This window comes from Acidimicrobiia bacterium (assembly GCA_040878325.1).
Taxonomy (GTDB): Bacteria; Actinomycetota; Acidimicrobiia; order Spongiisociales; family UBA11373; genus JAUYIV01.
The window spans coordinates 31,707-245,914 of record JBBDMM010000006.1 but is presented as its reverse complement, the minus strand read 5'-3'; the positions used below and the strand labels follow the sequence as shown (position 1 = coordinate 245,914).

At 66.5% G+C, this 214,208-nt stretch carries 211 protein-coding genes, 7 tRNA genes, 1 other RNA gene and 1 riboswitch; of the genes, 108 read left to right on the top strand and 111 right to left on the bottom strand.

Features of this window, described 5'->3' with window-relative positions; genetic code table 11:
* Positions 1–21: 21 nt before the first annotated feature.
* The 4 genes from WD184_03830 to WD184_03815 all read left to right on the top strand — a co-directional run bounded on the left by WD184_03830 (position 22) and on the right by WD184_03815 (position 1,905).
* A tRNA-Ser gene (locus WD184_03830) sits at positions 22–110 on the top strand.
* 68 nt (positions 111–178) lie between these two features.
* Positions 179–265 (top strand) — tRNA-Ser (locus WD184_03825).
* 42 nt (positions 266–307) lie between these two features.
* Positions 308–397 (top strand) — tRNA-Ser (locus tag WD184_03820).
* Between the two features lie 794 nt (positions 398–1,191).
* Positions 1,192–1,905, top strand: a complete 714-nt coding sequence (locus WD184_03815; protein MEX0825873.1) for a zinc ribbon domain-containing protein — start codon at positions 1,192–1,194, stop codon at positions 1,903–1,905.
* A 126-nt stretch (positions 1,906–2,031) separates the two neighbouring features.
* Here WD184_03815 and WD184_03810 read toward each other — a convergent pair whose 3' ends face one another.
* Both WD184_03810 and WD184_03805 read right to left on the bottom strand, forming a co-directional pair.
* Complete coding sequence (locus tag WD184_03810; protein ID MEX0825872.1) at positions 2,032–2,625, bottom strand: hypothetical protein; 594 nt, start codon at positions 2,623–2,625, stop codon at positions 2,032–2,034.
* A gap of 405 nt (positions 2,626–3,030) precedes the next feature.
* Positions 3,031–3,294, bottom strand: coding sequence for a hypothetical protein (locus tag WD184_03805; GenBank protein ID MEX0825871.1), 264 nt, complete (start codon positions 3,292–3,294; stop codon positions 3,031–3,033).
* 343 nt (positions 3,295–3,637) lie between these two features.
* Between WD184_03805 and WD184_03800 the strand changes: the two genes are divergently transcribed.
* The gene (locus WD184_03800) at positions 3,638–4,096 is read left to right on the top strand and encodes a hypothetical protein (GenBank protein ID MEX0825870.1); all 459 of its coding nucleotides are present in this window, start codon (positions 3,638–3,640) and stop codon (positions 4,094–4,096) included.
* Positions 4,097–4,162: 66 nt separating this feature from the next.
* Here the strand turns inward: WD184_03800 and WD184_03795 are convergent, their stop codons facing one another.
* Complete coding sequence (locus WD184_03795; GenBank protein MEX0825869.1) at positions 4,163–4,732, bottom strand: hypothetical protein; 570 nt, start codon at positions 4,730–4,732, stop codon at positions 4,163–4,165.
* Positions 4,733–5,039: 307 nt separating this feature from the next.
* Between WD184_03795 and WD184_03790 the strand changes: the two genes are divergently transcribed.
* From WD184_03790 to WD184_03770, 5 genes are all read left to right on the top strand, one after another.
* Positions 5,040–5,327, top strand: a complete 288-nt coding sequence (locus tag WD184_03790) for a hypothetical protein (protein ID MEX0825868.1) — start codon at positions 5,040–5,042, stop codon at positions 5,325–5,327.
* 106 nt (positions 5,328–5,433) lie between these two features.
* A complete protein-coding gene (locus WD184_03785) occupies positions 5,434–6,588 on the top strand; it encodes a hypothetical protein (protein MEX0825867.1) in 1,155 nt (384 codons plus the stop codon).
* A gap of 111 nt (positions 6,589–6,699) precedes the next feature.
* Complete coding sequence (locus WD184_03780; protein ID MEX0825866.1) at positions 6,700–7,062, top strand: hypothetical protein; 363 nt, start codon at positions 6,700–6,702, stop codon at positions 7,060–7,062.
* Positions 7,063–7,131: 69 nt separating this feature from the next.
* Positions 7,132–7,353: a hypothetical protein gene (locus WD184_03775; GenBank protein ID MEX0825865.1), complete on the top strand. Its 222-nt coding sequence runs from the start codon at positions 7,132–7,134 to the stop codon at positions 7,351–7,353.
* A 505-nt stretch (positions 7,354–7,858) separates the two neighbouring features.
* The gene (locus WD184_03770; protein MEX0825864.1) at positions 7,859–8,326 is read left to right on the top strand and encodes a hypothetical protein; all 468 of its coding nucleotides are present in this window, start codon (positions 7,859–7,861) and stop codon (positions 8,324–8,326) included.
* A 75-nt stretch (positions 8,327–8,401) separates the two neighbouring features.
* Here the strand turns inward: WD184_03770 and WD184_03765 are convergent, their stop codons facing one another.
* Positions 8,402–9,592 carry a Fic/DOC family N-terminal domain-containing protein gene (locus tag WD184_03765; protein ID MEX0825863.1) on the bottom strand — a complete coding sequence of 397 codons (1,191 nt, stop codon included), beginning with the start codon at positions 9,590–9,592 and terminating at the stop codon, positions 8,402–8,404.
* A gap of 511 nt (positions 9,593–10,103) precedes the next feature.
* On the opposite strand from WD184_03765, the gene WD184_03760 reads away from it, so the two are divergent.
* Positions 10,104–10,775 (top strand): hypothetical protein, encoded by a 672-nt coding sequence (locus tag WD184_03760; protein MEX0825862.1) that lies wholly within the window; start codon positions 10,104–10,106, stop codon positions 10,773–10,775.
* A 24-nt stretch (positions 10,776–10,799) separates the two neighbouring features.
* Here WD184_03760 and ffs read toward each other — a convergent pair.
* From ffs to WD184_03735, 5 genes are all read right to left on the bottom strand, one after another.
* Positions 10,800–11,066, bottom strand: an RNA gene (gene ffs / locus WD184_03755) — signal recognition particle sRNA large type.
* A 123-nt stretch (positions 11,067–11,189) separates the two neighbouring features.
* Positions 11,190–11,819, bottom strand: coding sequence for a class I SAM-dependent methyltransferase (locus tag WD184_03750; protein MEX0825861.1), 630 nt, complete (start codon positions 11,817–11,819; stop codon positions 11,190–11,192).
* On the bottom strand, positions 11,816–13,102 hold the full coding sequence (gene serS, locus WD184_03745; GenBank protein MEX0825860.1) for a serine--tRNA ligase: 1,287 nt from the start codon (positions 13,100–13,102) through the stop codon (positions 11,816–11,818). The genes WD184_03750 and serS overlap by 4 nt, the downstream gene beginning before the upstream one ends.
* Positions 13,103–13,227: 125 nt before the next feature.
* Positions 13,228–13,677 carry a DUF4446 family protein gene (locus WD184_03740; protein MEX0825859.1) on the bottom strand — a complete coding sequence of 150 codons (450 nt, stop codon included), beginning with the start codon at positions 13,675–13,677 and terminating at the stop codon, positions 13,228–13,230.
* Positions 13,677–14,675, bottom strand: coding sequence for a hypothetical protein (locus WD184_03735; protein MEX0825858.1), 999 nt, complete (start codon positions 14,673–14,675; stop codon positions 13,677–13,679). The genes WD184_03740 and WD184_03735 overlap by 1 nt, the downstream gene beginning before the upstream one ends.
* A gap of 165 nt (positions 14,676–14,840) precedes the next feature.
* Between WD184_03735 and WD184_03730 the strand changes: the two genes are divergently transcribed.
* A tRNA-Leu gene (locus WD184_03730) sits at positions 14,841–14,924 on the top strand.
* A gap of 85 nt (positions 14,925–15,009) precedes the next feature.
* On the opposite strand, the gene WD184_03725 is transcribed toward WD184_03730, so the two are convergent.
* Positions 15,010–15,390: a MerR family transcriptional regulator gene (locus WD184_03725; protein ID MEX0825857.1), complete on the bottom strand. Its 381-nt coding sequence runs from the start codon at positions 15,388–15,390 to the stop codon at positions 15,010–15,012.
* Positions 15,391–15,764: 374 nt separating this feature from the next.
* Between WD184_03725 and WD184_03720 the strand changes: the two genes are divergently transcribed.
* The 8 genes from WD184_03720 (at position 15,765) to WD184_03685 (ending at position 24,052) form a co-directional block, all read left to right on the top strand.
* On the top strand, positions 15,765–16,541 hold the full coding sequence (locus tag WD184_03720; protein MEX0825856.1) for an FkbM family methyltransferase: 777 nt from the start codon (positions 15,765–15,767) through the stop codon (positions 16,539–16,541).
* A gap of 39 nt (positions 16,542–16,580) precedes the next feature.
* Positions 16,581–17,243, top strand: a complete 663-nt coding sequence (locus tag WD184_03715) for a DUF3662 and FHA domain-containing protein (protein MEX0825855.1) — start codon at positions 16,581–16,583, stop codon at positions 17,241–17,243.
* The gene (locus WD184_03710; protein ID MEX0825854.1) at positions 17,240–17,668 is read left to right on the top strand and encodes an FHA domain-containing protein; all 429 of its coding nucleotides are present in this window, start codon (positions 17,240–17,242) and stop codon (positions 17,666–17,668) included. The genes WD184_03715 and WD184_03710 overlap by 4 nt, the downstream gene beginning before the upstream one ends.
* Positions 17,665–18,378: a PP2C family serine/threonine-protein phosphatase gene (locus WD184_03705; GenBank protein MEX0825853.1), complete on the top strand. Its 714-nt coding sequence runs from the start codon at positions 17,665–17,667 to the stop codon at positions 18,376–18,378. The genes WD184_03710 and WD184_03705 overlap by 4 nt, the downstream gene beginning before the upstream one ends.
* On the top strand, positions 18,375–19,664 hold the full coding sequence (locus tag WD184_03700) for an FtsW/RodA/SpoVE family cell cycle protein (GenBank protein MEX0825852.1): 1,290 nt from the start codon (positions 18,375–18,377) through the stop codon (positions 19,662–19,664). The genes WD184_03705 and WD184_03700 overlap by 4 nt, the downstream gene beginning before the upstream one ends.
* On the top strand, positions 19,661–21,058 hold the full coding sequence (locus tag WD184_03695) for a penicillin-binding transpeptidase domain-containing protein (GenBank protein ID MEX0825851.1): 1,398 nt from the start codon (positions 19,661–19,663) through the stop codon (positions 21,056–21,058). The genes WD184_03700 and WD184_03695 overlap by 4 nt, the downstream gene beginning before the upstream one ends.
* Positions 21,059–21,081: 23 nt before the next feature.
* On the top strand, positions 21,082–23,718 hold the full coding sequence (gene pknB, locus WD184_03690) for a Stk1 family PASTA domain-containing Ser/Thr kinase (protein MEX0825850.1): 2,637 nt from the start codon (positions 21,082–21,084) through the stop codon (positions 23,716–23,718).
* A gap of 91 nt (positions 23,719–23,809) precedes the next feature.
* Entirely contained in the window at positions 23,810–24,052 is a 243-nt protein-coding gene (locus tag WD184_03685) for a cell division protein CrgA (GenBank protein MEX0825849.1), read from the top strand.
* A gap of 145 nt (positions 24,053–24,197) precedes the next feature.
* Here WD184_03685 and WD184_03680 read toward each other — a convergent pair whose 3' ends face one another.
* From WD184_03680 to WD184_03670, 3 genes are all read right to left on the bottom strand, one after another.
* On the bottom strand, positions 24,198–24,437 hold the full coding sequence (locus WD184_03680; GenBank protein MEX0825848.1) for a hypothetical protein: 240 nt from the start codon (positions 24,435–24,437) through the stop codon (positions 24,198–24,200).
* Between the two features lie 2 nt (positions 24,438–24,439).
* The gene (locus WD184_03675) at positions 24,440–25,588 is read right to left on the bottom strand and encodes a thiolase family protein (protein ID MEX0825847.1); all 1,149 of its coding nucleotides are present in this window, start codon (positions 25,586–25,588) and stop codon (positions 24,440–24,442) included.
* Positions 25,589–25,645: 57 nt separating this feature from the next.
* A tRNA-Ala gene (locus WD184_03670) sits at positions 25,646–25,719 on the bottom strand.
* A 116-nt stretch (positions 25,720–25,835) separates the two neighbouring features.
* Here WD184_03670 and WD184_03665 point away from each other — a divergent pair.
* Positions 25,836–26,198, top strand: coding sequence for a hypothetical protein (locus WD184_03665; GenBank protein MEX0825846.1), 363 nt, complete (start codon positions 25,836–25,838; stop codon positions 26,196–26,198).
* A 6-nt stretch (positions 26,199–26,204) separates the two neighbouring features.
* Here the strand turns inward: WD184_03665 and hemG are convergent, their stop codons facing one another.
* From hemG to WD184_03600, 13 genes are all read right to left on the bottom strand, one after another.
* Positions 26,205–27,518: a protoporphyrinogen oxidase gene (gene hemG, locus WD184_03660; GenBank protein MEX0825845.1), complete on the bottom strand. Its 1,314-nt coding sequence runs from the start codon at positions 27,516–27,518 to the stop codon at positions 26,205–26,207.
* A 5-nt stretch (positions 27,519–27,523) separates the two neighbouring features.
* Positions 27,524–28,909, bottom strand: coding sequence for an oxygen-independent coproporphyrinogen III oxidase (gene hemN / locus WD184_03655; GenBank protein MEX0825844.1), 1,386 nt, complete (start codon positions 28,907–28,909; stop codon positions 27,524–27,526).
* Positions 28,910–28,939: 30 nt separating this feature from the next.
* On the bottom strand, positions 28,940–29,929 hold the full coding sequence (gene hemE, locus WD184_03650; protein MEX0825843.1) for a uroporphyrinogen decarboxylase: 990 nt from the start codon (positions 29,927–29,929) through the stop codon (positions 28,940–28,942).
* Positions 29,926–31,197 (bottom strand): glutamate-1-semialdehyde 2,1-aminomutase, encoded by a 1,272-nt coding sequence (hemL, locus tag WD184_03645; GenBank protein MEX0825842.1) that lies wholly within the window; start codon positions 31,195–31,197, stop codon positions 29,926–29,928. Before hemL ends, hemE begins: the two co-directional genes overlap by 4 nt.
* Complete coding sequence (hemB, locus tag WD184_03640; GenBank protein ID MEX0825841.1) at positions 31,194–32,174, bottom strand: porphobilinogen synthase; 981 nt, start codon at positions 32,172–32,174, stop codon at positions 31,194–31,196. Before hemB ends, hemL begins: the two co-directional genes overlap by 4 nt.
* On the bottom strand, positions 32,171–32,878 hold the full coding sequence (locus WD184_03635) for a uroporphyrinogen-III synthase (protein ID MEX0825840.1): 708 nt from the start codon (positions 32,876–32,878) through the stop codon (positions 32,171–32,173). The genes hemB and WD184_03635 overlap by 4 nt, the downstream gene beginning before the upstream one ends.
* Positions 32,875–33,735: a hydroxymethylbilane synthase gene (hemC, locus tag WD184_03630; protein ID MEX0825839.1), complete on the bottom strand. Its 861-nt coding sequence runs from the start codon at positions 33,733–33,735 to the stop codon at positions 32,875–32,877. The genes WD184_03635 and hemC overlap by 4 nt, the downstream gene beginning before the upstream one ends.
* Positions 33,728–34,876: a hypothetical protein gene (locus WD184_03625; protein ID MEX0825838.1), complete on the bottom strand. Its 1,149-nt coding sequence runs from the start codon at positions 34,874–34,876 to the stop codon at positions 33,728–33,730. The genes hemC and WD184_03625 overlap by 8 nt, the downstream gene beginning before the upstream one ends.
* Before the next feature lie 66 nt (positions 34,877–34,942).
* Positions 34,943–36,670: a thiol reductant ABC exporter subunit CydC gene (cydC, locus tag WD184_03620; GenBank protein ID MEX0825837.1), complete on the bottom strand. Its 1,728-nt coding sequence runs from the start codon at positions 36,668–36,670 to the stop codon at positions 34,943–34,945.
* Positions 36,667–38,316 carry an ABC transporter transmembrane domain-containing protein gene (locus WD184_03615; protein ID MEX0825836.1) on the bottom strand — a complete coding sequence of 550 codons (1,650 nt, stop codon included), beginning with the start codon at positions 38,314–38,316 and terminating at the stop codon, positions 36,667–36,669. The genes cydC and WD184_03615 overlap by 4 nt, the downstream gene beginning before the upstream one ends.
* A 26-nt stretch (positions 38,317–38,342) precedes the next feature.
* On the bottom strand, positions 38,343–39,239 hold the full coding sequence (hemF, locus tag WD184_03610) for an oxygen-dependent coproporphyrinogen oxidase (protein MEX0825835.1): 897 nt from the start codon (positions 39,237–39,239) through the stop codon (positions 38,343–38,345).
* Between the two features lie 40 nt (positions 39,240–39,279).
* A complete protein-coding gene (gene hemH, locus WD184_03605; GenBank protein ID MEX0825834.1) occupies positions 39,280–40,320 on the bottom strand; it encodes a ferrochelatase in 1,041 nt (346 codons plus the stop codon).
* Between the two features lie 86 nt (positions 40,321–40,406).
* On the bottom strand, positions 40,407–41,654 hold the full coding sequence (locus tag WD184_03600) for a DUF222 domain-containing protein (GenBank protein ID MEX0825833.1): 1,248 nt from the start codon (positions 41,652–41,654) through the stop codon (positions 40,407–40,409).
* 100 nt (positions 41,655–41,754) lie between these two features.
* On the opposite strand from WD184_03600, the gene WD184_03595 reads away from it, so the two are divergent.
* Both WD184_03595 and WD184_03590 read left to right on the top strand, forming a co-directional pair.
* Positions 41,755–41,829: transfer RNA gene (locus WD184_03595), tRNA-Ile, on the top strand.
* Positions 41,830–41,911: 82 nt separating this feature from the next.
* Positions 41,912–42,385 (top strand): hypothetical protein, encoded by a 474-nt coding sequence (locus tag WD184_03590; protein MEX0825832.1) that lies wholly within the window; start codon positions 41,912–41,914, stop codon positions 42,383–42,385.
* A gap of 54 nt (positions 42,386–42,439) precedes the next feature.
* Here WD184_03590 and WD184_03585 read toward each other — a convergent pair whose 3' ends face one another.
* Entirely contained in the window at positions 42,440–43,087 is a 648-nt protein-coding gene (locus WD184_03585; GenBank protein MEX0825831.1) for a TetR/AcrR family transcriptional regulator C-terminal domain-containing protein, read from the bottom strand.
* 74 nt (positions 43,088–43,161) lie between these two features.
* Here WD184_03585 and WD184_03580 point away from each other — a divergent pair, with 74 nt between their 5' ends.
* Positions 43,162–44,145 (top strand): NAD(P)-dependent alcohol dehydrogenase, encoded by a 984-nt coding sequence (locus tag WD184_03580; protein MEX0825830.1) that lies wholly within the window; start codon positions 43,162–43,164, stop codon positions 44,143–44,145.
* An 8-nt stretch (positions 44,146–44,153) separates the two neighbouring features.
* Here the strand turns inward: WD184_03580 and WD184_03575 are convergent, their stop codons facing one another.
* The 3 genes from WD184_03575 to WD184_03565 all read right to left on the bottom strand — a co-directional run bounded on the left by WD184_03575 (position 44,154) and on the right by WD184_03565 (position 49,645).
* Positions 44,154–45,329, bottom strand: coding sequence for an SLC13 family permease (locus WD184_03575; GenBank protein ID MEX0825829.1), 1,176 nt, complete (start codon positions 45,327–45,329; stop codon positions 44,154–44,156).
* Between the two features lie 20 nt (positions 45,330–45,349).
* Complete coding sequence (locus WD184_03570) at positions 45,350–46,609, bottom strand: MFS transporter (GenBank protein ID MEX0825828.1); 1,260 nt, start codon at positions 46,607–46,609, stop codon at positions 45,350–45,352.
* Between the two features lie 138 nt (positions 46,610–46,747).
* Positions 46,748–49,645, bottom strand: coding sequence for a tetratricopeptide repeat protein (locus WD184_03565; protein ID MEX0825827.1), 2,898 nt, complete (start codon positions 49,643–49,645; stop codon positions 46,748–46,750).
* Positions 49,646–49,784: 139 nt separating this feature from the next.
* On the opposite strand from WD184_03565, the gene WD184_03560 reads away from it, so the two are divergent.
* Entirely contained in the window at positions 49,785–50,441 is a 657-nt protein-coding gene (locus WD184_03560; GenBank protein MEX0825826.1) for a hypothetical protein, read from the top strand.
* A gap of 26 nt (positions 50,442–50,467) precedes the next feature.
* Here WD184_03560 and WD184_03555 read toward each other — a convergent pair whose 3' ends face one another.
* Positions 50,468–50,899 (bottom strand): hypothetical protein, encoded by a 432-nt coding sequence (locus WD184_03555; GenBank protein MEX0825825.1) that lies wholly within the window; start codon positions 50,897–50,899, stop codon positions 50,468–50,470.
* A 107-nt stretch (positions 50,900–51,006) separates the two neighbouring features.
* Here WD184_03555 and WD184_03550 point away from each other — a divergent pair, with 107 nt between their 5' ends.
* Both WD184_03550 and WD184_03545 read left to right on the top strand, forming a co-directional pair.
* Positions 51,007–51,990 (top strand): permease, encoded by a 984-nt coding sequence (locus WD184_03550; GenBank protein ID MEX0825824.1) that lies wholly within the window; start codon positions 51,007–51,009, stop codon positions 51,988–51,990.
* The gene (locus tag WD184_03545; GenBank protein ID MEX0825823.1) at positions 51,987–52,709 is read left to right on the top strand and encodes a TIGR03943 family protein; all 723 of its coding nucleotides are present in this window, start codon (positions 51,987–51,989) and stop codon (positions 52,707–52,709) included. The genes WD184_03550 and WD184_03545 overlap by 4 nt, the downstream gene beginning before the upstream one ends.
* On the opposite strand, the gene WD184_03540 is transcribed toward WD184_03545, so the two are convergent.
* On the bottom strand, positions 52,710–53,444 hold the full coding sequence (locus WD184_03540; protein ID MEX0825822.1) for a DUF2927 domain-containing protein: 735 nt from the start codon (positions 53,442–53,444) through the stop codon (positions 52,710–52,712). It abuts the gene before it with no gap.
* A gap of 22 nt (positions 53,445–53,466) precedes the next feature.
* Entirely contained in the window at positions 53,467–53,643 is a 177-nt protein-coding gene (locus WD184_03535; GenBank protein MEX0825821.1) for a hypothetical protein, read from the bottom strand.
* Between the two features lie 403 nt (positions 53,644–54,046).
* Between WD184_03535 and WD184_03530 the strand changes: the two genes are divergently transcribed.
* The 3 genes from WD184_03530 to WD184_03520 all read left to right on the top strand — a co-directional run bounded on the left by WD184_03530 (position 54,047) and on the right by WD184_03520 (position 57,609).
* Positions 54,047–55,249: a YibE/F family protein gene (locus tag WD184_03530; protein ID MEX0825820.1), complete on the top strand. Its 1,203-nt coding sequence runs from the start codon at positions 54,047–54,049 to the stop codon at positions 55,247–55,249.
* Between the two features lie 46 nt (positions 55,250–55,295).
* Positions 55,296–57,164 carry a methyltransferase domain-containing protein gene (locus WD184_03525; protein MEX0825819.1) on the top strand — a complete coding sequence of 623 codons (1,869 nt, stop codon included), beginning with the start codon at positions 55,296–55,298 and terminating at the stop codon, positions 57,162–57,164.
* A gap of 139 nt (positions 57,165–57,303) precedes the next feature.
* Positions 57,304–57,609 carry a PGPGW domain-containing protein gene (locus WD184_03520; protein ID MEX0825818.1) on the top strand — a complete coding sequence of 102 codons (306 nt, stop codon included), beginning with the start codon at positions 57,304–57,306 and terminating at the stop codon, positions 57,607–57,609.
* Between the two features lie 4 nt (positions 57,610–57,613).
* On the opposite strand, the gene WD184_03515 is transcribed toward WD184_03520, so the two are convergent.
* Both WD184_03515 and WD184_03510 read right to left on the bottom strand, forming a co-directional pair.
* Positions 57,614–58,756: a hypothetical protein gene (locus WD184_03515; protein ID MEX0825817.1), complete on the bottom strand. Its 1,143-nt coding sequence runs from the start codon at positions 58,754–58,756 to the stop codon at positions 57,614–57,616.
* A 222-nt stretch (positions 58,757–58,978) separates the two neighbouring features.
* Positions 58,979–61,168, bottom strand: coding sequence for a beta-propeller domain-containing protein (locus WD184_03510; GenBank protein ID MEX0825816.1), 2,190 nt, complete (start codon positions 61,166–61,168; stop codon positions 58,979–58,981).
* Between the two features lie 74 nt (positions 61,169–61,242).
* On the opposite strand from WD184_03510, the gene surE reads away from it, so the two are divergent.
* Positions 61,243–62,031, top strand: a complete 789-nt coding sequence (gene surE / locus WD184_03505) for a 5'/3'-nucleotidase SurE (GenBank protein MEX0825815.1) — start codon at positions 61,243–61,245, stop codon at positions 62,029–62,031.
* Here surE and WD184_03500 read toward each other — a convergent pair.
* A complete protein-coding gene (locus WD184_03500; protein ID MEX0825814.1) occupies positions 62,009–62,875 on the bottom strand; it encodes an adenylate/guanylate cyclase domain-containing protein in 867 nt (288 codons plus the stop codon). The two genes, surE and WD184_03500, sit on opposite strands and share 23 nt — an antisense overlap.
* Before the next feature lie 9 nt (positions 62,876–62,884).
* The gene (locus WD184_03495; protein MEX0825813.1) at positions 62,885–63,334 is read right to left on the bottom strand and encodes a cytochrome c; all 450 of its coding nucleotides are present in this window, start codon (positions 63,332–63,334) and stop codon (positions 62,885–62,887) included.
* A 154-nt stretch (positions 63,335–63,488) separates the two neighbouring features.
* Between WD184_03495 and WD184_03490 the strand changes: the two genes are divergently transcribed.
* Genes WD184_03490 through WD184_03480 form a run of 3 tightly spaced genes read left to right on the top strand, consistent with a single transcriptional unit; the run spans position 63,489 to position 64,927 of the window.
* Positions 63,489–64,040: a DUF6529 family protein gene (locus WD184_03490; GenBank protein ID MEX0825812.1), complete on the top strand. Its 552-nt coding sequence runs from the start codon at positions 63,489–63,491 to the stop codon at positions 64,038–64,040.
* On the top strand, positions 64,041–64,166 hold the full coding sequence (locus WD184_03485) for a hypothetical protein (GenBank protein MEX0825811.1): 126 nt from the start codon (positions 64,041–64,043) through the stop codon (positions 64,164–64,166).
* 38 nt (positions 64,167–64,204) lie between these two features.
* Positions 64,205–64,927 carry a VIT1/CCC1 transporter family protein gene (locus WD184_03480; GenBank protein ID MEX0825810.1) on the top strand — a complete coding sequence of 241 codons (723 nt, stop codon included), beginning with the start codon at positions 64,205–64,207 and terminating at the stop codon, positions 64,925–64,927.
* A 6-nt stretch (positions 64,928–64,933) separates the two neighbouring features.
* On the opposite strand, the gene WD184_03475 is transcribed toward WD184_03480, so the two are convergent.
* From WD184_03475 to WD184_03465, 3 genes are read right to left on the bottom strand one after another with little or no spacing between them, the layout of a single operon-like run.
* Positions 64,934–65,740, bottom strand: coding sequence for an ABC transporter ATP-binding protein (locus WD184_03475; GenBank protein MEX0825809.1), 807 nt, complete (start codon positions 65,738–65,740; stop codon positions 64,934–64,936).
* Positions 65,737–66,732, bottom strand: a complete 996-nt coding sequence (locus tag WD184_03470) for an iron ABC transporter permease (protein MEX0825808.1) — start codon at positions 66,730–66,732, stop codon at positions 65,737–65,739. Before WD184_03470 ends, WD184_03475 begins: the two co-directional genes overlap by 4 nt.
* Positions 66,733–66,767: 35 nt before the next feature.
* A complete protein-coding gene (locus WD184_03465; GenBank protein ID MEX0825807.1) occupies positions 66,768–67,679 on the bottom strand; it encodes an ABC transporter substrate-binding protein in 912 nt (303 codons plus the stop codon).
* Between the two features lie 42 nt (positions 67,680–67,721).
* Positions 67,722–67,868, bottom strand: a riboswitch (adenosylcobalamin (AdoCbl) riboswitch).
* A 248-nt stretch (positions 67,869–68,116) separates the two neighbouring features.
* Between WD184_03465 and WD184_03460 the strand changes: the two genes are divergently transcribed.
* Positions 68,117–68,866 (top strand): hypothetical protein, encoded by a 750-nt coding sequence (locus tag WD184_03460; GenBank protein MEX0825806.1) that lies wholly within the window; start codon positions 68,117–68,119, stop codon positions 68,864–68,866.
* A gap of 63 nt (positions 68,867–68,929) precedes the next feature.
* Here the strand turns inward: WD184_03460 and WD184_03455 are convergent, their stop codons facing one another.
* From WD184_03455 to dnaA, 8 genes are all read right to left on the bottom strand, one after another.
* Positions 68,930–69,508, bottom strand: coding sequence for a DUF3566 domain-containing protein (locus WD184_03455; protein ID MEX0825805.1), 579 nt, complete (start codon positions 69,506–69,508; stop codon positions 68,930–68,932).
* A gap of 73 nt (positions 69,509–69,581) precedes the next feature.
* A complete protein-coding gene (gene gyrA, locus WD184_03450; protein MEX0825804.1) occupies positions 69,582–72,017 on the bottom strand; it encodes a DNA gyrase subunit A in 2,436 nt (811 codons plus the stop codon).
* 9 nt (positions 72,018–72,026) lie between these two features.
* The gene (gene gyrB, locus WD184_03445) at positions 72,027–73,964 is read right to left on the bottom strand and encodes a DNA topoisomerase (ATP-hydrolyzing) subunit B (protein ID MEX0825803.1); all 1,938 of its coding nucleotides are present in this window, start codon (positions 73,962–73,964) and stop codon (positions 72,027–72,029) included.
* Positions 73,965–74,107: 143 nt separating this feature from the next.
* On the bottom strand, positions 74,108–74,428 hold the full coding sequence (locus tag WD184_03440) for a DUF721 domain-containing protein (protein MEX0825802.1): 321 nt from the start codon (positions 74,426–74,428) through the stop codon (positions 74,108–74,110).
* Positions 74,425–75,528 carry a DNA replication and repair protein RecF gene (gene recF, locus WD184_03435; GenBank protein MEX0825801.1) on the bottom strand — a complete coding sequence of 368 codons (1,104 nt, stop codon included), beginning with the start codon at positions 75,526–75,528 and terminating at the stop codon, positions 74,425–74,427. Before recF ends, WD184_03440 begins: the two co-directional genes overlap by 4 nt.
* A gap of 13 nt (positions 75,529–75,541) precedes the next feature.
* Positions 75,542–76,621 carry a DNA polymerase III subunit beta gene (dnaN, locus tag WD184_03430; protein ID MEX0825800.1) on the bottom strand — a complete coding sequence of 360 codons (1,080 nt, stop codon included), beginning with the start codon at positions 76,619–76,621 and terminating at the stop codon, positions 75,542–75,544.
* A gap of 30 nt (positions 76,622–76,651) precedes the next feature.
* Entirely contained in the window at positions 76,652–76,816 is a 165-nt protein-coding gene (locus tag WD184_03425) for a hypothetical protein (protein MEX0825799.1), read from the bottom strand.
* Positions 76,813–78,174, bottom strand: a complete 1,362-nt coding sequence (gene dnaA, locus WD184_03420) for a chromosomal replication initiator protein DnaA (GenBank protein MEX0825798.1) — start codon at positions 78,172–78,174, stop codon at positions 76,813–76,815. Before dnaA ends, WD184_03425 begins: the two co-directional genes overlap by 4 nt.
* A 452-nt stretch (positions 78,175–78,626) precedes the next feature.
* Between dnaA and rpmH the strand changes: the two genes are divergently transcribed.
* The 8 genes from rpmH (at position 78,627) to WD184_03380 (ending at position 83,623) form a co-directional block, all read left to right on the top strand.
* Entirely contained in the window at positions 78,627–78,761 is a 135-nt protein-coding gene (gene rpmH, locus WD184_03415; GenBank protein MEX0825797.1) for a 50S ribosomal protein L34, read from the top strand.
* A gap of 14 nt (positions 78,762–78,775) precedes the next feature.
* Positions 78,776–79,096: a ribonuclease P protein component gene (rnpA, locus tag WD184_03410; protein MEX0825796.1), complete on the top strand. Its 321-nt coding sequence runs from the start codon at positions 78,776–78,778 to the stop codon at positions 79,094–79,096.
* A gap of 12 nt (positions 79,097–79,108) precedes the next feature.
* Positions 79,109–79,369, top strand: a complete 261-nt coding sequence (gene yidD / locus WD184_03405) for a membrane protein insertion efficiency factor YidD (protein ID MEX0825795.1) — start codon at positions 79,109–79,111, stop codon at positions 79,367–79,369.
* The gene (locus WD184_03400) at positions 79,369–80,244 is read left to right on the top strand and encodes a YidC/Oxa1 family membrane protein insertase (GenBank protein ID MEX0825794.1); all 876 of its coding nucleotides are present in this window, start codon (positions 79,369–79,371) and stop codon (positions 80,242–80,244) included. Before yidD ends, WD184_03400 begins: the two co-directional genes overlap by 1 nt.
* Entirely contained in the window at positions 80,245–81,114 is an 870-nt protein-coding gene (jag, locus tag WD184_03395) for an RNA-binding cell elongation regulator Jag/EloR (GenBank protein MEX0825793.1), read from the top strand.
* Positions 81,115–81,350: 236 nt separating this feature from the next.
* Positions 81,351–81,995, top strand: coding sequence for an RsmG family class I SAM-dependent methyltransferase (locus tag WD184_03390; protein MEX0825792.1), 645 nt, complete (start codon positions 81,351–81,353; stop codon positions 81,993–81,995).
* Positions 81,988–82,782 (top strand): AAA family ATPase, encoded by a 795-nt coding sequence (locus tag WD184_03385; protein ID MEX0825791.1) that lies wholly within the window; start codon positions 81,988–81,990, stop codon positions 82,780–82,782. Before WD184_03390 ends, WD184_03385 begins: the two co-directional genes overlap by 8 nt.
* A complete protein-coding gene (locus WD184_03380; GenBank protein MEX0825790.1) occupies positions 82,766–83,623 on the top strand; it encodes a ParB/RepB/Spo0J family partition protein in 858 nt (285 codons plus the stop codon). The genes WD184_03385 and WD184_03380 overlap by 17 nt, the downstream gene beginning before the upstream one ends.
* A 14-nt stretch (positions 83,624–83,637) precedes the next feature.
* On the opposite strand, the gene WD184_03375 is transcribed toward WD184_03380, so the two are convergent.
* The 6 genes from WD184_03375 to WD184_03350 all read right to left on the bottom strand — a co-directional run bounded on the left by WD184_03375 (position 83,638) and on the right by WD184_03350 (position 87,758).
* Positions 83,638–84,594, bottom strand: coding sequence for a peptidoglycan-binding protein (locus WD184_03375; GenBank protein MEX0825789.1), 957 nt, complete (start codon positions 84,592–84,594; stop codon positions 83,638–83,640).
* A gap of 63 nt (positions 84,595–84,657) precedes the next feature.
* Positions 84,658–84,984: a thioredoxin gene (gene trxA, locus WD184_03370; protein ID MEX0825788.1), complete on the bottom strand. Its 327-nt coding sequence runs from the start codon at positions 84,982–84,984 to the stop codon at positions 84,658–84,660.
* Positions 84,977–85,984 (bottom strand): thioredoxin-disulfide reductase, encoded by a 1,008-nt coding sequence (trxB, locus tag WD184_03365; protein ID MEX0825787.1) that lies wholly within the window; start codon positions 85,982–85,984, stop codon positions 84,977–84,979. Before trxB ends, trxA begins: the two co-directional genes overlap by 8 nt.
* 32 nt (positions 85,985–86,016) lie before the next feature.
* A complete protein-coding gene (locus WD184_03360; GenBank protein ID MEX0825786.1) occupies positions 86,017–86,334 on the bottom strand; it encodes a hypothetical protein in 318 nt (105 codons plus the stop codon).
* A 73-nt stretch (positions 86,335–86,407) separates the two neighbouring features.
* Positions 86,408–87,184, bottom strand: a complete 777-nt coding sequence (locus WD184_03355) for a hypothetical protein (protein MEX0825785.1) — start codon at positions 87,182–87,184, stop codon at positions 86,408–86,410.
* Positions 87,177–87,758 carry a sigma-70 family RNA polymerase sigma factor gene (locus WD184_03350; GenBank protein ID MEX0825784.1) on the bottom strand — a complete coding sequence of 194 codons (582 nt, stop codon included), beginning with the start codon at positions 87,756–87,758 and terminating at the stop codon, positions 87,177–87,179. The genes WD184_03355 and WD184_03350 overlap by 8 nt, the downstream gene beginning before the upstream one ends.
* Positions 87,759–87,922: 164 nt before the next feature.
* Here WD184_03350 and WD184_03345 point away from each other — a divergent pair, with 164 nt between their 5' ends.
* A complete protein-coding gene (locus tag WD184_03345) occupies positions 87,923–88,753 on the top strand; it encodes a DegV family protein (GenBank protein ID MEX0825783.1) in 831 nt (276 codons plus the stop codon).
* 145 nt (positions 88,754–88,898) lie between these two features.
* On the opposite strand, the gene WD184_03340 is transcribed toward WD184_03345, so the two are convergent.
* Positions 88,899–89,621, bottom strand: coding sequence for a GNAT family N-acetyltransferase (locus WD184_03340; protein ID MEX0825782.1), 723 nt, complete (start codon positions 89,619–89,621; stop codon positions 88,899–88,901).
* Between the two features lie 67 nt (positions 89,622–89,688).
* On the opposite strand from WD184_03340, the gene WD184_03335 reads away from it, so the two are divergent.
* From WD184_03335 to WD184_03325, 3 genes are all read left to right on the top strand, one after another.
* Positions 89,689–90,702 (top strand): histone deacetylase, encoded by a 1,014-nt coding sequence (locus tag WD184_03335; protein ID MEX0825781.1) that lies wholly within the window; start codon positions 89,689–89,691, stop codon positions 90,700–90,702.
* Positions 90,703–90,743: 41 nt separating this feature from the next.
* Entirely contained in the window at positions 90,744–91,838 is a 1,095-nt protein-coding gene (locus WD184_03330; GenBank protein MEX0825780.1) for a PilT/PilU family type 4a pilus ATPase, read from the top strand.
* Positions 91,839–91,969: 131 nt separating this feature from the next.
* Entirely contained in the window at positions 91,970–93,397 is a 1,428-nt protein-coding gene (locus WD184_03325; protein MEX0825779.1) for a CCA tRNA nucleotidyltransferase, read from the top strand.
* A gap of 61 nt (positions 93,398–93,458) precedes the next feature.
* Here the strand turns inward: WD184_03325 and WD184_03320 are convergent, their stop codons facing one another.
* From WD184_03320 to WD184_03295, 6 genes are all read right to left on the bottom strand, one after another.
* On the bottom strand, positions 93,459–95,321 hold the full coding sequence (locus WD184_03320; GenBank protein ID MEX0825778.1) for a protein prkA: 1,863 nt from the start codon (positions 95,319–95,321) through the stop codon (positions 93,459–93,461).
* A gap of 106 nt (positions 95,322–95,427) precedes the next feature.
* Positions 95,428–95,934, bottom strand: a complete 507-nt coding sequence (locus WD184_03315) for a hypothetical protein (GenBank protein MEX0825777.1) — start codon at positions 95,932–95,934, stop codon at positions 95,428–95,430.
* A 256-nt stretch (positions 95,935–96,190) separates the two neighbouring features.
* Positions 96,191–97,081: a 30S ribosomal protein S6--L-glutamate ligase gene (gene rimK, locus WD184_03310; GenBank protein MEX0825776.1), complete on the bottom strand. Its 891-nt coding sequence runs from the start codon at positions 97,079–97,081 to the stop codon at positions 96,191–96,193.
* Positions 97,078–97,503: a RimK/LysX family protein gene (locus WD184_03305; protein ID MEX0825775.1), complete on the bottom strand. Its 426-nt coding sequence runs from the start codon at positions 97,501–97,503 to the stop codon at positions 97,078–97,080. Before WD184_03305 ends, rimK begins: the two co-directional genes overlap by 4 nt.
* Before the next feature lie 209 nt (positions 97,504–97,712).
* Entirely contained in the window at positions 97,713–98,492 is a 780-nt protein-coding gene (locus WD184_03300; protein ID MEX0825774.1) for a DUF1295 domain-containing protein, read from the bottom strand.
* Complete coding sequence (locus tag WD184_03295; protein ID MEX0825773.1) at positions 98,489–99,928, bottom strand: DUF2867 domain-containing protein; 1,440 nt, start codon at positions 99,926–99,928, stop codon at positions 98,489–98,491. The genes WD184_03300 and WD184_03295 overlap by 4 nt, the downstream gene beginning before the upstream one ends.
* Positions 99,929–100,174: 246 nt before the next feature.
* On the opposite strand from WD184_03295, the gene WD184_03290 reads away from it, so the two are divergent.
* The 6 genes from WD184_03290 (at position 100,175) to WD184_03265 (ending at position 105,619) form a co-directional block, all read left to right on the top strand.
* Positions 100,175–101,284 carry a glycosyltransferase family 4 protein gene (locus WD184_03290; protein ID MEX0825772.1) on the top strand — a complete coding sequence of 370 codons (1,110 nt, stop codon included), beginning with the start codon at positions 100,175–100,177 and terminating at the stop codon, positions 101,282–101,284.
* Positions 101,285–101,350: 66 nt separating this feature from the next.
* On the top strand, positions 101,351–101,704 hold the full coding sequence (locus WD184_03285) for a hypothetical protein (GenBank protein ID MEX0825771.1): 354 nt from the start codon (positions 101,351–101,353) through the stop codon (positions 101,702–101,704).
* Positions 101,704–103,293 (top strand): neutral zinc metallopeptidase, encoded by a 1,590-nt coding sequence (locus WD184_03280; GenBank protein ID MEX0825770.1) that lies wholly within the window; start codon positions 101,704–101,706, stop codon positions 103,291–103,293. The genes WD184_03285 and WD184_03280 overlap by 1 nt, the downstream gene beginning before the upstream one ends.
* Positions 103,294–103,312: 19 nt before the next feature.
* Positions 103,313–104,125, top strand: coding sequence for a polyprenyl diphosphate synthase (gene uppS / locus WD184_03275; GenBank protein ID MEX0825769.1), 813 nt, complete (start codon positions 103,313–103,315; stop codon positions 104,123–104,125).
* Positions 104,126–104,240: 115 nt separating this feature from the next.
* Entirely contained in the window at positions 104,241–104,861 is a 621-nt protein-coding gene (locus WD184_03270; GenBank protein ID MEX0825768.1) for a hypothetical protein, read from the top strand.
* On the top strand, positions 104,861–105,619 hold the full coding sequence (locus WD184_03265; protein ID MEX0825767.1) for a deoxyribonuclease IV: 759 nt from the start codon (positions 104,861–104,863) through the stop codon (positions 105,617–105,619). The genes WD184_03270 and WD184_03265 overlap by 1 nt, the downstream gene beginning before the upstream one ends.
* Positions 105,620–105,724: 105 nt before the next feature.
* Here WD184_03265 and WD184_03260 read toward each other — a convergent pair whose 3' ends face one another.
* From WD184_03260 to WD184_03250, 3 genes are all read right to left on the bottom strand, one after another.
* Complete coding sequence (locus tag WD184_03260; GenBank protein MEX0825766.1) at positions 105,725–106,831, bottom strand: inositol-3-phosphate synthase; 1,107 nt, start codon at positions 106,829–106,831, stop codon at positions 105,725–105,727.
* Between the two features lie 16 nt (positions 106,832–106,847).
* Positions 106,848–107,369, bottom strand: a complete 522-nt coding sequence (locus WD184_03255) for a PadR family transcriptional regulator (protein MEX0825765.1) — start codon at positions 107,367–107,369, stop codon at positions 106,848–106,850.
* 248 nt (positions 107,370–107,617) lie between these two features.
* A complete protein-coding gene (locus WD184_03250; protein MEX0825764.1) occupies positions 107,618–108,094 on the bottom strand; it encodes a pyridoxamine 5'-phosphate oxidase family protein in 477 nt (158 codons plus the stop codon).
* Between the two features lie 160 nt (positions 108,095–108,254).
* On the opposite strand from WD184_03250, the gene panB reads away from it, so the two are divergent.
* The 9 genes from panB to WD184_03205 all read left to right on the top strand — a co-directional run bounded on the left by panB (position 108,255) and on the right by WD184_03205 (position 113,954).
* On the top strand, positions 108,255–109,106 hold the full coding sequence (panB, locus tag WD184_03245; protein MEX0825763.1) for a 3-methyl-2-oxobutanoate hydroxymethyltransferase: 852 nt from the start codon (positions 108,255–108,257) through the stop codon (positions 109,104–109,106).
* Positions 109,103–109,639 (top strand): DUF192 domain-containing protein, encoded by a 537-nt coding sequence (locus WD184_03240; protein MEX0825762.1) that lies wholly within the window; start codon positions 109,103–109,105, stop codon positions 109,637–109,639. The genes panB and WD184_03240 overlap by 4 nt, the downstream gene beginning before the upstream one ends.
* Positions 109,640–109,883: 244 nt before the next feature.
* Positions 109,884–110,168: a 30S ribosomal protein S6 gene (rpsF, locus tag WD184_03235; GenBank protein ID MEX0825761.1), complete on the top strand. Its 285-nt coding sequence runs from the start codon at positions 109,884–109,886 to the stop codon at positions 110,166–110,168.
* 82 nt (positions 110,169–110,250) lie between these two features.
* Positions 110,251–110,700, top strand: coding sequence for a single-stranded DNA-binding protein (gene ssb / locus WD184_03230; protein ID MEX0825760.1), 450 nt, complete (start codon positions 110,251–110,253; stop codon positions 110,698–110,700).
* 23 nt (positions 110,701–110,723) lie between these two features.
* Positions 110,724–110,996: a 30S ribosomal protein S18 gene (gene rpsR / locus WD184_03225; GenBank protein ID MEX0825759.1), complete on the top strand. Its 273-nt coding sequence runs from the start codon at positions 110,724–110,726 to the stop codon at positions 110,994–110,996.
* A complete protein-coding gene (rplI, locus tag WD184_03220; GenBank protein ID MEX0825758.1) occupies positions 110,993–111,439 on the top strand; it encodes a 50S ribosomal protein L9 in 447 nt (148 codons plus the stop codon). Before rpsR ends, rplI begins: the two co-directional genes overlap by 4 nt.
* Positions 111,439–112,797 carry a replicative DNA helicase gene (dnaB, locus tag WD184_03215; protein MEX0825757.1) on the top strand — a complete coding sequence of 453 codons (1,359 nt, stop codon included), beginning with the start codon at positions 111,439–111,441 and terminating at the stop codon, positions 112,795–112,797. Before rplI ends, dnaB begins: the two co-directional genes overlap by 1 nt.
* A gap of 84 nt (positions 112,798–112,881) precedes the next feature.
* Positions 112,882–113,028 carry a hypothetical protein gene (locus WD184_03210; GenBank protein MEX0825756.1) on the top strand — a complete coding sequence of 49 codons (147 nt, stop codon included), beginning with the start codon at positions 112,882–112,884 and terminating at the stop codon, positions 113,026–113,028.
* An 11-nt stretch (positions 113,029–113,039) separates the two neighbouring features.
* Positions 113,040–113,954, top strand: coding sequence for an LLM class flavin-dependent oxidoreductase (locus WD184_03205; GenBank protein ID MEX0825755.1), 915 nt, complete (start codon positions 113,040–113,042; stop codon positions 113,952–113,954).
* Positions 113,955–114,105: 151 nt separating this feature from the next.
* Here WD184_03205 and WD184_03200 read toward each other — a convergent pair whose 3' ends face one another.
* Positions 114,106–115,518 (bottom strand): deoxyribodipyrimidine photo-lyase, encoded by a 1,413-nt coding sequence (locus WD184_03200; protein MEX0825754.1) that lies wholly within the window; start codon positions 115,516–115,518, stop codon positions 114,106–114,108.
* Positions 115,519–115,577: 59 nt separating this feature from the next.
* Here WD184_03200 and WD184_03195 point away from each other — a divergent pair, with 59 nt between their 5' ends.
* Positions 115,578–116,597 (top strand): GNAT family N-acetyltransferase, encoded by a 1,020-nt coding sequence (locus tag WD184_03195; protein ID MEX0825753.1) that lies wholly within the window; start codon positions 115,578–115,580, stop codon positions 116,595–116,597.
* Between the two features lie 15 nt (positions 116,598–116,612).
* Here the strand turns inward: WD184_03195 and WD184_03190 are convergent, their stop codons facing one another.
* Positions 116,613–117,629 carry a Cj0069 family protein gene (locus WD184_03190; GenBank protein ID MEX0825752.1) on the bottom strand — a complete coding sequence of 339 codons (1,017 nt, stop codon included), beginning with the start codon at positions 117,627–117,629 and terminating at the stop codon, positions 116,613–116,615.
* Positions 117,630–117,689: 60 nt separating this feature from the next.
* Between WD184_03190 and WD184_03185 the strand changes: the two genes are divergently transcribed.
* A complete protein-coding gene (locus WD184_03185) occupies positions 117,690–118,532 on the top strand; it encodes a nitrilase-related carbon-nitrogen hydrolase (GenBank protein ID MEX0825751.1) in 843 nt (280 codons plus the stop codon).
* 308 nt (positions 118,533–118,840) lie between these two features.
* Here WD184_03185 and WD184_03180 read toward each other — a convergent pair whose 3' ends face one another.
* The 6 genes from WD184_03180 to nosZ all read right to left on the bottom strand — a co-directional run bounded on the left by WD184_03180 (position 118,841) and on the right by nosZ (position 125,349).
* A complete protein-coding gene (locus WD184_03180; GenBank protein ID MEX0825750.1) occupies positions 118,841–119,284 on the bottom strand; it encodes an Rrf2 family transcriptional regulator in 444 nt (147 codons plus the stop codon).
* A gap of 15 nt (positions 119,285–119,299) precedes the next feature.
* Positions 119,300–120,130, bottom strand: coding sequence for an ABC transporter permease subunit (locus WD184_03175; protein MEX0825749.1), 831 nt, complete (start codon positions 120,128–120,130; stop codon positions 119,300–119,302).
* Entirely contained in the window at positions 120,127–120,831 is a 705-nt protein-coding gene (locus WD184_03170; protein MEX0825748.1) for an ABC transporter ATP-binding protein, read from the bottom strand. The genes WD184_03175 and WD184_03170 overlap by 4 nt, the downstream gene beginning before the upstream one ends.
* The gene (locus tag WD184_03165) at positions 120,828–122,891 is read right to left on the bottom strand and encodes a NosD domain-containing protein (protein ID MEX0825747.1); all 2,064 of its coding nucleotides are present in this window, start codon (positions 122,889–122,891) and stop codon (positions 120,828–120,830) included. The genes WD184_03170 and WD184_03165 overlap by 4 nt, the downstream gene beginning before the upstream one ends.
* On the bottom strand, positions 122,891–123,286 hold the full coding sequence (locus tag WD184_03160) for a cupredoxin domain-containing protein (protein ID MEX0825746.1): 396 nt from the start codon (positions 123,284–123,286) through the stop codon (positions 122,891–122,893). The genes WD184_03165 and WD184_03160 overlap by 1 nt, the downstream gene beginning before the upstream one ends.
* A 71-nt stretch (positions 123,287–123,357) precedes the next feature.
* Entirely contained in the window at positions 123,358–125,349 is a 1,992-nt protein-coding gene (gene nosZ / locus WD184_03155; GenBank protein ID MEX0825745.1) for a Sec-dependent nitrous-oxide reductase, read from the bottom strand.
* Between the two features lie 485 nt (positions 125,350–125,834).
* Between nosZ and WD184_03150 the strand changes: the two genes are divergently transcribed.
* The 3 genes from WD184_03150 (at position 125,835) to WD184_03140 (ending at position 127,835) form a co-directional block, all read left to right on the top strand.
* Positions 125,835–126,065 (top strand): AbrB/MazE/SpoVT family DNA-binding domain-containing protein, encoded by a 231-nt coding sequence (locus tag WD184_03150; protein ID MEX0825744.1) that lies wholly within the window; start codon positions 125,835–125,837, stop codon positions 126,063–126,065.
* Positions 126,062–126,478, top strand: coding sequence for a PIN domain-containing protein (locus tag WD184_03145; protein MEX0825743.1), 417 nt, complete (start codon positions 126,062–126,064; stop codon positions 126,476–126,478). The genes WD184_03150 and WD184_03145 overlap by 4 nt, the downstream gene beginning before the upstream one ends.
* Positions 126,479–126,539: 61 nt before the next feature.
* Positions 126,540–127,835, top strand: coding sequence for an aspartate aminotransferase family protein (locus WD184_03140; GenBank protein MEX0825742.1), 1,296 nt, complete (start codon positions 126,540–126,542; stop codon positions 127,833–127,835).
* Between the two features lie 176 nt (positions 127,836–128,011).
* On the opposite strand, the gene WD184_03135 is transcribed toward WD184_03140, so the two are convergent.
* Positions 128,012–128,368 carry a four helix bundle protein gene (locus WD184_03135; protein ID MEX0825741.1) on the bottom strand — a complete coding sequence of 119 codons (357 nt, stop codon included), beginning with the start codon at positions 128,366–128,368 and terminating at the stop codon, positions 128,012–128,014.
* 366 nt (positions 128,369–128,734) lie between these two features.
* On the opposite strand from WD184_03135, the gene hydA reads away from it, so the two are divergent.
* Positions 128,735–130,153 carry a dihydropyrimidinase gene (gene hydA, locus WD184_03130; protein ID MEX0825740.1) on the top strand — a complete coding sequence of 473 codons (1,419 nt, stop codon included), beginning with the start codon at positions 128,735–128,737 and terminating at the stop codon, positions 130,151–130,153.
* Between the two features lie 108 nt (positions 130,154–130,261).
* Here hydA and uvrA read toward each other — a convergent pair whose 3' ends face one another.
* The 13 genes from uvrA to WD184_03065 are packed head-to-tail and all read right to left on the bottom strand — an operon-like array spanning position 130,262 to position 153,555.
* A complete protein-coding gene (gene uvrA, locus WD184_03125; protein ID MEX0825739.1) occupies positions 130,262–133,018 on the bottom strand; it encodes an excinuclease ABC subunit UvrA in 2,757 nt (918 codons plus the stop codon).
* A 7-nt stretch (positions 133,019–133,025) separates the two neighbouring features.
* On the bottom strand, positions 133,026–138,710 hold the full coding sequence (locus tag WD184_03120) for an AMP-binding protein (protein ID MEX0825738.1): 5,685 nt from the start codon (positions 138,708–138,710) through the stop codon (positions 133,026–133,028).
* A gap of 38 nt (positions 138,711–138,748) precedes the next feature.
* A complete protein-coding gene (locus WD184_03115; GenBank protein MEX0825737.1) occupies positions 138,749–142,090 on the bottom strand; it encodes an AMP-binding protein in 3,342 nt (1,113 codons plus the stop codon).
* On the bottom strand, positions 142,087–143,121 hold the full coding sequence (locus WD184_03110; GenBank protein MEX0825736.1) for an alcohol dehydrogenase catalytic domain-containing protein: 1,035 nt from the start codon (positions 143,119–143,121) through the stop codon (positions 142,087–142,089). Before WD184_03110 ends, WD184_03115 begins: the two co-directional genes overlap by 4 nt.
* On the bottom strand, positions 143,118–143,768 hold the full coding sequence (locus WD184_03105) for a 4'-phosphopantetheinyl transferase superfamily protein (GenBank protein MEX0825735.1): 651 nt from the start codon (positions 143,766–143,768) through the stop codon (positions 143,118–143,120). The genes WD184_03110 and WD184_03105 overlap by 4 nt, the downstream gene beginning before the upstream one ends.
* A gap of 38 nt (positions 143,769–143,806) precedes the next feature.
* Positions 143,807–145,576, bottom strand: coding sequence for a hypothetical protein (locus WD184_03100; protein ID MEX0825734.1), 1,770 nt, complete (start codon positions 145,574–145,576; stop codon positions 143,807–143,809).
* Positions 145,573–146,295 carry a sugar phosphate nucleotidyltransferase gene (locus WD184_03095; protein MEX0825733.1) on the bottom strand — a complete coding sequence of 241 codons (723 nt, stop codon included), beginning with the start codon at positions 146,293–146,295 and terminating at the stop codon, positions 145,573–145,575. The genes WD184_03100 and WD184_03095 overlap by 4 nt, the downstream gene beginning before the upstream one ends.
* Positions 146,292–147,356: a glycosyltransferase family 4 protein gene (locus WD184_03090; GenBank protein ID MEX0825732.1), complete on the bottom strand. Its 1,065-nt coding sequence runs from the start codon at positions 147,354–147,356 to the stop codon at positions 146,292–146,294. The genes WD184_03095 and WD184_03090 overlap by 4 nt, the downstream gene beginning before the upstream one ends.
* Positions 147,353–148,321 (bottom strand): NAD-dependent epimerase/dehydratase family protein, encoded by a 969-nt coding sequence (locus WD184_03085; protein MEX0825731.1) that lies wholly within the window; start codon positions 148,319–148,321, stop codon positions 147,353–147,355. Before WD184_03085 ends, WD184_03090 begins: the two co-directional genes overlap by 4 nt.
* Positions 148,314–149,576 (bottom strand): nucleotide sugar dehydrogenase, encoded by a 1,263-nt coding sequence (locus WD184_03080; protein ID MEX0825730.1) that lies wholly within the window; start codon positions 149,574–149,576, stop codon positions 148,314–148,316. Before WD184_03080 ends, WD184_03085 begins: the two co-directional genes overlap by 8 nt.
* A gap of 56 nt (positions 149,577–149,632) precedes the next feature.
* Positions 149,633–150,433 (bottom strand): 2OG-Fe dioxygenase family protein, encoded by an 801-nt coding sequence (locus WD184_03075; protein MEX0825729.1) that lies wholly within the window; start codon positions 150,431–150,433, stop codon positions 149,633–149,635.
* 30 nt (positions 150,434–150,463) lie between these two features.
* Entirely contained in the window at positions 150,464–151,621 is a 1,158-nt protein-coding gene (locus WD184_03070; GenBank protein MEX0825728.1) for a DegT/DnrJ/EryC1/StrS family aminotransferase, read from the bottom strand.
* Positions 151,618–153,555 (bottom strand): class I adenylate-forming enzyme family protein, encoded by a 1,938-nt coding sequence (locus WD184_03065; GenBank protein ID MEX0825727.1) that lies wholly within the window; start codon positions 153,553–153,555, stop codon positions 151,618–151,620. The genes WD184_03070 and WD184_03065 overlap by 4 nt, the downstream gene beginning before the upstream one ends.
* Positions 153,556–153,818: 263 nt before the next feature.
* Here WD184_03065 and WD184_03060 point away from each other — a divergent pair, with 263 nt between their 5' ends.
* A complete protein-coding gene (locus WD184_03060) occupies positions 153,819–155,234 on the top strand; it encodes an aldehyde dehydrogenase family protein (GenBank protein MEX0825726.1) in 1,416 nt (471 codons plus the stop codon).
* Positions 155,235–156,435: 1,201 nt separating this feature from the next.
* Here the strand turns inward: WD184_03060 and WD184_03055 are convergent.
* From WD184_03055 to WD184_03045, 3 genes are all read right to left on the bottom strand, one after another.
* Positions 156,436–157,650, bottom strand: a complete 1,215-nt coding sequence (locus tag WD184_03055; protein MEX0825725.1) for a DNA methyltransferase — start codon at positions 157,648–157,650, stop codon at positions 156,436–156,438.
* Positions 157,647–160,115 carry an ATP-binding protein gene (locus WD184_03050; GenBank protein ID MEX0825724.1) on the bottom strand — a complete coding sequence of 823 codons (2,469 nt, stop codon included), beginning with the start codon at positions 160,113–160,115 and terminating at the stop codon, positions 157,647–157,649. The genes WD184_03055 and WD184_03050 overlap by 4 nt, the downstream gene beginning before the upstream one ends.
* 121 nt (positions 160,116–160,236) lie before the next feature.
* Positions 160,237–161,442: a peptidoglycan-binding domain-containing protein gene (locus tag WD184_03045; GenBank protein MEX0825723.1), complete on the bottom strand. Its 1,206-nt coding sequence runs from the start codon at positions 161,440–161,442 to the stop codon at positions 160,237–160,239.
* A 151-nt stretch (positions 161,443–161,593) separates the two neighbouring features.
* Between WD184_03045 and WD184_03040 the strand changes: the two genes are divergently transcribed.
* From WD184_03040 to WD184_03030, 3 genes are read left to right on the top strand one after another with little or no spacing between them, the layout of a single operon-like run.
* A complete protein-coding gene (locus WD184_03040) occupies positions 161,594–162,535 on the top strand; it encodes an aminotransferase class V-fold PLP-dependent enzyme (GenBank protein MEX0825722.1) in 942 nt (313 codons plus the stop codon).
* On the top strand, positions 162,433–162,768 hold the full coding sequence (locus tag WD184_03035) for a hypothetical protein (protein MEX0825721.1): 336 nt from the start codon (positions 162,433–162,435) through the stop codon (positions 162,766–162,768). The genes WD184_03040 and WD184_03035 overlap by 103 nt, the downstream gene beginning before the upstream one ends.
* A complete protein-coding gene (locus WD184_03030) occupies positions 162,765–163,427 on the top strand; it encodes an SGNH/GDSL hydrolase family protein (GenBank protein MEX0825720.1) in 663 nt (220 codons plus the stop codon). The genes WD184_03035 and WD184_03030 overlap by 4 nt, the downstream gene beginning before the upstream one ends.
* A 76-nt stretch (positions 163,428–163,503) precedes the next feature.
* On the opposite strand, the gene WD184_03025 is transcribed toward WD184_03030, so the two are convergent.
* The 3 genes from WD184_03025 to WD184_03015 are packed head-to-tail and all read right to left on the bottom strand — an operon-like array spanning position 163,504 to position 164,869.
* Positions 163,504–163,878 carry a hypothetical protein gene (locus tag WD184_03025; protein MEX0825719.1) on the bottom strand — a complete coding sequence of 125 codons (375 nt, stop codon included), beginning with the start codon at positions 163,876–163,878 and terminating at the stop codon, positions 163,504–163,506.
* Positions 163,878–164,690, bottom strand: a complete 813-nt coding sequence (locus tag WD184_03020) for a hypothetical protein (GenBank protein MEX0825718.1) — start codon at positions 164,688–164,690, stop codon at positions 163,878–163,880. Before WD184_03020 ends, WD184_03025 begins: the two co-directional genes overlap by 1 nt.
* Entirely contained in the window at positions 164,687–164,869 is a 183-nt protein-coding gene (locus WD184_03015) for a hypothetical protein (GenBank protein ID MEX0825717.1), read from the bottom strand. The genes WD184_03020 and WD184_03015 overlap by 4 nt, the downstream gene beginning before the upstream one ends.
* Before the next feature lie 145 nt (positions 164,870–165,014).
* On the opposite strand from WD184_03015, the gene chrA reads away from it, so the two are divergent.
* Together chrA and WD184_03005 are read left to right on the top strand one after the other, a co-directional pair.
* Entirely contained in the window at positions 165,015–166,379 is a 1,365-nt protein-coding gene (chrA, locus tag WD184_03010; GenBank protein MEX0825716.1) for a chromate efflux transporter, read from the top strand.
* A 337-nt stretch (positions 166,380–166,716) separates the two neighbouring features.
* Positions 166,717–167,190 carry a DUF2269 family protein gene (locus WD184_03005; protein ID MEX0825715.1) on the top strand — a complete coding sequence of 158 codons (474 nt, stop codon included), beginning with the start codon at positions 166,717–166,719 and terminating at the stop codon, positions 167,188–167,190.
* Positions 167,191–167,367: 177 nt separating this feature from the next.
* Here the strand turns inward: WD184_03005 and WD184_03000 are convergent, their stop codons facing one another.
* Positions 167,368–167,868, bottom strand: coding sequence for a cupredoxin domain-containing protein (locus tag WD184_03000; protein MEX0825714.1), 501 nt, complete (start codon positions 167,866–167,868; stop codon positions 167,368–167,370).
* A 297-nt stretch (positions 167,869–168,165) separates the two neighbouring features.
* On the opposite strand from WD184_03000, the gene WD184_02995 reads away from it, so the two are divergent.
* The 3 genes from WD184_02995 (at position 168,166) to WD184_02985 (ending at position 170,586) form a co-directional block, all read left to right on the top strand.
* Entirely contained in the window at positions 168,166–169,551 is a 1,386-nt protein-coding gene (locus tag WD184_02995; GenBank protein ID MEX0825713.1) for a sensor histidine kinase, read from the top strand.
* A complete protein-coding gene (locus WD184_02990) occupies positions 169,544–170,197 on the top strand; it encodes a response regulator transcription factor (protein MEX0825712.1) in 654 nt (217 codons plus the stop codon). Before WD184_02995 ends, WD184_02990 begins: the two co-directional genes overlap by 8 nt.
* A gap of 104 nt (positions 170,198–170,301) precedes the next feature.
* Entirely contained in the window at positions 170,302–170,586 is a 285-nt protein-coding gene (locus WD184_02985; GenBank protein MEX0825711.1) for a GyrI-like domain-containing protein, read from the top strand.
* A 9-nt stretch (positions 170,587–170,595) separates the two neighbouring features.
* Here WD184_02985 and WD184_02980 read toward each other — a convergent pair whose 3' ends face one another.
* Both WD184_02980 and WD184_02975 read right to left on the bottom strand, forming a co-directional pair.
* Positions 170,596–171,768, bottom strand: a complete 1,173-nt coding sequence (locus WD184_02980; protein MEX0825710.1) for an amidohydrolase family protein — start codon at positions 171,766–171,768, stop codon at positions 170,596–170,598.
* An 11-nt stretch (positions 171,769–171,779) separates the two neighbouring features.
* Positions 171,780–171,956 (bottom strand): hypothetical protein, encoded by a 177-nt coding sequence (locus WD184_02975; GenBank protein ID MEX0825709.1) that lies wholly within the window; start codon positions 171,954–171,956, stop codon positions 171,780–171,782.
* A gap of 142 nt (positions 171,957–172,098) precedes the next feature.
* On the opposite strand from WD184_02975, the gene WD184_02970 reads away from it, so the two are divergent.
* From WD184_02970 to WD184_02960, 3 genes are all read left to right on the top strand, one after another.
* Positions 172,099–174,726 carry an adenylate/guanylate cyclase domain-containing protein gene (locus WD184_02970; protein ID MEX0825708.1) on the top strand — a complete coding sequence of 876 codons (2,628 nt, stop codon included), beginning with the start codon at positions 172,099–172,101 and terminating at the stop codon, positions 174,724–174,726.
* A 41-nt stretch (positions 174,727–174,767) separates the two neighbouring features.
* Positions 174,768–176,255 carry a CoA-acylating methylmalonate-semialdehyde dehydrogenase gene (locus tag WD184_02965; protein ID MEX0825707.1) on the top strand — a complete coding sequence of 496 codons (1,488 nt, stop codon included), beginning with the start codon at positions 174,768–174,770 and terminating at the stop codon, positions 176,253–176,255.
* A gap of 66 nt (positions 176,256–176,321) precedes the next feature.
* On the top strand, positions 176,322–176,909 hold the full coding sequence (locus WD184_02960; GenBank protein MEX0825706.1) for a hypothetical protein: 588 nt from the start codon (positions 176,322–176,324) through the stop codon (positions 176,907–176,909).
* Positions 176,910–176,913: 4 nt separating this feature from the next.
* Here the strand turns inward: WD184_02960 and WD184_02955 are convergent, their stop codons facing one another.
* Both WD184_02955 and WD184_02950 read right to left on the bottom strand, forming a co-directional pair.
* The gene (locus WD184_02955) at positions 176,914–178,683 is read right to left on the bottom strand and encodes a signal peptidase I (protein MEX0825705.1); all 1,770 of its coding nucleotides are present in this window, start codon (positions 178,681–178,683) and stop codon (positions 176,914–176,916) included.
* A gap of 61 nt (positions 178,684–178,744) precedes the next feature.
* The gene (locus WD184_02950; protein ID MEX0825704.1) at positions 178,745–179,311 is read right to left on the bottom strand and encodes a hypothetical protein; all 567 of its coding nucleotides are present in this window, start codon (positions 179,309–179,311) and stop codon (positions 178,745–178,747) included.
* Positions 179,312–179,494: 183 nt separating this feature from the next.
* On the opposite strand from WD184_02950, the gene WD184_02945 reads away from it, so the two are divergent.
* The 3 genes from WD184_02945 (at position 179,495) to WD184_02935 (ending at position 182,079) form a co-directional block, all read left to right on the top strand.
* Positions 179,495–179,785 (top strand): DUF3303 family protein, encoded by a 291-nt coding sequence (locus WD184_02945; GenBank protein ID MEX0825703.1) that lies wholly within the window; start codon positions 179,495–179,497, stop codon positions 179,783–179,785.
* A gap of 107 nt (positions 179,786–179,892) precedes the next feature.
* Positions 179,893–180,897, top strand: coding sequence for a TIGR03842 family LLM class F420-dependent oxidoreductase (locus WD184_02940; protein MEX0825702.1), 1,005 nt, complete (start codon positions 179,893–179,895; stop codon positions 180,895–180,897).
* Between the two features lie 21 nt (positions 180,898–180,918).
* Positions 180,919–182,079, top strand: coding sequence for a glycosyltransferase (locus tag WD184_02935; protein MEX0825701.1), 1,161 nt, complete (start codon positions 180,919–180,921; stop codon positions 182,077–182,079).
* Positions 182,080–182,083: 4 nt separating this feature from the next.
* Here WD184_02935 and WD184_02930 read toward each other — a convergent pair whose 3' ends face one another.
* Positions 182,084–182,860 carry an alpha/beta fold hydrolase gene (locus tag WD184_02930; GenBank protein MEX0825700.1) on the bottom strand — a complete coding sequence of 259 codons (777 nt, stop codon included), beginning with the start codon at positions 182,858–182,860 and terminating at the stop codon, positions 182,084–182,086.
* 25 nt (positions 182,861–182,885) lie between these two features.
* Entirely contained in the window at positions 182,886–183,452 is a 567-nt protein-coding gene (gene dcd / locus WD184_02925) for a dCTP deaminase (GenBank protein MEX0825699.1), read from the bottom strand.
* A gap of 258 nt (positions 183,453–183,710) precedes the next feature.
* On the opposite strand from dcd, the gene WD184_02920 reads away from it, so the two are divergent.
* Entirely contained in the window at positions 183,711–184,301 is a 591-nt protein-coding gene (locus WD184_02920; protein ID MEX0825698.1) for a hypothetical protein, read from the top strand.
* 162 nt (positions 184,302–184,463) lie between these two features.
* Here WD184_02920 and WD184_02915 read toward each other — a convergent pair.
* Together WD184_02915 and WD184_02910 are read right to left on the bottom strand one after the other, a co-directional pair.
* Positions 184,464–184,534, bottom strand: a tRNA-Gly gene (locus tag WD184_02915).
* A 56-nt stretch (positions 184,535–184,590) separates the two neighbouring features.
* Positions 184,591–184,863 (bottom strand): hypothetical protein, encoded by a 273-nt coding sequence (locus tag WD184_02910; GenBank protein MEX0825697.1) that lies wholly within the window; start codon positions 184,861–184,863, stop codon positions 184,591–184,593.
* A gap of 243 nt (positions 184,864–185,106) precedes the next feature.
* Between WD184_02910 and WD184_02905 the strand changes: the two genes are divergently transcribed.
* Positions 185,107–185,904 carry a PhzF family phenazine biosynthesis protein gene (locus WD184_02905; GenBank protein MEX0825696.1) on the top strand — a complete coding sequence of 266 codons (798 nt, stop codon included), beginning with the start codon at positions 185,107–185,109 and terminating at the stop codon, positions 185,902–185,904.
* A 119-nt stretch (positions 185,905–186,023) separates the two neighbouring features.
* On the opposite strand, the gene WD184_02900 is transcribed toward WD184_02905, so the two are convergent.
* Both WD184_02900 and WD184_02895 read right to left on the bottom strand, forming a co-directional pair.
* The gene (locus WD184_02900) at positions 186,024–186,827 is read right to left on the bottom strand and encodes an ABC transporter permease subunit (protein ID MEX0825695.1); all 804 of its coding nucleotides are present in this window, start codon (positions 186,825–186,827) and stop codon (positions 186,024–186,026) included.
* Entirely contained in the window at positions 186,817–187,719 is a 903-nt protein-coding gene (locus tag WD184_02895) for an ABC transporter ATP-binding protein (GenBank protein MEX0825694.1), read from the bottom strand. The genes WD184_02900 and WD184_02895 overlap by 11 nt, the downstream gene beginning before the upstream one ends.
* Before the next feature lie 273 nt (positions 187,720–187,992).
* Here WD184_02895 and WD184_02890 point away from each other — a divergent pair, with 273 nt between their 5' ends.
* The 3 genes from WD184_02890 to WD184_02880 are packed head-to-tail and all read left to right on the top strand — an operon-like array spanning position 187,993 to position 190,462.
* The gene (locus tag WD184_02890; protein MEX0825693.1) at positions 187,993–188,829 is read left to right on the top strand and encodes a homoserine kinase; all 837 of its coding nucleotides are present in this window, start codon (positions 187,993–187,995) and stop codon (positions 188,827–188,829) included.
* Positions 188,830–188,870: 41 nt separating this feature from the next.
* Complete coding sequence (locus WD184_02885) at positions 188,871–189,338, top strand: DinB family protein (protein MEX0825692.1); 468 nt, start codon at positions 188,871–188,873, stop codon at positions 189,336–189,338.
* Positions 189,335–190,462 carry a winged helix DNA-binding domain-containing protein gene (locus tag WD184_02880; GenBank protein ID MEX0825691.1) on the top strand — a complete coding sequence of 376 codons (1,128 nt, stop codon included), beginning with the start codon at positions 189,335–189,337 and terminating at the stop codon, positions 190,460–190,462. The genes WD184_02885 and WD184_02880 overlap by 4 nt, the downstream gene beginning before the upstream one ends.
* Positions 190,463–190,539: 77 nt before the next feature.
* On the opposite strand, the gene WD184_02875 is transcribed toward WD184_02880, so the two are convergent.
* Together WD184_02875 and WD184_02870 are read right to left on the bottom strand one after the other, a co-directional pair.
* Complete coding sequence (locus WD184_02875) at positions 190,540–191,298, bottom strand: glucose 1-dehydrogenase (protein ID MEX0825690.1); 759 nt, start codon at positions 191,296–191,298, stop codon at positions 190,540–190,542.
* Between the two features lie 10 nt (positions 191,299–191,308).
* Positions 191,309–192,037 (bottom strand): gamma-glutamyl-gamma-aminobutyrate hydrolase family protein, encoded by a 729-nt coding sequence (locus WD184_02870; GenBank protein ID MEX0825689.1) that lies wholly within the window; start codon positions 192,035–192,037, stop codon positions 191,309–191,311.
* Positions 192,038–192,278: 241 nt separating this feature from the next.
* Between WD184_02870 and WD184_02865 the strand changes: the two genes are divergently transcribed.
* From WD184_02865 to WD184_02855, 3 genes are all read left to right on the top strand, one after another.
* Positions 192,279–192,371, top strand: a complete 93-nt coding sequence (locus WD184_02865; protein ID MEX0825688.1) for an aurora kinase A-interacting protein — start codon at positions 192,279–192,281, stop codon at positions 192,369–192,371.
* Positions 192,372–192,381: 10 nt separating this feature from the next.
* Entirely contained in the window at positions 192,382–193,545 is a 1,164-nt protein-coding gene (locus tag WD184_02860) for an aminotransferase class V-fold PLP-dependent enzyme (protein ID MEX0825687.1), read from the top strand.
* Between the two features lie 112 nt (positions 193,546–193,657).
* Positions 193,658–194,398, top strand: coding sequence for a crotonase/enoyl-CoA hydratase family protein (locus tag WD184_02855; protein ID MEX0825686.1), 741 nt, complete (start codon positions 193,658–193,660; stop codon positions 194,396–194,398).
* Between the two features lie 10 nt (positions 194,399–194,408).
* Here the strand turns inward: WD184_02855 and WD184_02850 are convergent, their stop codons facing one another.
* A complete protein-coding gene (locus WD184_02850) occupies positions 194,409–194,972 on the bottom strand; it encodes a hypothetical protein (GenBank protein MEX0825685.1) in 564 nt (187 codons plus the stop codon).
* Positions 194,973–195,020: 48 nt separating this feature from the next.
* Positions 195,021–195,869, bottom strand: a complete 849-nt coding sequence (locus WD184_02845; GenBank protein ID MEX0825684.1) for a PAC2 family protein — start codon at positions 195,867–195,869, stop codon at positions 195,021–195,023.
* 264 nt (positions 195,870–196,133) lie between these two features.
* Here WD184_02845 and WD184_02840 point away from each other — a divergent pair, with 264 nt between their 5' ends.
* On the top strand, positions 196,134–196,574 hold the full coding sequence (locus WD184_02840) for a hypothetical protein (GenBank protein ID MEX0825683.1): 441 nt from the start codon (positions 196,134–196,136) through the stop codon (positions 196,572–196,574).
* A 185-nt stretch (positions 196,575–196,759) separates the two neighbouring features.
* Positions 196,760–197,149 carry an HIT family protein gene (locus tag WD184_02835; GenBank protein ID MEX0825682.1) on the top strand — a complete coding sequence of 130 codons (390 nt, stop codon included), beginning with the start codon at positions 196,760–196,762 and terminating at the stop codon, positions 197,147–197,149.
* A gap of 97 nt (positions 197,150–197,246) precedes the next feature.
* Here WD184_02835 and WD184_02830 read toward each other — a convergent pair whose 3' ends face one another.
* Entirely contained in the window at positions 197,247–197,600 is a 354-nt protein-coding gene (locus WD184_02830) for a VOC family protein (GenBank protein MEX0825681.1), read from the bottom strand.
* A 250-nt stretch (positions 197,601–197,850) separates the two neighbouring features.
* On the opposite strand from WD184_02830, the gene WD184_02825 reads away from it, so the two are divergent.
* The 11 genes from WD184_02825 to WD184_02775 all read left to right on the top strand — a co-directional run bounded on the left by WD184_02825 (position 197,851) and on the right by WD184_02775 (position 207,830).
* Positions 197,851–198,243: a VOC family protein gene (locus WD184_02825; GenBank protein ID MEX0825680.1), complete on the top strand. Its 393-nt coding sequence runs from the start codon at positions 197,851–197,853 to the stop codon at positions 198,241–198,243.
* 99 nt (positions 198,244–198,342) lie between these two features.
* Positions 198,343–198,723 (top strand): Rid family detoxifying hydrolase, encoded by a 381-nt coding sequence (locus WD184_02820; GenBank protein ID MEX0825679.1) that lies wholly within the window; start codon positions 198,343–198,345, stop codon positions 198,721–198,723.
* 11 nt (positions 198,724–198,734) lie between these two features.
* A complete protein-coding gene (locus tag WD184_02815; protein MEX0825678.1) occupies positions 198,735–200,258 on the top strand; it encodes an aldehyde dehydrogenase family protein in 1,524 nt (507 codons plus the stop codon).
* A complete protein-coding gene (locus WD184_02810) occupies positions 200,259–201,131 on the top strand; it encodes a hypothetical protein (protein ID MEX0825677.1) in 873 nt (290 codons plus the stop codon).
* 4 nt (positions 201,132–201,135) lie between these two features.
* Positions 201,136–201,882, top strand: coding sequence for an ABC transporter ATP-binding protein (locus WD184_02805; GenBank protein MEX0825676.1), 747 nt, complete (start codon positions 201,136–201,138; stop codon positions 201,880–201,882).
* Between the two features lie 94 nt (positions 201,883–201,976).
* Complete coding sequence (locus tag WD184_02800; GenBank protein MEX0825675.1) at positions 201,977–202,735, top strand: phosphocholine cytidylyltransferase family protein; 759 nt, start codon at positions 201,977–201,979, stop codon at positions 202,733–202,735.
* Positions 202,723–203,775 carry an iron-containing alcohol dehydrogenase family protein gene (locus WD184_02795; protein MEX0825674.1) on the top strand — a complete coding sequence of 351 codons (1,053 nt, stop codon included), beginning with the start codon at positions 202,723–202,725 and terminating at the stop codon, positions 203,773–203,775. Before WD184_02800 ends, WD184_02795 begins: the two co-directional genes overlap by 13 nt.
* On the top strand, positions 203,747–204,517 hold the full coding sequence (locus WD184_02790; GenBank protein MEX0825673.1) for a CDP-alcohol phosphatidyltransferase family protein: 771 nt from the start codon (positions 203,747–203,749) through the stop codon (positions 204,515–204,517). Before WD184_02795 ends, WD184_02790 begins: the two co-directional genes overlap by 29 nt.
* Positions 204,514–205,371 (top strand): glycosyltransferase, encoded by an 858-nt coding sequence (locus WD184_02785; protein ID MEX0825672.1) that lies wholly within the window; start codon positions 204,514–204,516, stop codon positions 205,369–205,371. Before WD184_02790 ends, WD184_02785 begins: the two co-directional genes overlap by 4 nt.
* Positions 205,372–205,531: 160 nt before the next feature.
* Complete coding sequence (locus WD184_02780; GenBank protein ID MEX0825671.1) at positions 205,532–206,773, top strand: nucleotide sugar dehydrogenase; 1,242 nt, start codon at positions 205,532–205,534, stop codon at positions 206,771–206,773.
* A gap of 58 nt (positions 206,774–206,831) precedes the next feature.
* A complete protein-coding gene (locus WD184_02775) occupies positions 206,832–207,830 on the top strand; it encodes a L,D-transpeptidase (protein MEX0825670.1) in 999 nt (332 codons plus the stop codon).
* A 3-nt stretch (positions 207,831–207,833) separates the two neighbouring features.
* Here the strand turns inward: WD184_02775 and WD184_02770 are convergent, their stop codons facing one another.
* Positions 207,834–208,193, bottom strand: coding sequence for a hypothetical protein (locus WD184_02770; protein MEX0825669.1), 360 nt, complete (start codon positions 208,191–208,193; stop codon positions 207,834–207,836).
* A gap of 233 nt (positions 208,194–208,426) precedes the next feature.
* Here WD184_02770 and WD184_02765 point away from each other — a divergent pair, with 233 nt between their 5' ends.
* The 3 genes from WD184_02765 to WD184_02755 all read left to right on the top strand — a co-directional run bounded on the left by WD184_02765 (position 208,427) and on the right by WD184_02755 (position 210,542).
* Positions 208,427–208,888, top strand: coding sequence for a DNA starvation/stationary phase protection protein (locus WD184_02765; protein MEX0825668.1), 462 nt, complete (start codon positions 208,427–208,429; stop codon positions 208,886–208,888).
* Between the two features lie 245 nt (positions 208,889–209,133).
* Positions 209,134–209,817: a hypothetical protein gene (locus WD184_02760; GenBank protein MEX0825667.1), complete on the top strand. Its 684-nt coding sequence runs from the start codon at positions 209,134–209,136 to the stop codon at positions 209,815–209,817.
* Positions 209,817–210,542, top strand: coding sequence for a hypothetical protein (locus tag WD184_02755; GenBank protein ID MEX0825666.1), 726 nt, complete (start codon positions 209,817–209,819; stop codon positions 210,540–210,542). Before WD184_02760 ends, WD184_02755 begins: the two co-directional genes overlap by 1 nt.
* Here WD184_02755 and WD184_02750 read toward each other — a convergent pair.
* Both WD184_02750 and WD184_02745 read right to left on the bottom strand, forming a co-directional pair.
* On the bottom strand, positions 210,527–211,174 hold the full coding sequence (locus tag WD184_02750; GenBank protein MEX0825665.1) for a response regulator transcription factor: 648 nt from the start codon (positions 211,172–211,174) through the stop codon (positions 210,527–210,529). The two genes, WD184_02755 and WD184_02750, sit on opposite strands and share 16 nt — an antisense overlap.
* 95 nt (positions 211,175–211,269) lie before the next feature.
* On the bottom strand, positions 211,270–212,598 hold the full coding sequence (locus tag WD184_02745) for a glutamine synthetase family protein (GenBank protein ID MEX0825664.1): 1,329 nt from the start codon (positions 212,596–212,598) through the stop codon (positions 211,270–211,272).
* Between the two features lie 151 nt (positions 212,599–212,749).
* Between WD184_02745 and glnA the strand changes: the two genes are divergently transcribed.
* The gene (gene glnA, locus WD184_02740; GenBank protein MEX0825663.1) at positions 212,750–214,171 is read left to right on the top strand and encodes a type I glutamate--ammonia ligase; all 1,422 of its coding nucleotides are present in this window, start codon (positions 212,750–212,752) and stop codon (positions 214,169–214,171) included.
* The last annotated feature ends 37 nt before the right edge of the window (positions 214,172–214,208 follow it).

Below are 214,208 nucleotides of genomic sequence, written 5' to 3'. Positions count from 1 at the left end.
GGCCGGAGCCGGAGCTGATCTGGAGGGGTGGCCGAGCGGACGAAGGCGGCAGTCTCGAAAACTGTTGGGCCGGGTTTCCGGTCCCGTGGGTTCAAATCCCACCCCCTCCGCTCATTGGTTCGCACGGCTGGTCCTTGTTCCCTCTGGCAGGGGCTGGGGCCGGAGCCGGAGCTGATCTGGAGGGGTGGCCGAGCGGACGAAGGCGGCAGTCTTGAAAACTGCTGAGCCCTCCGGGGCTCCGTGGGTTCGAATCCCACCCCCTCCGCGCGAGGTGTCACAATGTCACGGCTCGGGACTTCCCGAGCATGGAGAGGTGGCCGAGTGGTCGAAGGCGCTCGCCTGCTAAGCGAGTAAGGGGTGTTAAACCCCTTCGAGGGTTCAAATCCCTCCCTCTCCGCCGATTATCGAGCAACTCCACCCTGATGTGATCGCCGTGGCCGAGGGGACGGTGCGTTAATGTGCCCTGATGCCTCAGGCTGCAGCAATCTACGCCCGCATCTCTTCTGACCCCGACGGGACCCATCTGGGTGTCGATCGTCAGATCGACGACTGCGAGGCCCTCGCTGCCTCGCTGGGCTGGGTGGTGGGCGACGTCTTTGTGGACAACGACGTATCGGCCTACTCGGGTCGCCGTCGTCCCGAGTACGAGCGGCTGTGTGATGACATCAAGGCAGGGACGGTGGACGCCTTGGTGGTGTGGCATCCCGACCGGTTGCATCGGAGTCCGAGGGAGTTGGAGGACTTCATCGACCTGTGCGAGAACGCCGGGCTGTCGGATATTCGGACGGTGCGGGCGGGTGATGTTGATCTGGCGACGCCGCAGGGTCGGATGGTTGCCAGACTGGGCAGCGTGATCGCCCGCTCCGAATCAGATAAGGCTGCCGACCGGCTGCGCCGCAAGCATCTCGAGTTGGCTACGAAAGGGAAGGTGTCGGGTGGCGGTGCCCGCCCTTACGGGTACACCAAGGACCGGCTCCATGTCGTCCCCGAGGAAGCCCCCATCATCAAAGAGGCAGCGAAACGGACGCTGGCTGGGGAGTCGGCCCGGTCGATCTGCACCGACTTCAACGAACGAGGTATCACCACGAGCATGGGTGGGGAGTGGACTCCGAACACGTTGAATCGGATGCTGCGCTCGGCCCGTATCTCTGGACGCCGAGAACATCGCGGTGAGATCACCGCCAAAGCCGAATGGCCCGGAATCATCACCCCGGCCCAGTCCGACCGTCTCCGGGCCCGGTTGAGCCGGGGGGGGGGGGGGGGGGGGGGGGGGGGGGGGGGGGGGGGGGGGGCCATACGGCCGGCCCCCCCCGCCGCTACCTACTCACCGGCGGACTCCTCAGATGCGGCCGCTGCCGCACCCCAATGGTCTCCCGGCCCCGCTCCGGCGGACAGCGCCGCTATGTGTGTGCCTCCGGCCCGGGGTTCGGAGGCTGCGGCAAAATGGCGATCACCGCCGACGCGGTGGAGGGTTTCGTTGCTCAAGCAGTCCTTTACCGCCTCGACACCCCCCAACTCGCCGCCTCCCTTACCGAGACCCGCAGGACCAACGCTGAACACGACCAGCTCGCCGCCTCGATCGCCGAGGACACCGCCATGCTCGAACAACTCGCCCGGGACTACGCCGATAAGGCAATCAGCCACACCGAGTGGTCCGCTGCCCGCACACCGATCCAAGGCCGTATCGACCAGGCCAAGCGCCGCCTCTCGCGCATCTCGCGTACCCATCGAATCGACGACTACGTCGGCAACTCCCAAGCCCTTGCCGACGCCTGGGCCGACCTCGACCTCAGACGCCAACAAGCCATCATCGCCACCGTCCTCGACCACGTGACCGTCAACCCGGCCGTTCAGGGTCGGAACCGCTTCGACCCTTCCCGCCTCGATCCGACCTGGCGGCTCTAACAGGCTCCCGGCCCTCCCCCAGCAACGTCACCACCCGCTCCACCGCCGCCGGCTCCTCCACCCTCACCGGAACACCCTGAGCCGCCGTGGACTCAACCACCCAAGCCACCACCTCGGGATCGTGGCTCAGCGCCATTGCAACCACACCGCCGAAGGGCCCCGCCACCCCTCGGTGCCCTCCGACCGCCAGATGTAGTCCGGTGGCCCACCCATCCGATCCGACGCCGCCCCGATCGCCTCCTCCACTGTCGGCGCCCAAATCTGCTCAACCTGGGGTTGGAACCCCTGCGCCACGTCATACCTATTCAGGCCACCCGCCCCCGACCCCATCTCCTTGCCCAGATACTTCGACAGATACCGGGCCGCCACCCGGGCCTCGCCCCGCACCCCCGACCCCACCGGGACACCTTGGATCAACTTGATGAAGACGAACCCCCGGCCCCACGAGGACTCGATCAGACCGCGGGCAACGAACCGTCCTACCGCGAAATGCACATGCCAGCCATGCCCCGACTTGTGCAACTCCGGCACCCACAGATACGGAAACGCCTCATCGAGACCACGACGGAGCGAACGAAAGAACCGGGAGATATCGGCCCGCACCGCCCGGGGGTCATGCTCACCCTCACCCGCATAGGTCAGCGTCCCAAACCGATTCAGACCATTCGCCGCGCAATAGCGGCGGACCTTCCCCCGCGCCCGACGAGCCGCTTCCTCCACCGCCCGACCCTCATCCGGCTCCGTGGCCCACCCGCCACCGGACCCGGGGCGGCGTCTGTTCAGCCCGCGGAACGACCCGCCAGCCTCACCAGCATCGGGATACAAAGATAGGAACCAACCGGCTGCCATAAGACCGCCCCCACGAAGACACCTGGGAAACCGGCGGTCTCAACATTGGCGGTCTTTGCCGCGGACATCACATACCGGCCCGCGAAGCATAGCCCCCACCCAAACCTAGAAACACACAGTTGTCATTCAAGAAGCCTCGGCCACCGCCTCCGTTCCTCCCTAACCTCCGAACGCGGTCACCCGAGGGGCGAACCGGGGCACCAAACCCACGACAACGCCGTGACGAGTTTCGTTGCATACTCAAGTCAAGAAGGGCAAGTGGACCCGATGACCGATTCAGGCGACGACGGCTCCGATGAGCAATGCTGCACCAGCCAGAGCGCTCCCGATGTTTAGGCGAGTGGTCCCGTTCGGGACATCCAACGGGTTCCCTCTTAGGGCGTAGTTCGAGGCGATCCCAGCCGACCAGAAGCCTACGACCGCTACCGCGACAGACACCCACATCCACGCGTCGAGTTCCCGTGCCTTGAACTGCCAAGCCGCCAGGCCCGCCAGGATCACTCCGATCCACCACTGAATGCCGGCACCCATGAAACGCATTACAGCTCCAGAGGACTCACGCCAGGTCCCCACAACCTCGTCATCATTTCCTCAAATGTGAAAGCCCCAAGATCGAGGAAACCTTCAACGACCTGGCCTGCGACAGCGGGCGAAACTATCGTGTCCTTGAACATGTCTCGGCGTGATGGATACACGGCTTCCGCGATGGCTAGCGCGATCATCGGATTAGAGACCCGACCCTGAGCCAGCAACCGGTTGAAGAGGCCCTTTCGCATCACGCCCTTCAACACGCACGGTCCTCCGTCTCGTTGTAGGCGAATCCTACCGCTGCCGCCTTCACGTTTCCGATGCCGGGATCGTCATTCGCTGTATCCTTCTTCTCTTGGATTGGATTCTCGCCTCGTTCGCTGGTCTCTCGGCCCTGGCGGCCATTGTCTCGGCTCTCGCGTCGCGCCGGTCCGCATCCAACGCAACCGCTTCCTACCGCCCGTACATAGCGATTACAGCCAACAGCATCGTCTGGTCGGGAACCACGGCGGTGATGCAAGTCTTCATCACCAATTCAGGACCGGCCCCTGGTCGGATCACCGGACAGCACAACGTCGTCGGCCTCCCAAATGAGACTCGCATATCAAGCGGCGGTGAAACCAGCGTGGATGTCATTTACCCAGCCGAGAAAGAGACGACCAGCTTCCGCCTCGGAGTCGAGGTCGGATGCACCGCGGAGGTGAGGTTGGAGTACGAAAATCTTGCGGCGACCCGCCGATTCTGGTCCAGCATCGAATACAAACTCCCCCCTGCTCCCGGCGATCCCACCATCAGTGCGCGCGACGGGAATTGACGGACCAGTCGCCACCTAGACCGATTTCTCTCGGGTGACATTTCGAACGCTGGCCCAGGCAGGAGTTCACTCATCGATCCACACGCTCGAAGCCTCAAGATCGCGAACATAGTGCATCAGGTTGCTGCTGATCTTCGAGAGTACGAGCGGGAGGTAACGCCCCAGCTCCTCCAGGTCAGGCGTGTCGCGCTGAGGTCCGCCGTGGTAGTTCCGCAGATAGCGGAGCACGTCGCCTCGCTCTGTTGGGGGAAGCTGATCCAGGGGATCGTCGGGGTCCAATCCGTGAAGGTTGGACAGATGCACGAACGCGCAGCCGAACCTGTAAACGATTTCACTCCACCCTTGCAGGCGGTCGGCAAGTGCCACCATGTCGCGATCTGTGACTCTCCGCGCCCGCCCCCGTGTCGTCCTCACGCTCCACGTCTCCCCCTCAACGGTCATCCGCATTAGGTCTCGCCGCACCTCCAAGTCTTCGACATTGAGCAAGTAGATGACTCGAATCATCGAGTCCAGCTCTTGACGAATGATCGAGAACGTGGGGCTCAGAGCTACCGGCGCATGACCCACGCGACCCATCGCCGTCTGATTCTCGATGGATCGGTTGCGGATCAGTGCGCAGAACGCCTCTTCAATCATGGCCGCCAGCCTGCCTCCTTCGAGGGGTCGGCGCAACGGGCAACAACCATGGTACGCCCGCGGCGTGTCCCGAAGTCAGGTGTCACTAACGAACGCTGACGGAGGGTGTGCCCAGTGCCCTGATCTTGTCGGGTGACATTTACGGACGCTGGCCGAGGCCCTGCGTTGTGCCCTGAAGCCTCGGATGACATTTACGTACGCTGGCCGAGGGCGGCGATCGACACCATGACCAGCGCGCCGACCATGCCGTACAGTGGGCATGCCCCACAGACGTAGCGGGACGATGACGAACTACACATCCACCGAAATGGCTATCCCCACCTCGACGGCGGCGATGCTCGTTCCCACGACGTGTCGACCGCCGTGGGCCAGGAACACGTCGCTCTTCCCCCGGATGGCTTTCGACCCCAACCAAGGTGCGCTCGTTGCGGAGCGGATCGATCCGAAGGATGCCCCGCGGGTCTTCAACTACAACCTCTATGCACTCACGGTGACCTCGACCGGCTACTTGATGGGCGGACCGGTTCCGACGTCCAGCGGATTCATCGGACATCACTCCTCGTCACCGAGCACCTGGTTCAACGACCTTCACTGAGGTGAGTTCGCCGCCTCGGATGACATTCCCGCACGCTGGCCGAGGGGGCGTCTCTATTACCTGGTCGCCGGCCCACGAGCCGCGCTAGCGGCCGTACGATTCGATGGTGCGCTCAGGCATGGCCGCCACGTTCGTCGCCGTCGTTCTGGTCGGCGCGTGCACCTCGGGGCCATCGGCGACCACCGGTCCTTTGGTCAGCTCGACGACTGCCGGAGCGACGACCTACCCGCCGGCCACGACGACGGTTCCGCCGGCCACTCTGCCGCCACCTTCATCGCTTCCCGAGACCCCCCTGGTGTCGGAGGGCTGGTCGCTTCAACCCGGGGATTTCCTGGTCTCCAGCATCCACGGTGTTCGGGTGGTACGGGAGGGGGCTGTCGTCTCCCGCCCTGTCTCCTCTCCCGTGGAGATCGCCTTCGCCGACGAGTCAGGGGCCATTGTCTTCGTGACGCCCCACCCGGATCTATTCCCGGACCGGTGGCCCGACCGCCAGAGCGGTGGCGGAGGCACCATGTGGCGGCTCCAGCCGGATGGAACCCTGGTCGTGATGCTCGACTCAGGCGGGGACAGCCTCGAAGGGCCCGAGGGCACCCTCACTCTCTACGCGGTGGAGGTGATGAGGGGCGCAGCCACCGAGGACCCTGGTTTCGGGGTCACACCCATGCTGGTTGTGGACCCCGTTGCCGGCTCCGATGAGCTTTGGATTACACCGCTTGGACATGTCTTCCCCTGGCCGAGACCCGCTCCCCCCAACGAGGAGAACATCACCGGCGTGGGGTGGCAGGAGCCGCCGGGACCCGGACGGTTCATAGTGGCGATCGAAAACGATGCGGAAGCCTGGCTTGAAGGTTGGGATGCCGGATTCGGGTTCCTCGACCCGTTCTTCTTGGTGAACCCAGTTCCCCGAGGTACGCCCTGTCGGGACGACCCACGGCTGAGCAATTGCCTCGGCACCGTGACCACTCTCCCCGGAACACCCCTGATCGCCTACACCGAGTCCGACTCACGACACACGGTGACCGAGCTCGTGATCTACGACACCGAGAACCGAAAAGAACGGCGACGACTACTGGTTGCCGAGGAGCCGATCTACGTCAGGCAGATCCATGCATCGGACACCCAGATAGTCGTCAACCTGGTTCGTCTGTTTGGGGACAGGTCTGTCCACCTGCCAGCGATGGTTATCGATCTCGCTAACGACGCCATCGAGAGGGTCCCCATCCCCGGGGTGACGACCATCGTGCGACCACCGCTCGGATGACATTTACGAACGCTGGCCGACAGTGGAGAAGGCACATCTGATCGCGGTCCTGTAGGCGAGGAGATCCGCTGTGCTGTTGGAGTGCTCCTAGGTCGGACCACAATGTCCGCCATGAAGCTCCGGGTCCTGCTCTTGGGGATCGCAATCAGCGCTCACGCCTGCGGTGGAGACACGGCCCGAGGCTCCCTCTGTGCTGATACGCAGGCGGCTCTCCGGCCAGCGGAGGGTCTCGATCTGACTCGGGACGCAGGGGTGGCCAAGTATCGCGCCATGCTGATCGAGGTAGGGACACTGGCGGAGAGTCTCATTGAAAGCGACCGCGCCACGGTTGCGCCCAAGCTGGACGCGGTCATCGCGGAACTCGACGCATCACTGGCGGGTCAGGGTTCCTCGTGGTCCAGCGCCGATCTCATGGAGACCCTGTGGGACTGGTGTGGGCATGATGTGGGACTGGCATACTTCGTTCAGCCCTAGTCCTCTGATGACATTTACGTACGCTGGCCGAGGGGGCGCCCCTACCGTGAGGTGCGGCGGAGGTGTCAGATGTCCGGGAAAAGGGTCCGCATCATCTTTCCACTTGTAGCAGGGCTCGTCGTGCTGGTGCTCCTGTTGCCATGGTCGGGGATCGACCCGTTCCCGCCCGAGTGCTACTCGATCCTCGGTTACGTCGTCCCGTGCGGAGGGGGGTTCGCGCCCGCCTCCGCGATCGCGACCGCGTTCGTGGTGTGGCTCGGGTTCTTCGCGGTCCATCGTTTTTGGCGGTAGTCGGGAGACTGCTGTCCAGCTCCTCGGGTGACATTTACGGACGCTGGCTGAAGGGACGGTCAGCGCCCCCAGACGACCTCGGCCTGGGCTGCACGTTGGCGTAGCTCAGCCCCGTCGATCTCGGCGCTGGTCTCGACGATCCCGTGCGCCGGCCAGGCCGCGAAGAACTTGAGTGGCCCGTCCGGCGGAAGAGGCCACAACCACCCCCGCGCTCGGAGCGCACGTGCTCGTTGATCGACCGGCCTTGTAGGATTTGGTGATGTCTCCGCGCTGGGCTCTAGTCGCCTCTGTGATCGCTCTAGCCAGCGCCTGCAGCTCACCAGTTACGGGACCGACCACCACCACATCCCGAGAAGCTGTGACGACGCTCCCCGCGCCGACAACGACTCCTGTCGCCGGCCATGCGGGACCCGTCACTCGACCCTCGCCCATCGAGGACGAACCGTCTCTGACTGAGTCCGAGGCTCTCGACCATGACGCCGCTCAAATTGCCAAGCAGTTCGGTATGCCGTTTGACGTTGTTCGTCAGCAGCTGGATTACCAGATCGCCTTCGGCGATCTCCTCAATCGCATTCCCGAGGACATCGTGCTGTCCCAATTCGCGGGTGCGGCGCTGGACCGGTTCAATCCTGGCACGGCCACGATCTACTTCAAGGGTGAAGTGCCCCCTGAGGTGGTCTCGTTGGTGGGTAGTGCTGGTGTTTCCGGTATTCAGCTGCAGGGGGGGATGAGGTATTCCAACGAGGACTTGAAGACTCTGAAACGAGCTGTGGTCGACACCGTGAAGGAACTGGGATACTCCCAGCTGACCCTCAGCATCGAACCCGGAACGCAACGTCTCGAACTCCTCGTCGTTGATTACCCCGGATCGTCGTTCACTACCGCCTCCGAGCTAGCCGAGGCAATCGCCATCAGACTCGACGACACCTTCCAGGTGGCTCCCCATGACCTGATGGTTGAGATACGTCCCTGAAGGGGCCCCCTTGCCATGGCTCCCATACCTCGGGTGACATTTACGTACGCTGGCCGAGGGCGTGGGATCACACCCCTAGGTTGATCCCACCGAGCTGAACACGCGCGGATTCCAATACAGGCGGCCGTACGACGCGTTGCCGTACTCCTCAAGCAGCCCCACCTCAACGAGCTTGGCGATCGCGTTGCGCGCGGCCTGATTGGTCTTCTGGTATCTCGCCTCCGCGTCGGCTACTGAAAGGATCGGGTACTCGATTAAGTCGTCGGCAATGTCCACGGCAAGTCGGCCCCGCGGAATCCGCGTCCGGGCGGTCTCGGACAGTTGTTTTCTCAGTTCGACAAGGCGGTCGATGCGTGCTCGGGCTTGGCTACTGGCAGCGATCAGCGCCTGGGCGAAGAAGGCGACCCACGGCTCCCAGTCGCCAGTCACACTCACGGCGAGGAGTCCGTCCTTGTAGGCATCCTCGTGGTCCTTGAGCCACGGCGAGATTGCGAGGACGGGTGTCCCGATCACTCCCGACCGGCGCAGTTGGAGGGCCGCTGCGAGGCGTCCGACACGGCCGTTCCCGTCGTGATAAGGGTGGATTGTCTCGAATTGGTAATGTGCTACGGCCACACGTGCCAGCACTTGGACCAATGCGCTCCTGTCTCCTTCGATCCACGAGATCCAGTCGTCAACGAGAGCCTCAAGCTGATCGCCAGGCGGTGGTGGGATGAACCGGGCTTCGGTGATCGGCCGATTCCGGGGGCCGATGAATACCTGCGACGTTCTGATGGCTCCGGCTTCCGTCCCGTCCGAGTCAGTACCTCGCACGATGACAGCCTGGAGATTGGAGAGGAGGCCCCGGCTGATTGGCTGCTCGTGGACAGCGGCATGGCCCAACTCGGCGGCCCGCGCGTAATTCAGCACCTCTCGGACACGCTGCGGGACCACATCAGGGCGAATCTCGGTCTCAGCCGCCTCCGCTGCAAACACCTCAGAGAGGTCGGCGTACGTACCTTCAAGAGCTGATGTTCCCACGGCTTCGAGACGTGTGGTGAATTTCGACACGAGCGTCGGGTTTGGGACTTGCGGAGACGCCGCGTCAAGTCGGCCCAGCTCCGCCATTGCATCGCTGATCGCCACCCAGGTTTGGGTGCCGATCGGCACCCGCTCCGGCAGGGGGTCGGGCAGGTATGCGTCGAGGTCATAGTCCTCGTCAAACCGATGGTCGTGACCCCGGATGCGTACCGTCCGCCCAATGGGTGAACTACTCAGGTCGTACACAACTTGGACTCTAGCTCAGTTATTGGTAGTTCCAGTGCTGAAACTTGGATTTCATGCGTGTCATTCCAAGTTACAGGCATCTGCCCAGGTCGACTCCCATGTGCTCTCGCGACACTGGCCGAGGGTCTTGTTTCCTCACCCGGAGGGGGAGATGGACGGAGGGAGGCGCTCAGACCGGGTAGCGTTCTTGGAGAGTGGCCCCTGGGTCCAGGCTTCTAGTGACCACCCAACCTGAGCGCCCCCCTCCCCGGGAGCCCTTCGCCTCGACCGGTGTGTCTCAAGCTCTAGTGACATTTACGTACGCTGGCCGAGGCCCTGCGTTGTGCCCTGAAGCCTCGGGTGACATTTACGAACGCTGGCGGAGGGGACAGCGATGTCCTCAACGGCTCGAGTGCTCGGAGGGTCTCTCGAACAGGAAGTCGAAGTCCTTCCTCCAGGTTCGCTGGCACGCACGCAACCTCGCGGGGTCGACGGTTGACAACTGCCGCGGACCGACCCGATCATCGATCCCATGCCGGTCCGGATCTTTCTCGAGCGTGGGCCCAAGGGCAAGAAGGCGGTTGCCTTCGCCGTCGATTGGCCGGGATGGAGCCGGGGGGCGAAGACGCCCGAGATGGCGGTCGAGTTCCTCGCGTCCTACCGCGAGCGCTATCGCCCGGTCGCCGTGGCCGCCGGCATGGGGAACCGGTTCACCCGGGAGGGCGCTCGCCTCGAGGTGATCGAGGACAAGATCGGCACCCCCTCGACCGACTTCTGGGGTATCTCCTTCTCCCCCTCCGCCACCGAAACCGAGCCGATGACTGCCAGGGAGATGGACCGCAAGATCAAGTTGGTGCAGGCCTGCTGGGCGTACTTCGACAAGTTGGCGGCGACCGTGTCTGCGGAATTGCAGAAGGGCCCGCGCGGCGGTGGCCGTGATCGCGACCGGATCATCCGTCACACGGTGCGCAACGAGAGTGAGAGCTTCGCCAAGCAGGTGGGGTTGCGAATACCGGAAGAGGCGGCCCTCACCCCCGCCGGGCTGCGCAACCACCGGACCAACTACGTCGAGGCGATGCATGCGTACAACGCAGGCGAGGGCAGAAGGATGCGCAGTTGGAACCTACCGTTCTTGATCCGCCACAGCGCGTATCACGTCATGGATCACGCGTGGGAGATGGAGGACAAGGACCTCTCCGGCTGATTCCTCCGGCTGCAGCCGCGATGATCGTGCGCCCCGCCTTCGAGTGTCGACAACCGGCGCGTTCCGGGTCGCCGGCTCCAGCCAGGCTGCCCTACGGCACCCGGGTCACCCGCTTAGGGCTGCTTCCTTCCGGATCTGACCCGATTCACCAGTTTCCCGCCGCGTAGGACCCGGCCTTCAACACCACGTATCCGGCGCTGACCCAACCATCGAGCACCCTCAGGCGGGGATTCGGCCCCGCGTAAAGAGGATTTCGGGTTCAAGGCACCCCTAGCGCCCCGCCTAGCACGATCGATCCGAGGCTAACTGACGCGCGAGAGTTGAGGATTCCTCGCGGCAGCCATTGCGACGTGCAAGCCCCGACCGCCGACCTACGGGTTTCGCCTCTCGCTCTTCGCCTTTCGCAGCCGAGCGTCAATGAGGCTTCTTCAGCACCACTCCGTAGACGAACCCCATCGGGCCCATCCTCCACACCTTCTCCAGCGTCAGTGGTGCGTCGGCGTAGAGCACCTCGGGTTGAGGGAGGCTCCCCAGGCTCCGGTGCAGGTAGCGGTACTCGCCGACCGCGCCGACGGCGGCTCCGGCGACGGGCAGAACCACGGCGGTGCCCATCGTGTGGAGCGCTCGCTTCACCCGTCCTTCGGGCCTCCCCAGATCGACGATGGCGGCCACGCCGCCGGGGCGGAGCACCCGGGCGATCTCCTCGAGGGTCGCCGGCACCGAGTCGAGGTTGCGGAACACGTACGCCGAGAACACCCCGTCGAACGACCCGTCGGGAAACGGCAGCGCCTCCCCCTTGCCGACCACCCGCAACTCCGTCGGGTTGAGGCCGAGCATCTCCGGTGCCGGGTCGAGGGCGATTATCTGGCGGTCACGCAGGTCGGGGTTGGCGGCACCGGTGCCGGCGCCCAGGTCGAGCACCCGCCCCGGTGGCAGGTGAGCGATCGCGGTGCGCCGCCAATCGTCGTCCTTGCCGAGCGAAAGCACGCGGTTGAGGCGGTCGTAGCGGCGTGCAATTCGAGAAAAGATCTCCCGGCTGCTCACGGCGCGAGCCGGTCGGTGCCCAGCGCGGGGCGAAGCACCTCCGGAACGATCACCGATCCGTCCTCCTGCTGGAAGTTCTCGAGAATGGCGATCAGCATGCGACCGACGGCCACTGCGGTCCCGTTGAGGGTGTGGACGAAATCGGTACCGGAACCAGACCGGTATCGGATCTTCAGCCGCCTCGCCTGGTAATCGGTGGTGTTCGAGCACGAGGTGATCTCGCGGTACGCCCCCTGGCCGGGGAACCAGGCTTCGAGGTCGTACTTCTTGGCAGCCGAGTCGCCGAGGTCGCCGGTCGAGACATTCACCACCCGGTAGGGGATGCCCAGTTCGCGTACCAGCGACTCCTCGATGCCGAGGATCCGTTCGTGCTCGGCCCAAGAGTCGTCGGGGTGAACGAACGAGAACATCTCGACCTTGTCGAACTGATGCACCCGGAACATCCCCCGAGTGTCCTTGCCGTACGTGCCCGCCTCGCGGCGGAAGCACGTGGAGAAGCCGGCGTACCTGATGGGCAGATCGGCGGACTCGAAAATCTCGTCGTAGTGCATGCCGGCCAGAGGGACCTCCGAGGTGCCAACGAGGTAGAGGTCGTCGCTCTCGGTCAACTGCCCGTCCGGACCGCTCGCCCCCACCGCGTACACCTGGTCGCGAGCGCCCGGAAAGAACCCCGTGCCGAACAGCGCGGTGTCGCGCACAAGCACCGGGGGGATCACCGGTACGAAGCCCTCGGCGATGAGACGCCCCATCGCCCACTGCACCAGGCCGAACTCCAGCAGGACCGCGGCGCCCTTGAGGTACGCGAACCGCGAACCGGACACCTTGACGGCGCGCTCGATATCGATGATACCCAGCGCCTCACCGAGATCGACATGGTCCTTCGGCTCGAACCCGAACGATGGAGCCTCGCCCCACCTGCTGATCTCGACGTTGTCTTCCTCGCCGGCACCGATGGGAGCCGACTCATGGGGCGGATTCGGAAGGGGTGTCCACAGCCCCTCGAACCGTGCATCGAGCTCGTCGGCGGTGCCCAGGGCGGCCTTGTAGTTCTCGGCGAGCACCGCCACCGCGTCGATCGCCTTCTGCTTGTCGGGTCCGGACAGGCCCGCGATTTCCTTGCCGGCTCGGTTCTGTTCGGCCCGCAGTTCCTCGGCGTGGACCCGTGCCGCTCGTCGTTCCTGATCGAGAACGACCAGCGCCGTCACGTCGATCGTCAGTCCGCGACGCCGAAACGACTCGGCCAACCCCTCGGGATCATTGCGAAGCAGGGCGACATCAAGCATGCGTCAGATGGTAGAGCGACCGCCTCCACCTCCCGTCTCCCGCAAGAAAAGAGAAGACCCAGAAAAGTCGCTCTGCGTTCTTGCCAATCGCCAATCGCCAATCGCAGGGCCGAGCGAAGCTCGGCCTACTGCCCCCCCAGGGCTCGCTCTACCGCTGCCTGCTCCTCAGGCGACAAGGGCTCGGTGCCCTGGCCGTCGCTGATCATCTTGGTGAAGAAGAGGGTCTGGCGGGGCCCATGGAGCAAGGTGATGACCAGGCCGTCGCGCCGCTCGTTGAGGAGGGCGATCGACCGTGACAGGTGACCGGTGCGCTCGTCCTGGGCATCGAAGGTGACCACCGCGGCGTACCGGAGCGCACCCGGCATCCGCTCGGCCAACGACTTCACCAGCGGCCCAAGGCGGGCGACAGCGGCCTCGACATTCGCCAGATCCTCGTCGAATCCGCGGATCGATTCGAGGAGGTTTCCATCACGGGGGATCGACGCGTAACGCCGCCGCTCCTTACCCAGCGAGACGAGCGCAACAACGGCGAGCGCCAGGGCTACCAGCGCGATCCCCAATCCAAGGACGTCCATCAGGATTCCTCGTTCACCGCGAAACGGAATGTGATCGAGTCGTTCTCGTCATCGTCATCGCCCGGGGGAATGAAGACCAGCACCTGATAGAAGGTGTCGGGTTTCACCGGGAGTTCGCTGAACAATACGGTCCGCGCGGCGCCACCCGCGATGCTGTCGATCTCAATGCTCGCGGTGTACTCCTCGCCGTCGCTCGAGACCAGCTGCAGGCTCACGACGATCTCCACGCGGTCGGCGTTGCCACGGTTGACGATGGTGGCCTCGATCGACTGGCTGGCCGCGATCGGCACCTCGGGGATCCCCCCGCTCTCCCCGACCGGTGCAGGGTCGAGCCGCAAATCGGCCACCGCGAGATCGTCAACCTCCGTGAGCCCCGGGGTGAGAAACATCCGCCGCGCCAGCGACACCGGTTCGAAGAGGGGATCCGACTCGGCGGGCACGAAAGTCACCGATGGGAATGCTCCACCGAGCAGCGTGGTGTCCACGTCGGCCACCTCGGACATGAACCCCTGGTAGGCGCGGTCACCCACCCGCAGATCCACCACACCGCGGGCGAGCGAGGTGGCTCCGGTGCCGTCGGTGTCCACCGGGTCGGATGCCAGGGCGACCAGTCCCGCCCGGGCGTGACTGAGACCGTTCCTCCACGAGGTCGTCGCCATCTGGAGCCAGAGGTCCGCTCGCTCGAGACCCTCCGGAGGATTGGCGGACGCGAGCAACGTGACCAGTTCGTCGGAACGCCCCTCGAGGTCTTCGAGTGTCTGCAGCATGCGGGGGCGGGTGAAGCCCTCGATCCCCGTGATCATCTCGCTAAATGAAGCCGCCGCCGAAGCCTGGCCCGTCGCCACCTCGTAAATGGCGTCCAGGTACCCCCGGGTCACCTCTGCCTCGCCCTGGGCGCGCGTCACGCCGTACGCCACGGCACTGACGATGCCGACGATCGAAATGATCAGAATCGTTCGGCGGCGTCGTCTGCGACGAATGGCCGGGGTGTATGTCACAACGCATCCTGTCCAGTGGCGCGGCGGAGTCTCCCCGCCGGAGCAACCCGAGACGGTACCGGGACGCTCAATAGGATGCCCCATCTGGGCACGAATGCAGCCGAATCGCCGAAAAATCGGGCCCAGAAGGGCCGCCAGACACCGGTGGTACGATTCCCGCCCTCTGGGCGAGTGGCGGAATTGGCAGACGCGCAGGCCTCAGAAGCCTGTGGGGTAACACTCGTGGGGGTTCGACTCCCCCCTCGCCCACTGTGTTCATTCCCGGGCCGACTTCGGCCCTTCGGGCCGAACAGTGCGAGGCCTGCTCCGCAGATTCCGGGCTGCCCTTCGGTGGCTACGGCCCCAACGCTTCGAGAGCGTCGGTTGCTATGTCCAGCTTGAGGCGGAGCTTGGCGATCTTCGCCTGGGTGTGTGCAACAAGATCGTTCAGCCGCCGCAGATCGGCGGCCGACGGCGCTTCCATCGAATCGATGGCCAAGAGCTCGACGAGGTGCTCGAGGGCCATACCGGTCGGTTTGAGCACCTTGACCAGCTCGAGTCTCCGTATGTCATCGACCCGATACAACCGGAAGCCCCCGTCCGTACGTCCCGAGGGCACCACCAAACCGATCTCCTCGTAGTACCGGATTGTCCGCAGCGACAGGCCGACGCGTTCAGCCACTTCGCCGATCTGGAAGAAGAGCGAGTCGTCCCCCGGGTCATGAGTCTCGATCATGTGCCTAATCTACCGTTACGTAAGAGTATGAGACGGAAGGGCACCAAATGATTGGACCGGTAACGAGGATGGAGGTCGCCCAAGCGGTGCGGGCGGCTTTCCATGGGACGGCGCCCAAAAGATCCGAGATCGTCACAGCGGCCCGCGACGCCAGGGCTCGATCTGAGGTTCTGTCGATCCTCGACTCACTCCCGGATCAGCGATTCCGCGAGGTCCGCGATCTCTGGACCGAGTTGACTGAGATCCCGGTAGGCGTCTGACGGACAATGCCAGAGATCTCTTCGATTGGTGAGTCGGAACCTGAGGGTTCCATTCCAGCGCCCTCTGCCCAACCGCCCCGCAAGCGGGGTTCTCGGTGGCGGAAACTCTCGTTTTTGGCCTCGTTCGCCCGCGCCGTGTCACCGCTATTGGCGGCCGCCGCCGCGATGAAGGTCTTTCAGAGGAGAGTCGACGTCGGTGAGATGACTCTACTGGTCAGCGCGCTGGATCTTTCAGTGGGTCGGGGCCTGATCCGCGACCGAATCTGGGAGGCAGCATCGACCAAGGTATTCAAGTCGATCGTCCACCCCGGAGACACCGTCGTCGACATCGGAGCACACCTCGGATACTTCACGATCATGGCATCGAAGGCGGTAGGAAACGATGGAAGAGTGCACGCCTTCGAGCCTGATCGCCGGAGCCGCGCCCTCCTCGCGAAGAACATCGAAGCGAACCAGGCCACGAACGTCGCCCTACTCCCCTATGCCATCGGCAATACCACCGCCAACCAGGTGCATCGCCTCAACGCAGCCGCTCCCCTCACGCGGCTCGACACCGTGCGCCTCGACGATTACTTCGAACCGGGCGACACCGTCGATGTGGTCAAGTTGGACATCGACGGCGGGGAGATCGAGGCGCTCGACGGGATGCGGCGACTGGTCCGAACGAGCCCTCATGTGCATCTCCTGATCGAACATGACCCGTGGCAGCAAAGAGTGAGCAACCGGTCGACCGAGGAACTCCACCACCAGTTGGCTTCTCTGGGCTTCGTCCCCGTCGTGTCCATCGATGAGGCGAGTGGCGAAATCCGAGACGTGGACTGGTCGACACCAGACCTCGGTTCGAAGACCGTGAATCTCCTGCTACTCAAGGAAGACGACTCGGGTCGGTAGTCGGTCCCCTCCGCGGTCCCCCCCGGTACCCTTTCGCCAATGGGACTGGCACGCGGCCTTGAGCGCCGGTTGGAGCGGATGGTCGACGGCCTTGCCGCGCGGCTGTTCAAGGGTCGGGTTCACCCCGTCGAGTTGGGAAGCAGGCTCGTTCGCGAGGCCGATCTCGCCCAGTTCGATACACCGGGCGGTCCTGGAGCACCCAATGCCTTCCGAGTGACGATGGGCGGCGAGGACGAGGTCGAACCAGAGGTGTTGACTGCGGTGCGGGCCGAACTCGCCCAATTCGTCGAAGACGCCGCCGCCGACCGCGGATGGCGCCTCGACGGACTCGCCCGGGTCGATGTCGAGATCGACCCTGACGCCCGACCATCCGAGGTCGGCATCGAATGCTGGGTCGAGCCGGGACCGAGGCCTCCATGGGCACGGCTCGAGCCGATTGCCGGTGGGCCCTGGATTCCCATCGGCGTGAACCGGGCGGTGGTCGGCAGGTCGTCCGGTGCCGATATCCATGTCCCCCGCGACGACGTGTCCCGAATCCATGCCCTCATCTGGCAGGAGTCGGGCTCGGCGTGGTTGGCCGACCTCGGCTCGTCGAACGGCAGCCATGTGAATGGCAAACGGGTGCTCGAATCCACTCCGATCGTCGACGGTGACATCGTGTCGTTCGGCGGCGCCGAGTACTTCGTCAGGCCGCCTGAATGAGCGACACGATCGTCAACGTGTCCAAGGTGGCGTTCGTCGCGTTGCTCTATCTGTTTCTTTTCTATGTGGCGCGGGCGGTGCGGGGGCACGTCGCAAGCGACAGCCCCCGGGGGCGCCGGCCCGAGGCGGCCGAACCGCTGCCGCTGCCGGTGCTGGTGGTGACCGCTCCTGGTACCGAGCCGCGTACGATCGATGTCCGCAAGCCCCTGGTGGTCGGCCGGAGCGCCCAGGCCGACGTCACTATCGAGGACGCATTTGCGTCGGACCAACATGCCCGCTTCGACACCGCCGGGGGGCGCCTGTACGTCCAGGATCTCGGCTCCACCAACGGCACCACACTCAACGGCGAGCGAGTGACCGAACGGAGGGTCCTCGCGAGAGGAGACACGATCCGAATCGGGGCCACCATCATGGAGGTGCGATGAGGTTCCTCTGGGCAGCGCTGACCGATGACGGCCGGGTACGGGACCACAACGAGGACGCGATCTGGCCAGAACCGGGGTCGGGCGAGAGCATCGGCCCGCTCCTGGTCGCGGTGGCCGACGGCATGGGGGGGCATGCCGGCGGCGAGATCGCCAGCAGGACCGCCATCGATACGGCCGTCGGCGTCGGCGGCACCGCGGCCCTCCGGATTCAGGCGGCCAACCTGGCGGTTCTCGACGATGCCAACCACCAGCCGCGGCTGGCCGGGATGGGGACCACCCTCACCCTCGCGGTGATCGAGCCCGACGGCCGGGTCGACCTCGGACACGTCGGCGACAGCCGCGCCTACCTCTTTCGTGCCGGCGCTCTGAAAAGGGTGACCACCGATCACTCCTACGTCAGCGAGATGATGGCGGCCGGCCGCCTCACGCCTGAGGAGGCCGCCGTGCACCCGTACCGGAGCGTGGTCACCCGGGCGATCGGGCTCGAGCCTGCGGTCGATGTCGACACTTTCGAGCTCGAACTGACGCCGGGCGACCGACTGCTCATCTGCTCTGATGGCCTCTCGTCGCTGATCGATGACGCGGCGATCGCTGGCGTGCTGAAGGAAAGCGACCCTGCAGCGGCCGCCCGGGGCCTGGTCGAAGCGGCCAATCGAGCGGGTGGGGACGACAACATCAGCGTGGTCATCGTGGACACGGTCGACGAGTGAGCAAGAGGGCCGAAGTCGCCCTCATCGGGTTTGCCGCGGCCATCGTCGCCGCCGGCACGGCCCTGGTCACCCTCACCGTAGACGATCGGATCACGATCGACACCGTCGCCGCCGCGGCGACCCACCTCGCCGCGTTCGGCGGGCTCTTGCTGGCCTTTCGGGCGTGGGCACCTGCCGCGAGCCGGCTCCTGCTGCCGCCGGTCGCGTTCGTCACCGCTCTGGGCTCGATCGAGGTGTTCCGGATAGATCGCGACCTGGGTCGAATTCAGCGTTGGTGGCTGCTGCTCGCCGCGGTGATCGCCACCGGGGCGCTCCTCGTGCTGCGTAAACCCGGCGTCGAGCTGCTGCGGAGGTTCCGCTACCTCTTCCTCGCCGCCGCATTGGGTCTGCTCGTGCTGCCCCTGACGCCATCGACCTGGCCGCTGGGCGGGGCAACCGTCAACGGATCGAGACTGTGGGTCAGGCTCAACCTCGGGGACCGCACCCTGTCGTTCCAGCCCGGCGAGGCAGCGAAGGTCCTCCTTGTCGTCTTTCTCGCCTCGTTTCTGGCCGACCGATGGCAGGCGCTCGCGGCGATGCCTCGCTCGGTGGGGCCGATCAGGTTGCCGGAGCCCCGGCAGTTGCTGCCTGTCTTGATCGCGTTCGGGGTGTCGCTGGCGGTCCTGGCCTACCAGAAGGACCTCGGCGCATCCCTGCTGCTCTTCCTGACGTTCGTGCTGCTGTTGTTCGTCGCCACGGACCGTCTCACGTATCTGGTCGCGGGCGGGGTCCTTGCGGTGGGCGGCGCTTTCGCCGCTGCGGCCGCGTTCGAGCATGTCGCCGTCCGCGTCGATGCCTGGCTGCGGCCCTTCGATGACTTCGCCGGGGGCGGCTACCAGGTGGCCCAGAGCATCTTCGCCCTCGCTGACGCGGGCATCTTCGGAGCGGGCATCGGCAACGGCGCCCCCTACCTGGTGCCGGCGGCCGCGACCGACTACGTCTTCGTGGCGATCACCGAAGAGATGGGCCTCGCCGGGGGGATGGCGACGCTGGCCGCCTACGCCATCCTGATCGCGGTCGGCTTCGGAATCGCCCTGCGGGCTACCGACCGGTTTCGCTCCCTGCTCGCGGCAGGACTGGCGATCACCCTTGCCGTGCAGACCCTGCTGATCGTTGCCGGGGTGCTGCGGATCTTGCCGCTCACGGGGATCACCCTGCCCTTTGCTTCCTATGGGGGCTCGGCTCTCCTGTCGAACCTGGTGATCGTTGCCCTGTTCGCCCGCATCTCCCACGAGGAACGGTCATGAAGGGCGCGATCCGCAGTGTTGCCTTCACCATGCTCGGGCTGATGGCGTTCTCGGTCGTGTGGTTGACCTGGGTGCAGACCCGGGCCGGCGCCCAGTACCGCGACGATCCGCGCAATGTCAGGGCGTTCGAGGCGCCCGCCGGCCCCAGCCGCGGCCGAATCATCACCTTCGACGACGTGGTGGTGGCCGAGGACGACGACGGCACCAGGCAGTACCCCGAGGGCCGCGCCTACGCCCACATCGTGGGGTTCGACAGCTCCGAGGCGCAGAGCGGCGTGGAGCGCACCCGATTCGCCGCCTTGGCGTCGCGCCACGATGGGTCGCTCACCGCCTGGCTCCTCGGGCTGCTCGGAGCCGACCTCGGACCGCCCGACGTTCGCCTCACGATCGTCGACGAGGTGCAGCAGGCGGCGGTGGCGGCACTCGGCAACCGCACCGGGGCGGTGGTCGCGATCGACCCACGCACCGGGGCGGTGCTCGCGTACGTGTCTTCGCCGTCGTTCGACCCGAACGACGTGGTGTCCGGCGACCTCAGTCCCACCAACGAGGGCGCGGCCGCGGCACTGCTCGACCGCGTCGCCGATCATGTGTTGCCGCCGGGATCGACCTTCAAGGTGCTCGTCGCCGCCGCCGCCATCAGGGCGGGGTTGAACCCCGACAGCGATGTCGTGGCCGGGTCGTCGTACACCCCACCCGGTGGCGGCATGCCCATCCGCAACGCCGGCGACGAGGGATGCGGCGGCGACCCGATCTCCCTCACCCGGGCACTGGTGGTCTCCTGCAACACGGCCTTTGCCCGCCTCGCCGTCGAACTCGGCGGCGACTACGTGGTGGCAGCGGCGGAGGCAGCCGGGTTCAATGGGGCGATTCCGTGGGAGACCGGGGCGGTGGTCTCGTCGATTCCCACGGGCGTGGAACTCCAGGCCGATCCGCCGGCCCTCGCCCAGACCGGGATCGGCGAACGTGACGTCAGAGTCACCCCACTGTTGATGGCCCTCATCGCCGCGGCGATCGCCAACGACGGCGCGGCGATGGCCCCCTACGTAGTCGACTCGGTGGTCGCCCCGGACGGCGAGGTACTCGAGTCCACAGATCCGCGGATGCTCCACCGCCTGGTCCCCCGGCAGGCGGCTGCTGCCCTGACCGAGATGATGATCGCCGTCGTCGAGAGCGGCACCGGGAGCCCTGCCGCCGTCGCCGGTATCGAGGTGGCCGCCAAGACCGGGACCGCCGAGGGCTCCGGCGGTCCCCACGCATGGATCATCGCTTTCGGTCCCACCGACAATCCGACCATCGCCGTGGCGGTCGTGGTCGAGGGCGGGGGAAGCGGAGGGCGGGTAGCGGGCCCGATTGCGGCGGAAGTGATCGCAGCATGGATCGAGTTCAGAAGATAGGCCCCCGGTTACCATCTGCATTCGTGGATTCGCAACAGGTCTTGTCAGACCGGTACGCCCTCGTCTCCCATCTCGCCCGCGGCGGGATGGCTGACGTATATGTGGCCGAGGACCGTCGCCTCGGGCGGCAGGTCGCGGTCAAGATCCTCCACAGCGAGTACGCCCGCAGCGAGGCGTTCATCGAGCGCTTTCGCCGCGAGGCTCAGGCCGCCGCCAACCTCACCCACCCCGGGGTGGTCGCCGTCCACGATTGGGGCCAGGACGACGGCACCTACTTCATGGTCATGGAGTTGGTGCAGGGCCGGAACCTGCGCGAGGTGGTGCGCTCCGAGGGTGCCCTCCTCCCCCGACGTGTAGCTGAGATCGGCGTGGACGTAGCGTCGGCGCTTTCGGCAGCTCATGCCCAGGGACTGGTCCACCGCGACATCAAGCCGGCCAACATCCTCTTGATGCCTGACGGCAAGGTGAAGGTCGCCGACTTCGGGATCGCCCGGGCCTTCGACGATCAGGAGCAGCTCACCCGCACCGGCGCAGTGATCGGCACCGCCACCTATTTCAGCCCCGAGCAGGCGCAGGGTTTTACCGCAGATTCCCGTAGCGACATCTACTCGCTGGGGGTCGTCCTGTATGAGCTGCTCACCGGCCAGCCCCCGTTCCACGGCGAGAGCCCGGTGGCGGTGGCCTATCAGCATGTTCGGGAGGAGCCGGAGCTGCCCTCCGACCTCAACCCCAACATCCCCCGGGGCCTCGAAGCGGTGGTGCTGGCCGCCATGGCGAAGCATCCCGACGACCGCTACCAGACAGCCGAGGACATGGCGGCGGACCTGCGCCGGGTGCTCGCCGGCCAGGTTCCGCTGGCTGCGCCCGAGAACGAAGCCCCCACCCGGGTCATGGCGGCAGTGGGAGCCGTCGGCGCGGGTGGCGTGTTCGCCGATGCCGACGATCCCTTCGACGGCCAGAGGACATATGTCGAACCGGCGTATCAGGAGCCGGGACGGGTCGACCGCACCACGATCACGATCGGTATCCTCGCCGCCGCCGCCCTCGTGGGCCTCGGACTCATCCTGCTGGTCCGGCTCTTGGGGCCATCCGGGGGCACCACGGTTTCGATTCCGAACCTTCGGGGCCAGACCGTCGAAGCAGCCACGGAGCGCCTCGAGGGCCGCGGCCTCGTCGTAGAGCAGCAGATCGTCGCCGACGACGACATCGAGACCGGCCGGGTCGCAGGAACCGATCCGGCGGCCGGGCAAGAGGTTGAAATAGGGTCCACCGTCACCTTGCTCGTTTCCGGCGCGCCAGGCACGGCCGAGGTGCCGGATGTGGTCAATCGGCTCAGGGCCGATGCCGAGGCCTTGATCGAGGCCGCCGGCCTCGAGGTGGGTACGGTGGTCTTCGAGGCTTCACCGGTGGTGGACGAGGACGTCGTGATTGCTCAGAGCCCGCCACCGGGTCAGATCGTGGACGAGGGCACCCTGGTCAACCTGACCGTCTCGGCCGGCGTCGATGCCCTGACGGTGCCCGACGTCGTCAATCAATCAGAGGCCAATGCCCTGTTCGCCCTGCAGCAAGAAGGGTTCGATCTCGCCCAGATCATCATCGAACGACGCCCCCACGCCGAGGTCCTCGAGGGATTCGTCATCGCGACCGAGCCTCCCGCCGGCGAACTGCTGCCGTCGGGCGGGACGCTTCTCCTCATCGTGTCCGAGGGCGCGGTCCCTTCGGTGGTCCCCAATGTCATCGGAATGACCGAGAACGCCGCCATCAACCGCCTCGAAGAGTTCGGGTTCGTGGTCAGCGTCGGCCCGAATCTCGTCCTCGAGTGGGACGACCCGAACGACGGCCGCGTGGCCGAGCAGGATCCGTCACCCGGCGAGACACACGAATTCGGCTCGAGCGTCACGATCCGCCTCGGCGAAGCCTCCACCGAGGTGACAGTGCCCAATGTCGACAACATGACCGAGAACGCCGCCCGCAATGCCATCGAAGGTGAAGGCCTGGTCTTCCAGCGCGGGGAAGACGTGTTGGTGGCCCAAGGCAGCTCCGATGTCGATCGTGCCGTCAGCCAGAACCCCGGCCCGGGGACGACCCAGCAGGTCGGCACCACCGTCACCGTGTCCTTCGGGGTCGCAGGCGCAGAAGTCCCCAATATGTTCACCAGTGGTGGTGGCGGGTGCCCTAACGCGGTGACCCGTCAGCAGGCCGAGCAGCGGCTCTCCGATGCGGGCCTCGTCTTGAACGCGCAGACTGCCAGCGACGACGAGTACTCGTACACCTTCGGCAACCACGCGTGCGAGGGCCGGGCCGTGCAGCAGACACCCCCGCCGGGCGAGATCGTCGCGGCCGGATCCTCGGTGACGGTCGTGTTCGACCCGGTCTTCGCCCCGCTCGACTACGAGATCTACGAGATGCGGCCCGACGGGCCGCCGCCCACCAACGCTAACAACCAATTCCCGGTGTTCACCTTCGAGCAGTCGGACGACTTCGGCGGCTTCTGCAACGACCCGAACGCGGCCTACCAGGGGAACATCAGGATGATCGACCCGGAACCGGAAGACCCGATCCCGTTCCAATCGAACCAGTACCTCATCACCTATTGGGTGGCCGATCCGGTCCTCGGCGGAGGCAACCCCTGCCCACCGTACGACGGCCCACCGCCCTGATCCTTGCCGCGGCGAGGGTCTGACTCCCGAGGTTCCGGTAGCCGCGACGAGCCCCCGCGGTGCCTCGGGGGCGGCCCGCTACCCTGGCCGCATGCCGAAGTCCAAAGGCCGCCGCAAGCCTCACCGCACCGTCACTCCGCCACCCGTGCACAAGGAGACCAAGGTCTCCCCGCGGTGGTATGTCACCCTGATGTTCGCCCTCATGGCGGGCGGGGTGCTGATGATCATCCTCAACTACATCGGGTTGTTCCCCGGCGGCCAGCGGAGCATCTACCTCTACAGCGGCCTCGGGGCCATCGGCATCGGATTCATGATGACGCTGAATCTGCACTGACCCCGAGCCAGCCCCGGCTCCCGCTCCGGCTCCAGCCAGATCCGAATCACACCTTTGTTGTTATCCACGGCTTATCAACACCTGTGGACATCGTCCGAGGGCTGACTTCGGGCCGGAGCCGTGGCCGGAGCGGGGGCGGCCTGCTTCAGGCGGGCTCCATCTCCTCTCGGCAGTGACGGGGGGCGGCGACGTCGTCTCCTTGGGCGTGGGTGATGGTGAGTCGCATCCCGCAAACCGCGCAGCGGAACGCCTGCTCGATGTCGACGATGTCGTTCGGATCGGGTTCGGGTGGCGCCGGCGTCGCCAGAAATCGGACTCCCCATACACCGAGCCCCATCACGGCAGCACCGATGGCGAGAGCGATGACGACCTGGACGACGTCCACGCTCAGACGAGCTCGAGCAGGGTGGCGTTGGCCATGCCACCGCCCTCGCACATCGCCTGCAGGCCCCACTTCGCCTTGCGGCGGCGCATTTCGTGGACCAGGGTGGTCATCAGCCGCGCCCCCGAGCATCCCAGCGGATGGCCGAGGGCGATCGCCCCACCGTTCACGTTGACCTTGCTCCAGTCGGCCCCGGTCTCGTCGAGCCAGGCGGCGATCACCGAGGCAAAAGCCTCGTTGACCTCGAACAGGTCGATGTCACCGATGGTGAGGCCCGCCTTGGCAAGGATCTTCTCGGTGGCCGGAATCGGGCCCGTCAGCATCATCACCGGATCGGTGCCGGCGAGGGCGAACTGATGAAAGCGGGCGATCGGGGTGAACCCCAACTCCTCTGCCTTGTCCTCGAGCATGATCAACATCGCGGCTGCACCGTCGGAGATCTGCGACGAGTTGCCGGCAGTGATCTTGCCGTCGGCCTTGAAGGCCGGCTTCAGAGCCCCCAGGGCCTCCATCGAAGTGTCATCACGGATCCCCTGGTCGCGGGTGACCATCTCGCCGTCAACCTCGACCGGGATGATCTGCGTCTCGAAATGACCCTCCGCCGTCGCCGCCGCAGCCCGCGAATGGGAGTCGAACGCAATCGAGTCGAGGCGCTCGCGCGACGCCGCCCACTTCTCGGCGATCATTTCCGCCGACATCCCCTGTGGGACCAGTCCGTGGCTGTACCGCTCGAGCATCTTCGGCCCGAATGGGAACCCCGGCCCTTGCGAGGCGGTGATGCCCATCGGCACCCGGGTCATGGATTCGACACCGCCGGCGATCACGATGTCGTAGGCGCCGGCGATCACTCCCTGGGCGGCGAAGTGGGCGGCCTGCTGTCCGGAACCGCACTGGCGGTCGACGGTCGTCCCGGGAACCTCCTCGGGGAACCCGGCGGCCAACACCGCATTGCGGGCGATGTTGACACCCTGCTCCCCTGTCTGCATCACGCAGCCGAGGATCACGTCATCGATGCGACCGGGATCGAGTTCGTTCCGCTCGATCAGCGCCTGCAGCGAGAGGGCAGCGAGATCGGCGGGATGGATGTCCTTGAAGGCGCCGTTGCGCTTACCGCTGGGGGTACGAACCGCATCGACGATCACCGCGTTGCGCATATCGAATCCTCCGTCGTCTCGTCGGCGACCCTCTGCGGCCATCGAAGCCACAGACTGTGGAGATGAGGGGATTCGAACCCCTGACCCCCTGGATGCAAACCAGGTGCTCTGCCGGGCTGAGCTACATCCCCGTGGACACCATGATACGAAACCCCAGGCGGGCTATTGCCGTTCCGGTGCCGTCGCTCTTGGCCTCTGTCGAGGATCGGTAGTCCGGTATCCTGCGGCACCCGACCCAGGCCACCCGATGGACACCCTCCACGCAGGCGAACCGACGACCTCCGGCCTCTCCTGCCCTGCCCCCAACGCCTCCGACCTCACCCGCGGATTCAACGTCTCGGTTCTCGTCTCGGGGGTGCGATGCACGCTGAGCTATGTCGTGCTGCCCTTCCTGCTTCCCGTGCTCGGTTTCGCCCCGGGCGTCGGACCCGCGCTCGGACTGCTGATCGGCGCGGTAGCGATCGCCGCCAATGCCTGGAGTTTCCGCCGATTCTGGAAGTCCAATCACCCATGGCGCCGTCCGGTGCTCGTTGTCCACGCCTTGATAATCGTGTTCCTGGCGGTGCTCATTTCGATCGATCTCGGCAGCCTCGCCGGCGTGACGGGTTAGCAGGCCTCACCCTCCGGCGATCCTCGCCGCAAGGCGGGTGGCGTCGGTCGCCAGGTGAGCCACACCCACGCCGCGGTAGCCCCATCCGGTGAGATGGAGCCCGGGGGTGACGGCAACCAACTCGTCGATATTGCGCAACCAGTCGCGGTGACCCAAGTCGTATTGGGGGATCCCCTCCCGATGACGGACGATCTCGATAAAGGAAGGCGTGATGTCGCTTCCGAGGATCCGGGCCACCTCCCTCGAGACCTCGCTCAATAGCCGGTCATCGTCCCAATCGACGACATCTGGCCGGGTCGCCCCTCCGGCGATGATCTTGGCCAGCGAGGCCCCTTCGGGTGCCCGATGGGGGGCGTACGAGGATTCGAACAGGACACCAAGAGTGGCGGTGCGAGCATCAGGCCCCACGACGGCGCCGAAGCCCGGCGGGAGCGGAAGCATTGAGGCGGCGGCACCCAGGCCCATGACGACCACCGGAGCACTCACGGCATTTCTCAGCACCGCGGCGAGTTCGCCGCCAACGAGTCTCGCCGCCGCGCTGGGCCGACAAGCCAGGACCAAGTGATCCGCCTGCAGCCGGTCGGTAGCCGCGATCTCCCAGAAGCCGCCCTGCCGTCGGATCGATTCGACCTCCCAGCCGGGGCGAAGACGATCGCCCAGCCGAGCCGCAGCGGCCACTGCGAGGCCGGTCATACCACCCAGCGGCACATGGCTGGTGGGCCGCGGCGCACCCTTCGGTCGTTTGCGGAGCCTTCGGACTCCCCCCCGCACGATCGATCCCGCCTCATCCTCGAGACCGGTGATTGCAGGAAAGGCTGAACGCGCCGACAGCCTGGCGGGGTCGCCGGCAAACACCCCCGCCGCCGCGACCCAGGCAATCATCCCGCCGAGACCGCCACCGAGCCGGCGGCGCAGGAAAGCATCGAGGCTCTCCTCTTCTACTTGCCGGCCCTTAATCAAGGGCTCGGCGGCGGCTCGCAACTTCGCCGACCACGGGACAAGTGGGGCGAAGGCAGCCTTCGGTGACGACGGCAGGGCAACCAACCGGCCCCTTGTGAAGACATATCGCAGACCGCCATCCACCGCCGCCGCGACCCCGGCTCCAAGGCGAGCGAGGACCGGTGTCAGATGGGGATGAGGCAAGAGGAGGGTCCCCGCCGCCGGTTCGAGCGAAAAGCCGTCCCGTTGGATCGTCCTGGTCATGCCCCCTGGCTCACGGCCCCGGTCGAGCACCACGACGTCGTCGACCCCCGCCGCCATCAGTTCCGAGGCCGTGAATAGCCCTGCCAGCCCACCGCCGACGATGACGACCCGGGGCATCGAGGTCACACCGTCCTCGAGAACATCGGCTTGTCGCCTGAACGCCGGGCCGTGTGAACGTCGAACACCGTCGCCAGACGCCGCACGAAGAGGGCTCCGAGTTCGGTGGCCACTACCGTCGCCCCGTCCACCCGGGCCATCCCCTCCTCGACCAGACCCCCCGGGGCGCACAGCGCGCCCACCTCGGCGGCGAAGTAGTCGACTCCATCTACTCCGAAGCGGTCTCCGGCGGCGGCGAGGTCGACCAGGCCATTGCACATCAACTCGGTGATCACGAACCGGCGCACAAGATCGTCGGCGTCGAGTCGATACCCCCGCTCGACCGGCAGCCGCCCGGCGTCCACGGACTCGTAGTAGGAGGCGAGACGGCGATGATTCTGCGCGTAAAGGCCGTCGACATCGGAGATGCCCGAGGTGCCGAGCGCCACCGTATCGGTGTCCCGCTTGGTGGTGTACCCCATGAACGTACGGGTCAGCGTGCCGTTGTCCGCTGCAGTGACCAGTTCGTCACCGGGCAGCGCGAAGTGGTCCATGCCGATCTGCCGATATCCGGCCGCGGCCAGCGTCGCCACCACTGTGGCCAATAAGGCGAACTTGGTGGGCGTGTCGGGAAGCAGGCCCTCGTCGATGCGTTTCTGATGTGGCCGCATCCAGGGGACGAATGCGAACGAGTAGACGGCAAGTCGATCAGGACGCATCTCGACGACGGCTGCCAGGGTCCGTGTAAAGGTCTCTTCCGACTGGCCGGGAAGCCCGTAGATGAGATCGAAGTTGATCGAAGGGAATCCAAGCCTTCGTGCCTCCCGATACAGGTGCTCGGTTTGCTCGAGCGTCTGGCCCCTTCCGATCAAATCCTGCACACCCGGGTCCAGGTCCTGCACCCCCAGCGAGAGACGATTGAAACCGAGTTCGCGGAGGGTGTCGAGATGGGCGTCGCTGGTGACCCGCGGGTCGACTTCGACAGCAACTTCAGCAACGGGGTCGAGCTCGAAGTGGTCGAGAAGCCTCTCATGAAGCGCCTGGAGCACCGCCGGAGGATGATGAGTCGGCGTGCCCCCGCCCCAGTGGTATTGGACCACGCTCCGTCTCGCACCCAGGTGTGCGGCGACGAGAGCCGCCTCTGCCACAACGCGGTCGATGTACGGCTCGGCGACTTCCGGCCGGCGAGCGACGACTACATGGCATGCACAGAACGAGCAGCGCGCCTCGCAAAAGGGAAGGTGCACATAGAGCGACAGCGGATCGTTCTGCCTGCTGCCCGCCGCCGCCAGCCGGTCGGCATACTCGTCGGGTCCCACGCCCTCGCCGAACTCGACCGCGGTGGGATAGGACGTGTAACGCGGCCCGGGACGGTCATGCCGGGCAAGCAGCTCCGCAGAGACTTCTATCACGAGCGAACGGCTCTCACGAGCGAACGGCTCTCACGAGCGAACGGCTCTCACGAGGGCGGCAACGTGCTCGGGTGGTGTCTGGCGGTCGATCCCATGCCCGAGATTGACGACGTGGCCGGCGCGTCCGCCGACCCGAGCGAGCAGATCGGTAACGGCCCGTCGGATCGTATCGGGGTCGGTCAAGAGGACCGCGGGGTCGATGTTTCCCTGGATGGCGACATCGCCCAGCCGATCCCACGCTTCGTCGATGGGGAGGCGCCAATCCACGCTGTAGGCGTCTGCTGCGATCGTCGGCTGCAGGTCGAGGGTGTGGCCGGCTCCGGGGGCGAAGTAGATGCGGGGTACTTCGAGTCCGTCGAGTGCCGTCCTGGCCCCCGGGACCGCCAGCTCCTGGAATCGCTCCCGATCGAGGACACCGGCCCAACTGTCGAAGAGCTGAATCACATCGGCACCGGCGTCCACCTGCATCCGGAGGTATGAGTTCATCGCCCTACCGAGCACATCGAGTGCGGCGCTCGCCCCGGCGGGGTCTCGACGGAGAGCCGCCCGAAGCATCATGAACTCCTTCGAACCCCCGCCCTCGACCAGATAGGCGAGGAGGGTCAACGGCGCGCCGGCGAAACCGATCACTGCCGTGGTGTCGGGAACCGAGGCGCGCACCCGCTTGATCGTCTCCGCCACGAAACCGACCCGCTCCGGGTCGAATATCTTGAGGGCAGCGATCTCGGCGAGTTCGTGGGGCCGCAGCTTCGGTCCCGGGTCGAACTCCACATCGACTCCCATCGCCTCGAGCGGAGTCATGATGTCGGCGAAGATCACCGCCCCGTCCATGTCGAACCGGCGTATCGGCTGCAGACTCACCTCGGCGGCGATAGCCGGATCGGACACACACTCTTGAAAGGTCTTCCCCGACCGCAGTTCCCGGTACTCGGGGAGATATCGGCCCGCCTGACGCATGATCCACACCGGTGGGCGGTCGACGGCTCTCTGAAGGAGGGCGTCGACGAGAGGGCGGCTCACGCGATCGCCCCGATGGCGGTGGCCAGGATCTCGATGGCCTCGTCGAGTACCGGCCCGTGGTCCTCCATCAGGAACAGAGCCTCGAAGGCAGACGGTGGCAGCACTACCCCGGTGCGAAATGCTTCGTGATAGAAGCGAGCAAACAGGGCTCGATCGATGTTCTTGGCATCTTCCCAGGACCGCACCTTCGCCGGTCCGAAGAACACCGTGAGCATCGCTCCGACCCGCTGCACGCACCCCGGCACCTCGTGATCCGCCAGGGCAGATGTGAGACGCTGCTCCATGCGGGCCCCCATCGTCTCCAGATCGTCGTAGAGGCCGGGATGATCCCGCAGGTAGCGCAGGCAGGCGAGACCGGCGGCGACCGCAAGCGGGTTACCCGCAAGGGTTCCGGCCTGGTACACCGGACCGTCTGGCGCCACCATGCGCATCAGATCGGCGCGGCCCCCGTAGGCGGCTGCCGGGGCGCCGCCGGCAACCACTTTGCCCAGGCAGGTGAGATCGGGGGTGATGCCGAATCGTTCCTGGGCTCCGCCGAGGCCGACCCGGAAGCCGGTCATCACCTCGTCGAACACCAGGAGGGCGCCGTGGCGATCACACAGGTCACGCAAACCCTGCAGAAAGCCAGGAGCGGGAGGGACGACGCCCATGTTGCCCGCAACGGGTTCGACGATCACCGCCGCAATGTCCCCGGATGAGAAGGCCACCTCGACCGAGACCAGGTCGTTGAACGTCGCGGACCGGGTATCGGCCACTGTCGCCGGGGGCACTCCGGGGCTGTCGGGCTGGCCCAGGGTTGCCGGACCGCTGCCGGCGGCCACCAGGAACGGGTCGGCGTGGCCGTGGTAGCACCCCTCGAACTTGATGATCCCCGCTCGGCCGGTGGCCGCCCGAGCCACTCGAATGGATGATGCTGTCGCCTCGGTACCCGAGTTGACCATCCGCACGATTTCGATGCTCGGCACCAGATCGACGATCAGTTCGGCGAGGTCCACCTCGACGGTGCTCGGAATCCCGTAGGAGGTGCCGCGGCTGGCCGCCTCGTGCAATGCACCCACGATTTCGGGACGGGCATGCCCCAAGATCAGTGCCCCCCATGAGGCCACGAAGTCGATGAGGCGATCACCATCAGCGGTCTCGATATGAGCCCCGGCGGCGGATACCACAAAGGGCGGAGTGCCACCGACCCCCTTGAGGGCACGCACCGGCGAGTTGACCCCGCCAGGCATGACGGCAGTGGCACGGTGGTACCAGTCGACGGAGTTCATCGGACCTCCAGGAGGCGGGCGGCACGGGTTGCGAAGTACGTGAGGATGATGTCGGCGCCGGCCCGGGCGATCCCGGTCAGCGACTCCATCATGATGCGGTCTCCATCGATCCACCCATTGGCTGCGGCCGATTCGATCATCGCAAACTCGCCTGACACCTGATAAGCGGCGACCGGAACATCGACAGCCGCCCGCACCGCTGCCACGACATCGAGGTACGGCCCGGCAGGCTTGACCATCACCATGTCGGCCCCTTCAGCGAGATCCTGGGCCACCTCGCGCAACGCCTCGCGGACATTGGGCGGATCCATCTGATGGGTCCGCCGGTCGCCGAATGCGGGCGCCGATTGGGCCGCCTCCCGGAACGGGCCGTAATAAGCGCTGGCGTACTTGACCGAATACGAGCAGATGGCCAATTCGGCGTGACCGGCCTTGTCGAGCGACGCCCGCACAGCCGCCACCCGGCCGTCCATCATGTCCGAAGGGGCGATCACGTCCGCCCCGGCATCGGCGTACACCACGGCTGACCGCGCCAGCAGCGGCAGCGTCGCGTCGTTGTCGACTCGCTCGTCCACCACCACACCGCAGTGGCCGTGGCTGGTGTACTCGCAGAGGCACAGGTCGGCCCATACGGTGAGGTCGAGGCCGCGATCCTTGATGGCCCGGATTGCGGCGGGGACCGGGCCGGCGGGATCCCACGCTCCAGACCCCGCTCCGTCCTTCGACCCCGGAATCCCGAAGAGGATCACACCACCCACGCCGGTTGCAGCGGCTTCCTCGACAACAGGAACCAATCGGTCCACGGAGAGTTGGGCGTGCCCGGGCATCGACCCGATCGGTTGCTCCACGCCGGCCCCCTCCACCACAAAGAGGGGCAAGACGAACATCGCACTATCGAGGCGGGTCTCGGCGACCTGCCGCCGCATCGCAGCGCTCACTCGCAGGCGTCTCCCCCTGGCGGTCGGGAAAGTGGTCATGATGCGTGCCTTTCATTACTGGCGACATGCGCGGCGACTGCCTCGACGATCGCCGCCGCACCCGGGGACCCCGGCACCACGTCCGGCGGGCGGCCCACTGACTCGAGATACGCGGCGGTGGTCGGTCCCATCGCAGCCACGACGATCCCGGAAAGACCCCGTGACTTCCGCCATCCTGCCACCGCTGAAGGCGATCCAAAGATCACCGCGTCGACGGGATCACCTGCAGGAGCAAGCGACTCCGTCGCATAGACCGCCGCAGCCACAAGGTGGGAGCAGTGCTGCGCCAGCCACCTCGCCATGGTGCCGTCGGCACCCCGGGCGTGGGGAAAAACGGCCGCGGTGCCGCCGACCCGCCCGTCGAGAAGTTCACGCAACGAGGCAGCGCCACCACTGCCGGAGAGCGCCACCGCTCCCCCGGCCCGCCGAACCGCGTCGGCAGTGGTTGCCCCCACCGCCGCGGTCGCCGGTCGAGATGGCATGGCGGCCTCGGGCCACACGATCTCCACGGCGCGCGGTGACGTCACGACGATCCAGTCCGCCGACTCGGCCGCCGCCCGCAACTCATCGAGCACCCCGTCGGCTGCCGGCTCAACACGTATGCATGGCAGTAGAACCGGGACGAGTCCGCACCCCTCCGAGAGGGCAATGATCCGATCGGCGGCCCGGCCGGCGGTCGTGGTGACGGCGACCCTGACGGTCATGCGACCTCCAGTGAGGCAACCAGTGATTCCACTGCCGCGACGGCGTTCTCAGCACGTGCGGTCGCACGACGGGCACCGCGCTGGTCGTGGACGAATCCGACGAGAGCCATCTCACCACCGATTCGATGAGCGAGCACCCCCAATGCGGCACGACAGCCCGCTCCGGTCCGGGCCAAGACGGTTCGCTCTGCGTGAACGGCTTCCGTCGTCTCCGGATCCGCGATTGCATCTACCAGCCGCATCGCGTCACTGTCGGCGACCCCCTCCACCGCAAGCGCAGCCTGGCCGGCAGCCGGCACCATCTGCTCGAGGGTGAATCGCTGCGAGATGCCACCATCGATTCCCAGCCTCCGTAGCCCCGCCTCGGCGAGGACCACCGCGTCGACTTCACCCGACTCGACCATCCCGAGCCGGGTCTCGACATTCCCCCGGATGCCGCGCACCTCGACATCGGGACGCAATTCCAGCAACTGTGCAGATCTCCGCGGGCTACCGGTGCCCACCCGGGCCCCCTCCGGGAGTTCGGCGAGCGTGGTTCCACACAACAGATCCCACGGCACCTCGCGTCGCGGGTAAGCAGACCGCAACGACTCGGGACCAATCACCGGCAGGTCCTTGCACGAGTGCACCGCGACATCAGCACGGTCCTCGAGCACGGCTCGCTGCACCGCTCGCACGAAAGCCCCCACCTCGGTCAACTCGAAGACCGGGGTCGTGCGGTCGGTGTCACCGGTGGTCGTGATCTCTACCAGACGAATCTCGAGGCCGGGATGAGCAGAAGCGAGTCGCTCCGCCACCCATCTCGCCTGTGCAAGGGCGAGTCGGGAGCGCCGCGTTGCAATCCTCAACTCATGCATCCTCGACACCGAAGGCCTCTGCGATGACATCGATGGCCTCCTCCGGTCGGTCGCTGGAGCGGATGTAGGCGATGGGGCCGGCCAGCAGAGTCCGGGCGGCGGTATGGACTGCTTGACGCAGAACATCACGGTCGCCCTCCGCGGCAAGTCTTCCGGAGAATCGATCGACCACCCGGTCGACGAGATCGTCGGCCGTCCGGGTGAGCCCTCCTATCACCGGGCCAAGAGTGTGGTGATCCGTGATCCCCCTGAAAGCATCAGCGGCGGAAGCCGCGACCATGGCGTCGGCGTCCCGGCTCCGAGGCCGCCGATCTGCCATGCGGGCGAGCATGTCGATGTCCACGTAGTCGACGGGCGTCGAGGCCGGTGGAGCAAAGTCGGGAGGCATTGCCATGTCCAGCAGCAGCAGCCGGTCGGTGCGAGATCGTACTGCCCGCTCGAATTCCTCATCGGCCAACGGGCGGTACTTTGCGGAAGTAGCCGACACGACCGCTGGAAAGGTTGCCAACGCCTCAACCGCGCGCTCGAACGGCCAGACCTCCACCCCTCCGAGGGACACCTTCTCGGGATTCCGGCTGACAACGACGATCTCGGGCGGTGCCGGAAGCCCCTGGAGGCCGGTGACCACCGCGGTCGACATGAGGCCCGACCCGATGATCGCCACCCGACGGTGCCCCCCTACTACCTGGGCGGCCACTGCGGCCATCGAGGCGTGCGGCGAGCCCGGAAGAAGTTCGCGCGCCTGACGACCGACGGAAACCGCTGTCTCGAGAAGCTTGGTGAACAACCCGGCGACGCGGTCCGCTTGCCCGCTGGCAACCACAGACTGCCGAAACTGGCTGAGGATTTCCCTCTCCCCGAGGATCGGCGATTCGAGGCCGGCGGCCACCCGGAAGAGGTGGTGTACCGCTTCCTCTCCCCTCCGCGTATTTCCCACGGAGGTATCGACACCATCAAAGAGGCTGGTGAGCACATCCTCGAATCTCGTCTCGTCGCCTACGGCGACGACCTCGATTCGAAGACATGTGGACAGAACGAAGACGTCGTCCAACTGCGGTGCGCCGATGAGGCGCCGCGCCAGTTCCGCCCGAACCGACCCATCGACGGCCGGGTACGAGAAAGTGATCGACGAAACGAGCATGGTGACCTGCGTCGACGGAGGGGAGGACGGTATCGCTTCGAGTCCCGACAGCGAGTCGGGACGCGATCAGCCGAGGACGTCCTCGTGCCTACTCCAGAGGCCCGCGTACACGCTATTGGCACGCAGCAGCGCCTCATGAGTGCCCCGCTCGACCAGCCGCCCGCCATCCATCACCAGGACTTCGTCGGCGTACTGAACGGTTTCCAGCCGGTGGGCAACCACGATCACGGTCCGCCGCCCCCGTTCGTCCCCGAGAGTCTCTGATATGTGCTGCGCCGTCGCCGAATCCAGCTCGGAAGTCGCCTCATCGAGGATCAAGACCCGCGGATCGCGTAGCAAGGCCCGGCCAATCGACAACCGTTGACGCTGCCCTCCGCTCATGGACTCCCCGCTCTCACCGATCGGGGTGTCCAGCCCTGCCCCGAGACTCCGGACCCATTCCGACAGCGCGGCTCGCTCCAGTGCGTGCCACAGCTCGTCGTCGGTGGCCCCGGGCCGCGCAAGGCGCAGATTGTCGGCGATCGTCCCGAAGAAGATGTCGGGCCGCTGCGGCACGAGAGCCACCGCCTGGCGGAGATCGGATTCGCCGGTCAAGCGAAGATCGACGCCGCCGACCAGCACCCGGCCGCGGTCAGGATCCCGGAACCGCACCAGAAGCTCGACCAGCGTCGATTTGCCCGAACCTGACGGCCCGACCACAGCCACCATCGAGCCGTCGTCGACCCTGCAGTCGATCGAATCGAGCACGGTCTGCGATCCGATGACGACGGAGACGGCCTCGAAGTCCACGCTGCCATCAACCCCGGTCAGCGGCGGTGCCGGTGCCGGCTGCACTGGAGGGGGGCGGTCAGCCAACTCGAACAGTCGACCGGCCGCAGCCAGAGCCTGCTCCACGTCCGGAACGATTTCCTCGAGCGCCCGTGCGGGCGCAGTGCCAACCCAGGCAACGACGACGGCCGCAGCCACTGCCGCCAGGTTGATCGCTCCGCCGCCGAACCTGTAGATGGCCGCCGCCGCAACCGCCACCACCGCGCCGCCGGCGAGAAGATCTATCAGGACGGCGCGGACCGCACTGATGCGGGCGAGATCACCGCGCACCTCATCGGCCGCGGCAGAGACAAGACCGATCCGTTCGGCGATCTGCGCCCCGGCACCGAGGACCGCGATCTCCTGGCTCCCCTGCACGGCGTCAGTCAAGACGGCACCCGCCTCCCCGGTGAGGACGCGTGTCTCGGAAGACAGGTCGGCGACCCGCCGCGATCTGATCCACGGCGGCCCCAGAACCATCGCCAACGGGAACGGCAGAAAGACCAGGGCGACAAGCGGATCGACCCCTATCGCCAATGCTGCTGAGGCCAGCAGCGGAACCACCAGCGCTGAAACCAGTGGTGCGATGGTGTGGGCGTAAAACGGTTCGACTCGATCGACGTCACCGACGATCCGTGCCACCAGATCGCCGCTTCTCTCGGTTTCAAGTCCGGCAGGGGCGAGCGGCACGAGGTGGCGGTATACGTCGACGCGCAATTCGGACAGCAACCGGAAGGCGACGGCGTGCCCGGTGAACTGCTCGAGGTACCTAAAGAGACCCTTGACGATTGCCAGGATCGCCAGAGTCCCCACCATGCCCGCCACCGAGTCGCCGTCGGCAAGGTCCATGATCATCGCCGCGGCCAGAGCGGGGATCACTATCCCGAAAGTCTGATTGATCACCCGGCAGGCGCTCGATATGACCATCAGGGGGGCCAGCGGCCGCAGCAGTCCGAGCAGGCGCCGGGCGGTGGCGAGGCGGTTCACGATCGCATCCCCGGTCCCTGGCCCTCACCAACAACGACCCGCCCGCCGGCCAAGACGATCACGCGGTCGACCCCTGCGATGGTCGAGCGCCGGTGGGCGATGACGATGACGGTCCGCCCCGCCATGAGACGATCGAGCGCGTCTTTGATCCGCGCTTCTGTCGCCAGGTCGACGCTCGACGTCGGCTCATCGAGCACCACCACCTCGGCATCGACCAGCAGGGCCCTGGCGATGGCTACCCGCTGGACCTCCCCTCCGCTGAGACTCAGGCCGCGCTCACCCACCGGAATCTCGAGGCTGTCGTCGCGTGCGGTGACGAGTTCTCCGAGGCCGGCGGCGCTGAGGGCCGCCCGCATCTCCTCGTCGGTAGCTCCGGAACGGGCGAAGCGAAGATTGTCGGCCAGGGTGCCATGGAAGAGGAAGGGGCGTTGTGCCACCAGAACGGCACGGCCACCAACAGCGACAACGCCTTCATCGGGATCGAGGAGTCCGAGCACCAGGTTCGCCACCGTTGTCTTCCCTGCACCGGACGCACCAATCAGAGCCACCCGCTCTCCTGGCGCCACCCGAAACGAGACCCCGTCGATCGCCCGGGTTCCGTCGGGATAGGTGAACCGAACCCCGTCAAACTTCACTACTCCCCGCTCCACCCGATCGCCCTCCCGGTGCGACTGCGGGGTCCCCTCGGTCAGAGCGAGTAGCTCCCTCACCTGGGTGGCCGCGGCCCGTCCAATCGCCCCCACATAGAAGAACCGGCCGATGGCGGTGAGCGGCTCGATGAGCATTACGCCGAGAAGTACGAGAGCGGCCGCGTCCCCCACGTCGATGGCCCCCGACGCGAGCCTCACACCGGCCATGGAGGCCGCGGCCACCACGGTTCCCAGCGTGAACAGCGAGTCGACGGCGAGCAGCGCCAGTTGGTTCACTCGCAGTAGTCGCATGGTCTCGGCTCGCAGACGCTCCGATTCATGGGCGAGCGAGTCGCCGTAGTCGCTCGCACGGTCGAGGGCCTTGAGGGTTCGCAGACCTTGTACGCCGTCGAGGAACCGAGCCGCCAACTCGTCGGCGGTCTCCCGGTACCGGGTACTCACCGAGGCGAATCGCCGCTCGAGCAGCCGCAGCATCACCGGCACCAGCGGAATGACGACCAGGAGCACGAGCGCGACCGGCCAGTCCACGAAGGCGACTACGACGATCAGAGCCAGGGGGATCACCATCCCCCCGATCAACTGGGGAAGAAAGGTGGCGCCGAGGGCTCCGATCGCTCCGATCCCTTCGGTGGCCTTGCCTACCAGTTCACCCGTGCGGTGGCCTTCCCGCGGACCAACCGTGAGAACCGCCTCGAGCACGCGCCGCCGTAGGTCGCGCTCCACCCGACCGGCAGTGCGGGCGGCGGCGATTGGGGTGATCGGCGCCAGCAGGGCTCGACAGGTGAGAACCAGAGCCAACCCTGCGAGCGGGTCCGCGGTCGCGCCTTCTTGCGACAGGGCGCGCACGATGCTGCCGACCAACAACGCGGCGGCGGCGCCGAGCAGAGCGCGGACGAGGCCGACGATGACGGAGAGGCTGATCGATCCCGTGGAGGCTGCAAAGAGGGAGATTCCTCGGCTCGACGATCCCTGCGGCATCCGGCGAACGTACCGCATATCGGCGACTCGTGATGAGCCAGCCTCTAGACCCAATCACGCGGCGACGAGCGCAGCAACTCCACCAGCGCCGCCTCGGCGGAGCCTGGCTCGGGATGGTGGTCGTACTGCCATCTCGCGATCGGCGGCATCGATCCGAGGATCGACTCGGCCCGTCCCCCGGTCTCGAGGCCGAATCTCGTGCCGCGATCCCAGATCAGGTTGAACTCGACATAGCGAGCCCGCCGGATCTCATGCCAGCGGCGCTGATGGTCGCCGACCGGTGTGTCGACCCGGCGCTCCAGGATCGGGAGGTACGCCTCGAGCAGGTGGTCGGCGAGGTCCTGCTGGAAGGCCCACACTTCGTCGAGGCGATCGGTGAGGTGGTCGAAGAAGAGGCCGCCGATTCCCCGAGCCTCATGACGGTGCGGCAGGAAGAAGTACTCGTCGCAGGCTTGCTTCCACGCCCGGTGATCCGACACCGGGTGTCGGTCGCAGACAAAGCGAAGGACGTTATGGAAGTGGACCGCATCCTCGTCATACAGGTAGTACGGCGTCAGATCGGCGCCACCGCCGAACCAGGCGGTCCCGGTGTCGGACTCGAAGTATCGGATGTTGGCGTGGAAGGTGGGAGCGTGGGGGTTGCGGGGATGCACGATGATCGACACCCCGGTGGCGTAGAACTCGGAGCCGGTGGCGGCAAGCCGCTCGGTGAGTGAGGCGGGGGTCGGGCCGAATACCGCCGAGAAGTTGACTGCCGCCTTCTCGATGTGGCGCCCCCCGTCGAGAACCCGGGTGTCGCCTCCTCCTCCCTCGGGACGAACCCAGGGATCCGATATGAAAGCGGCTGAACCGTCGAGAGCCTCGATGCCTTCGGCGAAGCGAATCTGGAACCCGCGGTACCACGACTCGATCGAGGCGCGCCCCCCGGCTATCGATGGCATGGCTTCATGGTGGCATGAATCACTGTCGGGGACTCCCGCCTCAACGCGGGAACTGAGCCGCCCGGCGAACCATCCCGGCCACCGTCGCGGCCCAGGCCGGCGAGGCGTTGACGCACGGGACCAGCAGGAAGTCGCCGTGACCGAGGCTTCCCCACTGACTGCGGCCACGGATGCCGATCTCCTCGATCGTCTCGAGGCAGTCGGCGGTGAACGACGGAGTGAGCACGGCAAGCCTGCGGACGCCCCCCTCGTACAGCGCCGGCAGCACCTTGTCGGTGTAGGGCTCGATCCATTTCTGTCCGGCGAGCCGCGACTGGAACGCGGTCGAGAACGCGCCGTCCCCGATTCCGAGTGCGGCAACAAGGCCCCGCGTGGTGGCGTAGCACTGGGCCCGGTAACAGAACCGGTTGGCATCGAGCATCTGATCACAGCACGACGACGACGCCAGGCACCAGGAGGAAGACGCATCGCTCTTGCGGATCTGCTTCTCCGGGAGCCCGTGGTAGCTGAAGAGGACATGATCCGGCGCGAAGTCGTCAAGTAGTGGCTTCGCCACCTCGGCGACCGCGGTCAGATAGCCCGGCTCGTCGTAGAAGGCTCCGAGGGCGGTCACCTCCGGGAGGTTCCACCGGGCACCGATCACCTCCATTGCCTTCTCGACTGCCGAGCCACCGGACGCCGAGGCGTACTGTGGAAAGAGCGGGAGGATGACGATCCGGTCACACCCGCTCGCGGTGAGCGAGTCCACTGCCGACTCGATCGACGGACTCTGGTACCTCATCCCGAACTCCACCCGGTAGCGCTCGCCGAGCAAGTCCTGAACCGCGGCGGACAGTGCCTCGGTGTGGATGGTGAGCGGTGACCCCTGATCGGTCCAGATCTTGCGGTAGGCCTCTGCCGAGCGCCGCGGCCGGAACGGCAGGATCACTGCATTCAAGAGGAGGGCTCGGGCAGGGGCTGACATGTCGAGAACCCGGCGGTCCGAAAGGAACTCGCGGAGATAGCGGCGAACATCCGAGGTCGACGGCGACGCCGGCGTCCCCAACTGCAGCAATAGCACTCCCGTCGGGCGTCCGATCATTTCGTTCACGATTGGTCAGACCCTATCGAACCTACGTCGGAGGTCGGCCGCCACCGTTCTGTCTGATGAGGCGGGGTCGGCCGCGGTTAGGGCGGCTTCCCGCTCTTGGTGTACCGGTGCCCGAGCGGGCTGATCCAGAGGTGATCGCCGCCGGGTAGGGGCACGTGCCTCCACCCGACCCGGTGGCGGTTGGTCACGTGGTCGTGCCTGCACCCCGCGTCGAGCCCGCCGACCGAGGTTCGCTTCTCCTCCGCCCACGGGACGCGGTGGTCGAGGTCGCACCGGGTGGCCGGCATGCGGCATCCCGGAAAGATGCAGGTGCGATCGCGGGCCTCGACCGTCCGACGCTGCGCAGTGGAGGGGCGGCGGCGGGTGGTGCCATTGTGAATCGGGAGGCCGGTACTCGGATCGGAGAGGGTGAAACGCCACTCGCCGCCCGACTGGGCCTCCGCCACCTGGCGGGCGATGTCGGCTATCACCGGGCCGAATCCGGCGAGGTCGCCCGGCGTCTCGGCGAGGCGAGCAAGGGTCTCGAGATCGACATGGAGATCGACGGATCCACCCCGCTGGTCGCGCTTGAGACCGGAGAGAAGGTCGAGGAAGACATCGGCCCGCAGTTGGTCCATGCTGCGTTCGTCGCCCTGCCGGTTCAGGCTCCTGGCGATCCGGTCGATGCGGCGGGCGATAGCGGCGACCCGGTCCGGCGGCAGGTCGAGTCCCAGGAGGTGCGCGGTGCCGTCGGTCGAACCTTCAGTGACGACCCGGCGCTCGGCGATCGACTCCTCGTAGTGCTCCCGGGCGGTATCAGGGTCCACCTCGATGGCCAGACGACGGATCCGCGCCGCTAGCTCGCCGGTGGTCAGCCCCGGGGCGTCACCGATTACCGCGGCTACGACTCGCCGGGCGGAAGTTTCGTCGAGATGGGAGGTGCCGTGGACGATCGCCCCTGCCCTCCGCGGGTCGATGTCCCCGGCGACCAGGGCCGCCCGGACCGCCGGAAGGCGTTTGATGCCGAGGGCAAGTTCGAGCGCCGTCTCGGCCGCCCGACGGGTGAGGCGGAGCGCGCACCGAATCTCTGTTGCCGATGCCTCCCAGGCCAACTTCGGATCGTCAGCAAAAGGCTCTTCCTCCATATGCTCGGCGACCGAGACCATGGCCGCATAGACCTGGCCCTGAAAGTGAGAAGCCATCCGTTGCTGGGCCCGCAGCACGACCACCCTGTCGTGGCCGGACACCTCGTTGACATCGATGGTGGCGAGGAATCCGGCGAGTGCCGGACCCGGCCGCATCTGGTCGAGCCCCGGAGGAATCGGCTGGCGTTCTCTATCGAACATGTGTTCTATGGTATGGGGAGCCAGTGACAGATTCGTGGGCCCACAGCACTCCGCGCCGGGCCGAGCACGAACACCCCTTTGATACACTCGCCGTCCCCTAGGGCCCGTAGCTCAGCCCGGTTAGAGCGCATCCCTGATAAGGATGAGGTCGGTGGTTCGAGTCCACCCGGGCCCACGCCGTCCGTCGTTCGGCTTCTGCAAACTCGGTCGCAGTCAGGGTCCCCGCTCGTACACTCCGTGGAGAAACACGGAGAGGCATGAACAAGGTCCCGCTGAATGTCATCTGGCTGGCGATCTTCTTGGTGTGTGCCATTCTCCTGGGGGTCGGTAGAGAGGCCCTCACGGATGCTCTCGAAAGCCAGGGATTGAGTTCAAGCGGTTTGGCGTTTCTCGCGGCTATCGCCTTTCTCACGGCTCCGGTGGTCGTTGCGGTTCCGTTGATCGTGTGGGTGCTCCGCGAGTATTCGGGTCCCCTTCGCCTCGGACTCGTGGCACTGATCGTGTATTCCGCCGGCTACGCAGCCTCGCTAATGCGTACGACAACGGGGATTGAGGCCTCTCGGATGGTCGAGTGCTCCGACGGCGCTACCGGGCTGATGCTCTGTGGGATATCCAGGGGTGTGTTCATGCTGACCACCGCTTACAGCTGGCAGTTCCTACTGTCAGGCATCTTCATTTCGCTCGGATTGGTCTACTCGGTGTCCAGGGCTCATCGCTCGATGATCAGCTGAGCGTTGCGGTCCCTTTGGAGGGTTGGCTGGGTTCCCCGTTCGACAGGTGGCCGCCTATCGGCCGGACGCCAGGATCCGCTCCAAGCCGTCGAGGATCAGGTCCAGCCCGAACTCGAAGCTGGTCGTGGCCGAGTAGTCGTTGTGCAGGTGGCCCTGGATGTGTTCGATCAGGAATGGGTACTGCTCCGTGTCGACCCCGGACAGGAAGTCGGCCGCGAGTCCTTCCAACTCCCCCGGTGCGGGACGGAAGTTGACCTGGCGCATCGACTGGCCGCCAATGTGTCCCTCGAGGGCGTGGAACGCATGGTGGGCCATCTCTACGGAGAACCCGGCCCGGCGGGCCGTGGCCAGCAGTGACTCCGACCACTGCATCCAGTTCGGCCCGGGCATTGCGCCGAAGCTGAGAAGGAGCGTCGGCGCCCACGGGTGATGCAACAGCGCCTTGTTGGCGGAAGCGGCCGCCGCCCGCAGCGTGGCCTTCCAATCCTCCTGAGGCGAAGGCAATCGGTACTCCCCGACCACCGTATCGAGCATCGCCGCGATCAGATCTGCCTTGTTGGCAACGTGGTTGTAGAGGGACATCGCCTCGACGCCGAGCGACTTACCAAGCCGCCGCATGGTCAGGAGTTCGACGCCGTGTTGGTCGGCGATCGCCAGCGCCGCGGAGACCACCTGCTCCCGGCTCAACGGTTCCCGACGCATCCCACCACCTTGACAGACTTACGATGTACGTGTACCTTGCTCGGACACAGACTTACATAGTAAGGAAGTTACTGATGAGGGCGATCATCCGCAAGCGCTTCGGGGGACCAAGCGTGCTCGAGTTCGCCGAGTTGCCCCTCCCCGTCCCGAACGACGACCAATTGCTCGTCCGGGTCGCAGCCACCTCGCTCAATCGGGCTGATTGGTACGCCATGGTCGGCCGGCCTTTGGTGGGGCGGCCGTCGATGGGGTGGCGGCGCCCGAAGAGCGAGCGCCTCGGCACCGACTACTCCGGCGTGGTGGAAGAGGTCGGCAAGAACGTCTCCGGTTTCCAGGTCGACGACGAAGTGTTCGGCGGCCGCGATGGCGCACTGGCGGAGTACATCACTCCGCGCCACGACCGGGCCGTAGTGCGAAAGCCGGCCGGGATCACCCACGAGCAGGCGGCAGCCATCCCGGTGGCGGCGATCACCGCGCTGCAGGCGCTGCGCGATCACGGTGGGGTGCAACCCGGTGAGCGGGTTCTCATCAACGGCGCCTCGGGCGGGGTGGGTTCCTTCGCTGTCCAGATCGCCAAGGCCTTTGGTGCTGATGTGACCGCGGTATGCGGTCCCCGCGGGCTGGAGGCGGCTCGGGCCGGTGGAGCGGATCGCGTCGTGGACTACTCGAGCGAGGACTCCACCCGGCTCGACATGAAGTTCGACCTGGTGATCGACATCGCCGGCAACCGGTCATGGCGGCAGTTGCGCCGGGTTCTCACCCCGAGGGCTCGGGTGATAGTGGTGGGTGGTCGCATGGGCGGGGTGATCGGCCCGCTCGGTCACGTGCTTCGGATCAAACTCCGCGGCATGTTCAGCAGGCGCCAGGCGAAGTTCTTCATCGCCAAGTTCAACAAGCCCGACATGGAGACACTGCGCGACATGCTCGCCGACGGTCGGGTCCGTCCGGTGATCGATCGCACCTTTCGCTTCGACGAGTTCGAGGGGGCGTTCCGATACCTGGGTGAGGGCCATCCCCAGGGGAAGGTCGTCTTGTCACTCGGACAGCCCGGCGCGTGAGCCGCGGCTCAACCCGCCAGCCTCGAGATGACCAGCAGCACCGGGGTTGCGGCGGCGATCGCCGGGAGCCCCACCCTCCATCCCACCCGGGCGTACTGGAGCGGGGTCACCTGCAGACCGAGGCGGCGAACGATGTCGAGCCAGAGCAGGCCCGCCAACGAGCCGCTCAGCCACAACACCGGACCCAGATTGGTGCCGAGCAAGAGGGCCCAGGCGGTGCCCCCTTCGACGTGAGGCAGCCCGGCGATGAGCATCGGCAGGTTGTTGACGATGTCGGACCCCACGATCCCCACCGCGAGCGCTCGGGCCTCAGCGATCGCACCTTCGCCGCCGAGCAGAATCCCCAGCCCCAGGTGCGCCGGAGCGGCGCCGGCGAGTACTCCCAACCCGAGCACGACGCCGATGGCATCGATAGGGATTCCACGGACGGGCAGCGTTCTCGTCCCCACCGAGAGCAGCACCAGAGCCGAAGCAACCACCATCCACGCGGGAATCCCCAGGACGTCGCCCGCAGTGAATCCCACGAGAAGCCACACGACGACCGAGCCGCCGATTCGGAGGGGCCGCGGATCTCCGCGCTCGGCCTCGAGCACCACTGGAATCGTCGCGGAGAGTTGGCTGCGGCGAAACATCATCCACCCAACCACCGTGGCCACCAGGGATGGGAGTCCGAGGTACAGCAGGAACTCTCCGAACGACGCACCGGTCTCCGCGGCGACGATGAGGTTGGTCAGGTTCGAGACCGGCAGAGCGCTGGATGCCAGCGCCGCCAGAAGAACGGGCTGAAACGCCGTCAGCAGAGGATCGAGTCCGTGGCGGTAGGCAATCCGTACGTACAGCGGCGTGAGGAGCACGATCGCGGCGTCGAGGTTGAACACAGTGGTCACCGCCGCCGCGAACACCCACAGCGATGGCCTCAATCGATGACCCGCCGCCACCCGTCCCGCAGCCGCATCGAAGAAGCCAACTCGATCGAGTTGGATGGCCAGCGGAACGGCAAAGACAAGAAAGAGCACCGGTTCGATCAGCGGGTCGATCGAGGCCCTCGCCTCATCGGTGGTGACTACGCCGAAAATCAGTGCCACGACCGTCGGCGCCCCGACCGCCACCAGGGGTCGGACCTTGCGATGGCCTACGGTGAGCAGGGCCACTGCCGCCAGCAGGAAGCCGACCACCACCGTCACCTTCCAGCCCCCCTCTGCACCTACACGACCGCGTCGGGTGCCGGTCGGCGTCCGGCGAATCGCTCGCGGAGGATCACCAGGACCGGAACGACCGTCAGCGCCGCTCCCACCAGGCACAGCACCGCGAAGCTGCTCGCCGCCAGCAGCAGGCCGGACGACAGGCTGGCGATCGCTCCCGAGGTCCACAGGACCGCATCACCCACCCCCTGCAGCCGGACCCGTCGGGCCGGTGCGGCGCCTTCGGTGAGCAGGGCGCTTCCGGCGACGAAGGAGAAGTTCCAACCCAGGCCCAGCAAGAAGAGCGCCGCGGTCAGCAACCCGGTGGCGTGCTCGTCGGCGACTGCGCCCATGACCGCGGCTAGCGCGAGGATTCCGTGACCGGTGAGGATCACGGGAAGCCGACCGATACGGTCGGCCATTGCTCCGGTCAACGGCGACATCGCGAACATCCCCAGCGTGTGGGCAGAGATGATCAAGCCCACGGTGGAGAGGCTGTGGCCGTGGTCACGCACATGGATCGGGGTCATCGCCATTATCAGCACCATCACCACCTGGCCGACGGCAAGCGAGGCCACCGCGATGCGCACCGTGGGCGAGGCGCCCCCCACGGCCCGTGAGGGCGCATTTGGCTCGCCCCGGTCGGCGAACTCCAGTGGATCGGGCCGCAACATGCTCCCGACGACCAGCAGAGCGATCCCTCCGGCAACCGCGGCGAGGAGGAAGCCACCGGCCAACTCCTCGATATGGATCAACCGACTAAAGGCTTCACTCGGTGCCAGTAGGGACGGCCCCAACACCGAGCCGATGGTGCCCGCCCACACCACGAACGCGATCGCCGAACCCTGACGATGCGGCGGGTTGAGGTCGGCAGCGGCGTACCGGGCCAGATTGTCGGCGCTGGATCCGAACCCGAATACGGCGAGCGCCACCACCAGCAGCGGGAAGGAGCCGATGGCGGTGGCGAACGCGGCAACTCCGGCGCCGAGCACCACCAGTGAGTAGCCGGTGATCATCCCTTGTCGGCGGCCCCGTCGATCCATAAGTGCAGAAAGCCGTGACCCGCCAAGTGCCGAGCCGAGCACCGCCACCGCTCCGGGGAGACCGGCCAGGGTCGCCGAGCCAAGAAGGTCCTTGGCCACCAGAGTCGTGACCGTGACCGCGGCGATATAGCCGGTCCGGCCGATGCCGACCCCGGCGAACAGCACCCCAGTGAGGCGGCGGCGAATGGCGGGAGGAGCCCCCTGGTGTCCGATCGGAGTCGAGGTGGAGGGGTCGGACATGAGCGCGAGGGTAGACCCCGCACCCGACCCGACCCATCCACTTGATGTCGTTACTTCGTACTAGATGAGACAGGCCCGCGAGAGCGGGCCGAAGATTGAAAGGTGTGAAGAGATAAAACTGCGATTCGACTTTCTCGATCACCACTCTCCAGCGTGGGCACAGGCCTCCTCAAGGCTCATCGCCGCTCCGCGCTCAGCCAGATACTCGAACCGCTCCGCACCCAGCTGAGTCCGAAGTTCGTCAGTCGCTGCTTCGGCGGCGGCCTGCTCCCGCGTAGGCAGTTTCAAACCCATCTGTTTCCGGGTCGCCTCGGCGGCTCCCGACAATGTGGCCGCCTTCTCCAGACTTCCCCGGCGCACTTCGAGCTCGACGATCGCTTGTAGGACGAGGGGGACATCGGGCCTGACCTGGGCAAGTGAGATGTGCAACGCTTCCCGCAGAAGAGCCTCCGCTCGCGTCACATCCCCCAATTCGAGCACACCACGGCCCAGGTGGCGCATCGCCCATGCCGCGGCTACGGGCAGACCGAGCCGCTGGAACATGGCCAGGCTCTCAGAAAGCAGCCGTTCGCCATCCTCGATCCGACCCTCGCTCAGGGCGAGCTTCCCCAGATATGCGGTAGCCCACCCGATGACATCCGGAAAACCGGCTTTACGGGCCTCGCTCAGCGCTGAGTCGAGTGCCTCGCGAGCCGCCTCATGGTCCCCGCGATTGATCCTGATCTCCCCCAAGGCGAGTTGGGCATCGGCGGCAACGTAAATGTCGTCGGTCTTCCGCCTGGTCAGTAGTGCTTCGGCCGCATACGTCTCGGCCTGGTCGGAGTGGCCCTGATCCTCGGAAAGGAGGGCCAGGCTCGCAAGGATGTGCCCCACCCTGGACGGGTCATCACCGCGGCGCTCCCGCGCCAGCGCCTCTTCGTACAAGTGGGTTGCCTCGACGAGTCTGCCCTCCCGGTGAGGAATGGCGGCGAGCCTGGTGAGGCTCTCGGCCGCGCCGGCGTCGTCACCAAGCTCCTCAGCCAGAAGAAGAGACTGCTCGAGGTACCGCCTGGCACGGGCGACATCACCCTGCCCGTTGGCCAGATCGCCGGCACCCCGCAGCGCCCGCGCCCGCACCGCCGGCGGCGCCTCGTGCGAGGCATCCAGTCCCCGCTCCAGCCATGAGAGTCCTTCCGCCAGGTGGCCCCGGAGCTTCCAGAAGTCCCAGGTGGCGCTGCCGATCCGCAACGCGAGATCCCCATCGGCGGTCTCGAGCGACCAGCGCAACGCCGCCCGCACGTTGTCGTGTTCCTGTTCGAGTCGATTCAATCTTGCGGTTAACCCGACATCGGAAGCATCGTCAACGAGGTCGGCAAAGAAAAGCGCATGGCTTCGGGCAAGGGCCTGATCCTTCCCCGATTCCACCAGCTTGTCCCAGGCATAACGCCGTACTGGTTCGAGGAGCCGGTAACGGCCCGTTGCCGGGTCGTGAGTGAGCAACGACTTCTCCACCAGAGCCATCACGGTCCCGAGGACTTCGCCGTCGCCTTCGACCCGACAGATGGCTTCAACCTGAGCAAGCTCGAAGCTCCCGCGGAAGGTTGCGAGCTGAGCAAGGAGCCCTCGCTCCTCGCCCGACAGCAACTCATAGCTCCACTCCAGAGCGGCCAGCATCGTCTGGTGGCGGTGCTCCCCGGTTCTGCTGCCACCTCCCAGCAGCTCGAGGCGACCCTCGAGTCGATCGGCGACTTGAATCACGGTCAGGCTTCCGACCCTTCCCGCAGCGAGCTCGATCGCAAGCGGGATCCCGTCGACCAGGCGGCAGATTCGGCTCACGTCGACGCTGTTCTGGTCAACAACCATGAACCCGGGTTCCGCCAGCGCCGCCCGCTTGGCGAACAGCCGAACCGCGTCATGGTCCATCGCCGCGACCGCCGAGCGGGCCTCGTCCTCGTCCGGCACCGACATCGGAGGAACGACGTAGATCTTCTCACCCGGGACGCCAAGCTTCTCCCGGCTGGTGGCCAGTATCCGGAGCCCGGGAACGCTGCGAAGGAGATGATCAGCAGCAAGGGCGCTCGCCTCAACGAGATGCTCGCAATTGTCGAGGACCACAAGAACAGGTGCCTGCCCCAGCCGAAAGCCAATCGAATCCAACAGGCTTCGGCCCGGCTCCTCGGGGACGCCGAGCACTTGGGCGATGGCTCTGGGAACCAACGCCGCTTCAGTGATTGGCGCAAGCTCCACCAGCCACACCCCTCCGGGAAACTCGTCGAGGACGGCAGTGGCCACCTCCAGGCCGAGGCGGCTCTTCCCACCTCCGCCGATTCCTGTGAACGTAGTCAGGCGAGAGTCGCGTATTGCCTGTGCTCCCTCAGCGAGTTCGCGCTGTCGCCCCACGAAGTCGGTGAGCCGGACCGGAAGATTGTGGGCGAAGGTCTCCGATGAGCGGAGCGGGGGAAAGTCGGACCGCAGCCCCGGATGGGTCACCTGGAACAAGAGCATCGGCTCGGATACGTCCCGGAGACGGTGGCGACCAACCTCGATGAGAACGACACCGTCAGGCAAGGGTCGAGTGAGAACCTCCTCGGTGGCCAGGGTGAGGAGGATCTGTCCGCCGTGCCCGATCGACATGACCCGCTGACAGCGGTTCAGTGCAACGCCGTAGTAGTCGCCGTCACGGGCTTCGGCCTCACCAGTGTGAAGGGCGACCCGGGATCTCGCCATGCCGACGCGGCCCACCTCGAGTTGAATCTCGACCGCGGCGGCCAGGGCGTCGTTCGCCGACGAGAAGACCGCGAGAACTCCATCGCCGGTCCCCTTCACCACGACTCCCGAGCTGGCACCCACCACTCCGCGTAGCAACCGCTCGTGGCCGGCGATCGCGGCGCCGGTGCCGGCGGGGTCCCGCTCCCACATTCGAGTTGACCCCTCGAGGTCGGTGAAGAGGAAAGTGACGGTGCCCGTCGGCGGCGTGGGACGACGCGGCGTGGATCGAGCCCGCGGTGCGCCGTCGGGTCCTCGTAAGCGGTCATAACGATCTGTTGAGTCGACCACCAGCGGAATCTACCGGCCGGATCCGGGCATACCCCCGGCAACCGGAACAATGGTTGAGTAGGTTTCGCAGGGCGAAGCGCCGCTCGCGACGAATGGAACGGGTCTTGATGGACCGGCGATACGCAGCGCGGAGGGGAAAATGAGCCGCCGACGGAAGTGGATGATCGTCACCGGTCTGGTGCTCGCCGCGGTCATTGCCCTGCTCCAAGCCACGAAGTGGGCCGTGGGTTCGATTCCGGCGATTCTCGGGTTGCTCATTGCCCTGTTGGTCGCCGCCTCCGGCATTTGGCCGCCCGGCTCTCGGTCCAAGAAGCATCCAGCGATGGGAGAACCAAGCATGAATGACGTTGCGAACGAGTCATGGACGCCGGTCGGAAAGACCGGGCACTTCCTCCAGGCTGAACTACCGATGTCGGACGAGGGAAGTCGGTTGCTCGGTGGAGGATTCCGGCACATCCTCTATGCCGAATTCGACACCGACTCCGAGTCCGATGCGTGGCGCGAGTTCGTGTACGACCCGCTCAAGGTGCTGATCGCCGAGGGAATCATCGGTGCGACACCGCTGGACGACCACCACGCGCATCTGCACGTCACCATCTACAAGCTGACCGGAACTTCGAGTGATGATGCCGACTACCTGTCACGGGTGACCCAGAGGGGGGAGCTTGCCGCCGAGATCTACCGGAAGGCCTCAGTGCCCGAAGGGTCTCGTGGTGCCTGGCATGTCGCAACCACAGTGGTCAACCACGAACAGCCGCTGAACCCGCGGATCGGCATGACGACGGTGCTGGTGTAGCAGCCGTCCGGGCAACCCTCCTGGAATCAAGCCGACCCCTCTCGCCGCTCCAGTTCCTGTCGCAGCGCCTCGTCGGAGTAGCCGATCAGGGCCTCGTCCCAGGGGCGGGCGACCGGAAGCGGCTTGTCGCGGTCGAGCAACTCGATCACGGGGTCGCGGAGGGTTCGGGCCCAAGCCCGGCCTGAGGCCGTCGCATGGAGACTCAGGGTGGCGTCGGTGTTGACCAAATACAGGTGGGCCTCGGAGCGGGGATCGCCGCGCGACCCACGCTCGCCGTACACCAGGAGAACCGATGGGGCCATCACGTCCTGGACGCCCCCCGCGGCGATGAACTCACCGTCATACGCCCACCCGCCGTTCTGGTCCGGATCGACATTCGTCACCACCTTGGCCCAGTTCTTGAGCCGGTGATCACCCACCAGGGGGATTTCGACCGCGACGGTCACCTCGGACTGCATGGGGTCAGCCTATTGGGTCGAACGACCCGGTCGAAGAGGACTGGTTCGTAAGGACCCTGACCGGTGAGTCATAGGCAAAGGTCCCGTTCGGCCGTACCCTCCTGGCCATGACCTCAGGTACCGCGGTCGAGCCGCGTGCCCGCCGCCGGATCCCCGGATTCGAGATCGTCGTCCTAACGGTGGTGGGGGCGGTCCTGTTGCGTCCGTTGCTGGCACCATGGTTCGACGGACCGGTCGTCCAGACATGGTCCACCCTCTTTGTATCGACAATGCTTCAGGCGACGCCGTTCCTCGCGCTCGGGGTGGCGTTCGCTGCGGCGATCGCCGCCTTCGTGCCCGCCGAGCGCCTCACCAGGGTCCTACCCAAGAATCGGGTGGCCGCAGTGGTCACCGGCGGATGTGCCGGTGTCTTGCTTCCCGGATGCGAATGTGGCGCGGTCCCGATATCGGGTCGTCTGGTCTCCGGTGGGGCGCTTCCGGGGGCGGCGCTCGCCTTCATGCTGGCTGCACCGGCGATCAACCCCGTGGTACTCGTCTCGACCGCGGTCGCTTTCCCCGGCCGGCCCGGATTGGTCATTGCTCGCTTCGCCGCCTCTCTCGTCGCCGCCGTGGTGATGGGCTTGATCGCCCTCCGCTTCGATCCCAAGCGGCTCATCGAGCGGGCAATGAAACGCAGCCACATCGGTGACTCCCGCTGGGAAACCTTTGCGAGCACGGCGCGGCACGATTTTCTCCAGGCCGGCGGCTTCCTCGTATTGGGAGCGGCAGCAGCCGCGGCGATCCAAGTATTCGTGCCGCGATCCTGGCTCACCGGAATCGGCGAGGTCGAACTCCTCGCAATCGCGGTGATGGCGATCCTCGCCATCGTGCTGTCGATCTGCTCGGAAGCAGACGCCTTCGTGGCCGCCAGCTTCACCCAGGTCTCGCCCACGGCCCAACTCACCTTCATGGTGGTGGGCCCGGCAGTCGACCTGAAGCTGGCATCGATGCAGGTGGGAGTCTTCGGCTCGCGGTTCGCCTCGCGCTTCGCCCCAATGACCGCCGTGGTTGCCACCGCCTCGGCGGCGCTGTTCGGGATGTGGTTGCTGTGAGGCCGGAGACCCAGGGCGCGGTGTTGGTGGCGGTGGCGGTGATGGTCGCCAATCTGGCCCTCAACGGGGGACATACCTCATATGTGAAGCTCGGGCTGAGGTTTCCGTTACTGGCAGCCGCGTTGTTTGTGGCCGTGATCGGCGCTATCGCAGTGGCCCGCTCGGGTCGGACGAATCGAGACGACGATGGTCACGGTCACGGCGTCGCCGCCACCCGGATCGGCCTGATCCTGCTGGTACCGGTGATCGCGGTGTATCTCATCGCCCCGGCTCCCCTGGGTTCGTTCGCCGCCAGCCGGGGGGGCCAGAATCAGCTCATCTCCGGTACCCAGGCAAGGGGGCTCGGCCCGCTTCCCGGTGCCGAGGTAGATGGAGCAGTCGAGGCCACCTTCTGGGACCTGATTCTCCGGGTGTACTACGAGCCCGAGCAGGTCGAGGACGTCACGGTCCGCCTGATCGGATTTGTCGCGCCGGAGACGGACATCCCGGGGGCGTACCGGCTCACTCGATTCCAGATTGCGTGTTGCGCCTCGGACGCATCGGCCCTCCAGGTGATCATCACCGGTGTGCCGGACATCCCCGAGACCGATCAATGGATGAAGGTCGACGCCACCTGGACCGGAGAGGTGGTGCACCTCGAGGGGACGGCAAAGATTCCGATCCTGCAGTTCGTGGCGCACGTGCCCACCACCCAGCCCGCCGAACCGTATGAGACCTGATCAACCACCCGGGATGACCGCCCGAGCCTCCGCGGCCGTCATCTGTGGCTCGATCTCCGGAAGGTAGAGCATCTCGATCAACAACTCGTCGAACTCCGAATACTCCTGGGTTTCGGTCCACCCCTGATAAAAGATGCTGTCCTCGAACCGGATTGAATCGCGCATCAGCCCCAGTGACTGGGTGACTTCTTCGCGGATGAGGTGGTTCCGCTCTGGCTGGGTGAGGCCGGAAGTCGAAATAAGAACGCGGGCGTCGGTGATGTTCCCCCCGCCGTCCCACCACACCCAGAAGAAACCCATGTTCACAGGCACGTAGTTCGGTTCGATCGCGGCGAACTCCGACTCTGGGGCGAAATGGATGTCGAAGTTGCCATCGGAGGCGACGATGTCGATCACGATCGTCCCGATCATCGTGTTGAGGTCGGCGATCACGTCGTACAGAGTCACCAGGTCCTCGTCGGATGGGTCGCCGTGGACGACCATCCGCACGTCGTGGGTCCACTTCCTGATCTCGGGAGCGTCGCCACCGAACTCTTGCCCGAACGCCACCTCCTCGAAGTAGGCGACCGCATCCGCCGAGTAGAAGGTTGGCGCCAGAGTGGTGGTCGGAGCGACCGTGGTCGTCGTCGCTGCGCGGGTGGTAGTGGTGACGAGGGTCGTCGTCGCATCGTCCCCGCAGGCGAACAACGATGCCGTCAGCAAGGCCCCAACGGCGAGCCCTAGTCGGTGCTCCATGAACGAGATTGTGGTCGACGGCTCAAGGTACCGCGATCTCGGCCGCGGCCAGCAGGTTGCCCTCGACGAAGATCTCGACACGCACCGTGGTGCCCCGTAGCCCCGATGGGTAGGTGATCTCGAACATGGCCGCACCATCCGGCACGTCGAGGGTCCACGGCGTCAGGGTCGATGAAGATCGAATTCGCCGCAGCGTCATGGCCGGCGGCCTCGGCTTCGAGACGGGCAGCATCGTCGGCTTCGGCGGTCTCCGCCTCGGTACGGAGCTCGGCTGCCATGATCCGATGGGTCGTCTGCCGCATGTAATCGAACTCGATCGAAGCGAGCCCCGAGCGAATGACTGCCTGCCGTTGGGCAGAGGAGCGTTCATCAGAAAGCGCCTTGTGCTCGGATGACGATGCGGCTCCACTGGCCTCAGTCGCCCGCCACGCCCCGATGGCCCCGAGAAACGTGGTGAGGGCGATCAGGGTCGTGATCGTCACCTTGCGCCGGTGGGCCATCCGGGTCGGGGAGAGCTTCGGTCATGGCAACGCGGGACGGTACCGGGTGCAGCAACACCCCGCAGGCGCTTCCCATCCCCCACCGGGGTCTACGCTCCTGCGATGCCCCCCGGGATCGAGAACCTCCCTCCGGACCGCCGCCGAGAGTTAGAGCGGTTCCTCGAGCCCGAGCGCGTGGGAATACTGCGCGCGCTGCCAACGATGATCGCCGCGACGATTGCGTTGCTGACCCTCATCGGAATCGTGCTGCTCCGCCCAACTGGTGAGGAACGTCCGGACCTGTCCGAGGTCGGGATCCCCCGCCTCGTCTACGACGCCACCGTCGTCACGGCCGAACAACAACCCTGCGCGAACTCCGCCGAGGTCCCCTGTGTGTCCGTGGCGTTCGAGATGACAGAGGGCCCGGATACGGGAAGCACCGTCGTGCTCGAGTTCGCGGTGTCGGCGACGACCCCGACATTCGCTCCAGGAGACGATGTGGTGCTCGCCTATCAGGAAGGTGCCGCACCCGAGTTCCGATACTCGTACTTCGACCGTCAGCGCCGCCCGGTGCTGCTGTGGATCACTGCACTGTTCGTCATCGCGGTGGTGGTCATGGGGAGGGTCCGAGGGGCAGCGGCGCTCGCCGGCCTGGGAGCAAGCGTGTTGGTGATCCTGACCTTCATCGTTCCAGCCATCATCGACGGCCGCGAGCCGGTGATGGTGGCGATCGTCGGCGCCTCGGCGATCGCGTACGTCGCCCTCTACACGGCTCACGGTTTCAACCGGATGACCACCGTTGCGCTGCTGGGAACCCTTGCCGCGCTCGCCCTCACCGCGCTGTTGGCCTGGGGCACCCTGGAGGCGGCTCGCTTCACCGGATTCGCCTCCGATGTCTCGTTCATCCTTACATTCGTCGGCACCATCAACGTTCAGGGTCTGCTGCTCGCCGGGGTGGTCCTGGGGAGCCTCGGCGCCATCGATGACGTCACCGTGACCCAGGCCTCGGCGGTATGGGAGATTCGGGCTGCCAACCCGGAGATGACGCGCAGCCGCCTGTTCCGCTCGGGGATGAGAGTGGGCCGGGACCACGTTGCGAGCACGGTCAACACCCTCTTGCTCGCCTATGTGGGAGCGTCGATGCCGCTGCTGTTGTTCTTCGTGCTCGCCGGGCAGTCTCTCGGCACATCGCTGAACACCGAGATCGTCGCGGTCGAAGTGGTTCGGACCCTCGTAGGCAGCATCGGACTCGTGGCGGCCGTGCCCCTGACGACCTGGCTGGCGGCGCGCATGGCCGAAGGGGAGCCGGTCGACCACCACGGATAGGCCCGGCCCATCCCGACCACCACCGACCGCGGGTAACCTGGCGCCGGTGTCCGACTCATCCCCCTCGACGGCGACGGCCGTCCGCGCCAATCGACGTCGGCGCCTCATTCTCGGCCTCGTGGCAGCGGCGCTCGTGGCCGTCGCGTTCGTCGCGATCTTTCCCCGCCTCGCCGACTACGGCAACGTCTGGGGTGACATCCGCGCCATTTCGGTCACCACGCTGGCCCTCCTCACCGTGCTGGCAATCGCCCACCAACTCGTCAACCCCCTGATGACCATGGCAGTGATCCCCAACCTCACTTTCCGCCACGCGCTCGTCGCCCGACTCGCGTCCACCTCTGCCGCGAACACGATCCCCGGAGGCGGTGCGGTCGGAGTAGGGATCACCTACGTGATGCTCGGGCGGTGGGGTCATCCCGGCAGCCAGATCGGGGCCGCGGTCGCCCTCACCGGTGTCTGGAACAACCTCGTCAAGCTGCTGTTGCCCGCGGTCGCGTTGGTCGGGGCGATGTTGAGCGGCCTGGCGATGCCCGATCTTCTCGATGCGACCCTCATCGGCGCCGTCGCCCTGCTCGTGGTGATCCTGGCTGCCGTCGCGGTGGCCCGCTCGAGCCTTCGACACGCCCTTCTCGGGCCGGTCGAGCGCCTCGTCGGGTGGATCCGGCGCTTGTTCGGACGCTCCGAAATGAGCGTCGACCGGTCGCCGGTGACGGACTTCTTCACCGCGGTGGGGCAGGCGCTGGGAACCCGGTGGCGGCAAATGCTGCTGTCCACCCTCGCCGCTCATCTATCGCTGTTCCTGGTGCTGCTGGCGTGCCTGCGCGCCGCCGGCGTTGCCTCTCGGGTGGTGCCGTGGCCCGAGGTGCTCGCCGCCTTCGCGATCATCCGCCTTCTTTCTGCGATACCCGTCACCCCCGGTGGCCTCGGGGTCGCCGAACTCGGGTTGGTGGGGCTGATCTCGACGGGCATGGCCGAGCCGGGGGTCGAACGGGTCGCGGCCGCGGTACTGCTGTTCCGGTTCTTCACCTACCTTCTGCCGACCATCGTCGGGGGGTTGGTGGCCATCGGCTGGCACCGCCGCACCAACCGGGTGACGGGAGCGGCTCGTTGGGGCCTCGACGACGTGCCGCCCGAGCACCTCGAGGAGGCCGTGTGTTTCCGTTGCCGCATCCCCGGCAAGCTGCGGTGGAACCTGGATCCCTTCGCCCTCGTCGATTGCCCCAATTGCGGCCAGGCCTTCATGAGCCCTCGCCTCAATGAGGCAGGGCGAACGGCGCTCTACGGCAACGCCAAATACTTCGACGACGGCGTATATCGCAACACCGGCGCCGAGGCGATGCAGCGACGGTGGTCGGCGGGGCGCCTCGACCTGATCGAGCATCACCTCGGGCGGCGACCCCAGCGGCGCATCTTCGAGGTCGGGTGCGCGTACGGGATGTTCCTCGAAGCCGCCCGCGAGCGGGGATTCGACCTCGGCGGCCTCGAGTACTCGGCGGTGGCCGCCGAGACGGCCAGCGGGCGGTTGGGGGTACCCATCCATGTCGGGGAGGTGATGTCACTCCCACCCACCGAGGAATGGGATGCCGTGGCGTTCTGGGATGTGATCGAACACGTGCCCGACCCCGGTGCCTTCCTGGCGGCTGCGGCCGGGCTGACCTCGCCGGGAGGGGTGATCGCCTTCTCCTGCCCCAACTTCGATTCCCTGCCCGCCCGCCTGCTGCGCCGGCGTTGGTGGACCCTCAAGCCGCACAAGCACATATGGCACTTTCGCAAGAAGGATCTGCGCAGGATGGTGGCCGAGGCGGGGTTGGAGACGCTTCAAGTGATCCGCAACCCCCTCCGCCAGGCCAACTGGGTCAGGCTGGACAGCCTGGTGGTGGTGGCAAGGAAGTCACCAGTCACCAGTCACCAGTAGCCAGGAAGAAGGGATGGCCTCCCGCCTCCCGCCTGAGAAGCGATCCGGAGCGCATCGCAGATCGCCTGTCCTGCTGGAGACTGGAGACTGGGGACTGGCGACTGATTGCCGGGAACATTCGCGGGCATTGCGTGGTCATATGAGCGTGCACGAGAGTGACCTCAGCCCGGAAGCCCAACCTGTTTCCAAGCGGCAGCTGCGGCGCGCCACCGTGGCGGTGTCCGGCGGTGCCACGGTGCTGCTCGGGGTGGCCCTTCTCCCGCTGCCGGGGCCGGGCACTGTGGTGATACTGGCCGGGCTCGCGGTGCTCCGTAAGGAGTTCCCCGTGGCCGGGAAGGCCGCGGATGGCATCAAGAGCGTCGCCTCCAAAGCGGTGGCGGCCGCGGGCCGCAAACGTGTACCCACTCCCGCCGAGGGTCCTCCCCCGACGGGCGATGCTGCCTGAGGGCTCAGCGATGCGGAACGTTGTGACCGGCCGACGGACCGGCCCGGTCTCGCCGGTAGACCTCCACCGATCCCGCCAGGACCGCGCTACTCAGCAGCCCGGCGCCAGCGAACGCCACCAGACCACCGAACTCGCCTGAGCCGACCAGAGCCGCCCCGATCGCCGGGCCGGCGGCGCGACCCAGCGCCATGATCGACTGGGCGTCACCGACGCGCTCGTCCGGGACCAGGGACCACTCCGCCACCCGCCCCAGCACTCGGGGCACCGCCATCCAGAACGCGAAACCCCAGCTGAACATCCCGGCGTAGAACACAACCGGGCCGGGGAACAGGACGATGGAAGTCGCCGAAACCGCCGTCACCACCAGCCACGGCCAGGCGTATCGGGGCCGCCGTCGCAGGCGGGCGGCGATCAGTCCGGCCAACGCATTGACGCTGAACCCCAGGGACAGCGCGACCGCGGTCAGGCCGACCTCGATGTCGGCGAACGCGCCGAGGAAGACAAAGAGGGCGGAACCCGCCATCGTCAGGAACCCGAGGGCCCCCATGAGCACGAGGTTCGTCCGCGACGGGCTCATCGAGTGCCGACCCCTCATCGGCTGAGCCACGAACTCGACCGGAATCAACATTGGAGGAATCATCGAGGCGGCCAACACCAGGTAGAGGGCACGGTCGCCGCCCACCGACGCCACCCACCCGAGCAGCGGTGCGCCGAACAGCACAGCCAATGGGCCGACCGCTGCGATGTCGCGCATCGAGTGAGACGACCGCATCGCATCCGCCCACGCCAACCACGTCAGTAGGCCGGCTGCGACCCCGGCACCGAGTCGCAGGACCAGGAGTAGCCCAAAAGACGGCACGAACCCGCTGGCGACATCGAACGCCGCCGCAGCCACCGCAGCCCATACCAGCACGCCACGAGACGGGGTGAGCCGCCGACCGGCAACGAACACCGATCCGGCGAATCCCAGCACCTGGGCAGAGGAGATGAGCCCGGCGACCCCCAGGCTCACGTCGAGCCGATCGGCCACCTCGGGAATCAAGAATGGGGTTGCGCCAAAGAGGAACGACACCGATGCCGCCCCCACGATGAGCGCCACCGGCGCCCCCCGGCGCACCGACAGCATCGAACGAATAGGAGCGAACACGCGCGGTGGATGGTATTAGGGGTCTCGAGTGCCCTCTTCGCAATATGCGATACGCAATACGCAATAAGCGATGCGATGGGCGGGGTCTGTGGTTGCTTGCGCAGAGCGTTCAACAGTGCTTGCGGAAGGCGGAAGGCCGAACACCAAGAACCGCGCGGGAGGCCCGCGCGGCTCTTGGTTCTTCTCTTACTGGTGGCTGGAGGCTGGTGGCTGGAGGCTCTCTTAGAACTCCACCTTGTGCAGCACCTCGAGGCCGTCGAGGGCGTTGGCCTGGAGGCCGTGCCAGGACAGGGTCCACAGGGTGTCGCCGATCACCAGGGACCGCATGATCTGCGGATCGCCGAGCTCGTAGTTCGGCCAGCAGACCTCGACCCTGTCGGCGGCGTCGAGCTGGTCGTCGGAGACCTCGACGCCCCAATCCCGAGCGAGGGCGGCTGCCTCATCCGCCGGCAGGGGCTCGCAGTAGTACCCTCCGTACCCGCCATCGTCACCCTCATCGCAGAGCTGAATGACGAGTCCGGCTTCCTTGACGGAGTCGAGAACCTCACAGTCCGATCCATCGCCCGGCCGGTCCTCGCGCTGATGGGTGATACGTCCGTACTCACGCAGTCCATCGTCGGTCTTGAGGACCACCGCCCCCATGAACTGCGTCATCCAGGACTGAATCGGCAGGACCACGATGTCCGCCGGCGCCCAGTACAGGAAGGCCAGGTGCTCCCACTCGACGTCGCTGTACGCGTCGGCGATGGTCCACGATGAGAGCTCTCGCGGATCGGAAGGATCGGAGACATCGAAGAGGGTGGCCTTCGCTCCAGTGGTGCGGCCCTGGCTATCGGCCGCCTGGCCCACCCCGAGCAGCAAGCCGTCGCCCAGGGGGTGGAGGTAGGAGGAGTAGCCGGGGATCTTGAGCTCGCCGCTGACAACCGGGCTCTCCGGGTCACTGAGATCGACCACGTAGAGCGGGTCGACCTGGCGGAACGTCACCACATACGCCGTCTCCCCAAGGAAGCGGACCGAGTAGATCCTTTCACCCTTGCCCATGTTGCCAACCGAGCCGATCTCCACCAGGACACCATCGCGCTCGGTGAGGACGACGATCTTGGACTCCGAGTCCTCCTCGAACGACCAGGGAGCGCCCTCGGTGACCGCGATCCGCAGATCACCGTCGAACTCGTCCAGTGAGAACTGATTGAGCAGGTGTCCGTCGATCGAGCCGCTGGCCCGGTAGGTGGCGGGCCCGTCGCCGGCAATGTCGAACTTGTGCACCGCCGTCTCGTACCGCTCCGAGAACTCCTGGAAGTCGGGGGTGTCGGAAACGTTCTCCGGGATCCACACATTGGTGGCCACGTAGAGGCTGGTATGCGACGCGTACACCGTCTCGCCGCGGGCAATGACCCCGGTGCCGTTGCCGGCGCCGAGCGAACCACTGAGATCGAGAGTGGTCACCGACAAGGTGTCGAACCCGGCGAACTCGGCGGGACGATGCATCCGGTCACACGCCACCACCAGCCCCGAGGTGACCTCGTCGCCATCGGCGTCGTAAAGGGTGTACGACGGGACCCAGGTCTCCAGGGTCGACGCCTCGATGATCTGACGGTTGGCGGCGAGGGCGATGTCCTCGGCCGACTCGTTGGAGGGATACACGAAGGGGAGATTGGACGGATAGGACGACACCACCATCCGCACCACCCCGTCGATCGAGCGGGCGCTCAGGTAAGAGCCATCGACCCGCAGGGTGCGGACGACCTGCATGTCGTCCGGGTCGGACAGGTCGACCTCCTGAACCACGCTCACGGTCATCCCGTAGGGCGGGGCGATGCGGGAGTCGGCGGCAAACATCGGGATCGCATCGAGGTCGCCCTGCGAGAAGACGAAGGCACGATCACCATCCACGAAGAACCGGTGGTTCCAGCCCGTCTCGAGTTGGAGTTCGCCGAGCAGGACAGGTTCGTCACCGGTCACGTCGACGTAGCGGAGCTTCCCGTCGACTATCGAGAGGATCCGCTCGCCGTCGGTCTTGATGATGTCGGGCTCGTCGACGCCGGATACCTGGACGTTGGTCCCCGAAAATCCGCCATCCTCGCCGCCAGTGGGAAGCCCGGCAGCCATGGTGGTCACCGAGCCGTCACCGGGAGGGCCCGCAGTGTCCTCTTGCGCCCTGGCGCCTCCCTCGAAGAAGTACCAGCGAGGGCCACCATCCAGTCCGTAGGGACCCACCCGTTCGAGTGCCTCTGCCTTGAAGTGAGCCAGCACGGCGTCGCAGGCATCGAACGGCGTGAGGATCGCGGTGAAGGTGATCGACCGGGGATCGAAAGAGGCTCCCAACGATCGAATCGGGCTGGTCGACTCCGCCCTGGAACACGCCGTCATCGCCATGACCATTACCGCCGCGAGGGCGAGGTACCTGCGCATCTCTGATCCTTTTCGTGGGTGTTGCCCCATGTGACGGTAACGGTGACCCCGCCGGTTCCCGGTAGCGTGGTCCGATGGCCCGAATCCTTCTCACCAACGACGACGGCACCGCCGCCCCCGGACTCGCCGCATTCGCCCGGGCGCTCGCAAGGGTCGGGGAGGTTTCCGTGGTGGTGCCGGATCGGGAACGATCCTGGGTGGCCAAGGCCATCACCCGCTTCGAGCCGGTCACGGTGATCGAGGTAGACGTCGGGGGCGTGACAGTGCACGCCTGCAGCGGGTTTCCGGCCGATTGCGTCCAACTGGGGATCCACGTCCTCTTCGAACGACCCGACATCGTCGTCTCCGGAATCAACATCGGGTACAACCACGGATCGGCCTATCTCCAGTCGAGCGGCACCGTCGGCGCCGCTCTCGAGGCAGGGATCGCCGGGGTACCCGCCATCGCCTTCTCCGCCGGGTCGCACACGGTTCCGTGGCAACAGTGGAAGAACGACGTGCTCGAACCCGACGCCCTGCCGATGTGGGAGCGGCTGGCGACGGTGGCCGCGGCGATGGTCGCCGAGGCGCTGCCGGTCATTCGCCCCGGCGATGTGCTCAATGTGGGGCTACCGGACCATGCGACCGAAAGCACCGAGCGGGTTCTCACCAGGGTCGCCCCATCCGGGTACGACCGCCTCTTCGCCGAGGATCGCCCTGGCGTCTACGTCCATGCCTACGGCGGGTTGATCCACGACCCGAAAGCGGTCGAAGGCACCGATGTAGGTGCGGCCGCGGACGGGGTGATCGCCATCACCCCGATCCGTTGCGTCGGCGATGGCCCCCTGAACGATCCGTTGATCAAGGCCCTGGCGAAGAACTGACCGCCGCCGGGCCACCTCCCCTGACCCGCTTGCCGGCGCGCAGCGCGGGGAAGTCGCGGGGTAGACCCTCCGCGTCGGCCTGATAGACCTGGATCGGGTCAACGAATCCGGCAAAGCGGTACCGCCCGATCGAGCGGAGCCCGATGCCCGGCGGTCGACCGACGGCATGGCGGCAGGCGTCACTGACCAGTATCTGCCCCCCATGGGCGGCAGCCGTTACCCGGGCGGCGGTATGCACCGTGAGGCCGACGTATCCCGCGTCGGTCCAAGCGACCTCGCCGCTGTGGAGGCCGATCCGCAGCCTGACCACTACCTCGCCGGGCCAGAAGGAGCCGGCGATCGTGCGCTGGAGGTCCACGGCCGCCGTGATCGCGGCTGCCGGGTCCTCGAAGACCACGAACGCCTCGTCGGCGCGGAGGTCGACCGGGACCCCTCCAGAGCGCACCACCACCCGCCGGATCAATCGACGCAGACTTTGCAGAAGTCGTCCGTAGGCGTCTCCCATCGCATGCAACAGCGCGGTCGATCCCTCGACGTCAGCGAACATGAGGGTGAGAAACCCACTCGGATGCTCACCCTTCGCCACTCGAACTCGTTCGGTCTCCAGTTGGCTGGTGACGAAACCCACGGGGACGATGCCGTGCTTCTTGGCCGCCTGGAGGATCCGTCGGCGGGCACGATCCCGCGAGGCCTCGCTCTCGAACTTCACCTGCTCGAAGCGGGCCAAAGCATTCCTCAGATGTGATTCGTCGTAGATGGGCAGGCTGCGGCGACCCTTCGAGTCGACATACGCAAATGCCGAGTCAGGGAGACTGCGCCGGTCTACTTTGGACAGCCGAGCCACGCTGCGACCCTAACCGGCGCTCAGCGTCCGGAGATAGGCGATCACGTCGACCAACTCCTCGTCGCTCAGCGGCGGAACGCCGGCCCTGCCCGGCATGACGATCCCGGTGGTGTTGTCCGGGTCGTCCGAGGCGCGCCCTTCGATCAGGAACGCCAGCAGTTCCTCGTCGGTGAGCCCTGCGGCGAACTCCGAAGTGGTGAGCGGCTTCCCGAGCCCAATGATGCCTTCGCCGCCGGGCCCGTGGCAGACGCTGCAGCGGCTGTTGAAAGTGGTGTCGCCCACCACCGGGTCGCCAGGGCCGAAACCGGTGGAGACGGCCCCGCTACGGAACGGATCGGCCATGAGGATGAACGCCACCAGCACCCCGAGTGCGACGAGCGTCGTGAGGGAATAGGGGAGATTCGGCCCGCTGAGCAGCCCTCCTCCCGGGGCCGCCCTGCTCGCCGGAGCCCGTGTCATACCACCGGAGGATGGCAGGTCTTTGCGTAGACGCGGACTCCGCTCCGCTCCGTAGACGCACGAACCGGAGGCAGGCCAACCAGGGTCCGATCGCTCGGCATGGCCTGGTACCGGCGCGGTAGCCTCCTCCCGTCTCACGAGGAGGGGGCGAGCGATGGTGACGGCCACCCGGGACAACCGCGGGCGATTGGTTCTCGCCCTAATGGTGGGGAGTGCCGTCGCCGTCGCGCTGGGGGTCTACGGGAACATCCACGACCCGACCGGACGCTCCCTGGTCAGCTTGTTCTTCACGGCGCCGATCCGGGCGAAGGTGTGGCTGGCGACAGCAGCATTCACCGCCGCGCTGTTCCAGTTGGGGACCGCCCTTCGCATGTACGGGAAGCTGGGGTCGGGACCCACGGCCCCCTGGCTCGGATCGGTCCACCGGCTGAGCGGCACCATCGCCTTCTTGTTCACGCTGCCCGTCGCCTACCACTGCCTGTGGAGCCTCGGTTTCCAGGACTTCACAACCCGGGTCTTGATCCACTCGACCGTGGGCTGCATCTTCTATGGCGCGTTCGCCGCCAAGGTCCTGATCGTTCGCTCGAAGGGTTTGCCGGGGTGGACGCTCCCGGTGGCGGGCGGCATCGTGTTCGGAGCCTTGACCATCATGTTCTGGACCAGCTCGTTCTGGTTCTTCACCAACGTCGCCTTCCCGGGCTTCTGAATGTCTGCCCCAGCCACCTACAAGCGGCGCATCCGGATCATCGTCGGCTTCGTGCTGGCGACTGCGGCGATCTTCTGGGTCGTTCTGCTGATGGGATTCGCCTCCGGGCTGCTCACCAACGGCTGACCGGAGCCGCGGGCCGCCCGGGTCGTACAATCGAGCGGATGGAAACCCTCGACACCGCTGAGGTTCCGCCGTATCGGCCTCACGTCGGCACCACCAGGCAATACATGCGAGACATCGTGCTCGGGGTGAACGACGGCCTGGTGTCGGTCTTCCTCCTGGTCGTCGGGGTGGTCGGAGGGGGCCTCGCCACCCGGGAGGTGCTTCTCGCCGGTCTCACCGGCGGCCTCGCCGGCGCCATCTCGATGGCGGCCGGTGAGTACATCGCCACCAAGTCGCAGGAGGAAGTGTTCGACTCGGAGATGAAACTGGAGCGCGAACACCTCCTGTATCACCGGGACAAGGAACTGGACGAGGTCCGCGAGATGTTCGGCGACATGGGCCTCCCGCCGGCGCAAGTCGAGGATGTGGTCGCTGCCCTCGATGCGGACGACGACTCGCTGATCAAGGCGATGATGGCCCTGGAGTTCGGTGTCGTGGAGAAGGAACGGCGAAGCCCTTATCGGGCCGCGATCTACTCAGGACTGCTGTTCATCGCCGGCTCGCTGCCGACGGTGTTGCCCTTCGTCTTCGTCGACTCCACCGGGCGGGGACTGCTGTTGGCCGGGATCGGTGCCGGCATCGCCCTCTTTGCGGTGGGGGCAGCCAAGACGCTCACCACCCGCAAGAACCCGATCTGGAGCGGACTGGAGAACGTGGCGATCGCCACCGTCGGCGCCGGTCTGGCGTACGCGGTGGGCTCGGCCTACAACGCGTTCGCGTAGGCGAGTTCAGTCGGGCTGTACGCCGTCGACCGCCGACCGTGGACCTCTTCTAGGCACTACCACCACCTCGCCGCCGGGGCCGGTGACGATCGACACTCGGGCGCCGGAGAAGCGGGCGATCGCGTCTTCGGTGAGCACCGAGCGCGGGCTCCCTTCGGCGACGATACGGCCCCCGTCCATGAGGGCGAGGCGATCGGCGTATTGGGCGGCGAGGGTCAGGTCGTGCACCGCGGCGATCACGCTCATCCCTCGCTCCCGTCGCAGTTCGTCGACCAGGTCGAGCACCTGCTGACCGTGGCCGACATCGAGGGCGGCGGTGGGCTCGTCGAGGAGTAGCACCGCCGATTGCTGTGCCAGGGCCCGCGCCAGCACCACCCGCTGGTGCTCCCCGCCTGAGAGCTCTCCCAGCCGGCGGCCGCCCAGGTCGGCGGCGTCGAGGCGCGCCATCGACTCACGGGCGATGGCGACATCGGTGGAGCTTTCGGCGGCCAGGTACCCCAGATGGGGAGTCCGTCCGAGGAGCACGTAGTCGAGCACCGTCATCCCGTCGGGTAGCACCGGCTGCTGGGGAACCATCGCCACCAACCGGGCGGCCCTTCGCCGGGGCAACGAAGCCGCCGCCACTCCGTCGAACCTCACCTCACCGGTATGGGGGATGGTCCCGGCGATGGCGCGCAGTAGCGAAGTCTTGCCCGCACCGTTGGGGCCGATCAACGCCACCCACTCCCCCGCCGCCACCGAGAGGTCGACCCCGTCGACCGCGGTGCGACCCCCGTACCCCACCGACACGCCAGTCGCAGTCACCCGGCTCATGTCGACCGTCTCGACGTGCGGAGCACGATGAGGAAGAACGGTCCCCCAATGAATGCGGTCACCACCCCGATCGGGATCTCGGCAGGCCCGAGCGCCGAACGGGCGACCAGGTCGGCGAGGACCATGAACGCCGCCCCGCCCACGACCGACAGCGGCAGAATCAACCGGTAGGAGGCACCCACCAACAGTCTGACCGTGTGCGGCACGACGATCCCCACGAAGCCGATCAATCCGCTGACGGCGACCGCTCCGGCGGTTCCCAGCGTGGCGGCGACGACGACGGCGGCCCGGACGCGCTCGGGTCGCACCCCGAGCGCGCGCGCCTCCTCCTCGCCCACGGCCAGCACGTCGAGGAGCCGCCGATGGAAGAGGATCACGACGATCGAGATCACGGCGTACGGCGTCATCATCATCACCTCGGACCAGCCGGCCGTGCCGAGCCGGCCGAGGATCCAGGAGTAGACCTCGCGGATCGAGTCGGCGTTGCGCTGCTGGACGAAGGTCTGCGCCGCGGTGAGGAACGCCGCGACCGCGACGCCGGCCAGGATCAGCGTCGCCCCGCTCCTTCGCCCTCCGGCCGCCGCCCCCAAGCCGTAGGCGGCGGCGACCGCGGCGATTGCGCCGGCAAAGGCGGCGATGGGCACGATCGCGGCTCCGGCGCCGGCGGTGACGATCACCAGCGTTGCGCCGAGACCGGCGCCGGCGGCCACCCCGAGGAGATACGGATCCGCCAGCGGATTACGGAAGACGCCCTGATACGCCCCGCCGGCCAGCGACAACGTTGCCCCTACCAGGGCGCCGAGCAGCGCCCGCGGCAGCCGCAGTTCCCACACGATGGCCGAGCCGCGCGCATCCAGCCCACTCTCCAGGTCGATCAGCGGCATCCGGTCGAGGATCTCGAGGATCACCCGCCCGGGGGCCAACGACGCCGGACCGATGAGTACCCCGGCGGCCAGCGCCCCCACCAGGAGGGTGAAGGCACCGGCAACCACCAGTGGCGGTACCCGCCGCGACGGATCGGCGCCAGTCAGGCGCCGACTCCGTGAACCTCGCGAGCGATCACCCGCACCAGGTCGACCACCCGGGGCCCCCATCGGGACGCGACCCCGTCGTCCAGTTCGACTACCCGGCCACCCTGCACCGCGGAGAGCTCGGACCAGCCCGGCCTGGCGGCCACGGTCTCTATCGACTCACCGCAACAGTCGACGTCCGCCAGGAAGATGAAGTCGGGATCTGCATCGAGAATGAATTCGGCCGACAGTTGCGGAAACCCGCCACCGGCCTCGTCGGCGATGCTCACCATCGTCAACATTCCGTAGATCGACCCAATGAAGGTGTCGGATCCGATCGAGTAGTAGGTGTTGTCGAGCTCGTGGTAGTACGCGAAGGGCCGGACATAGATCGGCACCTCGGCCACGATCGCCGCGATCTCGGCACGCACCTCTCCGATGAGAACCTCGGCCTCGGTGGCCAGACCGACGGCGGCCCCGACATCGCGCCACTCGGCATACACGTCGTCGAGATCTGTCGGACCGGGCGGGGCGAAGAGAACGACCGGGATGCCCAGGGCGGCGAGCCCGTCGACCACGTCGCCCGGATCGAAGGACAGGATCACCAGGTCGGGGTCGAGCCCGGCGATCCCTTCGACACTGGCATTGAAGGCATCGAACTGCGGGATCGATGCCGTCTCGGCGGGAAAGTCCGAGAACGCATCCACCGCCACCACCCGGTCGCCGGCGCCGATGGCGAACAGGATCTCGGTGTGGGTCGCCGATCCCGACACGATCCGTTCCGGGCGGACGGGGATCGTGGCCCCGCGCACCTCCACGGGGAATCCGGCGGCCACCGTGGTGGTGGCACCACCGCCCGCCGGGGCGTCGTCACCGCACGCCCCGGCCACCAGGGCGATCAACAGGAGCAGGCAAGAGAGCCGCTTCATGAAAAAACCTCCTCGAGTCTCGAGGAGGAGGTGTGGAAGCCCGACGGCTGGCCACCCTTCCTCCGAAGGCGTCCAAATCCGACCTGGCGTCAGGCGTCCCGACTCGTCCCCAAAGAGGGGCATCACGGTTGCGGGACAGTGCCGGATTCAAACCGGACTTCGCTGTCCGTCAGGTCACCACTGGTGTGGTGAAGTGAGCGTAGGGTCGGCCGCTCCGGCGTCGCAAGCAGGGCCTCGCTCCGCTCGGCCTGCGATTAGCGCTTGGCGCACCGCGCATCGCGCATTGCTCTCTTACACTCGGCCGATGCACCGACGAGCCTTCCAGGTGGTGATCCTCACCGCCCTGGCCGCGGCGGCGTTGGCGATCTTCCGGCGCCGGCCCATCGAGCCGCCAGAAGACTCCGGCAAATGGACACCGGCTTGAGGCCGTTCGACCCATGAGGATCGCCATCCATGCGGTCGGCGAGGCGGGACGCCGCGCCGCGCTTATCCTCCTCGCAGAACGGGAACTGGTCGCGCTGGGGATGTACGGGTATACCGGACCGGTCTCCGAACGCCGGACAATCAAGATTCGCGAGCTAACCGGGTACGACCCACTAGCCACCGACGACGCTGCCGCCGCCTCCAGCCTTGCTGGTATCGCCGCCGATGACGGCATCTCGTGCGTCGTCACCGCCGACCAGATCGACCCGGAGGTGACCCGGCGCTTCACCGACAGTGGACTGACGCTCCTCGCGGGGGCCAACCTCTCGGGGATCGCCGAGTCGCTGACGGCCCATGAAGTCGCTCGCACCGACCAGGTGACCAGGACCGTCACCGCCTGGACGGTGCCCGGCAAACCGCTGCGACGGGGTGAGCCGGTGGCGTTCCCCGAGCCAGTCGGAGCCCGGTGGGGTGAAGTGGTAGGGCGCGGCGACGGCAGCATCCGCATCAGGGTTCCGATCGAGGGTGAGTGGGCCGGCGCATCCGCCACCGTGATCGGTGACGCCGACGGCGAGCACATCTCGCGGGTCGTCGGTGTCGCCGACCTGGGCCACCACCTCGATGGGATCGCCCTCGCCGCCGGCGCGCTCATGGTGGCGGAGGGTGCCGTCGGCCCGGGGTTCCTCCGCCCCGGAGATCACCCCGAGCAGTACCTCGCCGCCGCGCTACGGGTGGGACTGGAAGTGGCGGCCTACTCGACGTAGAAGCTCGGGCTGGCGCCCGGGCCGGCTCTGCGATGGGCGAAACCGGTGCTGGATGTCCCGCCGTTAGGTGCCGGTCCGTTCCGAGGGGGTCGCAGCGGCTGGGGCCGGATCTGGGGCCGTGGCTGGGGCTGGTGCGGCCTCCGTCTTTGCTGCCTGCTTGGCGGCGGCGCGGGCTCTCTCCTCGTCGCTCTTGGGTGAAAGCGCCGAGCGCACGGTGGGGAGGATGCCCCGACGCGCCGGAGGACGGGTGACGCCCGAATGGGTGGCCCGGGGAACCGCCCGCGCCGCCAGGGTCTCCTCGAGGACGATCACCTCGACGCCACCGACGAGGTCGGAAATCAGGTTGTAGACCACCGCGCCGAGGGTGAAGAAGCCGGTCATCATGATCGTGCCGATCACCGACAGCAGCAGGACGATCCGGAAATAGACCGCTCCCTCGAGGTTGATGCCGTTCTCGATCCCGATCAGCAAGGCCAGATCGTTGATCCTTTCGGGAATGCCCGCATTCACGAAGATCGACCAGAAGATCACCGTCCCGAGCACGAAGACGAGCGCCATGATGGCGTTGAAGACGATCGTGACCTTGAGAACGGTCCACGGGTCGATCTTTCGAATGACCCGTCGCACTCGCTGGACGGCCATTGGGGCTCCTCGGAAAGGCCTGTTTACGTTACCGGGGGTCTGCCGTTTTGCGGCGGATCACCATGCCCGCAACTCACTCGTCGACGAGCTCCTCGGGGGGAACCTGGGCAAAGGCGGTGACCGTTCCGCCGCCGGAGACCGTCATCACCTTGACGCCGGTGGAGTCTCGCTTCTGCCGGCTGATCTTGTCGGTGCCGGTGCGAATCACGACTCCGGTCGATGAGGTGACGAAGATCTCCGCCCCCGGGGCGATGGTGCGGGCTGCCACCAGGGTCCCCCGGGCCTTGGTGAGCTTGATGGCCTTCACCCCCAGGCCACCCCGCTTCTGACGGGGGAACTCGGCGGTCTTCACCCGCTTGCCGTAGCCGGCGGTGGTCAGCAGCACCACCTCGTCTCCCTCCCGGTCGCTCGCCGCCGACACCACGTGATCGCCCTCACGCAGCCGGGCGCCCCTGACCCCCATCGTGTCGCGGCCCATGGCCCGGATGTCGCTCTCCTTGAACCGGATCCCCTGCCCGTCGGAGGTGAACAGCAGAATGTCGTTCTTGCCGGTGGTGGTGCGCACTGCCACCACCTCGTCATCGCCGGCGAGCCGAATCGCGATGAGGCTGCTGTTGCGGCTGTCGTAGTCGGAGAACTTGGTCTTCTTGATCTGCCCGTCCCGGGTGGCAATCACCAGGTACCGGGCCGTCTCGTAGTCACGGGTGTCGACCACGGCCTCGATCACCTCATCGGGGCCGAGAGGGAGCACCGACTGGGCGAGTACCCCTTTGGCGGTGCGGTCCTTACGTGGAAGCTCATGAGCCTTGATCCGGTACACCTTGCCCCGGTTGGTGAAGAACAACAGATAGGCGTGGGCCGTGGTGTGGACGAGGTGGTGGATGACATCGTCCTCGCGCAGATTCTCGGCCTTGACCCCGCGACCGCCCCTCCCCTGCGTCTTGTAGGCGGAAGCATTGACTGCCTTGACGTAACCGTTGGCGGTGACGGTGACCACGATCTCCTCGTCGGCGATCAGGTCTTCGAGCGTCATGTCGCCATCGTCGGGGATGAAAATGCTTCGTCGGTTGTCGCCGAACTTCTCCCTGATCTCCTTCAACTCGGTGGCGATGAGTTCCCGACGCTTCGCCGGGCTCTTCAGCAGGCCGTTGAGGTACTTGATGAGTTTGAGCAGCTCGGCGTGCTCCTCGCGCAGCTTGGTGGTCTCCAGCGCGGTGAGCCGCCGCAGGGGCATGTCGAGGATGTGCGTCGCCTGGATCTCGCTCAGCTTGAACTTCTTCATCAGCGCGGGGCGGGCGGTGTCGGTGTCCTTCGATCCCCGAATCACCGCCACCACGGCGTCGATGTTGTCGAGGGCGATCAGGAGCCCCTCGACGATGTGGGCACGGGCCTCTGCCCGGCCGAGGCGGAACCGGGTCCGCCGTTCGATGACATCCATCTGGTGATCGATGTAGTACCCGATCATCTCGGCGACGTTGAGGGTGCGGGGAACGCCGTCGACCAGAGCGACCATGTTGACCCCGAAGCTCTCCTGGAGCTGGGTGTTCTTGTAGAGCTGGTTGAGAACCACCTGCGGGGTGGCCTCGCGCTTCAACTCGATCACGAGGCGGGTGCCGTTGCGGTCGCTCTCGTCGCGCAGGTCGGCGATGCCGGTGACCTTCTTGTCGCGCACGATGTCGGCGATCTTCTCCATGATCCGGTCGCGCGACACCTGATACGGGATCTCAGAGACGATGATCGCGGTGCGCCCCTTCCGCACCTCCTCGACCTCGGTGACGGCTCGCATCTTCACCGAGCCGCGCCCGGTGAGCAGCGCGTCGCGCGCCCCCTTGGTGCCGACGATGTACGCCCCGGTGGGGAAGTCGGGACCCTTGACGAACTCGAGGAGATCTTCGGCGGTGGCTTCGGGGTTGTCGATCATGTGGATGGTCGCGTCGATGATCTCGACCAGATTGTGCGGGGGAATGTTCGTCGCCATGCCGACCGCGATGCCGGTGGAACCGTTGGCGAGCAGATTGGGGAAGCGGGCCGGTAGCACCGTCGGCTCCTGCCGCTCCCCCGAATAGTTGTCCTCGAAGCGGACGGTGTCCTCGTCGATGCCGTCGAGCATGTGCATCGCCAACGCCTCGAGCCGCGCCTCGGTGTACCGCATCGCCGCCGGCGGATCATCGACGGTGCCGAAGTTGCCCTGCGGCTGGATGAGTGGGTAGCGGGTGGCGTAGTCCTGGCCGAGGCGAACCATCGCGTCGTAGATGGCCTCACCGGAATGGGGGTGGAACCAACCCATGACATCGCCGACCACCCGGGCGCTCTTACGGAACGGCTGGTTGGGCCGGCTGCCCGAGTCGTACATCGAGAAGAGGATGCGGCGGTGTACCGGCTTGAGCCCATCGCGCACGTCGGGCAGCGCCCTGGAGACGATGACCGACATGGCGTACTCGAGGAAGGAGGCCTTCACCTCCTGCTCGATGTCGATCAGCTCTACCCGGGCGTCCCGGTCGTCCGTCATCTGTTTCTCCTAGAAGTCGAGGAAGCGGACATCCTTGGCATTCCGCTGGATGAAGCCCCGGCGGGCTTCGACGTCGTCACCCATGAGCGTCTGGAAGATTTCATCGGCGACCGCCTTGCTCTCGACGCCGACCTCGAGGAAGACCCTCTGATCGGGGTCCATCGTGGTGTCCCATAGTTGGTCCGCATTCATCTCGCCGAGGCCCTTGTAACGCTGGATCGCGGCCTTCTTGCCGTTCAGCCCCTTCTTGACCTCGTCCAGCTCGGCGTCGGAGTAGGCGTAGACCTCTTCCTTGCCGGTCTTCACCTGATAGAGGGGTGGCTGGGCGATGTACACGTAGCCGCTCTCGATGAGATGCGGCATGTGGCGGAAGAAGAAGGTGAGCAGCAGCGTGCGGATGTGGGCCCCGTCGACGTCGGCGTCGGTGAGGATCACGATCTGGTGGTAGCGAGCCTTGGTGATGTCGAACTCTTCACCGATTCCGGTGCCGATCGCAGTGATCAACGCCTGGATCTCGGTGTTCTGGAGGACCTTGGTGAGCCGGGCCTTCTCGACATTGATGATCTTGCCGCGGATGGGGAGAATCGCCTGAAACTCGCTGTTGCGGGCCTGCTTGGCAGAGCCTCCGGCCGAATCACCCTCGACGATGAACAGTTCACTGACCGCGGGATCGCGCGACGAGCAGTCGGCGAGCTTGCCTGGAAGTCCCGACGACTCGAGCAGGCTCTTGCGGCGGGTGAGGTCGCGGGCGGCGCGCGCCGCCAGCCGGGCCCGGGAGGCGGTGATGCACTTGTCGACGATCTGGCGGGCCTCCCCCGGGTAGCGGTTGAGCCACTCAGGAAGAAGCTTGTTCATCGCCACCTCGACGAACGACCTGACTTCGGTGTTGCCGAGCTTGGTCTTGGTCTGTCCCTCGAACTGCGGTTGGCGAACCTTCACCGACACGATGGCGGTGAGGCCCTCGCGGATGTCTTCGCCGACGAGGTTCTCTTCCTTCTCCTTGAGGACACCCCGGTCCCGGGCAAAGTCGTTGATGGCCCGGGTGAGCGCCTTACGGAAGCCCTCCTCGTGAGTGCCGCCTTCGTGGGTGTTGATGTTGTTGGCGAACGTGAGCACGTTCTCGGTGTAACCGTCGGTCCACTGCATGGCCAGGTCGATCTCGGCGTCGTCCGCCGTGTCCTCGAATGAGATCACGTGGGGGTGGAGCGGTTCCCGCTTCGCGTTGAGGTGTTTGACGAAGTCCACCAGCCCGCCCGAGTACTTGAAGGTGTCGCTGGCGTGTGGAACGGTCCGCTCATCGGTGAGGCGGATCTCCAGACCCTTGTTGAGAAACGCCATCTCGCGGAGACGGGCGGAGACGATCTCGTAGTCGTACTCGACGGTCTCCTTGAAGGTCTCGGGGGAAGCGAGGAATCGAATCTGTGTGCCGGTCCGCTTTGCGGGCTTGCCCTTCTTGAGGGCCGCGGTGGGCTTCCCCATCTGGAACCGCTGCAACCAGGTGAAGCCGTCGCGCACCACCTCGGCTTCCAGATACGAAGAAAGGGCGTTGACCACGGAGATGCCGACGCCATGGAGACCGCCCGACACCGTATAGGCGCCCTGCTCGAACTTGCCGCCGGCGTGGAGCGTGGTGAGGACGGTGGTGAGCGCAGGAAGTTTGGTCTTCTGGTGCTTGTCGACCGGGATGCCGCGACCGTTGTCGCGCACGGTCACCGAGTGGTCTGCGTGGAGGGTGACGTCGATCCGGGTGCAGTAGCCGGCCATCGCCTCGTCGACCGCATTGTCGACGACTTCCCATATGAGGTGGTGGAGACCGCGAGGCCCCGTCGATCCGATGTACATCGCCGGCCGCTTCCGGACTGCCTCGAGACCCTCGAGAACGGTGATGTCCTTGGCCTGATACGACGGCGCGCTCTTGCCTACCACGAGTCTCCTTAGTTCCTTCACCGACGCCGTCCCGAACAGGGACCCGGGGTCATCGACGGCAGTTGGCGATTGGTCGCGGGCTCCAGTGGGACACCGCCGACATTGGTGTAAGTATAGCCGGAATCGGTGACAATCCCGATCTCTCAGAAATGGAAAAGGCCAGGTCAGAGGCCCTTTTTGCGGCCCCCGACCTTGATCCGCACCGAGGTCACGACCCCCTCCCCGAAACGGCCAGCGAGCCGTCCGATGAGGTCACCGACCCGGTACTTGAGGAGTGATGCGGCCACCCCGTCGGCCACGCTCAATGTCAGCACACCGGCGCCAAAGGAGTCGGGTACCGCCATCGACCCGAAGGGCTCCCCGGCCACCTCCTCCCAGTTCTCCACCATGGTGGCGACGTCGAACATCTCCGGCATTCCCAAGTCGCGGAGCATTTTCTCGACCCCGCGGCCCACCGGGCGCAGCCCCTGGTCGTCGTCGGTCATGCCGCCTTCACCTCGCCGTCGTCTACCCGCCACCGGGCGCCCACCATGGGCACTTCCTCCGACCGGGCCGATGTCACAAAGACCTGGGCATGGGGCAGGTGACCCACCAGGCGTTCACCGCGTGCCGCGTCCAGTTCGGAGAACACGTCGTCGAGCAGCAGCACCGGCGGCGATCCGCGGCGGTCTGACAGCACCCGGAACGCAGCCAATCGCAGGCCGAGAGCGATCGAACGCTGCTCTCCCTGAGAGGCGCGGGTGCGAGCGTCACGGCCGTCGAGGAGCATCACCAGATCGTCCCGATGAGGGCCCACGGTGGTGGTGCGCCGGTCCAGATCATCACTGCGGGCAGCGGCCATCGCACTTCGCAGCGGTCCCACCAGGGTGTCCCCCGACGATGGGGCGACCAGTGTGCCCAACCCACTCGAGAGATAACTCCAACTGAACCGCTCGCCGCCCTCCCCCAACTCCAGATACAGCCCGGAGACGGCCGGTTCGAGCAGGGCCGCCGCCGCCAGGCGCCGTTCGAGGATCCGTGCCCCCAGCAGGCTCACCCGCTCGTCCCACACATCGAGCGTGGGCCCGTCTGCACGGCGTCCCTCTTTGCGGAGAAGGGCATTCCGTTGGCGCAGAGCCCGCTCGTACTCGGCCTGCTCGGCGCCGGCTGCCGGCCACGCCTGCGCGGCGACGTCGTCGATGTACTCGCGCCGGTAGGCGGGGCCGCGCTTGACCAGGTCGAGATCGTCGGGGAGGAATGCCACCACCGTTACGGCCGCGGCCACATCGGCGCGGCCCTGGGCGCGCTTGCCGTTGAGGAGCACTCTGCGGCGGCCCGTCCGCGGCGTCTCGACTTCGATGACGGTGCCTCCCCCGCCGGAGAAGAACTCGCCCCGGGCGATCGCCGAGTCGGCGCCGTCCCGCACCAACGACCCTTCGGGAGCACGCCGGAACGAGGACAGGGTGGCTAAGTAACCGATTGCTTCGAGTATCGACGACTTGCCGGCGCCGTTCGGGCCGACGAGAACGTTCACACCTGGTTCGGGACGGAACGCCAGAGACTCGTACGAGCGGAAGTCGCGAAGTTCGAGCCAGACCAGTTGCACGCGATCGGCTCGCTCAAAGCCGGACGGGCATGAGGAGATAGACGAAGTCGTCGTGCCCACCGCCGCGCAACAGGCCGGGCTTGAGGGGGTCCATCACATCGAGCACCACCTCGTCGCCCTGGACCGCGTTGACGCCGTCGTTGAGATAACGGCTGTTGAAGGCGATCGTCATCTCCTCACCCGAGTACTCGCCGTCGACATGCTCGGTCTCGCCACCGACGTCCTGTCGGGTGACGCTCAGCTCCACCCCGCCCTTCTGGAGCGTGAGCCGGATGGGGATGTGGTCTTCGGCCACCAGCGACGCTCGGTCGATCGCCTCGAGCAGCCCGTCGCGGGAGAGGCTGAGCCGGTTCGGATACGAGGGGGGGAGGAGCTGCCGGTAGTTGGGGAACGTGCCCTCGATCAGCCGGGCGGTGAGCGTGCCCCGGTCGGAAGAGAACGCCGCCTCGCGGTCCCCAATCGCAACCTGCATCTCGGAAGCACCAATGCTGCGACCCAGTTCCTTGAGTGCGCGCACCGGCACCAGCCCGGATAGTTGGGCGTCGACCGAGGGGAGGTCGCGTACCGCCAGCCGATATGAATCGGTCGCTACCAGGCGCAGCCGCCCCTCCTCACTCTCGAAATACACCCCGGTGAGGATCGGGCGAGCGTCATCGTTGGAGGCGGCGACCCCCACCTGGTTGACGGCGTCGACGAATTCGTCGCCGGCGACCTTCACCGAGTCGGAGAGATCTGGCTCGGAGATCCGCGGGAAGTCGTCGACCGGGGACTCCCGGAACCGGAACCGGGGCCCGTTCCCGGTGATCTCGACCTCGCCGCCTTCGGCGTGGACCACCACCGCCCCCGACGGCATCTTGCGAACCGCTTCGGTGGCCAGGCGAGCAGGTACGACCGTGGTGCCCTCCTCGAGAACCTCGACGTCGAGTTGGGTCCTGACCGTGATGTTCTCGTCGGTACCGGTGATCCGCATCGTCTTGCCGCGGACGTCGACGAGCACCCCCTGGAGGATCGGTCGCGGCGAACGAACTACGACGGCGCGGGCGGCGCGGCCGAGCACGTCGACCAAGTCGTCTCGTTCCGCTCTGATGCGCACAGGGTGTCCCTCTCTCTTCTTCGACTGTATTTATTGAAAGAACAAGTAGTAGCAGTAGTAGGGGGTGTGGATTGTGGAGAAACCGCCATCGGGCCAGGCCAGCGAGCGATTCGTCGTCCCCCGGGGTGGGGACGACCGGGGGAGGTTGTGAACACCCTGCCGGGTGCCCTGGGGAGACTGTGGATAGATGATCACGATTTCCTCAGACTTTGCAACAGGGCTGTGACACGATCGAACAGTTGCTGATCCTCCTTCATGAGCCGGGCCACGTTGTTCACCCCGTGGAGCACGGTGGTGTGGTCCCGACCGCCGAACAGGCTGCCGATCTTGGGCAGAGACAGGTCGGTGAGCTCACGGCAGATGTACATGGCCACCTGGCGGGCACGCGCCAGTGGCTGCTTGCGGCTGGGTCCCTCGAGGTCGCCGATCGACACCCCGAATGACTCGGAGGAGGCCGCCAGGATCCTGCCGGGGCTAATGGGCATGGCGTTGTGCGCCGGCCCGAGATCCTGCAGTACGTCCTCGGCCATCTCGAGGTCGATCGGCTGATGGGTCAGCGCGGCATAGGCGGTCACCCGGGTCAGGGCCCCTTCGAGCTCACGGATGTTGTCGACCACCCGGTTGGCCATGAAATCGAGCACCGGCTCGGGCACCACCACGGGGGCAAACGCTGCGTTCTTGCGAAGGATTGCCAGCCGGGTCTCGACGTCGGGGGGCTGGATGTCGGTGGTGAGGCCCCACTCGAACCGGCTTCGAATCCGGTCTTCGAGGCTGGAGAGGCTCTTGGGCGGCCGGTCCGACGAGAACACCAACTGCTTGCCTGCCTCGTAAAGGGAGTTGAAGGTGTGGAAGAACTCCTCGAGGATCTGCTCCTTGCCTTCCAGGAACTGAACGTCGTCGAGCAGCAGCATGTCGACGCTGCGGTAGCGGGCCTTGAACTCGTCCATCCGCTTGCGCCGGATGCCGTCGATGAAACCATTGAAGAACTCCTCGGATGTCAGGTAACAGACCTCGAGGCGGGGATTCAGGTCGGCGCAGTGCTGGGCGATCGCCTGCAGCAGGTGGGTCTTCCCCAAGCCGGCTGCCCCGTATATGAAGAGCGGGTTGTAGTGGCCCCCAGGCTGCTCGGCGATGGCGAGGGCGGCGGCGTGGGCGAAGCGGTTGGAGGGGCCCACCACGAAGTTCTCGAAGGAGTACTTGGGGACGAGGGGATCGTCCTCCCCTTCCACGGGAGTGGGGGTCTCGGTGAGCGTATCGGGCCCCAACTCATCGTCGACGGTTGGACTGTCGAACAGCGGCATCTCGCTCGCCGCCATCTCGACCACCACCCCGTCGCCGTACACGGCGGAGGCCGACTCCTCGATGATCGGCCGATACTTCTCATTCACCCAGCGGAGATGGAACTCGCTGGGGGCGAGGATGCGGACGACACCTGCGTCGATGCTCTGGGGAGACAGGCCCTCCAGCCAGGTCCTCCAGGTGACTGGAGTGACCCTTGATCGGAGCGATTGGCGAAACTGATCCCAACTCTCAGCGGCCGGATGGGCTTCCACGTGCTCCCTCGAGTGCTCTCATGACCGAATCGTTTCTCCACAGGGGTATCCACACCTGTGGAGAAGGGCGGATTTCCCGCTCTTACTCTTGCCCCACCCAGCGCGCCGCTGGGTCGATGACCCTGGGAAGTCGACCGGTTGGGGGACCGGTGAACGGCGAGTATATGAAATGGCCCTCGCGGCCCACAAGAACGACAAAACGCGGCTTATCCACCGGCGACCGGGTTGGCGACCATCAAAACCCCTTATGGATCAAGGACAATCAGAGATGGATTTCGCGACTTCGTGGCGGTGGGGACGAAGGCGTGGACGATCAGGCCGCTAAGTGATCTTTCGCGACTCATTGTCATTTCTCGCGAACGGCTCCTGCGGGTGCCTCACCTTTGACAAAGTCGACCAACTCTTCGTAACCTCACCCGAAAGCATCCTCTTCCTTCTCTCGGGACTCCCTCATGAAGCGCACCTATCAGCCGAATGTTCGCCGCCGTAAGAAGCGGCATGGCTTCCGGCTGCGTATGCGGACGCGGGCTGGCCGCGCCATTCTCAAGCGCCGGCGCCTCAAGGGCCGACGCCGGCTTTCCGCATAGGTCGCAGCATCGCCGTGGCGCCCTACGCCCCGCTGCGAAAGAGTTCCGACATCGGGAGGGTGCGGCGGGTCGGGACGCGTCGACGCGTCGGCGGCATCACCGTTTTCGCCGCACCGGGTGAGCCGGGCACTCCCAGGGTGGCGGTGGTCGCCGGCCGGGCGGTGGGTAACGCGGTCCGAAGGAATCGGGCCAAGCGGCGGTTGCGCGAGGCGCTACGCCTCGTCCCGCTGCGGGAGGGCCGCGAGTTTGTGGTGATTGCCTCCGCGGCCGTGGTCCGAGCGCCATTCGAGGCGCTGGTGGCCTGGGCCCGGACGGCGACGATGGAACAGGAGTGAGTGGTGGAAGATCTGAAGGGAACGCTGAAGCCTTACCAGCCCGGCTGGTGGTTGCAGCGACTGATCGTCCTCTATCGGAAGGCGCTCTCGCCCCTGGTCGGGCGGCGCTGCCGGTACCAGCCCACGTGCTCGGGATACGCGTTCGAGGCGATCGACGAGTGGGGCGCGATGCGCGGCAGTTGGATGGCCGTGAAGCGGATCGGGCGATGCCATCCGTGGAGAGAAGGCGGAGTCGACCCGGTTCCGCACCGCGATGAGATAGGGGTTCATTGATGTCGGGGATCTGGAACGGCATTCAGGAGCTCATCGGAGCGACGCTGAGCTTCTTCTACGGCCTCATCGCCAACTTCGGGATCGCCATCATCCTGCTCACGATCGTGATCGGAATTCTGCTGTTCCCCCTCACCCTCAAGCAGACCCGCTCGATGAAGGCGATGCAAGACATCCAGCCAGAAGTCAAGCGGATTCAGAAGGAACTGAAGCACGACCGGCAGGCCCAACAGGCCGCAATGATGGCGCTTTACAAGGAGCGCGGGGTCAATCCCGCCGCCGGGTGTCTCCCCCTCCTGCTCCAGATGCCGATTTGGTTCGCCCTGTTCAGCGTGCTGCGCAACCCGGGGAAATGGGTGACCGAAGGCAGCGAGCTGGCGGCGGCGGTGGCCGAGGGTCGGGTCGACTTCCTGTGGATGGACCTGAGCGTCTCCCCCAGCGACGCCCTCAACATCGGCGTCATTGATGCGATCCCCTACTTCCTCACGATCCTGATAGTGGTCTTCACCGCTTATTGGCAGCAGCGGCAGACCATGGCCCGCAGTAGTGCCCAAGGCGGCCAGCAGCCTCCCGGCCAGGCTATCATGAAGATTTTTCCATTGTTCTTTGGGTTCATCTCCTACACCCTCCCGGCGGGCTTGGTGGTCTATTTCGCTGCCAGCCAGATCTTCAGGATCGGGCAGCAGGCCCTCATCCTCGGGATGGACGGAGGCGACAAGAAGGGATCCAGCCCCACCAAGGCGGCATCCCCAAAGGAAGGGAAGCAAACCCGACCGAGCGACGACTCCCCCACCGCCACCCGGCCTCTTTCGAGCGGCGGTCAACGGAGTTCCAACGTCTCGAAGAAGAAGCGGGGAAAGAAGCGGAGGAGGAAGTAGGTGTCTTCCAGGGAGTACGTGGACGTCAGGGGACCGTCGGTAGAGACCGCCATCGAGGCGGGACTCGAGGAGTTGGGTCTCAAGTCTCAGGATGAGGCAGAGATCGAGGTCCTGCAGCAGCCGACCCGAGGATTCCTCGGAATCGGAGGCGAAGGCGCCGTGGTTCGCATTCGACGCAGACCACCGAAGCCGAGCAACGGGCGACGGACCCGCAGTTCGGGTGGCGATTCGCGCCGCCCGCGGGGTGGTTCGGGGACGAAGCCTCGCGAGTCGGACCAGCCCTCGTCGAGCGCAGGAAGGGGAGGAGACCGTGGATCCAAGTCGGCCAGCAGCCCGAAGCCGAGGCCTCCGAAGCGAGATGATCGTTCCAAGGAGCGTGAGGAAATGAGGGCGCGCCCAGATGATCGCGACGTGATCGGGGTCGACGAGCAGGCAGCCGAGATCGAGCGGTTTCTCAAGGGGTTGCTTGAGGCCTTCGGGCTCGAGGGCAGGGTCTCCGTGCGGGTCGAGGAGGAGATCATCTACGCCGACGTCGCCGGCGAACAGACCGAAGCGCTCGTTGGCACCAAGGGGATCATCCTCCAGTCGGTCCTCGAGCTCTGCCGGACCATCGTTCAGCGGAAGACCCAGGAGGGCGCCCGCATCCGACTCGACATCGCCGGCTACACCGAGCGCCGTCGCGAGGCGCTCCGCATCTATGCCCGCCGACTCGCCGACAAGGTGATCGCCGAAGGCGGCGAAGTCATGCTCGAGCCGATGAACTCCGCCGACCGCAAGGTGGTCCACGACACCGTGGGCGAGATAGACGGGGTCCGGTCGTACTCCGAGGGCGAAGAGCCCCACCGGTCCGTGATAGTCGCCGCGGAGTAGCAGCCCCGGCTCCTGCTCCGGCTCCAGCCGGAAGAGCCCCGGCGGCCCAGCCCCGGTTCCAGGCTCCAGCTCCGGCCAGACGCGCGGGCCCAAACCCCCCACAGCTGTTGATGTTTCACGTGGAACACCGATCTCAAATTTGCTCTGTTTCACGTGAAACTGTGCCGTCCGATCCCCCGTTTCTGGCTGGAGCCGTAGCTGGAGCCGGAGCCGGTGGCCCTGCTACCTTCTTCACCATGGACTCTCTGGACCTCGCCCGCAGCGCGGCCGTTTGGGCCGGCCACCAACTCTCCGACGGCCAGGGCGAAATGCTCGAGGCGTACGCGGAGTGGCTGATTCACGAGGCGATTCCGGCCGGCGGGTTGGGTCCGCGAGAATCCGACCGTATCTGGGGGAGACACATCGCCGACTCCGTCGCCTTCTCCGCCGCATGGCCGGCTGCCCCGCCCGAGATTCTCGACGTGGGCACCGGGGTAGGTCTCCCCGGGATCCCACTGGCGATCCTGTGGCCGGACACCGAGGTCACCGTGCTCGATCGCGGGGGGCGCCGTATCCGGCTGCTGACCAGGGCGGTGAGGATCCTCGGCCTGGAGAATGTTCGAGTCGCCCAGGGCGACGTCTTCGATGTGGCCGACGAGTGGTCCGGCCTGGTCTTTCGGGGATCGGTCAAGGCACCGGAGGCCGTTGGCTTGGCCGGGCGCCTGCTGGGGATTCCCGGCACCGCAGTCCTCGGGCTGAGCCGACGGGAGGAGCCGCCGGATCGCACCCGGGACCTGGTGGGGATCGCCACCGCGTTGGGCCTGCAAGCGGAGGTGGTGGGCACGCCACCCGAAATCCTTGACGGACCCGCCTGGATCCTTATCATGCGCCTCGGTGCCTGACCTCGCTCGTTCCCGCGCAACCGTCGTCGCTTTCGCCAATCAGAAGGGCGGGGTCGGTAAGTCGACCACCGCCATCAACCTGGCTGCCGCCATTGCCACGATGGGGGAGCAGGTGCTGGTCATCGATTGCGATCCGCAGAGCAACGCCACCAGTGGCCTCGGCATCGATCGACGCACGGTGGTGAAGTCGGTATACGACGTGATGCTGGGCGAGGCCGGCCTCGACGAAGTGATCTTGCCCACCGCGATGGACAGACTGTTCGTCGCCCCTTCCTCGATCGATCTGGCGGCGGCAGAGATCGAGCTGGTCGCTCGGTTCTCCCGGGAGCGTCAGATGGCGATCGCCATCGAGAAGCTCGAGCGGGTGTTCGATTTCGTGTTCATCGATTGCCCCCCGAGCCTCGGGCTGATAACCGTAAACGCCCTCACCGCGGCGGATGAGGTGATCATCCCGATCCAGGCCGAGTACTACGCCCTCGAAGGATTGAGCCAACTACTCAAGTCGATCAATGCAATCCAGACCAACCTTAACCCTGGACTCGAGATCGAGGGAGCAGTGATAACCATGTTCGATCGCCGCACCACTCTCGCCTCCGACGTATCGCAGCAGGTCCGGGAGCACTTCGGGGATCGGGCCTACCGCACGGTGATTCCCCGCACAGTGCGACTGGCCGAAGCCCCGTCGTTCGGGGAGCCCATCGAGTCGTTCGATCCGATGAGCCGTGGGGCCATCGCCTACCGCTCGCTCGCCGAGGAGTTCAGGAGGAGACATGGCCGCACCACGTAAGTCCGGATTGGGGCGGGGGCTCGATGCCCTCCTGTCGACGACCGTACCGACGGAGGGGTTCGCCTGGGTGCAGATCGGAGCGATCACCCCCAATCCACGCCAGCCGAGAGAGCGCTTCGACGAAGAGGCCCTCGAGGCCCTGGCCGCCTCGATCAGAGAGGTGGGGGTCCTGCAGCCAATAGTGATCGGGCCGGCAGACGACGAAGGCCGGCACGTGCTGGTGGCAGGGGAGAGGCGGCTTCGAGCCGCCAAGCTTGCCGGCCTGGACACGATCCCCGCGATGATCCGGGTGTCCGACGACTCGGGTCGCCTGGCCGAAGCGCTGATCGAGAACCTGCAGCGCGAGGATCTCGGTTCGCTGGAGGAGGCCGCCGCCTACCGAACCCTCATGGAAGATTTTGACATGACACACGAGCAGGTCGCCGAGCGGGTGGGGAAGAGCCGGTCGGCGATCACCAACACCGTGCGATTGCTGAACCTCCCCGGAGCCATTCAGGGCCTGCTGGCCGACGCCAGGCTCTCAGCCGGCGCGGCTCGGGCTCTACTCGGAACCAGCGACACTGCCTTCGCGGTGCGAACCGCCAATCGAGCCGCCGACGAAGGATGGTCGGTCCGTCAGGTCGAAGATGCGGTCCGGAAGCACGACGGTGGCGATCCTGAATCGGCCGGTCCCGCCCGCCGCGAGCGCCCCGCCGAGATCATTGCGCTCGAGGAGCGACTGACGGACCGTCTCGGCTCGTCCGTCACCATCCAGTACGGACGGGGGGGTGGGGGACGGCTGACCATAAGGTTCGGATCAGTGGACGATCTGGAGAGGATCTATCGGGAACTGAGCCAGTGAGCGGTCGGCACCGACTACTGATTCTCGAACCAGGACTCCACGCTGCGAGCGGTCGAGGCGCCGACCGCCGCGTCCAGGCGGGGTAGGGCCACCACGATCGCCGGAGCGCGGGTGTCGCGGAGCAGGGGGGTGACCCGGCCCACCGCTTCGACCCCCAGCCCGGCGGCGACCGCAACGGCGATCCTCTCTCCTGCCTCGCTCTCGCCTCGAGCCGACGAGTAGAAGTAGACCCCGGGGACGTCGGTGGACGGCAGGGCGAACCCGATGACGATGAACGCCCCCACCTCGTTGGCGTGCTCGGCGCGGAGCCGCTCGGCAGGGCGGGTGTCGGCCGAGCGGCTGAGCACCGGGTGGGCGCCGGCATCGCTCAGCGTGGAGATCGCCCCACGGGCGGCAGCCCACGCCTCGATGGACTCGCGATCGTCTCGGCAGTAGGGGTCCACGAACACCCGGTGGCCGGCGAGGGAGCGGGGCAGGTTGGACAGCCACACCCGCTCCTTCAGTTCGTGCCGTCCCATCTTCCCGGTCTCGCGCGACATCAGGGTCAACTCGGCGACCACCGCCGGGCCGATGATCCCGTCCTCGGCCATGAGTCGGTTCTGTTGGAATTCGAGCACGGCCTTCAGCGTGGCCGGGCCGAAGATGCCGTCCACCGCTCCGGCCTCTAAGCCCAGTGCATTGAGTCGGCTCTGCAGTTCGGCCACGTCGTCGCCGTGCAGCATCGGCATCCGGTAGTAGAGGAGCCGATCACCGAGGGTGTAGCTGGCGTCGACGAGGATGCGCCAGGTCTCGCGGCCGACCATGCCGTCGGCAGCGAGCCGTCTCGATTCCTGGAACGAACGAACCGCCGCCTCGGTGCCTTCACCGAATTCACCCAAGCGATCGCCGTTGATGGCGAGGCCGACCGCTGTCAGGCGGTCCTGAATGTCGCGCACGGCGTCCCCGGTGTCGCCTATTTGATACAGGGCCATGTCAGCCAATCCTGACAGAAAGTGAACGCTTCACTGGCGGCCCGGGGTCCGGCTGGTGTCGAACTAGGAGATGAACTCGTCGATCTCCGAAAGGATCGCCTGCTCGGGCCGCGCCCCCACGATGCGCTTCTTCTCGTTGCCGCCCTGATACACGATGAGAGTGGGAATGCTCATCACCTCGTACTGCATCGCGGTGTTGGGGTTTTCGTCGACGTTCAGCTTTGCCACGGTGATCTTGCCGGCGTGGTTGGTGGCGATCTTCTCGACGACCGGGGCGATCATCCGGCATGGCGAGCACCACTCGGCCCAGAAGTCGACGAGCACCGGAGTGTCGCCGGCTATGAGGTCGGCGAATCCTTGATCGGTTGCGGTTATCACATTTTCAGCCATTGGCGGGCCCTGCGGCCTTCACCTCCTGTTGATCGGCGACCATCGCGGTCGAGGTTCGTGACCCTGCGGGGGGATAGTGGTCGCCGGCCTGGGCGTCGAGCCAGCGTTCGACGTCGATGGCGGCCTCGCACCCCATGCCGGCTGCGGTGACCGCCTGGCGGTAGGTGTGGTCGACCACGTCGCCCGCGCCGAACACCCCGTCCACCGAAGTAGCAGTGCTGCCGAACACCTTGAGGTAGCCCTTCTCGTCGAGTTCGAGCTGACCCTCGAAGAGGCCGGTGTTCGGATCGTGGCCGATGGCGACGAAAACGCCTTCGGTGGCGAACTCTTCGGTGGCGCCAGATTCGAGGTCGGTGAGCCGCACCCCGGTAACCGACCCGTCACCGAGGATCTCATCGACGACGGTGTTCCAACGGACGTCGATCTTGTCGTGCTCCAGAACCCTGGAGGCCATGATCTTCGACGCCCGGAACTCGTCGCGACGGTGAACGACGGTGACCCTGGAGGCGAACTTGGTGAGAAACAACGCCTCCTCCATGGCCGAGTCGCCTCCGCCGACCACGATGATCGGTCGGTCGCGGAAGAAGAACCCGTCGCAGGTGGCGCAGGCCGACACGCCATAGCCGCGGAGCTTGTCTTCGCCGGGCACGCCCAGCCAGCGCGCCGACGCGCCGGTGGACACGATGATCGATTCGGATTGGTACTCGTCATTGCCGACCCAGATCTTGAAGGGCCGCTGTGACAGATCCACCTTCGACACGTCGGAGGTGACGATCCTGGTACCGAACCTCGTGGCCTGCTTCTTGAACAGCTCCATCAGTTCGGGCCCCATGATCCCGTCGGGAAAGCCGGGGTAGTTCTCGACGTCGGTGGTCAGCATCAACTGGCCGCCGGCGGCCATGCCCTCGATCATCAGCGGTTCGAGGTTGGCCCGGGAGGCGTAGATCGCCGCGGTCAGCCCGGCGGGGCCGGAGCCGATGATGGTGAGCTTCTCGGTCACTGATCGTCCTTGCGTCTGATCCCGGGGCGAGCCTATTCGCTCACCCGCTTAGACCACAACAACGCTCCGAGGGCCAGGAATACTCCACCGATCACCGCGTATGTGATCTCCATGTACTGGGTGCAATCGCACGCCTTGCGAGTCAACTCGCCGGTGATCCGGAACAGACCCACCAGGAAGAAGAGGAGGGCGGTGGCGACGAGGGTCAGCGCCACCAACCCCAGCGTCACGTAAGTGATGACCCGGGCCACCTTGTCGACCGTCATCGATCTGATCTTGGTGGCCACCGACTCCAGGAAGTCGGCGATCCTCACCGGGTAGTCGTCGCGGGTCTGGTCCTGGTCGGCCATACACCCGAGGTTAGAGCCTGGATCGGTCGATGGCGCCATCGGCGACGCCGGACGATGCGCAGGAGATCGGCTCTCAGGGGAGGGTGCCGAGAAGCTCGCAATCGACAGGCGAGTACGCCGCGGCGCCGTCGAGCGCTCCGTCGACGATGGTGAAGAACACCATCACCTGGCGGTCTCCGATCGTCATTTCGATGAACTCGAGAGCGTCGGGGGACGCGTCGATCTGGTCGGACGCCTCGGCGGCACAGGCTGTCTCGGGGGTGGGGGAGGTAGCCCGGTACCTGCTGCCGGCCGGGTCGTCGGCCAATGCGGTGAGCGCCTCCTCGACGTCGTCGTCGGCGGCGGCCGGAGCCCCTTCGGAGTCTCCGCTCGCCGGCGTCGTGGACATGCCGTCGGTGATGGTGGAGTCGACCCCGGCCATCGGCTCGGCGCCGGCGTCCTCGGCGGTGCGGGACGCGTCGACCTCGGCGAGCCCCAACGACACGTCGGAGGAGTCGGGCTGGTCGCTGGTCAGCAGGCCGGCGATGGGGACGACAGCCACCAGGGCGGCCAGAGTCGCCGCGGCCACCGTGATGGCGCCCCAGGGTGCCCGCCGACCCGACGCGGCCGACGCCGGGGTGCGGTCGAACCCGATGGCCTCGGCCACTGCCATATGGACGCGTTCTCGCTCGCCGTCGGTGAGGTTGGCCGGGGGAGCAGCCCGCACGGCCGCGAGCGCCCGGCGGTGCTGGGCGAGCGCCGCGGTTGCTTCGCCGTCGGCGGCGATCACGCGTTCGGCCGCGGCGGCCTCACTCGGGTCGAGGCGGCCGTCGGCGAGGGCGGCGATGAGGTCGTGGTCGAATTCAGGCATTGGCTTCTCGGATAGGAGTGTCGGAAGGGCCTTTCAGGTTCCCGAGAGATTCGGCGAGCAGGCGGCGGCCCCGGAATACCCGTGACTTCACCGTGCCCACCGGGACCTCGAGGATGTCGGCGACGGCCTGGAGGGCGAGACCCTCGACGTCGGCGAGGACGACGGCCGCCCGGAACTCGTCGGGTAGGGCGGCCAGCGCGGCTTCGATATCCGACCTCAACTCGGCCGACGTGAACCGATCGTCGGCGGATACATCGACCGGATCGTTCGAATCGGGGAGGGGGACCGCCGCGTGGCGCCGCCTGCGGCGGGCCTGGTCGTAACACGTGTTCACCGCCACCCGGTACAGCCAGGTACTGAACGCGGAGCGGCCGGCGAACCGATCGGCCTTGCGGAATACCGCGATGAATGTCTCCTGGGTGGCATCCAGCGCCGCTTCCCGATCGCGCAGCATTCGCAGACACACCGCGAACACCCGGTCCTCGTGGGCGCGCATCAGCTCGTCGAAGGCGGCCACCTCCCCCTGGAGGTAGCGCCCGATGAGAATGGCGTCGAGCTCGGCGCGGTCGGTCATTCCCCAGACGGTAATGAGGGTCCGAGGCCGTGTGCGCCCTCGGTGCAATGCGCAATGCGCTGCGAGCGTGCCGAATGTTGAAGGCTCCGGTTCATCGAGATGCGAATTGCGAATTGCCACCCGGCGGCGCAAGCAGGCCAAACACGCGCGAGACTGCGGGCGTAATGATTCGAATCATCACCGACTCCTCTTGTGACCTTCCGGATGACGTGGTGGAGCGACACCGGCTCACGGTGGTACCGCTGACCATCCGCTTCGGCGACGAGGACTTCGTCGACCGTGAGCAGCTCTCGAAGGACGACTTCTGGTCGAAGCTGACAGGCGGCACGGTGACTCCGGAGACCGCGGCTCCGTCGGTCGGTCGGTTCCAGGAGGCATTCAGCCGGCTGTCCGACGAGGGGGCCGACGGGGTGGTGGTGATCTGTATCTCATCGGAGATCAGCGCCACCCACCAGGCGGCGGTGCTCGCCGTCGACAGCTACGGCGGTGGGATCCCGGTCAGGGTGATCGACAGCCGGCTGGTCTCGGCCGCCCTCGGGCTGGTGGTGGTCGAGGCAGCCCAGGCGGCGGAGGCCGGGGCCACCATCGCTGAGACAGAGCGGATCGCGGTGGATGCCGCCGCCAAGTCCAATCTGCTGGCGACGCTCGACACTCTCGAGTACCTCAAGCGCGGTGGCCGGATCGGAGGGGCGGCGGCCTTCTTCGGAAATCTGCTCGACCTGAAGCCGCTCATCGCGTTCGCCGACGGGGTGGTCTCGCCCGCAGGGCGGGTCCGTACCAGGAAGAAGGCGGTGGCGGCGATCCTCCAGCACCTCGACGGAATCGTCGACCGTGTCGAGGCACTGGCCGTGGTCCACTCGGATCCGGACGACCTCCAGTCGTTCCGGGACGAGGTCGCCGCTCGCTACCCCACGGTCATGCTCTCCCGCCTCGGCCCGGTGGTAGGAACCCACGCCGGCCCCGGGGTGATCGGAATTGCCTACCGATTGAAGTAGCCCAGGGGCGGATGCAGGGTCCTGTCTTGTGGGAGGGAATCAAGAGCCAAGATTCAAGACTCGAACCTGCCACGGTCTTGACTCTTGACTCTTGACTCTTGATTCTTGATTCTTGATTCTTGATTCTTGATTCTTGCCTCTCTGTTCACCCCGCGTTCTTCAGTACCGCCAGGGGCTCCATGAGCGCGACGAAGCCCTCCGACTCGTAGAGGGCGATGGCTCCGTCGTTGTCGATCTGGGTGTTGAGCATGAGCACCCGCGACCCCATCCGCTTGGCCCATCGCGCCGATGACCGGACCAGGGACCGACCGATCCCGCGGCCCTGGCTCCCCGGATCGACCGCCAGGCGTTGCAGGTAGGCGATCGATGTGCCGGCCCCGCTGACGGCGAAGCCGGCGAGTCCGCCGCCGGCGTTGCGGACCACATGAAGGACGGCGCGAGGGGTGGAGGCCATCGCCTCACACATTGCTCGCCGGTCGAACCGCCAGAAGTCGTCGAAGGCGGCGGCGTCGATGCGCAGCGCCTCCTCGACGTCGGCCTCTCCTCCGACGAGAACGAGATGTGCCGGCGGAGGGATTCGATCGAGGGTGGTACGGAGCAGCGCCAGGTCGGCGTGATGCACGAACTCGGCGTCACACCATGTCTGCTGCGCAGACCGGGGGAGTGGGGGTGACAGCACCGCGGATGCTCCGACCTCGCGGAGGGCCTCGACGCAGTCACTGAGGAATTGGGTTCCTCCGCCGCGCATCAAACGGAGGTGAGCCATCGGGACGACATCGTTCCACGGTCGCGACTCGGCCCGGGCCCAACCCCTCCTCAGTGTGATCGGCTCGGGCCAACTGCCCTCGACCCGTACTCGTGTTGTCACGGTGGCGATGGTAGGTGCGGGCCGGTCGCGCCGAATCCCCGCGGCGGCTCGTGGCAGAGTGGTGGCGATGCGACCGCTGCTCTTTCACCACCAGGCGTTCCTCGACCACGACACGGGTGCCGGCCATCCCGAGCGTCCCGAAAGGGTGACCGCCGCCCTCCGGGGTGCCCGATCGTGGGGAGGTGAGGTGGATGAGCGACTCGCCCCCGAAGCCGAGATCACCGACTTGTTCGGGGTGCACGACCCGGCGTATGTCGAGGCGATCCGCGACTTCTGTGCAGCCGGCGGTGGGGCGCTCGATCCGGACACCTCCGCCGTGCCCGCCTCGTGGACCGCGGCGCTGCGGGCTGTGGGTGCGGGCCTCGCCTCCCTGCAGGCGATCGACGACGGCGATGCCACGGTGGCCTTCAACGTGGTGCGCCCGCCCGGTCATCACGCCCTGGGGGCACGGGCGATGGGCTTTTGTCTGTTCAACAACGTGGCGGTTGCGGCCGATCGCATCCGGGGCCGCGGCGATCGGGTGGCGATCATCGACTGGGATGTTCACCACGGTAACGGCACCCAGGACATGTTCTACACCGACGGTGAAGTGCTCTACCTGTCGCTTCACGAGTTTCCCTTCTACCCGGGTACCGGATGGCTCGAGGAGACGGGCAGCGGCCCCGGGGAGGGGCGGACGATCAACTTCCCGTTTCCTCCCGGGACCGCGGGCGACGCGTATGCGGAGGCGTTCGATCGGGTGGTGGTCCCGGTGCTCGCCGAGTTTGCCCCTGCTCGCGTTCTGGTGAGCGCCGGATACGACGCCCATCGCGCCGATCCGCTCGCCGGGTTGATGCTCGAGGCCGCCGACTACCAGCGGATGGCGGCGGACCTGGCGTCCCTGGGGATCCCGACCGTCTACTTCCTCGAAGGGGGCTACGACCTGGCGGCGATCGAAGCCTCGGTCGCCGCCACCCTGCGGGGCGCGGCCGGCGAGCCTGCGTCGCCGCCGTCGGCCGCCTCGCCCCGGCGAGCCCGGCAGTCGGTGCAGATGGTTGCCGAGGCGATGGCGCCACATTGGAAGGGTGTTCAAGGCGGCTGACGGCAGTGCCGATACGACCTGACCGATAGGAAGAGCCGGAGCTGACCTCGAACCTGCCCTCGATCGATGAACTACTCGCCGACACGCGCACGGCCGGAGCATCTGACCTCCACCTGAAGCCGGGGATCCCCCCGACGATCCGGGTGGACGGCGACCTGCGCCCCCTTCCGCAGCCGAACCTCACGGTGGCCGATGTCGACGCCTACCTCGAAGCCCTGATCCCGGACCGCCTGCGGGTCGAGTTCAAGGAGCATCGGGAGGCCGACTTCGCGTATGGCCTCCGCGACGGCTCCCGATTCCGGGTGAACGCCTTTCAGCAGCGGGGCCACAACACCATCGCCCTGCGCGCTCTGCTTCCACCCACTGGCGACTTCGCCTCGCTGGGGCTTCCTCCGGTGCTCTCCCGGCTCGCTGCCGAGCGCCGGGGACTGATCCTCGTGACCGGGCCCACCGGCTCGGGGAAGTCGACGACCCTGGCGGCGCTGGTCGATTGGATCAACTCGAACCGCCGGGTCAACATCATCACGGTGGAGGACCCGGTGGAATTCATCCACCGCGACAAGGTGGCCATGGTGAGCCAGCGCGAGGTGGGCGTGGACACCGGCAGTTTCGGCGAAGCGATGCGCCGGATGCTCCGCCAGGACCCCGACGTCATCCTCATCGGCGAGATGCGCGACGTGGAGACCGTCGATGCCGCCCTCAAGGCGTCCGAGACCGGCCACCTGGTGTTGTCCTCGCTCCACACCCTCGATGCGACTGAGACCATCAACCGCATCATCGACTTCTTCCCCACCGAGCATCAGCGTCAGATCCGAGTGCTGCTCTCCGGCACGCTGAAGGCGATCCTCAGCCAGCGGCTCATCCCCGCGGTGAGCGGCAAGGGTCGGGTGCCGGCGGTCGAGGTGCTCGTCAACACCGACCGGGTCGCCGAACGGATCGCCGATGAGACGCTGACCCATGAGATCCCCGACGTCATCGCCGAGGGGTCGTACTACGGCATGGAGACCTTCGATCAGGCCATCCTGCGCCTGGCAGGCAGCGGCAAGATCGCCTTCGACGAAGCAATGCGCAACGCCACCAACCCGGCGGACCTCAAGCTGCGAGCACAGCAACTGGGCCTGGTCGGGACGAAATGAGTCTCCAGTCTCCAGTCGCCAGTCTCCAGTAGGAGAAGCCTCCCGCCTCCCGCAAGAATTCTTGATCTGTTCTCGCTGGAGACTGGGGATTGGCGACTGGAGACTGGAAGCGGGTGTCGTAAAGTTGCCCCATGATCCCCGCTCGTCTTCAACCGCTGTTGCGCGCCGAGGGCGTTCCTGTTCGGGTCGCCGAGCGGTTCCGGGCGGCGGGGCACGAGCTCTACCTGGTGGGGGGAAGCGTCCGCGACGCCTTGCTCGATCGAGTGGCGGCCGTCGAGGAGTACGACTTCACCACCGATGCCTCCCCCGACGAGATCGAGGGGCTCCTTCGGGGCTGGGCGAAGGCGGTGGTGGTCGTCGGGAAGGAGTTCGGCACGGTCGGGGCACACCTCGATGGCATCAGCGTGGAGATCACCACCTTCCGCAGTGAGGTGTATCGCGAGGAGAGCCGTAAGCCGGTGGTGGAGTTCTCCAACGACCTGGCCACCGACCTGTCCCGCCGGGACTTCTCCATCAACGCGATCGCTCTACGGCTGGTGCCAGAGCCGGAGATGATCGATCCGCACGGTGGTCTGACCGACCTCGGTGCCGGGGTGCTCCGCACTCCGATCGACCCCGAGATCTCGTTCGCCGACGATCCGCTGCGAATGCTCCGCCTCTTTCGCTTTGTCGCGACCCTGGGGTTCACGGTTGAGGACGCCACGCTGGCAGCGGCCGGGGCGATGGCGGGGCGGATCGAGATCGTGAGCGCCGAGCGAGTCCACGGCGAGTTCGATCGGCTGATCACGGGAGACTTTGTGGCCGCCGGGCTCTGGGGGGTGGTGGACTCCGGGCTCGCCGAGCATTTCATCCCTGAGATCCCCGCCCTGGCCGTCGAGCAGGATCCCTTCCATCAACACAAGGATGTGCTCGCCCACACGATCGCGGTGGTCGAGAAGTGCCCCGCCGACGACAGGATCGTCCGCCTGGCGGCGCTGTTCCACGACATCGGAAAGCCCGAAACCCGCGAGGTGGGCGAGGGCGGCGTCAGCTTCCACCACCACGAGGTCGTCGGTGCCCGAATCACCAAGGCCCGCATGCGCGAACTGCGCTATCCCAAGGACGACATCGACGCCGTGTCCCGTCTGGTCTACCTCCACATGCGCCCTCACACCTTCAAGTTGGGGTGGAGCGATCGAGCCGTTCGCCGGTACGTCCGTGATGCCGGGGATCAACTCGACCAGCTCAACACGCTGGTCCGGTGCGATGTCACCACCCGCAACGAGAAGCGTGAGCGGCAGATCCAGCGCGCCATCTCCGAGTTGGAGGACCGCATCGCCGAATTGCGCAGTCGTGAAGAGATCGACCGCATCCGCCCCCCGATCGACGGCAACCGGGTGATGCAGCACCTAGGCCTGAAGCCCGGCCCCCTCGTCGGCGAAGCGATGGACATGCTCCTGGAACACCGCCTCGACGAAGGCCCCTATGACGAAGAAGAGGCCTTGCGATTGCTCGATGATTGGATGCGGGAGAGAGAATCAAGAGCCAAGAATCAAGACAACACCAATCCCAATTCTTGATTCTTGATTCTTGACTCTTGGCTCTTCTCTGGCTGGGGCTGGAGCCGTAGCCGGAGCGGGCTCACGAGTACCAGGTTGGCCTCTTATCCCCGTCTTCGTGCCGGTCGCGTTTCGATCCGGTGAACTTGTGGGCGTACTCGACCAGTTGCACCGCGCAGGCCTTGCGCCAGCCGGAAGCCTGGATGCCCTGGACGATGCCGTCGCCCTGGTCGTCGAGCTTCCTGGCGACGTCGCTCCACGACGGCAGCAGCGCCCGCTGGATCGCATCCTCCAACAAGGGATGGCGAGTGTGGAGCGGGCGACCCCGCTGCCCCTTCAACTCGAGCGCCGCCGAGAGCGCGTTGCGGAATCGATCTCGTCCGTACTGGGGAACGTCGATGAGCCGCTCCAGGCGCCGCAGGGTGGGGGTGTTGGCCGCGTCGCCCTGGGACTTCCAGGTGGCCACTTCCTCACGAACCGTCTTTGCCATCTTCTCGGCCGAATCCCGGTACCCGAGCACCGACCCCTTGCGAATCTCCAACTGCACCATCTCGTCGTACTCGGCCTGGGTGGCGGAGAGCAGCGAGCTCCAACGCTCGCGCTCGTCTTCGGTGAACCCGGCCCGCTGGGGCAGACCCTCCCAGAGTGCTTCGAGCACCGCGATGCCATCGAGGCAGCCCTTGGTGTTGCCGGCCACTTGCGACAGGCGATTGATCACGTAGCGGGGGCTCAGTCCGGTCATGCCCTCGTTGGGAGCCTTGTCCCGCAGCTTGCGGGCGTCTTCCGAGCCGCCGTGAGGCCCGTAGCGGCCGTCGTAGAGCCGGAGCTTGCGGATCAGGCCTTGCATGCCTCCGCCCGGGTGTTCGAGCCTGGTCAGCACCGCGAAAGTGGCGGCGGTGTGGAGGGCGAGCGGCGAGACGTCGCGCCGGCCGAGGTCGGCGCCGGAGAGCATCTTCTCGTAGATGCGTATCTCGTCGCGCACCGACAGTACGAACGGAACCTTCACCACCACGAGGCGGTCGAGCATCGCCGCCGCCCGCGGGTTGTCGACGAGCTCCTGATATTCGGCGAGGTTGCTCTGGGCGATCAATGCCTCGTCGGCATACATGGTGCCGGGACCGCTCGTCTTGATGATCTGTTCCTGGCTGAGGCTCAGCAGCACTGCCAGGAAGCGTTCGTCCATCTTGAAGACTTCGAGCAGGTCGGCCATCCCCCGGTGGGCTGCGTTCAACTCGCCGTCGAAGCGGTAAGCGCGCCGCACCGATCCCGGGTCGGTGGGGTCGAGGAGGTTCTGCTCCACCTCTCCGACGAGGCGGGCGAGATTCTCCGAGCGGGGGTCGGTGGCGACAAAGGTGCCGAAGCCGGTGCCGCGGGCGATGCTGTAGTGGATTCGTTGGATCGGCACCTTGGTGATGTCGCCCTGATAGACGTACTCCACCAGCCAGCGCACCTCGGGGTTGAGGTCCCCTTCGATGTAGACGCCGGTCTCGTCGCGGAGGCCTTTGGGGATCAGCCGCAGCGGGTCCTCGTGCATCTGGGAGCCCTTGACGGCGTACACCCGGCCGTCGTCCGTCTTGGTGTACTCCTCAAGACCCTCCTTGATGGTGTTGATGAGGGTCGACTTGCCCGAGCCAGGAGGACCGACGAGGAGCAGGATCCGCTTGCGGACATCGAGGCGGCGTCCGGCCGCCCGGAAGTAGTCGACCACCTGCTGGATGACCCACTGCTGACCGAACAGCCCGCCCTCGAAGAGGTCGAAGCGCTCCTCGCCGTCGGGCCCGGTGGATACGCCGGAAGCCTCGAGCATGTCGGCGATCAGTGCGTGCGACAGTCGGGCGAGTCGGGGATCGTCGCGCACCATCTCGAGGTACCGGGCGAACGTCACCTCTTCTGCTGGTGCGGCAACCTCGGCCTTGATCCTGCCGAGGAGTTCTTTGGGTTCCATTTGACTCCTGCCTGCGACTCGCCGCCAAGAGTAGAGAGCGGGAGACCCGAAGGTCTCCCGCTCTCTCGATCCGTCCCCCCGGGGACCATGTTTTTGGTTGGGCGCCTTAGAAGGGCTCCAACCCGTTGCCGAGCGCCTCAGCGAAGCCGAAGTACACGAGCGCCACGCCCGCGAACAGCGTCACCCATCCGACCAGCGACTTGAAGCCGCGGTTCGACGCCACCAGGCCGGCCGAGACGAAGTGGAGCAACAGCACGATGCCAAGCACGAGCGAGGCCCACGTGTACTGGCCGGGCGCGTCGTTGTCCGAGAAGTACATGAACCCGAAGAGGGCCACGATCCCGAACAACAGAGCGAACATGCCATAGGTGCGGTCCTGGCTCGACTCGTTCCACGCGTTGGCGGCGGCCATGAACCCGAAGATCGCTCCGAATCCCAGGAACGCCCCACCGACCGCGTCGCCGCCGGCACCGCCGCTAAAGGCGAACCAGAGGCCGAGCATGAATGCGGTGGCTCCGATGGCATACGCCGTGGTGCGGGCTTCCGTGACCCCACCCCAGAACCAGCCGTACATGAACAAGATCGCACCTAAGGCAATGAGTACTACGTCCACAGTTCCTCCTATACGTGGCTTTCCCTTACGACACTTAGACCCGAGGCGCGCGCGCATGGTGACGGCGTTACGCCCGGTTTCGAATCTGTGGATAAGTGCCTCGCTTCGCTCGGCACGCGATTCGCGATTCGCAATACGCGACACGGAGGAACGCGATGCGCGATGCGCGATGCGCGGCCGGTCGAGCGCGTTTGCAGGGTTGGACCGGAGTCTTGCGGAAGGCGGAAGGCCTTCTTGCTGGAGGCTGGAGGCCGGGCTAATCCTCCTCCGGGGGCGGATGAAAACGCTTCTCCAGGTACTCGATGACTGCGGCGGCTACGTCTACTCCGCTGGCGGCTTCGATGCCTTCGAGGCCCGGCGACGAGTTCACCTCGATCACCAGCGGGCCCTCGTCGCTGCGGAGCATGTCGACGCCGGAGAGGTCGAGGCCGAGGGTGGCGGCGGCGGTGAGGGCGGTCTCTTCCTCTTCTTCGGTGAGTTCTACCGCCCGGGCGGTTCCTCCGCGGTGGAGGTTGGCGCGAAACTCTCCTTCGGCGGCGACGCGCTCCATGGCCGCCACCACCTTGCCGCCGACCACGAAGGCGCGCAGATCGGTGTTCTTGGCTTCCGACACGAAGCGCTGCACGAGGATGTTGGCGTCCAACTGCCGGAAGGCGGCGATCACGGATTCGGCCGCCTTGAGAGTGGGGGCGAGCACGACGCCCACCCCCTGGGTGCCTTCGAGCAACTTGATCACGTAGGGGGGCTTGCCCACCACGTCGAGGAGGCCGGAGATGTCCTTGATCGAATGGGCGAATGAGGTCACCGGGAGCCCGATGCCAGCGCGGGAGAGCAATTGCAGTGAGCGGAGCTTGTCGCGCGCCCGGGATATCGCCTGCGACTCGTTGGCGGTGAGCACATGCATCATCTCGAACTGGCGGACGACCGCGGTGCCGTAGAACGTATAGCTGGCACCCACCCGGGGAATCACCGCGTCGAACTCGAGCTCCCGCCCGGCGAAGAGCACCCGGGGCCGGCGCGATGTGATGTCCATGTAGCAGCGGAGGTAGTCGACCACCGCCACGTCGTGACCCCGGGTCTCGGCTGCTTCGACCAGGCGCCTCGTCGAGTAGAGCCCGGGTCGCCGGCTGAGAACTCCGATCCTCATCGCGGGCCCCCGAGGAGATAGGAAGCGCCCGGATCGACCACCACCCGGTTGCTCATCGCCTCGCGGCCGAGGAGCATCCGATATTGCATGCGGGTGCGCCGGGCGAGAGTCACGTCGATCGACCACTGGTCGTCGCCGATCGCCAGATCGGTGCGGATCACATAGCGCTCCTCTTCCCTGCCGCCGCGACCGGGGTTGCGGATGCGGCGTTCGTCGACGATCGGAGCCTCGGCCTCGACCGTCTGTTTCCGCGACAGGTGCACCCGAAACCGGACCATTCGTTCCCCGTCGGGTGTGAGGAACTCCTCGATCCGGGTGACGTCGATCGATGACGAGCTCGCCCCCGTATCGATCTTGGCGGCGATCGCTTGGATGCCGAGTCCCGGCAGACCGACGATCTCGCGCCATCCCACTGTCAGCATGTCGCAGAGGCTAGAGCGGTGAATCGAGGGCAGGGAGGCGGGGTGCCACAGGCATCGACCAGGCGGGTAGCCTTCTGCTATGGCATCCAAGAAGAAGTGGCTGGGCATGGCGGCGCTCTTCGCAATCGCGGTCGCGTTCGTGAAGCGAAAGAAGCGGGACGAGCACGGCGACTCGGTGAAAGGCTCGGTCGAGACCTGACCGGTCGACCTCACTCGGGTCGCGGCGGGCCCGGGAAGAACGCGTTGGTGCGCGCTGCGTATCCCTCATAGCCGGGGCGGCGTTTGGCGATCGTCTTCTCCAGCGTCGCCACGCCACTCACCCGGATGAGCAGCCATGACATCAGCATCGGCCCGATGACGGTCCACGCGGTCCCCGAGGGATCCAGGGCGGCGATGAAGATCCCCCACCAGACACAGAAGTCGCCGAAGTAGTTGGGGTGGCGGGTGTATCGCCACAGACCCCGATCCATCACCTGGTCCCGGTTGTCGGGATTGGACTTGAAGCGGGCGAGTTGCCAATCACCGATCGCCTCGAACGAGAGCCCGATACCCCAGACCGCGATGCCGATCGCGCTGAGCAGGCCGATCTCCCCCGGAGCGAGCATCGCCACCTGCACCGGGAGCGAGACGATCCACAACAGCACCCCCTGGAGCAGGAACACCGTGACCAGGCTGACGATCCAGAACCGCGATCCCCATCGCCGGCGGAAGGCCTGGTAGCGGTAGTCCTCCTCCTTGCCGATGCTCCTCCAGAGGAGGTGGCCCGACAACCTGATTCCCCAAAGGGTCACCAGCAGGGCGAGGAGCAAGTCGTGCGCCCCGCGGTCCCCCGCCGCGATGAAGGCGGTCCACGCGACGATCGTGAAGCCGGTGCCCCAGAAGGGATCGACGATCGAGGCGTTGTGGAGGGCAAGGCTGACCAACCACACCACCACCATCGAGAGCGCGGTGACCACCCCTGTGATCAGCAGCGTCTCGGGCAGGTTCACCGCGTCGAGTACCCGCGTTCTTCAGCGGCCGCGGCGATGCGTCGCGCCATCCGCGGGAAGACGATGCGATGGGCGGCGAGCATTCCGTACCAATACACCCGGCCTCGCCACCGCCGCGGGCGAAACCACGCGGTCTGGATCAGGTCGGCCCCGAACTCGGTGTCACGGGTCTCCCACTCGAGCCACGCCTCACCAGGGATCTTGAGTTCGCCGCGCAAGCGGAGGCGCCTTCCCGGTTCCACCTCTTCGACCCGCCAGCAGTCGACGACCTCACCCACCCGCAACTCATTGGGATGCCGTCGGCCGCGCCGCAGTCCGGGACCGCCCACTGCTCGATCGAGAAGGCCGCGTATCCGCCATGCCCAATCGAGCCCGTAGTACCCGACACTGCCGCCGATGCGGCTGAAGGCCCAGAAGAGGTGAGCGGTCTCGGCGTCGGTGGGCACCACCTGGCGGTCCATGTAGACGATCTCGCCCCGCCAGGAGCGGTTCGGTTCCGGCGCCGGCGGGTGGGATTCGGCATCGGACCAGCGGGTGATCACCCCACCCGGAAGCCGCGACAGGGCCCGGCGAAGGGCGACACGATATGGGGTGGGGTCGTCCACCAGCGGTTCGGGCGACTCGGGCACGAGACCCGATCGCAGGTCCTCGATCAAGGGACGCGCCACCCGCGCCGGCAGTGGGGTCACCAGCCCCGCCCACAGCGACGACAGTCGGGCGGCGGTCATCGGCACCGGTATCGCCCGCCGCTTCCGCAGGCCGGCCTCGTCGGCGTAGATCTTCATCATCTGCAAGAAGGTGAGCACTTCGGGCCCGCCGAGCTCGACGACGCGGCCGTGGGCCGAAGCGTCGGTGGCGGCAGACGTCAGGGCTTCGATGACGTCTCTCACCCCGACCGGCTGGCACTCGTTTCGCACCCAACGCGGGGCGAGGAGGATCGGGCTGACCTCGGTGAGGGACCGCACCATCTCGAACGACCGCGATCCCGAGCCGATCACCGGTCCCACCCGGATCTCGGTCACCGGCACCACCCCCGAAGCAAGGATTGCACCCACCTCGTGCCGGACCGCGGCGACGCGGGAATGGATGCCGTCGGCCGCCCCCTGCGCTCCGAGGTACACGATCCTCCGCAGCCCGGAGTCCTCGGCGGCGAGGCGGAAGTTGTCGGCGCCGGATCGGTCGAGGTCGGCGAAGCCCTTGCCGGCGGCCACAGAGTGGACCAGGTAATAGGCCATGTCGCAGCCGGAGGCCGCCTCCTTCAGGGAGGGGGCGTACAGCACGTCGCCGGCGACGACCTCCACCTCGCGCCTCCACGGGTGCTGGGCGAGCTTGGCGGGACTGCGAGCCAGGCAACGGACCTGATGCCCCGCGTCGAGCAGCCGCGGCACGAGGCGACCCCCGATGTAACCAGTGGCACCCGTGACGAGGATTCGCATAGCCGCGCGAGGCTAGGGGAATTGGGTGGATAGGAGTCTCCAGTCTCCAGTCCCCAGTCTCCAGTCTCCAGTCTCCAGTCTCCAGCAAGAAGGCCGTCCGCCTTCCGCCATCCGCAAGAGCCCGTCCTGACCCTCGGCACGCGCTCGACCGGTCGCGCATTGCGCATTGCGCATCGCGCATTGCGTATTCCGTATTGCGCATCCCTCATCCCTCATGCCCTTGCTCCGAGGCGCCGATGAGTCCTCATGCCGGGGTCCATCCGCGTCTTTCATCTGATTCACGACCTCGGCCCCGGTGGGGCCGAGCATGTTCTCGTCGACCTGGCCTCGGTGGCGGCCGGCGCCGGCATCGACCTGACGGTGGTGAGCATGCTCCCCACCGACGGCCTCCGCTATCCGGAGCAGCTGCGCGCCGCCGGAGCCCGGGTGGCTTCGCTCGATCTCCGCGCCTGGTGGGATCCGCGCGGTCCCCGTCGGCTGCGTCGGCTAGTCGAGATCGGACGGCCTGACGTGCTCCACTCCCACCTCAAGCACGCCGACTTCATCGCCGGCAGGGTGGCCTCGCGGAGCGGGATCCCCCACGTTTCCACCCTCCATGTGATCGAACGAGATGTCTCGGGTATCGCCCTCTTCAAGCGGAACCTCGCGGCGAGGTCCCGGAGGCGGACCGCGGCGGCCACGGTGGCCGTCTCGGAGGCGATGCGGGGTTGGTACCTGGAGGAGTTCGCCGAGGAGCCCGGCCGGGTGGTGACGATCCGCAACGGCGTGCCCGACCCCGGTGAGCCCCTCGAAGGCACTCGCGCCGCGGTGCGGGCCGAGCTGGGGATCGTTCCCGATGCCTTGGTTGCCGCCACGATCGCGGTCATGCGTCCGGGGAAGGGTCACGAGGTACTACTGGAGGCGGCGCGCTCCTCTGCCGGCGTGGTCTTCCTCCTGGTGGGCGACGGACCGCTGGAAGGCCGATTGCGGTCCCTGGCGGCGGACCTCCCGCCGGGTCGGGTGGTTTTCGGCGGCTTTCGGGAGGACGTCGATCGGATCCTGGCGGCGGCCGACCTGGTGGTACACCCATCGCTGGCGGACGCACTGCCGACCGCGCTCATCCACGCCATCGCCGCGTCTCGCCCCGTGATCGCCTCGGATGTCGGTGGGGTGTCCGAGATCGTGACTCCGGGCGCCGGGATCCTGGTGGCTCCGGGTGATGCGGCCGCTCTCGCCGCCGCGGTGGCGAGCCTCGCCGGCGACCCCGAGGAGAGGGCTGCGATGGGCAAGCACGGTCGCGAGCGGTATGACGAAGAGTTCGGCGCGGATCGATGGGCGGGGCGGCTGCGCTCGCTCTACGAGCGAGTGGTGGGCTGAGGCCGTAGCCCCCGGTTGAATCCGAGGACTGGCTACTGTGCCGCGTCACAGCCATTTGGAGGATCAGTGGCCGCGACCATCACCGTCCGGCCCATCGCGGCGGGAAAGCTCGCCGAGTGGCGTGCTTTCCATGCCGAGCTGATGGGGCCCCGCCGCATCGAATGGGCTCAGTCGCAGCGGCGGCGTGGCATCACCCGCCAGGTGGTGTCGGTCGTCGATCACGGCGACACCCACCTCGCGGTGGTCTTTTCCGAGGGTCGAAATCCCGACGCCGCCGTACGAGCCATGGCCGACTCATCCGAGGCATTCGACGTCTGGATGTGGGGCCGGGTTCAGGACTTACATGGCGAACCGCTGGCTGCCGAGACGACACTGGACACCGCGCCCCGGCCGGGACCCTGGAGGGGGTGGAGGAAGTGATGAGGACCCTGGTTCTGATACTCGCCCTGGGGCTGGTCGCGGCGGCCTGCGGCGACGATGGTGAGTCGGTCATCACCACCACGACGACGACTGGCGCCGGCACCACCTCGACCACCGCTGCCGCATTCGAGTATCCGACCCAGATCGTGGATGCGTTTGTCGATGGGTGTTCGGTCGATGGGACGGTGGAGTTCTGCCGCTGCACCATCGACGAGTTCCAGGAGCGGATGTCGCTCCAGGACTTCCTTGACCTCGAGACGGAGGGCGACATCGAATCGCATCCCGTCGTGGTCGAGATCGTGGACATCTGCCAACGCAGCACGGGCGATACCACCACTACCACCGCGGGAGGGTTCCAGCCGATCCGCGACATCGAGACCCTGATCAATATCTCCATCACCGACCTCGAGCAGTTCTGGGCTGTCGAGTTGCCGGCGGTGTTCGGCCTGGAGTACGAGCCGGTCGCGGTGTTCGGCCCCTATTTCGTCTCCGAAGGTGACGTGCCGATCTGCGGCGGTCCCCTGTCGCCCGACCAGTTCGAGGTGAACGCGTTCTATTGCCAACTCAACGACAGCGTGCAGTGGGATCAGGAGGGCCTGATGGCACCGCTCTACGAGGGCTACGGCGACTTCACCGTCGCCCTAGTTCTCGCCCATGAGTGGGGTCATGCGATCCAGGCTCGCTTCGGATTGGACGACTCGGTTCCGACGATCGTGTCCGAATTGCAGGCCGATTGTCTCGCCGGAGCGTGGACCGGGCGGATCGACAGGATGGAGAGCGACCTCCTCCAGTTGGACCCCGGCGACCTTGAGGAAGGCATGGCAGGCTTCCTGCTGATCGGCGACTCCCTCGGCAGCGCCCCCACCGGCCCCAATGCCCATGGCAACTCGTTCGCGCGGCTGAGTGCCTTCTTCGATGGCTACGCGTTGAGCACCGAGCACTGCGCCACCTTCGAGGACACGCCGCCCCCGTTCTTCCATGTTCCCTTCGTCGCCGAGGACGGGAGCGTCGACCTTCCCTACGCCGAGGCCGCCGCGTTGCTGTCGGGCTCGCTCGAGGCGTTCTGGGCGCTCGTCTACCCGGAGGTGTTCGGCGAGGCTTGGGACCCGGTCGACTCCACCGTGCCGTACTTCCCCTCGTCGGGTGACCTTCCATCGTGCGGCGGATTCACCTCCGACACCTCCTTCTACGAGGGCAACGTGTTCTACTGCCCGCCGGAGGACTACGTCGCCTGGGACGAAGAGCAGCTGTTCCCGGGCCTCTACACGGAGATCGGCGACTTCGCTCTCGGGTTGGTGCTGGCCACCCAGTGGCACGAGGCGGTGCAGCACAAGGCCGGTCTCGAGACCGATGGTGTTCTCGCCACATTGCAGCGCGACTGCCTCACCGGGGTGTGGACCGCGGCCATCACCTTCGAGGACAACCCGACCGGGATCATCCTCACGGCGGGCGACCTCGACGAGGGCATCGCCGGCTTTCTGCAGACATCGGCCCCGGCGGGCACGGAGGGCTACGCGACTGCTTTCAGACGGTTCGAGTCCTTCAAGGCGGGGTTCCTCGATGGCATCGATGTCTGCGGGCTTCCATGAAGCGAATCGCCCCGGGGTCATGACGGAGTCTGCTGATAGGCGTTCCGGGCCATCGCCGCGTAGGGCCGCGCTGACCCGGCCCCTGTATCGGCTCTACGAGGAGCGCCTCCTTCGATCGCTGGACCGGGAGAAGCTCCCTCGACACGTCGGGGTGATCCTCGACGGGCACCGGCGTTTCGCTCGGATCGCCGGCCTTCCCGACTACGCCTCGTCGTATCGGGCGGGGATGGACAAGCTCGCCGAGTTCCTCGGCTGGTGCGGCGACCTCGACGTGCCGGTGATGACCTGCTGGGTGCTGTCGCAGGAGAACCTCGAACGTCCTCCGGCCGAACTGGAGCCGTATTACGAGGTCCTGATCGACCTGTTCGAGCGGCTGCCGGCGATCGGAGGCGAGGACCTGCAGGTGGGTGTCATCGGCAGCGTCCATCTTCTGCCCGACCGGCTCCAGCAGGCGGCGCGTCAGTTGTCGGCGTCTTCGCCGCGCGGGCGGCGGCGGCTCAACCTGGCGCTCGCCTACACCGGCCGCCAGGAGATCGTCGACGCGGTCCGCGAGCTGGTGGCGAAGCTGGCCGCCGACGGGGTGGAGGCCGAGCAGATGGCCGAATCGATCGATGCGGGGGCGATCGCCGCCCACTTGTACGCCGCCGATCTACCCGACCCCGATCTGGTCATCCGCACCAGCGGGGAGTCGCGGTTGTCGGGCTTCCTTCTGTGGCAGGCGGCGTATGCCGAATACTCGTTCGTCGACGTCCACTGGCCCGGCTTCCGCCGGGTCGACTTCTTGCGCGCCCTACGCGATTTCACGCGGAGAGAGCGCAGGTTCGGGAAGTAGCGCAATGCGCGATGTGCAATGCGCGACGCGTCAAACCCTCCACGGACGCGGACCGCAGGTCGCGCATTGCGCATTGCGTACCGAGAGTGGGGCTTGCTGATCTACCCTCCAGCCCATGCCGGTCAGCGTTTCCATCGCCCGTTCGCCTCTTCGCTTGCTGGCGTATGCGGCGTTTGCGGTGCCGGCGATCCTGCTGGCGGTCGACATGATGGCTGCCTATCGCTGGTTCCCCGAGCCGGCATTCACCGAATCCGTCGTCGGCACCACCATCAACGAGAACGGCGAGTCGGTGGACGTCGTCTCCAGGTCGTTGACCCAAGACGGCCGCGCCCAACGGCGGCGTGACCTGGTGATCGCGTCGGCCCTTCTGGTGGGCGGGTCCGGGGCAATGATCTGGGGGTTGAAGGAGCTCGTCCTGCCGACGATCTTGCTGAAGGCGGACGATGAGGGGATATCGGTCCGGGTCGACGGTCCCGCACGGAGGTCGCGCCTGTTTCCTTGGGAGGAGGTGGTCGAAGTCCGCTCTGGTGTGATCGACAGCGAAGGAGCGCCGGTTTCGGTGCTCTCGATCCGTCTACGGGATATGGGCCTGCTGCCCTCCGACCCGTCGGGTGCTGAGCCCGATCCGCCGTGGATCCACCTGTATGCGGATGAGTGGGATCGACCCGCCCACATGGTGGCTCCCCTCCTCGATCAGCGGGCCGGTCGCCCCCGGGTCGCCGGGGCCGACGAGTGATCCCGATCGGGGCCCACGTCGGTACCGCCGAGCCGCTGCCCGAGGCCGCCGCTCGTGGCGCGGACCTCGTCCAGATCTTCCTGTCGAACCCGCAGTCGTGGAAGGCGCCTCCTCCCCGTCCGGACGCGGCGGCACTGGCCGCGTCGAGCCTGCCGATCTACGTGCACGCCCCCTACCTCATCAACGTCGCCTCACCCAACAACCGGATTCGGATCCCCAGTCGCAAGATCCTCGCCGACACCCTGGCCGCGGCGGGGGCTATTGGCGCCGCCGGGGTCATCGTTCATGGCGGCCATGTCGGCGACGATGAGGATGTCGCTGTCGGGTACGACCGTTGGCGCAAGGCGCTCGACTCGGTCGAGGTGACGGTTCCGGTGCTTCTGGAGAACACTGCCGGCGGGGGCAATGCGGTCCTGCGGGAGATCGACGGATTCGGACGATTGTGGGAGGCGATCGGCGCCTTCCCGGTGGGGGTGGTGATCGACACCTGCCACGCCTGGGCGTCGGGGGCGGAACTGGATGGCTTGCCCGATCGAGTGCGAGGACTCACCGGCCGGCTCGACTTGATCCACTGCAACGATTCGCGCGACCCCCACGGCTCAAGCCGCGACCGCCACGCCAATCTCGGAGAGGGGATGATCCCGGAGGACGTGCTGGTCGGCGTGGTCCGCTCCGCCGGGGTTCCCACCGTCGTCGAAACCCCCGGGGATGCCGAGGGGCAAGCCGCGGACATCGCGTGGCTCAAAGCGAGGCTGTAAGAGGAGGGCTACCCGCCTCCCACCTCCGCAAGAGAAGAGAAGACCCCCGGACTTTCTCTCCACGTTCTTGCCAATCGCCAATCGCAGCCGAGCCCAGCGAGGCTCCTACCCCAGATAGTCGGCGAGTTCTTGCTTCGTCGGATCCTCGCCGGCGGCGAAGCGCTCGACGTTGTCGTGGGCGTCGTCGTCGCGGAACTGAACCGGGGGGCTCTTCATGAAGTACGAGGATGCCGCCAGCAGCGGTCCTCCCACACCCCGGTCGAGGGCGAGCTTGATGCAGCGGACCGCATCGATCACGACGCCAGCCGAGTTGGGCGAGTCCCACACTTCGAGCTTGAGTTCGGCCGTCAGGGGCACGTCACCGAACGCCCGTCCCTCCACCCGGATGTACGCCCACTTGCGATCGGTGAGCCAGGGCACGTAGTCCGAGGGCCCGATGTGGACGTCGTCTGCGTGGAGCCCGTTCTCGAGTTGGGAGGTGACCGCCTGGGTCTTCGAGATCTTCTTGGATTCGAGACGCTCGCGCTCGAGCATGTTCTTGAAGTCCATGTTGCCGCCGACGTTCAGCTGGCTCATCCGTTCGACTACCACACCCCGGTCCTCGAAGAGCCGGGCAAGCGTGCGGTGGACGATCGTGGCCCCCACCTGCGACTTGATGTCGTCACCGATGATCGGCACGCCGGCGTCGTAGAAGCGCCGCGCCCACTCGGGGTCGCTGGCGATGAACACCGGGATGCAGTTCACGAAGCCGACTCCGGCCTCGAGCGCCGCCTCGGCGTAATAGCGAAGCGCCTCCTCGGATCCGACGGGGAGATAGGCCACGAGGACGTCTGCCTTCGACTCCCGCAGGGCGGCGACGACGTCGACAGGCTCACTGACCGACTCTTCGACCGTCAGGCGGTAGTACTTGCCGAGGCCGTCGAGAGTGGGGCCGCGCTGCACGATCACATCCGTCTCGACCACGTCGGAGAAGCGGTAGGTGTCGTTCGGTCCGGCCCACATGGCCTTGGTGAGCTCCTGGCCCACCTTGGTCGCGTCGACGTCGAACGCGGCCACGAACTCGATGTCGCGGATGTGATATCCGCCGAGCTCGACATGCATCAGGCCGGGGACCGTGGTGCCCGCCTCGGCTTTCGCGTAATACGAAACGCCCTGAATCAATGAGTTGGCGCAGTTGCCGACCCCGGCAATCGCCACCCTTACTTTGCCCATCTAGTCCTCCCTATCCTCAGGAATCCATCGAGGCGTCGGTCGCCTCATCGGGTGCGTCTCGTTCGGACGCGATGAGTTCGTCGAGCCAGGCCACGTCGGCTTCGGCCGCGCGCACCCCGTGCTCCATCAAGGAGTGGGTGTACCGGTCGACCCGATCGGCCGTCTTGCGCAACGAGTTTCGAGCCGTGGCGATCCGCTCCCGCAGAACGGCCTTGCGCCGCTCGAGGAAGCCGATTCGTGTATTCGGCTCCATGTACCGGAAGAAGGCGAGGCGTACCCGAAATGCGGTGGTGTTCTCCACCTCGGAGCCCTCGTCTTCGAGAAGCTGCTGGAAGTGCTCCTTGCCTTCGGCGGTGATGCGGTATTCCTTCCGCCGTCCCGCCCCTGGGGTGATCTCGACCCACTCGGACTTGTTCAACCGGCGCAACGCCGGATATACCGAGCCGAACGAGATACGCCAGAAGCCCAGGTCGACCAGCCGCTGTCGCAGCTCGTACCCGTGCATCGGCCCCTCGCGGAGCAGCCCCAGAATCGCCATGCCCAACATCGTGTAGATCGTTATATCGGTCCGATATAACGATTGTCAAACCAAGCGGGTTATAACTTTTCGCGAGTTCTTGGCTTCTAGTAGCCAGAACCGTCGAGCGAAAGGCGAAGAGCGAAGGGCGAAACCCCCGACCGAGCGCCTCCAGAGCCCGCTCAATGGGCCGGGAGGAAGCGACCCGGCCCGTCCTTCGAATTGCGAATAGCGAATTGCGAATTGCGGCGGCCGGCAAAGCCGGCCGCCTAATACCCCCCGCCCAGCTTGGGGTGGTCCCAGGTGACCACCCGCGAGGGCTCGACGATCACCGAGGTGTTCTTGGGGGCAAACCGCCCGAACGCCGCCTCCAGGGCCTCACCCTCGAGCACGACCGGGCTGTCGCCGACCATGGCGTACTTGGCGGCGAGGCGCCCGTAGATCCCCAGGGTGTAGGCGGGGTCGTCCACCAGCACGGCGCGCCCCTTGATCATCACCCCCTGGAGTTCGGCGTACCTCTCACCGGTCTCGAGGAGGAGGGTGACTCGAGCGTCCCGCTGGAGGTTCACGATCTTCTGCGACTTGGTGAACGAGCGAAAGACCACCTTGCCGTCCTCCATCACGTACCACATGGGTGCCAGATGGGGCATTCCCCCCCGCCCCAGTGAGGCGACCACGATGGTGTGGCCGGCTTCGAGGAAGGCGCTCACCTCCCCGGGGGTCATCGAGATGTCCTTGCGTGCCATGGGACCGACGCTAGTGCCGGCCTTGGCCCGGGGTTTCCTATGATGGAGGGGTACCCGCAGGTACGGCCGACCAGTAGGCGGCCGATCCACGAAGGCGGGGGTCAACCGAAGACGCGCGATGTTCCCCCAACCGGAACCCGGTGGGGAGAAAGGCTGAGAAATGCGCGACGAGACCCGTGAGAAGCAGACTGCCCCCAAGGTGCGCGCCGCCAAGGGCGGCCCCAAGCTGCGAATGATCACTGCCTACGACGCCCCTTCGGCGCGCATCGCCGACGCCGCCGGCGCCGACATCATCCTGGTGGGCGACTCACTTGCCAACGTGGTGCTGGGCCGCGAGACCACCTTGACCGTGACCATGGACGACATGGTCCATCACACCCGGGCAGTTGCGGGCACCAAGCCGGCTGCCCTCGTGGTGGGCGACATGCCGTGGATGTCGTATCACGTCTCGGTGGAGGAGACGGTCCGCAATGCCGGGCGCATGGTCGCCCAAGGCGGGGCCGAGGCCGTCAAGCTCGAAGGGGGTCGCAAGCGGCTGCCGATGATCGAGGCGGTCCTCGACGCGGAGATCCCGGTGATGGGCCACCTCGGCCTCACCCCCCAGTCGGTGCACGCGATGGGTGGCTACCGGGTGCAGGGCAAGCAGATCGAGGCGGCGCGCGAGCTCATCGCCGACGCCCGGGCACTCGACGCCGCCGGGGTGTTCTCGATCGTGCTCGAGGGGGTGCCCGACGTGCTCGCCGAGTTGATCACCAAGGAGGTCGGTGCCCCGACCATCGGGATCGGCGCCGGACCGAAGGTTGACGGGCAGGTACTGGTCTTCCACGACCTGCTCGGATTGGGCGATGGACGGGTGCCCAAGTTCGTGCGCCAGTACGTCGACCTGGGGGCGATCGCCACCGAGGCCGTCACCCGCTTCTTCGAGGATGTCCAAAAGGGCGACTTCCCCTCGGACGACGAGACATATCACATGCCAGAAGAGGTCGCCCGAGCACTCTTGAGCGACGGGTGACCACCCGTCGTTGGGGACCGCTGGCCCTGGGTATCGGCCTGGCGGTCGTGCTGGCGATCGCGGTGGGAGTCCTTCTCGCCGAGCCGGATCCGGCGACCAGGGCGACCACCGTTCCGCCGGTCATCGGGCCCACCACCGAGACGACGGCCGCAGCCGCCCATCCCCTCGACGCGTTCGAGCACCAGACGATCGTGGTTTCGGGGGACGAGTGGGAGGTGGCCGTGGCCACCGATCGCGACCAGCGCGCCCAAGGGCTCATGGGCGTGACCGACCTCGGTGGTCTCGACGGGATGCTGTTCGTCTGGGACGCCGACGTGGCGTCGGCCTTCGTGATGCGGGACACCCTGCTGCCGCTCGACATCGCCTTCTTCGCCGCCGATGGAACCCTGGTCGACCTGCTCCGCATGGAGCCCTGTGTCGCCGAACCCTGCGAGCGCTATCAGCCATCCGGCTCCTACCGCTACGCCCTGGAAGCCCCCCGGGGAGCGTTCGACGCGATAGACCAACCGTTCCTGTCGGTGGAGGGTCCCTAGGCGGGGGCCTTCCGCCTTCCGCCCTCAGGCTTCCCGCTTCCCGCTTCCCGCTTCCCGCAAGAATCGCCAGACCGGTATCGGCACGCGTTCACCGCTTCCTTCGTATCGCGTATCGCGTATCGCGTATCGCGCTCTCGCCCATTTCCGCGTTCCGCCCTCGCCGCGATACACTCCCCGCCTTCCCCTACTGCCCTTACGGGGGCCTCCCGCCGTACGCGGGTGTCCAAAGGAGGTGGAGCGCATCGTGCGCACGTACGAATTGATGACCATATTCCGGCCTGAGATGGTCGAGAGCGATGTCCGCACCGAAGTCGATCGCGTCGCCGCCGCACTCACCGAGCGTGGCGCCGAGATAACCGTGAACGACTTCTGGGGCAAGCGGCGTTTCGCCTACGAGATCAACCATCTCAACGAGGGCTACTACTCGGTCCTGCAGTTCAACGCCGAACCAGCGGCGATCACCGACATCGATCGGGCGCTATCGCTTTCCGACCAGGTGGTCCGCCACAAGTTCATCCGCCCGGAGTGACCTCTGGAATTCGTCACACCCACCATTCATTATTGAGAGCAATACATCGAGCAACCCCGGCAGCGGGGGCAGAGGGATAGTTATGGCAGCCAATCACGTCACGCTCATCGGCAACCTGGTCGAGGACCCGGAACTGCGGTTCACCCCATCGGGGGTGGCCATGGCGAAGGTCCGGTTCGCCGTGAATCGGCGTTGGCAAGACCGCAATGGCGAATGGCAGGAGGACACCAGCTTCTTCGGAGGCACCCTGTGGAGGGATGCCGCCGAGAACGCCGCCGAGTCCCTGACCAAGGGAGCCCGCGTCATCGTCACCGGCCGCCTCGAGCAGCGCAACTGGGAGACCCAGGAGGGCGAGAAGCGTTCTGTCGTCGAAGTGGCGATCGACGAGATCGGCCCGTCGTTGCGGTGGGCGACTGCCTCCGTCACCAAGTCACCCCGCAGCGGGGACAGCTTCGGCGGTGGATCACAGCCGAACGTCGCCGCCGCCCCTGTCGCCCGAGAGGAATACGGGCCTGAAGAGGCCCCCTTCTAAACACACTTCCCCAGGAGGACACCGTGTCACCGAGATCACAAAAGGCCGAGAAGAAGAAGCGCCGGGTTCCCGAGAGGGGGGGCCGGCGCCCCAAGAAGCAGACCTGTGAGTTCTGCGCGACCCGCGACTGGAAGGTGGACTACAAGGACGTCGCCTCCCTCCGCAAGTTCATGTCGGACCGCGCCAAGATCCGCTCCTCGCGGGTCACGGGCAACTGCCCGCGGTGCCAGCGAAAGATCGCACGGGCCATCAAGAACGCCCGTGAGATGGCCCTGCTGCCGTACCTCGGCCGATGAAGCTCGTACTCACCCAGGACGTGACCGATCTGGGGCACAAGGGAGACGTCGTCGACGTGGCCGAGGGCTACGGGCGCAACTACCTGCTGCCCCGGTCGATGGCGATCAAGGCGACCGCGGGGGCGCTCCGGGACGCCCACACTCTGCGCGAGGCACGTGAGGCGTCCGAGGCCGTCGCCCGGGAAACGGCCGAGCAGGTCGCCCTGGCGCTCGCCGACACCACCGTGGTTGTTGCCGCCCGGGCCGCCGACGAGGGCAAGTTGTTCGGTTCGATCGGCGCCCGCGACGTGGCCGAGGCCATCGCCAAGTACACCGGGGTCGTGGTCCCCGCCGAGCAGATCAGGCTGGCCGGTCCCATCAAGGAGATCGGGCTGCACGAAGTGATCGTCACTCCTTACCGCGACATCGAAGCACGACTGACTCTGGATGTGATTCCCGCGTAATGACCACCCAACTCGACCGCAGAACCCCCCAGGGGGTGGCACCGCCTCACAACATCGAGGCGGAGGAGTCGGTCCTCGGCGCGGTCATGCTGTCCGCCGACGCCGCCAACGTGGCACTCGAGTCCCTGCGGTCCGAGGACTTCTACAAGCCGGCGCACCAGACGATCTGGGAAGCGATCACCGCCCTGTTCGACGGCAACGAGCCGATCGATCCGATCACCGTCTCCGACTGGTTGCGCCGCAACGAGTCGTTGGATCGGGTGGGGGGCATCGGGGCGATCACCCGGCTGATGGAGGGGGTCCCCTCCACCTCGAACGTCGACTACTACGCCGGGATCGTCGACGAGACCTCGGTGCGGCGCCGCCTGTTGCGCGCCGGCGGCGAGGTGGGGACGTTCGCCCTCCGCGGTGACATTCCCATCGAGCAGGCACTCGACTCCGCCGAGGCCGAGGTGTTCGCCGTCGCCGACCGGAAGATGGGGGAGGGCCTCGAACCGGTCGGCCCGATGCTCAAGGCCGCCCTCGAGAAGATCGAGGCGCTCGGCGACGCCGGGGGTGCCGTCACCGGCACTCCTACCGGCTTTCATGAACTCGACCAGATCCTTGCCGGCCTCCATCCGGAGAACCTGGTGGTGGTGGCGGCCCGGCCCGGCATGGGCAAGAGCACGCTGGCGATCAACATCGCCGCCAACATCGCCGACCACAAGAAGCCGGTCGCCCTCTTCACCCTGGAGATGAGCCGCGAAGAGGTGGTCCATCGCCTTCTGGCCTCACTGGCCGGGGTGGACGCCTCGAAGATCAAGACCGGCCAGCTCGACGTCGACCGGTGGCGCAAGCTGAGCCAGGCATCATCGAAGCTGTACGAGATGCCGTTCTATGTGGACGACTCTCACGACCTCACCGTCACCTCGATCCGGGCCAAGTGCCGCCGCCTCAAGCGTAAGGGCGGCCTCGAGCTGGTGGTCGTGGATTACCTGCAGCTGATGCAAGGCCCCCGGGCGGCCGAGAACCGCCAGCAGGAGATCGCCGACATCAGCCGCTCGCTCAAGAACCTGGCCCGAGAGCTGAAGGTTCCGGTCATCGCCGTCTCGCAGCTCAACCGGCAGTTGGAGTCGAGGGAGAACAAGCGCCCCCGCCTCGGCGACCTCCGCGAGTCGGGTGCCATCGAGCAGGACGCCGACGTCGTGCTGTTCATCTATCGCGACGATTACTACGACGCCAACAACCCCGAGAACGCCGGCATCGCCGAAGTCGAGATCGCCAAGCACCGTGCCGGTGCCCGGGGAACCATCAAGCTGGCGTTCGCCGCCGAATTCAACCGCTTCGCCAACCTGGCGCGCCGCGAAGACCCGATGTAGCGGCCGAGCTTCGCTCGGCCGCAATCGGCAATTCGTCGACGAGGGACCCTGGTCTAACCTCGCCCCAACTCCGACAGGGGGCCGATGGCGATATCTCTACCGAGCGCTCTCAAGCGGGTTCTCGGAGCGACCGCGATCGCCGGTGCCATCGTCGGCGGCACCCTCGGCCTGGTCGGGTTCGGGTCTACGGTGGATGATGACCGTCCGACGGTTGGCGCACCGACCGACTGAAAGGACCGTCGATGATCCGGTACGCCCTTCAAGCCCTCGGCGCCACCTACGAGGAGACCCTCTCGTGGGCTCGGTTTGCCGAGTCGCGAGGTTTGGCCGCCTTCGCCATCCCGGACCACTATCTCCGCGGCGGGGGCGACAGCGCGTCGGCCCACGACGCCCTGGTGGTGATGGCCGGACTCGCCCGTGAGACGACTTCTATCGAACTGGTTCTGCTGGTGAGCCCGGTGACCTGGCGGCATCCGGCGGTACTGGCAAAGTCTTATGCGTCGCTCTACGAAATGTCGGGCGGAAGGGTGACTCTGGGCGTTGGCACCGGTTGGATGGAGCGGGAGCACACACTGTTCGGGTTCCCCTTCCCGGAGCGAGCCGAGCGGTTCGACATGCTTGAGGAAGCGCTGGGGTACTTGCGGGCCGCCTTTTCGGATCCGCCGAGAGCGTTCAGCGGCAAGCACTACTCCTTCGAGGCCTTCGACATGCAACCGCGTCCGCCGCTGCGGCTGGTCGTGGGCGGCATCGGCCCAAAGAGAACGCCCGAACTGGCAGGCCGGTACTGCGACGAACTGAACGCCTACCCCGCCCCTCCCGAGGCTTTTGCCGCCAAGGTGGCCGTGGCGAGGCAGGCGGCGACAGACGCGGGCCGCGATCCCGACGCACTGCTCATCTCGTCCTCGGGAGTGCTCACCGCCGCCGACGACGAGGCCACCTACCGCAAGATGCTCGAGGCGCGCGCCGCCGAGATGTCCGTGAAGGTCGAGGACCTCGAGGAGTCGATGCGGATGCGGAACTCACCGCGGGGAACCTGGGATCAGGTCCGGGAAGTGCTTGGTGGCCTGGAGGACGCGGGGTTGCAACGCTTCTACATCCAGGTGGCCGACGACGACATGAGTCGGGTGGATCACGCTCTCGAGCGTCTCCGCTCCTGACGCGACACTTGGTGGCGGCGGCTACTCACGGTGAAGGTGAACGGCTCGGCCCACACCACCTACAAGTTCACGGTCAACGAACCCGCCTGATCGTCGGTCTGAACCGGGTAGAAGCCCTCCGGGAGAGATCACCTCTCCCGGAGGGCTTCTCTCATGGACTGGCCCGCCTCAGAGCTTCGAAGGCGAGAAGCGCCTCGGTGCGGGCGTCGGCGTGGTCAACGATGGGATCGGGGTACTCGAGGCTCGATGCAGGTGGCCGCCTCCACGGTTGATAGAGGTGCTGCTGTGGTATCCCGCTCAACTCGGGCACCCAGCGGCGTATGTAGCCCCCGTCGGGGTCGAACCGCTCGCCCTGCAGGGTTGGGTTGAAGACCCGAAGGTAGGGCGCCGCATCTGCCCCGCTGCCGGCTGTCCACTGCCACCCGAAGGTGTTGTTGGCGAGGTCGGCGTCCACCAGTGTGTCCCAGAACCACCGGGCCCCCTCCAGCCAGTGGATCCGAAGATGCTTGACCAGGAACGACGCCACCACCATCCGCACCCGGTTGTGCATCCACCCGGTGGCCCGCAGTTGGCGCATCCCGGCATCGACGAGGGGATACCCGGTCTGCCCGGTGTGCCATGCCTCGAGGTGCTCGGGGTCGGTGCGCCACGGAAAGCGGGTGAACTCTGGCCGCAAGGGCTGGTCGGCGGTGTGCGGGAAGTGATGGAGAAGTTGATGGGCGAACTCGCGCCAGCCGACTTCGGAGAGGAATTTGTCGGCGCTGGTGCCCCGACGATCGCCAAGGACATGCCACAACTGGCGGGCGGTGATCTCTCCGAAGTGAAGGTGAGGCGAGAGGCGGGAGGTGCCCGCCAGGTCGGGGCGATCCCGATCGTCGCCGTAGCGCTCGATCGGCCCCCCAAGGAAGGCGTCGAGCGAGTTCCACCCGGCGGATTCTCCGGGTACCCAGTGATCGGAGAATTGGTGGTCATCCGGGGCGATCAGGCCCAGGTCGGCGAGTGGGGCGGACCAGGGCCAATTGGATGGCGGCGGCACCGCGGCCGGCGCGGGAATTGGGGAGGGAGGCTCGTCCCGCGTCAAGCAGTGCTTCCAGAACGGGGTGAACACCTGGAAAGGGGCTCCCGCTCGATTGAGGACCTCGGATGGCTCGAAGAGTAGGGCACCCTCGAACGAGACCACCTCGAGCCCGTCACGTCTGAGGGCATCGGCGACACGACGGTCACCGTCGGCGCGGGAAGGCTCGTAGAGGCGATTCCACATCACCGTGTCCGCCCCGGTTTCGGCGATGATCCGGCGCAGCTCGTCGAGGCTGTCGTCGGCCTGCCGGATGACCAGCCGTGACCCGCGGGTACCGAGGTCAACGGCGAGCGACTTCAACGAGTGGTGCAACCACCAGCGTGAGGCGACGCCCGGTTGCCACGGAGCATCCTCCTCGCGTGCCCATATGAATACCGGGATCACGGGCCGCCCGGTGTCGATCGCAGACGACAGGGCCGCATTGTCGGCGATACGGAGGTCACGCCGGTACCAGACGATGGTGGGGGAGGCCTCTCGTGGAGTCACCGGCGCGACGCTACCGGCCCCAGTTTCGCCCGCGTTCACTTGGTGTACCGTCCCCCGCCGTGTTCTCTCCCATCAATACCGCTCGCCTGGTCATCCGCTCCATGCGTCCCGACGACGGCTTCGGCCTGTGGGAGCGACGCAACGATCCCGAGGTGGCCAGGTACCAGGATTGGATCACCCCATTCCCCCGCCAGAAGGCCGACCAGATCGCCCGGGACTGCGCCGCGGTTGACGGCCCCCAGGTGGACGACTGGTGGATGGCCACCATCGAACTGGCCGACTCCGGAGAGGTGGTGGGTGACCTGGCGGTCCATATCGAGAACGAGGGCCACACGGCCGAGATCGGTTACACGCTGGGCTCCGCCTACTGGCAGCAGGGATATGCGCTCGAGGCTGCGGAGGCATTGGTCGACTACCTGTTCGAGTCGGTAGGGGTGGACCGGGTGTTCGGCATGCTTCACCCCGACAACCGTCCCTCGGCGATGGTGCTCGAACGGATTGGCATGTTGTTCGAAGGCCACACCCTGATGTCGTTCTGGCTCGACGGCGAGGGCTCCGACGATTGGATCTACGGGATGCTGCGCGCGGACTGGGAGGCGTGGCGGAGCCGTCGCCGGACCCCACCGGGCGAGGTGCGGCTGGTCGAGATCACCGCGGAGAACCTTGCCGTGGTGTCGGGGCTGCGCACCCACAGGAGCCAGGAGGCCTTCGTCGCCCCGATGGCCCGGTCGTTGGCGCAGGCGCTGCGACCCGGGACCCGCGACGGCGTGTCGATTCATCCCTGGCTGCGCGCGATCGAAGCCGACGGCGAAATCGTGGGCTTCAGCATGCTGGCACTGGTCGAGGGCCGCGACCCTTATTTGTGGCGCCTGCTCATCGACCGCCTCCATCAGCGGCGGGGTGTCGCCACGCGCGCGATGAGCCTGCTGGAAGAAGAGGCGGGGGGTCTGGGTGGCGCATACCTGGTGCTCAGCTTCGGCGAGGGGCGGGGCTCACCCGGCGACTTCTACCGCTCCCGCGGCTACGAGCCGACTGGCGAGGTCCACGGCGGCGAGGTCGAGCTGCGAAAGAGGGTCTAGGCCACCGGGACGCAGTCAGCGGTGCCCCGCGACCCGGGCGATCGTCTCCGCGGCCAATGGCCCGAGTGCAGAGTCGGGGAATGGATACACCGAGCTGACATTGATCTCGCAGAGAACGTATCCCGGCGTCCCCTCCTCATCGGGTGGTCCGTGGAGGAAGTCGGCGTCCCAGATCACGGGCAGATCCGAGGATTCCATCCCCCGCGCCTGGCAGAGCAGCGGCACCCACTCGGACTCCATTCTCTCCCGCAGGTGCTGTAGGTCGTCCCGATCCGGCGGGTAGTAGAGCCGGGGACCCGGCTGCGGGGCCTCCTCCGCGGGGGCTCCCGGAGGGGGCGGGTGCAACGCGTTCACCGCTTGCTCGCCGAATCCCGCCACCCGATCACCGACCAGGTAGCAGCGAATCATCCCTTCGCTGAGCAGAGGCTGGTAGGCCTGATCGATCATCGAGGCCCCGTTCTCGAAGTACGGGGCGCAGTCGCCGACGAATTGGTCCAGGGCCATCGACTGTGGCGTGCTGCCCCGGGCGGCGTGGCGAACCAGAACCGCGGCGGCGTGGAGGAGTTCGACCTTCCAGACACCGTTGCCCCCGTTGCCCCGTTCCCGCTTCACTACCCGCGGGCCGGTCCGGACGGCATCGGGGAACAGCTCGCTCATCGCTTCCCACGATTCGTAGAGTCGGGTGTCGGTGCCCCATCCGAGATGCCGGGTGTGGAACACCACCTCCTTGGTTCCGATCGCGTCGATCGCGTCGGGATGGGCACTGACCATCACGCCGGAGGAGGCAACCTCCCGAAGGACTTCGTTGAGGCGCGACCGATCATGGCCTTGTTCCTCGGGGTTCACCCACACCAGGGCGCCGTCGATCCCCATTAGGTGATCTCGCACCTCGCCGGCGTGATCGTCGTCGTAGAGCACGAGTTCGGGGTGGGCACCGGCCGCGGTCAGCGCCGCCCCGGTAGCAGCCAGCCGATGCGATGCGAGGTCGGCCGGGGTTTCCGGGATGCTCGGTGCGACAAGGGCGATGCGCATGTCGACGCAATTATCACAGCGAGGTTCGCGTATCCTTCCCCTCCCCTCCAAGGAGACCGCGTGGCCAACATCGTGCGAGCGGGCCTGATCCAGGCCGCATGGACCGGCGACAAGGATTCGATGCTGAAGAAGCACATTGAATTGGCCCGTAAGGCTGCGAAGGACGGCGCCCAGGTCCTCTGCTTCCAGGAGCTTTTCTACGGGCCGTACTTCTGCCAGGTGCAGGACGACGAGTACTTCTCGTACACCGAACCGATCCCCGACGGCCCCACGACGAGGGCGATGCAGGACCTCGCCAAGGAGACCGGGATGGTGTTGGTGGTGCCAATGTTCGAGGTCGAGCAGGAGGGCTTCTACTACAACACCGCCGCGGTGATCGACGCCGACGGCAGCTACCTCGGCAAGTACCGCAAGACCCACATCCCCCATGTGAAGGGCTTCTGGGAGAAGTACTACTTCCGCCCCGGGAACATGGGCTACCCGATCTTCGACACCGCAGTGGGTCGGATCGGGGTCTACATCTGTTACGACCGCCACTTCCCCGAGGGATGGCGGGCACTGGGCCTGGCGGGGGCCAAGATCGTGTTCAACCCGTCTGCGACCAGCCGCGGCCTGTCGATGTACCTGTGGAACCTGGAGCAGCCGGCGGCGGCGGTGGCCAACGAGTACTACATCGGTGCCATCAACCGGGTGGGCAAAGAGCCGCTGGGCGACAACGAGTTCTACGGATCTTCATACTTCGTCGACCCCCGCGGCCAGAAGGTCGGCGACCCCGCCTCCGACACCGACGACGAAGTGATCGTCCGCGACCTCGACATGGACAAGATCGAAGAAGTTCGCCAACAGTGGGCTTTCTATCGGGACCGTCGCCCCGACGCCTACGGGCCGCTGGTGGAGGCGTGAGTCGGCTGGCTGACGCCGGCCTCCCGCGATAGGTCGGCTGGCTGACGCCAGCCTCCCGCGATAGGTCGGTGGGCTGCGCCGCCCTCCCGCGATAGGTCGGCTGGCTGACGCCAGCCTCCCGCGATAGGTCGGTCGGCTGCGCCGCCCTCCCGCGATAGGTCGGCTGGCTGACGCCAGCCTCCCGCGATAGGTCGGTCGGCTGCGCCGCCCTCCCGCGATGGGCGATTGGCGAGAACGCGACCGGCCGGTGGGGGGCGGTCAGCTCGTTTCTTGCGGGAGGCGGGAGGCGGGAGGCGGATGGCGTTCGCTCAGCTACTGCGGTACCGGGTTGCGAGCGTCGAGTCGGCGGCGGCAAGGTCGCCGAAGTTGGTCGAGGCGAGGTTGGTGAGCATGGCCTCCTTGGCTTTTGCCCAGGGTTCGTGCAACGCACACGCCGTCTCCCAGTGACACGGCCCGCCGCGCAGGATGCACTCAGCCGACCGGAGGGGTCCCTCGACTCCCTCGATCACGTCCAGGAGGGTCACCTCCTCGGGTGCCTTTGTGAGCCGATAGCCACCGTCGGGTCCAGGCACCGAGTTCACCAACCCGGCGCGCACCAGGGTCGCCAGCACTTGCGGCAGGTACTTGGCCGGGATGTCCATCTCCGCTGCGATATCACGCGACTTGGTGAGCGAGTTTGCCTCGACATGGCGCGCCAGACTGAGGACGGCTCGGATCGCGTAGTCGGCTCGCTTTCCGAGCTTCAGTTGCATTGCTCGTAGACCCCCTCACACATCACGGCGCTTGAACACCCATCCCGCGATAAGCGCGGGGACGGTGATCCAGAGCGCCAGGGCACCGCCGATTATGGCCGCGGTCCCGGCGGTGCCGAACCGGTCGAACATGTAGACGCCGAATGGTCCGAGGGAACTCGAGTCGGTTGCCAGTAGAGCGAGGATCCGAATCGCCTCGAGGGGATTCAGTAGCACCGCCCACAGGAACCCGACGGGACCCAGGCGGAGTCCTGGCCCTACCGCGGCGAGCAGTAGATCGATGCCAAGTGCCGCAGCGAACCAGACGGCTGCGGCGATAGCCGTAGCCTGGCTCCGGCTCGTCGAGAGCGCCGAGATGAGGACGCCGACCGTCACGCCGACGGTGGCGGCGGCGAGAGTGGCCATGGTGGCGACTCCGAAGCCGGCGAGGTCGGCTCCGGTGACCACCGGGGCGATGAGCACGGCCGCGACGCCGAGTCCGACCAGGACGGCGACCGAGACCGTCGTGGTGAGCCCGGCGATGATCCCGACCGGGATGCTCGATCGGCGAATCGGCTGCGCGGCGACGAGGGTGAGGGTTCCCTGCTCGCGTCCACCTGCCATCGACGCCGCCCCGAGGAGAAGGCCGATCAGCGGTGGGAGGAGGAGACCAAGCGCCACCAGTCCATCGATCGCCGCCCCCACTCCGCTCAGGCCCAGGTCCCGCAGGGATCGCAGCCCGACCAGAGTCAGGGCGATTGCTCCGGCACCGTGGAGCACGGCGGCGCCGAGCACCCAGCGGGTGCGTGCGGCGCCTCGCATCTCCCATGATGCAATCGCACGGATGTCGAGCATGCGCGACGTCATCGGCTCACCTGACTCGCCGCCGCCGCCGGGGCCTTGCCGTTGAAGTCACATCCGGTTGGGTGATCTGGCTTCGCCCCCGCGATCCGTCCTCCGACGATCTTGATCACGGTTTGGTCGAGTCCTCCCAGGTCGGACTCGGTCGGGGTGGCTATCACGACAGTTCGCCCATCGTCTGCGGCGGCACGGAGCACGACGGTGAGAACGGCGCGCCCCTGGTCGTCGAGATTGGCGAACGGCTCGTCGAGGAGAACGAGCGACGGCTCCCCGAGAAGGGCCACGGCGAGTGCAACTCTTTGGCGTTGCCCTCCCGAGAGCACTTTGATCGGGCGATCGGAGTCGGGAACGAAGCCCGCGGGAAGGGGTGAGTCGGCCGGGTCCACTCTCCGCAGCCGGGCGAAGAAGGCCACCACCTCACCGACGGTTGCCCATGGGGGGAGCCCCACGCTCTGTGGCAGGTAGCCGACGTGCTGGCGCATCGATGCGATCGGTTCTCCCCGAAAAGTGACGCTGCCGCGGTGTGATGCCAGACCGGCGATACAGCGCAGCAGTGTGCTCTTGCCGGATCCGTTGGTGCCTGTCACCGTGAAGATCGTGCCCCCCGACGCGGTAAACCCAATGTCGGTCAGCACCGGCTGTTGGCCGTAGGCCTTGCTCAGACTGCAGACCGTGAGGGCGTTGGGGGTCCGACCGGAAGCGCTCATCGGCGTGCCCTGGTCAGTCGGGGGCGTTTCGCCAGCGAGATGAGCGCCATCGCGGCGAGCAGGGCGGCAGACGCACCGGTACCACCGAGGAACAAGCCGGCCCGTGCCTCGGGCGGTGGCGAATCCGGCGAGGGAGAGATCGGCCGGATGAGAGGTAGCGGGTCGACCAAAACCGGGCGCTGGAGGGCCCACCGCTCTTCGACCGCCCGGATCATGCGGAAGGCCGGGCTCGAGGCCAGCGGCAGCAGCACCGGTGCTCGTACGAGCAGTCGTTCCACTGAGCTGCCCTCGACATGCGGGGTGGCTCCTTTCCCGCGGCCGTTGTCGTATCCGCGGTAGGTACCCCAGTGGTTGCCGTGGCCCCGATCGTGCCATGCGACGCCGTCCGAGGCGCCGCGGCCCTGTTGAAGCACCTGGACCACGTTGCCGACGAACGAGTTGGCGAGGAACACTGCGGTTGAAGCGGGGTACAGCGCCACGCCGATCTGGTTGCGGATGACGGTATTGGCGGTGATCCGGATCGGCTCTTCACCGCCCGCCGGGCCGTCGATGTGGAGACCGGTCCGGTTGCGGGTGATCACGTTCTCGACCACCTGGACATCGGCGACGTCCTTGAGCAGAAGCCCGAATCCGGTCGACGCCGACCCGCTGTCGGTGAGTCGGTTGCGCAACACGAGCGCAGGCCCCCCGTACATCAGTACGGCGGCGGAGAGGTTCCCTTCGATCAGATTCTCGACCAGGGTCAGGTGGGCGGCGAACATCGAGTGCACCCCGTATCGGTTATGGCGCAGTTCGTTCCCATCGATGAGGGCGCCAGATCCGAACGACACGAAGACGCCGTCGCGTACCCGCTCGATGACATTTCCCCGGATCAACGCGCCGTCGACGTCCCATAGCGACAGCCCGTCGCCACGGCCTCCTCCGAGGGTCTCATCGCCACCGAGGGCGTGGTCTTCCCCCACCACCCCGCCGCTCCGACCGATGACATGGTTGCCGACGAGGTGGACGCGTGCCGCGCCGTGGACGGCGATACCGACATACGAATCCTCGACCGTCACCCCTTCGATGTGAACGTCGTCGGCCTCGACCCGGATGCCGGCAGGGCTGCCGCTCGGCCCGGGCCCGCTGCCGGCCACCCGGAGACCGCGTAATACGGTGCCCGTGGCGGTGATCGTTATCACGGTGCCGGACCCGTTGCCCTGCACCAGGGGCATCCCCTCGCCCTCGATGGTCAATCTCCGGTCGATGGTCACGTTGCCGCGATACGTTTGGTCGCTGAGGATGAGGGTGCCCCCTTCGGGTACGGCGGCGATGAGTGACTCGAGGTCGATCCAGTCGTCGTTCGCTCTCGCCGTCGGGGCGAGCGCCCCGACGGCGAGAATCACCGCCAGCAGGGTGGGAAAAGCGCGGGTGCCTCGACCTTTGCGCCTCCTCACGACGCGCGGCCCGAACGACAGCGCGGCAGCCGCGGTGAGCATGCACAGGATCGCCGAACCGGGCCGCGAGAACGCCGTGAAGTTCCATATCTTGGTGCGGCCGATCACCAGCGGTGTGAACCCATCCATACGGAACGCCGCTGCCGGGTCGAGATCGTGCCCGAACTGGTAGAGGCGCACCTGGATCACGGCAAGGATCGAAATGGGCAGCACCCAGAGGTAGAGGCGGGCGAGGCGCGCCAGGAGCCGGCGCCGGCGGGCCACGGTGGCAACCACGACCGCGGCGAGAGCGGCGGCGATTCCAAGGGGCCACAGGGCCATCTCGGGCAGGTCGTCGGTGCGGAAGGGCCGCATCCCGACGTAGTGGTTGAGGCTGTCGATCTCGGCGAGATCCCCTTCGACCCTGTTGCCATAGGCGAGGAAGTGGAGTCCGTTCGGGTACTGCGGAGCGTCCAGGTTGGAGCGCCAGATCGGAAGGAACACCGAGGCGACCACGAGAAGCGCAGCCAGGGTCCCGAGTGCCCAATGGGCCCGGTCGACGGGTGGCGGGGGCCCGGAGATGGAGCCTTGCTCCCCGCCCCCCGCCACGGTGGACCCGTCGACCAGGGCGCCAGCGGAATTCATTAGCCGCTCGCGATCAGTTCGACCATCATTCCGGCCTCGTGATGACCGGGGACGGCGCAGTAGACCATGTAGATGCCAGCGGGGATGGTGATCGTCTCACTGACGGTCTCCCCCGGATTGGCGAGCATGTGGAAGTCGAGTTCATCGATGGTGATGTCGTGCTCGACGACACCGTTGTTGACGAGGGTGATCGTCACCTCGGTGTCGGCAGGCACCATCAGTGGGTCCGGCTCGAACTTGAATTCGGTGGCCGTAACGGTGATTTCGATTCCGGCGGAGGTGGTGGAGTCGGGCTGGCTGGTAGTGGTCCCCGCCCCGCTGTCGCTGCCGCCGCACGCAGCCAGTAACAGTGTGGCTGCGGTGAGGGCTGCGAGGCCCCGAAGTTCTTGTCGCATCTTCGATTTCTCCTTGTCTAGGGGTTGGGTCCCGGGTGGCGCCGGTGGCGCCACCCGGGACCATTCGTGGTTCAGGGCTCGATCAACAGCCAACCCTGCATTTCGAGGTGCAGGGCCGAGCAGAACTCCGTGCAGTAGAAGGCGAATGAACCGGTGCGGTCGGCGACGATCTCCACCGTCAGTACCTCGCCCGGATCCAGACTGGCCTGGACGTTGTAGCCCGGGATCGCAAAGCCATGGGTGGCGTCCACCGCCGTCTCGATGTTCGTGATGTGCAGTACGACCTTTTCGCCTTGCTTGGCGCGAATTACATCGGGGGTGAAAGTGCTGCGGCGCGCAGTCATGTACACGTGCAGCGTGTCCCCGATGCGCTCGACCCGCTCTTCGCCCGCCGCGATCGCTACATCGGATGGCGCCATCGTCAACGGATCGGTCCCAACGGGGTAGACGGTCCAGACATCGGCGAGTCGGTCCACCGCGATCATCTGCACATAGTGCGGTTCGCCGAACCCGATGGGCATGTCTCTGAGGATCCGCAGCTCCGGGCTGTCGATGTCGATCAGTTGGAAGTTCTGCGGATGCAGAGTGCCCACGGGCGTGAACCGGTCGATCGACCACTTGTTGAGCGCCACCAGGTATTTGCCGTGGGGATTCACGGTGTCCCCATGAGCGGTGACGAGGTGGCCGATGTTGTAGTGGACCGGGATCTTGTCCACGAGGCGGAACGCGTCTGCCTCGTCCACGCCGGCCTCGGGGCCGAGGGTCCATCGTGCAACTGCGGTTTCGACGAACAGGCTGGTGTAGGCGTTGCCCCGATTGTCGAACTGGGTGTGCAGCGGACCGCCCCCCAGCTCGACCTGTGCTTCGACGACCGCGTCAAAGCGCAGGACGGGTACCCCGAACGGGTCGTATCCCTCGATGTCACCAGCAGCGATCGCCGCTTCGATGCGGTCGATCGAGTACACGGTGGCGTTCGGGTCGAGTTTGCCTGACACGACGATGTAATTGCCGTCGGGTGAGACGTCGACGCCGTGGGGATTCCGCGGCTCGGGGGCGAACCAGAGGATCCCTTCGTCGATGGCGGTTTGGAGGCGGATCATCCGAACCCCGTTCACCATCTCGTAGTTGCCGGCGGCGACAACCTGCTCGGCCAATTCCCAGTTGATGATGTGCAAGTAGTCGAAGTCGTTGGCGATCGCTCCGGTCTCGATCGAGGGATTGCCCTCCGTGTTTCCGCCGGTCGCCATCTCCGTGTTGTACGAGTTGATGAAGGCCCAGCCGAAGCTGGCGAGTTTGCCGGCGTCGGCGAGGTCCTGGTTGTAGGGCGGAAGCTCTATCTGGAAACTGCGTTCCAGGTCGAAGTGCCCGGTCACCGGGTCGACCGCCAGGAACGACGACGCACCGCGATAGTGCTCTGCGTACTCCTCCAGGGGTGCGTAACCGCCTTCGACGAACATCGGCGCGGGCGTCTTGGCTGAGATGTGCACGTACTCCGTGTTCGGGGTGGCAAAGACTCCGCCGTGCGAACTCTGGATGTTGGGGACATCGAGAATCTGCTTCGTCTTGAAGTCGCGTAGGTCGACCATCGCGATCCGCCCGTTGGCCCGGTCGTTTATGTAGAGGAAGCGCCCGTCGTAGTCGCCATCGGTCTCCGAGAGCGCCGGGTGATGGGTGTCACCCCAGGTCAACTGTGCGTTCTGGTCGGGATCGGAGCCCCCGGCGAGGATTTCCATGCTCCAGTCGGCGCCGAAGCCGTACCCGGACCATGAGTCAGGGGCGAATACCGGGATCGTCTTCAACAGCCGCATCGATGGAACCCCGATCACATGCATCTGCCCGCTGTGACCGCCCGAGGCGAACATTAAGTAATCGTCGTGGTCGCCCGGTGCGACGAACGTCGCCAGGGCAGCCTCGGCCTCGGCTCCGGTGAGGCCCCGGTCCGCGGCGATATCCGCCAGGTTGCCGCCCGATGCGGTACTGAATCCGAGCCGGGCGCCGGCGACCCCCACCACGAGGCCGAGGATGAGGGCTCCTACGCCCCAGGCAATGTTGCGACTCTTCACGGCTGCTGTACCTCCTGAGAACCCGCCGCCCTGCTGGGCAGACGGAACCATTAGTGAATCGCTTCACAAACTAGGGAGGTACATGATTGGGCCGTAGTGCCAAAAGCCCCTAAGGACGTGCGCGGATGGGTCGCGGATCCCATCAACTCTCGGCTTGCGGCAAGCCGAGAGTTGATCCCGGGGCGAGCCTATCCGCGCACGTCCTAAGCCGGCGGATCGCGATTGAGTCACCGCCTGAGAGCCTGGGATCGTCTTGTCGGGAGCCGTTAGACGGGCGGGTTCTGCGCTCAGGTCCTGATCTCGACTGGATGGACCGAGCTCCAAACCGGCGTCTTTCGGGCGTGCTCGGAGGAGGCCCGCCTGCCAGGTTCGGACGGTTTTCGAGCGTTCCAAGGAACCCGGGGAGCTGAATCTTGAGATCGAAACCCAGCCCCTGTGGCGTGGAAGCCGTGGTAGATCTCCTACCTGTGTGGCATGATAATGGTATGAGAGGAACCATTGACAAGGCTGGTCGGTTGGTAATTCCCAAGCCGCTACGGGATGCGGTCGGACTCGTCCCCGGCGACGTCGAACTTAGCCGCGACGGCGCCGGGATCCGGATCGAGCCGGTTGCCGGAGAGGGGACCACGGAAGTGAGGGGACGCCGAGTTATCGAAGGCGGCCTCACCATCACCGACGACGACGTTCGTTCGCTCCGCCTTGGTGATCAGCGGTGACCGAACCAGAGGTACTCGTCGACACCAGCGTTGCAGTCGCGTTGATAGTCGGGGGCCATGAGGCCCATGACAGCACGATCGAGGCGCTCGAAGGGCGCGTTCTCGGATTGGCCGGCCACGCCTGGTTCGAGACCCTCTCGGTGCTCACCCGGCTGCCGCCTCCTGCCCGCCGGCGGCCACGCGAGATCGTCGACATTCTCGGCGACAATTTCCCAGGGTCGAGGTTCCTTCCCGCGGAGGCGGCCAGGGAATTGACGGGACGGCTAGCCGAGATCGGGGTGTCGGGGGGCGCGGTGTACGACGCCCTGGTGGCCCAGGCAGCAGTCGTCCATGGACTCTCCCTCGCCAGCCGCGATCGACGAGCCGTCGATGTCTATCGGGCCCTCGGAGCATCTGTCGAGATGCTCACCTGAGACGCACCGCTCGCCACAGTCCCCATCGCTAGCCTTCACGCCCCCCGATCACAGGACTCACATGGGCAAGCACGACGATCTTCTGAAGCGGCACAAGGCGGTCCTCCCGGCGTGGATCGCCCTCTACTACGAGCACCCGATCTCGATCGTCGACGGCGACGGGCGGAGGGTGGTCGATGCCGAGGGCAAGGAGTACCTTGACTTCTTTGGCGGGATCCTCACCACCATGACCGGCTACAAGACCCCCAGCGTGGTCAAGGCCATCCAGGAGCAGGCGGCGAAGATGCTCCACACCTCGACCCTCTACCTGATCGAGCAGCAGGTCCAACTGGCCGAGAAGATCGCCGGCCTCTCGAAGATCCCCAACGCCAAGGTGTTCTTCGCCAACTCGGGGAGCGAGGCGAACGACACCGCCTTGATGCTGGCCACCGCCTACCGGGGTTCCAATCAGGTGCTGGCGATGCGCAACTCCTATCACGGGCGTTCGTTCAGCGCGGTGGCGATCACCGGCATCCGCTCGTGGTCGGGGACCCCACTGTCGCCCTTCCAAGTGATCTACGTCCACGGCGGCTACAAGTACCGCAGCCCGTTCGGCCACCTGTCGGACAAGGACTACATCGCGGCCTGCGTCGCCGACCTCGAGGACATGCTGCAGGTGGCCAGCGTGGGCAATGTGGCGTGCATGATCGCCGAGCCCATCCAGGGCGTGGGCGGGTTCGTGGCGCCTCCCGACGGCTTCTTCGGGGAGATGAAGAAGGTGCTCGACCGCCACGGAATCCTCTTCATCTCCGATGAGGTTCAGACCGGATGGGGCCGCACCGGCGACCACTTCTGGGGCATCGAGGCCCACGGGTTTACCCCCGACATCATGACCTTCGCCAAGGGCCTAGGCAACGGCCTGGCGATCGGCGGCCTGGTGACCCGGGCGGAGATCATGGACTCGCTCGACGCCAATTCGATCTCCACTTTCGGCGGCAACCCCCTGGCAATGGCCGGCGCCCTCGCCAACCTCGAATACCTGATCTCCGAGGACCTGCAGACCAACACCCAGAAGGTCGGCCAGCAACTCAAGTCCTCCCTGCAGGACCTGGGCGAACGCATCGACTTCATCGGCGAGGTGCGGGGCAAAGGCCTGATGCTGGGAGTAGAGATGGTCAAACCCGGCACCAAGGAACCCAACCCCGAAGCCACCAACGCAGTGATGGAAAAGGCCCGCGAGTACGGCCTGCTGGTCGGCAAAGGCGGCCTCTACGGCAACGTCTTCCGCCTCGCACCCCCCCTCTCCCTAACCCAAGCCGAAGCCGAAGAGGGCTACGCCATCATGGAGCGAGCGTTCGAAGAGGTCGCCGGGATGTGAGGACTCCGGCTCCGCGATGTGCGATGCGCAAGGCGGCGCGTTAGTCCGAATCTGTTCGGTTGCTTGCTCCGCAATGCGCGATGCGCGATGCGCGGCGCGTCAAAGCGGTTCAACGACTCAAACGCTCCGTGTCCGATTGGTTCCCTCGCGTCGCGCATTGCGCATCGCGCATTGCGTCAGGCTGAGCGGTCCTGGTGAACTTGTCGGGTCAGGATGATGAGTTGGCGACGTAGGTGGTCGATCGTCTCGTGCGCTTCGGACTTGGGCAACGAATGGATATCCGCGGCGAGCTCCAATAGGACGGTGACCTCGGCGAGCGACCCTGATGCGATTCTCAGGTGCCGCTCCAGGTCGCCGGGTGAGCCGCGACCCAGCCCCTCGGCGATGTTCGCTGGCACCGAGATCGAGGCGCGCTGGATCTGGCTCGTCAGCCCGAACCGTTCGTCGCGGGGCATGCCACGACAGAACGCGTACGCCTGTTTCGCGAGAAGCTTGGCGTTCGAGAGTGCCTTGCTGTTGTAGAGGTTGCGCACCCAGTCGATGTATCAGGTTCAGCGCAGCGAGGGAACCCCGTCAAACCGACCGGGTCGATCACCAAGCAGACGTTGGAACGCGCCGCGCATCGCGCATCGCGGATGCCTCCGGCGCGATTGAGTGGATACCCACAGAGACCTAGAAACGCGCCGCGCATCGCGAATGCCTCAGGCCCAATTGAGTGGATTCCCACGGAGTCCTAGAAACGCGCCTAGCTCTACTTCGAGGATCAGCCGCTTCCTGGCTGAACGGGCGTCGCCACTCCCCAGGTCGATGGTCCTGAGTAGATTCCCAAGCAGACCTTGAAACGCGTTGCGCATCGCGCATCGCGCATTGCAGAAACACCGCCACAAGAGGAGCCCGCAATGCCCACCACCCTCATCCGCAACGGAACAGTGATCACCGCCACCGAAACCATGTCCGCCGACGTCCTGATCGACGGCGAGAAGATCGTCGGCATCGCCGCTCCCAAGTCCCACGGGTGGAAGGCCGACAAGGAGATCGACGCCAAAGGCAAGTACCTGTTCCCCGGCGGGATTGATGTTCACACCCACATGGAGTTGCCCTTCGGAGGCACTCTCGCCTCCGACGACTTCGAGTCGGGTACCCGCGCTGCCGCCTGGGGCGGCACCACCACGATCATCGACTTCGCCGTCCAGGTTGTCGGCGAGCAGGTGATGGACGGTTACGAGGCGTGGATGGAGAAGGCCGCGGGCAACTGCGCCATCGACTACGGGTTCCACATGATCGTCGGCGATGTCACCGACCAGGCGCTGAAGGAGATGGACATCCTCATGGGGGAGGGGGTGACCTCCTTCAAACTGTTCACCGCCTACCCGGGGGTCCTCTACTCGGACGACGGCAAGGTGTTCCGGGCGATGCAGAAGGCTGCCGAGAACGGCGGGACGATCATGATGCACGCCGAGAACGGCATGGTCATCGACGTGCTGCGCGAGCAGGCGCTGCAGCGGGGGGAAACCGACCCGATCCACCACGCCATCACCCGCCCCCCAGTAACCGAGGCCGAGGCTACCCACCGGGTGCTCGCCTACGCCGAGTTGGCCGGATGCCCGGTGTATGTGGTGCACATGTCGGCGAAGCAGGCGGTGGCCGAGGTGGCGATGGCCCGCAACCGGGGCCAGAACGCGTTCGGGGAAACCTGCCCCCAGTACCTGTTCCTGGACTGGGACAACCTGCGCGAGCCCGGTTTCGGCGGCGCCAAGTACGTGTGCTCGACCCCGGTGCGCGACCGCGAGCAGGGCCACCAGGATGCGCTGTGGAAGTACCTCGCCACCAACGACCTGCAGGTGGTCTCGACCGACCACTGCCCGTTCTGCATGAACGACCATCCCCGCTTGGGAACCCAGAAGCGGTTGGGCGAGGGCGACTTCACCAAGATCCCCAACGGCCTCCCTGGAGTGGAGGACCGGATGCGGATGATCTACCACGGGGCGGTCGGCGAAGGCCGGCTCAACCTCAACCGCTTCGTCGAGGTGACCGCAACGGCGCCGGCGAAGATGTTCGGCCTGTTCCCCCAGAAGGGAACCATCGCCATCGGCACCGACGCCGACATCGTGATCTTCGACCCCAACGCCATGCACACCATGTCGGTGAAGTCGAGCCACATGGACGTCGACTACAACGCCTACGAAGGCAAGAAGGTCCAAGGCGACATCACCCTGGTGATGTCCCGCGGCAAGGTCCTGATCTCAGACGGGGCGTATCACGGGACCAAGGGGGATGGGCGGTTCCTCAAGCGGGGGACGTGTCAGTTGTTGGTGTGAGGGGCGGCGGGGTTCTCTATGCGCCGCGAAGGTTCGGTGACGTCGACTGCTTGAAGGACTCGCTGGCGTTGAGGCCTTGGTCGCTGCCGGGGCACGGAAGGGCGAACGTCAGCGCTCTGCGACAGCAAGGCGCCTCGCCAGGTAGGGCGCCAGCGCACTGGCTGGATGATTGGCGAGCTCCGCCGGGGGCCCGGACGCGACGAGCTGTCCGCCAGCGCGCCCGCCACCGGGTCCGAGGTCAACGATCCAGTCCGCCGTGGCGATGAAGTCGATGTCGTGTTCCACGGCGACGACCGTGTCGCCCCGATCGACGAGCCTCTCGAGGACGTCCACGAGGAGTTGGATGTCGAAGGCGTGGAGACCTGTGGTCGGCTCGTCGATCAGGTACAGTGTGCGCCCTTCGCCAGGCTGGGTCAGCTCTCGGGCGAGTTTCAGCCGCTGGGCCTCGCCGCCACTGAGGGTGGACGTTTCCTGACCGAGGCGCAGGTAGCCGAGGCCGACGTCGGCGAGGACCTGCAAAGGCCCCACGATTCGCGTATGTTCGGCAAAGTGGTCTAGGGCCTGGCCCACCTCCAGGTCGAGGACATCGGCGATGTTCAGGCCGCCGTAACGGATTTCGAGCGTTTCGGGGGCGAACCGCCGCCCTTCGCAAGTCGGGCAGTCGACCGCGACGTCGGCGAGAAAGTGCATCTGGACCCAGATCGACCCTGTGCCGAGACAGCGGCCGCATCGGCCTCCCCGGTCGGTGTTGAAGCTGAACTGAGCGGTCGAGTAGCGCCGGGCGCGGGCCTCGGGCAGCTTCGCGAAAGTCTTTCGTACTTCGTCGAATATTCCGATGTATGTCGCCGGGGTCGAACGGGCGGATCGGCCGATCGACTGTTGGGTAACGGTCGCGACTCGCGTCATTGACTCCCAGCCCGTGATACCTCGGTAGGGCCCAGGTCCCACTTGTCCGTCGCGGATCGCAGCGGAGACGGCCGGCCCGATCGACCCACTTGTCAACGAGGTCTTGCCGCTGCCGCTGACCCCGGTGACGCAGGTGAGACGCCCAATGGGGATCGGGACGGTGATGTCGGCGAGGTTATGAAGGTTGGCACCCTCGACGGTGAGCCAGGCATCCGGCGGCCTCCTCTTCCCCGAACGCCCCGATTCGACCGAGAGCGTTCCGCGCAAGAACTGTCCGGTGGGCGAGTCGGCTGTCGCGGCAACCTGGTCCCGGGTGCCTGACGCCACCAGCCGGCCGCCGAGGACACCGGCGCCCGGTCCGAGATCGAGGATGAAGTCGGCCGCCTCGATCGTCTCTCGGTCGTGCTCAACCACGAGAACGGTGTTCCCTGCCGTGTGGAGCCGACGCAGGACCCCGATGAGCTTTCCCATGTCACGGGCATGGAGGCCGATCGACGGTTCGTCGAGGATGTAGGTGATCCCTACGAGGCCGCACCCGAGCTGGCGAGTAAGCCTTAGCCGTTGACCTTCGCCGACCGAGAGCGAAGGTGCCTTGCGATCGAGCGAGAGGTAGTCGAGACCAACGTCGATCATGAACTCCGTCCGGAGTCGGACTTCCTCGAGCAGTTCGGCGCCGATTTGATGGAGAAACGACCCAGCCAGCTCGGTTTCCACGTCCGTGAACCAATTCTGCAACTCATCAATGGTGAGTGAATTGACCTGGGCGATGTTGAGACCGCCGAGGCGGACCGTGAGGGCGGCCCGGGCATGGCCCGCCCCGCCGCACGCCGGGCAGGTCGCAGTTGCCATTAGGGATGCATATGCGTCCCTACGCTTCGCCGAGTTGGCATCTCGATAAAGCCGCTCGATCTCCGACGTCAGGCCCGTGAATGGTTCGCGAGTAACGTCGGTCGCGACAGGCGGTGGCAGGTCAGCCCCCGCGGTGCCGGTAAGGATCAACCGCCTGACGCTCGAGGGGATCTCGCGCCATGGGGTGTCGAGGTTGGCGCCAGCAAGTTCTAGCAGCCTTGGCATGCGCCGGAGCGGCCACCAGGTCTTCTTGCTACGGCGCCTGTCGCCGAAGAACGCTAGCGCCCCGGAGCGGACCGACTCCCGGTCGTCAAGCACCAAAAGCCTTTGGTCGACCGCGACCGTGTAGCCGAGTCCATCGCACGCCTCGCACATCCCCCGCGGCGAGTTGGAGGTGAAGTAGTCCGACGATGTAGCCACGGATTCCGTCCCACACGTGGCACAGATCCAGCCGGGGGCGACGTACCTCACGACGCCGGTGCTGTCGCGCACCACCATCACGCGCCCGGCATGCAGCGCGCCGGTGAGCAGCCGCTCTACCTTCGACGTCGTCCGGCTTGCCCATCCCGGTTCGAGCGTCAGGCTGCCTTCGTCGCTGTCAAGCGGCGCGACCACCAGCGGATGCTGATCGCCATGGCTGCGGAGCCAATCGACGTGCTCCGCTGCGATTCGCGGGAAGACCTCATCTCCGCATCCGGCGCATGCATGGCGACCGAGCCTGGCGAAGAGCAGCCTCATGTAATTTGATACCTCCGTGATGGTGCCGACACTCGAGCGGGGGTTTCGGCTGAGCTTGCGTTGCTCGATAGCGATGGTCGGCGTGAGGCCGGTGATCGACTCGATCACCGGCTTGGGGAGCTTGGAGAGGGAGCTGCGCGCGTAGGGCGACAAGCTTTCGAGATACTGCCGATGCCCCTCGGCGTAGATCGTGTCGAAGGCCAGCGACGATTTTCCGCACCCTGACACGCCTGTAATCACCGTGACGCCGTCGCGCGGGATCGTAACGTCGATCGACTTGAGGTTGTGCTGGCCCGCGCCGCGCACCACAATCCACCCAGCCTGCGCGATCGGGGGACGCAACGTGCCGGGTTCGGGGGCGCCGTGGGTCATCGCAGCCTCAGCCCGCCGCCGCAGGCGAACCGGCGTCGGACAGACGGCCTGCCAGCTCAATGGACGCGAAGTCGCCACCCTCGGGGCCTATCACCTGGAGTCCGACCGGAAGGCCGCTGTCCATCATGACAGGGAAAGCTGTCGCGGGCAGCCCAGGAAGAGAGGCGATCGAAGGGTATATGAGCTGCCATCCGTAGGGGACTGCTGTGCCGTTGATTGAGAGGGTGGGCTGGGACGCCTCTCCCGTGGGCCACAGCGATGTGTCGGCCATGTGACCGAAAGCAGTGCCCAATGTGATCGGCGCGAGGAGCAGGTCGTGCTCGGCGAAAAACTCGGCGTAGCCCTCGCGGATGATCTCCCGCAGCGACAGCCAGACGAAGTAGTCCATGACGGAGGCGGTAATGCCCCGCCTCCAATCGGCGTCGAACGGGGCACGGCGTGCCGCTAGCGCCTCAACCATGGCGTTCCGCTCCGCGGCTGGACGACGAGCGAGGGTGAGGGCGCCGAGCAGCGAGCAGGTGACTGCAATGTGTTCCTCGCCCCAACGGGGCGGCGCGGCCTCGACCACTCGGGCGCCTAGGTCGGCCGCACGGGCCGCAGCAAGCTCCACCGCGGCGCGCGTTGCTGCGCTTAGTGGGAGCCAGGCAAGCTCCGGGAGCACGGCCAAGCGTAGGCCGGAGAGGCGGTCGCGTGAACTGAGCCAACTGACGGGGTCAGGCTTGTGGATCGACCCAGCGCCGGCGACCTCTAGGAGCGTGGTAAGTATCGATGTAGACGCCGCAGCGAAACCCTGGCTCCCGAGGACGCTACCGGGAAGGTCGCGTGGGACAATCCGCCCCTCGCCGGCCCGCGACAAAGCACCATCCGTCGCCCGGTGAGCGAAGACGCCGCAGAATGCGCCAGGCACGCGCAGCGACCCGATGAGGTCGCTCCCGAGGTCGCCCGCGCTCAACCTCAGGGCCACCGCCGCCGCGCCGCCGGAACTCCCCCCGGCGGTGTGTCGGTGGTCATATGGATTGCTAGTCACTCCGTACCGTGGGTTGCGCGCCTGCCAGTCCTCCAGAAGATATGCAACGTTCGTCTTGCCGATTATGACGGCGCCTGCTGCCTTGAGTCGGAGCACGGAGGGTGCATCGGTCGCGGTCGCATCGCCGCAGACATGCGGGTCGCCAGCCGTGCTCGGGTAGCCAACCACGTCGATCGACTCCTTCACCGTGATCGGTACACCAAATAGAGGCATGCTCGCTCGATCCTCCAGCGGGATGCGATCAAGCGCGGCGGCCTCGGCGATGACCCGAACAGGGTCGTGGACCACGATTGAGTTGACCGGCCGGTTCCGTTCCTCGAAGTCGACCAGCAGGGCACCAACCGCGTCCACCACGGTGTGCGGCCTAGTCGCCGTCGTCGGCTGCCCAGGAGCCCTCGCCATCGGCTGGAGGGCGGCCACCGAATCAACGACCAAATCCACGACGGGTTGCCAGACGCCATCCGCCGGCGCGGCTAGCGGGTGTGTGTGCAGATCGTCGTCCTCGAGCAGCTCGTCGATCGGAACCTTATCAAGGAGGGTGAGAAACGGCTCGATGGGCAGGCCCGGCTCCTCCACGGAGCCTCGCCAGGTGTCCGGCTCCACGATGGTGAGCGGCCAGCCGGCGCGTGCGAGCGCGCGGTAGACGTCGCTCCACCGTGCGGGGTGCGGGTGTGCCGCCACCCAAACGCCGGAACCTAGAGTTCCGCCAATTGCGGCCGCTGCCATATCGCCGAGACGCCCGGCTGGCACGAGGTTGAGACGCCCGTTCATCCGCGGGGCCATACCAGTCTGGCAGCAAGTTGCGAGGAAGGCCCAGAGCAGATCCGTGGTGCGCGGCCGGCCGGGGTCTACCACGAAGCCCGGCTGGATGATCGTGGCCGGCAGGCCCAAGGCTGCGGCTTGCTTGATGAGGAAGTCGGCGTCCCACTTCGTGGCGTTGTAGCCCCCCGCCGGTGCAGCGTCGCCCGCTCGGGCCGCGGACGCCGTCGACACTTGGACCAAAGGCAGGATCCGCCCCTGGTCCGAGCCACAGAGCCGGAGAAGCTCAACTACGCCCCCGACGTTAGTCGGGGCCAGCTCCTCGTAGGGGAGCACGAAGCTGACCCACGCCGCGGCGTTCACCACGCCGTCGACTGACGCCGCGAGTACGCCGAAGCGGTTCGAGTCAAGGCCGAGAAGTGGTCGGCTCAGATCTCCGATCACGATGTCGAGCCGACCCGGCCGGCCCGCCTCGCTGGCCCGGAGTTGACGGGCGGCTTCCTCCGTCGTGTCGGCACGAACGAGGTGTGTCACCGCGATGCCGGCGTCGCCCAGGGATCGGGCGATCGCCGAGCCAACGAGGCCGGTGGCGCCGGTCAGTAGCACCCGTCGCCGCTCCCTCACGGGCACCGTCGAGCCCGAGAAGCCGATCTCGACCGGGAGCGACAGAACCGGGCGAGCTAGCGCGACCTCCTTGGCGCGGCCGGGCCGCACGAGGCGTTCGGCAAGGGCTTCGATCGTTTGGGCGTGGAAGATGTCCGCCGTCGAGGCGTCAAGGCCCAGCGTATCGCGGATACGCCACGCGCACCGTGCGGCCAGCAGCGACCGCCCGCCGATGACGAAGAAATTCTCGGTCACTCCGAAGTAGCGTCCTGGGAGCACGCTGCTCCAAATCTCGTGGAGTGAGCGCTCTAGTGCGGTGCGTGGTGCTACGGTGCCGACGGGTTCGTTCCCGGCCTCGGCGAGCGCACGGACGGCGGGCCGGTCGAGTTTCCCGTTAGGGGTTGTGGGAAGCCTCTCGGTCACTAACCAGCGGGTGGGGACAGCACTCCTCGGTAGTGTCTCGGACAGCTCCCGTTTGGTCTCGGCGACAGGGTCCATGGCGCCGTCCGCCGCCACGAGCACCGCGACAAGCTCCTGGTCTCCGGGTAGCCCGATTGCAACGGCCGCGGCATCGGCGACTGAGCGCACCGCCCGGAGGACCCGCTCTACCTCAACCGGATCGACGCGGGCGCCTTGAATCTTTATGAGGTCGTCATCACGACCAAGGCAGACGAGCTCGCCGCTCTTGAGCCAGTAGGCGCGGTCCCCGGTCCGCACCTCAGAGAACCCGGGCACGACCTCGCTCGTGTGGAATCGGCGATCCCTGGCCCCGGCCCCAAAAAGGTAGCCGTCGCTGACCGTTGGCCCTGCGATGACCAACTCGCCGGGTATGCCGATCGGGCAGTCGTGCCCGGCAACGTCTAGGACGCGGATGCCGACACCTGGGAAGGGGCGCCCAATCGGCACTGGGCCGTGGCGGGGAAGGGCGTCGCCGTCGAGTTCGGAGTAGGTGCTATCGATAGCAGCCTCTGTGGTCCCGTACGAGCAAAAGCAGCGTGTGCCGGGCGGCACAGCCTCCAGCATCCTCCGGGCGTCGTCCACGGACCACATATCGGAGCCGACCACGAGGCGCTGCAGGGCAGGTAGCCGCCGCCCCTTGGCAGCCAGGTAGTCCAGGACGAACCGGAGTAGGGCGGGGACGAACTCAACGGTATCCACTCGGGCTGACTCGATCAGCGCGAGGAGCCGTTCGGGGTCGGTGATGGTCTCGTCGGGGCAGACCACCAGCGTCCCACCGCACAGGAACGACCTGCAAAGGTCTCCAACGAAGATGTCGAAGGATATGCGGGCGAGCTGAAGGTAACGAGCTGGTTGAGCTTCGAGCCCGTACTCTGAGGCCCAGGCGGTAGTCATGGTCTCAAGGGCGCGGTGAGTCACCTCGACCCCTTTCGGCGCGCCGGTCGTGCCGGAAGTGAATATCAAGTAGGCAGCATCACCGGATTCGACGCTGCCAAAGGGTGGGCTGCCGTACGAGTCGAGCATCAAGCCGCTGACCGGAACGAGCGGCTCCGAGCGCGCCGCGATCCTGGTCGCCGTATCGTCGTCGACCACAATCGCCGCAGGCCGCGCGAGGTCGAGGATATGTTCGACCCGACGCGGCGGAGTGTCGGCGTCAATGGGCACGAAGGCAGCACCGCGCAGCCAGGCTCCGAGCACGAAGACGACGGCCTGTGCCGAGCGGGGGAGGAAGAGCGCCACTCGTTGCCCTTGTCTGACGCCTGCCCGGGCGAGGGCGCTGGCCGCCGCCTCGGCGCGGCATATGAGATCGCCGAAGGTTATTGACTCGCGGTCGTCGAGCACAGCGACGCTGTCCGGCGTCCTTCGGACATGGCGCCGAAGCCGCGCCAGGAGGGGCTCGTGGCGATCGTATGCGGCAGCCGCGGTGAGCCCTCCTGCCTTCTCAGCCCATTCAGCCTCCGAAGCGGAGAGCAGGGGGGGTGTGCCCAGCGTCTGGCCCGGCGCGTCGGCGAAGTGGTGAAGCAGGCCCAGGTAATGATCAACCATCCGGTCGATGCGGTCCTCGGAGAACAGGCTTGTGGCGAATTCGAAGGAGGCCGTGAGCCCGTCGGAGGTCTCAATCACGTCGAGCGACAGGTCGAACTTCGATGCCCCGCTCGGAATCGGCACCGGGTCGAGGGAAGCACCGCCCATGGTGGTCGGCAGCCCCAGCCGCGACTGAAAGGCAAACTCGACCTGGAATAGCGGGTTCCTGGTGGGGTGGCGGGGAGGGTTAACTCGCTCGACCAGGGCTGCGAAAGGGACGGTAGGAGCTAGCGCGATGCGCTCTGCGAGCTTGCGGTGGGCCGTTCGCGCGAGCACGGCGAATGACATATCCACAGTGCAGTCGAACGGCACTGGAAGCGAGTTCACGTAAAGGCCAACTCGCCCTGCGTCGGCCGCAGTTCGGCGAGTTGAAAACGGCACACCGACGGCGAACTGCTCCCGGCCGGTGTACCGATACAAGAGAGCCGCGAATCCGGCAAGGGCCAGGGAACTCAGGGTGACGGCGAGCTCCTCTGCCACCTGCCTGAGGCGGCGTTCGAGGTCGCCGGGGAACCGGCGGTGGACAGCGCCGCCCTCGAAGGTGCGATCGGCGCCGGGCTGGGCATCGCCCGGGAGGTCAAGAAACGGAGGGATGGTCGCGTGTTCGGCCGCTATGCGCTCGACGGCGGCGGTGTCGGCCGATCGCGGACCGGAGTTGCCGTCGAGATAGGCGGACTCGGTCCGTTCCTCGTAGCGCCGCGCTACATCGTGCAGGAGCACCTCAAAGGAGGCCCCGTCGCAGACAATGTGGTGGGCGGCGATGACGAGCAGCCCGTGGTCGGTCGATATGCGCCAGACGCGGGCGCGTATCAGGGGACCGACCGCTAGGTCGAATGACTGGGCGACGAACGCGGTGGCCTCGCCCAGGGCCGCTTGTTCGTCCGATGCCGAGATCTCAACAGCCACGATGGTGCGCTCGGCGCGTGTGCCCGCTCGGGCGACCGGCTCCCCGTCGGTGGCCGCCGCAAATACCGTAGTCAACGCCGGGTGGTGGTCGATTGTGCTGGCCACGGCGCGAGCAAGCCGGTCCTCGTCAAAGCTGCCTTTAAGGCGAACTGCGACGCTGATGTTGTAGGCGCTGCCAGCGTCGACGGTCCGCTCGACGAGCCAGATTTGGCGTTGCTCATCTGACAGAACTCCGGGCGGGACGGCCCCGGAAGGTACCCCGTGTGTGGGTTGGTAGGCGCGTTGCAGCATGTCGAGGAGATAACGCTGCTCGTCAGGCTCTAGCTCGAGCAGGGCGGCCGCATCGACGGTCATGTCGTCGGAGGCCGCGGCGCCCGCCGCATCGGGTCTCATCACGGAGACCCTCTCGCCCGCAACCGAGCGCGCACTACTGCCGACACTTCGGGATCGGTCCCCCGCATGAGTTCGGCAGCGACAAGTGTTGCCAGGCCCGTGACCGTGGGCTCTCGATAGAAGCTCGCAAAGTCAAGATCGCCGAGCTTGAAGCGGTCGCTTATGCGGGCGAGCACCCTGTTGGCCCGCAACGAGTCGCCGCCGGAGCTGAAGAAGTTGTCGGTTATCCCTACGGTCGCGACTCCCAGCACCTCACAGATCACGTCCCGGGCCGCTTCCTCAAGAGGCCCCAGCTTGGCGGCCGGTGCCGCCGGCGCCTGGTGCGCCGGACCGCCCAGCCTTACGTAGTCGAGCTTGCCCGAGGGAGTCCGCGGCAGAACCGGCACCGCTGAGATCACAGCTGGGACCATGTGTGCTGGGGCATCGCGAAGCAGGCCAGCTCGGATCGCGTCGACGTCCGCCTCCGGCTCGATCCAGGCGTGCAGCCAAGAGCCGTCGGATCCATGGCAGGGGATGACCGCCGCTCCGGTTACGCCGGGCAGCTCCTGCAGCATCGCCTCGACACCGTCGGGGTCGACCGCGATGCCACGCACCTTGACGACTCGGTCGATCCGCCCTACGTACTCGATGGCCCCGTCGGGACGCTGTCGCCCGAGATCGCCTGTTCGGAACCGACGCACACCGGCGCGCTCAGCGAAGCTCGCCCGGCCCGGCGACGGGGCACCTGTGTAGCCGAGTGCCACCTGGACGCCGCTGACGACTAGCTCACCTTCACTCCCGCCCGGAACGGGCTGGCCCTGCTCGTCTTCAATGCTCACCGTGCAGCCGGGTAACGGCCTCCCGATTGGGACGGGATCGGCAAGCGGTGCGAGGGCGCGGGTGTCATACCAAGTCACGTCGCCGGCAACTTCGGAGGTCCCATACAGGTTGAGCAGCACCGCGCCCGGCTGGAGCCGGTAGAAGCGGATGCACACGTCGGCGGTCAGCCGCTCCCCGCTGACCACGCAGATGCTTAGCCCGGTCAGGGCGGCAAACCGCTCGGGGAACTCGACTAGCAGAAGTCGCAGATAGCTTGGGGTGATCACGAGCCGGGACACTTTGTGGCGGCGAAGCAGCTCAAGCAGCTCCGTAGCGGCCCGACCCGCCGAATCGGGGACGACCAGGCTGGGCCGGCCGGCGAGCATGGGGCCGAGCAGCTCGGTGAGCGAATCAATGAAACCGATCCCAGTTCTCAGACATCCAAGCTCGCCTTCTGCGACCGGCCATCCGTTGTGCATCCAGGCAATGCGGTTGAGCAGGCCGGCATGGTGACCGATCACGCCTCGCGCAGCCCCTGTGGAGCCGGAGGTGAACACGACATATGCGGGACCGGCCGGACCGGCTTCCAGCGGTGGCATCAGCTTGGATCCGGGGGGAAGCGCCTGGATCTCGCCTGTCAGGCTCACGGGTGGGCCGAGTCCCGCCGCCCGCTCGGCGGCGGCCGCTGATGCGACCACATGGGCGACCCCTCCGGCCGAAATCATCCGCTTCAGCGCGCCGTCGGGCAGCGCAGGATCGAGCGGAACGTAGATGCCGCCGGCCAACCAGGTGCCGATCGCAGCGGCGACCCATTCAGGGGTTCGCTCGTGGAGAACCCCGATCCGGCTGCCGGGTCCGAGCCCTTGTTGCAGGAGCTTCTCCGCCACGGCCGCCGCTTGAAGGTGCAACTCGGCGAACGTCGTGGTCCCGTTGTCGGTCACGAGCGCCGCCTGATCCGCCCTTTCGCTAGCGACCCGGGCGAAGGCGGCTCCGATGGAACGGTCTTGCGGGGGCCCGGGGCGCGGCGGTTGTTTTGGCGGGCGCAGCCGAGGTAGGTCGGCCGCCATCGCCGTGGCGTGCCGCTCGAAGCGAGCGATGACGCTATCTACGATCGCTGGTGACAGCGCCGCGGCGCGCTCCCAGCGGAGACCGACGCCGCCCCCGGTCTCATGAGCCTCAAGGGTCAGGTCGAACTTGGCCGTGCCGTTGTCGAAGCGCCGCTGCGTAACCGAGCATCCGGCAAGTTCCAAGGCCACGGGAGCCGAGTTCTGCATGACAAACAATACGTCGATCAGCGGGGTTCGGGTCGGGTCGCGCGGCGGGCGTAGCTCCTCGACTAGGTCCATGAAGGGCGCGGACTGGTGGACCAGGCCGTCGATAACGTTGGCGCGGACCGTGCCCAGCAGTCCCGCGTAATTGGAGCTGTCCTCGACAACGGCCTGCAGCACCATCGTGTTGGCGAGGTAAGCGACGGCGCGTTCGGAGTGCTGGCCACCGCGATTGGCTACGGGCACGCCGAGCAGGAACCGGGACCGACCGGTGAGGTCACTGAGCGCGAGCTGGAAGCATGTCATGAGCCCCATGAAGAGGGTGGCCGACCGCGCGGCTAGCCACGCTCGCAGCTGGTCGACCAGATCCGGTGCCAGCATCGTGTAGTGGACGGCGCCCGCGAAGTCGCGAACCCCTCGGCTGACAGTCGGGTCGAGATCCAGAGGCGGGGGGATGGGTCGCAGCCGGTCTGCCCATTCGGCGGCGTCGCCGGCATGCCTGACGGCGGCAGGGGTCGGCGGAGGATCGGGAAGCCGGGCGCCGCCATAAAGGACGCTGAGCTCGCGGTAGAAGATCGGCATCGACCACCCGTCGCAACTCGCATGGTCGATGACAAACATCAGCAGGTGGGCCTCACCCGATCCGTAGGGCACGAGGTGGCAGCGTATCGGCAGCTCCCCGAAGGAGAACGGGGTCGCGGCGATCGTGTCGACTGTGGCGAACGCGGCAGCCTCGCCCGATGCCCGCGGCGCTACGACCACGGAGATACCCTCCGGGTCGTGACGCGACGTCGCCGGCAGGCCGGCATGCGTGTCCAGCGCCGTCAACAGCGCCGGGTGGCGCCCCGCAACGGACCGAAGGGCAGTCTCAAGGGATCCGGAGTCCACCGGACCAACCAAGTCGAAAACGTTGACTACGTTGTATGCGGCGGAGTCCGGGTTGGCGCGCCGGTGGATCCAAATCTGGTGCTGTTGGGCCGAGAGGGTTGCCGGCTCGGACGGCTGGGGCGCGGCGGCCACCGGCGCGGCGGTCAGTTCGCCGGTGAGCGGTGCGATGCTCGCTGCAGTGCGTCGGTCGAAGATGCCGGTGACAAGGGCGGCGAAGCCCCGCGCGTCGATCGGGTCGCCGAGCCGCTCCGCAATCCGTACTGCGAGCTGGACGACTCGCAATGAGTCGCCGCCGGAGGTGAGGAAGTCATCCTCGACGGCGAAGTCTTTCAGCTTGAGCACTTCGGCCATCAGCGAGGCGACTTCTGCCGAGGCGAGGGCGGTCATGGCTCGAGCAAGACCTTGACAGCGCCCCGTCGGTCGAACGCGGCGTAGCCGGCAGGGGCGTCGTCGAGGGCCAAGACGTGGCTCACGATCGGAGCGGGGTCGAGCTCACCGCTGGCCATCAGGCTGAGGACGCGGGGAGCAAGGGCGAGGGGATTGCCGACGATAAACCGGAGGGTCAGCTCCCGTCCGAAGGCGGTCTCAGCGGGCAGCGAAGCCCCGGTTCCGTGCGGCGCGCCCACGCTGGAGATCCAGGCTCGAGGCCCGGCGATCTCCACAGCCGTGGCCAGGGCCTGGCTCGCGCCCACGGCCTCCACGACGGCGTGGGCGCCGCGGGTCGGCAGCAGCTCGGCGGCCTCGTCGGCATCGGCGGCCACCCCCGTGGCGCCAAGACGGGATGCCGCAACCCGACGGGACGCGTCAGTGTCGATCGCCACGATTCGTTCGAACCCCTTCCACAGGCCACACAGCACGACGGCTAGGCCAACGGGGCCGCACCCAACGACCGCCAGGCTGCCGCTCCGCTCGCCCGCGGCAAATTCGACCGCGGCGAACGCGGTCGTGAGGACATCGGCGGCGAACACGGCTGACCGGGGCGAGAGGCCTTCGGGCACGGGGAACGTGGCAAGGTCGGCGCGGGGCACCCGCACCCGCTCCGCCTGACCACCCGGGAGGTAGGCGCCGACCACGTCGCCGTAGCCGAACAGTTGCACCTCGCGGCACTGGTAATGCTGGTCGGCCGCACAGTACGCGCAGGCGCCACAAGCGACCAGGTCGGACACCACGACCAGCTCACCGAGCCGCCGCCGCTCCACGCCGCTCCCGGCGGCGACGATCCGGCCGACGAATTCGTGACCCATGATCGTGCGGGGCGTGAAGTTGGCGATGTGCCCGCGGTACGGGTGAAGATCCGTGCCACATATGCCGGCGACATCGACCTCGATGATGCAGTCGCCGGCGTCGCGCAGCTCCGGTTCCGGAGCATCGCGGTCGACAACGACGTGGCCGGGCGCCATTAGCCGGACCGCCCTCATCGCCAATCTCCCCGGCGTGGCGGCCCCTGGCCGAGCACAACCGTGGTCACGACCCCGCGGCAGCCCGTGGTAGTGCGGGCCCGCCACTGCTCTCGCTGGAGATGGCGCAGCGGCCCGAGCAACCGAACTGCCACCAGCCGTCCTTCGACCACTTCGCACTCGACGTTGGCCAGCCCTCCCGGCAGCCCGGTGCCTGCCGCCTTAAGCGCCGCTTCCTTGGCCGTCCACAGCACCAGCGCCCGGCGTGCCCTGTCCGCCGCGGGAAGAACCTCGAGCGACCGCCACTCCACATCGGTCATGATCCGCGGTGCCACCTCGAGGACGGCATCCGCTGAGTTCGGCGGCTCCATGTCGATGCCCACGGGTGATTCGGCCAGGGCGACGACCAAGTCGCCGCCTCCCCGTGCGATGCTTACCGCCAGCTCCCCGCGCCCTCGGAGGGTGGGTTGGCCGTGGTCGGAGCCTCCGCACGACGCGCACCTATGGTCGATCACCGTGTCGTCCGAGTTAGGGTCCAGAGCGGACGCCAGGACCGCTGCGATCGCGGCATGGCGAAGGTCGGCACCCTTCTGGAGGGAGGCGGGCTGCGCTGCTCCGGGCAGATACCACACTCTGACGGAGGACCCAGCGGCCTCCAGAGCGCGCATCCTGCACACCTCGGCCACCCGCGAGCGCTGCGTTGCCGTCACGGTACAGCACCTCCGACCCGGGCGACCTCCTTCGCCTCCAAGGATACGTGAAGGGAGGTGCTCAAGAAGCTCAGCTCGCCGGCCACCGGCTTCGGAAAGTGGTTGATGGCGACGGCTGAGCCGTCGCACCCGACGATCACCTCCACCCCAGCAGGCGCCCGAATCCCGGAGTCGAAACCTGCGTACGCCAGCAGCTGCCGGTACAGCTCGGCGGGCGCTGGCGCCCCGATGGCGCCCACCGGTGCCGTCGCCTCGCACGGCGCGTTCACGAAGTAGAGGCAGCCGTCGCCGTGGCGTTTCACCGTGACCGCGGGATCACCTGCCTCAAACCGGCCAAGCACCTCGGCGGTGTCGACCCGAACAATCGGATAGGGCAGGGCGTCCTCGGGAACGGGGCCGAGGTGCACCGTTCCACCCGGAAGCTCGATGATGGGCCGGGCATCTGGATCGGTACCGAAGCCGTCCACGTCGAGCCCGAAAAGGCCCTCGCCCCCCGTGCCGGGCGCGGGAGCGCGGGAAGAGACAAGCGCCACGCCGCCAGCCGCGGCATATGCCTCTAGAGCCTCCAACTCATCCAGATGCAACGACCGAACTCCGGGCCACGCGACGAAGGGGAATCGCTCAGGGTCGAGGTGCGCCAGGCCGGTGAAAAAGGCCGGCCGGTGATGCGAGGCGAGGAGAGCGAGATAGCAGCCGAAGAGCGACGCGGGAGCGCTCGCCAACCGGCCATCGGCCCCGAGGGCGATCCCGACCTGCGGAGAGGCGGCGTGGAAGCTCGGCGCAGCAGCTGACTGGATAGCGTGCCGCAGGGCTGCGTATGCCGGCTTGGCAACGCCGTCAGCGGTTCGGAAACCGGCGTCGCGTTCCCCCGGCCGTCGGATGTAAGGCCACTCATCGGACGTGATGTCCTTCCAACACCAAGAGACCAGCCCCTGAACGCCCCTTGCCAGAACGCTCGCCGCCGCCGCGCCGACATGGCGGGCGGCCGCGTCGGCCATCATTCCGTATGTGCCGAACTCGTCGACGAGGGCGGGGCCGAACGCAGAGGCGACGGCGGCCAGGAATGCTGGGTAGACGCTGGCGGCGTAGACGTCGGCGCCTGTGATGCCAAGCCGCGACCAGAGGGGGAACCCGTGCAGCGCCACCGCGTCGAGCACGCCCTGCTGCGTGGGCGGGCCGAAGGCCGGCGCCGCGTCGAGCACCGCCGCCTCGTTCGCCTGGATGACAAGAGCTCCTGGATCGGCCGAGCGTATCGCGTCGGCCATCTCCGCGTACCAGGCGCGGACGGCGTCCGGCTCAGCGCGCCGTGCCGGCAGAACGTTAGGGAGCTCGTCACCGAGGTCGTAGTAGGCTACGTTGCCGACGGGTCCGAGCGTCGCCGCTACGCGACGGGCGAGCTCCCGGGCACGGGTCCGCACTTCTGGGTCGGCGATCAAGTCCCGGCCTCCGCGCCACGGGAGGTCGAGCAATTGGCCGTTCATCCAGAGCGTGAGGATGGAAGGGATGCACCGTAGGCCGGCCGATGCCGCCATGCTGGCCATCTGGCCGAGATGGGCGAATGCCTCCTCGTTGTAGCGGCCCACCTCCGGCTCGAAGTCGGCCCAGAAGACGAAGAACCGAACGACGTTCCACCCCTCCGCGCCCATGGCCTCGAAGTCGGCTCGGATCTCGTCCGCGCGAAACCGGGTCCAATAGCGGCAACCGCCAGACGACGGGTGGTAATTGAAACCCAGCAGGGGGGGCGCTGCGCTGCCTAGGTCGCTCATGGCCCGGTCCGCTCCGTGACGCCGAACGCCGCCGGGCAAGCGCCCAGCGTGTCCTCCGCGGCGCCGAGGCCGGCGGGCGTGCCGATGTCATGCCAGCGGCCGCTATGGACGAAGGTCCGGACGTGGCCACCAGACTCGATCACCCTATTGACAAGCTCCGGCATGTCCGTTCGCTGGGCGGGGCGCAGGTGGGAGCGTACCTCGGGGTCGATCATGTAAATGCCCAAAGTGAGGAGCTGGCGCAACTCGGGCTTCTCCACGATTGCGACGACCCCCCCGTCGCCGTCGCATTGGACGACGCCAACGTCAAGGTGCGTGACGTACTCGCGCACGGCCAGGGTAATCGCGGCCCCGCTTGCCGCGTGCCTGGCTGCCATTTCTCCGAATGCTAGGTCGGTGAGGAGATCGGCGTTAAGCACCAGAGCGGGCTCCTCCCAGGCATCGACCAGCTGGAGCGGACCCGCCGTGCCGAGCCTCCCGTGGTCGTTTACGTAGTCGACGGCCACGCCCGCCCTCGACCCGTCCCCGACGTGGGCACGCACCACTTCCTCGAGATGGCCCACGCAGAGGGTGACGTGGTCATATCCGGCCTCACACAGCTGGGAGAGCAGGATGTCGAGAAGTAGGTGCCCGATAATCGGCGTCAATGCCTTCGGGACAGTCGGAGAGAGCGATTCGAGCCGGGTGGCGCGGCCGCCGGCAAGCATGATGGCCCTCATGGCTCGGCTGACTCGCGCGCCCGGCCGCCTAGCTCCTGGTAGGCCGCCAGCACCTCGCGACCGACCCGCTCGGGAGCGTGCTCCTCCCTGGCCCGGGCGAGTCCCGCCGCCGCCATGGCGCGGGCAGCCGCTGGATCGGCGAGCAACGAGTCAACGGCGGCGGCAACGGCCTCGTGGTTGGCCGGCACGATGAGGCCGTCGACCTGGTGGCGCACCACCTCCTCGGCGCCGGGGAAGGGCCCGACGACGATGGGAACGCCGCTGAGTCGGGCCTCCACCACGGTTAAAGGGTATACATCGGCAACGCTCGGGAGGCAGAAGAGCGCCGCCGCTGCGAATGCGTCGTTCTTCTCCGACTCGGTAACGTCGTCGAGGTCGAGCACGTTGCCGGATCTCGCGCCGCGCCCCTCGCCGGCCCGCGAACCCAGGAGGCAGACCGTCACGTCCGGGCGCGTCTCGGCCAGGCGGCTGGCAGCCGCCAGCATTACCTGGTATCCCTTCGATTCGATCTTGCGGCCCACGAAGAGGACGATCGGGCCGCTCAGGCCGTGCCGGCGGCGGAAGGCGGCGGCGTCACCGGTGCCGGTAAGGGCGACCGCCTGGCTGATGATCTGCGGCTCCGAGGCCGGTTGGCACAGCTGGCTGACGGCTGCCGCCTCCGCCCGGGTGAGCGCCAGCACCCGATCGGCGCGGCCGAGGACCCGGCACGCGGCGTTCTCGTCGTCCCACACTGCCGGATCCGATGCAGGCGTCACCACGACCGGCACTACCAACGACCGTCCGACCTCCAACATGGCATCGAGGAAGCGGGCGTGGGCGAGGTCGAGCAGATGCCAGACGTCTGGCTGCCACGCTAGACCGGCCTCAGCGCAGTCGACGGCCGTGCCCTCGACCCACTCGACCGCGGTGGCCTCGAGGTCCAAGTGCAGTACTGTTCCGTTGCGGCAGGCGACGAGAACCCTGTTCCCTCGCGCCGCAAGAAAGCGTGCCAAGTCGCCGACCATCCGGTCGGCGCCCGACCGGATGGTCCCGTAGCCCGCGGTGCCGATGAGCACCTTCATGCAGGCGCTCCCGCTTCGTGCCGATACCAGGCGAATGTCTCTTCGAGACCCTTGTCGAGGGGCCAGGCCGGCCTAAGGCCCGTCAGCTCTGCAGCAAGCCCGATGTCGGGGCAGCGCCGATCGGGCGACCCGGGCGGCGCCGGGTGCACCTCGACCGATGCCGACCACCCTGCAACCACAAACAAGCGGCGAGCGAGATCCGCAGCGGAGATCTCTTCGTCGCCGTTGCCGATGTTTACTACAACAGGCGGGTTCGGAACGTCGCGGAGCTGGAGGAGCATGTTGAGCGCATCGTCGACATAGCAGTATGACCGTCGCTGGTCGCCGTACACGGGGAACGGATCCACCCGGTCCAGGATCCGGGCTACGAGCTGGGGGATGACGTGGTCGTGGCCCATACGCGGCCCGTAGACGTTGTGAAAACGGCAAGCCACCACCTGGAGGCCGTGCTGATGGCGGAAGGCGTGAGCCAGCTGCTCGCCGACATGCTTGCTGACCGCGTACGCCGAGCGCGGCTGATACCTCGCTTCGAACAGAACGGGGACGGTCTCCGCCGTCGGGACCGAGGCCAAGCCGCGCTCCACCGACGCCGCGTATACCTCGCTCGTCGAGGCTAACCAGACCCGGTCAGCGCCGCCTGCCGCGGCGTGGTCAAGGACGTGCACCGTCGACAACACGTTGTTGCGCAGGACCTCCGCGGGGTTCCAGGTGACGAGCGCGGCGCCGACCGAGGCGGCCAGGTGGTAGACGTCGCCGAACTCGCCAAGCGGGGCGAGCGAGTGGCGGTCGGCTAGGTCCGCCTCAACGACCCGGCACGGGGCCGCTACCGCCTCGAAGAGGCGATCCTGGCGACCTCTCCGGAAGTCGTCCACGACTACGACCTCGGCACCCTCTGCGACGAGGCGGTCGACGAGGTGGAGGCCGATGAACCCGGCGCCTCCGGTCACCAGTACCGGCTTAGCCATGGCCGAGCCTTCGGTAGTCGCTGCCGAGGCGGGCGGTCAGCCCGTCGGGAACCACTCCCCACACGTCGTACACGGGCTTGCCCACCAGCCACTCGCTGGCGTCGCGGACGTCAAGTCGTTCCGCGTAGCGTGGGTGGTCGTTACAGAAGATGACGGCGTCCGCCTTGGCGACGCCTTCCTCAAGCGGGACGGGTACAAGGCCAAGCGCTTGGAGCCGCAGCGGCGGAACGACGAAGTCGTGACCCAGGAAGGACCACGGGGCGTCGGCCATCACGGCCTTGATGGCCGCGGCGGCACCCCCGCGAGTGTCATCGGTCTCGGGCCGGCCCTTGTAGGCGACTCCGGCGAGAAGCACGGTGCCGCCGCGGTTCAGGTTGCCCAACCGGCTCGTGACGAAGTCGGCCGCCCTAGTTGCGAGCTGCTCGTTGATTGCTCGCGCCGTAGGGACCAGCGTCAGCTGCACCCCCGCCTCCTGGGCGCTCCAGCCGAAGGCGAGGGGATCCTTCGTGAGACAGCTTCCTCCCACCCATCCCGGGCCAGCCAGGTCGGGTCGCGGGTAGTCGCGGTTGGTTGCGTTCAGGATCTCGCCCACGTCCAGGCCGAGACCCTCTGCGGCGAAGGCCATCTCGTTCCCGAACGCGTAGAGGACGTCGGTGTGGCTGTTGTTGGCGAGCTTGACGAACTCGGCAGCACGAAGCGAGGACATCGGCAACACTGACGGGGTCAGTCGCGCGAAAAAGCGTGTCGCGGCGGTTACGGCGGCCGGAGAGGAACCACCGATTACTTGCGGCAGGTTCCGGATCTCGGCGACGGCGGTTCCCTGAATGCTTCGATCAGGGCAGTAGGCCAGGAGCGGCGCAACGCCAGCCGCGGCCTCGAGTCGACCTCCGATGGCGTCGGATCCGCCGATAGGTAGCGTCGACCGCAGTACCACCAGGTGCTCCGGCGTTAGCCTCGGTGCGAGCACGTCTATTGCCGAGTGGAGGTCGGAGAGGTCGGGCACACCGCGGGCGCGGTCAAAAGGGGTCCCGACGCAAACGACGACCACGGGCGGCGGACTGTCCGGGAGAGAGGTGTCCAGGGCAAGCCGCCCCCTTCCGCTCTCAAGCGCTCGGGACACGCCAGGCTCGTGTCCTTCCCTGCCCTCCTGGAGCCGGCCGACAAGCTCAGCGTCGATATCCAGCCCCGCGACTCTGAGGCCTGCGTCGAGGAGCGCCGCCGTGAAGGCGAGCCCCGCGTATCCGAGGCCGACCACGAGCGCGTCAGGCGAGGAGTTGGCACTTGCGCCCCCTTGGTCGTCGCGCAGTCCTCTCACTGCGCATGACTCGTGGGTACCTGTGCCGTCGGATCGGTTGCCAGTCCCGATCGAAGTCGGCGTGGGTCCCGGATCACAAAGAAGTCGATGACCGCAACGTCGCGGTGGCCGGGCTTCCGGTCGTCCGCTGGGACGATTGGGCTCACGCCGTGCAGCACCTCGCGGTCGTTGACCAGGAGCGTGTCGAGAGGCTCGCGAAGGGTCCGTGTCCGGAGAGGGTGTGAGCTGGGGTCGTAGACGGTCGTCTCGCCGCCCCGCACCGCTTCCCGACGCAGGAGGTGCACGGCGAAGAAGTCGTTCCCGTCGCGATGCACGCCTTCGGGCGTGGGCAGGCCCGGCTCGTCCCAGCGGGCCCAGACCCGAAACAGGTGCACCTCAACCCGCCAGTGATCGAATGGCCCTTGGATCTGGGTCTCGAAGACCGATGCGTCGAAGCGGATCAAGCGGGCGAGCATTTCGTTGCGTCTCGTCGCTGGTTCGAGATCGGCGATCCGGCGCGGGATGCCCCCAGCGTACGAGTTGTGCTCGGCTGTTTGGAAGTAGGGGGCAGTCGGGAGGTCTTGCAGCCACCCCTCGTGACCCAGCAAGAAGCGCCCGTACCGGCGCTGCCGGAAGCGAGCACCGTCGCGGAGATAGGCGTCCGGCTCAAGCCGGTCGAAGGCACCCGCCAACTCCGCGAGTGATGGCTGGAGAGACGGCGGCACGTGGTAGCGGGCGGCGTCCACGAAGGCGAAGCCGCGTTCCCCCAACTCCGAGCGGACTCCTTCTCTTGACGTAACCTCGATTGGCCCGGACATTGGCACCTGCCTGCGTGGTGTTCTGGCAAATCATACCGCTGGACCCCGCACCGGGGCTTCGCGGCCACCGGACTCAAGCTTCAGGGCGACACCGAGGGCGTCAGCGACGGTGGCCACGTCGGAACGTGTCACCCGGCGATGGAGGGGTAGGGTGAGGTGCTGCCTGCCGTACGCCACCGTGGCGGCGAGTGGTTCCTGAGGAGCCTGCCGGTATTGGGTTAATTCGTGGATCGGTGGGTAATGAACACCACTCTCTATGCCGACGGCTAGGAGATGGCGACGGACGGCATCGCGGTCCACGTAGGGTGGTAGGACTACTGGGAGCAGATGGTGGGCGGAGTCGCCCTGCCAGCCGGCGAAGGGCAGGTTGACTCCTGGAAGGACGCCGAGACGCGACTCGTAGAGCGTGCGTAACTCTCTGCGGTGGTCCCGGTCGTCGGCAAGCCGGTCCAGCTGGACCCTGCCGACGGCAGCGGCGACCTCGCTGGGCCTGTAGTTGAAGCCCAGGGTTGCGACGTCGTATGCGAAAGTGGCGTCATCGCGCTGGAGGCCGTGGTTTCGCAGCAGACGGGCATGGTCAGCGTCGCTGGTGTCTCGACACACGATCGCTCCCCCCTCTCCCATGCTGATTGACTTTGTCGTGTGGAAGCTGAGTACGCCGAGGCGCCCGAACGTGCCGAGTTGGCGGCCGCCGTAGGACACGAGCGGCGCATGTGCGCAATCCTCTATCAATTCGACGCCGGCCTCGTCGGTGATGTTGCGCAGGGCGTCGACCCGGGCCGGGAACCCGGCGAGATGCGTGACGAGAACCGCCCTGGTGCGCTCGGTGATGGCCTCGGCCACCGCCGTCGGATCGAGGTTCGGCTCGGCGAGGCCTGCCACGTCGACGAACCGGGGGGTCGCTCCGACCATCACGACCGTGGACGCGCTGGCGACAAACGACATCGACGGCACCAGGACCTCGTCGCCCGGCCCGACACCGGCGACGAGTAGCGCCAGGTGGAGAGCTGCGGTGCCACTGCTGACCAGCACGACTCCGGGGGCCCCGATCTTCAAGGCCAGATCCTCTTCCATTCCCGCAGTGATTCGGCCTGCCGAGATCCACCCGGACGAGACCACTTTGTACACGGCCCGCGCTTCGGCTTTCCCCACGTCCGGGTCGGCGAGGGAGATGCGGCCCTTGCTCACGGCGACTTCCCCAGCGGCTCGGATGTGATCTGGCTCGCGCCGGGCGCGGGCAGACGGTTCACGTCGACCTTTCCCGTGTAGGTGCGGGGCAGGCTCGGGAGTATCCAGATCGCTGTGGGCACCTCAAAGGCGGCGAGGCGATCGCGGCACCCGGCTGTAAGGAGCGCTTCATCGGCACACGCTGGGTCGATCAGTTCGACCGCGGCCCATGCCTGCTGCCCGGCCCCGAACGGTGCCGGAACGGCGTATGCGATTGCGTCCGCTACGCCAGGTTGGGAGCGCAACACCTCCTCGATGCGGGCCCTATTGACCTTGTTTCCGGACACATTGATGAAGGTGTCCTGGCGCGGCAGGACCACGAGGGAACCAGAAGGCTCCACGAGTACCCGGTCCCCGGTGTCATAGAAGCCATCCAGCCGCAACCGGGCGGCCGCTCGGTCGTAGCCCACATAGCCGCGGAACATCGTCGACGTGCGGACGTGGAGTCGGCGTCCGGTTTGGTGGTCGGTAACCAGCTCGATCTCGACGCCAGGCGCGGGCGGCCCCACGTCGCGCCCCACGGCTGAGTCGAGCGGCTGGCATGCAATCAACCCGGTCTCCGTCGTGCCGTACAGCTGGACCACCGGTGTCCCCAGGCTCGCTCGAGCGCCTGCGGCAACGTCTTCGGACATGGTCGCCCCAGACGACACGGCCGCTCGCAGGCCGGGCCGCGACCGCTCCCCAGTGGCAGCGAGTAACTGATACAGCATCGGCGCCGCGAAGAGCACCGTGGCGCCAAGGTCGTCGATTGCTCTAAGCAGAGCGCTTGGGCCTGGTTCGTCGACAATCACAATGCCTGCACCGGTCGCGAGCATCGTAAAAAGCGAACCGACCAACCCGTAGGAGTGGGCGAGAGGCACCGCGACGGCGATCTGATCGTGCGGCTCCGCTCGGATGGCGGACGCGTACAGGTCGCCGCCGCGCACCAGAGCTCCCTCGGGGATTATGGCCACACGCGGAGGGCCCGTCGAGCCGCTAGTGAGTTGGTACAGGATCGTCTCGCCGCCGGCCTCCGGGGCGCGGCCCCTCGATCCTGCTGACAGCTGCGAGTACCGCACATGGCCCGGGTCGGCTGGCTCGGACGAAGTGTCTGGGACGATCGCTAACTGGGGCCTGAGCGGCCCGGCGGCTCCTCCGAGGAGGTCCGCGGTCCCAGCGGCGAACGCGGCGTCCAAGGCGAGGGGCCGCATGCCTGATGCCATGATGGCTAGCAATGCAGAGATGGCTTGCGCTGACCGGTCCATGACCAGCACGACCGCATCGCCATCTCGCACTCCGGCACCAAAGAGCCCGTCCCGCATTCTATCGGTGGTGGCGGCCAGATCTCGAAAGGTCATGGTCTGCCCCGGCGTCGAGCCGGCAGTTATCGCAGTTGCGCCGGGCCGGCTGGCAGCCAGTCCTTGGAGCCGTTGGAACGCTGTGGCCGTCACGGGGCGGCCAATCCGGCATCGAGCGCCCACTCCGCTCGGACCCTCAGCCCCGGGCGGCTCTCGGTCCAGAACGGCATCGCATCGAACGACGCCGTTACGGAAGGCGGGTGACGTGTACGTGCCGCCATCTCTGTCGGCACCGCCGAGATTGGTGCCCGGGAAAGCCAACTTGTACAACCGACTACTCCGAACAGACTCTTTTCGGATGTCGGGGTTGAGGATTCTGCAACCGTGGCCCGCCGTGCACTCCAGGTTGCATCCCTCGGGAAGGTCTCCTTCCGCGATCCACGCAGCATTGTTTCGTCTAGCTGCCTCACCCAGAGAGCGGCTTTCACCGCCCGGCAGAAGTTGGTGCCTCGCTGCACATCCCGACGGCGTGCCAAGTCCGACTCGGCGTCCGTCCCCTGTTTGGTGATTTGCGTGGAGCTTCCTCGCATCACCGAAAACGCTACCAGTATTGGCCATGGCCTCCGGGCCAACGTCAGGGCACGCCGCTCCCCGCCGCATTCCCTGTCGTTCTCCCGCCCGACGCGCCGGGGGCGCATGGACGCGGTCTTGGGCGCAATCACAAGACTGATTGCCACCTCATTCAAGGTACCCAACCACTCACCTGCGTGCGCTCGCTCGAGGTCGGCCATCCGTCGGTCAGCGATCAACCAGGTGGCCGGATCGCGTAGCATCGTTCGAAGAGAATCTCAGGGACACTCGCAGCGGCGGAGGGCATAGGCGTGGGCTTCGACCTAGTTCTAGGTATGACGGTCGGCGGCAAGTCCGTTGGCGGTACGGGTCTGCCCGTGGTCGACCCGGCAACCGGGGAGACGTTCGCAGAAGCGCCGCTGGCTAGCGAGGCAGTGCTTGACGAAGCCCTGCGCTCTGCCCGGTCATCACAGCCCGCCTGGGCTGCGCAGCCAATCGACGAGCGACGCTCAGTACTAGTCGAACTCGGAGAAGGACTAGCTGCTCGAGCTGATGAAGTTGCCACAGTCCTGACAAGGGAGAATGGTAAGCCACTGAGAGAGGCCATGGACGAGGTGACGTTGGCAGCGCAGTGGTTTGGCTGGATTGCTGGACTCGAATTGGAAGCTGCAATTGCTCGGAAGACGCCCGACTCATACGTGCGGATGCTTCGAGTGCCCTTGGGGGTCGTAGGTGCGATTACACCGTGGAACTACCCAATCATTCTGGCTGTAGTCAAAATCGCCCCTGCCTTGCTCGCAGGCAATACTGTCGTGCTAAAGCCATCTCCTCATGCTCCCTTATCGCCGCTATTGATGGGCGAGACCTTGGCACCTCTTCTACCCGCAGGTGTCCTGAACGTACTGAGCGGTGGCGACACCCTCGGCGAGCGTCTTGTGAGCCATGGGTTCTGTGACATGGTGTCGCTCACTGGATCTGTAAGTGCTGGGCGGTCGGCAGCGGTCTCGGCAGCTCGGGATCTGAAGAAGGCGATCCTTGAGCTTGGAGGTAATGATGCTGCGATCGTCTTTCCAGATGTCGACATCGACGGTGTCGCCGAGGCGCTGTTCGCAGCAGCCTTTGTCAATGCCGGGCAATTCTGCGCGGCTGTGAAGCGAGTGTATGCCCACAAATCAATTGCTCGCAGTTTGGCCGACCGTCTGGCGATGCGGGCCGACGCGACCATCGTAGGCAATGGCCTTGATGCACGGACTCAAATGGGTCCACTGACGATCGAGGGACAAGTCCTCAGGGTCGACGCGCTAGTGGCGACCGCTCGCAGTGCCGGGGGTCAAGTGCTGGCGGGTGGATATCGTATCGACGCGCCCGGGTTCTTCTACCGCCCGACTATTGTCTTTGAGCCATCCACAAACACAGCGCTAGAGGTCACTGAGCAGTTCGGACCCGCACTTCCGGTGATGGAGTTTGTTGACCTCGATGAGGCCGTATCAAGGGCGAACGCCACCTCGTATGGCCTCGGGGCATCGGTTTGGACGGGCAACGGCGCCTTAGCACAGAAGGTCGCGTCGCGCCTAAAGGTCGGCACAGTGTGGGTAAACACTCATGGCGAACTTTCTCATGACGTCCCGTTCGGCGGCGTGAAATCGTCGGGTATGGGCGTTGAGTATGGACAACTTGGGTTGGAGGAGTTTACCCAGTTGAAAGTGGTCAGCGAGCGGCTACATTGAAACCCCTTTTGGTGGCCTCTTGCTCCCAGCTTCCTGTCCTATCAGGACACGCGGAGGTAGTGTTCTCGGCGTAAGTGCGCGGATCAGTTCGTAGCTCGTGCGTCCAAGTTAGCGGTGCCCGTTGATGGGATTCGGGGAGAAAGGGCCGGCCGTTCAGCGTTGGTCAGAACTTGCAGGACCGCATCGCCACAGGATGGCGGCAGCATGCCCTTGCACTATGGGAGGAGTGTCTCAGCGTTAGAGTCGAGCCACCTGAGCTGGCGACGCACCACGTGAGGGGGAACGCAGTCCACCCAGACGTCTGCTCCCGGGAGGTTCGGATTCGACTGGGCCCACCTAATAGTGCGAAGAGTCGCGACTTGCCTCTTCCTTATGGTCTTCAGAAGTTGGTCACGAGGAGTCTCGATCCCATAGGCAGCCGAGAAGACCTCAATTCGGTGCCGCCTATCAGGCACTGTCGCCCATCCCCACTCGAGTATTTCGTTATCGTCGTATAGCGGCACCCAGTGCCACAGAGCTAAGGCGACGTCCCAATCCCTCGTGCCGGGAGCTGCCATGTCCCAGTCGATTATGGCAACTGGCCTGTTCCCGCGCGTAACGGTGTTCCAAGGCCCGAGGTCATTGTGACAGATAATGTCACCGTGCGACAGAGTCAGCGGCTGCTCCTGCCAGATGGCATCGCTCGGGGGACGGAAAGTTTCGCTGGCGTCGTGCAGCAGTCGGACAAGCTGGGCCACATCTCGCAGATACTCGTCGCTTTGCATCCCACTCGGCCACTTCTCGGGCCAGACAATCGTGGTGCCTTCGACGAAGCTGACCCGTTCACACCCACCAGCCGTAAGGCCTCGCGCGCGCGGCGCGCCCCGCACTCCCAAGCGCTCGAAGTGCGCCAACAGGGCATGGACCGTCGGCGTCCAGGGACCCGTTTTCCTAAGAACGTATTTGCCTCGCCGGACGACCCGATCGGGTCCGCCGGCAATCAGGGGACCGAACTCTGCACCCACCTTGGCCTCCCAGGTAACGGTCGCATAGAGAGGGACACTAGACTTCGCGACCGCGAATCGAGGTGGCCATCCTCGTGGCGTCTTCGACGTGGTGACTTCAACCCTGATGGTGCGGGATGGTGCGGCAGGCCCAGAGCGTGAATCGGCTAGCCCCTGCGCTGCGTCGGAGAGCGGGGCTGTTTGATTGAAGGCTCGTCCTATCTTCTTGAAGGTGAGCACCCACTCGTCTTCTTGAAAGTGAGCACCCACTCGGAAGACAGTCGCCGATCCAGGTCGGACGTCGCCGTTGACTGCGGCGGTGGGAGGTATCGGTGTTTCGTCGGAAGGGGCCTCGCTACTTTCTTGATGATCTTGAAGCCAGCAAGACTCGCCAGACGCTGAAGGATCTCGCTGTTGGGGATTGTGACTCCCCGGTGCCTTGAGTCTCCAACAACGAGCACGGCTGTCGCCCCAAGCTTCAATACCCTCGCCGACTCTGCAAGTACGCTTCTCATATCCGCCAGGTACCGGTGCACCAGACCCCGTTGCCGACTTGGGAGCTCGCGATACCAATGGGCGTCGTCAAACTCAGCGACCAGGCCGCTGAGTTCGCTGGCTGCCAGTCCTCTCTCTGCTCCCACCAACGACGCTCGCAACTCGCGCAGTTCACCCACGTTGTGCCCAAACCACACGAGAGCAAACTTGGAAGCCCGGATGTAGTCGATTCCGTTGAGGTATGGGGGTGAGGTGACGATTGCATCGATCGACGAGTCGGGGAGGCCGGTCGCCCGCGCGTCGCCCAACATGACAGACGCCAACGGGTGATCGTCCGGGACTCGGGATACCTCGATGGCTCGCGCTACCGTCGCGATCGAGACTGGCCACAGGTCAAAAGGGTGAGTTGGGGACTTGTCGTAAGTTCGATGCGGGCGACTATGAGCGACGTCCATCGCCAGTGACACGCCATTCTCTTTAACGATGATCATTCGCGAGAATGCGATTCGTAGGAGCCTCCAAAGCTCGTCGCGAGGCTGCTCGTCGATTACCCGTATCAGTGCTGTGAGTTGGATACGCGTCGCCGGGTCGAACCAATACCGGAGAAACTCGCGCGTGGCGAAATCCGAGCTTTCGGGATACGCGGTCCCTTGCGTAATCCGGCCTTTGATGCTTCTTGCGAGTTGGAGGACCTCTTCGCTGGCGTCGCGGAGGAGGTTCGATTCGTAGCTCGTCAGGAGGCCCTTCGACAGCATCACGGCGTGTGGATCAAGGTCCAGACCGATCGCATGGTGGCCAGCCCTGCGCGCTGCAAGCAGTGTCGTTCCAGAGCCACACATCGGGTCTAGGACCCGCTGCCTGGGGCCTTCAAGGTGGTCGATGGCTGCCGCTGCCAATTCGGGGGCCATCCGCGCCGGAAACGGGTGCAGATAGGTCATGCTGCTATGTACGCGGCGATCGCGGCAAGAACCTTATCGGGTCGGATGCTTAGTTCCACGCGATCGGTACGGGCGAAGACGTGTGTCGGCGCCATGGCCGAGAGCGCCATGCACGCGGACTTCACTTCATCGTCGCTCAGTTTGATGTTCGCCGACTTCCGCAGTGCTACTCGAAGCGCCGAGTAGTGAACCGCGGCGTCCGGCTGTTCCTGTTGCTCCTGCCAGATTGCCTCGAGGATCGTCCTGAAGGTATTCGTGCGGTCCGGCAGCTTCTCGATGCTGTCTACGAACTCCGACACTTCATCAGACGTTGAACACTCGAAGAGCTCCTCGAGGTCCGAGAGGTTGATCCCCTTGCGAGGCGCCAAGCGCACGAGGCGGGCTAGGTCGATCGCTCGCACCAGGGTTATGGACCTACCGGTCTTCTCGCGAACCGCAGTGATCTCCTTGCTCAATACGCCCTTCTCGAAGTCGGGAGCGACGACAACACAGTGTTTTGCCCCGAAGTCGGTCATGTGGCGTTCAATGGCTGACACCCCGACTGCCTTCGAAGCGGCTTTCGCCCCGGGCCGCTCCTTGCTCTTCGCCTCGAGTGTGACCCTATAGGCCGCCTTGCTGAGATCGCTCTCAACCCCGAGGTGGGCATCGGCGTACCCGTCGGGCTTTTCCTTCCCACCCACATGGACAGCCTCGAATCCGAGCGAGTCGAAGCAGGCGACTACAGCCGTCTCAAGCGCTGCCTTGTCCGATACGCTATCCAAGAGCTCTTGGGCAATCGTGATCGCATTCGGCTCAGCGTGTTCTCTCGCAAGAACACGTAGGGTGTCATCCCTTTGTCGGAGTACTTCACGGGCGTCGGCGGTCGACATCCCTTGGTCGAAAAGTTGCGCTTCGAGCACGACTTCGGCCATCGCCAGTAGCTCTAGTGGGAGACTCCTCTTTGGATCCGAGAAGTCATCTACGAAGCTGGCAACAAAAGGGTGAGCCAGATTGATCTGAAGTAATCCCTCGCTGAGGTTGAGGCGAGCGATACCCGATCTGGGGCCAAGGTCCGTTAGCGAAGTCCCCCGGAGGATTCCACCGGCCTCCTCGGCCGCCCTGTTCAAGTCGGTGATGAAGTCATCTGCGGAGACCCCAGCTGGCAGCGCGACTTCAAGGAGAAGCGGCACTGCATCTCCTCGGATCGCTGCGGCTGCTAGTCGAAGTATCGGCGCGACTGTCAGACTTGCAGGTCCCGCGGCGAATCGGTCGCCGACACGTCTACTCGGGTCATGCTCTTCCTCAAAACCGGTCAAGGTGTTGCGGGCGAGGTTGAAGAGTCCGTGGAGGAAGTGGCGGGCTTCGAAAAGGGTGGGTCCCTCGCGAACAGACTCGCGCGAGGAGCGCAATTCGTCGTCAAGGCGGTCCATGTGGACGACGGCTCGCATCCGAGAAAACGTACCGTGTCGAAGCAGGTTTCGGTCGAGTCCGAATCCCGGATCTGCGCCGTTGATCAGCCGTCCTCGCACATACACAAAGAAGCCATTCGATCGTTCCCACGCCTTCCCAGTATCAATGGGATTCTCGTAAACCTCGAGGTAGCCGGTAACTCGCCCGAGTTGAGCACCCACGAGGCCGAATCGCCCGTCGTCCGCTCCGCGTTTCTTATCAACCGAGACTTCGTAGTCGTCGGTTGCCGGTTTCGGGACTGACTTGACGTCATCCCCGAGCCTGAGGCGCGCGATCCGATGCTTCGAACCCTTTGCTGGTGTCAACTCGGTGCCATTGAGCACCAACACGAAATCATCGCGGAGCGGCATTCCAGTTCTTAGCACCCAGCCGAGGCGCCCGATGGTGATCTCCGTCGCCATCGGTTTCAGGTCGGACATAACGGCGACAGTCCACGACTCGTCCGCGCCACGACCGAAAAGGGGAACGCTCTTCATGCCTAGCCCGGCGGTCTCGAGAATTTGGGAGACGGCAGCCTTCGCCTCGGTAAGCGTAAGCTCTCGGAGGTCGAGGTCGACTTGGTCGGTCTCAGCCCCTTTCCCGGTAGGGAGGGTCGAGAAGTCCATGCTGGTTGACCAGTACTTCCCGCCAGCCTTTGAGATATGTGTCAGGCGACTAGCAAGTACGAATGTTGCGAGCTTCCCGATTCCGAATTTCCCGATCGGAGCTCGTTTGCGAGAATCCGCTGTCGTGCGCTTGTCGCTCTCACCGATGATCCAGTGCTTCTTCAGACCGGCCGCGTCCATGCCTACGCCGTTGTCGATGACGACGATAAGCGCATCGTCAGCCGAGAGGTCCACAGAGAGTGCAACGTGAGTCCTGGTCGCCCCCGCATCGAACGCGTTAGCGACCAACTCCTCAAGTGCCTTGTTCGGACTGGCGTACAAGCCCTCTGAAAAGAGCTCGATGATCCGCATGCTGATGTGGACGGGGACACGATCGACCGTATCGCCCTGCTCCCAGAATGCTTCGCTCAAGTCTCCCCCCGGTTGAACCGCTGGAGAGACTACCCATCACGACCGACAGAATTCCGTGCCGCGGGTCGTGGTCGGTGGCGCTCCGAAGGTGGGTCGGGCGCCACCAGCTAGCTCCGCGCGCCTACCCCCGGCACTCCGTAGAGATCTCGAGGATCTGGTCGTCATCATCCGGCTCGTCTTCGCCGAAGTAGAAGCAGACTTCTGAACCGTCGGCGGCGCCGTAGCGGTAGTAGTGCTCTTCGCTGTTGCTGCCGGACCGCACTGACGACCCGTAGGTGTCGATCAGGTCTTCGAGCGTGTGGCCCACCGTGATTCCGGACAGGGTCTGGACGAACCCGGCCGGCCTGGGCTCGCCATCGGCGTCGAAGGAGGGGCCGACATACCTCACCCGGGCGAAGACTTCCGGGCGCCCCGGGTTCTCGGCGTTGGGGCCGGTGAAGAGGAAGGCGAGGCCTTCGATGAAGATCCCCCGGAAACCTTCCTGTCCGGCGGCGTCCCATCCGGTGTCGAACTCGTCGAAGTCGCTTCGCACTCCGTGGCCGAGGAATTCGAAGATCTTGGTGATCATCGGCCCGGCGGCGGTGCCGAGGAGGAACTCGGTGTCATCGTGGGAGATCCCGTCGGTGGTGATGATCCACTCGCCGGCCTCGGCGATCGAAGTGACCTCGACTTCGATGGTGAACACGGTCGGGTCGTCGGCGGTGCTCACCTCGATTCGGTAGTCACCGGTTTCCTCGATCAGGAAGGTGGTTCCGTCCTCCGACTCGAGGGGCGTCCCTTGCGCATCCCACACCGTGGCGATCGCGCCGTCACCGGAGACCAGTGTCACCATCAGCGTGCTGCCGAAGATCAGCGGGATGGAGAAGTTCTCCGGGTCGAGCGCCGAGGTGTGGCCGAACACTCGCACCGCGATCTCGTCCTCGCCGAATTCGACGGCACGGGTCTGGGGACACAACTGGTTGAGGGCGATGAAGAAGTTCTCCGTCGGTTCGCCGGTCGGGTCGAATCCCAGCGCCTCCTGAGCCTCCGTGACCGCGGTGGTGGTCCCCGCACCGAACTCGCCGTCGACCGTCAGCTCCCCATAACCCCCGCAGTTGAGGAGGAACTGGAAGGCGGCGACGATCTCGTTGTCGTCACCCTCGGTCGCCAGCACCGGCGACGGAGGCAGAGTGGTGGTCGTGGTCGTCGGTCCGGTGGAGGTGGTGGTCGCCGGCACCGTGATGGCGGTGGTGGTTGTCGCCTCGGTGGTAGTGGTGGTGTCGGCGGTCGTACCGCCACATGAGGCGGCGACCAGGGCGAGTGTCAGGAGAAGAACGGTGCTCTTCATGGGTCCGTTTCGGGGAGTGCTACCGGCCAAATTAACCGCGGTTGAGCCCAAAGGAGGTGATGGGGGGTGGTGACCACCTCGGCGATCTTGCTCATCGATCAGGAGGTGGGCAGCCGGGCCGTCGGCTGACACCTCTCGCTAGCGTGCCAGGGTGACGACCCGCGCCGAGTTCGAGGTTCGCGACGCCGCCGACCCGCTGGCGGCGGCGCGTAACCGGTTTGTGGTGACCGATGGCCTCGTGTATCTGGACGGAAACTCCCTGGGGTTGATGCCGCGCGGAGTTCCCGACCGGGCCGACGCCATCCTCGACCAGTGGTCCCTTCGGCTCATCCGGGGCTGGATGGAGGAGGGGTGGTGGGAGCTGCCTTTACGGCTCGGTGACCGGATCGGCCGGCTGATCGGAGCAGAGCCCGGCCGGGTGGTGGTGTGCGACACCACCACCACCAACCTCTACAAGGCGCTCCTGGCCGCGGCCACCCTCCAACCGGGCCGCACCGCCGTCGTCATCGAGGAGGGGGCGTTCCCCACCGACCGCTATGTGGCCGCGAGCGTCGCCCACCTCATCGGAGGCCGGGTCCGGGTGATTCCCCGGGGCCAATCCGTGGACAACCTCCTCGATGAGGAGGTGGCGGCGGTGGTGATGAACCACGTCGACTTCCGTACGGCCGAGATCGTCGACATGGGGTCCATCACCGAGACGATCCACGCCTCCGGGGCGCTGGCGATCTGGGATCTCTCCCACAGCGCCGGGGTGCTTCCGATCTCACTCGACCGGTGGGGCGTCGACCTCGCCGTCGGATGCACCTACAAGTACCTCAACGGCGGACCGGGGGCGCCCGCCTACCTGTACGTCAACGGGGCACATCTTGAGCGAGCCGCGACCCGATCCCCGGCTGGATCGGTCACGCCGACCCGTTCCTCATGGAAGCCGACTATCGCCCCGCTCCCGGCATCCGCCGGTTCATCACCGGCACCCAGCCGATCGTCTCGATGTCGATCCTCGACGCCGCCCTCGACGCCTACGACGGCATCGACATCGCCGCGGTGCGGGCCAAGAGCATCGCCCTCACCGGGCTGTTCATCGACCTGGTAGACGAGCGGCTCGGGCTCGAGGTCGCATCGCCTCGTGACTCCGAGAAGCGGGGGAGCCAGGTGTCGCTCCGCCACCCCGACGCGTCAGGGGTGTACGAGCGGCTGGTGGCCGCAGGGCTGCAGGGAGACGTCCGTCCTCCCGACCTGCTGCGCTTCGGGTTCGCCCCCCTCTACGTGTCGTTCACCGACGTCTGGGACGCCGTCGACATCCTGGCCGGCGTGCTCGAGGGATGAGGTTCGCCGCCGTGCTAATCCTGCTCGCCGCCTGTTCCCCGGCGCCGCCGGCTGGCGGCGAGGCCCGGTTGCTCGCCCTGGGCGACTCCTACACCATCGGGGAAGGGGTCGACCCGGCCGACCGCTGGCCGGTGCTCCTCGCCCGACGGCTCGGCGATGAGGGAATCACCGTCCACGGTCCGGTCATCGTCGCCCGCACCGGATGGACGGTGGCCGAGTTGGAGGCGGGGATCGACCAGGCCGCTCCCGTCGGTCCCTTCGATCTGGTCACGCTCCAGATCGGGGTCAACGACCAGTTCCGCGGCTACGGCGTGGAGGGGTTCCGCGGTGAGTTCGGGGCGCTGCTCGAACGGGCGATCGGGTTCGCCGGCGGGGAGCCGGGCCGGGTGGTCGTGCTGTCGATCCCCGACTGGGGGGTCACCCCCTTTGCCGCGGGGCAGGACCGCGGCGGGATCGCCGCCGAGATCGACGCCTTCAACCGGGTGGTGGCGGAGGAGGCGGCGCGGCAGGGTGCGGCGTTTGTCGACGTGACCCCGATCTCGCGTCGCGCCGACGACGACCCGGCGCTCCTCGCCGGGGACGGGCTGCACCCATCGGCGGCGATGTACGCGCTTTGGGTGGAGTTGGTGCTGCCGGTGGCTCTCGAGATCGTCGGATGAGGACGGGGGCTGAGACAGCGTGCGAGCCTGGACGTCCTTTGGGGCACGAGGCGCGCAAGCCGTCGGTCTCGGCGACCTACTCGAACGGCAACTCCTGTTGGTAGCCCCGGTCGGCGCCGAGGCAGGCCTCCAGGCCCTCCACCACCGAGCGCACCGCCGACTCCTCCGCCAGGCGGGCGTGGTCGCGCAACAGGCGGTCGACCGTGGGCAACTGCTCCCACTCCTTGTCCCGGAACTGGTGGAGGATCCGCATTACGTCGCCTTGCTCGGTGAGGGCGAGCACCGTGCACAAGGTGATATCGATCGGCTCCACCTCCCCGAAGGTGGTGGTCTCATAGGCGAGGTGCTGTCCGTAGGGGTGGAGCTGTCGTAACACCTCCGGGGCGAGGCCGGGCAGGTCGAAACCTCGCTCACGCAGTCGGTCGGTCGACACCACCCGGGGGAGATCCATCAGCCGGGACCCCCTGATCGAGCCCTCTCCCGCTCTTTGGCCGCCGTCAGCAACCGCCGCTCCACCTCCGCCGAATTCCATGGAACGCCCGTCGACTGGTGGGACGCCAGGTAGGCCGCCGGGTCGGCGAACAGTCGGGCCACCTCACCGGGGTCGGCCGCGGTGACCACCTGCCCCTGGTGCTCGAGCACCATGAACACCGCGGTGGCCCGGCGTGCCCGGTATCCGAAGTCGTGTTCGACCACCTTGCCGCTCATTTCCACGATCCCGAAGGCGAGGGTCGGGTCGAAGCACTCGTCGAGCAGCGACCACGCCTTCTTGGTGGCATACACCCCACACGGTGGCCTGCCACAAGACCCGTCGGTGTGGGGGACCGCCTCGTCGAACCGCTCCTTGTTACGGAGGATGCATCCAGCCTCGTAGGTGTGCGACTGCCACGGGCGCTTGGCCCCGTGCAGCCGGTCGCCCACCTCCCAGGCTCGGAACCCGAGCACCGGCACCGGCGACCAGTACCGGTCGGCTTCGAGCGGTGAGTCCCATAGGGAGCGTGGTGGGGTGGCCGGTGTCGGAAGGGCCGCCGGAGCGTTGTCGAGCATCCGATCCAGGGCGTCCTCGAGAGTGCGGCGGCCCGCTTCGAACTCGGCACGGCGGGCGGCCGCGATCCCCTCCGAAATCCGCCGCCCGGCCAGCAGCGCCCGGGTGGCCGGCGAGTCGATCGGTGGGGCGGTCAGTGTCGCTCCCGCGTGGAGGGCACGCAGATCGGCGGTGAGGCGAGCGAGGCGATGCTCCGCTGACTCCGTGACCGTGCTCAAAGCCCGGCTCCGGCGGGGACCGGCGCGGGGGCGTCCTCGCGCCCGGGTGGTTCCGGCGCGTTCGCTGGCTCCGGCTCGAGCTCGCGCCGGGCCGGGGCGGCGACGGGCTCGGGCTCGACGATGATCACGCGGCGGGGAACACCGATGTCCATGAGGCCTTCCTTCCGGGGCCGACTCATGGGGAAGAGCGGAGACGATACGCCTCCGAACAAGTGTTCGCAAGTGGTACCCACCGGCCAAGTCGAATGCCTAAGCATCCCCCCTCCGCCCGGGTCTTCCGGCCTGCGGTAGCTTGGCGCGATCGCGGCAAACGACGGCAGCGGCCTGCACGAGGGTGATTCGAGCCACGGGATAGGCTTCGGCGAGGCCACCCGGGTGTGGGTATCTGTCGCCCTCAACAGCTTCGGTGGGCCCATTGGCCAGATCGCCGTGATGCACCGCCTCCTGGTCGAGGAGCGGCAATGGTTCTCCGAACGGCGATTCCTCCACTCGCTCAACTACTGCATGCTGCTTCCCGGTCCGGAGGCCCAGCAGCTGGCCACCTACCTGGGGTGGACCCTCCACGGAACCAGGGGCGGGCTGGTGGCCGGGGTCCTCTTCATCCTTCCCGGGTTCGTGGCGATCCTCGCGCTCAGCGTCCTCTATGCCGGGTTCGGGGACACCGCCTGGGTGGAGGCGGTCTTCTACGGCATCAAGCCGGCGGTGATCGCCATCGTCGCCGGGGCGCTCGTGCGGATCTCATCGCGGGCACTCCAGAACCGGCTGATGTATGGAGTCGCCGCCGCGGCGTTCGTCAGCATCTTCTTCTTCGACATCCCCTTTCCCGTGATCATCCTCGTCGCGGGCTTGCTCGGACACCTGGGCGGCCGGCTCAACCTGCGACCCTTCGACCTCGACACCGGCCAGCTTGTCGAGGGCACGGGCCAGGCCCCGGCCCGGGTCTCGGATGCCGCTCCAGCCAGACCGAGGATCGCTCGAACTCTCAAGACGGCGGCGATCGGCCTCCTCCTCTGGCTCACCCCCGTGGCGATCCTGATCCTGTGGACCGGTCGAGACAGCATCTGGTCACAGCAGGGCCTGTTCTTCTCCAACGCCGCGGTGGTCACCTTCGGAGGGGCCTACGCGGTGCTGGCGTACATCGCCCAGCAGGCGGTGGAGGCGTATCAGTGGCTGCTTCCTGGCGAGATGGTCGATGGGCTGGGGATGGCCGAGACCACGCCGGGACCGCTGATCCAGGTGGTCCAGTTCGTAGGCTTCATGGGCGCCTACCGGGCGGACCTCGGGATCGACCCGATGTTGGCCGGAGTGCTGGGCGCCCTGCTCACCACCTGGGTCACCTTCGTCCCTTGCTTCCTGTGGATCTTCCTGGGTGCGCCATACATCGAGCGGCTCAGGGGCAACCGGCCGATCAATGCGGCGCTCAGCACCATCACGGCCGCGGTCGTTGGAGTGATGCTCAATTTGGCAGTCTGGTTCGCCCTGCACGTCGTCTTCGGGACCGTGGACGAGTTGCGGCACGGTCTGGGGTTGCGCCTATACAGGCCCGAATTGGCGACCTTCGATATCGCCGCCGCGGTCCTCGCGCTGGCCGGGCTCTACGCGGTGTTCCGGCTGAAGTGGTCGGTGACGCGGACGTTGGCCGCGTCGGCGCTCGCCGGGTTCACAGCACATCTGCTCATCGTGGGCTGACCAGGGGGCTCGCGACCGCTCCCGTTGATGGGAAGCCGGTGCCTCGACACCCCCGACCACGCGCGACTCTCGCCGTCTCCGCCGGAGGCAACGACATGGGTGAACACTACGGGTGATCGGCCCACTTCTTCGACATCACCCCGATCTCTCGGCGTGCCGCTGCCGATCTCTCCCTCGTCGCCGCCGATGGGCTCCATCCATCGGCGGCGATGTACGGGGAATGGGTCGAGCTCGTGCTCCCCATCGCTCGGTTGATCCTGAGCCGTTGAATCCCCGCAGGGAGGTTCGCTGACACCGCGACTCCCGCCAACTAGCGTGCCGTCGGATCGACGAGGGGATGGAGACTGTGACCCGCTACGAGTTCTTCAAGTTCATGCATGTGGCCGGCGCCATTGTGTGGCTGGGCGCCGGTGTCGGCCTCACCGTCTTGTGGCGCGGTTTGACCAAGGCCAAAGAGGCCGACGCGATCCGTGCGATCGGCACCCAGAACAAGGCTTTGAGCGCGAAGGTGTTCGGCCCGGCGGTGCTGGTGACCCTGGCCTTCGGGGTCGCCATGGTGTTCGACACCCCGACATTCGACTTCTCCGACCTATTCATCATCCTGGGCTTCGTCGGAATTGGCTTCTCGGGGGCGATGAACGGTGCCGTTGCCGACCCTGCGACCAAGCGGCTGGTGGCAGCGATCGAATCGGACGGCTTCGATTCCCCGGCGGCGGCTGCTGCGCGCGCGAAGGTCAGACTTGCGGGCAACCTCGAACTACTGGTGCTATTCGCAGTGGTGCTGGCGATGGTGGTCAAGCCGGGCGTCTAGGTCGAGTGGCGAGCGGGGCAGGTGCCGCCGCCTACTGAACTGCCCGGTGCGGCCATCGCGGAGATCCATGGCCGAGCCGGTCCGGCGACCGCCGCCCACGCCCGGGGCATTGAGGGTTCCAAGAGGAGGCGGCCGGCCGGCACGGCCGCCTCCTCTTCCCGGCTCACCCTGGCGAGCTCAACCTCCGACGGACAGGATGTCGGCCGTCATCGTCGGGCCGTGCGTGGTGCACCACAACTTGTAGTGCCCCGCCTGGCTGGCTTCGAAGGTGACCGAGTACTCCCTGCCACGGTTGACGGTGAACGCCTCGACCGAGACAGTGCCGTCGGGTGCTTGTACCCAGACATCGTGCTCGTCACCGTTGACGCCGAACATTCGGAGCGTCACCGATTCGCCCTCGACGACCGACATGGCTCCCGGGCTGAACAGGTAGGTCGACACCTCCCACTTGGCAGGGTTTGCGGGGTCGACGGTTCCCGGGGCCTTGTAGCGGTATCCCAACGAGATCGAAGCGGGGTCCACATCCGGTGGGTCAATCCCGTCGGTGCCGCCCTTGATCTCGATAAGTTCGATGTCGAAAGTGACCTCGCCCGGGTCGGTCGCTACGGCGTCACCCCCGCACGCCGCCGCAACCATCGCGAGCACTATCGCTATCGCCGACCAGCGTTTCCGTGACATGTCTTGAACCCTTCCGTCGTCAGAGCGTTCTCCTTTGCCTTGCTCAACCTATGGCGAGAGAGGGAGCGAGACCACGGACCGGGGTCGCGACGCGACGGTACCGAGGGCGTAGAGGAATCAGACCAAGGTCCGAGCCGTTCGACCGGCCCTACCGATAGGATGACCGTCGATGCCGGGAGGCGCCCCAATGCCACAGTTCGCCTTCGTTGGCCGGGAGTCACGGCCATTCCATTGAGCCTTGCTCGCCCGTTCGCCGAGGATCCTCAGGTTGCCTTGTCGAAGGCGCGGCCGGCCCGGATGAGCGAGCTGAGCTTCGCCCGCCAATTCTTCGTTTTCAGCCTCGTCATTCTCGTGGCCGGCATGCTGACGATCGGCATCTGGATCCAGGCCGAGGTCAAGCGGGCCGTCATCGGTCGTACCGCCGGCGTCACCGCGCTCTATGTGGACAGTTTCGTTTCGCCGGTGCTGCAGGACCTCGATCGGGTGGGCGAGGTGACGGCCGACATGCGTACTGCGTTGGATCGCCTGCTCAGCGGGACACCGCTGGGCAGGCAGATCGTCTCGTTCAAGGTGTGGCTCCTCGACGGAACGATCGCCTACAGCGTCGCTCCGGAATTGATTGGACAACGCTTCGAGCTGTCCGACGGCCTCGCCCGTGCGGCCGACGGTGAAGTTGTGTCGCACTTGACCGATCTGGCCGATCCCGAGAACGAGTACGAGCGGGGTAGGTGGGATCGGCTGATCGAAACGTACGCCCCCGTTCGGGTCGAAGGCAGCGGGCGGGTGGTGGCGGTGGCTGAGTTCTACCAGCTGCCCGACGAGTTGCTGCGCGACATTCGCAGTGCGCAGTCCACGAGCTGGGCGATCGTCGGCATCGCGACGATCGTGATGTATCTCATGCTCGCCGGCATCGTCCGGAGGGCGAGTAGCACGATCACCGCGCAGCGATCAAAACTACAGCGCAACGTCACAGAACTCAGCGAGACCCTCGACGAGAACCGGCGCCTCCACGAGCGCACTCGCCGAGCTGCCGAAAGGACCACGGCCCTCAACGAGCGGTACCTCCATCGCATTTCGGCGGACCTCCATGACGGACCAGCTCAGGACATCGCCCTGGCTCTTCTTCGGATGGAGTCGGTCACGACCGAGGGTGACGCTGCAGGCTCGAGCAATCGTCACGAGGAACTCGGTGCGGTTCGAATCGCCCTTGATTCAGCACTGACCGACCTTCGGGGCATCGCCCGCGGATTGCGGCTCCCTGCGATCGACGACCTGTCGACCGAGGAGATCGCACGGAGGGTGGTCGAGGACTTCGGCCGCCTCACCGGTGTGACCCCGAACCTCGAATGTCGTGAGCTTCCGGACGACGCGCCGGGGTCCATCAAGATCACGCTCTACCGGGTCCTCCATGAGGCTCTGGCAAACAGTTACCGGCATGCCGGGGGGGCGTCGGCGACGGTGCGTCTTGAGGGCCTCACCGGATCGATCGCAATTACGGTGACCGACGCGGGTCCCGGCTTCGACGTGACCACCGCGATCGAGCAGGGGTCCCTCGGCCTCGCCGGGATGCGGGAGCGGATCGAAATGCTCGGGGGAACGTTCGAGGTCGACAGTGGCAGTGGAGCCGGAACCCGGATCACGGTGCACCTCCCGATTCCGGCGGAGGGCCCGACGGATGCCTGACTCGATCCGGGTCCTCGTCGCCGACGACCATCCGCTGTTCCGCCAGGGTGTTGTCCAAGTCCTCTCCGCCGAACCGGACCTCACCGTCATTGGAGAAGCCGGAACCGGTGAAGAGGCGCTTCGGCTGGCGGTCGCGGAGCTCCCGGATCTCGTCGTAATCGACCTCGGGATGCCTGGCGGGGGTGGGCTCGTGGCGATCAGGGAGATCGCTCGAGCCTGTCCCGCCATCCAGATCCTCGTGCTCACGGTCTCCGAGGACCCTGCCGATCTCATGAATGCGCTGGCGAGCGGGGCCCGGGGATATGTGCTGAAAGGTGCGTCGGCCCTTGGCTTGGTGTACGCCGTCCGGATCGTGGCGGGTGGGGACGCCTACGTATCGCCAGCACTCGCCGGGGCCATGCTCTACGACATGACTCACCACGATGCCGACGATCCGATGGACCAGCTGACGACCCGCGAACAGGAAATACTCGAGCTGCTCGCCGAAGGCCTGACAAATCGAGAGATCGGTGAGCGTCTGTTCATCGCCGAGAAGACCGTCAAGCATTACATGACGAACGTCCTCCAGAAACTCCAGGTTCGAACCCGGTTGCAGGCGGCTCTTCTCGCGCAGAAGCGCCAGCAGACGCGTCGGCCTCCCGTGTAAGAGGCAGGGGGCTTGACCTCCACCTTACCGTTAGGGGAAGGTTCATCATCCTGCGGGCAGGCTGGCCGCCAGGGTCGCTGGCGTTGGGGGATGGGTCGGTCGAGGTGTTCGTTCCGGTCACCGGGACCGTGACTTCGGGCAGGGTGGCGACCCGTCGGCTGCCCGGAGGCCGCTTCGCTTCCGCGATCCACCACGGTCGTTACGAGGAGATGCAACCGGTGGTCGACGGACTCCAGCGGTGGGTCACGACATCGGGCGCCGAAGTCGAGGGACCGATGCGAATGATCTACCTCCGCTTCGGGGCGGAGCCCGAGTTGGCGCTGCCCGAGGCCTACCTGGCATCGCGTGATGCGGATTTCGTCACCGAGATCCAGATGCCGGTGGCGTGACCGTTCGCCTCAGGCGACTCGCCACACCCGCCACAGGGCAGCAGGGTCGTCCAACGGGTTTCCATGGACCAGGAAGAAGTCGGCCGGGCCGTCCTGCCTGACGACACCGGCGTCAGGCTCGCCCAGCAGCTCACCGCCCACCCAGGTCGCGGCCGCCAATGCCTCCCAGGGCTCGAGACCGGCTTCGACCAGCTGAGCCACCTCCCACGGCATCTGGTTGGCACGCGCCGAACCCCCGCCGAAATCGGTGCCTGCGGCGATGCGAACCCCGGCCTGGCGGGCGAGGCGTACGCTCTCGAAGGCGGCCTCTTTCCGCTCGGCGATCCGGCCGACCGACTCTTCCGCGGTGAACCGTTCGATCCGGGTGGTCGCGCCGAAGGTCTGCCACGAGGCGAGGACGGTGAGTGTGGGCACCACAAAGGCGCCCTTGGCGGCCATCAGGCTGACGAGATCGGCATCGAGCCGGGTGCCGTGCTCGATGCACGCCACCCCGCCCTCGACCCCGGCTCTCGCTCCGGACAGTTGGGTGGCGTGGGCGGTGGCGGTGGCTCCCCGATCCGCGGCCGCGGCGACCGCCCGCCCCACCTCGTGGGCGGTCCACGGAGGAGTGTCGAGGTCGGGGCCGTCGAGATACAGCTTCACGTGGTCGGCACCGTCGTCGAGTTCGCGCTCGACCGCGGCCACCAGGGCGTCGGCATCGGCCGCCTCGACGGAGACGCCCGGGGGAAGGGCGCCCTCCTTGGTGATCCAGGTGCCCGCAGCCCTGATGTACGGCCGATCCCGCCGCCCGTGCCAGGAATCGCGGACTGCCAATGCGAGGGCTCGCTCCCGGTGGTCATGGATGCGGCGAGGTGACCCGACGTCTCGGGCCCAGCGAGTGCCCGACCGCACCATCAGGCCGCCGTTGTGCTCGGCGGTGTCCAGGAGGCGTTCGGTGTCGTCGCCGATCCGCTCGATCCAGTGCGAGCCTCCGGGCAAGGTGATGTGACTGTGGGCGTCGATCATTCCGGGCACGATCGTCGATCCGCCGGCGTCGATGATTTTGGCGTTCGGGGCGTGGGGGGCTTCGCCGTCGGGGCCGAGGAACTCGATGCGGTGATCGACCACCAGCACCGATTGACCGTGTACCAGGGTGGGTGACCGGCCGTCGGCGAACGCGGCGTCGCGATAGAGCGTGCGCATCGCGGTCGAGGCTATCGGAGTGGGAGGTCGGGGTTGGCCCTGCTTCGGCGTTCGACCGATTGGGCGGTGATCTCGATACTGCACGCGTGGTGGGTGGTGCAGTGCGTGTAACAGGCCGCAGCCAGCCCCTTGTCCTCGTAGTGGAGACCGCAATCGTCGCAGCGATGTAGCTCGGGGGTGCTCGCCATCGGAGTGATGGTACGCCGGGGTGCTGCGACCCCCGCGATCGCCCCTGCGGTTGAATGCCGCGGATTGACGGCACACCTTGCCGACCGATCCGGTAGTTTCGGTCGCTCCTGGCCCGGAATTCTGGGAGCCTAGGGCCGAAAGATGACACGCGCCGACCTGCCCACCGGAACCGTCACCTTCTTCTTCTCCGACATGGAGGGGTCCACCAGGCTTGTTCAAGAACTCGGTGAGGTCTGGCCCGAACTCCTCGCCGACCACGACCGGCTGGTACGGACGGCAGTCCATCGCGCTGGGGGAGTGGAGGTGCGTACCGAGGGGGACTCGTTCTTCGTGGTGTTCGCGTCGGCGGCGGATGCTGTCGCGGTCGCGGCCGAGTCGCAGCGGGCGATTCAGGATCACGAGTGGCCCGGCGGCTGCACCGTCCGTATCCGCATCGGGGTCCACACCGGTATCGGTGCCCTGGGGGGGTCGGATTATGTCGGGCTCGACGTGCATCGGGCGGCCCGGATCGCCGCGGCGGCACACGGCGGACAGGTGATCCTCTCGGAGACCTCGGCGGCGCTGAGCGAGCGGCTGCTGCCAAAGGACACCAGCCTGCGAGACCTCGGCAAGCATCGCCTCAAGGATCTCCTGGAGCGCGAGGCACTTTTCCAACTGGTGATCCCCGGCGTTTCCGACGAGTTTCCCCCGCCCCGCACCCTTGAGGCGATCCCCAACAACCTGCCGGTGCAGATCACCAGCTTCGTTGGGCGAGAGGACGATGTGGCGGCCGCCCTCGGGACGCTCGAGTCGAGCCGCATCCTCACCTTGCTCGGCCCGGGTGGAACGGGCAAGACCAGGCTCTCCATTCAGGTGGCCGCCGAGGCCGCCGACCGTTTCAAGGACGGGGTCTTCTTCGTGCCTCTGGCGCCCGTGACCGACCCAGACCTGATTGCCCCCACCATCCTGTCGACCCTCGGCGTGGCCCCTGCCTCCGCCGCGGTTCCCCCACGGGATCAACTCGTCCGATTCATGTCGGACAAGGAAATGCTGCTGGTGCTGGACAACTTCGAGCAGCTCGTTGAGGGTGCGGGGCTGATCGGCGACCTGTCGGCGGCGTCGACCCACTCACGATTCCTGGTTTCGTCGCGCATCCCACTGCGCGTTCGGGGGGAACAGGAGCTCGCCATTGCCCCACTCGAAGTGGCGTCGCCCGACTCGGACGTGGACGCGCTGATGAAGAACGAATCGGTGCATCTGTTCGTGGAGAGGGCTCAGGCAGTACAGCCCGGGTTCGCCCTCACGGCCGGAAACGCCGGCGCGGTGGTGGAGTTGGTGCGTCGTCTCGACGGCCTGCCGCTGGCGATCGAACTCGTCGTTTCGAAGCTGAAACTGCTCTCGGTGGAGGCGCTGGTCGAACGGCTCGACGCCCGGTCGCTGACCGGAGGGCCTCGCGATGCTCCTGAACGGCATCAGACGATGTGGAATGCCATCGCCTGGAGCGAAGAAGCCCTCTCCGACCCATGCCGTCGGCTGTTCGCCCGCTTGTCCGTGTGCGTGGGCGGCGCCCGGCTGGAGGAGATCGAGAAGGTGTGTGCACCTGACCTCGGACTCGAGTTGTTCGACGGCCTATCGACTCTGGTGGACAGCAGTCTTCTTGTGGCGGACCGGGCCAGAGGGAGGTTTCGAATGCTCCAGGTGATCCGGGAGTACGCCACCGAGCGCCTCGCTGAGTCCGGCGAGGCAGAGGAGATCGGCCGGCGACACACTTTCGGATATCTCGACCTGATCGAGACCGCTGCCCCGGAGCTCACCCGGCGCGACCGGAAGACTTGGGCCGAGGCGCTCGACGCCGACCACGACAACCTCCGCGCGGCGATGGCCCGTTGCGTGGCGGCGGGCGACGCCGATAGTGCGCTGCGTTTCGCCTGGTCGATGTGGCGCTACTGGCAGATCCGGGGGCACCTCTACGAGGCGCGGCGACGAGTCGACGAGGCATTGGCGATGGCGGGGGGCGACCCGCGGCGACGCGCCAAGGCGATCGAGGCCCTGGGGGGGATCACCTGGTGGCAAGGCGACCGCGACGCGTGCACCGCCGCCTACGACGAGGCGCTGCGACTGCAGCGGGAGATGGGTGACGACCGGGAGATCGCCAATGCGCTGTACAACGCCGGGCTGATGGAGGCGTTCTTCCGCCAGGACTTCGATCGCGGGGATGAGTTCCTCGAGGAGGCCATGGCGATCTACACCAGGCTGGGCGACGAAGGGGGTCTCGCCGATGTCCATTGGGGTAAGGGCAACATGGCACTCATCGGCTCGAATGACCCGAGGGACGGTGTCCCCCACCTGGAGAAGTGCATCGACTTGTACCGGGCGGTAGGCAACGTCTTTGGAGAGGGTTGGGGCCGGTTCGAGTTGGGTGAGATTTACCGGCGCCTCGGCGACTACGCCGAGTCGCGACTCCACTTCACCCGGGGTATCGAGATCCTCTACGGCACCGGCGAGATCTCGGCGGCGGTCTTCTTCTTGTTGGCGTTTGCCGCGCTGTCGGTTCTCGAGGGCGACGAGCTCCGGGGGGCTCGGCTGGGTGGGGCGGCGTGGGCGCTGGGGGAGCGGAGCGGTGTCGACCTCGTATCCATCGACTCCGCCCGCATCGAGGGCGTGGAGAAGGAGACGCTGGAAGCGTTCACCGGTGACCTGGCGGAGGCCTACCGCGCCGGGCGGGCTATGACCCCCGACGAGGCCGTCGCCTTCGCCCTCGCAACCGACGGAGCCTCCGCAACAGCCTGACCGCGCCGCCTCCGGTACCCTCATCCTTCTGGAGGCCCCCGATGCGGCAGATCACCCACTGGATCGACAACAAGGAGTTCGACGGCAAGGTCGAACGGTGGGGCGACGTGTACGACCCGGCCACCGGTCTGGTGCAGGCGCAGGTGGCCCTGGCGACGGTCGAGCAAGTGGACCGGGCGGTGGCATCCGCCAAGCAGGCGTGGAATCTGTGGAAGGACGTCTCCCTCTCCCGGCGCACCGCCATTCTCTTCGAGTTCCGCGATCTGGTGATGCGTCACAAAGACGACATCGCCAAGCTGCTCGTATCCGAGCACGGCAAGGTCTTCTCTGACGCGTCGGGTGAGGTGCAGCGGGGTCTGGAAGTGGTCGAGTTCGCCTGTGGGATCCCGCAACTGATCAAGGGTGAGTTCAACGAGAACGTGTCCACCGCGGTCGACACCTATTCGATCCGCCAGCCGGTGGGAGTGGTGGCCGGTATCACGCCGTTCAATTTCCCGGCCATGGTCCCGATGTGGATGTACCCGATCGCCATCGCCTGCGGGAACACCTTCATCCTCAAGCCCTCGGAGAAGGATCCTTCTGCTGCGAACTTCGCAGCCGAACTCTTCGCCAAGGCCGGGCTGCCCGAAGGCGTCCTCAATGTGGTCCATGGGGACAAGGTCGCCGTCGACCGGATCCTGGAGCATCCCGACATCGGCGCCGTCTCGTTCGTCGGCTCGACCCCGATCGCCCGCTACGTCTACGAGACCGGCACCGCCGCCGGCAAGCGGGTGGCGGCTCTCGGCGGGGCCAAGAACCACATGGTGGTCCTCCCCGATGCCGACATGGATCTGGCAGCCGATGCCGCGGTGTCGGCGGCCTACGGGTCGGCCGGGGAGCGGTGCATGGCGATTTCGGTGCTCGTGACGGTGGGCGGCGCCGCCGACGCGCTCATGCCCAAGGTGGTGGAGCGGCTGGAGAAGATCAAGGTCGGGTCCGGGCTCGAGGAGGGCGCCGAGATGGGACCGTTGGTCACCGCTCAGCACCGCGACCGGGTGGTCGGATACATCGACCAGGGCGTCGCCGAGGGGGCCACCCTGATTGCCGACGGCCGCAACCTCATCGGAGAGCAGGAAGGCTTCTTCGTCGGGCCCACCCTCTTCGACGACGTCACCCCGAATATGGCCATCTATCGGGACGAGATCTTCGGCCCGGTGCTCTCGACCGTTCGGGTGGACACGTACGACGAGGCGATGCGGCTGATCGGCGACAACCCGTACGCCAACGGTGTCGCCATCTTCACCAACGACGGGGGCGCCGCCCGCAAGTTCCAGAACGAGGTGCCGGTGGGGATGGTGGGGATCAATGTCCCGATCCCGGTGCCGATGGCCTACCACTCGTTCGGCGGGTGGAAGAATTCACTCTTCGGGGATGCCCGGATGTACGGGATGGAGGGTGTCAACTTCTATACCCGCATGAAGGTGATCACCTCCCGGTGGCCCGATCCGGAACACCGCGGGGTGAATCTCGGTTTTCCGCAGATGAAGTGAGGGGCCGCCTGCGGCGGCCCGCGATGCGCGATGCGCGATACGCAATACGGAGGAAGAGGAGGGGGCATGGAGATCAGGGGACGACTGGAAGAGGCGATCGGGGAGCATCGGTTGCTCGAGCATCCGTTCTATGTGGCTTGGCGCGAGGGGACGCTTCCGGTCACGGCGCTGGCGACCTATGCGGCCGAGTACGGCGCGTTCATCGCCGCGGTGCCGCAGGGGTGGTCGACCGTGGGTAACCACGAACACGCCGCCGAGGAAGTCACCCACGCCGGGATGTGGGGAGTGTTCGCCGGCCGGCTCGGAACCGAGATCGGCGAGCCCCGGCTTCCGGAGGTGGCGGCCCTGCTCGACACGGCCCGCCGCTTGTTCGCCGATCCAGCCAACGCCTGGGGCGCCCTTTACGCATTCGAGGCGCAGCAGCCGAGCACCTCGGAGGAGAAGCTAAAGGGTCTCGTCGAGCACTACGGCTTCGTTGAAGCAGAGGACGCGGCCGAGTACTTCCGGGTCCACGCCGCCGACTACCACGAGGCCGACGAGATCGTCGATACGCTCGACGGAACATCCGCCGACGCCGCGGTGGCGGCATGCGCCGAGATGAGCGTTGCCCTGTGGGACGCCCTCACCGGGGTGCTTGCGGCAAGCGACAAGTAGGCGGTCAGTCACCGCACGAAGGGACGATGGCGATCTCGATCGGCGCCGACTCCTCGGTGCCCTCGATGGTGCGGATCCGGTAGGTGTAGGCCAGGCCTTCGACCGCCGTCTCGTCCGAGAAGCTGGTCGCGGTGGCACCGTTCACCGTCCATCCTGCGTCGAAGAATCCGCCGACCCAGCGCTCGAGGGCGTACCCATCCGCCGTCCCCGTGGGCGTGGGCAGCCAGTCGAGCACGACCGCGGCGACCAACGAATCAGGTGCGATCGCCACGAGGACGCCATACCCGAGTACTGCGCCCCCGGCGGTGGCGATCCGGCCACCGGTGGCGCCCGCCGATCCGAACGCCTCGTCGGCGGCCTCGGAACGAACTCCCTGGGTAGGCCCGCCCTGGCCCCCGTCTGAAAGGTCCCACCGCTCCGTCATCCCGTTGGGTTCGGTGATCGCCCCGCGGTGGTGGCTGCCGAAGAGGGCGATGAGCATCGTTTGATCGACCGAGGTCGTCACCGAGGGGGCCAGTAGTGACGGCGTGCCGCTAGACGACGAGGCGGCAACTGCGTCGATCGGGTTGGCGGCGGCGCCTCGGTACGCGGCGATTCCCCCAGCCCAGCGCTGTTGCGACCCCAGCGTCCACGTGTACGTAATCGGCTCCGATTCGCCAGCAATCCGGTGGTACACCCGCATCGAACCGATGGTCGTGAGGAGCGACCAACCAGCTGGCGCCTGATTGACCGTGGTCACGTTCCGGGTCAGGAACGCAGCGATGAGGACGTCGCCCACCGCCACTCCGGTTGGCCGGCCGAGTGACACCGACGCCGCGTCGCCTCCGTTGCTCGCCGACGCCAAGAAGATGATCGTGTCCGGCGCACACATGGGCGTGGCCATGAGGCTCGAGGGCGGCTCGGGGCCGAACGAAGAGGCCGCGGCGAACGCGTTGGTGGAGTTGTCCGCCAGGTCGCCGAACGATGCGAGCGTCACTCCAACGAGTGCCAGGGTGGCCACCACACCGACCGTCGGGACCACGATGACCGCCCGGGCCAGGCGCGACCGGGCCTGACGACCGGGCCGGCGCAGCAGACGCCGTTCTGCCGGGTCTCGCAGATTGAGTACGAAGATTGCGGCGAGCGTGGTGGTGGCGAACCCGAGCAGGGGGCTCAGTTGGTGGGTCCTCCACCAATACAACGGCAAGGCTCCATTGGGCGCTACGAGTCGGGCCACCCCGCGAACCATCTCGGCGCGGACCGGGCTGGAATCCGGCGCGGCGTTGGCATCGCCCTTGGTGATGAAGGAGCCGTCCGGCGCGGCGGAAACGATCCGATGTGCCGTGAGCGTTCCGGGCCGGGAGGGGTCGTCGAACGAGATGATCGTGCCGGGATGGAGGGGGGAGCCGTCGTAGCGCTTGAACGCCACGATGTCGCCGGGCAGCAGCGAGGGGGCCATCGACCCGCTGATGATCGCAGAGGTGTCCCACCCTGCCAGCAGCGGGATGGCGCGGGAAACGAACGCGGTGGCGAGCACGAAGTAGACGAATGATGCCGCCACCAGCATCCCGAGGTAAAACAGCCAGGGGGCCCGTGATCGGCGCACCTTCATCGCGAGGGTCTGACCGTCGTCGGGTGGTTTGGCGGTGGAGTCTCTCCTGCCCACAGCAACGACCCGAACTCCGTCACGGGCGAACGGATCGGCGGAGCTCGGTGTGCTGCGGGCGTACGCCAGATGGTCGAGCGGCCCGGCGGTCGCATCGAGGCGCGGTGTCGCGATCGACGGGTTGCTCATGGTCGGACCGAGGTGAGAGACCCGGGGCCCCGGGGGGGGCCGGGTCCCCTCCCGATGCTTATCAGCTGCTCTGGGCTTCCCAGGTGAAGCTGACCATGGACGACAGACCCTGAGCGGCATTGTCGTCTTGCTGGGTAACCGTGATCCGGTAGGGGACCGTGTCGTCGGCTCCCCCGCCGACCGGTGCCCAGCTGTCGACGCCGGATGCGTATGAGAAGGCTGCGGCGAGGAATTCGGCGAGATCGCCATCCGTCGCGCCCCAGACCTCGGTCGCTGTGCCGAAGGTGGTGCAGTCACCGGTGCCTCGCTCAATCGTCACATCGAGATAGGCCTCGAGGCCGTCGCCGCCGGTGGTGGCTCCGAAGAGTCGGACCCCGGCATCCACCGAGCCCGAGTAGGTCACCTCGATGCATCCCACCACTGAGTCCCCGGGGACGAAGAGAGAGGATCCGTCGAAGAGGGCGGACCCGGCATCGTTGTCGCTGAGCTGGACGGTGCCTGCGGCGAATTGGTTGGCTGCGCTGTCGGTCTGGTCCGAGAACGCCGCGGCCGTCGCCCGTACGGTCACGAACGAGGCACCGGCGACGGCCAGCACGGCAGCGAGGATCTTGATTCCGTTGCTGTTCATCGTGTTGTCCCCTTTGATTCGTGTCCCGATTGATCGACCGAGCCACCGGCGCCTCGAGGCGGAGGATCTTCCAGGGAGGGGTCATCTAGTGATGCACAGAGGGACTAGTCACCCGATCGCTTGCCGGTAGCGACCGCGCCTCATGCCGGAAGCGGGTGGCGGGTAGCGGGTAGCCTCCTTTCTGTGCTGTTTCACATCACCCACACCCACGCTCCGGAGCGGTGCCTGTACCGCGACCCGGCCACGCTTGCGGCCACATTCGGGAGCGTCGACGCCGCCATGGAGTCCGCCGGGGCCCGAGTGGTCGGATCATGGGTCGACGCCGCTTCGCACACGTTTTTCTGGGTGGTCGAGGCAGAACGGGCCGAACAGGTGAACGCCGGCCTCGACCCGATCGTCGACCGGGGCCACGCCACCACCCGCCCCATCACCGATCTAGGCGAAACGGTAAGGGCGCGCGAGGCAGCGACTTAGGCCCGCTGCCCGCTACAAGGCTCTGACCGGGTTTCGCCTTTCGCCCTTCGCTCTTCTGTTCTTTGCTAGACCTATAGGTTCGTTCTCCACCTAGGAGTGGTTGACCCATGGACTTCGGAGTCGTCCTGCAGACCAATCCGCCGGCTTCCCGCGTCCTCGAACTGACGAGGTACGCCGCCGATCGTGGGTTCACCCACGCCTGGGCGTTCGACTCCCATGTCCTATGGCAGGAGCCCTTCGTCATCTTCAGCCGGATGCTGGCCGAGAACCCCGAAATCGTCGTCGGCCCGATGGTGACCAATCCGGGTACCCGCGATTGGACGGTGATCGCCTCGCTGTTCGCCACCCTCGACGAGATGTACGGACCGCGCACGATCTGCGGGATGGGGCGGGGCGACTCGGCCCTCCGCTACATCAACCAAAAGCCAACCACCCTGCAGACGATGTCGGAGTCGATGCGGGTGATCAAGGAGCTGGTCGCCGGTGGCGAGGTCGAATACAACGACAAGACGCTGCGAATCCCGTGGGCTGAGGGGTGGCACCTCCCCATGTGGGGCGCCGGCTATGGGCCCAAGGCGCTCACCCTGATCGGGGAGGAGTGCGATGGATTCATCCTCCAGCTGGCCGATCCCTATCTGGTGGAGTGGACGACCAAGTTCGTCAAGGATGCCGCCCGGAAGGCCGGCCGCGATCCCGAGGCCGTCAAGATCTGCGTGGCCGCCCCGGCGTATGTCGGCGACGACATCGCCCACCAGCGCGATCAAGTCAGATGGTTCGGGGGGATGGTCGGGAACCATGTTGCCGACCTGGTCTCTCGCTACGGGTCCGATTCGACGATGGTCCCGGCGGCACTGTCCGACTACATCGCCGCGCGTCAGGGGTACGACTACGACCACCACGGCAAGGCGGGCAATCCCTACACCGACTTCGTCCCCGACGAGGTGGTCGACCGCTTCTGCATCCTCGGACCGGTCGAACATCACATCGCCCGGATGGAGGAGCTGCGCGACCTAGGCGTCGACCAGTTCGCCATCTACCTGATGCACGACGCCAAGGAAGCCACCCTCGATGCCTACGGCCGCGAGGTCATCCCCGCCCTCGGTTTGGCCTGACGCCGACCGTAACCTCTGGATGTGCGTGTTCTCTTCGTGGTCAGCCGGCTCCCCTACCCGCCGTGGCGGGGCGATCAGGTGCGGGCCTATCACCAATTGCGCCAGCTGGCACCCCGCCACGACATAACCGTTTGCCTTGTCGGCCGGGTGCCGTCGCCTGCCGATCGAGCGAAGGTGGAAGGCCTGGGGGTGAGGCTCGAGGTGGTGCCGATGTCGTCTTCGGGAGCCGTCGCCCGGATGGGCCGGGCGCCGCTGGACCGACGTCCCGCACAGTCGCTTCCGTACACCGGGAGGGCAGCGCGGCGGCGGATCGAGCAGCTGGGCGGCTCAGTCGACCTCATCCATACTCAGCTGATCAGGACGGCTCCGCTGCTCCCGGAAGCAGGGCCCCCGGTGGTGGTCGATCTGATCGATGCAATGTCGGTGAATCTCCACCGCCGTGCCGATCATGATCGTGGCGTCCGCGGTCTGGCGGCCCGGTGGGAGGCGCGGCGCGTCTTCCTATACGAGAGCGGCTTGATGCGCCGGGGGGTGTCGGTGGTCGCCGCCACTGCAGCCGACGCCACCGCCCTGGGGGACCGGGTGGAGGTCATCCCCAACGGCGTCGATCTAGAACACTTTTCGTTCCGGGCTGAAGGTCGCGACCCGTACACCCTGGTGTTTGCGGGGAACCTCGGGTACTTCCCCAATGTGGACGCCGCCCGAATCGCCGCCACCGAGGTGCTGCCCGTCCTCCGCCGCACCATCCCCACCGCCAGTCTCGTCCTCGCCGGCGCCCGTCCCTCGAATGCGATCAAGCGGCTGGCTCAGGCTCCAGGGGTGGCCCTGATTCCAGGCCCTGAAGACCTCGGAGCGATCGTCGCCCGGGCGGGGGTGGCGATCGTCCCGATGCGCGCCGGCACCGGGATGCAGAACAAGGTGCTCGAGGCGATGGCGGTCGGAACCCCCGTGGTGACCACCCCGCGAGCGGCGGAGGCGGTGGGGGCGGTCCCCGGCACCCACCTGCTCGTGGGCGAGGACGCAACGGCGATCGCTGCGGCGGCCCTTGCCCTCATCGATGATCCCGCCGAGGCGCGGCTGATGGCCGAGCGGGCGCGGCTGTTCGTCGAGGAGCACTTCGGGTGGGATGCCTCGGCCGAAGCACTCGAGCGGATCTGGGAGCGCGCCCGGGCGAACCGTTAGGCCGTCAGAAGTCCTCGGCTGCGAACAGCACCGCGGCTGCCGCCTGCTCCCACCTCGGGCCGAGCATCAGATCGTGGCCCGCACCGGGTATCACGGTCGCCTCGGTGCCGTACGCCCTCGCCGTTCGCTCGGTGGCGCGCACGGAGAAGAGGCGATCCTGGTCGCCGACGATCAGGGCGACGGGCGTGTGCACCAGCGGCGGCCGGGGCCGGGTGACTAACAGCATGTCGAGGTAGGCGAGATATGACTCGCTCTGGAGCATCGGCTGAAGTCGTTCCACCTCGGCGAGCGCGATGTCGGGGTCATAAAGCATCGATCGGGCCATGCGGGTCGAGTCGACCAGCGGACCGAGGTCGAGCCGAAGGTTTGCCTCGAGGAATTTGAGCGGGTGTCGCCGGATCGTCCGGCCCGTCGCCCGCCACACGCCGCCGACCGGAACGGTGGCGAGCAGCACCGCTCCGGGCAGCAGTCGACTCTCGAGCAGTCGCTGCGCCACCAGGCCTCCCATCGAGTGGGCGACGAGTATCGGTGAGCGGTCGAAGCCGTCGACGGCGGAAGCGAGATCGTCGACATAGTGCTTGATCCGGCTGCGCCGGAGACTGCCGGGACCCCCGGCTGCCCCATGGTGGCGGAAGTCGAGCGAGTGGCAGGCCCACCCGCGCTCGGCGAACCAGGGTACGAAATGTCGCTTCCAGCACCACTCCCCATGCCAGGCACCGTGCACAAAGAGCAGGGGATGGCGGGACGAATCGGCGGTGGCTCCGGAACCTGGCGTCGTCATCAGGCCCGGTCGACCATTGGGTGCACTAGGTGTCGAAGTCCTCATGGATCCGGCTGGCGGTCGGCCCGCGTTGCCCCTGGTACTTCGAGCCCGCCCGCAGGGAGCCGTAGGGGTTCTCCGCCGGTGTGGTCAGCTCGTAGAACGACAGCTGGCCGATACGCATCGCCGGGTAGATGGCGATCGGAAGAGTGGCGACATTGGAGAGCTCGAGGGTTAGGTGCCCCTCGAACCCGGGGTCGACGAACCCGGCGGTGGAGTGGATAAGGAGCCCGAGCCGTCCGAGGCTGGACTTCCCTTCGAGCCGGGCCACGATGTCGTTGTCGAGGCGGACCACCTCCAGCGTCGAACCGAGCACGAACTCCCCAGGGTGGAGCACGAAGGGGACCTCCATGTCGGTCTCCACTTCCTTGGTCAGGTCGGGCTGGGACTGCTTCGGGTCGATGTAGGGGTACCGGTGGTTCTGGAACACCCGGAAGTAGCGGTCGACGCGAACATCGATGCTGGACGGCTGCACCATCGCCGGGTCGAAGGGGTCGACCTCGATGCGGCCCAACTCGATCGCTGCCCGGATGGAGACATCGGAGAGGATCATTGCGCGACAGGTTAGGGAGGGCGTGTAGGCGTCGCTCGGTGGCTTCGCAATGCGCGATGAGCAATGCGCAACGCGGTGAGCCCGATCGGATCGGAGAACCTTCTCGCGCCGCGGCAATGCGGTCCGAGCGTGATCTGATCGGAGAACTCTCGCGCGCCGCGCATTGCTTATTGCGCATTGCGAATTACTACCTCCGCTTCACAATTCCCGAACAAGGCTCCCGGAGAGTGGCCTCAGTAATCGAATGGAGGTTCTCTCGTGAAGCACACGCTCAAGATCGGGATCACGCTGGTGGTGGTCGCCGCCCTGGCGATGTCAGGCATCGCCCTGGCCGCCCAGACCAGCGACGACGACACCGCCGACGTGACCGACGCACCGGCATACAGCCGGATCCTGGAGCAACTCGCCCCGCTCGTCGAGGACGGGACCATTGACGACACCCAGGCAGCAGCCGTGGCCAAGCATTTGGTCGGCTCCTTCCGGGAGCCGGGCCGGGGGCATGTCCGGGCCTTCATGGGCCTGGTGGCTGTGGCTGACTTCCTCGGACTCGACGGTGCCGAGATGCGCGAGGCGCTCGGTGAGTACGACACGATCGCCGAGATCGCCGAGGCCAACGGATCGTCTGCCGATGAAGTGATCGCTCACCTGGTCGAGTTGACCGGGCAGCGCCTCGACCTGGGGGTCGAGAACGGCCGGATCACCGAGGTCGAGAAGGCGGCGCTGCTCGAGAATGCCGAGGAACGGATCACCAAGTCGGTGAACAGCCCGCTCCCCGAGCCCGGCGAGCGCCGTCCCTTCCGCGGACGGGGCCCCGGTGGCCGTCGCTTCGGCCCCGGCCCCGGAGCCTGATTGAGAGAGTCCGGGGCCCCTTCAGGGCCCCGGACTCGCAATTGGCAATTGGCGATTGGCCACCACGCAAAGCGTCAGGATCGATCTCGATGGGGCTGAGCAAAGCGAGGCTCCTCTTGCCAATCGCCAATCGCGGGAGGCCGCCCGCAGGGCAGCCGACTGAGCGGGCGAAGGGAATCGAACCCTCACTCCGAGCTTGGGAAGCTCGTGTTCTGCCATTGAACTACGCCCGCGAGGCTGGCGATGGTACCGCACCGCGGGGAGCGGTTTCCTGCCCCCAGCTGGGCAGTCAAGCGTCCCGGGACGCCCCGGCTGTGGTCGACGTGGTGGTGGGCTCGGGGTCGCTGCCACCCGCAATCAGGCTCGTCGCCCCCCACACCGCGATGACCAGGCCGACGGCGAGCAGGAACCACGCCCGCCCGCGACGTAGGTTCCCTTCGGCCCCCTTTGGCTTCACGCCCCGCTTTGCCTGAACTAGCGCAAACCCGTTCCCGAACACCAGGGCGGCACCGAGCCCGAGGATCAGCTGAGCCAGCAGAGAATCGAGGTCGAAGATGTCCATTCAGGCTCCAGTCTCCGGGCGGCCTTCGGCCGCCTTTAGGCCGGCCGCTGACCGGCCGAGTCTCCAGTCTCCGGGCGGCCTTCGGCCGCCTTAGGCTGGCCGCTGGCCGGCCCAGTCTCCAGTCTCCAGTCTCCAGGTCCAAACTGCCAGGCTCGAGGTGAAGCCTCGTTGGTCGGTGCCGGAGCGGGATCTCTGGCCGTGGGCTGTCGGCTGTGGGCTGTCAACTGAATTACCGTTGCGCCAATGCGCCACTGTTACGTGCTTCGAGTGTTCACCCGGGGGGATGCCGGCGGGAACCATCTCGGGGTCATCCCCGACGTGACGGGACTGCCGGAGCCGGGGATGCAAGAGATCGCGGCTGAGCTCGGCTTCTCCGAGACCGTGTTCATCGACTGGCGACAGGAGGGGATTCCCTCGGTGCGGATCTTCACCCCCACCCGGGAGCTGCCCTTCGCGGGGCACCCGCTGGTCGGCGCAGCCTGGGTGCTGGGGATGATCGGCCCGGGGACGGTCGACCGGATGACCTGCCAGGTGGGAGAGATCCCGTTCTGGAAGGACGGCGACGAGATCTGGGTGGACACTCCGATGGCGACCGAAATCCGCGCCACCCCTGAGGCGGAGGCGGTAGCGGTAGCCGCCGGTCTGCCAGATCCGGTCCACGCTTGGTGGGTGCAGATGCCACTGCCCTATCTGGTGGTCGACGTTGGCTCACCCGAGGCGGTGGCCGCGGCCGCCCCGGACCTGGAGGCACTGGAGGCCCAAGGGGCGGGCATGTGTTACGTCTTCGCCGGTGCGGGCGGTGAGATCACTGCCCGGTTCTTCTCTCCCGGCACCGGCGTGGCCGAGGACCCGGCCACCGGAAGTGCGGCTGCTGCCCTCGCCGCGATCAGGCACCATCGAGGCGAAGCCTCGGGGCGGCTGACCATCAGCCAGGGCGACGCCATCGGCCACCCCTCCACCATCAAGGTCTCCTGGGACGGCCCCGTGGTCGGCCTCGGCGGCACCGTCCGCCGCGACGAGGTGAGGGTGCTGGAAAGGTAGGGAGCCATCCGCCTCCCGCCTCCCGCTTCCCGCCTCCCGCAAGAGAAGACGCGGCTGACGGCCCACCACGCGTCCTACGAATTGCGAATTGCCAATTGCGGGCCGAGCGAGGCGAGGCCCTAAACCCCGATGTCTCGCCTTCGGAAGCCGGCGATTGCCGCGGCTACCAGCATTACCACGGCGCCGACCAGTAGCAGGGCGTTGCCGACCTGGAGGCCGCTGACCACCGGGGTGCCGGCCAGGCCCCAGAAGAAGGGGTTGATCGCGTTGGTCCATCCGAGGGCGTCGACGATCGGGGCGAGTCCCCACAACAGGAAGAAGGCTACGGCGAGGGTGGAGGTCACCCCGTAGGCCAGGGACTTCTTCCCGGTCCAGGCGCCCACGGCCAACGCCAGGGTCGCGAATGCCAGGGCGATGAGGAACACGGACACGGTGGCGCCGAAGTAGCCGGCGACGGTGAGGTCCATGTCGACCAGGGGCCCGGTGATCAGGAGTCCGGCTACCGCCACCATGGCGAGTCCGAACCCGGTGACCGTCATCGCGGCGAACTTCTCGAGTATGAAGCGCTCGCGCTTGATTGGGTGAGCGAGGGCAAGGTTCATCGTCTTGTCACCTTCCTCGCCTGCCGTTTCGCGCACCGCGAAGGCCAAGAGGTAGATCAGGAAGAGGATGGGCAGGGTGTTGGCGAACAGCTGGCTGTTCAGGTACCCCTCCGGTGAACCCAACTCGAGGCCCCCGCCGAGACCGAGGATCTGCTGGACGAACTCCGGGTAGTCCTCGATCAGGTCGCCGAAGCTGGGTTGGTCGCGGACCGCCGGGTAGAGCAGCACGATGAACGCCATGGTCGCTAGAAAGCCGAGGGCCCAGCCGATGATGGACTTGCGGCGCCCGACGACCACCCGGCGAAAGACCTCAGCCCTCATCGTCTTCTCCGTCGCGGTAGAGCTGGAAAAAGATCTCGTCGAGGGGCGTGTCGTGGGTGCGGATCAGCAGGGTCTCGTAGCCGGCGAGCGCCTTGACCAGCGGATCCATCGAGCCTTCGACACGCAGGGTGGCGACGGAGCCGCTCACGCTCGCTTCGGTCACCCCGGGGATGACCGACAGGGCGGCGGAGTCGGGTACCGGCCAGCCGAACCTGAGCTCGACGACACGGACCGCTCGCTCCTTCAGGCTGTCGACGGTCGCAACCTCAATGACCCGGCCCTTGCGGATGATGGCAACCCGCTGAGCGATCCGTTCGACTTCCGGGAGGACGTGTGATGAGAGGAAGACGGTTCGGCCGTCGCGCTGCGCCTCGTCGATGACCTCGTAGGTGACCTGTTGCATCAGAGGATCGAGGCCGCTGGTGGGCTCGTCGAGGACGATCAGTTCGGGTTTGTGCATGAACGCCTGCACGAGGCCGATCTTCTGCTTGTTGCCGGTAGAGAGGTCACTCACCTTGCGGTCGATCTCGACCTGGAAGCGTTCGGTCAGCCGGTCGCGGTACGCCTGGTCGACGCCGCCCCGAAGGTTCGCAAGATGGTCGAGCACCTGGCGGGCGGTCATCCACTCCCAGAGGGCGAGTTCGCCGGGCAGATACCCGACTCGTTTGCGGATTTCGAGGGAGTCGGCGACCGAGTCGAGGCCGAGCACGGTGGCCTTGCCCGAGGTGGGGCGAATCAGGTCGAGCAGCGCCCGGATTGTCGTCGTCTTGCCGGCCCCATTGGGACCGAGAAACCCGAACACCTCCCCGGTCTGCACCTCGAGATCGACCTCGACCACCCCCCGGGCCTTCCCGTAGAACTTGCTGAGTCTCTCGAGGCGGATCGCGGCCATATGGGGTCCAGGCTAGGTATTTCTGTGAGGTTCGGGCGCGACGATGCGGAGGGCGATACGCAATACGCGATACGCGATACGACAGAAATTCTCGGAAGCGATCGGCGCGCAATCCCGGCTCCCTCGGGCCAGGTGACGACGGCGAGCGAAGCGAAGCCCCCGCCCGCCCCGACGAGAGGCAGGCCCCGAGGGGCCGCGTTCTGTCGTATTGCGAATTGCGAATTGCGAATTGCGGCGGCGAGCGAAGCGAGCCGCCTCTTAGAATCTCGGCGCGTGTCTACTGCTTCTGCACCTGGGTCGATCGCCAACCTGGGACCCGGGTTCGACCTGCTCGCCCTGGCGGTGTCGATCCGGCTGGAGGTGGAGGCCGAGCCGGCAGCATCGTGGTCGGTCACCAGCGATGGCCGCCCGGTGGCGGAGTCGACCGCCCGGTTGGTCCAGGGAGTAGCGGGGGATCAGCCGCACGCGATCTACATCCGCTCGAAGATCCCGGTCGGCAAGGGTCTCGGTTCGAGCGCCGCGCTGCGGGTGGCAGTTCGGGCCGCGGTGGACGCCGCGGCCGGCTCATATGACCTCGGCTCGGTGTTTCGTGCGGCCGCCGCGGCCGAGGGCCACCCCGACAATGCAGCCGCCGCCGCCTACGGCGGCTTGGTGGCTGTTACCGCCACGGGGGAGATTCTCCGGCTGGGGGTCCATCCTTCCCTTCGGATCATGGTCGGCGTTCCGGCCGAGGCGATGTCGACGCACACCGCCCGCGCCGCACTCGACGACACGGTGCCTCGTGCGGTGGCGGTGCGGACCGCTGCCCGGGTGGCGGCGCTCATCGAAGGCCTGCGGACGGCCGACCCGGTGGCGTTGGCGGCCGCAGCCGGGGACGAGATTCATGAACTGCCGCGGAGCGAACTGTCGCCGATCACCGCGAAATTGATCGAGGCGGCGAGGGGTGCCGGAGCGCTTCATGCAGCGTGGAGTGGCGCGGGACCGTCGGCGGTGGCGCTGGCGACGGACTCGTCGGCGCGGGTGGTCGAGCAGGCACTGCGAGGCGCTGTCGGCGAGGATGGCGAAGTGTTACGCCTCGAAATCGACCGCCAGGGGACGGTGCTCTCGTGACCCACGAATCGATTCGACGACCAGATGGCTATTCACCTCGGATGGCTTTCCTGTTGGCCCTCACCGAGGAATGCCGCGAGCGGACGCTGCGGCTGGTGTCTGACCTGGACCCTGCGACGGTCGATCAACCCACCGAGTGGAATGGGAACACTGCGGGATCGCTGCTCTACCACGTGGCCGCAATCGAACTCGACTGGCTCTACGCCGAGGTGATGGTGAAGGATTTCCCCGAGGAAGCCGAGGCCTGGTTCCCCCATGACGTGCGCGAGGAGAACGGTCGGCTCACCCCTGCCGTGGGCGACTCGCTAGAGAGACACCTCGCCCGACTCGCCTGGGTGCGCGAGCGGATGCGAGAGGAGCTGAAATCGTTGAGCGACGACGACCTCGATGCGATCCGGGTCTCGGGCGACTTCACCGTGACACCCGAGTGGGTTTTCCATCATCTGATGCAGCACGAATCCGAGCACCGTGGCCAGCTGGGTGAGATCATGGCCTCGCGGGGGAAATGACTGCGACCACCCTTCCCTGGGCATCGACGCACCTCGATCGCCGCAAGGCCACAGTGCTCGAGGTTCTCCACGACTCGATCGGCTGTTACGCCACGCCCCCCGTCTCGTACCTGGAACTGGCGGCGCGAGTACCGAACTTCAAGAAGAAGCAGCTCGACGATCTGTACTCCAAGCGCAAGGTGGTGGGGTTGCGGACCCTGCGGGGTAGTGCGTTCCTCATGCCGGTGGATCTGCTTCCCATCGTCGTGCCGGCGACACGCGAGCGAAACGAGCGGGCGTTCAGCAACTACGTCGATCGGGTGCTCGTCGTCGATGACTACGAGACCTGGGCGTCGCGAATCGAAGACCTCCTATCGGATGAGGTGCACCGCACGGTCCCCGAGATCAAGGCGGCCCTCGACGTGCCCGAGGAAGACGCCAAGGGCCTCAACTTCGTGATCAACCAGATGTCCACCGAATGCCGGCTGGTGGGGACGGGGGAGCCGAAGTCATGGCGTTCGGGCCGCAACGCGGTGACCCTGTGGAGTGACTGGCTGCCCGACGTGGACGTGTGGTCCCCCGATCCCGGCGAGGCGCGGATCGAGGTGGCCCGGCTCTACCTGCGTTCTCATGGCCCGGCCACGGTCGACGATCTGGCGTGGTGGTCAGGGATGACCCTGGGCCAGGCCCGGGAGGCGATCGACGGTTGCGACGCGGTGGACCTGGGCGACGGCAATTTCAAGGGCGACGGACCCACCCGTGGCAAGGTTCCACCCCTCCGTCTGTTGCCCGTGTGGGACGCACTGATGGTCACCTGGAAAGACCGCAGTCGGTTCTTGGCCGAGGAGGTCGGCCCGTTCGTCTACGACCGCGATGGCAACGCCACCTCGGTGGTACTCGACGGCGGGACGGTCGCAGGAGTGTGGAGCCTGGGTTCTGACGACGACAAACTGGAGATCCGGGTGGCGCCCTTCACCCGGTTCACCCCGAAGAAGTGGACCGCGATCGAGGAGGAAGCAGCCCTGATCGGGCGCCTCGCCGGGTCGAAGCGCGTCACGATTCTGCGCTGCGAGAGCCCTCGCTCACTGATCGACGGTCCCCGTAACCTGTTCCTCAGGCCGTTGCGCGACCACGAGTGCGAGTAGGAGAGTCCGGGGAACCTGACTTCTGTGCACCGCCTTCCTCTCTCGCGGGAGGCGGGTGGCAGCGAGCGAGGGAGCGCTCACGTCGCCGTCATCCCCCCGTCGACCACGATCACCTGGCCGGTGACGTAGGACGAGGCATCGGACAGCAGGAACATGGCGGCTCCGGCTATCTCATCGGGCTGGGCGTGGCGCCCGAGTGGGGCGCGGTCGACGAATCGCCCCCGGAGTTCCTCGTCCTCGACGAGGGTGGCCGCGAAGCGAGTCTCCACCAGGCCGGGGGCGATGGCATTGACTCGCACTCCGGCCCCGCCGAGCTCGGCGGCGAGCGTCTGGGTCATAGAGACCACCGCCGCCTTGGTCATCGCGTAGACCCCCTGCAGCGGGGACGCCCGCAGCGCGTTGACGCTGGCGATGTTGACGATCGATCCGCCGCCCGGTGAGGCGCTGACGAATTCCCGGGTTGGGTAGAAGTAGCCCTTGAGGTTCACTTCGAAGATCTTGTCCCAGGCAGCATCGTCGATTCCGAGCATGGGGCCGAAGTAGACGTTGGTGGCGGCGTTGTTCACCAAGCCGTGGATGGTCCCCAATTCGGCGGTCGCCCGGGAGAACAGGGCAGCCACCTCTTCTGGCCGACCGACATGGGCTGCGATGGGCAGGGCCATTCCGCCGTCCTGGCGGATCGATGCGGCCACCTGGTCGAGAGCGTCTTGTTTACGGGAGGCGAGGACGACGGCGGCTCCGGCGGCGGCGGCAGCGCGGGCGATGGCTTCACCGATTCCGCGACTGGCACCGGTGACGACAATGACGCGATCTGTGAGGCTGAAGTCTGCTGGCATGGACCCGAGACTATCGGGCGGCGTCGACGAGGGCCTTGAAGAGCCGGATGGACGGATCGTGCGACTCGCCGAGGACTTCCGGGTGCCATTGCACGGCCCACATCGGCCAGTCCGAATCCACGGGCTCGATGGCTTCGATCACGCCGTCGGGGGCGGTGCCGCTGACAGTGAGACCGGGCGCACAGGTCCGGATCGCCTGATGGTGGATCGAGTTGACGACAAGGTTGTCGATGCCTAACGCCTTCGCGACGGTTGATCCGGGGTCCACCGCCACTTCGTGCTCGGCGTCTTGGGGGAGGCCCTCTCCATCCACCCAATGGGCCAGCAGCGACGGGTCCTCGTCGACCAGATCCTCGATGAGGGTTCCGCCAAGGGCCACATTCATCAACTGCATTCCCCGGCACACGCACAGTGTCGGGAAGTGCGCGAGCTCGGCTGCTTTGGCGAGGGCGAGCTCGAACTCGTCGCGGGCAGGGTCGATTCCGTAGACCCGGGGCCGGAGGCTGCCGCCGTAGAGGGCGGGGTCGACGTCACCGCCCCCGGTGAACAGCAAGCCGTCGAGGCGGCCGAGGATCTCGTCGGCCTCAGCCGGATCGCCGGGGACCAGCGCCACCGGGATCCCGCCGGCGGCGCGAACCATGGCCACGTAATTCGGCCAGAGCACATGGGCCAACTCCACGCCGACACTGGCGCGCACTTTGCGCAAGCCGGTAGTGATGCCAATCAGGGGGCGAGACATAGGCGCTAGAGGCTAGCGCCGGCCACCCGCCTCCAGCCTCCAGCAGGAAGGCCGTCCGCCGTCCGCCATCCGCCTTCCGCAAGACAAGACGCGCGCGACCTGCCACCACGCGTTTTGGCTAATCGCCAATCGCCAATCGCCAATCGCCAATCGCGGGCCGAGCGGGAGCGAGGCCCCCTCCCGAATTGCGAATCGCGGTTCTACCTACCAACCTACGCGGCCGACTCACACGAAAGATTCCATGGGTTCTCTGGTCAAGAAGCGGCGCAAGAAGATGAGCAAGCACAAGTACCGCAAGCGCTTGCGCGCCAATCGTCACAAGCGTAAGAAGTAGCTCCCGGCCGGTGGACGAACCGCTCTCGTCGCAACGCCACCTGTTCGACATCCCTGGGGACGTCACCTACCTCAACTGCGCGTACTTTCCTCCGATGCCGCATCCGGTGCGCGAGGCGGGTCGACGCGCCCTCGAGTCGGCCGCGTTCCCCTGGCACGTCACCCCGGTCGACTTCTTTGAACCGGGTGAGCGCCTCAGGCAGCAGTTCGCCGAGCTGATCGGTGGCGACGCCGACGGGGTGGCGTTCGTCCCGTCGGCTTCGTACGGCGTTGGCGTCGCCGCTCGCAATCTCGCGGTGGGCCCGGGTCGCACCGTGGTGATGGTCGAGGACGAGTTCCCCTCCGACGTGTACCCGTGGCGGGAGAAGACGGCCGCCGAGGGCGGGGAGATCGTCGTGGTTCCTCGGAGCGGTTCGAGGACAGCGGCATTTCTCGACGCGATCGACAAGCGCACCGCGGTGGTGGTCGCCCAGGCCTGCCATTGGACCGATGGCAGTGCGGTCGACCTCGAGGCCGTTGGGTCGGCAGCCCGTTCGGTGGGGGCCGCGCTCGTCCTCGATATGTCCCAATCCGTCGGGGCCCTACCGATCGACGTCTCGGTGATCCGGCCCGACTTTCTGGTGACCGTGGGCTACAAGTGGCAGATGGGGCCTTACGCCTTCGGCTACATGTGGGTAGCGGAGCAGCATCGTGGAGGGCGCGGCATCGAGTCGACCTGGACGGGGCGGAAGGGCTCGGACGACTTCAACCGACTCGTCGACTACACCGACGAGCTGCGCGACGGTGCCCGTCGGTATGACGCCGGTGAATGGAGCAACTTTGTGCTGCTTCCGATGGCGTCGGCTGCTCTGGAGTTGATCGCCGGGTGGCGGCCCGAACGAGTGTCCGCGGCGTTGGCACCATTGACCGCTCGGGTCGAGGAGGGGGCACGCCGACTGGGACTCGAGCCGGTCGCCGCGGCGGATCGGGTTCCACATCTCATCGGTGTCCGATTTCCTGCCGGAGAACCGGTGGGCCTGCGACAGCGGCTCTCCGAGAATGGCGTGTTCGTGAGCCTTCGGGCCAACGCGATGCGGGTGGCTCCACACCTCTACAACGACGAGGCCGACATCGATCGGCTCCTGAACGTGCTGGAAGACAGCTCCGGCTACCGCCCCAGCCCCAGCAAGCGCTAGCCAGCTCCGGCTCCAGCCAGATTCGGCTCCTGCTCCTCCTCCGGCCCCACCCAGATCCGGCTCCGGCCCAGAGCAATTGCGCACGTGGTGCCGATGAACCACCATCGCGGCCATGCCCGTTCACTACGAAAACATCGGCAACGCTGCGGTCATAACGATCTCGAACCCCAAGACCCGCAATGCGGTCGACCGGGCGACGGCGATCGAGTTGGCGGGTGCATGGCAGCGCTTCGAGAGCGACGCCGAGGCGGTCGTGGGGATTCTCACCGGGGCGGGCGGCACCTTCTGCTCGGGCGCGGACCTCAAGGCGATGGACCTGGCCGACGGTCCAGGTGGATGGTTGGGGATGTCGCGCCTCCAGGTCACCAAGCCGACCATCGCGTCGATCGCCGGGCATTGCGTTGCCGGCGGTCTCGAGTTGGCACTCTGGTGCGACCTGCGGGTGGCTGGTGAGGACGCGGTGTTCGGGTGTTTCGAGCGGCGGTTCGGCGTTCCGCTGGTGGACGGCGGGACCGTGCGGTTGCCTCTCGTCGTGGGCCTGTCGCGGGCGCTCGACCTGATTCTCACCGGGCGTCCGATCGACGCGGCCGAAGCTCATCGGATCGGGCTGGTGGATCGAGTGGTGAGCCCCGACGCCGAGCTGGCGGCCACTCTCGACCTGGCAGAGATGATCGCGGCCTTCCCGCAGGCAACGGTGAGGAGCGATCGGGCCTCCGTCTACGCCGCGGTCGGGCTCTCCATCACCACAGGTTTGGCGTCCGAGAACCGCTTTGGCCACGGCGTCCTGCGCGACGCCGTGGCCGGCGCAGCTCGATATCGGTCCAGCCGGGAAACGGATTCCTCCGCTCCCTGACGCTCCGCGGCTAATCGTCGAAGTCGAACGAGTCGAAGATCGCCGTAGCGTGGGCGCGGTAGGTGTCGAACTCGGCCTCGCCGGTGTAGGTGATGATGTAGGCGCTGCCCTCGAACAGGGCGATCTCCTGCATCCACTTGTACTCGATGCCGTCTTGAGAGCCGGTGTACACGACCACCCATGACGGCTGTTCGTCCATCTGATCGGTGAAACGCTCCACGAAATCGATGTCGGGGATGAAGTCGATCAGTTGCTCGGTCGCGAGCTCCAAATACCCGTCGAGGTCCAGATCGGCGCCGGCAAGGTCTTCGACCACGACGTTGACATTCTCGGAGAACTGGTCGTCGTCCCCCGCCAGCGGTGAGAACACGATGATGACCGCACCGAAGCTGTCACGCTCGTTGTCCCAGTCCTCCGGGAACGAGATCGAGAACGGGTGATCCCCGCTGCCGAACCTGACCATGGGCCCGATGTCGCCACCGGAGGTGGTCGTAGTCACGGTGGCATCGTCATCGCCGCAGGCGGCGGCGAGAAGGGCGATGCAACAGATGAGAGCTGAGAGGCGGAGTTTCACGGTTCCTCCAGGGTGTTGCGGCCGGGCATGGTAGGGGGCATCGAGCGATCAGCGCTCTTTCAGGAAGTCCTCGATCTCCGAGATCAGGTGGTCGCTTCGGGTGGGGTCGATCGGGGCGGCGTCTTCGTCCTGGCCTTCCAGGCGGTTCACGTAGTCGACGAACTCGGTGTTCTCAGCCATTGCCTCATCGACCTTCTCCTCGAAGTCGCTCGACACGGCCTCGAGTTCCGAGGTGTCGAATGGGATGTCCATGATCTCCGAGGCCTTGCCGAGCAGGGCGAGCATCGCTTTCGGGTTGGGATTCGCCGCCAGGTAGTGGGGGATTGCCGCCCACACGCTCACGGCGGGGATGCCGATCTCCCGGCAGGCCTCGAGCATCACCCCGATGATTCCGGTGGGGCCTTCGTACCGCGAGGCGATCAGGCCATAACGGTCGACGAGCGCCGGGTCGGTCGCCACTCCGATGAGGGGGACAGGGCGAGTGTGGGCGACCTGCCCGATGAATGCCCCGAGCGTCACCACCATCTCGGCGTCGGCATCGGCGAGCAGGCGGCCGATCGACCTGGTGTATGTCTTCCACCTCAGGCTGGGCTCTTCGCCGACCACGACGATGGCGTCGTGCTCGCCCTGATCCATCTCGAGCGAATACGCCCGGGTCGTCGGCCAGGCGAGGCGGCGGGTACCGCCTTCACTGACCTCGACCTGCGGACGGCGTACCTGAAAGTCGTAGAACTCCTCGGGTTCGATGGTGGCAAAGGGTTCGACGTCGTCGAACTGGCCGAGGAGGAAGGAGGCCGCTCCCGAGGCGGCATCGGCGGCGTCGTTCCACCCTTCCCATGCCAGCAGTGCTCGCGGGCTGCGGAGTGCTGGCCGAGCGGAACGCCGAACCGGGTCCATGGGCGGGACCATACCGCAATCAGTCGCCAGCAATTCGGGGTCCTCGATGCGCTCGACCCGCGGTTCGCAATTCGCAATACGACAGAACGCGTCCCGGTCGTCGTTGGCGTCTTCACTCGCGGGAGGCGGGAGGCGGGAGGTGGGAGGTGGGAGCGAGATGTGAGTTGCGCCATGCCCTTTCCGAGGGGGCGCTGCCGTAACGAGGACCTTTCAGCAGAGAGCGATGCGAGGGTGCCATGATCGTCGGAAGCAAGGGAGTGGTTCGTGAAAGGGATCAGCGCGGATATTGGCCGAAGCGTCGATGCAGCCCTTCGGCTGAAGCAACAAGAGATGGAGCGGTTCTTCGCGCGCCGCGACATCGAATGGCGTGTCTCACTGGCGGTCTGGGCCTCCTTCGCCGTTGTGGCGAACGCCGGACGCGACCTAAGCCCGACACCAGGCCAAGTTGCCTTGCTGTTTGTCGGAGCAGGGCTGTTTGCAGCCGGTCACCTGTGGTGGCTGTGGACTCACTCAGTTAGGCACGAAACAGCCCGAGTGAATCGCGATCGTGGTGTCGCACTTGACAATGCAGTGCGAGCCCATCTCGGTCTGCCACAGACACGGCTCAAGCCGCCCTTGCCGTACTCGAAGTCGGCACACCTGTGGCCCGCTGGCGTGACCGTGGTCCTCGCGCTCGGAGCCGCGTTCGTGATTGCCGTCGACTAGCGAATCGCGGCGGGCACACGGGGCTCGGGTGACATTTACGGACGCTGGCCGAAGGGAGCACCTTGTCTCCTGGTCGACAGTTCGCTCCGATGTCTGCGACGATTTGAACCAGAGTGGACTCTCCAACGGACAACGGCTGTTTGGTCTGCGAGAAGCATCGACAGGGCGCGGCCGCTCCCGGTGGCGTGGCGTTCGAAGATGGTCTGGTCTTCGTGGGCCACATCCTTCCGCCAGCCCTCGAGGATGTGTACCTCGGCTACCTGATCGTCGAGCCCAAGCGGCACGTGGCTGGATGGGGCCAACTCGGAGACGACGAGGCGGCCGCGCTCGGCAAGACCATCAACAGTGTTGCTGCCGCCCTCCGACATTCGGAGGGCGCGGAACACGTGTATACGGTCACCATCGGCGACGAGGTCCCCCACCTGCACGTTCACCTGATTCCGCGCTATCCCTTCACACCCCGCGAGTTCTGGGGGCTGAGGGTCAGGGAGTGGCCAGACGCGCTGCGCGGGAGCGAGGTAGCGATCAGGGCCGTCATCGAGCGCGTCCGAGAGGCCCTCCGAGTCCAGCGATAGACCGACGCGGTGGCAGGTCGGGTCCGCATCGAGTGCACGCAGTCGGGACTCGATGAAGACCGCCGAGGGGAAGATTCCAGCCTCGACGGTCTCTTGGTCAGGACCTAGGCGTGTAGACCTCGATGGCGCGCCCGTCGGGATCCTGCACGACGGCTCGGAGTCCCCATGGATACTGCGCCGGTTCCTGGATCACTCGTGCTCCTCCTGCTCGTAAGGCCTCGACAACCTCGCCTACAGACTTGACGGCAAAGCCCGGAAACGAAGAGCCTGAAGTGCGAAACCCGCGGGCTGGGCCGTCCTCAAGGCCCGGTACGAGCGCGAAATGAACGCCCTGAATCTCGCAGGCGTAGTGGAGGGGACCTGCGTCATCCTGATGATCATCGACCTCCAGGGGTAGGCCGATGCATCTGTAGAAGGCGAGGGTGCGTTCGAGATCAGATGTGAACAACACCAGGGCACCTAGGTGAGGTTGCACGAGGTGAGGTTATCGCAGACTGCACTGATGATATTTCCCCACGCTGGCCGAGGGACAGCACCAATGCCTGCGAGGTCCCAGTTTCAGACAGATCCGAACGGGAAGTCCGCCGGGAGTCTGAATGTCTCAGGATTGGGGACCGTGTTGATGCCAGGTGCGACGATCGGCCCTAGGTTTGGCGGTGATCACGCCGACGAGCTCGTATGCGTAGTGGCAGACTGCGTCGATGTCGTTCTTGGATCTCGCCACGATCGTCGTTGACGACTACGACCCTGCGATCGAGTTCTTCGTGAGTGTGCTCAACTTCGAACTAGTGGAGGATTCGCCCTCCGTTACCAACGACGGTCGACCGAAACGGTGGGTTGTTGTGCGACCTGCCGGAGGCCAGACAGGTCTGCTGCTTGCTCGTGCGGACGGTGACCATCAACGACGCGTGGTGGGAGGGCAGGTCGCCGGACGAGTTGGCTTTTTTCTCAGAGTCGAGGACTTCGGGGCGACGTACGATCGAATGGTTGCCGAAGGGGTGGAATTCGTGACCTCACCCCGCACTGAGGATTACGGTCGGGTGGCCGTCTTCGTCGACATCTGCGGGAACCGCTGGGATCTGCTTGGCCCCTGAGTCGTCGGATCGGGCCCTGTCGACTTTGCCGCACGCTGGGGTCGATCATTTTGCCGCGGTCTACGCTTCAGTTCCCGACACGATCCCGGAGAGCCCACCATGCCCAAGAAGATCCTCGACATCACCAGCGGTCCCAAGGCAATCGGGGCGTACTCGATCGCCACCGAGGCGAATGGGTTCGTGTTCGTCTCGGGTCAGGTCGCTTTCATGCACGGCACGACCGACCGGGTCGAGGGTGGCGTCGTCGCGGAAACCGAGCAGGTACTGCAGAACATCGGCGCGATCCTCGGTGACGTCGGGCTTGGATTCGCCGACATCGTGAAGACGACGATATTCCTGGCCGACATTGCCGACTTCGCCGCGGTGAACGAGGTGTATGTCCGATTCATCGGCGAAGAACCCCCTGCTCGCTCGACTTTCCAAGTGGGCGCCCTCCCTGCCGGCTTCCAGGTCGAGATCGAAGTAATCGCCGCACGCTGATTGGAGTTCCTGTGACGAGAGACGAGATCTTCGCCGCCCTCGGTTTGGGCGACAGCAATCCGGGTGGGTACGCCGGCGGGTGGATCGCTCCGTCCGGCACCGACCTGTCGGTCGAGAACCCGACGACGGCCACCGAGATCGCCACCGTCGTGCAGACCTCGGCCGCCGACTACGACCAGATCGTTGCGTCGGCCCAGGAGACGTTCCTGCGCTGGCGGATGCTGCCTGCTCCCAAGCGCGGTGAGTACGTGCGCCTGATTGGCAACGCCCTCCGCCACAAGAAGGAGCACCTGGCTGCGCTGGTTTCCCTGGAGATGGGGAAGATCCGCGCCGAGGGTGAGGGCGAGGTGCAGGAGATGATCGACATGGCCGACCTCGCCGTCGGCCTTTCGCGGCAGCTCTACGGGCTGACCATGGCGTCGGAGCGGCCACGCCATCGGATGTTCGAGCAGTGGCACCCGCTCGGCCCGATCGGCGTGATCTCGGCCTTCAATTTCCCGGTGGCGGTGTGGTCGTGGAACGCCTTCGTCGCTGCGGTGTGCGGCGACACGATGATCTGGAAGCCGTCGTCGCATACCCCGCTGACGGCGATCGCCGTCACCCGAATCTGTGATGAGGTCATGGCCGGCTCCGGTTACGAAGGCGTCTTCAACCTCGCGGTCGGCAAGGGGAGCGAGGTCGGCGACTTGCTCATCAACGACCGACGGATCCCGCTGATCTCGGCTACCGGATCGTGCAACATGGGCGAGAAGGTGGGAATCGCGGTCGCCAAGCGTCTCGGGAGGTCGCTACTCGAGTTGGGGGGGAACAATGCGGTGGTCGTGCTCGAAGACGCCGACCCGGGGCTGGTGACCAGGGCGGTGTTGTTCGGGGCAGTCGGTACCGCCGGGCAGCGGTGCACCTCGATCCGGCGGATGATCGTCGAGTCAGGGATCAAGGGCGACGTCATCAAACGCCTTGTCGATGCCTACTCCCAGGTGCGCATCGGCGACCCCCTCGACCCCTCGACGGTGATGGGTCCGCTGGTCAACAAGGGCGCGGTTGACGAGATGCTGGCGGCCGTCGAGATCGCCAAGGACCAGGGCGGCAAGGTCCTCCACGGTGGGGGCCGGGCCGAAGTGCCTGGGTTGAACGGCCACTTCGTGGAGCCGACCATCATCGAGATCGACCGCGATGCGCCGATCGTTCAGGAGGAGACCTTTGCCCCCATCCTCTACGTCATCGAAGCGACCGACGTTCACGATGCGATTGCAGTCCACAACGGGGTTCGGCAGGGCTTGTCTTCGGCCATATTCACCAACAGCTTGCGGGCATCGGAGTTGTTCCTCTCGGCCGAGGGATCGGATTGCGGAATTGCCAACGTCAACATCGGCACCTCCGGCGCCGAGATCGGTGGCGCCTTCGGCGGTGAGAAGGAGACCGGTGGGGGTCGGGAAGCGGGGTCGGACTCCTGGAAGGCGTACATGCGTCGCCAGACCAACACGGTCAACTGGAGCAGCGACCTGCCGCTCGCCCAGGGCATCGAGTTCGGCTAGATGAGCGAACCGATCGGGCAGTCGTCGGACGGGCCATCGGACGGGGGGTTGCTCGGCGGCGAGCTACAAGATCCGTCGCGGCGCCGACCGATCCGGGAGGACCTGCTTCGGCTGTGGTCTCGCCGCCACTTCGTGATGTTTGCGGCGGTGTCGAATCTGCACAGCCAGCAGATGGACACGGTGCTCGGAAACGTCTGGCACCTGCTCAACCCGGCCTGGCAGGTGCTCGTCTACTACATCATCTTCGGCCTGATACTGGAGATCGACCGCGGGGTGGGCAACTTTCTGCCTTTCCTCGCCATCGGCATCTTCGCCTTCCAGTACATGCGCAAGTCGATAGTCGGTGCGGCGCGATCTCTGATCAGCAACCGCGGACTGATCCAGTCGATCGCCTTCCCCAGGGCCACGCTTCCCATAGCGGTCACCGCGTCGGAAGCTGCGGCGTTCCTGGCCCCGGCAATCGTGATGCTGGCAGTAGCGCTCCTCACCGGGGAAACGCTGTCGCTGCGATGGCTCCTGATACTGCCGATCTTCGGGCTCCAGACCCTGTTCGTGGTGGGGGCCGCCTTCATCGCCGCACGCATCACCTTCTACTTCCGTGACTTCGAGAACATTCTCGACTTCCTGTTCCGGATGGCTTTCTACTTCTCGGGAGTCCTGTTTCTGGTCGAGCGATTCGTCCAGGATGGGACCGTACGGGCGCTGGCGAACCTGAATCCCCTGCTCGACTACATCTCGCTGTATCGGTGGGCGGTGATGGACATGCCGGTGACCCGCCTGCTCGTCATCAGCGCTTTCTCCTGGGCGTTGATCACGCCCGTCGTCGGCTACGTCTGGTTCCAGCGACGCGAGCGGGACTACGGCCGTGAATGAGCCGATGACGGCCATCGAGGTAAAGGACGCCAGCGTGACCTACCGGGTGTACCTCGACCGCCGCCCCAGCCTGCGTGAGCAGATCACCGTGCGTCGTCGGCGGCGTGAGCACACCCAGGTCGAGGCCGTGAAAGACGTGTCCTTCACGGTCGAGACCGGTGAGATCCTGGGTCTCATCGGAGCCAACGGGTCGGGGAAGAGCTCATTGCTGAGTGCCATCGCTGGTCTGCAGCCCGTGTCGGCGGGGTCGATCCGGGTGCGGGGTGAGCCGACTCTATTGGGCGTGGGGGCGGTGCTCGATGGTCAGCTGTCTGGAGCGCGCAACATCCTCCTCGGCTGCATGGCGCTGGGAATGACCCGCGCCGAATCCGAGTCTCGCTTCGATTCCATCGTCGACTTCGCCGGGTTGCGTCGGGCGATCGACCGGCCACTCCGAACCTATTCGTCCGGCATGCGTTCGCGCCTTCATTTCGCGATCGCGACATCGATGGAACCCGAGATCCTGCTGGTCGATGAGGTGCTTGCGGTCGGGGACCGCGACTTCAGGCGGCGGAGCCTGAAGCGCATCGAAGAGCTACGCGCGAACGCCAAGGTCGTGGTCCTCGTGAGTCACAACCTCAAGCAGATCGATCGGGTGTGCACCCGGGCCATATGGCTCGACGAGGGACGGCTCATGGCGGACGGAACCCCCGATGACGTCGTCAGGGCGTACATCGATTGGACGGGCGGGGGCGACGAGGACGACGACTGAAGGAGAGCCAAGAGTCAAGAACCAAGAGCCGATCAGGAGCCACCTGCCACCTGCCACCTGCGACCTGCCCCCTGCCCTGCCCTAGCCTCTTGCCGTGACCGAGGAGCCCCGAATCGAGTCGATTTCGCAGGCGGTAGTCCTTTGCGCCGGTCAGGGGCGGCGACTTCTGCCGTTCACCCGCGACCTCCCCAAGACCCTTCTCGATCTAGGCGGCGGGCGGACGGTGCTCGACCACGTGCTGGGGGTGCTCGCCGAGTCTGGAGTTTCAAGGGTCCGTTTGGTCGTCGGGCACGCGTCCGAGGAGGTGGGCCGGCGCCGTAGCAGCCTCGAGTCGCACTACGGGCTCGAGATCGAGTTGATCGACAACCCCGATCATGCGGTCCTCAACAACGCCCATTCGCTGTGGCTGGGCTTGGGTGGGATCAGTGGGGACTGCTTGGTGGCCAATGGCGACACCCTCGTCACCGATACCGCAATGCGGCGGCTGATAGACGCCCCGCCCGCCGGCCTAGCGCTGGCGATCGACTCGAAGAAGGCGCTGGCCGACGAGGAGATGAAAGTCACCTTCGACTCATCCGGGTGGCTCACCGGCATTTCGAAGGGCCTCCATCCGGAGCAGGCCCACGGTGAGTACGTCGGCATCGCTCGGCTCGCCCCTGAAGCGATCGCCCCGTTTGTGGCGTGCCTCGAGCAGGCATGGAGAAAGGACGGCTCGCTCTACTACGAGGATGGCATCGGCGACTTTGCCCGCGCCCACGGGGTGTACGGGGTAGAGGTGGGCGATCTCCCCTGGATCGAAATAGACACGCCGGAAGACCTCGAACGGGCGAAGATGATGAAATGGCACTCTTAGCGCGCGTCCTCGCCGGGCCGCTGATGGTGGATGTGCGGGCCGGCGCCGTCGCCGGGTTGGCCGACTTGCTGGCTGACCGGCGTATCGCGACCACCGGCCGGATCGCGGTGGCGGTGGGTTCCGGAGTCGGGGCGGAGGTCCGATCGAGCGTCGAGGCCTCCCTGTCGGCCCCAGTCTTCGAAGTCGACGGTGGAAGCCTGGCGTCCGCCCGGGAACTGTCCGACCTGCTCAGGGGAAAGCAGTTCGAGGCTCTCGTTGGCATCGGCGGCGGCGGATCCCTGGATGTCGCCAAGTGGGCCGCCACCGCGGTGGGCCTCCCCTTCGTTTCGGTGGCGACGACCTTGACCCACGACGGACTTGCCTCACCGGTGGCGGCGCTCGAGGACAACGGGTGGAAGGGGTCCTACGGGGTGCAACCCCCGATCGCGGTCGTGGTGGATCTCGACCTCGTGCGGTCCGCCCCCCTGAGCCATGCGAGGTCCGGCATCGGAGAGGTGGTCTCCAATCTGTCTGCAGTCGCCGACTGGGTCATGGCCCGGGACGTGACCGACGAGCCGTTTGACGGGCTGGCAGCCGCGATGGCAACTGCGGCCGCTCTGTCGATCCTGCACGAGCCGCGTACCCCACCGGACCAGGTGGGGCTCGAGGCCCTCGCAGACGCCCTCATCGTCAGCGGGCTGGCGATGACGGCGGCCGGCACCAGCAGGCCGTGCAGCGGGGCGTGCCACGAGATCAGCCATTCGATCGACCGGCTGCACCCGGGACTGGCGCTCCACGGGGAGCAGGCCGCGGTCGGCGCGATGTTCGCTTCGTTCCTCCGTGACGACGCCCGGCTGCAGGACATCGATGAATGCTTCACCCGCAATCAGGTGCCCCGGCTGCCCGCGGACATCGGACTCGACGCGGAGCAATTCACCGCGGTCGTCCTTGCCGCACCGGAGACCCGGCCGGGAAGGTTCACCATCCTCGAAAGACTGGAATTGGATGCCGTCGAGACAAGGCAGCGAGTCGATGCGTTCATCGAAGCCTTCGATCGCTGAGCTGCGCCGCGTCTGCCAGCCGGCGAGCATCGTCGGCCGGCGGAGCGACGAACACTGGGCAGGCCGCTTGTACATGCGGGGGCTGTCGATCTACTTCACCCGGGCGGCGCTCTCCCTTGGCTTGAGCGCCGATGGAGTCACCCTCCTGATGCTGGCCGTGGGCCTGGCGGGTTCCACCCTCCTGTTCGTCGGCGGGGTGTGGCCGGCCATCGGGGCGTTCGTCGGCGTCCAGTTGTATCTGTTGCTCGATTGTGTCGATGGCGAGGTAGCCCGTTGGAACTCGACCGAGAGCCCGCGCGGCGTGTACCTCGACCGCATCTCCCACTACCTGGTCGAGGCGACGCTTCTCGTTGGCCTCGGCTGGCGTGCGGGTGGAGGTGACGACTCCGTCTGGTTGGCCGTGGGTCTGGGAGCCGCCCTCGCCGCGGTGCTCGCCCGGATCGAAACGGACCTGGTCGACGCCGCCCGGGCGAAATCGGGCATGCCGGCTATCGGTGACGAGGGGTCCCGCATCCGGGCGCCTGCTCTCAGGCTTCTGCGGCGGATCGCCGACTTCGTTCCCCTGCATCGGATCACCGGAGCCGTCGAGGCGAGCACGCTCATCCTGGTGGCGGCGGTGTTCGACGCGGTGAGATCCGATCTGGCGGCGAGCCAGTGGCTGGTGACGGCGATGGTGACAGTGGCGGCCCTCGTCGCGGTGGGCCATCTGGTGTCGGTGCTTGCCTCCGACCGCCTCCGATGACCAGCGCATCCGTGGTCGTGCTCACGATGTGTGATCGCCCTGACGCCTTGCGATCGGCGATCGAATCGATTCGGACGCAGACCGGCCCCCAGGCCGAGCTCATCCTCGTGGGAAATGGCTGCATTCCAACCCCGGACCGCGGTCACGCCACCGTGGTCGTGTCGCCGGAGAACGTCGGCGTTGCTTCCGGGCGGAATCTGGGTTGGGGTGCGGCCAACGAAGATGTCGTGTTCTTTCTCGACGACGACGCCCGCTATGGCGCGACGAGTGTCATCAGCGAGGCGGCGGCCGCTTTCGAAGCCGACCCTCGACTCGCCGTCATCTCATTCCGCATCGTCGACGAGTCCGGGCGGGTGATCTCGAAGCACATTCCCATGCTGTGGAAGGCGCGGTCGCGGCGGACGGCGCGCGTGACCACCTTCCTGGGAGGGGCCTGCGCAATCCGCCGGTCGGTGATCGACGAAGTCGGTGGGTTTCCGGAGGAGTTCTTCTACGCCCTCGAAGAGACCGACCTCGCCTGGCGTCTGCTCGATGCCGGCTACGACATCCGGTACTCCGGGAACCTCGAGGTGGTCCACCCGGTCGTTTCTTTGAGCCAGCGAAGCGGTGCGATCTACAGCACTGCCCGCAACCGGGTGCTGCTGTCACGCCGCCGACTGCCGGTGCCGCTGGCTGTCGTGTATCTGATGGTGCGAGGGCTTCTGTCGCTCGGCACCGTCCGATCGTGGAGCGATCTCGGCGCCCTGCGCCGCGGATATCGGGCGGGGTTCACGGACCCGGCGGGAGCGCGCGCCCCGATGAGGTGGCGGACGGCGTGGCGGATGCTCCGCCTCGGCCGCCCCCCGATCGTCTGACTGCGCCGCTCATAGGGGCAGGGCGGTCTTGCCGGAGGCGGGAATCAGGAAGCGGGAGCCCGAAGGGCTCCTCCGAGATGTCCCGTAGAGTCACGGCGAGGAGGAGCGGGCCATTTCCGACCGAGTCGATTTCTTCGAGCAGCAGGCGTGGACCGCCGGTGTGATCGGCCTCGGCTACGTGGGGCTCCCTTTGGCGGTGAACGCCGTCGAGCGAGGCCTGCGCGTGATCGGATTCGACATCTCGACGAAGGTGGTCGAGCGGATTCGAGCCGGCGACTCGCCCGTGGAGGATGTATCCGCCGAATCGCTGGCGGCCGCCCTTGCCGGGGGGCTCGAAATCACCGACGACGAGTCTCGTCTGCGGGAAGCCGATGCACTCTTCATCTGCGTCCCCAGCCCGCTCAACCGGCATCGTCAGCCCGATCTCTCCTTCATCGAGGCAGCCGCCGGGACCGTGAGCAGAGTGGTCCATGCCGGAACCCTCGTCGCGCTGGAGTCCACCACCTACCCGGGTACCACCGAGGACCTGCTGGTGCCGGCGGCCACTAAGGGGGGCCTGGTTCTCGACTCCGACGTCTTTGTCGCGTTTTCACCCGAGCGCGTCAGCCCGGGGTCAGGTCATGGCATCGGATCGATCCCGAAGCTGGTCGGCGGGGTCAGTGCCGAGTCGGGCAGGGTCGCCGCCGCGGCGTACCGGCGGATGGTCGATGCGGTCCACCCGGTTTCATCGGCCAGGGTCGCCGAGATGGCGAAGCTGCTCGAGAACACCTATCGCGCAGTCAACATCGGCCTCGTCAACGAGATGGCTGCGCTGGCCCATGAGATCGATGTGGACATCTGGGAAGTGATCGATGCGGCGGCCACCAAGCCATTCGGCTTCCAACCCTTCTATCCCGGGCCCGGCGTAGGCGGCCATTGCATCCCGCTCGACCCGCAGTATCTCGCCTGGCGGGCAAAGGAGGCCGGATTCGCCACGCGATTCATCGACCTCACCGAGGAGGTCAATGCCCGCATGCCCGAGTACGTCGCCAACCGGATCTCAGAGATCCTCAACGATCGTGGTCTGCCGGTGTACTCGACAAAGGTGCTCGCGGTGGGCCTGGCCTACAAGTCCGGGGTGGGCGATGCCCGTGAGTCGCCGGCCCTCGACGTGATCGGCGAGTTGACCCGCCGGGGGGCACAGGTGGTCGCGTGGGACCCTTTGGTGGAGGACGCCGAGATCGAGGGCCTCGGAATCGCCCGGGTCGATGCCCTCCCCGAGGGATGCGCACTTGCGGTGATTCTCGCCGATCACGACTTGTTCGACCTGCAGGCGATCGCTGGAGCCGTCGACGTCGTTTTCGACACGCGGGGTGCTTATCGTCGGCGAGGCATCGTTGCGGCCAACGTCGTGCCGTTGTGACTCAACCTGGTTGGGGTGAGGGCCGATCGATTACCCTCAGCTTTTCGAGGAGGTTCAATTGGCGGCGAGGCGTCTAGAGGCGGCTACCTCCCGCGGCGGGATCGTCGTCGCCGTCGCCATGCTGGCTATCACCCTGGTGCCTGCCCCCGCTTCGGGCGACCTCGGGGCGGTTGCTGTCTACTCGAACGGGCTTCACCCCGGTTCCACCCTGGCCGGCAGAACGCTCCCGATCGACTGGACCGAGCGACGCAACCCGTGTGAGGTTCCCGCCGAGGTTCGTCGCGACGGCGACCTGTGCCCCGGCGACGCCACCTGGTCGGTGTTCACCCTCCAATGGCTGTTGACCGAGCGGAAGCTCTATCGCGGGCCGATGAGCGGGGTGTACGACGCCAAGACCCAGTACGCCGTCGTCACCTTTCACAAACTGACCGGCCCGGCACACACCAATCCGGCCACCGCCCGAGCAGATTGGATCGCCAATCCCCCGCCGTTGGACTGGGTTGCCGAGGACTGGGACCTCCTCCGGGCGTTCGTCCCCCGCCCCCCGACCTTGCGTGAGGATCAACCCGATCGGGTGGAGGTCGACATCGGCCATCAGGTGCTCTATCTGGTCGAGCAAGGGAAGGTCGAAGCGATCATGCCGGTGAGTACCGGGGCCGGCCGCGGCACGGTGGGTTGCCGGACCGAAGATGGCTGCAACTCCAGCGTGACTCCGCGCACGGCCAGGCTCGAGGAGGGAAGCGCCTTCATCGGGGAGCATCGGTATGGCCGAGGCTGGTCGCCCCGGCCCGGTGAGTGGTCGATCTACAAGTTCATCTGGTACCGCGGGCAGCACGGTGAGTGGAACTACGGAATCCATGGATATCCCAGCGTCCCCAACTACCCGGCGTCGCACGGTTGCATACGAGTGCCCACCTGGGACATGGACTTTTTGCGGCCATGGGCCGAAGAGGGCGGGTACGACCTCGAGGCGGCGCGGGTGAAGGTGGGGATGCCGATCCACGTCTGGGACGAGATCGAGATCGAGTACACCGCCCCGTCGGACGGCCTGCACTAGGCCTTACGGCACGGCGGTCAGTGCGGCGACGACGACTCCGACCGCGATCAGCAGGATCAACACTGCAACCGCGATCACCAGGGCACGGGGTGCCTTGTCCGTCGAGATCGGGCCCTGGGGCAGCCGGGCGGGTGGACGCACGACCCGGCGCGGCCGACCGGTCTGGATGGTTGGCCGCGGCTTCGGGAAGTTCTCGGCGACCGGGATCGAAATCTCGATCTCTTCGAGACCGATGTCCGGCGTCTCGGCGACTGCGTTCTTCGCCTGCTCGATCAGGCTCTCGCTCGATGCAGTCTGTCGGCCCCTGGCGCGTTCGATCATGTCCTCACTGCTGAGGGGCCCGCCATCGGCGTTCTCGCTCATGGGCCGACCTTACCGGCGGATTGGGCGAACAAGGGCGTCCTCCCCTGCCGTCTTCGGCGGTGACGGAGGGGGCCCGGAGGCAGCGTGCGGTCAAACCACCCTCTTCAAGACACGGGACCAGTCCTGCTCGCAGGGTCAGCCGCCCCCCTTCCCAAGGAACCCGGAGGGTTCCCGTACTCCCCCCCCGGAGGCCGGGGTGAGATAGGTTGAGCCCAAGCAACGGGGGAGGTTTCATGAGCTTCGACATCGAGGAGGGCGCGAGGATCGAGATAGCCGATGCGCTCTCGGTGCTGTTGGCAGACAGCTACACCCTATATCTGAAGACTCAGAACTATCACTGGAACGTCACCGGGCCGATGTTCCCTGCACTTCATGCCATGTTCGAGACCGAGTACCTCGAGTTGCGGGATGCCGTCGACGTGATCGCCGAGCGCATCCGCGCTCTCGGGCGGCCCGCTCCGGCGTCGTATAAGGCATTTGGCGAGCTCACCTCGATCGAGGAGGCCGAGAAGATCCCCGAGGCGCTCGACATGGTGCGGGACCTCGCCGCCGGCCACGAGACTGTGGCTCGTACCGCCCGGGCTGTGGTCGACAGGGCCGAACCGGCCGGAGATATCGCCACCGTCGATCTCGCGACCGGGCGCGTCGAGATCCACGAGAAGACCGCCTGGATGCTCCGCACGACGGGCGGCTGACCACCCGGCAGGTCAGGTGACGGCGAAGATCGGGCCGATGATGGCCACGATCACCGTCGATACCCCGACCAGTGGTCTCGAGCCATCGCGACGGCGTCGGGCCTGGGGGCTGCCCGCGTCAAGAACCGCTGGATATCCATGGGTTCACCGTACCCCGATCCCGCCACAGTGCCCATCCGCCAGGCGGATTCCCCCATGACCAGCGCACCATCTGCGGAGGGCGAAACGGTCGGTACCCTTTGCTGATGAGACTGGCGACCAAGGGTCAAGGAGTCCGCCTTCTGGCGGGTCTCGTTGCCATGTCCGCCCTGCTTTCGGGATGTGCCGAGACGCGTCAACCAAGCCAGGAGATCATCGAGGACCTCGGGGAGCCGGGTTGGGTACTGGTGTTCGAGGGGCCCCTGGACGATGCCCTGGTCGGAGCGAACGCCGACCTGGTTCGACCGAACTTCTCAGTGCTTCCATCGGTATCGGGCTGGGTCCACGTCTGGGAGAAGGATTCGGCGAGGGTGGCGGTGGGCCTCTTCTATACCGGGAACGAGCTGGCGAATCCGCTCGCGGGTGCCCGACGACTGCGGAGAACCATGGAAGAGTGGAGATTGAGCTGGACGCGGGAGTTCGAGGAAGTGGCGAGCGCGTCGGTGACCCTCGAGGTGGCATCCGACTCCGGCGTGAAGAAGTGGGTCTACGGCGCAAATCGGGCGTACGTATTCGGAATCGGATTCGAGGGCGTATCCCACGATCTAGTCGGTGAGATCTTCGACGCACAGCTCGCGTCCTTGCCTGAATTCGATCCCTTCGACTCGATTCGCCCCGGGGTCACGGTCACTTACCTTGTGCTGATGCTGCTGGCGTTCTTCTACGGGGTGCGGATGCATCGTGACCGTCTTCGCCGACTCGACGGCGCGAAGGTCGAGGTGTTCCCGTGATGGCGCGGCCTCGGGAGTTGGCCGGTGGTCTCGGTGCCCTGCTGGCGGGTATCTCGGTGCGGACCGTTTCGCCCGACCGGTTTCACAACAACTGGGCATGGCTGGTCGGAGGGCTGTTCGGCGGCCTGGCGATCCACAGCATGTTCGACGTGGGCTCGGGCCGGCTGCTGGCCGTGGCGGGGGCGGCGATAGCCCTCGTCGTCGGGAGGGTTCTGGAGTGGCGGATCATTCGTCGGGCTTCCCCCCACCCTCGCGGAGGCCGCAAGGCACTCGGCATCACCCAATCTCATCTGGTGGTGTTCCGGCGCCCGGGGATCGGCGGTCGGGCGATCCATGTGGTGGCGTCGGCACCGCTCGACGAGGTGGTGGCGATTCGGGTCGACAACGGCGGATGGGATTGGCTGAGGTGGCTGCTCACCTTCGCTGGAGCGGCGGTGGTGGTGGCGTCCGAATTCGTTGCCTTCTCGGTGAATCTGCTGCTGGTCGGTGTCATCCTGCTCGCCCTTCTTGCCTCGGTGGTGGGCTCGACGGGGTCGAGTGGAGTGTGGGTGTTGTTCGGCGATGGCAGGCAATGGAAGTTCAGCGTGAGGGCCGCCGAATGGTTTCGGTTCCACTCGGAGATACCTGGATTCAAGTGGCGCGGGTCGGGGGACGGGATGCGCAACGGCTCCGGCGTAGTTCACTGGACCTTCGTCCCCCACCACCCCGGTCAACCAAACCGGTAGCCAACGCTCCTGACGGTTGTGATCCACGATGAGCGTTCCTCGCCGAGTTTCGCCCGCAGTCGCCTCACATGAACATCGACGGTGCGGGCGCCGCCGAAGTAGTCGTAGCCCCAGACCCGGCTTAGCAATTGCTCACGAGACCACACCCGGCCCGGGTTGGTGGCGAAGAACCGCAGCAGTTCGTATTCCATGTAGGTCAGGTCGACCGGTTCGGCGCCCACGGTCGCCTGGTAGGTGGCGAGGTTCAAGGCCAGGTCCTTGAAACAGATGACCTCTTCTGAGCCGGTGCCCAACGCAGGCACTGCCAGGCGATTCGCCCGAGCAGCCAGCTCCGATGGGTCGAAGGGGGAAACGATGAAGTCGTCGAAGTCGCCCCCCGCCAGATCGAGGGATACGGGTCGCGGGATGACGACTAGGACGGGAGCCGAGCCCTCGTCGCGGATGCGCCGGGAGGCGGCCAGTCCGGCGAGCTGATCGTCGCCGAGTTCCACGACGATCAGCGACCATCCTTCTTCCGGTGCGGATTCGGCGACCGCGGCTGCATCAGCCACCGGCGTCGCCCTGAAACCGGCGTCGGCCAGGCCGCGCAGCAACTCGGCGGAAGGCTGGAGGGGGTAGACGGCAGCGTGCATTTGGTATCTCAGGGTCGACTGTAAATGACTGTCGGCTTCCTACGGCGGTGCGTCAACTGTTTCTCTCGCCGGGACCCCGTGTCGAGCGGCGGGATCTAGAGGATCGGCAGGTACTCCTCGAGTTCGTACCGGCTCACGTGACGCTGGTATCTGTCCCATTCGACACGTTTGTTCCGCAGGAACCACTCGAACAGGTGCTCGCCCAATGCCTCGGCAACCAGTTCCGAGCCCTCCATGGCGTCGAGCGCCGAGGCCAGGTTGTCGGGGATTCGATTGACCCCGTTTGCCGCCAGTTCTTCCGGGGTGATGCCCTTGACGTTCGATGCCACTTCCGGCGGAAGGTCGTAATTGCCCTCGATCCCGGCGAGGCCGGCGGCGAGGATCACCGAGAACGCCAGGTACGGGTTGCAAGCCGGGTCGGGGGATCGGTATTCGATGCGCGTGCTTGCCGGCTTGCCCTTCTTCGGCGTCGGCACCCGCACCAGCGCCGACTGGTTGTTGCGGGCCCAGGTGATCCACACCGGGGCGTCGAACCCCGACACCAACCGCTTGTAGGAATTCACCCACTGGTTGGTGACCGCGGTGATCTCCCGTCCGTGGTGGAGCAGCCCGGCGATGAAGCCCCTGGCGACTTTCGACAGCCCATACTCCGCCCCGGCCTCGTGGAACGCGTTGCGGTCGCCTTCGAACAGCGACAGGTGAAGGTGGAGCCCGCTGCCGTCGACTGCTTCGATCGGCTTGGGCATGAAGGTGGCATGGATCCCGTGCTCCATGGCCACCTCCTTCACCGCCAGTCGGGTGGTCATGAAGCTGTCGGCCATGGTGAGGGCATCCGTGTACCGCAGGTCGAGCTCGTGCTGGCTGGGGGCGACCTCGTGATGTGAGGCTTCCACCGGGATACCGAGATTTTCGAGGGCCATGATCGTCCGGCGCCGGTACTCCTGGGCGACGTCGAGGGGGGTCAGGTCGAAGTAGCCGCCGCGGTCGAGGGTCTGCGGCACCGGCCCCGCGTCGGCGAAGTAGAAGTACTCCACCTCGGGCCCCACCATGAACGAGTAGCCCAGGTCGGCCGCTCGCTGCAGGTTGCGTTGCAGCACCGACCGGGGATCGCCCTCGAATTGCTCGTTGTCAGGAGTGGTGATGTTGCAGAACATCCGGGCCACCCCCGCCTGGTCCGAACGCCAGGGGAGGATCTGAAAGGTGGTCGGGTCCGGGTGCGCCAGCATGTCCGCCTCCTGCACCCGGGAGAATCCATTGATCGCCGAGCCGTCGAACTGCATTCCCTCGTCGAACGCGGTCTCCAGCTCGGCGGGGGTGATGGCGAACGACTTGAGGAACCCGAGGACATCGGTGAACCACAGCCGGATGAAGCGAATGCCGCGCTCTTCGACGGTGCGGAGAACGTATTCCTCTTGCTTGCCCATTTGACCTCCCGGCGGGTCATCGTACGGGGGGCGCCTCCGGTTGAGAAGGTGGGGGCGGGCACGAAACAGAGTGTTCACACATCGGCAACCGTCGGGAAACGAGCTTGAACTACAAAGGCTCGTCGCACCAGGGAACGGAAGGAGTCGGTCAATGGCGTCACCCAAAGACGTGGTGAAGATGCTGGCGGAAGGCGCGTACGAGTTCGTCGATCTCAGGTTCATCGACCTCCCCGGCCAGGTGCAGCACTTCACGGTTCCGGTGAGCCAGGTCGACGAGGAGGCGTTCACCGAGGGGTTCGGATTCGACGGCTCCTCGATTCGCGGCTTCCAGGAGATCCAGGAGTCGGACATGCTGCTCGTCCCCGACCCGGACACCGCGGTCGAAGACACGTTCCGCGATCGACGCACCCTGATCCTTTACTGCTGGGTCCGTGATCCGGTCACCGGCCAGCCCTATGAGAAGGACCCGCGCTTCATCGCCCAGAAGGCGGAGGCCTACCTCAAGTCCACCGGTCTGGCCGATGTGTCCTACTGGGGACCGGAGGCCGAGTTCTACATCCTCGACTCGGTGAGGTTCGATCAGAACCAGTTCTCCGGCTTCTACGAGGTCGACTCGGTCGAGGGGGCCTGGAATACCGGCGCCGACGAGCCCGGGGGGAACCTCGGCTACAAGCCGGGATACAAGGAGGGCTACTTCCCGGTGCCTCCCACCGATCACTTTCAGGATCTGCGGTCCGAAATGGCGGCACGCCTGATCGACGCCGGCATCGACGTCGAAGTGCAGCATCACGAGGTGGGTACTGCGGGCCAGGCCGAGATCGACATCCGTTACGGTTCGCTGTTGGCAACAGCCGACAAGGTGACGATGTTCAAGTACATCGTCAAGAACACCGCCACCCTCTACGGCAAAACGGTCACGTTCATGCCGAAGCCGATCTTCCAGGACAACGGCTCGGGGATGCATGTTCACCAGAGCCTGTGGCTCGACGGCAAGCCCCTGTTCTACGACGAGAAGGGCTACGCCGGCTTGTCCGACATGGCTCGGCACTACATCGGCGGCCTGTTGACCCACGCCGCCGCGCTGTTGGCCTTCGCTGCCCCGACCACCAACTCGTACCGACGGCTGGTTCCAGGGTATGAGGCGCCGGTGAACCTGGTCTACAGCCAGCGGAACCGGTCGGCGGCGGTGCGGATCCCGGTCTACAGCCGCAAGCCTGCCCTCAAGCGGCTCGAGTTCCGGTGCCCCGACCCGTCGGCGAACGCCCACCTCGCCTTTGCGGCGATGCTGATGGCCGGCCTCGACGGAATCGCCCGAAAGCTGGACCCCGGCGCCCCGGTCGACAAGGACCTGTACGACCTGCCCCCGGAGGAGCTGGCCAAGGTGCCTTCGGTGCCAGGCTCGTTGGAGGAATCACTGGCCGCGCTGGAAGCCGACCACGAGTTCCTGCTCGCCGGCGACGTGTTCACCGAGGGCTTGCTCGAGGACTGGATCAGCTACAAGCGGCTACGCGAGGTCGACGCCATCCGCCTCCGCCCCCACCCCTGGGAGTTCCGGCTGTATTACGACTGTTGAGAGTCGGGGGGGGGGGGGGGGGGGGGGGGGGGGGGGG

Bases quoted from the DNA above. Each gene is read 5' to 3' on its own strand.
- WD184_03815 (MEX0825873.1), top strand. From the start codon at position 1,192: ATGGCCCGGAATCATCACCCCGGCCCAGTCCGACCGTCTCCGGGCCCG.
- WD184_03805 (MEX0825871.1), bottom strand. From the start codon at position 3,294: ATGCGTTTCATGGGTGCCGGCATTCAGTGGTGGATCGGAGTGATCCTG.
- WD184_03795 (MEX0825869.1), bottom strand. From the start codon at position 4,732: ATGATTGAAGAGGCGTTCTGCGCACTGATCCGCAACCGATCCATCGAG.
- WD184_03790 (MEX0825868.1), top strand. From the start codon at position 5,040: ATGGCTATCCCCACCTCGACGGCGGCGATGCTCGTTCCCACGACGTGT.
- WD184_03780 (MEX0825866.1), top strand. From the start codon at position 6,700: ATGAAGCTCCGGGTCCTGCTCTTGGGGATCGCAATCAGCGCTCACGCC.
- WD184_03775 (MEX0825865.1), top strand. From the start codon at position 7,132: ATGTCCGGGAAAAGGGTCCGCATCATCTTTCCACTTGTAGCAGGGCTC.
- WD184_03770 (MEX0825864.1), top strand. From the start codon at position 7,859: ATGCCGTTTGACGTTGTTCGTCAGCAGCTGGATTACCAGATCGCCTTC.
- WD184_03760 (MEX0825862.1), top strand. From the start codon at position 10,104: ATGCCGGTCCGGATCTTTCTCGAGCGTGGGCCCAAGGGCAAGAAGGCG.
- serS (MEX0825860.1), bottom strand. From the start codon at position 13,102: ATGCTTGATGTCGCCCTGCTTCGCAATGATCCCGAGGGGTTGGCCGAG.
- WD184_03740 (MEX0825859.1), bottom strand. From the start codon at position 13,677: ATGGACGTCCTTGGATTGGGGATCGCGCTGGTAGCCCTGGCGCTCGCC.
- WD184_03725 (MEX0825857.1), bottom strand. From the start codon at position 15,390: ATGATCGAGACTCATGACCCGGGGGACGACTCGCTCTTCTTCCAGATC.
- WD184_03715 (MEX0825855.1), top strand. From the start codon at position 16,581: ATGGGACTGGCACGCGGCCTTGAGCGCCGGTTGGAGCGGATGGTCGAC.
- WD184_03710 (MEX0825854.1), top strand. From the start codon at position 17,240: ATGAGCGACACGATCGTCAACGTGTCCAAGGTGGCGTTCGTCGCGTTG.
- WD184_03705 (MEX0825853.1), top strand. From the start codon at position 17,665: ATGAGGTTCCTCTGGGCAGCGCTGACCGATGACGGCCGGGTACGGGAC.
- WD184_03695 (MEX0825851.1), top strand. From the start codon at position 19,661: ATGAAGGGCGCGATCCGCAGTGTTGCCTTCACCATGCTCGGGCTGATG.
- WD184_03685 (MEX0825849.1), top strand. From the start codon at position 23,810: ATGCCGAAGTCCAAAGGCCGCCGCAAGCCTCACCGCACCGTCACTCCG.
- WD184_03675 (MEX0825847.1), bottom strand. From the start codon at position 25,588: ATGCGCAACGCGGTGATCGTCGATGCGGTTCGTACCCCCAGCGGTAAG.
- WD184_03665 (MEX0825846.1), top strand. From the start codon at position 25,836: ATGGACACCCTCCACGCAGGCGAACCGACGACCTCCGGCCTCTCCTGC.
- hemG (MEX0825845.1), bottom strand. From the start codon at position 27,518: ATGCCCCGGGTCGTCATCGTCGGCGGTGGGCTGGCAGGGCTATTCACG.
- hemL (MEX0825842.1), bottom strand. From the start codon at position 31,197: ATGAACTCCGTCGACTGGTACCACCGTGCCACTGCCGTCATGCCTGGC.
- hemB (MEX0825841.1), bottom strand. From the start codon at position 32,174: ATGACCACTTTCCCGACCGCCAGGGGGAGACGCCTGCGAGTGAGCGCT.
- WD184_03635 (MEX0825840.1), bottom strand. From the start codon at position 32,878: ATGACCGTCAGGGTCGCCGTCACCACGACCGCCGGCCGGGCCGCCGAT.
- hemC (MEX0825839.1), bottom strand. From the start codon at position 33,735: ATGCATGAGTTGAGGATTGCAACGCGGCGCTCCCGACTCGCCCTTGCA.
- WD184_03625 (MEX0825838.1), bottom strand. From the start codon at position 34,876: ATGCTCGTTTCGTCGATCACTTTCTCGTACCCGGCCGTCGATGGGTCG.
- WD184_03615 (MEX0825836.1), bottom strand. From the start codon at position 38,316: ATGCGGTACGTTCGCCGGATGCCGCAGGGATCGTCGAGCCGAGGAATC.
- hemF (MEX0825835.1), bottom strand. From the start codon at position 39,239: ATGCCATCGATAGCCGGGGGGCGCGCCTCGATCGAGTCGTGGTACCGC.
- hemH (MEX0825834.1), bottom strand. From the start codon at position 40,320: ATGATCGGACGCCCGACGGGAGTGCTATTGCTGCAGTTGGGGACGCCG.
- WD184_03600 (MEX0825833.1), bottom strand. From the start codon at position 41,654: ATGTTCGATAGAGAACGCCAGCCGATTCCTCCGGGGCTCGACCAGATG.
- WD184_03590 (MEX0825832.1), top strand. From the start codon at position 41,912: ATGAACAAGGTCCCGCTGAATGTCATCTGGCTGGCGATCTTCTTGGTG.
- WD184_03585 (MEX0825831.1), bottom strand. From the start codon at position 43,087: ATGCGTCGGGAACCGTTGAGCCGGGAGCAGGTGGTCTCCGCGGCGCTG.
- WD184_03580 (MEX0825830.1), top strand. From the start codon at position 43,162: ATGAGGGCGATCATCCGCAAGCGCTTCGGGGGACCAAGCGTGCTCGAG.
- WD184_03570 (MEX0825828.1), bottom strand. From the start codon at position 46,609: ATGTCCGACCCCTCCACCTCGACTCCGATCGGACACCAGGGGGCTCCT.
- WD184_03560 (MEX0825826.1), top strand. From the start codon at position 49,785: ATGAGCCGCCGACGGAAGTGGATGATCGTCACCGGTCTGGTGCTCGCC.
- WD184_03555 (MEX0825825.1), bottom strand. From the start codon at position 50,899: ATGCAGTCCGAGGTGACCGTCGCGGTCGAAATCCCCCTGGTGGGTGAT.
- WD184_03550 (MEX0825824.1), top strand. From the start codon at position 51,007: ATGACCTCAGGTACCGCGGTCGAGCCGCGTGCCCGCCGCCGGATCCCC.
- WD184_03540 (MEX0825822.1), bottom strand. From the start codon at position 53,444: ATGGAGCACCGACTAGGGCTCGCCGTTGGGGCCTTGCTGACGGCATCG.
- WD184_03535 (MEX0825821.1), bottom strand. From the start codon at position 53,643: ATGACGCTGCGGCGAATTCGATCTTCATCGACCCTGACGCCGTGGACC.
- WD184_03530 (MEX0825820.1), top strand. From the start codon at position 54,047: ATGCCCCCCGGGATCGAGAACCTCCCTCCGGACCGCCGCCGAGAGTTA.
- WD184_03520 (MEX0825818.1), top strand. From the start codon at position 57,304: ATGAGCGTGCACGAGAGTGACCTCAGCCCGGAAGCCCAACCTGTTTCC.
- WD184_03510 (MEX0825816.1), bottom strand. From the start codon at position 61,168: ATGCGCAGGTACCTCGCCCTCGCGGCGGTAATGGTCATGGCGATGACG.
- surE (MEX0825815.1), top strand. From the start codon at position 61,243: ATGGCCCGAATCCTTCTCACCAACGACGACGGCACCGCCGCCCCCGGA.
- WD184_03495 (MEX0825813.1), bottom strand. From the start codon at position 63,334: ATGACACGGGCTCCGGCGAGCAGGGCGGCCCCGGGAGGAGGGCTGCTC.
- WD184_03490 (MEX0825812.1), top strand. From the start codon at position 63,489: ATGGTGACGGCCACCCGGGACAACCGCGGGCGATTGGTTCTCGCCCTA.
- WD184_03485 (MEX0825811.1), top strand. From the start codon at position 64,041: ATGTCTGCCCCAGCCACCTACAAGCGGCGCATCCGGATCATCGTCGGC.
- WD184_03480 (MEX0825810.1), top strand. From the start codon at position 64,205: ATGGAAACCCTCGACACCGCTGAGGTTCCGCCGTATCGGCCTCACGTC.
- WD184_03475 (MEX0825809.1), bottom strand. From the start codon at position 65,740: ATGAGCCGGGTGACTGCGACTGGCGTGTCGGTGGGGTACGGGGGTCGC.
- WD184_03465 (MEX0825807.1), bottom strand. From the start codon at position 67,679: ATGAAGCGGCTCTCTTGCCTGCTCCTGTTGATCGCCCTGGTGGCCGGG.
- WD184_03460 (MEX0825806.1), top strand. From the start codon at position 68,117: ATGAGGATCGCCATCCATGCGGTCGGCGAGGCGGGACGCCGCGCCGCG.
- WD184_03455 (MEX0825805.1), bottom strand. From the start codon at position 69,508: ATGGCCGTCCAGCGAGTGCGACGGGTCATTCGAAAGATCGACCCGTGG.
- gyrA (MEX0825804.1), bottom strand. From the start codon at position 72,017: ATGACGGACGACCGGGACGCCCGGGTAGAGCTGATCGACATCGAGCAG.
- WD184_03440 (MEX0825802.1), bottom strand. From the start codon at position 74,428: ATGACCGACGACGACCAGGGGCTGCGCCCGGTGGGCCGCGGGGTCGAG.
- rpmH (MEX0825797.1), top strand. From the start codon at position 78,627: ATGAAGCGCACCTATCAGCCGAATGTTCGCCGCCGTAAGAAGCGGCAT.
- WD184_03400 (MEX0825794.1), top strand. From the start codon at position 79,369: ATGTCGGGGATCTGGAACGGCATTCAGGAGCTCATCGGAGCGACGCTG.
- WD184_03390 (MEX0825792.1), top strand. From the start codon at position 81,351: ATGGACTCTCTGGACCTCGCCCGCAGCGCGGCCGTTTGGGCCGGCCAC.
- WD184_03380 (MEX0825790.1), top strand. From the start codon at position 82,766: ATGGCCGCACCACGTAAGTCCGGATTGGGGCGGGGGCTCGATGCCCTC.
- WD184_03375 (MEX0825789.1), bottom strand. From the start codon at position 84,594: ATGGCCCTGTATCAAATAGGCGACACCGGGGACGCCGTGCGCGACATT.
- trxA (MEX0825788.1), bottom strand. From the start codon at position 84,984: ATGGCTGAAAATGTGATAACCGCAACCGATCAAGGATTCGCCGACCTC.
- WD184_03360 (MEX0825786.1), bottom strand. From the start codon at position 86,334: ATGGCCGACCAGGACCAGACCCGCGACGACTACCCGGTGAGGATCGCC.
- WD184_03355 (MEX0825785.1), bottom strand. From the start codon at position 87,184: ATGCCTGAATTCGACCACGACCTCATCGCCGCCCTCGCCGACGGCCGC.
- WD184_03350 (MEX0825784.1), bottom strand. From the start codon at position 87,758: ATGACCGACCGCGCCGAGCTCGACGCCATTCTCATCGGGCGCTACCTC.
- WD184_03345 (MEX0825783.1), top strand. From the start codon at position 87,923: ATGATTCGAATCATCACCGACTCCTCTTGTGACCTTCCGGATGACGTG.
- WD184_03335 (MEX0825781.1), top strand. From the start codon at position 89,689: ATGCGACCGCTGCTCTTTCACCACCAGGCGTTCCTCGACCACGACACG.
- WD184_03325 (MEX0825779.1), top strand. From the start codon at position 91,970: ATGATCCCCGCTCGTCTTCAACCGCTGTTGCGCGCCGAGGGCGTTCCT.
- WD184_03320 (MEX0825778.1), bottom strand. From the start codon at position 95,321: ATGGAACCCAAAGAACTCCTCGGCAGGATCAAGGCCGAGGTTGCCGCA.
- rimK (MEX0825776.1), bottom strand. From the start codon at position 97,081: ATGAGGATCGGAGTTCTCAGCCGGCGACCCGGGCTCTACTCGACGAGG.
- WD184_03305 (MEX0825775.1), bottom strand. From the start codon at position 97,503: ATGCTGACAGTGGGATGGCGCGAGATCGTCGGTCTGCCGGGACTCGGC.
- WD184_03295 (MEX0825773.1), bottom strand. From the start codon at position 99,928: ATGCGAATCCTCGTCACGGGTGCCACTGGTTACATCGGGGGTCGCCTC.
- WD184_03290 (MEX0825772.1), top strand. From the start codon at position 100,175: ATGCCGGGGTCCATCCGCGTCTTTCATCTGATTCACGACCTCGGCCCC.
- WD184_03280 (MEX0825770.1), top strand. From the start codon at position 101,704: ATGAGGACCCTGGTTCTGATACTCGCCCTGGGGCTGGTCGCGGCGGCC.
- uppS (MEX0825769.1), top strand. From the start codon at position 103,313: ATGACGGAGTCTGCTGATAGGCGTTCCGGGCCATCGCCGCGTAGGGCC.
- WD184_03270 (MEX0825768.1), top strand. From the start codon at position 104,241: ATGCCGGTCAGCGTTTCCATCGCCCGTTCGCCTCTTCGCTTGCTGGCG.
- WD184_03260 (MEX0825766.1), bottom strand. From the start codon at position 106,831: ATGGGCAAAGTAAGGGTGGCGATTGCCGGGGTCGGCAACTGCGCCAAC.
- WD184_03255 (MEX0825765.1), bottom strand. From the start codon at position 107,369: ATGGCGATTCTGGGGCTGCTCCGCGAGGGGCCGATGCACGGGTACGAG.
- WD184_03250 (MEX0825764.1), bottom strand. From the start codon at position 108,094: ATGGCACGCAAGGACATCTCGATGACCCCCGGGGAGGTGAGCGCCTTC.
- panB (MEX0825763.1), top strand. From the start codon at position 108,255: ATGCGCGACGAGACCCGTGAGAAGCAGACTGCCCCCAAGGTGCGCGCC.
- ssb (MEX0825760.1), top strand. From the start codon at position 110,251: ATGGCAGCCAATCACGTCACGCTCATCGGCAACCTGGTCGAGGACCCG.
- rplI (MEX0825758.1), top strand. From the start codon at position 110,993: ATGAAGCTCGTACTCACCCAGGACGTGACCGATCTGGGGCACAAGGGA.
- dnaB (MEX0825757.1), top strand. From the start codon at position 111,439: ATGACCACCCAACTCGACCGCAGAACCCCCCAGGGGGTGGCACCGCCT.
- WD184_03210 (MEX0825756.1), top strand. From the start codon at position 112,882: ATGGCGATATCTCTACCGAGCGCTCTCAAGCGGGTTCTCGGAGCGACC.
- WD184_03205 (MEX0825755.1), top strand. From the start codon at position 113,040: ATGATCCGGTACGCCCTTCAAGCCCTCGGCGCCACCTACGAGGAGACC.
- WD184_03190 (MEX0825752.1), bottom strand. From the start codon at position 117,629: ATGCGCATCGCCCTTGTCGCACCGAGCATCCCGGAAACCCCGGCCGAC.
- WD184_03180 (MEX0825750.1), bottom strand. From the start codon at position 119,284: ATGCAACTGAAGCTCGGAAAGCGAGCCGACTACGCGATCCGAGCCGTC.
- WD184_03175 (MEX0825749.1), bottom strand. From the start codon at position 120,130: ATGACGTCGCGCATGCTCGACATCCGTGCGATTGCATCATGGGAGATG.
- WD184_03170 (MEX0825748.1), bottom strand. From the start codon at position 120,831: ATGAGCGCTTCCGGTCGGACCCCCAACGCCCTCACGGTCTGCAGTCTG.
- WD184_03165 (MEX0825747.1), bottom strand. From the start codon at position 122,891: ATGAATTCCGCTGGCGCCCTGGTCGACGGGTCCACCGTGGCGGGGGGC.
- WD184_03160 (MEX0825746.1), bottom strand. From the start codon at position 123,286: ATGCGACAAGAACTTCGGGGCCTCGCAGCCCTCACCGCAGCCACACTG.
- WD184_03150 (MEX0825744.1), top strand. From the start codon at position 125,835: ATGAGAGGAACCATTGACAAGGCTGGTCGGTTGGTAATTCCCAAGCCG.
- WD184_03140 (MEX0825742.1), top strand. From the start codon at position 126,540: ATGGGCAAGCACGACGATCTTCTGAAGCGGCACAAGGCGGTCCTCCCG.
- hydA (MEX0825740.1), top strand. From the start codon at position 128,735: ATGCCCACCACCCTCATCCGCAACGGAACAGTGATCACCGCCACCGAA.
- uvrA (MEX0825739.1), bottom strand. From the start codon at position 133,018: ATGACCCACGGCGCCCCCGAACCCGGCACGTTGCGTCCCCCGATCGCG.
- WD184_03120 (MEX0825738.1), bottom strand. From the start codon at position 138,710: ATGACCGTCGATGCGGCCGCCCTGCTCGAGCTAGAGCCTGACGAGCAG.
- WD184_03115 (MEX0825737.1), bottom strand. From the start codon at position 142,090: ATGACCGCCCTCGCCTCGGCAGAAGTCGCCTCGCTGATGGCCGAAGTG.
- WD184_03110 (MEX0825736.1), bottom strand. From the start codon at position 143,121: ATGAGGGCGGTCCGGCTAATGGCGCCCGGCCACGTCGTTGTCGACCGC.
- WD184_03105 (MEX0825735.1), bottom strand. From the start codon at position 143,768: ATGCGCGCTCTGGAGGCCGCTGGGTCCTCCGTCAGAGTGTGGTATCTG.
- WD184_03100 (MEX0825734.1), bottom strand. From the start codon at position 145,576: ATGAGCGACCTAGGCAGCGCAGCGCCCCCCCTGCTGGGTTTCAATTAC.
- WD184_03095 (MEX0825733.1), bottom strand. From the start codon at position 146,295: ATGAGGGCCATCATGCTTGCCGGCGGCCGCGCCACCCGGCTCGAATCG.
- WD184_03090 (MEX0825732.1), bottom strand. From the start codon at position 147,356: ATGAAGGTGCTCATCGGCACCGCGGGCTACGGGACCATCCGGTCGGGC.
- WD184_03085 (MEX0825731.1), bottom strand. From the start codon at position 148,321: ATGGCTAAGCCGGTACTGGTGACCGGAGGCGCCGGGTTCATCGGCCTC.
- WD184_03075 (MEX0825729.1), bottom strand. From the start codon at position 150,433: ATGTCCGGGCCAATCGAGGTTACGTCAAGAGAAGGAGTCCGCTCGGAG.
- WD184_03065 (MEX0825727.1), bottom strand. From the start codon at position 153,555: ATGGCCAATACTGGTAGCGTTTTCGGTGATGCGAGGAAGCTCCACGCA.
- WD184_03055 (MEX0825725.1), bottom strand. From the start codon at position 157,650: ATGACCTATCTGCACCCGTTTCCGGCGCGGATGGCCCCCGAATTGGCA.
- WD184_03045 (MEX0825723.1), bottom strand. From the start codon at position 161,442: ATGAAGAGCACCGTTCTTCTCCTGACACTCGCCCTGGTCGCCGCCTCA.
- WD184_03035 (MEX0825721.1), top strand. From the start codon at position 162,433: ATGTCGATCCTCGACGCCGCCCTCGACGCCTACGACGGCATCGACATC.
- WD184_03030 (MEX0825720.1), top strand. From the start codon at position 162,765: ATGAGGTTCGCCGCCGTGCTAATCCTGCTCGCCGCCTGTTCCCCGGCG.
- WD184_03025 (MEX0825719.1), bottom strand. From the start codon at position 163,878: ATGGATCTCCCCCGGGTGGTGTCGACCGACCGACTGCGTGAGCGAGGT.
- WD184_03015 (MEX0825717.1), bottom strand. From the start codon at position 164,869: ATGAGTCGGCCCCGGAAGGAAGGCCTCATGGACATCGGTGTTCCCCGC.
- WD184_03005 (MEX0825715.1), top strand. From the start codon at position 166,717: ATGGAGACTGTGACCCGCTACGAGTTCTTCAAGTTCATGCATGTGGCC.
- WD184_03000 (MEX0825714.1), bottom strand. From the start codon at position 167,868: ATGTCACGGAAACGCTGGTCGGCGATAGCGATAGTGCTCGCGATGGTT.
- WD184_02995 (MEX0825713.1), top strand. From the start codon at position 168,166: ATGAGCGAGCTGAGCTTCGCCCGCCAATTCTTCGTTTTCAGCCTCGTC.
- WD184_02990 (MEX0825712.1), top strand. From the start codon at position 169,544: ATGCCTGACTCGATCCGGGTCCTCGTCGCCGACGACCATCCGCTGTTC.
- WD184_02980 (MEX0825710.1), bottom strand. From the start codon at position 171,768: ATGCGCACGCTCTATCGCGACGCCGCGTTCGCCGACGGCCGGTCACCC.
- WD184_02975 (MEX0825709.1), bottom strand. From the start codon at position 171,956: ATGGCGAGCACCCCCGAGCTACATCGCTGCGACGATTGCGGTCTCCAC.
- WD184_02970 (MEX0825708.1), top strand. From the start codon at position 172,099: ATGACACGCGCCGACCTGCCCACCGGAACCGTCACCTTCTTCTTCTCC.
- WD184_02965 (MEX0825707.1), top strand. From the start codon at position 174,768: ATGCGGCAGATCACCCACTGGATCGACAACAAGGAGTTCGACGGCAAG.
- WD184_02960 (MEX0825706.1), top strand. From the start codon at position 176,322: ATGGAGATCAGGGGACGACTGGAAGAGGCGATCGGGGAGCATCGGTTG.
- WD184_02955 (MEX0825705.1), bottom strand. From the start codon at position 178,683: ATGAGCAACCCGTCGATCGCGACACCGCGCCTCGATGCGACCGCCGGG.
- WD184_02950 (MEX0825704.1), bottom strand. From the start codon at position 179,311: ATGAACAGCAACGGAATCAAGATCCTCGCTGCCGTGCTGGCCGTCGCC.
- WD184_02940 (MEX0825702.1), top strand. From the start codon at position 179,893: ATGGACTTCGGAGTCGTCCTGCAGACCAATCCGCCGGCTTCCCGCGTC.
- WD184_02930 (MEX0825700.1), bottom strand. From the start codon at position 182,860: ATGACGACGCCAGGTTCCGGAGCCACCGCCGATTCGTCCCGCCATCCC.
- dcd (MEX0825699.1), bottom strand. From the start codon at position 183,452: ATGATCCTCTCCGATGTCTCCATCCGGGCAGCGATCGAGTTGGGCCGC.
- WD184_02910 (MEX0825697.1), bottom strand. From the start codon at position 184,863: ATGGACATCTTCGACCTCGATTCTCTGCTGGCTCAGCTGATCCTCGGG.
- WD184_02905 (MEX0825696.1), top strand. From the start codon at position 185,107: ATGCGCCACTGTTACGTGCTTCGAGTGTTCACCCGGGGGGATGCCGGC.
- WD184_02900 (MEX0825695.1), bottom strand. From the start codon at position 186,827: ATGAGGGCTGAGGTCTTTCGCCGGGTGGTCGTCGGGCGCCGCAAGTCC.
- WD184_02895 (MEX0825694.1), bottom strand. From the start codon at position 187,719: ATGGCCGCGATCCGCCTCGAGAGACTCAGCAAGTTCTACGGGAAGGCC.
- WD184_02885 (MEX0825692.1), top strand. From the start codon at position 188,871: ATGGCTTTCCTGTTGGCCCTCACCGAGGAATGCCGCGAGCGGACGCTG.
- WD184_02880 (MEX0825691.1), top strand. From the start codon at position 189,335: ATGACTGCGACCACCCTTCCCTGGGCATCGACGCACCTCGATCGCCGC.
- WD184_02875 (MEX0825690.1), bottom strand. From the start codon at position 191,298: ATGCCAGCAGACTTCAGCCTCACAGATCGCGTCATTGTCGTCACCGGT.
- WD184_02870 (MEX0825689.1), bottom strand. From the start codon at position 192,037: ATGTCTCGCCCCCTGATTGGCATCACTACCGGCTTGCGCAAAGTGCGC.
- WD184_02865 (MEX0825688.1), top strand. From the start codon at position 192,279: ATGGGTTCTCTGGTCAAGAAGCGGCGCAAGAAGATGAGCAAGCACAAG.
- WD184_02855 (MEX0825686.1), top strand. From the start codon at position 193,658: ATGCCCGTTCACTACGAAAACATCGGCAACGCTGCGGTCATAACGATC.
- WD184_02845 (MEX0825684.1), bottom strand. From the start codon at position 195,869: ATGGACCCGGTTCGGCGTTCCGCTCGGCCAGCACTCCGCAGCCCGCGA.
- WD184_02825 (MEX0825680.1), top strand. From the start codon at position 197,851: ATGTCGTTCTTGGATCTCGCCACGATCGTCGTTGACGACTACGACCCT.
- WD184_02820 (MEX0825679.1), top strand. From the start codon at position 198,343: ATGCCCAAGAAGATCCTCGACATCACCAGCGGTCCCAAGGCAATCGGG.
- WD184_02810 (MEX0825677.1), top strand. From the start codon at position 200,259: ATGAGCGAACCGATCGGGCAGTCGTCGGACGGGCCATCGGACGGGGGG.
- WD184_02805 (MEX0825676.1), top strand. From the start codon at position 201,136: ATGACGGCCATCGAGGTAAAGGACGCCAGCGTGACCTACCGGGTGTAC.
- WD184_02795 (MEX0825674.1), top strand. From the start codon at position 202,723: ATGGCACTCTTAGCGCGCGTCCTCGCCGGGCCGCTGATGGTGGATGTG.
- WD184_02790 (MEX0825673.1), top strand. From the start codon at position 203,747: ATGCGTTCATCGAAGCCTTCGATCGCTGAGCTGCGCCGCGTCTGCCAG.
- WD184_02785 (MEX0825672.1), top strand. From the start codon at position 204,514: ATGACCAGCGCATCCGTGGTCGTGCTCACGATGTGTGATCGCCCTGAC.
- WD184_02770 (MEX0825669.1), bottom strand. From the start codon at position 208,193: ATGAGCGAGAACGCCGATGGCGGGCCCCTCAGCAGTGAGGACATGATC.
- WD184_02765 (MEX0825668.1), top strand. From the start codon at position 208,427: ATGAGCTTCGACATCGAGGAGGGCGCGAGGATCGAGATAGCCGATGCG.
- WD184_02760 (MEX0825667.1), top strand. From the start codon at position 209,134: ATGAGACTGGCGACCAAGGGTCAAGGAGTCCGCCTTCTGGCGGGTCTC.
- WD184_02755 (MEX0825666.1), top strand. From the start codon at position 209,817: ATGGCGCGGCCTCGGGAGTTGGCCGGTGGTCTCGGTGCCCTGCTGGCG.
- WD184_02750 (MEX0825665.1), bottom strand. From the start codon at position 211,174: ATGCACGCTGCCGTCTACCCCCTCCAGCCTTCCGCCGAGTTGCTGCGC.
- WD184_02745 (MEX0825664.1), bottom strand. From the start codon at position 212,598: ATGGGCAAGCAAGAGGAATACGTTCTCCGCACCGTCGAAGAGCGCGGC.
- glnA (MEX0825663.1), top strand. From the start codon at position 212,750: ATGGCGTCACCCAAAGACGTGGTGAAGATGCTGGCGGAAGGCGCGTAC.